At 67.6% G+C, this 228,415-nt stretch carries 205 protein-coding genes, 2 tRNA genes, 1 pseudogene and 2 riboswitches (1 of these 210 cut by a window edge); of the genes and pseudogenes, 112 read left to right on the forward strand and 96 right to left on the reverse strand.

Annotation, left to right across the window (positions count from 1 at the left end; all coding sequences use genetic code 11):
- The 10 genes and pseudogenes from KK131_RS10645 to KK131_RS10690 form a co-directional block, all read left to right on the forward strand.
- Positions 1–210: pseudogene (locus tag KK131_RS10645) on the forward strand (cytochrome c); the annotation flags it as partial.
- 213 nt (positions 211–423) lie between these two features.
- Positions 424–1,683, forward strand: a complete 1,260-nt coding sequence (locus KK131_RS10650; protein ID WP_214556721.1) for an alginate export family protein — start codon at positions 424–426, stop codon at positions 1,681–1,683.
- Positions 1,684–1,757: 74 nt separating this feature from the next.
- On the forward strand, positions 1,758–2,039 hold the full coding sequence (locus KK131_RS10655) for a DUF2249 domain-containing protein (protein ID WP_214556722.1): 282 nt from the start codon (positions 1,758–1,760) through the stop codon (positions 2,037–2,039).
- The gene (locus KK131_RS10660) at positions 2,020–3,288 is read left to right on the forward strand and encodes a hypothetical protein (RefSeq protein ID WP_214556723.1); all 1,269 of its coding nucleotides are present in this window, start codon (positions 2,020–2,022) and stop codon (positions 3,286–3,288) included. Before KK131_RS10655 ends, KK131_RS10660 begins: the two co-directional genes overlap by 20 nt.
- On the forward strand, positions 3,269–4,129 hold the full coding sequence (locus tag KK131_RS10665) for a chorismate mutase (protein ID WP_214556724.1): 861 nt from the start codon (positions 3,269–3,271) through the stop codon (positions 4,127–4,129). The genes KK131_RS10660 and KK131_RS10665 overlap by 20 nt, the downstream gene beginning before the upstream one ends.
- Before the next feature lie 35 nt (positions 4,130–4,164).
- On the forward strand, positions 4,165–5,190 hold the full coding sequence (gene nadA, locus KK131_RS10670) for a quinolinate synthase NadA (RefSeq protein WP_214556725.1): 1,026 nt from the start codon (positions 4,165–4,167) through the stop codon (positions 5,188–5,190).
- Positions 5,187–6,635, forward strand: coding sequence for an FAD-dependent oxidoreductase (locus KK131_RS10675; RefSeq protein ID WP_214556726.1), 1,449 nt, complete (start codon positions 5,187–5,189; stop codon positions 6,633–6,635). Before nadA ends, KK131_RS10675 begins: the two co-directional genes overlap by 4 nt.
- 138 nt (positions 6,636–6,773) lie before the next feature.
- The gene (gene fabA, locus KK131_RS10680) at positions 6,774–7,289 is read left to right on the forward strand and encodes a 3-hydroxyacyl-[acyl-carrier-protein] dehydratase FabA (RefSeq protein ID WP_214556727.1); all 516 of its coding nucleotides are present in this window, start codon (positions 6,774–6,776) and stop codon (positions 7,287–7,289) included.
- 1 nt (position 7,290) lies between these two features.
- Positions 7,291–8,499 carry a beta-ketoacyl-ACP synthase I gene (gene fabB / locus KK131_RS10685; RefSeq protein ID WP_214556728.1) on the forward strand — a complete coding sequence of 403 codons (1,209 nt, stop codon included), beginning with the start codon at positions 7,291–7,293 and terminating at the stop codon, positions 8,497–8,499.
- A gap of 187 nt (positions 8,500–8,686) precedes the next feature.
- On the forward strand, positions 8,687–9,298 hold the full coding sequence (locus tag KK131_RS10690) for an HD domain-containing phosphohydrolase (RefSeq protein WP_214556729.1): 612 nt from the start codon (positions 8,687–8,689) through the stop codon (positions 9,296–9,298).
- 10 nt (positions 9,299–9,308) lie between these two features.
- Here KK131_RS10690 and KK131_RS10695 read toward each other — a convergent pair whose 3' ends face one another.
- Together KK131_RS10695 and KK131_RS10700 are read right to left on the reverse strand one after the other, a co-directional pair.
- A complete protein-coding gene (locus tag KK131_RS10695; protein ID WP_250887217.1) occupies positions 9,309–10,187 on the reverse strand; it encodes a U32 family peptidase in 879 nt (292 codons plus the stop codon).
- Between the two features lie 11 nt (positions 10,188–10,198).
- A complete protein-coding gene (locus tag KK131_RS10700; protein ID WP_345777239.1) occupies positions 10,199–11,281 on the reverse strand; it encodes a peptidase U32 family protein in 1,083 nt (360 codons plus the stop codon).
- Between the two features lie 68 nt (positions 11,282–11,349).
- Between KK131_RS10700 and KK131_RS10705 the strand changes: the two genes are divergently transcribed.
- Positions 11,350–11,841 carry a DnrO protein gene (locus KK131_RS10705; protein ID WP_250887218.1) on the forward strand — a complete coding sequence of 164 codons (492 nt, stop codon included), beginning with the start codon at positions 11,350–11,352 and terminating at the stop codon, positions 11,839–11,841.
- Positions 11,842–11,886: 45 nt separating this feature from the next.
- Here the strand turns inward: KK131_RS10705 and KK131_RS10710 are convergent, their stop codons facing one another.
- The 6 genes from KK131_RS10710 to KK131_RS10735 all read right to left on the reverse strand — a co-directional run bounded on the left by KK131_RS10710 (position 11,887) and on the right by KK131_RS10735 (position 20,004).
- Positions 11,887–13,374, reverse strand: coding sequence for a UbiD family decarboxylase (locus KK131_RS10710; RefSeq protein ID WP_214556731.1), 1,488 nt, complete (start codon positions 13,372–13,374; stop codon positions 11,887–11,889).
- Complete coding sequence (locus tag KK131_RS10715; protein WP_214556732.1) at positions 13,371–14,174, reverse strand: prephenate dehydrogenase/arogenate dehydrogenase family protein; 804 nt, start codon at positions 14,172–14,174, stop codon at positions 13,371–13,373. The genes KK131_RS10710 and KK131_RS10715 overlap by 4 nt, the downstream gene beginning before the upstream one ends.
- Positions 14,171–15,277 carry a PLP-dependent cysteine synthase family protein gene (locus KK131_RS10720; RefSeq protein WP_214556733.1) on the reverse strand — a complete coding sequence of 369 codons (1,107 nt, stop codon included), beginning with the start codon at positions 15,275–15,277 and terminating at the stop codon, positions 14,171–14,173. Before KK131_RS10720 ends, KK131_RS10715 begins: the two co-directional genes overlap by 4 nt.
- Positions 15,278–15,291: 14 nt before the next feature.
- Positions 15,292–17,247 carry a pyridoxal-dependent decarboxylase gene (locus KK131_RS10725; RefSeq protein WP_214556734.1) on the reverse strand — a complete coding sequence of 652 codons (1,956 nt, stop codon included), beginning with the start codon at positions 17,245–17,247 and terminating at the stop codon, positions 15,292–15,294.
- Complete coding sequence (locus tag KK131_RS10730; RefSeq protein WP_214557356.1) at positions 17,244–17,648, reverse strand: SirB2 family protein; 405 nt, start codon at positions 17,646–17,648, stop codon at positions 17,244–17,246. Before KK131_RS10730 ends, KK131_RS10725 begins: the two co-directional genes overlap by 4 nt.
- 73 nt (positions 17,649–17,721) lie before the next feature.
- Positions 17,722–20,004, reverse strand: a complete 2,283-nt coding sequence (locus tag KK131_RS10735) for a nitric-oxide reductase large subunit (RefSeq protein WP_214556735.1) — start codon at positions 20,002–20,004, stop codon at positions 17,722–17,724.
- A gap of 177 nt (positions 20,005–20,181) precedes the next feature.
- Between KK131_RS10735 and KK131_RS10740 the strand changes: the two genes are divergently transcribed.
- Positions 20,182–20,859 carry a DUF2238 domain-containing protein gene (locus KK131_RS10740; RefSeq protein ID WP_214556736.1) on the forward strand — a complete coding sequence of 226 codons (678 nt, stop codon included), beginning with the start codon at positions 20,182–20,184 and terminating at the stop codon, positions 20,857–20,859.
- 30 nt (positions 20,860–20,889) lie between these two features.
- Here KK131_RS10740 and KK131_RS10745 read toward each other — a convergent pair whose 3' ends face one another.
- The 3 genes from KK131_RS10745 to KK131_RS10755 all read right to left on the reverse strand — a co-directional run bounded on the left by KK131_RS10745 (position 20,890) and on the right by KK131_RS10755 (position 23,264).
- The gene (locus KK131_RS10745; protein ID WP_345777240.1) at positions 20,890–21,681 is read right to left on the reverse strand and encodes a universal stress protein; all 792 of its coding nucleotides are present in this window, start codon (positions 21,679–21,681) and stop codon (positions 20,890–20,892) included.
- A gap of 93 nt (positions 21,682–21,774) precedes the next feature.
- Entirely contained in the window at positions 21,775–22,347 is a 573-nt protein-coding gene (locus KK131_RS10750; RefSeq protein WP_214556738.1) for a GNAT family N-acetyltransferase, read from the reverse strand.
- A gap of 152 nt (positions 22,348–22,499) precedes the next feature.
- Entirely contained in the window at positions 22,500–23,264 is a 765-nt protein-coding gene (locus tag KK131_RS10755; protein ID WP_214556739.1) for a cyclic nucleotide-binding domain-containing protein, read from the reverse strand.
- Positions 23,265–23,480: 216 nt separating this feature from the next.
- Here KK131_RS10755 and KK131_RS10760 point away from each other — a divergent pair, with 216 nt between their 5' ends.
- Positions 23,481–24,041 carry a cytochrome b gene (locus KK131_RS10760; protein WP_214556740.1) on the forward strand — a complete coding sequence of 187 codons (561 nt, stop codon included), beginning with the start codon at positions 23,481–23,483 and terminating at the stop codon, positions 24,039–24,041.
- On the opposite strand, the gene KK131_RS10765 is transcribed toward KK131_RS10760, so the two are convergent.
- The 5 genes from KK131_RS10765 to KK131_RS10785 all read right to left on the reverse strand — a co-directional run bounded on the left by KK131_RS10765 (position 24,028) and on the right by KK131_RS10785 (position 29,850).
- On the reverse strand, positions 24,028–25,416 hold the full coding sequence (locus KK131_RS10765) for an MBL fold metallo-hydrolase (protein ID WP_214556741.1): 1,389 nt from the start codon (positions 25,414–25,416) through the stop codon (positions 24,028–24,030). The two genes, KK131_RS10760 and KK131_RS10765, sit on opposite strands and share 14 nt — an antisense overlap.
- Entirely contained in the window at positions 25,413–27,959 is a 2,547-nt protein-coding gene (locus KK131_RS10770) for a cation-translocating P-type ATPase (RefSeq protein WP_214556742.1), read from the reverse strand. Before KK131_RS10770 ends, KK131_RS10765 begins: the two co-directional genes overlap by 4 nt.
- 37 nt (positions 27,960–27,996) lie before the next feature.
- The gene (locus tag KK131_RS10775) at positions 27,997–28,434 is read right to left on the reverse strand and encodes a universal stress protein (protein ID WP_214556743.1); all 438 of its coding nucleotides are present in this window, start codon (positions 28,432–28,434) and stop codon (positions 27,997–27,999) included.
- A 27-nt stretch (positions 28,435–28,461) separates the two neighbouring features.
- The gene (locus KK131_RS10780) at positions 28,462–29,223 is read right to left on the reverse strand and encodes a glucose 1-dehydrogenase (protein ID WP_214556744.1); all 762 of its coding nucleotides are present in this window, start codon (positions 29,221–29,223) and stop codon (positions 28,462–28,464) included.
- Positions 29,224–29,334: 111 nt separating this feature from the next.
- Positions 29,335–29,850: a GspH/FimT family pseudopilin gene (locus tag KK131_RS10785; RefSeq protein ID WP_345777241.1), complete on the reverse strand. Its 516-nt coding sequence runs from the start codon at positions 29,848–29,850 to the stop codon at positions 29,335–29,337.
- A 198-nt stretch (positions 29,851–30,048) separates the two neighbouring features.
- Here KK131_RS10785 and uvrB point away from each other — a divergent pair, with 198 nt between their 5' ends.
- From uvrB to KK131_RS10805, 4 genes are all read left to right on the forward strand, one after another.
- Positions 30,049–32,073 (forward strand): excinuclease ABC subunit UvrB, encoded by a 2,025-nt coding sequence (uvrB, locus tag KK131_RS10790; RefSeq protein WP_214556745.1) that lies wholly within the window; start codon positions 30,049–30,051, stop codon positions 32,071–32,073.
- Between the two features lie 87 nt (positions 32,074–32,160).
- A tRNA-Val gene (locus tag KK131_RS10795) sits at positions 32,161–32,235 on the forward strand.
- Between the two features lie 716 nt (positions 32,236–32,951).
- Positions 32,952–33,278, forward strand: a complete 327-nt coding sequence (locus KK131_RS10800; RefSeq protein ID WP_214556746.1) for a helix-turn-helix transcriptional regulator — start codon at positions 32,952–32,954, stop codon at positions 33,276–33,278.
- Positions 33,279–33,281: 3 nt separating this feature from the next.
- Positions 33,282–34,559, forward strand: coding sequence for a HipA domain-containing protein (locus KK131_RS10805; RefSeq protein ID WP_214556747.1), 1,278 nt, complete (start codon positions 33,282–33,284; stop codon positions 34,557–34,559).
- 217 nt (positions 34,560–34,776) lie between these two features.
- Here KK131_RS10805 and KK131_RS10810 read toward each other — a convergent pair whose 3' ends face one another.
- From KK131_RS10810 to KK131_RS10825, 4 genes are all read right to left on the reverse strand, one after another.
- Positions 34,777–36,057 carry an AGE family epimerase/isomerase gene (locus KK131_RS10810; RefSeq protein WP_214556748.1) on the reverse strand — a complete coding sequence of 427 codons (1,281 nt, stop codon included), beginning with the start codon at positions 36,055–36,057 and terminating at the stop codon, positions 34,777–34,779.
- A 5-nt stretch (positions 36,058–36,062) separates the two neighbouring features.
- Positions 36,063–38,750: a glycoside hydrolase family 2 protein gene (locus tag KK131_RS10815; protein ID WP_250887219.1), complete on the reverse strand. Its 2,688-nt coding sequence runs from the start codon at positions 38,748–38,750 to the stop codon at positions 36,063–36,065.
- Positions 38,751–38,841: 91 nt separating this feature from the next.
- Positions 38,842–40,371 carry a tryptophan halogenase family protein gene (locus KK131_RS10820; protein WP_214556749.1) on the reverse strand — a complete coding sequence of 510 codons (1,530 nt, stop codon included), beginning with the start codon at positions 40,369–40,371 and terminating at the stop codon, positions 38,842–38,844.
- 116 nt (positions 40,372–40,487) lie between these two features.
- Complete coding sequence (locus KK131_RS10825; RefSeq protein WP_214556750.1) at positions 40,488–43,694, reverse strand: TonB-dependent receptor; 3,207 nt, start codon at positions 43,692–43,694, stop codon at positions 40,488–40,490.
- A gap of 181 nt (positions 43,695–43,875) precedes the next feature.
- Here KK131_RS10825 and KK131_RS10830 point away from each other — a divergent pair, with 181 nt between their 5' ends.
- A complete protein-coding gene (locus KK131_RS10830) occupies positions 43,876–44,121 on the forward strand; it encodes a hypothetical protein (protein ID WP_214556751.1) in 246 nt (81 codons plus the stop codon).
- Positions 44,122–44,174: 53 nt separating this feature from the next.
- Here the strand turns inward: KK131_RS10830 and KK131_RS10835 are convergent, their stop codons facing one another.
- Together KK131_RS10835 and KK131_RS10840 are read right to left on the reverse strand one after the other, a co-directional pair.
- A complete protein-coding gene (locus KK131_RS10835; protein WP_214556752.1) occupies positions 44,175–45,164 on the reverse strand; it encodes a carbohydrate kinase in 990 nt (329 codons plus the stop codon).
- A 54-nt stretch (positions 45,165–45,218) separates the two neighbouring features.
- Positions 45,219–46,271, reverse strand: coding sequence for a LacI family DNA-binding transcriptional regulator (locus tag KK131_RS10840; RefSeq protein ID WP_250887266.1), 1,053 nt, complete (start codon positions 46,269–46,271; stop codon positions 45,219–45,221).
- Between the two features lie 374 nt (positions 46,272–46,645).
- Here KK131_RS10840 and KK131_RS10845 point away from each other — a divergent pair, with 374 nt between their 5' ends.
- The 26 genes from KK131_RS10845 to KK131_RS10970 all read left to right on the forward strand — a co-directional run bounded on the left by KK131_RS10845 (position 46,646) and on the right by KK131_RS10970 (position 95,797).
- Entirely contained in the window at positions 46,646–49,090 is a 2,445-nt protein-coding gene (locus tag KK131_RS10845; protein ID WP_214556753.1) for a GH92 family glycosyl hydrolase, read from the forward strand.
- Between the two features lie 947 nt (positions 49,091–50,037).
- A complete protein-coding gene (tssB, locus tag KK131_RS10850; protein ID WP_214556754.1) occupies positions 50,038–50,559 on the forward strand; it encodes a type VI secretion system contractile sheath small subunit in 522 nt (173 codons plus the stop codon).
- A 6-nt stretch (positions 50,560–50,565) separates the two neighbouring features.
- The gene (tssC, locus tag KK131_RS10855) at positions 50,566–52,059 is read left to right on the forward strand and encodes a type VI secretion system contractile sheath large subunit (protein ID WP_214556755.1); all 1,494 of its coding nucleotides are present in this window, start codon (positions 50,566–50,568) and stop codon (positions 52,057–52,059) included.
- Between the two features lie 117 nt (positions 52,060–52,176).
- Complete coding sequence (locus tag KK131_RS10860) at positions 52,177–52,671, forward strand: type VI secretion system tube protein Hcp (protein WP_149363836.1); 495 nt, start codon at positions 52,177–52,179, stop codon at positions 52,669–52,671.
- A gap of 200 nt (positions 52,672–52,871) precedes the next feature.
- Complete coding sequence (locus KK131_RS10865) at positions 52,872–53,663, forward strand: type VI secretion system accessory protein TagJ (RefSeq protein WP_214557360.1); 792 nt, start codon at positions 52,872–52,874, stop codon at positions 53,661–53,663.
- A gap of 18 nt (positions 53,664–53,681) precedes the next feature.
- A complete protein-coding gene (gene tssE / locus KK131_RS10870; protein ID WP_214556756.1) occupies positions 53,682–54,185 on the forward strand; it encodes a type VI secretion system baseplate subunit TssE in 504 nt (167 codons plus the stop codon).
- 6 nt (positions 54,186–54,191) lie between these two features.
- Positions 54,192–56,075 carry a type VI secretion system baseplate subunit TssF gene (gene tssF / locus KK131_RS10875; protein ID WP_214556757.1) on the forward strand — a complete coding sequence of 628 codons (1,884 nt, stop codon included), beginning with the start codon at positions 54,192–54,194 and terminating at the stop codon, positions 56,073–56,075.
- Positions 56,039–57,061, forward strand: a complete 1,023-nt coding sequence (gene tssG, locus KK131_RS10880) for a type VI secretion system baseplate subunit TssG (protein WP_214556758.1) — start codon at positions 56,039–56,041, stop codon at positions 57,059–57,061. Before tssF ends, tssG begins: the two co-directional genes overlap by 37 nt.
- 97 nt (positions 57,062–57,158) lie before the next feature.
- Positions 57,159–59,891 carry a type VI secretion system ATPase TssH gene (gene tssH, locus KK131_RS10885; protein ID WP_214556759.1) on the forward strand — a complete coding sequence of 911 codons (2,733 nt, stop codon included), beginning with the start codon at positions 57,159–57,161 and terminating at the stop codon, positions 59,889–59,891.
- Between the two features lie 233 nt (positions 59,892–60,124).
- Entirely contained in the window at positions 60,125–61,000 is an 876-nt protein-coding gene (locus KK131_RS10890; protein ID WP_214556760.1) for a hypothetical protein, read from the forward strand.
- Positions 61,001–61,144: 144 nt separating this feature from the next.
- A complete protein-coding gene (locus KK131_RS10895; RefSeq protein ID WP_214556761.1) occupies positions 61,145–62,158 on the forward strand; it encodes a hypothetical protein in 1,014 nt (337 codons plus the stop codon).
- Between the two features lie 86 nt (positions 62,159–62,244).
- Positions 62,245–62,532 carry a PAAR domain-containing protein gene (locus tag KK131_RS10900; RefSeq protein ID WP_149363828.1) on the forward strand — a complete coding sequence of 96 codons (288 nt, stop codon included), beginning with the start codon at positions 62,245–62,247 and terminating at the stop codon, positions 62,530–62,532.
- Positions 62,533–62,726: 194 nt separating this feature from the next.
- Entirely contained in the window at positions 62,727–64,034 is a 1,308-nt protein-coding gene (locus KK131_RS10905) for a tetratricopeptide repeat protein (RefSeq protein ID WP_214557361.1), read from the forward strand.
- 205 nt (positions 64,035–64,239) lie between these two features.
- Entirely contained in the window at positions 64,240–66,252 is a 2,013-nt protein-coding gene (tssI, locus tag KK131_RS10910) for a type VI secretion system tip protein VgrG (protein WP_214556762.1), read from the forward strand.
- Between the two features lie 15 nt (positions 66,253–66,267).
- Complete coding sequence (locus KK131_RS10915; protein WP_214556763.1) at positions 66,268–66,816, forward strand: hypothetical protein; 549 nt, start codon at positions 66,268–66,270, stop codon at positions 66,814–66,816.
- 389 nt (positions 66,817–67,205) lie between these two features.
- Entirely contained in the window at positions 67,206–68,558 is a 1,353-nt protein-coding gene (gene tagH, locus KK131_RS10920) for a type VI secretion system-associated FHA domain protein TagH (RefSeq protein WP_214556764.1), read from the forward strand.
- A 125-nt stretch (positions 68,559–68,683) separates the two neighbouring features.
- The gene (gene tssK, locus KK131_RS10925) at positions 68,684–70,021 is read left to right on the forward strand and encodes a type VI secretion system baseplate subunit TssK (RefSeq protein ID WP_214556765.1); all 1,338 of its coding nucleotides are present in this window, start codon (positions 68,684–68,686) and stop codon (positions 70,019–70,021) included.
- Between the two features lie 4 nt (positions 70,022–70,025).
- Complete coding sequence (gene icmH, locus KK131_RS10930; RefSeq protein ID WP_250887222.1) at positions 70,026–71,390, forward strand: type IVB secretion system protein IcmH/DotU; 1,365 nt, start codon at positions 70,026–70,028, stop codon at positions 71,388–71,390.
- Positions 71,391–71,395: 5 nt separating this feature from the next.
- Entirely contained in the window at positions 71,396–74,929 is a 3,534-nt protein-coding gene (gene tssM, locus KK131_RS10935) for a type VI secretion system membrane subunit TssM (protein WP_214556766.1), read from the forward strand.
- A 4-nt stretch (positions 74,930–74,933) separates the two neighbouring features.
- Positions 74,934–76,550 carry a type VI secretion system-associated protein TagF gene (gene tagF, locus KK131_RS10940; protein WP_214556767.1) on the forward strand — a complete coding sequence of 539 codons (1,617 nt, stop codon included), beginning with the start codon at positions 74,934–74,936 and terminating at the stop codon, positions 76,548–76,550.
- Entirely contained in the window at positions 76,547–77,266 is a 720-nt protein-coding gene (locus KK131_RS10945; RefSeq protein ID WP_214556768.1) for a PP2C family serine/threonine-protein phosphatase, read from the forward strand. Before tagF ends, KK131_RS10945 begins: the two co-directional genes overlap by 4 nt.
- A gap of 17 nt (positions 77,267–77,283) precedes the next feature.
- Positions 77,284–81,705 (forward strand): bifunctional serine/threonine-protein kinase/formylglycine-generating enzyme family protein, encoded by a 4,422-nt coding sequence (locus tag KK131_RS10950; protein WP_214556769.1) that lies wholly within the window; start codon positions 77,284–77,286, stop codon positions 81,703–81,705.
- Positions 81,702–82,058, forward strand: a complete 357-nt coding sequence (locus tag KK131_RS10955; RefSeq protein ID WP_214556770.1) for a hypothetical protein — start codon at positions 81,702–81,704, stop codon at positions 82,056–82,058. The genes KK131_RS10950 and KK131_RS10955 overlap by 4 nt, the downstream gene beginning before the upstream one ends.
- Before the next feature lie 681 nt (positions 82,059–82,739).
- Complete coding sequence (locus KK131_RS10960) at positions 82,740–84,296, forward strand: ShlB/FhaC/HecB family hemolysin secretion/activation protein (protein ID WP_345777242.1); 1,557 nt, start codon at positions 82,740–82,742, stop codon at positions 84,294–84,296.
- Between the two features lie 12 nt (positions 84,297–84,308).
- Positions 84,309–94,688, forward strand: a complete 10,380-nt coding sequence (locus KK131_RS10965) for a filamentous hemagglutinin N-terminal domain-containing protein (RefSeq protein WP_214556772.1) — start codon at positions 84,309–84,311, stop codon at positions 94,686–94,688.
- Positions 94,685–95,797, forward strand: a complete 1,113-nt coding sequence (locus KK131_RS10970; protein WP_214556773.1) for a hypothetical protein — start codon at positions 94,685–94,687, stop codon at positions 95,795–95,797. Before KK131_RS10965 ends, KK131_RS10970 begins: the two co-directional genes overlap by 4 nt.
- A 39-nt stretch (positions 95,798–95,836) precedes the next feature.
- Here KK131_RS10970 and tssA read toward each other — a convergent pair whose 3' ends face one another.
- The 3 genes from tssA to KK131_RS10985 all read right to left on the reverse strand — a co-directional run bounded on the left by tssA (position 95,837) and on the right by KK131_RS10985 (position 97,767).
- Positions 95,837–96,871: a type VI secretion system protein TssA gene (gene tssA / locus KK131_RS10975; RefSeq protein ID WP_214556774.1), complete on the reverse strand. Its 1,035-nt coding sequence runs from the start codon at positions 96,869–96,871 to the stop codon at positions 95,837–95,839.
- A gap of 219 nt (positions 96,872–97,090) precedes the next feature.
- Positions 97,091–97,408: a hypothetical protein gene (locus KK131_RS10980; RefSeq protein ID WP_214556775.1), complete on the reverse strand. Its 318-nt coding sequence runs from the start codon at positions 97,406–97,408 to the stop codon at positions 97,091–97,093.
- An 80-nt stretch (positions 97,409–97,488) separates the two neighbouring features.
- On the reverse strand, positions 97,489–97,767 hold the full coding sequence (locus tag KK131_RS10985) for a hypothetical protein (protein ID WP_214556776.1): 279 nt from the start codon (positions 97,765–97,767) through the stop codon (positions 97,489–97,491).
- A 255-nt stretch (positions 97,768–98,022) separates the two neighbouring features.
- Between KK131_RS10985 and dapD the strand changes: the two genes are divergently transcribed.
- From dapD to dapE, 5 genes are read left to right on the forward strand one after another with little or no spacing between them, the layout of a single operon-like run.
- Positions 98,023–98,973, forward strand: a complete 951-nt coding sequence (dapD, locus tag KK131_RS10990; RefSeq protein ID WP_250887224.1) for a 2,3,4,5-tetrahydropyridine-2,6-dicarboxylate N-succinyltransferase — start codon at positions 98,023–98,025, stop codon at positions 98,971–98,973.
- On the forward strand, positions 98,970–99,326 hold the full coding sequence (locus tag KK131_RS10995) for a Spx/MgsR family RNA polymerase-binding regulatory protein (protein ID WP_214556778.1): 357 nt from the start codon (positions 98,970–98,972) through the stop codon (positions 99,324–99,326). The genes dapD and KK131_RS10995 overlap by 4 nt, the downstream gene beginning before the upstream one ends.
- A gap of 1 nt (position 99,327) precedes the next feature.
- The gene (locus KK131_RS11000) at positions 99,328–99,825 is read left to right on the forward strand and encodes a DUF2165 domain-containing protein (protein WP_214556779.1); all 498 of its coding nucleotides are present in this window, start codon (positions 99,328–99,330) and stop codon (positions 99,823–99,825) included.
- Positions 99,818–100,903 (forward strand): VIT1/CCC1 transporter family protein, encoded by a 1,086-nt coding sequence (locus KK131_RS11005; RefSeq protein ID WP_214556780.1) that lies wholly within the window; start codon positions 99,818–99,820, stop codon positions 100,901–100,903. The genes KK131_RS11000 and KK131_RS11005 overlap by 8 nt, the downstream gene beginning before the upstream one ends.
- 46 nt (positions 100,904–100,949) lie before the next feature.
- Positions 100,950–102,098, forward strand: coding sequence for a succinyl-diaminopimelate desuccinylase (dapE, locus tag KK131_RS11010; RefSeq protein ID WP_214556781.1), 1,149 nt, complete (start codon positions 100,950–100,952; stop codon positions 102,096–102,098).
- Between the two features lie 351 nt (positions 102,099–102,449).
- Here dapE and KK131_RS11015 read toward each other — a convergent pair whose 3' ends face one another.
- Positions 102,450–104,861 carry a penicillin acylase family protein gene (locus tag KK131_RS11015; RefSeq protein ID WP_214556782.1) on the reverse strand — a complete coding sequence of 804 codons (2,412 nt, stop codon included), beginning with the start codon at positions 104,859–104,861 and terminating at the stop codon, positions 102,450–102,452.
- Positions 104,858–105,631, reverse strand: a complete 774-nt coding sequence (locus KK131_RS11020; RefSeq protein WP_214556783.1) for a phosphodiester glycosidase family protein — start codon at positions 105,629–105,631, stop codon at positions 104,858–104,860. Before KK131_RS11020 ends, KK131_RS11015 begins: the two co-directional genes overlap by 4 nt.
- Positions 105,632–105,789: 158 nt before the next feature.
- On the opposite strand from KK131_RS11020, the gene KK131_RS11025 reads away from it, so the two are divergent.
- Positions 105,790–106,278 (forward strand): 8-oxo-dGTP diphosphatase, encoded by a 489-nt coding sequence (locus KK131_RS11025; protein ID WP_214556784.1) that lies wholly within the window; start codon positions 105,790–105,792, stop codon positions 106,276–106,278.
- 87 nt (positions 106,279–106,365) lie between these two features.
- Here the strand turns inward: KK131_RS11025 and KK131_RS11030 are convergent, their stop codons facing one another.
- The 4 genes from KK131_RS11030 to KK131_RS11045 form a co-directional block, all read right to left on the reverse strand.
- Positions 106,366–107,142, reverse strand: a complete 777-nt coding sequence (locus KK131_RS11030) for a biotin/lipoate A/B protein ligase family protein (protein WP_214556785.1) — start codon at positions 107,140–107,142, stop codon at positions 106,366–106,368.
- On the reverse strand, positions 107,139–107,429 hold the full coding sequence (locus tag KK131_RS11035) for a biotin--protein ligase (RefSeq protein WP_214556786.1): 291 nt from the start codon (positions 107,427–107,429) through the stop codon (positions 107,139–107,141). Before KK131_RS11035 ends, KK131_RS11030 begins: the two co-directional genes overlap by 4 nt.
- Positions 107,430–107,967: 538 nt before the next feature.
- Entirely contained in the window at positions 107,968–108,702 is a 735-nt protein-coding gene (locus KK131_RS11040; RefSeq protein ID WP_214557363.1) for an SDR family oxidoreductase, read from the reverse strand.
- A 37-nt stretch (positions 108,703–108,739) separates the two neighbouring features.
- Positions 108,740–109,348 carry an NAD(P)-binding domain-containing protein gene (locus KK131_RS11045; RefSeq protein WP_214556787.1) on the reverse strand — a complete coding sequence of 203 codons (609 nt, stop codon included), beginning with the start codon at positions 109,346–109,348 and terminating at the stop codon, positions 108,740–108,742.
- A 135-nt stretch (positions 109,349–109,483) separates the two neighbouring features.
- Between KK131_RS11045 and KK131_RS11050 the strand changes: the two genes are divergently transcribed.
- On the forward strand, positions 109,484–110,374 hold the full coding sequence (locus KK131_RS11050; RefSeq protein WP_214556788.1) for a LysR family transcriptional regulator: 891 nt from the start codon (positions 109,484–109,486) through the stop codon (positions 110,372–110,374).
- Between the two features lie 270 nt (positions 110,375–110,644).
- Here the strand turns inward: KK131_RS11050 and KK131_RS11055 are convergent, their stop codons facing one another.
- The 3 genes from KK131_RS11055 to KK131_RS11065 form a co-directional block, all read right to left on the reverse strand.
- A complete protein-coding gene (locus KK131_RS11055) occupies positions 110,645–111,073 on the reverse strand; it encodes a hypothetical protein (protein WP_214556789.1) in 429 nt (142 codons plus the stop codon).
- Positions 111,074–111,176: 103 nt separating this feature from the next.
- Positions 111,177–113,414 (reverse strand): DNA topoisomerase IV subunit A, encoded by a 2,238-nt coding sequence (gene parC, locus KK131_RS11060; protein ID WP_214556790.1) that lies wholly within the window; start codon positions 113,412–113,414, stop codon positions 111,177–111,179.
- Positions 113,415–113,513: 99 nt separating this feature from the next.
- Positions 113,514–113,984 (reverse strand): Lrp/AsnC family transcriptional regulator, encoded by a 471-nt coding sequence (locus tag KK131_RS11065; RefSeq protein ID WP_214556791.1) that lies wholly within the window; start codon positions 113,982–113,984, stop codon positions 113,514–113,516.
- Positions 113,985–114,077: 93 nt separating this feature from the next.
- Between KK131_RS11065 and KK131_RS11070 the strand changes: the two genes are divergently transcribed.
- On the forward strand, positions 114,078–114,974 hold the full coding sequence (locus KK131_RS11070; RefSeq protein ID WP_214556792.1) for an EamA family transporter: 897 nt from the start codon (positions 114,078–114,080) through the stop codon (positions 114,972–114,974).
- A 37-nt stretch (positions 114,975–115,011) separates the two neighbouring features.
- Entirely contained in the window at positions 115,012–115,998 is a 987-nt protein-coding gene (locus KK131_RS11075; protein WP_214556793.1) for an aldo/keto reductase, read from the forward strand.
- Here KK131_RS11075 and KK131_RS11080 read toward each other — a convergent pair whose 3' ends face one another.
- From KK131_RS11080 to crcB, 13 genes are all read right to left on the reverse strand, one after another.
- Positions 115,999–117,183: a TraB/GumN family protein gene (locus KK131_RS11080; RefSeq protein WP_345777243.1), complete on the reverse strand. Its 1,185-nt coding sequence runs from the start codon at positions 117,181–117,183 to the stop codon at positions 115,999–116,001.
- A 64-nt stretch (positions 117,184–117,247) separates the two neighbouring features.
- Positions 117,248–117,493 carry a hypothetical protein gene (locus tag KK131_RS11085; protein ID WP_214556794.1) on the reverse strand — a complete coding sequence of 82 codons (246 nt, stop codon included), beginning with the start codon at positions 117,491–117,493 and terminating at the stop codon, positions 117,248–117,250.
- Positions 117,494–117,563: 70 nt separating this feature from the next.
- Positions 117,564–117,971, reverse strand: a complete 408-nt coding sequence (locus KK131_RS11090; RefSeq protein ID WP_214556795.1) for an MAPEG family protein — start codon at positions 117,969–117,971, stop codon at positions 117,564–117,566.
- Between the two features lie 51 nt (positions 117,972–118,022).
- The gene (locus KK131_RS11095; protein ID WP_214556796.1) at positions 118,023–118,409 is read right to left on the reverse strand and encodes a YciI family protein; all 387 of its coding nucleotides are present in this window, start codon (positions 118,407–118,409) and stop codon (positions 118,023–118,025) included.
- A 92-nt stretch (positions 118,410–118,501) separates the two neighbouring features.
- A complete protein-coding gene (locus tag KK131_RS17680) occupies positions 118,502–118,918 on the reverse strand; it encodes an OsmC family protein (protein ID WP_214556797.1) in 417 nt (138 codons plus the stop codon).
- 86 nt (positions 118,919–119,004) lie between these two features.
- A complete protein-coding gene (locus tag KK131_RS11105; RefSeq protein ID WP_214556798.1) occupies positions 119,005–119,409 on the reverse strand; it encodes a hypothetical protein in 405 nt (134 codons plus the stop codon).
- 1,380 nt (positions 119,410–120,789) lie between these two features.
- Positions 120,790–121,815 (reverse strand): proline iminopeptidase-family hydrolase, encoded by a 1,026-nt coding sequence (locus tag KK131_RS11110; RefSeq protein WP_214556800.1) that lies wholly within the window; start codon positions 121,813–121,815, stop codon positions 120,790–120,792.
- Positions 121,816–121,944: 129 nt separating this feature from the next.
- Positions 121,945–122,340: a hypothetical protein gene (locus tag KK131_RS11115; protein WP_214556802.1), complete on the reverse strand. Its 396-nt coding sequence runs from the start codon at positions 122,338–122,340 to the stop codon at positions 121,945–121,947.
- Between the two features lie 41 nt (positions 122,341–122,381).
- Positions 122,382–123,227, reverse strand: coding sequence for a hypothetical protein (locus tag KK131_RS11120; protein WP_214556803.1), 846 nt, complete (start codon positions 123,225–123,227; stop codon positions 122,382–122,384).
- Positions 123,228–123,486: 259 nt separating this feature from the next.
- Positions 123,487–125,868, reverse strand: a complete 2,382-nt coding sequence (locus KK131_RS11125; protein WP_214556804.1) for a winged helix-turn-helix domain-containing protein — start codon at positions 125,866–125,868, stop codon at positions 123,487–123,489.
- A gap of 113 nt (positions 125,869–125,981) precedes the next feature.
- Positions 125,982–127,175: a cyclopropane fatty acyl phospholipid synthase gene (gene cfa / locus KK131_RS11130; RefSeq protein ID WP_284731472.1), complete on the reverse strand. Its 1,194-nt coding sequence runs from the start codon at positions 127,173–127,175 to the stop codon at positions 125,982–125,984.
- Positions 127,132–127,470, reverse strand: coding sequence for a DUF190 domain-containing protein (locus KK131_RS11135; RefSeq protein WP_214556806.1), 339 nt, complete (start codon positions 127,468–127,470; stop codon positions 127,132–127,134). Before KK131_RS11135 ends, cfa begins: the two co-directional genes overlap by 44 nt.
- A 14-nt stretch (positions 127,471–127,484) precedes the next feature.
- Positions 127,485–127,871: a fluoride efflux transporter CrcB gene (gene crcB / locus KK131_RS11140; protein ID WP_214556807.1), complete on the reverse strand. Its 387-nt coding sequence runs from the start codon at positions 127,869–127,871 to the stop codon at positions 127,485–127,487.
- 69 nt (positions 127,872–127,940) lie between these two features.
- Positions 127,941–128,045: riboswitch (Fluoride riboswitch) on the reverse strand.
- Between the two features lie 76 nt (positions 128,046–128,121).
- On the opposite strand from crcB, the gene KK131_RS11145 reads away from it, so the two are divergent.
- Positions 128,122–129,390 (forward strand): multidrug effflux MFS transporter, encoded by a 1,269-nt coding sequence (locus tag KK131_RS11145; RefSeq protein ID WP_214556808.1) that lies wholly within the window; start codon positions 128,122–128,124, stop codon positions 129,388–129,390.
- Positions 129,391–129,407: 17 nt separating this feature from the next.
- Here the strand turns inward: KK131_RS11145 and KK131_RS11150 are convergent, their stop codons facing one another.
- Entirely contained in the window at positions 129,408–130,583 is a 1,176-nt protein-coding gene (locus tag KK131_RS11150) for a DUF2235 domain-containing protein (RefSeq protein ID WP_250887225.1), read from the reverse strand.
- Positions 130,584–130,673: 90 nt separating this feature from the next.
- Between KK131_RS11150 and KK131_RS11155 the strand changes: the two genes are divergently transcribed.
- The 3 genes from KK131_RS11155 to chaB all read left to right on the forward strand — a co-directional run bounded on the left by KK131_RS11155 (position 130,674) and on the right by chaB (position 132,424).
- The gene (locus KK131_RS11155) at positions 130,674–131,507 is read left to right on the forward strand and encodes an isocitrate lyase/phosphoenolpyruvate mutase family protein (protein WP_250887226.1); all 834 of its coding nucleotides are present in this window, start codon (positions 130,674–130,676) and stop codon (positions 131,505–131,507) included.
- Positions 131,500–132,090 carry a DNA-3-methyladenine glycosylase gene (locus KK131_RS11160; protein WP_214556810.1) on the forward strand — a complete coding sequence of 197 codons (591 nt, stop codon included), beginning with the start codon at positions 131,500–131,502 and terminating at the stop codon, positions 132,088–132,090. Before KK131_RS11155 ends, KK131_RS11160 begins: the two co-directional genes overlap by 8 nt.
- A 106-nt stretch (positions 132,091–132,196) precedes the next feature.
- Positions 132,197–132,424 carry a putative cation transport regulator ChaB gene (gene chaB, locus KK131_RS11165; RefSeq protein WP_214556811.1) on the forward strand — a complete coding sequence of 76 codons (228 nt, stop codon included), beginning with the start codon at positions 132,197–132,199 and terminating at the stop codon, positions 132,422–132,424.
- Positions 132,425–132,441: 17 nt separating this feature from the next.
- Here chaB and KK131_RS11170 read toward each other — a convergent pair whose 3' ends face one another.
- From KK131_RS11170 to KK131_RS11190, 5 genes are all read right to left on the reverse strand, one after another.
- Positions 132,442–132,945, reverse strand: a complete 504-nt coding sequence (locus KK131_RS11170; RefSeq protein WP_214556812.1) for a hypothetical protein — start codon at positions 132,943–132,945, stop codon at positions 132,442–132,444.
- A gap of 92 nt (positions 132,946–133,037) precedes the next feature.
- Positions 133,038–133,334 (reverse strand): cell division topological specificity factor MinE, encoded by a 297-nt coding sequence (minE, locus tag KK131_RS11175; protein ID WP_214556814.1) that lies wholly within the window; start codon positions 133,332–133,334, stop codon positions 133,038–133,040.
- Positions 133,335–133,339: 5 nt separating this feature from the next.
- Entirely contained in the window at positions 133,340–134,155 is an 816-nt protein-coding gene (minD, locus tag KK131_RS11180; protein WP_214556815.1) for a septum site-determining protein MinD, read from the reverse strand.
- A gap of 37 nt (positions 134,156–134,192) precedes the next feature.
- Entirely contained in the window at positions 134,193–134,963 is a 771-nt protein-coding gene (gene minC, locus KK131_RS11185; protein WP_214556816.1) for a septum site-determining protein MinC, read from the reverse strand.
- Positions 134,960–135,580, reverse strand: a complete 621-nt coding sequence (locus KK131_RS11190; protein ID WP_214556817.1) for a GNAT family N-acetyltransferase — start codon at positions 135,578–135,580, stop codon at positions 134,960–134,962. Before KK131_RS11190 ends, minC begins: the two co-directional genes overlap by 4 nt.
- Before the next feature lie 198 nt (positions 135,581–135,778).
- Here KK131_RS11190 and KK131_RS11195 point away from each other — a divergent pair, with 198 nt between their 5' ends.
- From KK131_RS11195 to KK131_RS11225, 7 genes are all read left to right on the forward strand, one after another.
- On the forward strand, positions 135,779–137,002 hold the full coding sequence (locus KK131_RS11195) for a sensor histidine kinase (protein WP_214556818.1): 1,224 nt from the start codon (positions 135,779–135,781) through the stop codon (positions 137,000–137,002).
- 106 nt (positions 137,003–137,108) lie between these two features.
- On the forward strand, positions 137,109–137,750 hold the full coding sequence (locus KK131_RS11200; protein ID WP_214556819.1) for a response regulator transcription factor: 642 nt from the start codon (positions 137,109–137,111) through the stop codon (positions 137,748–137,750).
- A 228-nt stretch (positions 137,751–137,978) separates the two neighbouring features.
- The gene (locus tag KK131_RS11205; RefSeq protein WP_214556820.1) at positions 137,979–139,346 is read left to right on the forward strand and encodes a polyketide cyclase; all 1,368 of its coding nucleotides are present in this window, start codon (positions 137,979–137,981) and stop codon (positions 139,344–139,346) included.
- A gap of 167 nt (positions 139,347–139,513) precedes the next feature.
- Entirely contained in the window at positions 139,514–140,458 is a 945-nt protein-coding gene (locus KK131_RS11210) for an ABC transporter ATP-binding protein (RefSeq protein WP_214556821.1), read from the forward strand.
- Positions 140,455–141,189, forward strand: coding sequence for an ABC transporter permease subunit (locus KK131_RS11215; protein ID WP_214556822.1), 735 nt, complete (start codon positions 140,455–140,457; stop codon positions 141,187–141,189). Before KK131_RS11210 ends, KK131_RS11215 begins: the two co-directional genes overlap by 4 nt.
- A gap of 4 nt (positions 141,190–141,193) precedes the next feature.
- Positions 141,194–143,110 carry a Gldg family protein gene (locus KK131_RS11220; RefSeq protein WP_214556823.1) on the forward strand — a complete coding sequence of 639 codons (1,917 nt, stop codon included), beginning with the start codon at positions 141,194–141,196 and terminating at the stop codon, positions 143,108–143,110.
- A 122-nt stretch (positions 143,111–143,232) separates the two neighbouring features.
- Complete coding sequence (locus tag KK131_RS11225) at positions 143,233–144,114, forward strand: cytochrome c oxidase assembly protein (RefSeq protein ID WP_214556824.1); 882 nt, start codon at positions 143,233–143,235, stop codon at positions 144,112–144,114.
- 14 nt (positions 144,115–144,128) lie between these two features.
- Here KK131_RS11225 and KK131_RS11230 read toward each other — a convergent pair whose 3' ends face one another.
- Together KK131_RS11230 and KK131_RS11235 are read right to left on the reverse strand one after the other, a co-directional pair.
- Complete coding sequence (locus KK131_RS11230; protein ID WP_214556826.1) at positions 144,129–144,638, reverse strand: copper chaperone PCu(A)C; 510 nt, start codon at positions 144,636–144,638, stop codon at positions 144,129–144,131.
- Positions 144,635–145,252, reverse strand: a complete 618-nt coding sequence (locus KK131_RS11235; protein WP_214556827.1) for an SCO family protein — start codon at positions 145,250–145,252, stop codon at positions 144,635–144,637. The genes KK131_RS11230 and KK131_RS11235 overlap by 4 nt, the downstream gene beginning before the upstream one ends.
- A gap of 82 nt (positions 145,253–145,334) precedes the next feature.
- Between KK131_RS11235 and KK131_RS11240 the strand changes: the two genes are divergently transcribed.
- Both KK131_RS11240 and KK131_RS11245 read left to right on the forward strand, forming a co-directional pair.
- Positions 145,335–145,712, forward strand: coding sequence for a DUF423 domain-containing protein (locus KK131_RS11240; RefSeq protein ID WP_214556828.1), 378 nt, complete (start codon positions 145,335–145,337; stop codon positions 145,710–145,712).
- Positions 145,713–145,761: 49 nt separating this feature from the next.
- Positions 145,762–146,169, forward strand: coding sequence for a hypothetical protein (locus tag KK131_RS11245; RefSeq protein WP_250887228.1), 408 nt, complete (start codon positions 145,762–145,764; stop codon positions 146,167–146,169).
- Here KK131_RS11245 and KK131_RS11250 read toward each other — a convergent pair.
- From KK131_RS11250 to KK131_RS11260, 3 genes are read right to left on the reverse strand one after another with little or no spacing between them, the layout of a single operon-like run.
- Positions 146,166–146,936: a CPBP family glutamic-type intramembrane protease gene (locus KK131_RS11250; protein ID WP_214556829.1), complete on the reverse strand. Its 771-nt coding sequence runs from the start codon at positions 146,934–146,936 to the stop codon at positions 146,166–146,168. The genes KK131_RS11245 and KK131_RS11250 overlap by 4 nt on opposite strands.
- A 25-nt stretch (positions 146,937–146,961) precedes the next feature.
- Entirely contained in the window at positions 146,962–147,156 is a 195-nt protein-coding gene (locus tag KK131_RS11255; RefSeq protein WP_214556830.1) for an Arc family DNA binding domain-containing protein, read from the reverse strand.
- A 9-nt stretch (positions 147,157–147,165) separates the two neighbouring features.
- The gene (locus KK131_RS11260; protein WP_214556831.1) at positions 147,166–148,044 is read right to left on the reverse strand and encodes an SPFH domain-containing protein; all 879 of its coding nucleotides are present in this window, start codon (positions 148,042–148,044) and stop codon (positions 147,166–147,168) included.
- A gap of 139 nt (positions 148,045–148,183) precedes the next feature.
- On the opposite strand from KK131_RS11260, the gene purT reads away from it, so the two are divergent.
- Positions 148,184–149,365, forward strand: a complete 1,182-nt coding sequence (purT, locus tag KK131_RS11265) for a formate-dependent phosphoribosylglycinamide formyltransferase (RefSeq protein ID WP_214556832.1) — start codon at positions 148,184–148,186, stop codon at positions 149,363–149,365.
- Positions 149,366–149,468: 103 nt separating this feature from the next.
- Positions 149,469–150,995 carry an FMN-binding glutamate synthase family protein gene (locus KK131_RS11270; RefSeq protein WP_214556833.1) on the forward strand — a complete coding sequence of 509 codons (1,527 nt, stop codon included), beginning with the start codon at positions 149,469–149,471 and terminating at the stop codon, positions 150,993–150,995.
- A 1-nt stretch (position 150,996) separates the two neighbouring features.
- Here the strand turns inward: KK131_RS11270 and KK131_RS11275 are convergent, their stop codons facing one another.
- The 8 genes from KK131_RS11275 to KK131_RS11310 form a co-directional block, all read right to left on the reverse strand.
- Entirely contained in the window at positions 150,997–151,704 is a 708-nt protein-coding gene (locus KK131_RS11275) for an arginyltransferase (RefSeq protein WP_214556834.1), read from the reverse strand.
- A 43-nt stretch (positions 151,705–151,747) separates the two neighbouring features.
- Positions 151,748–152,140 carry a DUF2007 domain-containing protein gene (locus KK131_RS11280; RefSeq protein ID WP_214556835.1) on the reverse strand — a complete coding sequence of 131 codons (393 nt, stop codon included), beginning with the start codon at positions 152,138–152,140 and terminating at the stop codon, positions 151,748–151,750.
- Between the two features lie 36 nt (positions 152,141–152,176).
- Positions 152,177–153,043, reverse strand: a complete 867-nt coding sequence (locus tag KK131_RS11285; protein WP_214556836.1) for an acyl-CoA thioesterase II — start codon at positions 153,041–153,043, stop codon at positions 152,177–152,179.
- A gap of 58 nt (positions 153,044–153,101) precedes the next feature.
- Positions 153,102–154,142 carry a saccharopine dehydrogenase NADP-binding domain-containing protein gene (locus KK131_RS11290; RefSeq protein WP_214556837.1) on the reverse strand — a complete coding sequence of 347 codons (1,041 nt, stop codon included), beginning with the start codon at positions 154,140–154,142 and terminating at the stop codon, positions 153,102–153,104.
- A complete protein-coding gene (locus KK131_RS11295) occupies positions 154,139–155,131 on the reverse strand; it encodes an alpha/beta hydrolase (RefSeq protein WP_214556838.1) in 993 nt (330 codons plus the stop codon). The genes KK131_RS11290 and KK131_RS11295 overlap by 4 nt, the downstream gene beginning before the upstream one ends.
- 41 nt (positions 155,132–155,172) lie before the next feature.
- Positions 155,173–155,310 carry a hypothetical protein gene (locus KK131_RS11300; protein ID WP_214556839.1) on the reverse strand — a complete coding sequence of 46 codons (138 nt, stop codon included), beginning with the start codon at positions 155,308–155,310 and terminating at the stop codon, positions 155,173–155,175.
- A gap of 235 nt (positions 155,311–155,545) precedes the next feature.
- Positions 155,546–156,382 (reverse strand): AraC family transcriptional regulator, encoded by an 837-nt coding sequence (locus tag KK131_RS11305; protein WP_214556840.1) that lies wholly within the window; start codon positions 156,380–156,382, stop codon positions 155,546–155,548.
- Positions 156,383–156,412: 30 nt separating this feature from the next.
- A complete protein-coding gene (locus tag KK131_RS11310; protein ID WP_214556841.1) occupies positions 156,413–156,967 on the reverse strand; it encodes an N-acetylmuramoyl-L-alanine amidase in 555 nt (184 codons plus the stop codon).
- A gap of 91 nt (positions 156,968–157,058) precedes the next feature.
- Between KK131_RS11310 and KK131_RS11315 the strand changes: the two genes are divergently transcribed.
- The 3 genes from KK131_RS11315 to KK131_RS11325 all read left to right on the forward strand — a co-directional run bounded on the left by KK131_RS11315 (position 157,059) and on the right by KK131_RS11325 (position 160,266).
- On the forward strand, positions 157,059–157,586 hold the full coding sequence (locus KK131_RS11315) for an alpha/beta fold hydrolase (RefSeq protein ID WP_214556842.1): 528 nt from the start codon (positions 157,059–157,061) through the stop codon (positions 157,584–157,586).
- Positions 157,583–159,769 carry a bifunctional 23S rRNA (guanine(2069)-N(7))-methyltransferase RlmK/23S rRNA (guanine(2445)-N(2))-methyltransferase RlmL gene (gene rlmKL / locus KK131_RS11320; RefSeq protein ID WP_214556843.1) on the forward strand — a complete coding sequence of 729 codons (2,187 nt, stop codon included), beginning with the start codon at positions 157,583–157,585 and terminating at the stop codon, positions 159,767–159,769. Before KK131_RS11315 ends, rlmKL begins: the two co-directional genes overlap by 4 nt.
- 62 nt (positions 159,770–159,831) lie before the next feature.
- Positions 159,832–160,266: a hypothetical protein gene (locus KK131_RS11325; protein ID WP_214556844.1), complete on the forward strand. Its 435-nt coding sequence runs from the start codon at positions 159,832–159,834 to the stop codon at positions 160,264–160,266.
- Between the two features lie 87 nt (positions 160,267–160,353).
- Here the strand turns inward: KK131_RS11325 and KK131_RS11330 are convergent, their stop codons facing one another.
- Positions 160,354–160,851 carry a DUF6491 family protein gene (locus KK131_RS11330; protein WP_345777245.1) on the reverse strand — a complete coding sequence of 166 codons (498 nt, stop codon included), beginning with the start codon at positions 160,849–160,851 and terminating at the stop codon, positions 160,354–160,356.
- 185 nt (positions 160,852–161,036) lie between these two features.
- Between KK131_RS11330 and egtB the strand changes: the two genes are divergently transcribed.
- Together egtB and egtD are read left to right on the forward strand one after the other, a co-directional pair.
- Positions 161,037–162,287, forward strand: coding sequence for an ergothioneine biosynthesis protein EgtB (egtB, locus tag KK131_RS11335; RefSeq protein ID WP_214556845.1), 1,251 nt, complete (start codon positions 161,037–161,039; stop codon positions 162,285–162,287).
- Entirely contained in the window at positions 162,284–163,273 is a 990-nt protein-coding gene (gene egtD / locus KK131_RS11340; protein WP_214556846.1) for an L-histidine N(alpha)-methyltransferase, read from the forward strand. The genes egtB and egtD overlap by 4 nt, the downstream gene beginning before the upstream one ends.
- 36 nt (positions 163,274–163,309) lie before the next feature.
- Here egtD and KK131_RS11345 read toward each other — a convergent pair whose 3' ends face one another.
- The 3 genes from KK131_RS11345 to KK131_RS11355 all read right to left on the reverse strand — a co-directional run bounded on the left by KK131_RS11345 (position 163,310) and on the right by KK131_RS11355 (position 166,146).
- Positions 163,310–164,815, reverse strand: a complete 1,506-nt coding sequence (locus KK131_RS11345; RefSeq protein ID WP_214556847.1) for a peptidase S10 — start codon at positions 164,813–164,815, stop codon at positions 163,310–163,312.
- A gap of 82 nt (positions 164,816–164,897) precedes the next feature.
- On the reverse strand, positions 164,898–165,524 hold the full coding sequence (locus tag KK131_RS11350) for an NADPH-dependent FMN reductase (protein ID WP_214556848.1): 627 nt from the start codon (positions 165,522–165,524) through the stop codon (positions 164,898–164,900).
- A gap of 25 nt (positions 165,525–165,549) precedes the next feature.
- Positions 165,550–166,146 (reverse strand): LysE family translocator, encoded by a 597-nt coding sequence (locus tag KK131_RS11355; protein ID WP_214556849.1) that lies wholly within the window; start codon positions 166,144–166,146, stop codon positions 165,550–165,552.
- Between the two features lie 92 nt (positions 166,147–166,238).
- Between KK131_RS11355 and KK131_RS11360 the strand changes: the two genes are divergently transcribed.
- Positions 166,239–167,144 carry a LysR substrate-binding domain-containing protein gene (locus KK131_RS11360; protein ID WP_214556850.1) on the forward strand — a complete coding sequence of 302 codons (906 nt, stop codon included), beginning with the start codon at positions 166,239–166,241 and terminating at the stop codon, positions 167,142–167,144.
- Here KK131_RS11360 and trxC read toward each other — a convergent pair whose 3' ends face one another.
- Positions 167,145–167,588, reverse strand: a complete 444-nt coding sequence (gene trxC / locus KK131_RS11365; RefSeq protein ID WP_214556851.1) for a thioredoxin TrxC — start codon at positions 167,586–167,588, stop codon at positions 167,145–167,147.
- Between the two features lie 88 nt (positions 167,589–167,676).
- On the opposite strand from trxC, the gene KK131_RS11370 reads away from it, so the two are divergent.
- Positions 167,677–168,135 (forward strand): hypothetical protein, encoded by a 459-nt coding sequence (locus tag KK131_RS11370; RefSeq protein ID WP_214556852.1) that lies wholly within the window; start codon positions 167,677–167,679, stop codon positions 168,133–168,135.
- 49 nt (positions 168,136–168,184) lie between these two features.
- Here the strand turns inward: KK131_RS11370 and msrB are convergent, their stop codons facing one another.
- Together msrB and KK131_RS11380 are read right to left on the reverse strand one after the other, a co-directional pair.
- Complete coding sequence (gene msrB, locus KK131_RS11375; RefSeq protein WP_214556853.1) at positions 168,185–168,784, reverse strand: peptide-methionine (R)-S-oxide reductase MsrB; 600 nt, start codon at positions 168,782–168,784, stop codon at positions 168,185–168,187.
- A 33-nt stretch (positions 168,785–168,817) separates the two neighbouring features.
- Positions 168,818–170,539 carry a cytochrome c biogenesis protein DipZ gene (locus tag KK131_RS11380; protein ID WP_214556854.1) on the reverse strand — a complete coding sequence of 574 codons (1,722 nt, stop codon included), beginning with the start codon at positions 170,537–170,539 and terminating at the stop codon, positions 168,818–168,820.
- Positions 170,540–170,762: 223 nt separating this feature from the next.
- Here KK131_RS11380 and KK131_RS11385 point away from each other — a divergent pair, with 223 nt between their 5' ends.
- Together KK131_RS11385 and KK131_RS11390 are read left to right on the forward strand one after the other, a co-directional pair.
- Positions 170,763–171,332 carry a sigma-70 family RNA polymerase sigma factor gene (locus tag KK131_RS11385; RefSeq protein WP_214557368.1) on the forward strand — a complete coding sequence of 190 codons (570 nt, stop codon included), beginning with the start codon at positions 170,763–170,765 and terminating at the stop codon, positions 171,330–171,332.
- A 4-nt stretch (positions 171,333–171,336) separates the two neighbouring features.
- Entirely contained in the window at positions 171,337–171,990 is a 654-nt protein-coding gene (locus KK131_RS11390) for an NrsF family protein (protein ID WP_214557369.1), read from the forward strand.
- A 2-nt stretch (positions 171,991–171,992) separates the two neighbouring features.
- Here KK131_RS11390 and KK131_RS11395 read toward each other — a convergent pair whose 3' ends face one another.
- Positions 171,993–172,475: a YajQ family cyclic di-GMP-binding protein gene (locus tag KK131_RS11395; protein WP_214556855.1), complete on the reverse strand. Its 483-nt coding sequence runs from the start codon at positions 172,473–172,475 to the stop codon at positions 171,993–171,995.
- 89 nt (positions 172,476–172,564) lie between these two features.
- Here KK131_RS11395 and KK131_RS11400 point away from each other — a divergent pair, with 89 nt between their 5' ends.
- Together KK131_RS11400 and KK131_RS11405 are read left to right on the forward strand one after the other, a co-directional pair.
- Complete coding sequence (locus KK131_RS11400; RefSeq protein ID WP_214556856.1) at positions 172,565–173,743, forward strand: NAD(P)/FAD-dependent oxidoreductase; 1,179 nt, start codon at positions 172,565–172,567, stop codon at positions 173,741–173,743.
- An 84-nt stretch (positions 173,744–173,827) separates the two neighbouring features.
- Positions 173,828–174,712 carry an NAD(P)-dependent oxidoreductase gene (locus tag KK131_RS11405; RefSeq protein WP_214556857.1) on the forward strand — a complete coding sequence of 295 codons (885 nt, stop codon included), beginning with the start codon at positions 173,828–173,830 and terminating at the stop codon, positions 174,710–174,712.
- 13 nt (positions 174,713–174,725) lie between these two features.
- On the opposite strand, the gene KK131_RS11410 is transcribed toward KK131_RS11405, so the two are convergent.
- A complete protein-coding gene (locus tag KK131_RS11410) occupies positions 174,726–175,604 on the reverse strand; it encodes a PhzF family phenazine biosynthesis protein (protein ID WP_214556858.1) in 879 nt (292 codons plus the stop codon).
- A 201-nt stretch (positions 175,605–175,805) separates the two neighbouring features.
- Between KK131_RS11410 and KK131_RS11415 the strand changes: the two genes are divergently transcribed.
- The 4 genes from KK131_RS11415 to KK131_RS11430 all read left to right on the forward strand — a co-directional run bounded on the left by KK131_RS11415 (position 175,806) and on the right by KK131_RS11430 (position 178,796).
- Positions 175,806–176,414, forward strand: a complete 609-nt coding sequence (locus KK131_RS11415; protein WP_214556859.1) for a rhomboid family intramembrane serine protease — start codon at positions 175,806–175,808, stop codon at positions 176,412–176,414.
- 90 nt (positions 176,415–176,504) lie between these two features.
- Positions 176,505–177,143, forward strand: coding sequence for a histone H1-like repetitive region-containing protein (locus tag KK131_RS11420; protein WP_214556860.1), 639 nt, complete (start codon positions 176,505–176,507; stop codon positions 177,141–177,143).
- Between the two features lie 147 nt (positions 177,144–177,290).
- Entirely contained in the window at positions 177,291–177,701 is a 411-nt protein-coding gene (locus KK131_RS11425) for a hypothetical protein (protein WP_214556861.1), read from the forward strand.
- 78 nt (positions 177,702–177,779) lie between these two features.
- Positions 177,780–178,796 carry an aminopeptidase gene (locus KK131_RS11430; RefSeq protein WP_345777256.1) on the forward strand — a complete coding sequence of 339 codons (1,017 nt, stop codon included), beginning with the start codon at positions 177,780–177,782 and terminating at the stop codon, positions 178,794–178,796.
- A 56-nt stretch (positions 178,797–178,852) separates the two neighbouring features.
- Here the strand turns inward: KK131_RS11430 and KK131_RS11435 are convergent, their stop codons facing one another.
- Entirely contained in the window at positions 178,853–179,662 is an 810-nt protein-coding gene (locus KK131_RS11435; protein ID WP_214556863.1) for a cytochrome c, read from the reverse strand.
- Positions 179,663–179,998: 336 nt separating this feature from the next.
- Here KK131_RS11435 and pncB point away from each other — a divergent pair, with 336 nt between their 5' ends.
- The gene (gene pncB / locus KK131_RS11440) at positions 179,999–181,183 is read left to right on the forward strand and encodes a nicotinate phosphoribosyltransferase (RefSeq protein ID WP_214556864.1); all 1,185 of its coding nucleotides are present in this window, start codon (positions 179,999–180,001) and stop codon (positions 181,181–181,183) included.
- Positions 181,184–181,193: 10 nt separating this feature from the next.
- On the opposite strand, the gene KK131_RS11445 is transcribed toward pncB, so the two are convergent.
- The 3 genes from KK131_RS11445 to KK131_RS11455 form a co-directional block, all read right to left on the reverse strand.
- A complete protein-coding gene (locus KK131_RS11445) occupies positions 181,194–181,988 on the reverse strand; it encodes a MetQ/NlpA family ABC transporter substrate-binding protein (protein ID WP_214556865.1) in 795 nt (264 codons plus the stop codon).
- Between the two features lie 227 nt (positions 181,989–182,215).
- Complete coding sequence (locus KK131_RS11450) at positions 182,216–182,893, reverse strand: methionine ABC transporter permease (protein WP_214556866.1); 678 nt, start codon at positions 182,891–182,893, stop codon at positions 182,216–182,218.
- Entirely contained in the window at positions 182,890–183,900 is a 1,011-nt protein-coding gene (locus KK131_RS11455) for a methionine ABC transporter ATP-binding protein (RefSeq protein ID WP_214556867.1), read from the reverse strand. Before KK131_RS11455 ends, KK131_RS11450 begins: the two co-directional genes overlap by 4 nt.
- 99 nt (positions 183,901–183,999) lie before the next feature.
- On the opposite strand from KK131_RS11455, the gene KK131_RS11460 reads away from it, so the two are divergent.
- Both KK131_RS11460 and KK131_RS11465 read left to right on the forward strand, forming a co-directional pair.
- Positions 184,000–184,485, forward strand: coding sequence for a glutathione peroxidase (locus KK131_RS11460; RefSeq protein ID WP_214556868.1), 486 nt, complete (start codon positions 184,000–184,002; stop codon positions 184,483–184,485).
- Positions 184,486–184,641: 156 nt separating this feature from the next.
- Positions 184,642–185,124 carry a peptidylprolyl isomerase gene (locus KK131_RS11465; protein WP_214556869.1) on the forward strand — a complete coding sequence of 161 codons (483 nt, stop codon included), beginning with the start codon at positions 184,642–184,644 and terminating at the stop codon, positions 185,122–185,124.
- 85 nt (positions 185,125–185,209) lie between these two features.
- On the opposite strand, the gene KK131_RS11470 is transcribed toward KK131_RS11465, so the two are convergent.
- Both KK131_RS11470 and KK131_RS11475 read right to left on the reverse strand, forming a co-directional pair.
- Positions 185,210–186,307: a phospholipase A gene (locus KK131_RS11470; RefSeq protein ID WP_214556870.1), complete on the reverse strand. Its 1,098-nt coding sequence runs from the start codon at positions 186,305–186,307 to the stop codon at positions 185,210–185,212.
- 116 nt (positions 186,308–186,423) lie between these two features.
- Positions 186,424–186,909 carry a hypothetical protein gene (locus KK131_RS11475; protein WP_214556871.1) on the reverse strand — a complete coding sequence of 162 codons (486 nt, stop codon included), beginning with the start codon at positions 186,907–186,909 and terminating at the stop codon, positions 186,424–186,426.
- Between the two features lie 182 nt (positions 186,910–187,091).
- On the opposite strand from KK131_RS11475, the gene KK131_RS11480 reads away from it, so the two are divergent.
- The gene (locus tag KK131_RS11480) at positions 187,092–188,327 is read left to right on the forward strand and encodes a crosslink repair DNA glycosylase YcaQ family protein (RefSeq protein ID WP_214556872.1); all 1,236 of its coding nucleotides are present in this window, start codon (positions 187,092–187,094) and stop codon (positions 188,325–188,327) included.
- Positions 188,328–188,356: 29 nt separating this feature from the next.
- On the opposite strand, the gene KK131_RS11485 is transcribed toward KK131_RS11480, so the two are convergent.
- A complete protein-coding gene (locus KK131_RS11485) occupies positions 188,357–188,815 on the reverse strand; it encodes a hypothetical protein (protein ID WP_214556873.1) in 459 nt (152 codons plus the stop codon).
- Between the two features lie 337 nt (positions 188,816–189,152).
- On the opposite strand from KK131_RS11485, the gene KK131_RS11490 reads away from it, so the two are divergent.
- From KK131_RS11490 to KK131_RS11515, 6 genes are all read left to right on the forward strand, one after another.
- Positions 189,153–189,362 carry a cold-shock protein gene (locus KK131_RS11490; protein ID WP_214556874.1) on the forward strand — a complete coding sequence of 70 codons (210 nt, stop codon included), beginning with the start codon at positions 189,153–189,155 and terminating at the stop codon, positions 189,360–189,362.
- Between the two features lie 256 nt (positions 189,363–189,618).
- Positions 189,619–189,828: a cold-shock protein gene (locus tag KK131_RS11495; RefSeq protein ID WP_072761891.1), complete on the forward strand. Its 210-nt coding sequence runs from the start codon at positions 189,619–189,621 to the stop codon at positions 189,826–189,828.
- An 85-nt stretch (positions 189,829–189,913) separates the two neighbouring features.
- Positions 189,914–190,831 (forward strand): alpha/beta fold hydrolase, encoded by a 918-nt coding sequence (locus KK131_RS11500; RefSeq protein WP_214556875.1) that lies wholly within the window; start codon positions 189,914–189,916, stop codon positions 190,829–190,831.
- Between the two features lie 51 nt (positions 190,832–190,882).
- Positions 190,883–191,944 carry an NADH:flavin oxidoreductase/NADH oxidase gene (locus tag KK131_RS11505; RefSeq protein WP_214556876.1) on the forward strand — a complete coding sequence of 354 codons (1,062 nt, stop codon included), beginning with the start codon at positions 190,883–190,885 and terminating at the stop codon, positions 191,942–191,944.
- 10 nt (positions 191,945–191,954) lie between these two features.
- A complete protein-coding gene (locus tag KK131_RS11510; RefSeq protein WP_214556877.1) occupies positions 191,955–192,830 on the forward strand; it encodes a pirin family protein in 876 nt (291 codons plus the stop codon).
- Between the two features lie 59 nt (positions 192,831–192,889).
- On the forward strand, positions 192,890–193,192 hold the full coding sequence (locus KK131_RS11515) for a DUF962 domain-containing protein (protein ID WP_214556878.1): 303 nt from the start codon (positions 192,890–192,892) through the stop codon (positions 193,190–193,192).
- Between the two features lie 38 nt (positions 193,193–193,230).
- On the opposite strand, the gene KK131_RS11520 is transcribed toward KK131_RS11515, so the two are convergent.
- Positions 193,231–193,620, reverse strand: a complete 390-nt coding sequence (locus KK131_RS11520; RefSeq protein WP_214556879.1) for a cytochrome c — start codon at positions 193,618–193,620, stop codon at positions 193,231–193,233.
- Positions 193,621–193,754: 134 nt separating this feature from the next.
- Between KK131_RS11520 and KK131_RS11525 the strand changes: the two genes are divergently transcribed.
- Positions 193,755–194,540, forward strand: a complete 786-nt coding sequence (locus KK131_RS11525) for a tRNA threonylcarbamoyladenosine dehydratase (RefSeq protein ID WP_214556880.1) — start codon at positions 193,755–193,757, stop codon at positions 194,538–194,540.
- 60 nt (positions 194,541–194,600) lie between these two features.
- Here the strand turns inward: KK131_RS11525 and phbB are convergent, their stop codons facing one another.
- Together phbB and gluQRS are read right to left on the reverse strand one after the other, a co-directional pair.
- A complete protein-coding gene (phbB, locus tag KK131_RS11530; RefSeq protein WP_214556881.1) occupies positions 194,601–195,341 on the reverse strand; it encodes an acetoacetyl-CoA reductase in 741 nt (246 codons plus the stop codon).
- Positions 195,342–195,456: 115 nt separating this feature from the next.
- The gene (gene gluQRS / locus KK131_RS11535) at positions 195,457–196,323 is read right to left on the reverse strand and encodes a tRNA glutamyl-Q(34) synthetase GluQRS (RefSeq protein WP_214556882.1); all 867 of its coding nucleotides are present in this window, start codon (positions 196,321–196,323) and stop codon (positions 195,457–195,459) included.
- A gap of 107 nt (positions 196,324–196,430) precedes the next feature.
- On the opposite strand from gluQRS, the gene htpX reads away from it, so the two are divergent.
- Both htpX and htpG read left to right on the forward strand, forming a co-directional pair.
- A complete protein-coding gene (htpX, locus tag KK131_RS11540; protein ID WP_214556883.1) occupies positions 196,431–197,333 on the forward strand; it encodes a protease HtpX in 903 nt (300 codons plus the stop codon).
- A gap of 73 nt (positions 197,334–197,406) precedes the next feature.
- Entirely contained in the window at positions 197,407–199,275 is a 1,869-nt protein-coding gene (gene htpG / locus KK131_RS11545; protein ID WP_214556884.1) for a molecular chaperone HtpG, read from the forward strand.
- Positions 199,276–199,422: 147 nt separating this feature from the next.
- Here htpG and KK131_RS11550 read toward each other — a convergent pair whose 3' ends face one another.
- Entirely contained in the window at positions 199,423–200,376 is a 954-nt protein-coding gene (locus KK131_RS11550) for an HNH endonuclease signature motif containing protein (RefSeq protein WP_214556885.1), read from the reverse strand.
- A gap of 119 nt (positions 200,377–200,495) precedes the next feature.
- On the opposite strand from KK131_RS11550, the gene KK131_RS11555 reads away from it, so the two are divergent.
- Entirely contained in the window at positions 200,496–201,149 is a 654-nt protein-coding gene (locus KK131_RS11555) for a hypothetical protein (protein ID WP_214556886.1), read from the forward strand.
- Between the two features lie 751 nt (positions 201,150–201,900).
- Here KK131_RS11555 and KK131_RS11560 read toward each other — a convergent pair.
- On the reverse strand, positions 201,901–202,470 hold the full coding sequence (locus KK131_RS11560) for a hypothetical protein (protein ID WP_214556887.1): 570 nt from the start codon (positions 202,468–202,470) through the stop codon (positions 201,901–201,903).
- A 309-nt stretch (positions 202,471–202,779) separates the two neighbouring features.
- Here KK131_RS11560 and KK131_RS11565 point away from each other — a divergent pair, with 309 nt between their 5' ends.
- Positions 202,780–203,403 carry a phosphatase PAP2 family protein gene (locus tag KK131_RS11565; RefSeq protein ID WP_214556888.1) on the forward strand — a complete coding sequence of 208 codons (624 nt, stop codon included), beginning with the start codon at positions 202,780–202,782 and terminating at the stop codon, positions 203,401–203,403.
- Between the two features lie 27 nt (positions 203,404–203,430).
- On the opposite strand, the gene KK131_RS11570 is transcribed toward KK131_RS11565, so the two are convergent.
- A complete protein-coding gene (locus KK131_RS11570) occupies positions 203,431–204,051 on the reverse strand; it encodes a DUF4124 domain-containing protein (RefSeq protein ID WP_214556889.1) in 621 nt (206 codons plus the stop codon).
- A 306-nt stretch (positions 204,052–204,357) separates the two neighbouring features.
- On the opposite strand from KK131_RS11570, the gene KK131_RS11575 reads away from it, so the two are divergent.
- From KK131_RS11575 to KK131_RS11590, 4 genes are all read left to right on the forward strand, one after another.
- Positions 204,358–206,571 carry a toll/interleukin-1 receptor domain-containing protein gene (locus KK131_RS11575; RefSeq protein WP_214556890.1) on the forward strand — a complete coding sequence of 738 codons (2,214 nt, stop codon included), beginning with the start codon at positions 204,358–204,360 and terminating at the stop codon, positions 206,569–206,571.
- An 81-nt stretch (positions 206,572–206,652) separates the two neighbouring features.
- Positions 206,653–207,051: a hypothetical protein gene (locus KK131_RS11580; protein WP_214556891.1), complete on the forward strand. Its 399-nt coding sequence runs from the start codon at positions 206,653–206,655 to the stop codon at positions 207,049–207,051.
- 50 nt (positions 207,052–207,101) lie between these two features.
- On the forward strand, positions 207,102–207,344 hold the full coding sequence (locus tag KK131_RS11585; protein ID WP_214556892.1) for a hypothetical protein: 243 nt from the start codon (positions 207,102–207,104) through the stop codon (positions 207,342–207,344).
- 141 nt (positions 207,345–207,485) lie between these two features.
- Entirely contained in the window at positions 207,486–209,177 is a 1,692-nt protein-coding gene (locus KK131_RS11590; protein ID WP_214556893.1) for a hypothetical protein, read from the forward strand.
- A gap of 66 nt (positions 209,178–209,243) precedes the next feature.
- On the opposite strand, the gene pnuC is transcribed toward KK131_RS11590, so the two are convergent.
- The 3 genes from pnuC to KK131_RS11605 form a co-directional block, all read right to left on the reverse strand.
- Positions 209,244–209,831, reverse strand: a complete 588-nt coding sequence (gene pnuC / locus KK131_RS11595; RefSeq protein ID WP_214556894.1) for a nicotinamide riboside transporter PnuC — start codon at positions 209,829–209,831, stop codon at positions 209,244–209,246.
- Between the two features lies 1 nt (position 209,832).
- Positions 209,833–212,016 (reverse strand): TonB-dependent siderophore receptor, encoded by a 2,184-nt coding sequence (locus tag KK131_RS11600; RefSeq protein WP_214556895.1) that lies wholly within the window; start codon positions 212,014–212,016, stop codon positions 209,833–209,835.
- A gap of 55 nt (positions 212,017–212,071) precedes the next feature.
- A riboswitch (TPP riboswitch) is annotated at positions 212,072–212,167 on the reverse strand.
- A gap of 32 nt (positions 212,168–212,199) precedes the next feature.
- Positions 212,200–213,333 (reverse strand): phosphotransferase, encoded by a 1,134-nt coding sequence (locus KK131_RS11605; protein ID WP_214556896.1) that lies wholly within the window; start codon positions 213,331–213,333, stop codon positions 212,200–212,202.
- 145 nt (positions 213,334–213,478) lie between these two features.
- On the opposite strand from KK131_RS11605, the gene KK131_RS11610 reads away from it, so the two are divergent.
- The 4 genes from KK131_RS11610 (at position 213,479) to KK131_RS11625 (ending at position 216,229) form a co-directional block, all read left to right on the forward strand.
- Positions 213,479–214,372, forward strand: coding sequence for an AEC family transporter (locus KK131_RS11610; RefSeq protein WP_214557370.1), 894 nt, complete (start codon positions 213,479–213,481; stop codon positions 214,370–214,372).
- A gap of 71 nt (positions 214,373–214,443) precedes the next feature.
- A complete protein-coding gene (locus tag KK131_RS11615) occupies positions 214,444–215,034 on the forward strand; it encodes a response regulator (protein WP_214556897.1) in 591 nt (196 codons plus the stop codon).
- Positions 215,035–215,068: 34 nt separating this feature from the next.
- Positions 215,069–215,467 (forward strand): RNA-binding S4 domain-containing protein, encoded by a 399-nt coding sequence (locus KK131_RS11620; RefSeq protein ID WP_214556898.1) that lies wholly within the window; start codon positions 215,069–215,071, stop codon positions 215,465–215,467.
- 99 nt (positions 215,468–215,566) lie between these two features.
- Positions 215,567–216,229, forward strand: a complete 663-nt coding sequence (locus tag KK131_RS11625; protein WP_214556899.1) for a response regulator — start codon at positions 215,567–215,569, stop codon at positions 216,227–216,229.
- Between the two features lie 9 nt (positions 216,230–216,238).
- Here the strand turns inward: KK131_RS11625 and KK131_RS11630 are convergent, their stop codons facing one another.
- Both KK131_RS11630 and mutS read right to left on the reverse strand, forming a co-directional pair.
- Entirely contained in the window at positions 216,239–217,681 is a 1,443-nt protein-coding gene (locus KK131_RS11630; RefSeq protein ID WP_214556900.1) for a catalase, read from the reverse strand.
- A 197-nt stretch (positions 217,682–217,878) separates the two neighbouring features.
- Positions 217,879–220,455, reverse strand: a complete 2,577-nt coding sequence (gene mutS / locus KK131_RS11635; RefSeq protein ID WP_214556901.1) for a DNA mismatch repair protein MutS — start codon at positions 220,453–220,455, stop codon at positions 217,879–217,881.
- A 90-nt stretch (positions 220,456–220,545) separates the two neighbouring features.
- On the opposite strand from mutS, the gene KK131_RS11640 reads away from it, so the two are divergent.
- From KK131_RS11640 to KK131_RS11665, 6 genes are all read left to right on the forward strand, one after another.
- A complete protein-coding gene (locus KK131_RS11640; protein WP_214556902.1) occupies positions 220,546–221,055 on the forward strand; it encodes a CinA family protein in 510 nt (169 codons plus the stop codon).
- Between the two features lie 150 nt (positions 221,056–221,205).
- Entirely contained in the window at positions 221,206–222,243 is a 1,038-nt protein-coding gene (gene recA, locus KK131_RS11645) for a recombinase RecA (protein WP_214556903.1), read from the forward strand.
- Positions 222,244–222,308: 65 nt separating this feature from the next.
- Positions 222,309–222,812 carry a regulatory protein RecX gene (locus tag KK131_RS11650; RefSeq protein ID WP_250887229.1) on the forward strand — a complete coding sequence of 168 codons (504 nt, stop codon included), beginning with the start codon at positions 222,309–222,311 and terminating at the stop codon, positions 222,810–222,812.
- 83 nt (positions 222,813–222,895) lie between these two features.
- Positions 222,896–225,523: an alanine--tRNA ligase gene (gene alaS, locus KK131_RS11655; RefSeq protein WP_214556905.1), complete on the forward strand. Its 2,628-nt coding sequence runs from the start codon at positions 222,896–222,898 to the stop codon at positions 225,521–225,523.
- Positions 225,524–225,790: 267 nt separating this feature from the next.
- Positions 225,791–225,997, forward strand: a complete 207-nt coding sequence (gene csrA / locus KK131_RS11660; protein WP_214556906.1) for a carbon storage regulator CsrA — start codon at positions 225,791–225,793, stop codon at positions 225,995–225,997.
- Between the two features lie 77 nt (positions 225,998–226,074).
- Positions 226,075–226,167 (forward strand) — tRNA-Ser (locus KK131_RS11665).
- Positions 226,168–226,771: 604 nt separating this feature from the next.
- On the opposite strand, the gene KK131_RS11670 is transcribed toward KK131_RS11665, so the two are convergent.
- The 3 genes in view from KK131_RS11670 to KK131_RS11680 are tightly spaced (at most 37 nt apart) and all read right to left on the reverse strand, a layout consistent with a single transcriptional unit that may run on beyond the window.
- Positions 226,772–227,605, reverse strand: a complete 834-nt coding sequence (locus KK131_RS11670; protein WP_214556907.1) for a methyltransferase domain-containing protein — start codon at positions 227,603–227,605, stop codon at positions 226,772–226,774.
- 37 nt (positions 227,606–227,642) lie between these two features.
- Positions 227,643–228,371, reverse strand: coding sequence for a UDP-2,3-diacylglucosamine diphosphatase (locus tag KK131_RS11675; RefSeq protein ID WP_214556908.1), 729 nt, complete (start codon positions 228,369–228,371; stop codon positions 227,643–227,645).
- Positions 228,372–228,378: 7 nt separating this feature from the next.
- Positions 228,379–228,415: the end of a peptidylprolyl isomerase gene (locus KK131_RS11680; protein WP_214556909.1), read on the reverse strand. The gene runs 686 nt beyond the window's last position; only the last 37 of its 723 coding nucleotides appear in the window; the start codon falls outside the window, past its right edge; its stop codon occupies positions 228,379–228,381.

Here is a 228,415-nt window from a genome sequence, read left to right on the forward strand (position 1 = left end):
GTGACGCACGGGCTGACCGGCAAGATCACGGTGAACGGCCACGAGTACGACTCGGTGATGCCGCCGATGGCGCAGCTGAACGACGACGAGGTGGCGAACATCCTGACCTACGTGCTGAACAGCTGGGGCAACCCGGGCGGGCAGATCAGCAAGGAAGAGGTGGCCAAGGCCCGGGCCGCGTCCGCACCAGCAGTGGCGGCGGAACATTGATGCGGAGCGGTACGAAAAATCGTTTCTGGAAGTAAAGACGTCCAGACGAAGCATGGCGACGCCGACCCTCGTGGTCGGCGTTGTCGTCTCGGCGGCATGCGTGGCCGCGGCGCGTTGTCACAGCCGCATCCTGCATGGCGGGGACTTGACCGGGGTCAGCTCGGGCACGTGCGCCCGCTTCGAGACTGCCGCCGACCACAAGGGAGCAATGCAATGAACCATGCACGCAACTATCTTCCGGCAGCCTGCCTGTTCGCGATCCTGGCCACGCCGGTCGGAGCGACGGGTGGAACCGGCAACATCAGCGAGCCGGCGGCATCGGCCGGACCATCGTGGCAGCTGGAATGGGATGCCCGCCTGCGCCACGAGCAGGTCGACGACGATGCGTTCGCACGCAACGCCCATGCCGACACCTTGCGCCTGCGCCTCGGCCTGCATGCCGAGTTCGGGCATGGCTGGAGCGGCCTGGCCGAAGGCGCAGGCGTGGCCAGCGCTGGCGACCGCTACAACAGCGGCGCCAATGGCCGCGTCTTGTACCCGACGGTGACCGATCCGCGCGGCAGCGAGTTCAACCAGTACTGGTTGCGCTGGCAGGGCGACCGGTTCGGCGCCACCGCCGGCCGCCAGCGGCTGCTGCTGGACAACCAGCGCTGGGTTGGCAACAGCGGCTGGCGCCAGCACGAGCAGACCTTCGATGCAGTCGAGTTGCGCTGGCAGCCGCTGGCGGCGTTGACGGTGCGCTACGACTGGCTCGATCGGGTGCACCGGGTGGCCGGCCGCGATGCGCTGAACCCGCTGGCGCGCGAGCGCAAGTTGAATACCCACCTGTTGAATCTGGCGTGGACCCGGGGCGCGCAGCAATGGGCCGGCTATGCCTATCTGCACGAGGACCGCGACGTGGCCAGCACCTCCAGTGCGACCTACGGCCTGCGCTGGAGCGGCCAGGCGCTGCGCGACGGCCATGGCCTCGGCTGGACAGTGGAGGGGGCGCGGCAAGTCGATTACGCCAACAACCCGCAGCGTTTCGCGCACAGTTACTGGCTGCTGGAACCGAACTGGACGCAGTCCGGGATCACCGCGAAGCTGGGCTGGGAACACCTGGGCGGCAACGGCCGGCATGCGCTGCAGACGCCGCTGGCCACGCTGCACGCGTTCAACGGCTGGAACGACCAGTTCAACGTGACCCCGGCCGGCGGGCTGGAAGATCGCTACGTCGGCCTCAACGGCAACCTCGGTCGCGGCGATGTTGCCGGCAGGCTGGCCTGGACGGTGGCGTACCACGACTACCACGCCGACCGCGGCGGCCGCTACGGCAGCGAGTGGAATGCCTCGCTGGCGTTTCCGCTGGCGCAGGGCCTCAGCGGCCTGCTGAAGGTGGCGGACTATCGCGCCGACGGCTTCGGCCGCGACAGCGCGAAGCTGTGGCTGCAGCTGGAGTGGCGTGGCCAGCAGGCATTGGCCGGCGCACATTGAACGAAGCGGAAACGCAGGCGGGCGCGTTGATCCAGGTCAGCGCGCCCGCGCCGCGACTGCGTTGAGATGGCGCCATGAAAGTCCAGCCATCACTCCACCGCCGCGTCGACGACGCGGTACTTCCCGAACTCGACCTGCGCTGGCTGCCGTCGCCGGAGCCGATGCTGCGCGCGCTGGCGATTGCCGACGCGTTGCTGCCGGGGCAGGCGGTGCAGGTGCTCACCCCGTTGCTGCCGGCGCCGTTGCTCGACGCGCTGGCATCGCGCGGCATGCAGGCGACGGCGTTCGCCCTGCCGACCGGCGGCGCGCGCGTGCTGATCCGTTGTCCGGGCGGCGATGACGCGGCTTCGGCTTGAGCAGGCTCCGGTTCCCTCGCTGCCACGGCGCTTCCTGTCCAGTGCGCCGTGGTGGGGGATGCTGGCCGGCGCGCTGCTGATCGTCGACGGCGATACGGCGCTGCGCATGCGCTGGAGCCCGGCCACCCTGGCACTGGTGCACGTGTTCACGCTCGGTGTGCTCGGCAACGCGATGCTCGGCAGCGTGCTGCAGTTCCTGCCCGCCGCGGCCGGCGTGCGGGTGCGCGGCAGCGCGACGTCTGGGCCATGGCTGCATGCCCTGTTCAACCTCGGCGTGCTGCTGCTGGTGATGGGACTGCACCAGGGCTGGCATACGGCACTGGTTGTCGCCGCCGTGGTGTTGCCGCTGGCATTCGCCCTGCTGGCGGCGATGACCGTGCCTGGCCTGCTGGCGACGGCGGGGCAGCGCCTGCTGCGTGCGGGCTTCGGCGTGGCGATCGGGTTCGCCGTGCTCACCGCGTTGCTCGGCGGCATGCTTGCGTTGGCCCTCGCCGGATACCTGGCTTTGCCGTTGGCGGCACTCACCGATGTACATGCCAGCTGGGGCGTGCTGGGCTGGGTGGTGGTGCTGATGGCCAGCGTGGCGCGTGTGGTGATGCCGATGTTCCAGGGCACCGGCATGGTGCGCGAACCGGTGCAGGCGATGTGGCTGGGCAGCGTGCTGCTGATGTTGTTCGGCGCGGCGTGCTGGCGTCTGACCGATGGCAGCGGCGCCTGGCTGGCCGGCACGGTCGGCGTGCACGCGCTGCTGTTCGCCGTTGCCGCGTTGTGGCTGCAATGGCGTGCGCCGCGATTGCGTCGCGGGCCGTTGCTGTGGAGCTGGCGCGCCGGCTTGGTCGTGCTGGCGCTGTCGGCACTGGCGCTGTCCGCGGGCGTGCGTGGCGGCATGCTGGCCGCGGCGCTGGGGCTGGGCGTCGCGCTGCCGCTGCTGGTCGCCGGCATGATGCTGGAGATCGTCCCCTTCATCGGCTGGATCGAACTGCACCGGCGCTGCGGTCGCGGCGTGCAGTTGCCCGGCGTGCAGCGGTTGCTGCCCGCGCGCGACAAGAACCGCGCACTGCTGGCGCAAGTGCCGCTGCTGTTGTTGCCGGCTGCCGTGACGTGGCCGTCGGCGTGGCTGGCCCGCGCAGCCGGGCTGGCGTTGCTGCTGGCCTGGGGCTGCATGGAGTGGACGCTGCGCGGCGTGCGCCGGCGCGCCAGTCGTTTCCTGTCGACGATGGAATCCGCCGATGTCGCTGTCCGGGCCTGACCGTTTCGTACTCGGCCGGGTTCGAGCGGCGATCGACCGCATCGACGATGGCCTGGTCGCGTTGTTCGCCGCGCGGCGTCGGTTGGCCGCTGCCGCGGGTACGCTCAAGCGGCGTGCAGGCATGTCGCCGCGCGACCCGCGGCGCGAACAGCAGGTGCGCGCGCGAACGCAGGCGCTGGCGTATCGGCTGGCGGTGCCCGCGGGCACCGCCGAGCGCCTGCTCGATCTGGCGATCGCCGATGCCTGCCAGCGGCAGGGCATGGCGGTTGACCTGGGTCAAGGCGTGCCGTTGTCCGCGCCCGTCATGATGCCGCCCATCATGCCCAGCCAGACATTCAGTCCATCCCTTGCGCTGCGCCTGCTGCGCCTGTTGCCGCCGCCGACGCGGGTGGCACCGCTGCTGCGCGTGCTGCCGGCGCGCTGGCAGCACCGCCTGCTGGAAGCGGCGATGGCGCGCGTGCTGGCCACGCCGCTGCGTGACGGCTCGCTCGACTTCATGCGTGGCCGTCGGCTTGCCATCGACGTGAGCGACTTGCGCTTGCGCTGGGTGCTCGAACTGCACGGCGACCGCCTCGGTGTGGTCGACGCCGAGCCCGAGGCGAGCGTGCGCGGCAGCGCCACCGACCTGCTGCTGCTGGCCGGCCGGCTGGAAGATGCCGACACGCTGTTCTTCCAGCGCGCGCTGGAGCTGACCGGCGACACCGAGCTGGGCCTTACCGCGCGCAACCTGCTGGAGCGGTTGCCGTGGGAATCGGTGCCGCTGGGCCTGCGCATCGCGCTGAACCGCGGCGCACGCTTCGCCCGTGCCGCCCGCGCCGCGCACCGCGGCGAAGTCGTCTGAGCCATCCCGTTTCCCCCACTGATAAAGCGATCACGATGACCGCCTCCGCAACGCTGCCCGTGCCGGTCTGGCGCGATGAGCTCGAACACGAGTACGCCGCGCTGGCCGAGCGCCTGGAACCGCTGGTGCCGTGCCTGGAGATACCGCTGCACCTGCCGTGGATCGACGCCATCAACAAGCTGAAGAAGCAGCGCGGTGCGGTGATCATGGCGCACAGCTACCAATCGCCGGAGATCTTCCACGGCGTGGCTGACATCACCGGCGACTCGCTCGGCCTGGCGCAGGCCGCCGCCGTTTGCGACGCCGGCCTGATCGTGGTGTGCGGCGTGCACTTCATGGCCGAGAGCGCGAAGATCCTGGCGCCGGAAAAGACCGTGCTGATCCCCGACCTGGAAGCCGGCTGCTCGCTGGCCTCGTCGATCACCGCCGCCGACGTGCGCGCGCTGCGCGCGCGGCACCCTGGCGTGCCGGTGGTGAGCTACGCCAACACCTCGGCCGCGGTGAAGGCGGAGTCCGACGCGATCTGCACCTCGGCGAACGCGGTGCAGGTGGTCGAGTCGATGGGCGCGGGCAAGGTGATCTTCCTGCCCGACGAGTACCTGGGCCGCCACGTCGCCAGCCAGACCGCAGTCGAGCTGGTGCTGTGGCACGGCCGCTGCGAAGTGCACGAGAAGTTCACCGCGCAGCAGGCGCGGCATGCGCGCGAGCAGTTCGACGCGATGCTCGTGGCGCATCCCGAATGCCCGCCCGAGGTACTCGCCGAGGTGGACTTCGTCGGCTCCACCACGGCGATGGGCAAGTGGCTGGAACGCGAGAAGCCGGCGCGCGTCGCGCTGATCACCGAATGTTCGATGGCCGACAACCTGCGCTCGCAGTTTCCGGCGACGCAGTTCATCAAGCCGTGCAACCTGTGCCCGCACATGCAGCGGATCACCTTGCAGAACATCTACGCGTCCTTGCGCGACATGAAGCACGCGGTGGAGGTACCCGCGGACGTCCGTGTGCGTGCGCGTGCCGCGCTGGAGCGCATGCTCGCGATCGGGCGGCGCGAGAGCGTGTGAAGCGCGCGCGCCTGCCCGTCGTGGTGGTGGGTGGCGGCGTGGCTGGCCTGGCCACGGCATTGGCCGCCGCGCCTGCGCCAGTGCGTCTGCTGTGCCGTGCGCACGACGGCAGCGGCAGTGCCAGCGCCCTGGCCCAGGGTGGCATTGCCGCCGCGCTCGATCCTCACGACAGCCCCGCTGCCCACGCCGCCGACACCTTGCTGGCCGGCGCCCATCACAACGACGTGGCGATGGTGCAGTGGCTGGTACGCGAGGCGCCCGGCGCCATCGCGTGGCTGCAGGCGCAGGGCGTGCTGTTCGATCGCGATGCCGATGGCCGCCTGCAGCTGGGGCGCGAGGGCGGCCATTCCGCCGCGCGGATCGTGCATGCCGGCGGCGATGCCAGCGGGGCCGCGCTGGTGCATGCCCTGCGCGCGAAGGCGCAGGCTGCGGCGCACGTGCAGTGGCGCGGCGGCGTCGACGTCGATGCCCTGCTGGTCCGCGATGGCGGCGTGGTCGGCGTGCGTACCCGCGATGGACGCGGGCGACACGAACACATCGAGGCGGCGGCGGTGGTGCTCGCCACCGGCGGCATCGGGGCGCTGTTTGCACGCACCAGCAATCCGCCGGGCGCGGACGGCGCCGGGTTGGCGCTGGGGCTGGCGTGCGGCGCCTCGCCGCGCGACCTGGAATTCGTGCAGTTCCACCCCACCGCACTGGACGTCGCGGGACGCTGCCTGCCGCTGGTCACCGAGGCGCTGCGTGGCGCCGGCGCGCGCCTGCTCGATGCCGACGGGCAGCCGTTGATGGCTGGGGTGCATCCGCTCGGCGACCTCGCGCCGCGCGACGTGGTGGCGCGGCGCGTAGCGCAGGCGCAGGGCGAGGGCGGACCGGTCTGGCTCGATGCGACGGGCGTGGCAGGCGATTGGGAACGGCGTTTCCCCACCGTGCTGGCAGCGTGCCGTGCCCACGGTTTCGACCCCCGGCTGGCACCCATGCCGGTCACGCCGGCAGCGCATTTCCACATGGGCGGACTGGCTACCGATGCGGACGGGCGCACCGGTGTGCCGGGCCTGCATGCGGTGGGCGAGGTGGCATGCAACGGCATCCATGGCGCGAACCGGCTGGCCAGCAATTCGCTGCTGGAAGGCGTGTCGTGCGGGCGCCGGCTTGGCCGTGTTCTGGCCACCGCCGAACCACGGCCAAGCCGGCGTGGCGACTACCGCTGGATCGAACGTGGCGACAGCCTGTCGTCGCCACAGCTGGCCGCGCTGGGCGATCTGTTGTGGCGCACGGCCGGTCCCGTGCGCGAGGCATCGTCGCTGCGCGATGCATGGCGCACCTGCGCAGCGCTGGCGGATGCCGGATGGCAGGCGCGGCTGGCCAAGGCACTGCTGCGCGCGGCGTTGCTGCGCAAGCGCAGCCTGGGTGCCCATTGCCGTCGCGATCGCTGCTGCCCTGCCTGAAACAGGCGACCCGCGGCGCGACGGCATGCCCTGGCGGCAGCGGCATGTGCGGCAGCTGTCGCGAGGGGTTTGACCCGGATCAAGACAATTGAGCCGGGAGCTGTGCAAACTATAGGCTCCCGATCCTGTGAGTCTTTCATGACACGTCCTTCTTCGTTCGACTACGAACAACTGCGCGCCTGCGGCCGCGGCGAACTTTTCGGTGACGGCAATGCCCGGTTGCCGTCGCCGCCGATGCTGATGTTCGACCGCATCACCCACATCGCCAGCGAGGGCGGCGCGTACGGCAAGGGCGTGATCCACGCCGAACTGGATGTCCATCCGAAGCTGTGGTTCTTCGACTGCCACTTCATCGGCGATCCGGTGATGCCCGGTTGCCTTGGCCTGGATGCGATGTGGCAGCTCAGCGGCTTCTTCCTGCCGTGGCTGGGCGAACCCGGCCGCGGGCGCGCGCTCGGCGTGGGCCAGGTGAAGTTTTCCGGCCAGGTGCTGCCGAGCGCGAAGCTGGTGCGCTACGAGATCGACATCCGCCGGGTGATGCGCGGCAAGCTGCGGATGGTGATCGCCGACGGCAAGACCTTCGTCGACGACCGCCTGATCTACGAGGCCAGCGACATGCGCGTGGGCCTGTTCCAGTCCACCGAGGGTTTTTGAGATGCGCCGCGTCGTAGTGACAGGCATGGGCATCGTGTCGTGCCTGGGCAATGACCTGGAGACCGTGGCCGGCGCCTTGCGTGACGGCCGCAGCGGTATCCGGGCGATGCCTGAATATGCCGAGCTTGGCATGCGCAGCCATGTGGCCGGTGTGCCGAACATCGACCTGGAGGCGGTGATCGACCGCAAGCTGAAGCGCTTCATGGGCGATGCGGCAGCCTATGCCTACGTGTCGATGCGTTCGGCGATGGCCGATGCCGGACTGGACGCGGAACAGGTTCGTCACCCGCGCATCGGCGCGATCGCCGGTTCCGGCGGTGGATCGCCGCGCTGGCAGATCGAAACCGGCGACCTGCTGCGCAACAAGGGCGTGCGCAAGATCGGCCCGTACATGGTGCCGCGCACGATGTGCTCGACCGTGTCGGCCACGCTGGCCACGACCTTCGGCATCCTGGGCCTGAGCTATTCGATCTCCGCCGCCTGCGCCACCTCGGCGCATTGCATTGGCGCCGCGGCCGACCTGATCCGGCACGGTGCGCAGGACGTGATGTTCGCCGGTGGCGGCGAGGAAGAACACTGGGGCATGACCTCGCAGTTCGACGCGATGGGCGCGCTGTCCAGCCATCACAACGACACCCCGGTCACCGCCTCGCGCCCCTACGACAGCAGTCGCGACGGCTTCGTCATCGCCAGCGGCGGCGGCATGCTGGTGCTGGAGGAGTACGAGCACGCGAAGGCGCGCGGCGCGCGCATCCACGCCGAACTTGTCGGTTACGGCGTCACCTCCGACGGTGCCGAGATGGTGGCGCCGTCCGGCGAGGGCGCGGTGCGCTGCATGCAGATGGCGCTGGCCAACGTCAACGCGCCGATCGATTACCTGAACACCCATGGCACCGCCACGCCGCTGGGCGACATCGTCGAGCTCGACGCGGTGCGCGAAGTGTTCGGCGAGACGGTGCCGCCGCTGTCCTCGACCAAGGCGTTGACCGGCCACTCGCTGGGTGCCGCCAGCGTGCACGAAGCGATCTACAGTCTACTGATGCTCAAGGAAGGATTCGCCGCCGGCTCGGCCCACATCACCGAACTCGACCCGCGCGCCGAAGGTTTCCCGATCCTGCGCGAAAGCCGCCCGGCGAAGCTGCACACGGTCATGTCGAACAGCTTCGGCTTCGGCGGCACCAATGGCAGCCTGGTATTTGCCAAGGTGTGAGCCGGCGGCAGCCATTCCCGACGAGCCGGTTGGCCTGCAGCGGCGGCCGGCACATGCCATCGGCCCGCTGGTGTACGGAGACCGGGGTATACCGAGGGGTGTCGGCGCGATAGGGTCGCGGCGGCCGCGTGTGCTGCCGGGTGGGGAGCGTCGGTGGCATGGCACGGCGACAGCAGCGGGGGCCGTGGTGAACGACGAATACATGGAAGCGTGGTTTTCGCGCGTGGAGCCGGTATTGGGCGCAGCGCTCGAACGGCGGGACGTTCACACGTCGGCCCATTGCGGGCGGGTCGGCCGGCTGGCCCTGGCGTTCGCGGGGGATCTTGGACTGGCCGGCGAAGAGCTGCTGGTTCTGGATGTGGCGGCCCGGTTTCACGATGTGGGGAAGATTGGCGTTCCCGATGCGATCCTGCACAAGCAGGGCGCGCTGAACGATGCCGAGTGGAAAATCATGAAGGGCCACAGCCTCCATGGCGAGCACATTGTGCGGATGGACCCGGAGCTGCCCTTTGGCGACGAGATCGCGCTGGCGGTGCGCCATCATCATGAGCACTACGATGGCACCGGCTATCCGGATGGCCTGCGCGGGCGCGCCATTCCGCTGCCGTCGCGGGTGCTGTCCGTGATCGACAGCTACGACGCGATACGCAAGCGTCGTGCCTACCATGCGGCCCATTCGCATGAATCCACGGTGGCCATCCTGGCCAGCGAGCGGGGCACCAAGCACGATCCGCAGATCCTCGATGCGTTCCTGTCGCACGACAGGCGTTGGTTCGACCGGCCGGGCGTGTCCGGCTAGCGGAGGCGACTCAAGCGGTTTCCGGTACGCGCATGCCAGGCTCGCCGTGCCAGTAGCCGTTGCGCGCGCCGACCCGCGGCGGCGCCACCGGCGAGCGGCGGGCGAGGTGGTAGTGCGCCACCATCCCGGCCATGCCTTCGGCCTGCGGATACAGTCGCAGCACGTCCACGCCAAGCTCGCGCAGCTGCGGCAGTTCGGGACCGAGGTCGGTGATCTCCTCGCCCTGGATCTGGATGCCGTTGATGCGCAGGAACGGCCGGCCCTCGCGCGTGGCCAGCGGCATGCCGTCGGGATAGTCGATGCAGCGGAAGCCGCACTGGTCCTTGGCCACGTCCAGTGCGCGCGCGGTGAAGCAGCGCGCGGAGAACGCCAGCGGCAGCCGGCCGAACGCGATCACTTCCAGTTCCGGCATCTCGCGCTGTTCGGCCTGCATCGCCTCGCGCAATTCGCGCAGCAAGGTGTGGCCTTGTTCGACACCCGGCACCCAGCGGCGCAAGCCGTCCTCCATCAGCATCGCCAGCGCGTGGTGGTTGTAGACGTTGAGCGTGGGCCCGGCGACGAACGGCACGCCGCGCTCGCGGCACAGCTGCACCGCCGAGAGGTCGTTCGCCTCGATCCAGCAGTCGCCGTGGTCGACCAGCCGCTGCAGCGCGCCGAGTTCCGATTCGGCCTCGATCAGCGCCAGCGACGACAGCACGACCTGCTTGCCGCTGCGGGCGAGTTCGGCGGCCAGTGCGATCCAGTCGCGCGTGCCCAGCTCGCGGCGCTTGCTGCACACCGTTTCGCCCAGGTAGATGATGTCGAGCGGCCAGTCGGCGGCCTCGCGGTAGAACGCCAGCGTGTGTTCGCGCGGCCAGAAATACTGCAGCGGGCCGAGGCTCAGTTTCATCGTCGTCATCGTCAATGCCAGGAGCGGTGATAGGGGCCGAGCGTGGTCTGGTGACCCTCGGCGTGCTTCGACAGCGCGGACTGCCAGCGCGGTTGCGCCGACCAGTCCTGCGGCGAAGCGCGGTAGCGGTCCAGCGCGTCGCGCCAGGTGCGGGTGACCGAGCCGACATAGGCGACGCCGCGCTGGCGACCCTCGATCTTCAGCGCCGCCACGCCGGCTTGCGCCAGTCGCGGCAGCAGCTCCAGCGTGTTCAGGCTGGTCGGTTCCTCCAGCGCGTGGAAGACCTCGCCGCCGACCTCGAAGCGGCCCTTGCACACGGTCGGATAGCCGGCCGGTTCACGCGCTTCGAAACGGTCCATCAGCACCTGGTTGAGGCGCACGCTGCGGCGGCCGTCGTCGTGTTCCTCCCAGCGCACGAAGCTGGCCGGCGAGCACACGCCGTGCCGGTTCGGCGAGGCGCCGGTGACGTAGCTGGAAAGCTGGCAGCGGCCTTCGACCATGATGCACAGGCTGCCGAACGCGAAGACCTCCAGCGGCACCGGCGAGACTTCGCACAGGCGTTCCACCTGCTGGATCGACAGCACCCGCGGCAACACCGCACGGCTGATGCCGAAGCGCTCGTGCGCATAGCGCAGCGCCGGCGCGGTGGTCGCCGAACCCTGCACCGACAGATGCCGCTTCAGCGCGGGATGCGTGCGCGTGGCGTAGTCGAGCACGGCCATTTCCGCCGCGATGATCGCGTCGCAGCCGAATTCGGCGGCCTTGTCCACCGCGGCGTACCACTGCGGCAGGCGCGCGCTGTCGGGATAGGTGTTCAGCGCCAGGTAGACCTGCCTGCCGCGCTGGTGCGCGTAGGCGATGCCGTCGCGCAGTTCGTCGTCGCTGAAGTTCAGCCCGGGAAACGCGCGGGCGTTGGTCTGGTCGCGGAAGCCCGCGTAGACCGCGTCGGCGCCGGCGTCGATCGCCGCTTGCAGCGCCGGCAGGTTGCCGGCAGGACAGACCAGTTGCATGAGCACCTCGAAGCAGGGAGTTCGGGGCGCATCGTGGCGTTCGTCGCCGGTGCCTGCGTTGACGTGGATCAGCTGGATCCGCATTGCCCGGAGCTACCATGCCCTGCATCCGTCACATGCATGGTGCTGCTTCCTACCGAGGAGTCGATTCGATGAAATACAAGCATGCTGTCACCGCCGCCCTGCTGTGCGCGTTCTCGCTGGCGCCTTTGGCGCAGGCGGTGGCCCAGGAGCATCACCATCACGCCGCCGCACCGGCGGCCGCGCCGGCAGCGGCGCAGCGCTGGGCGCCGGATGCGCCGCTGAGCGAGGGGATGCGCCGCGCACATGCCGCGGTGGACGAGTTGCGCCATTACGAGATGGGCCACATGAGCGCGCCGATGGCGGTGGACCGGGCCACCAGCGTCGAGGAGGCGGTGACCTACATGTTCGCCCACTGCAAGCTGGCGCCCGAGCCCGACGCTGCGCTGCACGGCATCCTGGTGCCGCTGCTGAGCGCGGCACAGGCACTGAAGGCCGATCCGAACAAGGTCTCGGCGGTGGCCGACATGCGCGCGGCGATCGCGCACTATCCGCAGTATTTCAACGACCCCGGCTGGGACCAGCCGGCCCCGGTCGAGCACGTGATGCACGACGAGCCCTGAGTCGTACCGCATCCGTCGGCGGCGGCAGGTCGTGGCCGCCGCACATCACGTTGCCGTCGGTGTGCGCGCGGCCTGCAGCGCCGCCCACAGCGTGTCGACGCGCCGTTCCACCGCGGCATCCGGCACGATCGGCCGGCTCCAGGCGCGCGTGGTTTCGGCCGGCCATTTGTTCGTCGCGTCGATGCCGAGCTTGGAGCCGAGTCCGGCGACCGGGCTGGCGAAGTCGAGGTAGTCGATCGGGGTGTTTTCCACCAGCATCGTGTCGCGCGCCGGATCGACGCGGGTCGATACGGCCCAGATCACCTGTGCCCAGTCGCGCACGTCGATATCGTCATCGGTGACGATCACGAACTTGGTGTAGGTGAACTGGCGCAGGTACGACCACACGCCCATCATCACCCGCCGCGCGTGGCCGGCGTACTGCTTGCGGATGCCGACCACCGCGATGCGGTACGAGCACGCCTCCGGCGGCAGGTGGAAGTCCACGATTTCCGGGAACACCTTCTGCAGGATCGGCACGAACACGTCGTTCAGCGCCATCGCCAGTACCGAGGGTTCGTCGTGCGGCGCGCGGCCCATGTAGCTGCCGTGGTAGATCGCGCCGCGGCGCAGGTGCATGCGTTCGATCGTGAACACCGGAAAGTGGTCCTGCGCGTTGTAGTAGCCGGTATGGTCGCCGAACGGGCCTTCCAGCGCGCTGTCGCCGGGATGGATGAAACCTTCCAGCAGGATCTCCGCGCCGGCCGGCGCGTCCAGCCCGGTCAGTTCGCTGTGCCACACGCGCGTGCGCTGGCCGCGCAGCAGGCCGGCGAATTCGTATTCGGACAAGGTGTCGGGCACCGGCGCCACCGCGGCCAGCAGCGTGGCCGGGTCGGCGCCGATCGCCACCAGCACGGGAAACGGTTGCCGCGGATGCGCGGCGCACCAGTCGGCGTGGTCCAGCGCGCCGCCGCGATGCGGCAGCCAGCGCATGATCACCCGGTTCGGCCCGATCACCTGCTGGCGGTAGATCGCCACGTTCTGCCGCGGCTTGCTGGTGCCGCGCGTCACCACCAGGCCGAACGTGATCAGCTTGCCGGCGTCGTCGGGCCAGCAATGCTGGATCGGCAGCCGCGCGAGATCGATGTCGCCGCCCCGCAATGTTTCGTGTTCGAACGCGGCTTCGCGCACACGCTGCGGCGCCACGTGCGCCAGTTGCGCCAGTTCCGGCCAGGTCGCCAGCGCCTGGCGCAGACTGGACGGCCAGCGCGGCTCCTTGATCGCGGCGAGCAACTGGCCGAGTTCGCGCAACGAGGCCAGCGGCCGCCCGGCCAGCGCCAGTTCGATGCGCCGGCGGTGGCCGAACAGGTTGCCCAGCAGCGCATGCGGCGCATCGACGGGGCGCTCCATCAGCAAGGCGGGGCCGCCCTCGCGCAACGCACGCAAGCTGAGCGCGGTGGATTCCAGGTGCGGATCGACCGGCGCCGCCACGCGCTGCAGCTGCCGTTCGCGTTCGAGGTGCGCGAGGAAACCGCGCAGGTCGTGGAAGCTCATGCGGGTGGCCCGGGGATGGCCAGGCTGTCGCCGTCCGCGTCGGCCAGCAGCTGCCGATGCACCCGTTCGAGTTCCGCCAGCAGCTGCGCGCGCGCCTCGGCGGCAAACGGGTTCTCGCGCTGGATCGCGGCGAACAGGTGGCCGGCGTCGCCGCGCACCGCCGCCAGCATGTGCTTCATGCCCTGGAACGACGGCGGCGCCACCGGCAGGCCGTCGTCCACGCCGAGGTCGACCAGCCCCTTGGCGATGAAGAACGCCAGCGCGTGGGTCCTGGCCATGGCGCGGTCGTGGCTTTCCGGGTCCTGCACGATGACTTCGCAGCCGAGATCGCGGAACAGTTCGCCGGCGCGTGCGGCGGCCTGCGGATGATCCGCGGCGGGACAGGTCACCGCGCGCAACGGCCGTTCGTCGCGCGCCAGGCTGAGCGGGCCGAACAGCGGATGCGTGCCGACGTGTGGAATATCCGCACCGAGCAGTTCGTCCATCGTCGCGCAGGGATGCAGCTTCACGCTGCCCACGTCGAGTACGGTATGCCCGGCATGCAGCAGCGGACGCAGCGCAAGCAACGCATCGTGCATGTGCGGGACCGGCATCGCCAGCACGATCCAGCGCGCTTCGCCGACGGCGGCAGGCATCGACGCGGCGGCCAGAGCTGCGGGGATATCCGCGTGCGGATCCCAGGCGCGCACGCGATGTCCCGCCTGCAACAGCAGCTCGGCGAAGGCCGCGCCGAAGCGGCCATAGCCGAGCACGGCAAATGTGGCGGATTGCGCAGGCTCGCGCGGCGCGGCGGCGCTCATGCCGCGAGGGGCGGGCGGCCGCTGGCCAGGCTGGCGCGCAGTGCATCGCTCCAGGGCGCGAGGTCGATGCCGCGGGCGGCCAGCCAGCCGCGATCGAACAGCGTCTGCGCGTAGCGCTCGCCGCGATCGCACAGCAGGCTCACGATGCTGCCGCGCTCGCCGCGGGCGCGCATCGAGGCGGCCAGTTGCAGGCAGGCCACGAGGTTGGTACCGGACGAGCCGCCGTAGCGATGGCCGAGCAGTTCCTCCAGCAGCCATGCGGCGGCAATCGAGGCGGCGTCGGGCACCTCGACCGCGCGGTCGACCACGTCGAACAAGAAGCCTGGTTCCACCCGCGGCCGGCCGATGCCTTCGATCAGGGTGGGCTGGCTGGCCACCGCGTGCGCATCGCGTGTGCGCCAGCCGTGCACGAAGCCGCTGCCGGCCGGTTCGGCCACGCACAGCTGCGTGTACAGCCGGCGATAGCGCAGGTAGCGGCCGATGGTGGCCGAGGTGCCGCCGGTGCCGGCGCCGCAGACGATCCAGGCCGGCTCGGGCTCGGCCTCGAGCGCGAGCTGGCCGATGATCGACTCGGCGATGTTGTTGTTGCCGCGCCAGTCGGTGGCGCGTTCGGCCAGGCCGAACTGGTCCAGGTGGCAGGCGCCGCGCGCGGCGTGCCCGGCGGCGCGCGCATGCACCTGCGCGGGATCGTCGACCAGGTCGCACTCGCCGCCCAGCGCCTGCACGTCGCGGATCTTGCCGGGCGCGGTGCAGGCCGGCATCACCGCGATGAACGGCAGGCCCAGCAGGCGCGCGAACCACGCCTCGGAGATCGCCGTGCTGCCGGAGGAGGCATCCACCACGGCCTGGCCGCCGCGCAGCCGGCCGTTGCACAGCGCGTACAGGAACAGCGAGCGGGCGAGGCGATGCTTCAGGCTGCCGCTGGGGTGCGCGGCCTCGTCCTTGAAATAGAAGTCGATGCCGTGGAAGCCGGGGAAGTTCAGCTTCAGCAGGTGGGTGTCGGCCGAACGCGCCGCTTCCTGCGCCAGCTTCGCCAATGCCGTGTGCACCCAGCGGCGGTCGGTTTCGCGTTGCGGGTTGACCAGTCGCAGGACGCTGTCCATCGGAGGCTCCGGATTCATGTCGCGATACTGGCGACGCTGCACAAGCTGCGCACGCGGCGGCCGAGGAAGTCGAAGTAGCGGTCGATGTAGCTGATGCCGTTCTCGTGGTCGATCAGGTACGGGTTCATCAGCGTGTGACGCAGGATCAGCAGGCGGTCGTCGCCGGGAACGAAGCTGGCCGGATCCAGGCCCAGCGCGCCGAAAATGCGCGTGGTCTGCGCCGGACCCAGCATGTCCGGTCGCAGGCTGGTCACCGAGCCGAAGAACTCCTTCAGCTGCAGCGGTTGGTGCGGATCGCAGCGCAGTTCGTCGTGCAGCGCGCGCACGAACGCGTTCGCCGTCGCCACCGAGGCGTTGCCGCTGGGGTTGAGCGCGAGGCAGACCAGGTTGCTGTCCGGCGCGAACGGCACCAGCGCGTGGACGCAGCCGGCCAGTTCCAGCGCGAAGCGTTGCGCGCGTGCGTGGAAGGTTTCGGCCGCGCGCACGGTGGCGCGCGGCAGGCGGCCGAAGTGGGCGTGGTCCAGCGGCAGCACCTTGTGCGTCACGTACACCGCGGCCGCCGCCGCGCCGGATTTCGAGCCCTCCGGGATGAACTGGCCCAGGCTGCGGTAGCGCGCCAGGTAGCCGGCCGGCGTGGCGGCATGGAACACGTAGTCGGCGCGCTCGGCCAGCAGCGCCATCGCGCGGTGGTCGCGGCAGATGAAGGCGCCGCTGCCGTAGGGCAGGTAGCCGAGCTTGTGCGGGTCGACGGTGACCGAGTCGGTGTCGCCCAGCGCGGCGAACGCGGCGTGCACCGCGGGCGTGGGGAACTGCGTGTAGTCGGCGGCCACTTCGTCGCGCGTGCGCAGCGAGCCGTCCTCGTGGCGGAACAGCGTGGCCAGGTAGCCGCCCCAGGCGGCGTCCACGTGCACGGCAAAGTCCAGGCCGTGCCGGCGCGATTCATGCCGCGCGGCGAGCACGGCGTCGATCGGGTCGATGGTGCCGTACTCGGTGCCGCCGAGCACGGCCACGCACATCAGCACGGGTCGACGCTCGCGCACGCAGCGTTCCAGCGTGTCGCGCAAGGCGGCGGGGTCCAGCCGCATGCCGGCGGTGGGCAGCAGTTCCAGCTGATCGCGGCCCAGGCCGAGCAGTTTCAGCCCCTTGCTCCACGAGTAGTGCGCGGTGACCGGCGCCAGCACCAGCGGCACGCGCAGCTGCGGGTGTGCGGCGAAGAAGCCGGCCAGGCCGCGCTGATCGATGCGCTCGTTCTCCACCCGTCGCAGCCAGCGCGCGCGTTCGGCCGGCGCTTGTGCGGCCAGCCACTGCTGCCACGCCTGCAGCAGGGCGATGCCGTCGGCGTGGGACAGATTGAACGCGCTCCAGTCGTCGGCGGGCAAGGCCAGTTCCGGCACCTGCGCCGCACGCAACGCGACCGGAAACGCCTTCAGCGCCAGCGCCAGGCGCAGCGCCTGGTAGTTCGCCAGGGTGCCGCCGGAGGTGAGGTGGCCGAACGCGCAGGCGTCCTGCGCCGGGTCGTGCGGGTAGCCGAGCATGCGCGCCAGCTGCAGGCCGGCCTGCACCTCCATGTCGACGGTGACCGGGGCGGCGTCTTCGCTGACGTTGTTGGGGTTGTACGGCAGCGTGAGCATCTGCGCGGCCAGTCCCGGCAGCAGCAGGTCGGAGGCCATGTGGCCGATGTAGCGCGGGCTGTGGAACGGCACCGACTTCTTCAGCGCGGCGGAGAGCTGGTGCAGTTCGCGGCGCATGCGCGATTCGAAGGCGAGGTAGTCCGGATGATGCGCGGCGGCGGTGGCGATCGCCGGTGGGTCTTCCGGGTGGAAGTTGCGCCGCCAGTACACGTGGTCGCGCAGGAATTCGACCAGCAGCTTTTCCAGCAGCGTGTCGTTCTCGCCGTACGGGCCGAGGAAGCAGGCGTCCAGCGCGTGGTCGCGCGGTTCTTCCGCGGGGAAGGGTTGTGCCGCGCTCATGCCAGCCACCCATGCAGCCAGCCCAGCGGATGATGCATGCGGGCGACGCCGAGCATGTAGACGTAGGTGGCCAGTGCGGCCGCATAGAAGGCCAGCCGCGCGCGCGGCGTGCGCGCCCGTTTCAGTGCCAGCATCGCAAGCACCACGTAGGCCACCAGCAGCACCAGCTTGGTGGCGAGCCAGCCGTTGGCGAACAGCGCGCCGGGCAGGATGCTCACCAGCATCAGCGCGGCGGTGAGCAGGGTGGTGTCGATCGCGTAGCTGAGCCAGCGCACGGGCGCCCATTGCGCGGCGCCGGCGTGGCCGGCCTGCACCAGCAACCCGCGCAGCGCGAACAGCGAACCGCTGGCCAGCACGCAGGCGATGTGCACCCATTTGATCTGAGGATAGAACTCGAACATCGGGGAACCGGGCATGGGGAATGGGGAGTGGGAAAAGCATCAGGGCGCGTCTCGCGGCGCGCCCTGATGTGCGTCATGCGTTCTCGCTGACCGCTTGCGGTAGCGCCGCGGGAGCGGTCCGGCTTTTTGGCCACAGCCACAGCGCAGCGACGAACACCGATATCAGCAGGGCGCCGACGGCGAACAGGGTGTCGCCCGGCACGCGCATCCACACCAGCATGTGGATCAGCGGGCGGTCCATGAACTCGGCCGAGCGGGCGAACCAGTAGCCGTGTTCCAGTACCGCCTTCAGCTGCAGGATGCCCAGCGGCAGCAGGGTCAGCACGGCCATCAGCGACAGGCCGATGTTGAGGCACCAGAACGAGCTGCGCAGCCAGCCTTCGCGCCAGTGGACCTGCGGCTTGATGCCGCGCAGGCAGAACAGCATCAGGCCCAGGCCGAGCATGCCGTACACGCCGAACAGCGCGGTGTGGCCATGCGTGGCGGTGAGGTTGAGGCCCTGCATGTAGTACAGCGCGATCGGCGTGTTGACGAGGAAGCCGAGCAGGCCCGCGCCGACCAGGTTCCAGAAGCTCACCGCCACGAAGAACATGATCGGCCAGCGATAGCGCGCCATCCACGGCGCGGCGTGCTGCTTCTTCCAGGTGTCGTGGGCTTCCAGGCCGATCAGCGCCAGCGGCACCACTTCCAGCGCCGAGAAGCTGGCGCCGAGTGCGATCACCGCCGTGGTGGTGCCGCTGAAGTACAGGTGGTGCAGGGTGCCCAGCACGCCGCCGGCCATGAACACGATGGTGGCGAACAGCACGTTGGTGGTGGCGCTGCTCACGCGCAGCAGGCCCAGCTTGACGAACAGGTAGCTGATCACCGCGGTGGCGAACACTTCGAAGAAGCCTTCCACCCACAGGTGCACCACCCACCAGCGCCAGTACTCGACCATCGCGATGTGGGTGTGCTCGCCCCACATCAGGCCGGCGCCGTAGAGCAGGCCGATCGCCACGGTGGACAGGAACAGCAGGCCCACGATCGAGGCGCCTTGCTTGCCGCCGCGCATCGCCGGCAGCAGCGCGCGGCCGACCAGGAACAGCCACAGCATCAGGCCGATGAACAGGAAGATCTGCCAGAAACGGCCGAGGTCGGTGTATTCCCAGCCCTGGTGGCCGAACCAGAAGTTGTACTCGAGGCCCATCTTGTCCATCACCGCGAACCACTGGCCGGCGAACGAGCCGACCACGATCACCAGCAGGCAGACCCACAGGAAGTTCACCCCGAACCGCTGGAACTTCGGCTCGTGGCCGGAGATCAGCGGCGCGATGTACAGGCCGGTGGCCAGCCACGCGGTGGCGATCCACAACACCGCCAGCTCGGTATGCCAGGTGCGGGTGAGGCTGTAGGGCAGGTAGTTGGCCAGCGCGAAGCCATAGGCCTGCTGGCCTTCCACCTGGTAGTGCGCGGTGGTGGCGCCCAGCAGGATCTGCGCCAGGAACAGCGCCAGCACGGTCCAGAAATACTTGCCGGTGGCCTTCATCGAAGGCGTCGCCTTCAACTCGGTCAACGGGTCGCGCGCCGGAATCGGCGGCAAGGGTTCATGGCTCACCTGGCGCGCGTGATGCCAGCCGAGCAGGCCGATGCCGAAGATCATGAAGAGGATGCTGAAGACCGACCACAGGAAGCTGGTCGAGGTCGGCGCGTTGCCGGCCAGCGGCTCGTACGGCCAGTTCTGGGTGTAGCTCATCGCCTCGTTCGGGCGCTGCGTGGCGGCGGCCCAGCTGGTCCACCAGAAGAACGCGGTGACCGCACGCCGGTGCTCCATCTCGGCCACGGTGTTCTCGCGCATCGCATAGCCTTCGCGCAGCGTGTGCGTGGCCGGGTCGTTGCCGAACAGGCTCATGTAATGCGCCGCGACGGCTTCCATCGCGTGCGCGCGCAGCGCCGAGACGGTGATGGTATTGCTGGCCGCGTCGTAGGTGTTGGTGCGCAGTTCTTCCTGCACCCGCGCCTTCAGCGGCGCCTGCTGCTGCGCATCCAGCGATTCGTAGGGCCCCAGGCCCGCGTCGCGGGCGAGCAGGTCCAGCATCGCCATGCTTTCGCGGTGCAGCCAGTCGGCGCTCCAGTCCGGCGCCAGCAGCGCGCCGTGGCCCCAGATGGATCCCAATTGCTGGCCGCCGATGCTCTGCCACACCTGGCGGCCTTCCTCCATGTCGGCCTTGACGTACAGCGTCTGGCCGTCGCTGGTGACGACGGCCGTGGGCAGCGGCGGCGCCTGCTGGTGGACCACGCTGCCGACCCACAGCAGCACGGCGAAGGACGTGACGAGCAAAGCCGCCAGCCCCAGCCAGAGTTTTCGGGTGGTACTCATCGCGCATCTCCCTGAAAGGTGCGCGCATGCTCGGCGAGCTGCGGGCTGGCCACCTTGATGCAGGTCAAGCGGCCGCCACGGCACGCCGCGCATATTGTCGCGGCCGTCGGCGGATGCCGGTGGCCGGCATGGCATGATCGGCGTGACGCGTTGCGCATGACGGGACCGCAGGCAGGCATGAACGATCGACCCACGCTGGATGGAGCCCGATTCCCGCTGGTGCTGCTGGCCGTATTCCTGGTCGCGGCAGCCGCCCTCGGCATCTCGCCGCACTACCGCCAGGACTGGCTGATGGAGAACGTGCTGGTGGTGCTGGCGCTGCCGGTACTGGTGCTGGGGTTCCGCCGGCTGCGTTTCTCCAATGCCAGCTATGCGGCGCTGTTCGCGTTCCTGCTGCTGCACGAGATCGGCGCGCACTACACCTACTCGGAAGTGCCGTGGGACCGGTGGTTTTCGGCACTGTGCGGCTTCTCGCTGAACGAGGCGCTGGGCTTCTCGCGCAACCCTTTCGACCGCGCCATCCATTTCGCGTACGGCCTGCTGGTGACCCCGGCGGTGGCGCAGCTGGTGGCCGCGCGCACGTCGTCGCCCGGTGCCTGGCGCTGGATCGTGCCGGTCAGCCTGATGACCGCGAGCTCGGCGTTGTACGAACTGTTCGAATGGGCTGCCGCCGTGTGGTTCGGCGGGGATCTCGGCGTGGCCTACCTGGGCACCCAGGGCGATCCGTGGGATGCGCAGCAGGACATGCTGCTTGCGCTGCTGGGCAGCCTCGCCGCGGTCGTCACGCTTGCTGCCGCAGCGCGATATCGCCGCCGGCGCGATGCTGCGGCGCCGACGGAGTCCGTCGGACGCTGACGAGACCGCAGCGGGTGCGGGTGTGCGGGCCTAATGCTGCATCAGCACCGGGATGGAGGCTTCTTCCAGCACGCGCCGCGTGGCGCCGCCGAACACGCGTTCGCGCATGCGCGAGCGGCCATAGGCGCCCATCACCAGCAGGCCCGCGTCGATGTTTTCGACTTCCTTCAGCAGGATTTCGCCGGCCATCGCGGACGAGGATCGGACATAGCTGGGTTTGGATGTGATGCCGTGGCGCAGCAGGTAGACGAAGGGATCGAAGCGCGGATGCCCTTCGTCGCCGTCGCGCACATCGCCGTCGACCAGGGTCACCTGCTTCGCCGCCCTGAGGAACGGCAGGGCGGCGTGGATCGCGCGGATGGCCTCGATGCTGCCGTTGCAGCCGATCACGATGCGCTCGAAGCGGATCTCCTGGCCCCAGTGCGGGGGCAGGATCAGGCAGGGCATGCGGCAGCCGAGTATCGCCTCGCCGAGAATGTCGAGCAGGCCGGTTGCCTGCACCATGTCCCGCTCGATCACCGCCAGATCGTGCCGCGCGCCGAGCCAGCGCAAGGTAGGGGCGATGCCGGCCCGGGCGACGATCCAGTCGGCGTTGCGCACGCCGGACTGCCGCGCGAATGATCCGAAGGCGGCGTGCTCGTCGGCGAATTCCGTTCGCGGTTCGAGCAGCAGGCCGAGCACGGTGGGTTCGGCGTCGGCCTCGGCGCCGCCGAGTTTCCGCAACGCGGGGTCGATGAAGCAGCCGGTCAGGTTGCTGCCCCAGCGCGCGGCGATCGCGAGGCCGGTTTCGGCGGCGGGACTCCACGGGGTGGTTGATGTCACCAGCGCAAGAACATCGCCCGGGCGTGTCACGGGCGACGTGGGGCCGGCTTGCTGGGTGGCTGGCATGGTGGGGCGTCCAGGGTGCGCTGGCGGTCAGAGGTCGAGGGTGTGGATGGCTTGTGCGGCGTCCTCCGGATCGAGCCGGCGCTTGAAGCCCAGGTAGCTGGCCAGCTCGCGCATCGGCTCGTTTTCGGCGGCGTCGATCGAGAACATCCTGCGGAATCCGTTCTTGCGCGCGATGTCGATCAGGCGCCTCATCAGCAGTACGCCCAGGCCGCGATGGCGCCAGTCGTCGGCCACCGTCACCGCGCATTCGCACTGCTTTTCGTCCCCGCTCGCGCTGTAGCGGCTGACTCCGACTTCACGCAGCTCGCCGTTGTCGTGGGCGAGCGCGACGAAGGCCATGCGATCCCGGTAGTCGACGTTCATCAGCTGGTCGAGCAGGGCCGGGCTCGCTTCCTTCAGGTTGCCGAGGAAGCGGAAGCGGCAGGCCTGCTCCGACAGGCGGTTGATGAAGTCCGTTTCGCGCTGGCGATCCTCCGGGCGCAGCGGTCGTATCAGCACCGGGCTGCCGTCGTTCAGGGTCTCGATCCAGTGCGTTCCCTCGATGGCGCCGAAGGGCGCGGCGGGCGTGGGGTCGTGGTCGGCAGGGTGGACGTTGGACATGGTCTGTTCCCGGTGGCTGATGAATCACGGTCGATTCCCATGCCGAAACGGGCGGCCATCGCGGCATGGCTCCTTGCAGGGTTCAGTTCTACGCCGGCCCGTCGTGGCTCGACTTGACCTCGGTCAATCCGGGACGAACGCGGACGGCAGGTTCAGCCGGCGTCGCGCTGTTTCGACGTCGCCGCGGGGCTGCTGCGGCAGAGGCCGGCGAGCAGGTCGGGACGGCGGATGCGCACCGATTTGCGGTTGACCTCGAGCACGCCCATCTCCTCCAGGCGCGAGAACAACCGGCTGACCGTCTCGACCACCAGGCCGAGGTAGTTTGCGATGTCGTAGCGCGACATCGACAAGGTGAGCACGCTGCCGTCGCGCTGCAGGCGCTGGTAACGGTCGGCCAGGCTCTTCAGGAAGATCGCCAGCTGCTCCTGGGCCTGCTGCCGGCCCATCATCACCAGGTGGCGGTGTTCCTCGATCACTTCGCGGCTGATCACCCGCATCAGTTGCCGGTGCAGCGCCGGCACCTCGCTGGTGACCTGTTGCAGCCGCGCATAGGGCAGCTCGCAGATGCTGCTGCGTTCCAGTGCCTCGGCCTGGCTGACATGCCGGTTCGAGGCCAGCGCGTCGAAGCCGATGATTTCGCCGGGCAGGTGGAAACCGAGGATCTGCACGTCGCCGGAATCGTCCAGCACGAAGGTCTTGAGCGAACCGGAACGCACCACGTAGAGCGCCTCGAACGGGTCGCCATCGCGGTACAGCACGCCGCCGCGGTCCAGCGTGCGCTTGTCGCGGATCGCCGTGTCCAGCCGTTCCAGGTCGTTGTGGCCGATGCCGGCAGGCAGGCACAGTTCGCTCAGGGCACAGGACGAGCAGCTGCGTCGCAGCTGGCTCAGGTCAAGGACGTTGGTTCCAGGGTCCATCAGCGTCCTCGCAGGGCTTGAGATGGGCTCTCATGAACCCGGCAGGCAGTCGGGTCGCGTGGCCGCACGATAGCATGGCGGGGCAAAAATTCTGTGTGTATTTGACCGGGATCAAGTTGCGCGCGGATCTTTCACCGCAGGCTGTCGGCATGGGCCGGAGCAACGCGTGCTCGCGTCGGACCGGCAGTTGTCGACATCCTGCCTGCAGAGATTGCCATGAACTGGAAAAACACCGCTGACCGTTACGGCCCGCTGTCGATTGCCATGCACTGGCTGATGCTGCTGTTGCTGGTCGCCGTGTATGCCTGCATCGAATTGCGCGGCTTCTATCCGCGCGGCAGCGACCTGCGCGAAGGCCTGAAGACCTGGCATTTCATGCTGGGCCTTGGCGTGTTCGCGCTGGTCTTCGTGCGGTTGGCGATCCGCTTCGCGGCGGGGGCGACGCCGCCGATCCGGCCGGCGCCGCCAGCGTGGCAGGAGCGCCTGGCCGGGCTGGTGCACCTGGCGCTGTACGCCTTCCTGATCGCGATGCCGCTGCTCGGCTGGCTCACCCTCAGCGCATCGGGCAAGCCGGTTCCGTTCTTCGGCCTGCAGTTGCCGGCGCTGGTGGGGGCGGACAAGGCACTCGCCGATTCGCTGAAAGAAATTCACGAGACCATCGGCACGATCGGCTACTACCTGGTCGGCCTGCATGCGGCGGCCGCGCTTCTCCACCACTACGGCATGCGCGACAACACCTTGCGACGCATGCTGCCGGGTGGGCTCAGTCGATCTTGATCGGCTCGTGCAGGCCGGGCAGCCGACAGGCGACGCCGCGCGCGGTCAGTACTTCCTGCATCGCCTGCATGCCGCGGTCGTATTCGCCGTGCACCAGGAACACCTTGCGCCGCGGCGCATCGCCCAGCCACGCCAGCAGCGACGGCTGGTCGGCGTGCGCGGAGAAGCCGTTGATCGTCCACACCTGCGCGCGCACCGGGATCTCCTCGTTGAACACGCGCACGCTGGCCGCGCCGTCGATGATCCGCCGCGCCAGCGTGCCCTCGGCGGCATAGCCGACGAACACCACGCTGCTGCGTTCGCGCCACAGGTTGTGCTTGAGGTGGTGGCGCACGCGGCCGCCGTTGCACATGCCGGAGCCGGCCAGGATGACCGCGCCCCCGTCGACGCTGTTGATCGCCATCGACTCGGCCGTCTCGCGGGTGAAGTGCAGGCCGGGCATGGCGAACGGATCGCCGTGCCGCAGTTCGTCCAGGAAACCGTCGTCGAAGCATTCCGGGTGGCGGCGGAAGATCTCGGTGGCCGAGATCGCCATCAGCGAATCCAGGAATACCCGCACGTGCCGCGGGATCGCGCCGCCAGCGATGCCGCGATGCAGGTAGTAGAGGATTTCCTGGGTGCGTTCGAGCGCGAAGGTGGGAATCACCACGTTGCCGCGACGCGTCACGGTCTCGCGGATGGCCCGGTACATCTCGTCGACCGAATCCGGTACCGAGCGGTGCGGGCGGTCGCCGTAGGTGCTTTCCATCACCACATAGTCGGCGGGCGGTGCGGGCGTCGGGTCGCGCAGCAGCGGCCGGCCCGGGTTGCCGAGGTCGCCGGAGAACAGCATGCGGCGGCGTTGCCTGCCGTCGTCCAGTTCGAGCAGCACCGAGGCCGAGCCGAGGATGTGGCCGGCGTCGAGGAAGCACGCGCTGACGCCGTCGACGACCTGGACGGTGTCGCCGTAGCCGACATCCGGACCGAAGAAATCCAGCGCGTGCAGCGCATCGTCGAGCGTATACAGTGGTGGTGGCGCCTCGCCGCGGCGATCGGTGCGCTGCGCCCGGCGCGCCTCCTCTTCCTGCAGGCCGGCGGCGTCCAGCATCACCACCCGGGCCAGCTCGCGGGTGGCGGCGGTGGTGAGGATGCGTCCGCGAAAGCCCTGGCGCACCAGCAGCGGAATCCGCCCGCAATGGTCCAGGTGGGCATGCGTCAGCAGCAGCACGCCGATGCCGGCCGGATCGAAGCCGAACGGTTCGGCGTTGGCCCGCTCGACCTCCTCGCTGCCCTGGAACAGGCCGCAGTCGATCAGTACGCGGCGGTCGTTGCAGGTGATCAGGTGGCAGGAACCGGTGACCTGCTTGGCGGCGCCATGGCAGCTGTAGATGATCATCGCGTTCTCGCATCGGAAACGAACGGCGGGTGCCTGCGTCGCCCCAGCCGGCGCAGGCTTTCCAACCATGCCGTGGCAACACCCAGCATGGCCGCCACGGCCGCCAGCGCGATGACGCCGGGCAGGGCGAGTGCCATCACGCTGCGGAAAAAGGGTACGCCGATCACGACCGCCAGCATCAGCGCCACGCCGCCGAACATCCGCGACAGCCAGGGGTTTTTCGCCGGGGTGCGGGCCAGTGCGGGGCGGGACGGGTCGCGGTTGGCCAGGGTCAGCAGGAACAGGCCGGTCACCAGTGCGATGAACACCGCGCTGCGGCTTTGTGCAGCGTCGAGGTCCTGGCCAAGCAGCAGGCCATAGCCGAGCAGCAGGATGCCGGCGAAGCCGAGTCCCTGGATCACCGCGTAGCGCAGGTTGGCGGCGGCGAACGGGGAGTCCGACGGTGCGCGCGGCGGTCGCCGCATGATGTCGTCGGCAGCGGGCTCCGCCTCGAACACCACCGAGCAGGCCGGGTCGATCAGCAGCTCCAGCAGCACGATGTGCACCGGCATCAGCAGTACCGGCCAGTGCAGCAGGGTCGGCACCAGCGCCAGCGCGATGATCGGCATGTGCACGGCGAACACGAAGCGGGTGGCCTTGGTGATGTTGTCGTAGATGCGCCGGCCCTGGCGGATCGCGCTGACGATGCTGGCGAAGCTGTCGTCCAGCAGCACCAGCGCGGCCGCTTCGCGCGCCACGTCGGTGCCGCGCTCGCCCATCGCGATGCCGACGTCGGCGGCCTTCAGCGCGGGCGCATCGTTCACGCCGTCGCCGGTCATCGCCACCGCCTCGCCGTCCTCGCGCAGCAGTTGCACCAGGCGCAGCTTCTGCTCGGGCTTGAGCCGCGCGCACAGGTCGACGTGGCCTAGGCGTTCGCGCAAAGCAGCGTCGCCCAGGGTCGCCATTTCCGCGCCGGTGATCACCTCGGCGCGTTCGCTCAGGCCTGCCTGACGGGCGATCGCGCGCGCGGTGGCCGGGTGGTCGCCGGTCAGCATGATGATGCGCACGCCGGCGGTGCGGCATTCGGCGATCGCCGCGGGTACCTCCGGGCGCGGCGGGTCGACGAAGCCGACCAGGCCGAGAAAGCGGAAGTCGAAGTCGTGCTGGCTGCGCGGCCACGCTTCGCCATGCCACTCGCCGCGGGCCACGCCGAGCACGCGCAGGCCGCGTTCGGCCATGGCTTCGACCTGGCGCAGGATGGCTGCGGCGTCGGCGGCGGACAGGTGGCACAGGTCGATCACCGCCTCCGGCGCGCCCTTGGTCGCCAGCAGGTGCCGGGTGCGCGCATCGCCGCGGAACACGCGGGTCATCGCCAGGATGTCCGGCGACAGGCCGTACTCGAACTCGGGCGACCATTCGGCGTGCACGTGCTCGGTGTCGGTGAGCCAGTGCAGCCCGAAGCCCTGGATCGCCTTCTCCATCGGGTCGAACGGATCCAGCGGCGTCGCCAGCATGGCGAACTCGACCAGCTCGTGGAACGGTTCGGGCAGCTCGGTCGAGTTCTCGTCATGGCAGCTGTCGTCGACCAGGCGCAGCTCGGCGACCTGCATGCGGTTCTGCGTCAGCGTGCCGGTCTTGTCCACCGCCAGCACCGAGATCGCGCCGAGCGCCTCCACCGCGGGCACGCGCCGGGTCAGCACCTTGTGCCTGGAGATCCGCCATGCGCCCAGCGCGAGGAACACGGTGAGGATCACCGGGATCTCTTCCGGCAGGATCGCCATGGTCAGCGCGATGCCGGCCAGCACGCTCTCCAGCAGGCCGTGCCCGTCCCACAGCCAGCCGAGCAGCGCATACGCCGTGGCCAGCAGCAGTCCGCCGATGGCGAGGTTGCGGATCAGCCGGCGCGAGGCCTGCTGCAATCCGGATACCGGTTCGACGGTGGACGTGAGCGCCTGGCCGATACGGCCGACGGCGGTGGATTCGGCGACCGCGTGGGTCTCGGCAACACCGACGCCCTTGGTCACCACCGTGCTGGCGAACAGCTGGCCGGCGTCGTCGCCCGGCAGCTTGGTGACCGGCACCGCCTCGCCGGTGAGCAGCGACTCGTTGACATCCAGGTGGCCGTCCAGCAGCACGGCATCGGCGGCGATGCGATCACCCTCATGCAGCACCAGCAGGTCGCCGACCACCACATCGCGCCCGGGCACGCGCATTTCCTGGCCGCCGCGGATCACCAGCGCGCGCGGGGCGGACAATTCGCGCAACGACTCCAGCGCGCGCTGGGTCTTGCGCTCCTGCGCCAGCGTGATGCCGATGACCACGAACACGGCCGACAGCAGGAACGACGCCTCGGCGCGGTCGCCCAGCGCCAGGTACAGGCCGCCGGCGACCAGCAGCATCAGGAACATCGGCTCGGTCAGCACGCCGCGGACGATCGCGAACAGGCTCTTGGGCGTGCTGCCCGGCAGCAGGTTCGGGCCGTGTTCGGCCAGTCGCCGCGCGGCTTCGGCCGGATCAAGCCCGGGGCGGCTGGTGGCCGGTTGCGGTGGCCCTGTTTCGCTCATGCATCGGTCCGGCTGCTACTCGCGCCGAGAATGTCGCTCAACGGCAAACCAGCACCGGCACGTCGCCGTTGAGGATCACCTTGTGCGTCTCGCTGCCCAGCAGCAGCCGGTCGAAGCCGCGCCAGCCGTGCGAGGCCATCACGATCAGGTCGCACTGGTGCTTGCGGGCAGCGCCGACGATGGCGGAGTAGGGTCGCGCATCGACCTCGGAGCTGCTTTCGCAAGAGACGCCGGCGGCCTCCGCGCGCCGACGCACATCGGCTAGGTAGCGTTCGGCATTGGCGTTGGCTTCCTGGGTGTATGCGGGCTCGTTGGCCTGGACGAACTCGGCGAAATAGGTGGAAGCGGGGAACGGCGCGATCACATGGAATGCGTACACGCGGGCTCCCAGCCTGGCGGCCAACTCGATACCGGTGTCGACGGCGCGCAGGGACAGTTCGGAACCGTCGGTGGGCAGCAGGATGTGCTTGAACATGGCGAACTCCTCATACTTGCTCGATAGTCAGCGGCAGGTATAGCCGCCATCGATGACCAACTCGCTGCCGGTCACGAACTTCGACTCGTCGGAGGCGAGGTAGACCGCGCCCCAGGCGATGTCGTCCGGGTCGCCCATGTGACCCAGCGGATGCAGCGCCCCGACCTCGCGCCGGTGCTGTTCGGGGTCGCCGCCCATGGACGCGATGTGCTGTTCCACCATCGGCGTCCAGATGAAGCCGGGATGGATCGAATTCACCCGGATATGGTCGGCGGCGTACAGCAGTGCGTCGGTCTTGCTCATCAGGCGAACCGCGCCCTTGGATGCGTGATACGGCGGCAGGTCGGGCGCGCCGACCAGGCCGTAGATCGACGACAGGTTGATGACGCTGCCGCCGCCGGCCGCGCGCAGCGGCGCGATCGCGTGCTTGGTGCAGAAGAACACGCCCTTCACGTTGACGGCCTGCACGCGGTCCCATTCGGCCTCGGTGAGTTCGTGGGTCGGCTTGTTCGGCCCGGCGATGCCGGCATTGTTGACGAGGACGTCCAGCCGTCCGAACGCGGCCACGGCGGCAGTGATCGCCGCGACCACGTCGGCTTCCACCGCGACGTCGGCGTGGAAGTAACGCGCGTCGTCGCCGAACTCGGCGGCCAGCTGCTGTCCCGGCCCATCGTGCAGGTCGACGATGGCCACCTGCGCGCCGGCTTCCAGCATGCGGCGCACGCAGGCGGCGCCGATGCCCACGGCGCCGCCTGTCACCAATGCCACTTTGCCGCTCAATCTGCCCATGGCCATGACCTCCTCGGGGGATTGATGCATAGCATGTGCGCGCCGGCATGCGCCGGTATTGATCGGTGTCAAGTGGAGGTCATGCCGGCGCGTCGATGTCGCCGGAACGAATCATTTCAGCCGGGTGCAGGCGGCGGCCTGGGTGGGGCTGGCTGGGGCGCCGCGGATACGGCCGGCGTTGGAGACCACGACGACGAGCGCATCGCTCGCCTTGGATGGCTGGCAGAACAGCAGGGTGATGTTGCTGCCACTGGCGCTGCCGTCGGGATGGAAACGCACGACGTGCCGGCCGCCGCTGCTGTAGATGGCCACTTTTCCCGCGTATCCCTGGCCGACGTGCAGCGGGCTGCCGTCGGGCTGGTCATCGCGATTGCCGTCGCGGCCGAGCAGCCAGCCGCTCTCCCATCGCGTGGCGCCGCTGCAGCTGCTGCCGTCCCGGGTAGGGCAGAACAGCGTGCGCCTGCCGCTCATGACGGCAGCCTCGCGGGCATGTTGCAGGGCGGCGATGAAATCGGTCTGGGCCACCCGCAGCTCGTTGCGGCTCAACAATTGCCGCAGTGGCGGGGCGGCGATGCCCATGAGTACCGCGATGATGGCGAGCACCATGACCTGCTCGATCAGGGTCACGCCGCACTGCCGGCGCAGTGGCCTGGAATTCCTTGAAACCGACACGGCATCGCTTCCTGCGTGGTCCGGGAGGTTCATGCTAGGGCGTTGCCGTCGCCCGGCCAGCAGTCCGGCCGCCACCCGCATGTCGGTTCCTGCTGACGCGTCCTGTCAGCAGGGGCGATTTAAAATGACCTGTCGCCCCCACATCTGTAGCCGATGACTGACCGCTTCCAACTCGCCGCCCCCTATCAGCCCGCCGGCGACCAGCCGCAGGCGATCCAGCGCCTGTCCGAGGGTTTCGAGGCCGGCCTGGCCGCGCAGACCCTGCTCGGCGTGACCGGCTCGGGCAAGACCTACACCATCGCCAACGTGATCGAGCGCATCCAGCGCCCGACCATCGTGATGGCGCCGAACAAGACGCTGGCCGCGCAGCTGTATGGCGAGTTCAAGGAGTTCTTCCCGCACAACGCGGTGGAGTACTTCGTCAGCTACTACGACTACTACCAGCCGGAAGCCTACGTGGTGGCGTCGGACACCTTCATCGAGAAGGACGCCTCGATCAACGAGCACATCGAGCAGATGCGGCTGTCGGCGACCAAGGCGCTGCTGTCGCGGCGGGACTCGATCATCGTGGCCACGGTGTCGGCGATCTACGGCCTGGGCAATCCGGAGGACTACCTGAGCCTGCGGCTGATCCTGGCCAAGGGCGAGCGGATCGACCAGCGCAAGCTGATCCACCAGCTGACCGAGCTGCAGTACACCCGCAACGAGATGGAACTGCGCCGCGGCACCTACCGCGTGCGCGGCGAGATCGTCGACGTGTTCCCGGCCGAGTCGGAGACCGAGGCGCTGCGCATCGAGCTGTTCGACGGCGAGGTGGAGAACATGGCGCTGTTCGACCCGCTCACCGGCGAGACGATCCGCAAGGTGCAGCGCTATACGGTCTACCCGCGCACGCACTACGCCAGCACGCGCGAGAGCGTGCTGAACGCGATCGAGACGATCAAGGTCGAGCTGAAGGAGCGGCTGGAGCTGCTGTACCGCGAGAACAAGCTGGTCGAGGCGCAGCGGCTGGACCAGCGCACCCGCTTCGACCTGGAGATGATGGCCGAGGTGGGCTACTGCCAGGGCATCGAGAACTACTCGCGCCACCTGACCCGGCGCGCGCCGGGCGAGCCGCCGCCGACGCTGTTCGACTACCTGCCGGCCGACGGCCTGCTGGTGGTGGACGAGTCGCACGTCACCGTGCCGCAGCTCGGTGCGATGTACAAGGGCGACCGCTCGCGCAAGGAGACGCTGGTGGAGTTCGGCTTCCGCCTGCCCTCGGCGATGGACAACCGCCCGCTGCGTTTCGAGGAGTGGGAGGAACGCGTGCCGCGCGCGATCTACGTCTCCGCCACGCCGCGCGACTACGAACTGCACAAATCCGGCGACGCGGTGACCGAACTGGTGGTGCGCCCGACCGGCCTGGTCGACCCGGAAGTCGAGGTGCGCCCGGTCCGCACCCAGGTCGACGACCTGCTCAGCGAGGTGCACAAGCGCGTGGCGATCGGCGACCGCGTGCTGGTCACCACGCTGACCAAGCGCATGGCCGAGAATCTCACCGAATACCTGTCCGAGCACGACGTGAAGGTGCGCTACCTGCATTCGGACATCGAGACGGTCGAACGCAGCGAGATCATCCGCGACCTGCGCCTGGGCGAGTTCGACGTGCTGGTCGGCATCAACCTGCTGCGCGAGGGCCTGGACATGCCCGAGGTGTCGCTGGTGGCGATCCTCGACGCCGACAAGGAAGGCTTCCTGCGTTCCACCGGCTCGCTGATCCAGACCATCGGCCGCGCCGCCCGCAACGTGCGCGGCAAGGCCATTCTCTACGCCGACAACGTCACCCGCTCGATGCAGGCGGCGATGGACGAGACCGCCCGCCGCCGCGAGAAGCAGATGGCGTGGAACCTGCAGCAGGGCATCACCCCGACCACCATCGTGCGGCGCATCGCCGACATCATGGAGGGCGCGCGCAGCGAGGCGGGCAATCGCCGCGGCAGCAAGTCGTCCTCGCGCGGCCGCGTCGCCGTGGCCGAGCAGGCCGCCGACTATGCCGGGCTCAGCGCACCGCAGGCGGCAGGCATGCTGAAGAAACTGGAAGCCCAGATGTACAAGCACGCGCAGAACCTGGAGTTCGAGGACGCCGCCCGGCTGCGCGACCAGATCCACCAATTGCGCGAGCAGGCCCTGCGCTGAGCCGGCAACCCGGTCGCCGGCGGGATATTGTCGAGCGCCGGCAGCTCCCGTATACTGCGCGGCTCGCGTGGCCGGTATGCGCGATACGGGCGGTTAGCTCAGCGGTAGAGCACTACCTTGACATGGTAGGGGTCACAAGTTCGATCCTTGTACCGCCCACCAATTGAAATCCAGCAGCGGCGCGGCCCCCAAGGGTCGCGCCGCTGCCGTCTCCGGGCGGCCGATTCGGCACTGCCCCCGGATTGACCCTGCGGGGCCGAGGTACCTTGGCCGCCAGTTCGGCAAGCCAGGCATCCAGTGCCAACCGAATCTGGCTCAAGTGGTCCGGGTTGTACTTTGCATACCGTTCCGTGGTCCGATGGCTTTCGCCGCCACGATGGCCCAACTGCTCCGATACCTCCCATCCCGGCATGTGGTGGCCAGGCGAATCGCGCACTAAGTCAGAACGTGTGAGTCCTCGGGGATCACGTTGAGAAAAGCGGCGGACTGATCCAGGGGCGATGCGTGTTCGAAGGCCTCGCCCTCCTGCGGACGCTGGATAAAAGGCACGCTCTCAATTTCCTGTCGCCGCCGGGCACGATTTAGCGCGCCTTGCCTGCACCGAGTACGCGGCGGGTGGTCGATTCACGCATGCGTGCATTGAGCCAAAGCCATGCATCGCGAGTTCAGGGTCAAATGGGATCTGCCGATCCGCAGCACCAGCCTAAGCCTCAACGTACAGTTGACGACACTGCGGCGCGCAGCAGGCGTCCGGCCGAGGTGGCTGCCTTGTTGCATCCCAGGGCCATGCGTATCAGACGGGGGTTGACATGCATGGGTACTACCCGTAAAAGGGTCATAAATGATCCGTTATTGGCCATATAGGTCATATAAGAGCCATGAAACGTCGGGAATCCGATTTTGCCAGCCCTCCCGTCGAAGCCGCCGGACACCACTTGGGTGCTTTGGTGCGACAGGCACGCGTCGCGCGCAACTGGACCATGGCCGAGCTGGCAGAACGCGCCCGGGTCAGCCTGGCCACGCTCAAGCGCATCGAGGGCGGTTCGTTGTCGACGTCGCTTGGCGCCTGGCTGGCGGTGTTCGAGCGCGTCGGGCTCATGTCACGTCTGGCGGAGCTTCGCGACCCGGTTTCCGAGGTTTTGCTCAACGCGACCCGGGCCAAGCGTCCGCGCGGCCGGTCGGCAAAGTCCGATCTGGACTTTTGAGACATGTCTGAGCGCATCGTATTCATGCATCTGCCGGGTGAAACCGAGGCAGTGCCTGCGGGTCGGCTGACCATGATCGAGCAGGGCCTGCAGGTGCAGGCCTCACGCTTTGCCTATGGCCGCCGCTACCTGCAACGCGCCAATGCCGTGCCGGTAGATCCCGTTGCCCTGGCTCTTGCCGACGGCGGCGATGATGCGGATCTGGTGCCACCCGATGGCCTGGCCCTGTTTGGAGCGCTTCGCGATGCCACCCCCGACGCCTGGGGGCGTCGGGTCATCGAGAACCGGCTCAAGGCACCTCCCAATGGCTTGCCGGAATCGACCTATCTGGATCATGCCGGCCCGCACCGCGCAGGTGCGCTGGACGTACGGCCGACACCGACCAGCCGGCCGGCTGACGGTGCGCTGCCATCCGTGATGGACCTGGGTCACCTGCTCGATGCCGCAGCTCGTATCGAGGAGGGCGAGCCGGTGCCTGCGCATCTGGAGGTGTTCTTTGCGGGTGGTCCGTCGGTCGGTGGCGCACGGCCCAAGGCCGTGGTTCGCGTGGGCGATGGCGAATGGATTGCCAAGTTCCCTTCCGTGAATGACCGCTTCAATGTGCCGCTGATCGAATGCGCCACCCTGGAGCTGGCTCGCGAAGCGGGACTCGACGTACCCCGCACTAGTATCGAGTCATTGGCCGATGACCGACAGGTCATGCTGATAGAGCGCTTCGATCGCGTGCCGCTGCCGACGGGTATCGGTCGCCGACACATGGTCAGTGCGCTGACCCTGCTGGCGCTGCACGAGCAGGACTCGCCCGATTCCAGCTACGCCGCGATTGCCGATGCGCTGGGTCAGCATGGCGTAGCCGGGAACATCGCGCGCGATCGCCGCGAGCTTTATGCCCGCATGGTCTTCAATATCCTGGTGACCAATGACGATGACCACCTGCGCAACCATGCCTTTCTCTACGATGAAAAGGCCGAAGGCTGGCGCCTCAGTCCACTGTACGATGTGGTGCCCAAGCCACAGGCGGCACAGGAACGCATGCTGCATCTTTCCGTCGGGCCGCAGGGCCGGGTCGCACGGCTGGACAACGCGCTGGCGGGCGCGGGGCGCTTTGGCCTGCTGCCACCGGATGCGGCCGCGATTGTGGATCGCGTCGTGAGAGCGGTGCGAAGCTGGCGGGACACATTCGAACGGTTGGGCGTATCGACACGCGATTGTGACCGGGTGAGCAGCGCCTTCCGGCGCGCCGGCGACATCGGCATGCGGGAGGTGGAACGATATCTCTAGGAGCTCGCCGCAAGGGATGCGTTTCGGCGGTCAGCACCACCTGGTCGAGGTCCAGTGCGGCCTGCGCGTCGGTCATCGCCGCGTCTGTCGCGATGGCCTTGGGTTCGGGGGAGGGGCGGCGCCTTCGCAGCGCAGGCGGCGCAGAGTGCGGCGAGCAGCAGGGGAGCGATTTTCTTCATCGGATTCGTTTCGACTCGATTGGGGCGATGCGTGCGGGTCAGGCCCTGGCGCGCAGCACGGCCAGCACGTCGTGGCAGGCGCCCATGGTGTGGTAGTCGGTCTTGCCGGCGGGACTCTTCTCGTCGTCGTACTTGCGGTTCTCCCGATCGAGGATGCGGTACCAGGCGCCATGCTCGTGGTCGATCATGTGCTGCCAGGCGTAATCCCACAGTCTGTCGTACCAGCGCCAATAGGCCTCGCTGTCGTCGGCGACGGCGAGGCGCGCGGCAGTGGCGATCGATTCGGCCTGCACCCAGAAATACTTGTCCTCGTCGCAAACGAAGTTCCCGCCGTCGGGCAGCGCGCGGCCGGGGATGCCCTTGCGCAACGCCTCCGGGGCGAAGCCGTAGACGAGGCCGCCGAAGTCGGCATCCCATGCCGCGGCGACCGCGCGGTCGAACAGTTCGCGCGCCTTCGGCAGCAGCCATCCGACCGCTTCGCCCGATGCGCGCAGGTGGCCATCGAGGGTCAGCAGCAGCTTGGCCCATTCGGTCTGGTGGCCGGGCTGGAAACCCCACGGCCGGAACAGGTGGCGCGGATCGTCGCGGTGGTAATCGGTGTCGATGTTCCAGTCGCGATCGTAGTGCTCCCATACCAGTCCGCCGGCCTGCGCGGCCTGGCGACGGGTCATGTGGTCGGCCAGCAGCAATGCGCGGTCGAGGTAGCGGCGTTCGCCGCTGGCGCCATACGCGGCCAGCATCGCCTCGCACATGTGCATGTTGGCGTTCTGGCCGCGGTAGCCGCTGAAGTTCCATTCGCGGTCGGCTTCGTCACGGTACAGGCCAGCGGATGCTTCCCAGTAGCGCTGTTGCAGCAGTTCCCAGGTTTCGTCCATCCACGGTTTCGCTTCGTCGATGCCGGCCCTGACCGCGGTCGCATAGGCCAGCAGCACGAAGGCCGCGCCGTAGCAGTGCTGGGTGGTGTCTTCCGGCTTGCCGTCGCGCAGGGTCCAGAAATAGCCGCCGCTCTGCGGGTCGCGGTGCTTCTCGCGCAGGAAGGCCAGGCCATGGCGCGCGGCCCGCAGGTATTCGTCGCGCAAGGCGGGATCCTCGCCGCCGAACTCGTTCGCCGCGGTCGCGTAGTTGAAGACGAAGCGCGTGCTGCTGACCAGGTGCCGGTGCGTGGCATCGTAGACGCGGCCGTCGTCCTTGAAGTAGTGGAAGAAGCCGCCGGTCGGGTCGATGCAATGCGGATGGTAGAAGGCCATGGTGCGGCGGATGTGGTCGCGCAGGAAAGCCTCGCTGCGGAAGTCGTCGTGGGCGGGGATGGTCTGGCTCATCGCGTTCACCTGGTCCGGGTATGGGTAGGGGATGGCTGCACGGCATCGGCCAGCGTGTGCAGGCGCAGCGACTTGCGCAAAGCGTCGAGGCCGGCGCCGGACGTCACGCGCAGGGAGATGCTTTCGCCCGGCAGCAGGGTTAGCGCGTTGTCGGACGGCTCGGCGTCGAGATTGCCGAAGTCGATCCACAACGCACGCGCCAGCTTCCGCGCGTGCAGGTCGAGCGCGTATCCATCGCCGTCGCGGCGCAGTTCGGCCCGTACGCCCGGATCGGGCCACGCGATGTCTTTCGCCGGCTTGAACCAGACCACGCTGCGCGATGGCGGCTCGCCTTCGGCCTGCAGGTCGAACACCGCGACGGTCGATGCCGGATCGGCGTTGCCGAGCAGGTCGGTGTCGCTGTAGGTCGCGAACTTCGCGGCCGCCAGCGGCGCGATGTCGACCGGCTTGCGCTCGTCACGCAGCACCTTGCCATCCAGTGTCAGCACCCGCAAGCGCAGTTCGCCTCGCCGCGGCTTCGTGCGATCCGAGATCAGGCTCGTGGTGGTTTCGCCATCCTTGCGCAGCGCGGCGACCGCAACCGGGGCGTAGAAACGGCGCGCATGGAACTGCAGCGCCTTCCAGCGCCCGAACCAGTCGATGCCCGACCACGACGCGCCTGGCCACACGTCGTTGAGCTGCCAGTACAGCGAACCCATCGTGTACGGGCGGCTGGCGCGGTGGTGGAGCGCGGCCAGTTCGATGCCTTCGGCCTGCATCGCCTGGCTCAGGTAGACGAAGTCGTCGAAGTTTCTCGGTTCGCCGAATTCCATGCGCACGTAGTGCAGCAGGCGCTCGTTGCCCTTGCCGGCGAGGAACTTCTGGTGCGCCTCGATGACCGGGCTGGCGATGCCCTGCTCATCGCGCTTCGCGAATGCGTCGATGGTGCGCGGCGACGGCCATGCCTGCAGCCCGTACTCGGACATGAAGCGCGGGGTCACGTCGAGGTAGGCGACCGGCGGCCGTGCCGGGTTGCCCCAGACTTCCCAGTAGTGCATGTCGCCGCTGGCGGGCGTGTTGGCGACTTCGGCCAGGTCGTCGCTGGGCGAACTGGCCCAGTAGGCGATGCCGTTGCCGTCCTCTTCGACCACCTTGCGCAGGTCGTGGCCGAACAGTTGCACGTAGCCGTTCCACACCTTTTCCGCGAACGCGGGATCGGCGGCCTTCAGGTCGCGGCCTTGACCCCAGTACTTCCATGCAACCTCTTCCTCGTTGTTGCCGCACCACAGGGCCAGGCTGGGGTGATTGCGCAGGCGGCGCACCTGTTCGCGCGCCTCGGCCACCACATTGGCACGGAAGGCGTCGTCGTAGGCGGGCTGCATCCCGCCGCCGAACATGAAGTCCTGCCAGACCAGCAGGCCTAGCTCGTCGGCCAGGTCGAAGAAATCGTCGCTTTCGTAATAACCGCCGCCCCAGCTGCGGATCATGTTCATGTGCGCGTCGTGCGCCGACTGCAGGACGCGGCGCAGCTGTGCCTTCGTCACCCGCGGCTGGAACATGTCGAACGGAATCGCGTTGGCGCCCTTGGCGAACACCGGGATGCCGTTGACGGCGAAGTAGAAGCTCTTGCCTCTGGCGTCCGGTTCGCGGCGCAATTCGATGCGGCGCAGGCCGGTGCGTTGGCTGGCGTGGGCGACGACCTGCTTGCCGTCGTCGACCTCGAGGTCGTAGCGGTACAACGGCTGGGCGCCGTATCCGTTCGGGTACCAGCGCTGCGGCCGGTCGATCCGCAGCCGCAGGGAGACGGTGGCCGTGCCGGCCTTCAGCGCGGCGTGCCGCTGCGCCGCCAGCGTGCGCTTGCCGTCGGGCGCGGTCTGCCACAGGCGCAGGTCGAAGGCGCCGTCGCGCACGGCATCCATCGTCGCGATCACGGTCAGCTCGGCGCGCGCTTCGTCCACGCGGTCCTGGCGCAGTTGCAGGTCGTCGATGCGCAGCTTGTCCCAGCTTTCCAGCCGCACCGGCTTCCACACGCCGGCGGTGACGTAGCGCGGGCCCCAGTCCCAGCCGTAGTGGTAGCCCGGCTTGCGCGCGAAGTTGGCGGTCATCGCGTCTTTCGGCTCGTCGCCGTAGGGCGAAGGGTAGTTGCCGGCGAGTTTGTGCGGCATCGCCCGCACCTGCGGCAGCAACTTCGTGATCGGCGAGTGGAACACGATGCGCAGTTCGTTGCCGGTCGCGCGCAGCTTGCCCTGCACCGGCACGCGCCATGTGCGGAAGAAGTTGTCGGCGTCGAGCAGTTTCTCGCCGTTGAGCCAGACCTCGGCGAAGGTATCGAGCCCCTCGAAGACCAGGTCGCTGCGCGCATGGTCCAGCGTGCCGTCCGGCACGTCGAAGGTGGTGCGGTATTCCCAGTCGGCCAGGCCGATCCACTGCAGCCGGGCCTCGACCGCGCCGACGTAGGGATCGGGGATCAGCTTGTTGGCCAGCAGGTCGGTGTGGACCGTTCCCGGTACTTTCGCCGGGCGCCAGTCGGCCGCTTCGGGGTGCGCCTGGGCCGCGGCGTTGCCGGGCGCGAGCCGGAATTGCCAACCGCTGTCCAGGGTGAGTCCGCTGGACGGGCCGGCAACCGCAGTCGCGGCGACCAGGGCAAGGAGCAGGCCGGCGAGCAGCCGGTGCAGCGGCTGCAGGCGGCGGGAAGAAGGGAGCGTGCCGGTCATGGTGGAGTGTCGAGTCCTCGCGCCGTTCCAACGGGAAGGCCGATCCGCGCGCTGCGCATGGGCGCCGTCCGGAACAGCCCGCTTTCGGGGTTCATGGCCTTGGGTCGCATGTCGGCGCTTTGCAGTAGTTGTCGATGAAGGCCTGGTGCGGCGGCATGGCCTCGACGCATGAGGCGAGCGTCCGGCGCACGCGGTCGACGAAGGCGACCAGGTCCGCCTCGGGCACTTCGTCGACGATGGGATGGTAGCCGCGCGGCACGATGCGCTGGCCGAGCATCACCTGGATCCAGCTCGGCAATGCGAAGAAATCCTCGCCGTTGCGGAAATAGCGGCCGTCCATGCGGAACAGCTCGATCGCCTCGCGCAAGGAGTCCGGGATGGCCATCGTCCGGCAATGGTCCCAGAACGGCGTGTCGTCGCGCTCGGTCGCGTGGTAGTGCAGGACCAGGAAATCGCGCACCCGTTCGTGTTCGAAGGCCGACTCCCGGTTGAAGCGATCGGCCAGCATCGGGTCGAAATCGCGCGTCGGGAACAGGCCAAGCAGGCGCTGGATGCCCGACTGGGCCAGGTAGATGGCGGTCGATTCGAGCGGCTCCATGAAGCCGCCGGCCAGGCCGACCGCCACGACATTCTTGTCCCAGAACTTCCTGCGCCTGCCGGGGGTGAAACGCAGCGGACGCGGTTCGGCCAGTGCCTTGCCGTCCAGGGTCTCGAGCAAGCTCGCGGCGGCTTCGTCGTCGCCGAGGTGGCGGCTGGAATACACGTAGCCGTTGCCGGTGCGGTGCTGCAGCGGGATGCGCCATTGCCAGCCCGCCGCGCGCGCGCTCACGCGCGTGTACGGCGTCAGCGGTCCGGCGCTCTCGCAGGCCACGACCATCGCGCGGTCGCAGGGCAGCCATCGGCTCCAGTCTTCATAACCGGCCTTCAGGGTCTTTTCGATCAGCAGGCCGCGGAAGCCCGAGCAGTCGATGAACAGCTCGCCCTCGATGCGCTCGCCGCTTTCCAGCACCACCGCTTCGATGAAGCCGTCTTCCCCGCGCTGGGCGACATCGACGATCCGGCCTTCGATGCGTTGCGCGCCCCTGCGCTCGGCCAGGTCGCGCAGGTAGCGCGCGTACAGCCCCGCATCGAACTGGTAGCCGTAGGCGATGTCCGCCAGCGGCGAACCCGGCGGCGCATCGGCGGCGCCGGCCATGAACCGGTTCAGCGGTGCGGCGGCAGTCGGCAGCGAAAAGGCGCCGATCTCCGGCGCCCGTCCGGCGAGGAACAGCTTCAGCCAGTACTGGTGGAACGGCAGCGGCCCCAGCGAACGGCCGATCGTGCCGAAACCGTGGACGTAGCTGTCGCCGATACGGCCCCAGTCGTTGAACTGGATGCCGAGCTTGAAGGTGCCTTGCGTCTGCGCGACGAAGTCGGCTTCCTGGATGCCCAGCACCTGGGCATTGAAGGTCTTCATGTACGGAACGGTGGACTCGCCCACGCCGACGATGCCGATCTCCTCGGACTCGACCAGGCGGATGCTGGCGCCCTTGCCCACGTAGGTGGCCAGTGCCGCCGCCGCCATCCAGCCGGCGCTGCCGCCGCCCACGACGACGATGTTCCTGATCCGGTTGTCGTTCATTGCTGCTGCGCCCGGGGTGAGGGTCCACGCATGAAAACGGCAGTGCCCGGGAAAATACAGGCAACTGCCGTCGAAGGAGTCCCCGTGCCTTGCGGCACGGGGAGCCAAGTGCCGCCTTAGAACTTGTACGTCAAGCCCATATACACGACGCGACCGGCGTAGTTGTTGGAGTAGAAGCGGGCCCTGGTGTCGTTGCCCAGGTGCGAGCGCGACTCTTCCTTGGTCAGGTTCAGCACCGAAGCGGTCACGCTGAACGCCTTGGTGAAGTTGTACGCCGCGTTCAGGTCGATCTGCTGGTACGGCTCTTCGTAGACGTTCAGGCCGTTGACCAGGCCGTCCACCACCTCGCCGCGCCGGTTGTACGAAGCCCGCGCCAGGAACCGCCCGGTTTCATAGAACACGGTGAAGTTGGCCTGGTTCTTCGCGCTGCCGACCAGCGGCGACTTGCCGATCTCGGTGCCGTCCTCGAGGGTGATGGCCGCCTCGTTGGTCTTGTTGTAGGTGTAGTTGGCCTGGAAGCCGAGGCCGAAGTCCAGCGTGTGCTGCGCGTACAGCTCGACGCCCTCCGAAACCCCGTTGCGGCCGCCGGCGGTGGTCGAGTAGTTCTGCACGGTCACGGTTTGGCCGCCGACGTCCATGGACACGTCCTGCACCACCGGCACCGAGAAGTTGCTGACGTTCTTGCGGAACACGTCGACGCCGAGCACCGAGCCGGGATGGAAATACCACTCCAGGCCGAGGTCGTACTGGGTGGCCTTGTACGGCTCCAGCTTCTTGTTGCTGCCGGCGCCGTACCAGCCCACCTCGTCGCCGCCACCGATCAGGCGGCGGTCGTTGACGTATTCCTGGCTGTAGTACTGCAGGCCGCCGGGAAAGGCGATGTCGCCGTAGCTCGGGCGCGAAATCACCTTGGAGGCGGCGCCGCGCAGCACCAGCTCGTCGGTGAGGTCGTAGGCGATGTTGAAGCTCGGCAGGACGTCGGTGTAGGTGCGGTCGAGCGAGCTGAGCACGAACGAGGAGACATGCCCGGTGGCCGGGTTGGTCTGGCTGTCCGGCAGCGTGGTGAAGCCGCTGACGCAACCGGAGCCGGCGGGCGCGCCGACGGCCGGCAGGCCGCCCGTCTGGCAGGGCGCCGGGTTGCCGTCGGGGCCGTCGAAGAAATAGTCGTTGTAGTAATCGACCTGGTCCGTCGAGTCGGCATGCTGCCGGGTGCGCGCCAGGCGCACGCCGACATTGCCGCGCAGGCGTTCGGTCTTGAAGTTGGCCTGCAGGTAGCCCGAATAGATCTTCTCGCCGACGTTGTAGACGAAGTTGTCCTCGTTGCGGGTCTGCATCTGCCCGTAGGTCTGGTTCAGATAGGCGACGTAGGCCGGATAGTTGATCGCCGGGTAGGCGCTGGCATGGATGCCGCCGGCGAGGTCGCCGAGCGATTGCGGGTACAAGAGCTGCGGCTGGAACACCGAGGCGCTGGGATCGCACCCGTTCTGGAAGCGGTTGTCGTAGTCGGAGGGATCCGCGCCCTGGCAGACCCAGTAGTTGTTGCCGGTGCTGCGGTGGGTGCCGCCGTTGCGGTATTTCAGCCCGAACTGCAGCGAGTCCAGCCAGTTGCCGTAGGCGTGCCAGGTGAAATCGGCCTGGGCGTACTTCTGCCTGGTTTCGTTGCGGGTCCACGAGGAGCCGGTCGAGCCGAGATCGACTTCGCCGATGCCGTTCTGGAGGTTCGCCAGCAGTTCCGGCGAGAACATCATCGTCGGCGTGCCGGCCAGGCTCCAGGCGCTCATGGTGTTGCCCAGGTCGTAATCGCCGGTCGCGTTCTGGCGGCGCGGCTTGATCGGCACCGCGATCTGCAGTTGCGGTCCGCCCTGGGCCCAGGTGCGGCCGGCCTTGAAGCTGGCGTCGAACGATTCGCCCACCCATTCGGCGCCGAGGTCCACGGTCTGCGACAGCGCTTTTTCACGGTTGTAGCTGCCGGTGATCTGCGGCGTGGGAATGCTGCAGTCGTCCGGGCCGAAGCCGCCGGTATTGGTCAGTCCGCCCGCGGCGGCCTCGTCGCCGCTGCAGTAGTAGGCCTTGCCCGGATGCACCGAATAGTTGGCCCCGGTGACGATGGTGCCGCTGGGGTCGAAGGTCAGTCCGTCGAGCATGCGGCCGCCGGGCCAGTTGCCGTCGCCTGCATAGCGGGCCAGATTCCATTCCGGGATCTTCAGCGTGTTGGTCTGGGAGTTCTGCGACAGGTCGAAACGGAAGTAGTTGGCCGTCAGGGTCAGGTTGTCGACCGGCTTGAACTGCAAGGTCAACTGCCCGCCCTTGCGCTCGCGTTCTTCGTTCTTGACGTTGAGGTTGACTGAGGTCGGCATCATGAAGTTGCAGTAATAGCCGCACTCCGTGGGCCAGCCGTCCTGGAAGGTGCCCGTGTAAGGATGGTTCTGGTCGTTGAAGCCCGACTGGCCCCACCAATAGGAAGTCATGCCCGACGGCTTGCCGTTGACGTCGGTCGCCGGGTGCGCGTCGTAGTCGTCGCCGTACCACTGCCAGTTCTCGGTGCTGGCGCCCATGGTGCGCGTGGTGCGCTTCTGCTGGGTGTAGCCGACGAAGACGCCGAAGCGATCGTCCTTGTCGTGCCAGGAATACGAGCCGGAGAACTGCCCGTCTGCCTTCTTTGTCGTGTCGGCCCAGGTGCCTTCGGCGGAAACGAAGCCGGTGTTCGCTTCCATGTCCAGCGGGCGGCGCGTATGCAGGATCACGGTGCCGCCGATGCCGCCCTCGTCGATGCGCGCTTCCGGCGTCTTGAACAGCTCGGCGCTGGACAGCATGTTCGCCGGCAACAGCGTGTAGTTGAACGAGCGCGTCGGATCGCCGTTGGATTCGGCTGTGGCGATGTAGTTGCCGTTCAATTCGGTCAGGGTCAGTTCCGAGGACAGGCCGCGGACGCTGACGTTCTTGCCCTCGCCGCCGTCGCGGGAAATGATCACGCCGGGCACGCGCTGCAGCGCGTCGGCCACGTTCTTGTCGGGAAACTTGCCGACGTCTTCGGCCGTCACGACTTCAACGATCGCGTTCGCCTCGCGCTTCTGGTCCAGGCTCTTCTCGATCGAGTAGCGATAGCCGGTGACCGTGACCTTGTTGAGATCGGTGACGTCGCTGGATGCATTGGACTTTGCCTGAGCCGCCTGCGTTTTCTTGGCCGGAGCCACTTGTGCGTCGGCAGAGGCAGCCGCCTGCTGCGCGTAGGCGCGAGTCGGCACTCCCGCGGCGACAGTCAGTGCAATCGCAATGGCGACGGACAACGAGTTCCGGATATTCGTGTGTGGCATCTGTTTCATTACAACCTCCCTCCCACATAGATTGAATGACGGCGCAGCGATGGTTTTAGATCGATCTAAAATCTGTGTCTGAAATGCGTCTCATGGAACATGGCCCATTGCTGCAATGACGCGGTGTTTCCCCCTGGACTGGCCGCATCAGATTTGGATCGATCTAATTCGGCGAGCAAGATTTACCACGATGCATGCGCCGATGCATGTTGCTGCGCAGCAGGGCAGGGGGCGCACTTCACTTGGACTGTCACCAGAGCGCAGCGACGCGTACGAATTCCTTGCCTCGATCGGGCGTGTGCTGCCTTCGCGGATGCGTTTTGTGCCGACGGGCGCGCTCGGCATGGGCGACGGCGAGGTCCGCAGCAGGACCGACCAGGTACGCAGCCTCGTTGCGGCGTTGCGGCGCTGGTCGATGACCCCGACCTGGGCGTGATCGGCGCGGCCAGCTGGTTCCTCCAGTGCGAGCGCTAGCCGCCCTGCAGGCTCCTAGGCTGCGGCGTTTTCGCTGAGCAGCGCCATCGCTTCGGCATGCGTCGGCAGCGCGGCGAACGCGCCGTGCCGGGTCACCGCCAGCGCGCCGCAGGCCGAGGCGTAGCGTAGGCAACGTTCCAGTTCGGACGGATGCGCGAGGAGGGCGTCGAAGCAGCGCGCATCGATCTCGTTGCCTTGCAGTTGCGACAGCAGGCCGCCGATGAAGGCATCGCCGGCCGCGGTGGTGTCCACGGCCATCACTTTGAACGCCGCCAGCTCGCCGCTGCGCTCGCGCGTATGCCAGCGCATGGGTGCGGCGCCGTCGGTGACCAGTACCAGTCGTGCGGTGCGCAGCAGGCGGGCGGCGATTTCGTCGTCGCCGTGGCGGCCCTGTTTCAGGTATTCCAGTTCCTCGCGCGCAAGCTTGACCAGGTCGGCGGCCTCCAGTGCCCGCCACAGGATCGGCAGCGAGGGCGTGGCGTCCGGCCACAACGCCGGGCGCAGGTTCAGGTCGAGGCTGACCAGCGCACCGCCGGCACGCGCCAGCGCCATGCCGGACAGCGTGGTCGTGGCGATGTCCTCGTCGGTCAGGCTGTTGCTGCAGGCGTGGAATACGCCCGCATCGGCAAAGCAGGCGGTGTCGAAATCGGCGTTGCGGAACAGCAGGTCGGCGGATGGCGGGCGGTAGAAGCTGAAGCTGCGCTCGCCGTGCGCGTCCAGCGAAACGAAGGCCAGCGCCGTCTTTGCGCACGCCGTGCGGCGCACGTAGCGGACGCCGGCGCCGGCTTCGTGCAGGCTCTTCAGCAGGAAGTCGCCGAACATGTCCTGGCCGAGCATGCCAACGAATTCGCAGCGCCCGCCGAGCTTCGCCACCGCCACCGCGGCGTTGGCCGGCGCGCCGCCGGCGAACTGGCGGAATATGCGTGCCTCCCCCGCGGTCGGCGGGATGGCGAGGAAATCGATCAGCGCTTCGCCGAAGCAGATGATGGTGTTCGCCTTGCTCATCGGCGCGCACCCGCTTGGTGGCGGGGACATGCCATGGCGGTCGTGGCATGGATCTCAGGGATGGGGTGCATGCGGGGTGCTTTCGCGTTCGATCAGTTGTACGGGCACGATCACGGAGCGCCGCGGCAGCGGTGGCGCGGCGGCACGCTGCAGCAGCAGTTCTGCGGCTTGGCGGCCGCGCGCGCGCGGCGCGGCGCACATCGTGGTCAGTGGTGGCATGCCGACCGCGGCTTCGGGGATGTCGTCAAAACCGGTGACGGCGAAGTCGGTGCCGGGGTGGCGATCCAGCCGGACCAGGCCCAGCATCAGGCCCAGCGCCACCGCGTCGTTGTAGCAGACTGCCGCGGTCGGCGCCGGATCGGTGGCGAACAGCGCGTCGGCATGCGCGCTCGCTTCGAGCCGGGTCGGCACGGTCTCGATCATCCAGCGCGGATCGGCCGCGATGCCGGCAGCCTGCAGCGCATCCTTGTAGCCGAGGCGGCGCTCGCGGCAGGAACTGGATTCGGCGTGGCCACCGTAGAAGGCGACGCGCCGGTGGCCCAGCGCAAGCAATCGCGCGGTGGCTGCACGTGCGCCGGCGCGGTTGTCCAAGCCGAGGAAGTCGTAGTCGAAGCCGGTGGCGGTCGAGCCGGTCAATTCGCGGTTGAACACCAGCAGCGGCGTGTGCCCACCGATCGCCAGCTCGATGTCGGCCACGTCGCTGGCCTCGGCCGGCGACAGGATGATGCCGGCGGGATGGTGTTCCATCAGCGAAGCCAGCACCTGGCGCTGCCGCGCCGGCGATTCATTGCTGCTGCCAAGCAGGGTGACGTAGCCCTTCACTCCCAATGCCTCGTCCACGCCAGCGGCGAATTCGGCGAAAAACGGGTTGGACAGGTCGTTGATGACCAACGCCACCGTGCTGGAAACGCGTTGGCGCAGGTTGGCCGCGGTGCGGTTGTAGACATAGCCCTGGCGCAACATCTCTGCTTCGATCCGATGGCGGGTCCCGGAGTGCACCAGCGGACTGCCGCGCAGCACCAGCGACACCGTCGCGCGCGAGACGCCACAGGCGTGCGCGATGTCGTTCAGGGTAATCCTGCGCGGTCTTTCCAGAGTCGTCCCCAGTCTTATTTAGATCGATCCAATATGCTCATCCTGCGCCATGCGGCGCATCGCTGCAAGTGCGGAACGAATCCGGGGCATGCCGGGCGCCTGCATTTGCCGGCATGGTGGGTCGCATTACGGAGCCTGGTCGCAAAGCCATGCCGCCATAGCGGCGCGGGCCATGAAGAGTCGCGACGTCCGCGACGGGCACAGGTCGCCTTTGCAGGCGATGTAGGTTGTTTTTGGATTTTAGATCGTTCTAAAATCGAAAAAGACACGCATATGCGTTTCTATGTGCTTGTGTTTCAACCCGCGGTGTGCTGCCGATGGCGGCCGCATGGCAGGCATATCCCGCATCCATGGGCCGCCGTGGTCCGCAGACGATCCGGAGACGTATGAGCAGCTTCGACTTGTCCGCCACAGTGCTGAAAACCATCCTGGCCGGCGTGCTGCTGGTGGCAACGACACCGTTCGCGCCTGCTTCGGCTCGCGACAGCGAGGATCTGCCTGCTCTGGTCAACACTCTCATCGGTACCCAGGACGAAGGCAATACCTATCCTGGCGCGTCGGCGCCGTTCGGCCTGGTCCAGGCCAGCCCGGTCGGTTCGCACTACGCCGGCTGGCGTTACGGTGACGAGAAGATTCGTGGCATCGGCCACTCCTTCCTGTCCGGCGCCGGTTGCTGGGAGCAGGGCGGGCAAGTCGTGGTACTGCCGGTCACCGGCAGCATCGGCCCCGGCGGTGACTTCGACACCAGCGACGCGAAGAACTTCGATTACCGCAAGTACGGTTCGCGCTATACCCTCGACGGCGGTGCCGGCGAGGCCGGTTATTACAAGGTCCGGCTGACCGACTACGGCGGCATCGACGTCGAGGCCACCGCGCTCACCCGCGCCGCGGCCGAGCGCTACACCTTTCCTGTCGATGCGAAGACCGGGCACGTACTGGTCGATGTCAGCCAGGCCAACGAGAAGCACCGTGTGATCGGCAGCGAAGTGCGCGTGGTCGGCGACCGCGCGGTCGAAGGCAAGATCACCACGCTCAGCTTCTGCGGCGGGCACGAATACGCCACTTGGTTCCGCATCGAATTCGACCGCCCGTTCAAGGCTTTCGGCGTCTGGGGCCAGGCCGGCGGCACGCCGGGCGCACGTTTCAGCATGGAAAGCGAATACGAGCCGTTCAATGGCGCGTGGCTGAGCTTCGACCTGGCGAAGGGGCGCAGCGTCACCGCGACCACCGCAATCTCGCACGTCGACGCCGAGGGCGCGCGCGTCAACCTGCGCGCCGAAGGCATGAAGGACGGCAGGCTGAAGTCCTTCGATGCCATGCGGAAGTCCGCGCAACAGGCGTGGCGCGACGAATTGTCGAAGGTGCGCATCGAGGGCGGCAGCCACGACGACCGTGCCGTGTTCTACACCGCGCTGTACCACGCGCTGCTGCAACCGCTGACCGGCAGCGACGCCGACGGCCGCTATCGCGGCTATGACGATGCCATCCATGTCGCCGACGGCTGGACGTATTACGAGTTCTTCTCGCTGTGGGATACCTACCGTTCGCAGAACCAGTTGCTGGCATTGATCGAACCGCAGCGCGCACGCGATATCGGACGCTCGCTGCTGGCGATCGACGCGCAGGGCGGCTGGCTGCCGCGCTGGGGCTACGCGAATTTCGACACCAACACGATGACCGGCGACCCGGTCACGCCGTTCCTGGTCGACTTGTGGCGATACGGCGCGCTGAAGGGCCTGGAAGGCGAGTCGTGGAAGGCGCTGCGCAAGAACGCCTGGGGCGTACCGCCACTGCAGTCGCGCTCCGAGGGGCGTGCCGGCAATGTCAACTATCTCAAGAACGGTTTCGTGTTCTTCGACCGTACCTTCCCGGCCAAGGGCATGGACGTGGACCCGCAGAACGGCGGTTCGGCGACGCTGGAATATGCCTTGTCCGACTGCTCGCTGTCGCTGATGGCCGATGCCCTCGGCGAGAGGGCGGACGCCGCGGAACTGCGCGCGCGCGGCGGCAATTGGCGCAAGCTGTGGGATGCGCAACTGGCCGAGAAGGAGTCCGGCTTCACCGGCTTCCCGCGCCCGCGCATCGAAGGCGGCGACTGGTTCACGCCGCCGACCGGCACCTACAGCCCGCGTTCGCATTACGGCTTCCACGAAGGGACGGCATGGCAGTACCAGTGGCTGGTGCCGCAGGACGTACCCGGGCTGGCGCTGGCGATGGGCGGCCGCGAGGAAATGGCGAAGCGCCTCGATGCCTTTTTCGCCTACGACGAACTGCTGGCCGATCCGCAGAACGCCCCGCGCAAGGCCTGGGTCGGCGGCGCCTATTCGTACTATGGCCAGTATCGCTACAACCCCAACAACGAACCGACCATGCACGTGCCCACGCTGTACAGTCTGGTTGGCCAGCCATGGAAGACCGCGACCGTGCTGTCCGCGGTGCAGACTTTGTTCACCAATGCGCCGAACGGCGTCACCGGCAACGACGACCTCGGCACCATGTCTGCCTTCTACCTGTTCGGCGCTATGGGGTTTTCGCCGCTGATGCCCGGCAGCGGCCAGCTGCTGCTGCACCCGCCGCGTTTCAACCGCGTCGAAGTCGCCCTGGCCGAAGGCAAAAAGCTGGTGGTCGAAGCCGATGGCGCGAACGCACCGCGCCCACGCTACATCCGCGGAGTCAGTTTCGATGGCCGGCCGCAAACCGCGGTCTGGATCGATGTCGACCGGCTTGAGCGCGGCGGCACACTGAAGTACCAGTTGACCGACGCCCCGGACGTTTCCGGCTGGGGCACACGCGTGGAAGATGCGCCGCCGGCGGCCTGTCCTGCCGATTGAGCCTGGCGGGTTCACGGCAATGATGGCGTGCCGCTGAACCGCGGGTACTGGAAGCTGGCCGCGGTGTTGGCGCCGTCGTTTCCGGCACGGCCACCGTGAAATCCGGCCGTTGCCATCTCGGTCATCGTCCAGGCGACTCTCCCGCTTCACCGATGCACTCCGTCATGCCGTGGTGACAGTCGCGACTCCTCCGTGCAGTCATGCGGTTCTGTCGCAACGACACCGGCAAATTCAAATTCAGCTTGCAGACAAGCGTTGGCGGATGTACGTTAATGAATGAACCGGTTTGGTTCAGGATTCAAGCGGGGCGTGGGGGCACAGCGCTTCGTTGCATCAGAGTCGGGGGGCTTCCGTCTTTCACAGAAACTGCGCTGGCAACAGGCAGCACTTCGGTGACGGCAGATCGGGTGGAAGCCGCAAGACACTTCGCCGCCATTAGAAGTTGCGCGTGTTTGTCAGGTTGTGGGGGGTGAACCTGGCGGCGGAGTGGTCAAGGATTCGAGTAGGGCAAGTACGGATGCCCTGCATGCTTGTCCAGCACATGGAATGAAGGGGGGACAATCACGCTTGCGAATGCGCACATCTGGCGACGACGGAGTCGATCCGTGACGCGCAGGCCGCTTGGCATACGCCAGGCTTGCCTGGTGCCAGGTGCGATTGATCGCGGCATTCAAGAACACGCATATCCGTCGTGCCATAACCGGACCGACTGAGGATTGCCGGGTGTTTCGCTGGCCCACGCAAGTCGTGGCACGCGGCGGCTCCGGCGAAATCAGCGTCGTCAATGGCATCGACAGCAGACCGACGGTAATCGACGCCGCAGCCTATTGCGCCGTCCTGACGACCGCTGCACCGACGTCCCGCTTTCCCGCGGCAAACCAGCCTTGTGCCGCGTCGAATTGGTCGCTCCATTCAACACCGGAAGAGCATTTACTGGGAGACATCGCATGGCCAAGCAAAGCAGTCAGAAATTCATCGCACGCAACCGTGCGCCGCGCGTGCAGATCGAATACGACGTCGAGGTTTATGGCGCACAGAAGAAGGTCCAGGTGCCCTTCGTGATGGGCGTGATGTCGGATCTTTCCGGCGCCAATGCCGGCGAACTGCCGTCGGTCGAGGAGCGCAAGGCGCTCGAAATCGACGTCGACAATTTCGACAGCCGCCTGCAGTCGATGAAGCCCAGGGTCACCTTCGCAGTGCCGAATACCCTGACGGGCGAGGGCAATCTCGCCGTGGACATCACGTTTGAAAGCATGGACGACTTTTCACCAACTGCGGTGGCCAGGAAGGTGGGGGCGGTGGCCAAGCTGCTCGAGGCGCGCACACAGCTCGCCAATCTCGACACCTACATGGACGGCAAGGCTGGTGCAGAGAACCTGATCGCGCAGGCGTTGAAGGATCCGGCACTGTTGCAGTCTCTGGTATCGGCGCCCAAGCCCGCCGACGACACCAACAAAGACGGGGAGTAAGCAAGCATGGCAACCGAAAAACTCGCCGAACAGGGCGGTGCCGTACAGACTCTGGATGCCGGCGATTTTGCCGCGCTGCTGAACAAGGAATTCAAGCCCAAGAGCGACCGCGCGAAGGAAGAGGTGGAATCGGCGGTCCGCACGCTGGCCGAGCAGGTACTGAACAAGTCCGACATCGTTTCCGACGACGTCGCGCAGACCATCAATGCCTACATCGCGGAGATCGATCGCAAGCTCAGCGAGCAGATCAACCTGATCATGCACCACGCCGACTTCCAGAAGCTGGAAAGCGCATGGCGCGGCCTGCATCATCTGGTCAACAACACCGAGACGGATCAGCAGCTGAAGATCCGCGTGATGAACATCTCCAAGAAGGAGCTGGCCAAGACCCTGAAGCGCTACAAGGGCACGGCCTGGGACCAGAGCCCGATCTTCAAGAAGCTGTACGAAGAGGAATACGGCCAGTTGGGCGGCGAGCCCTACGGCTGCCTGGTCGGCGACTACTACTTCGACCACAGCCCGCCCGATGTCGAACTGCTTACCGGCATCGCGCAGGTCGCGGCTGCCGCGCATGCGCCGTTCATCTCGGCTGCGGGCTCCACCCTGATGGGCATGGACAGCTGGAACGAGTTGGCCAACCCGCGCGACCTGGCCAAGGTGTTCTCCACGCCGGACTACGCCGCCTGGCGTTCGCTGCGCGAGTCGGACGATGCCAAGTACATCGGCCTGACCATGCCGCGCACGCTGGCCCGGCTGCCTTATGGTGCGGCGACGGATCCGGTGGAGGAGTTCAATTTCGAGGAAGACACCGCCGGCGCGGATTCGTCCAAGTACACCTGGCAGAACGCCGCTTACGCGATGGCGGTGAACATCAACCGCTCGTTCAAGATGTACGGCTGGTGCTCACGGATTCGCGGCATCGAGTCCGGTGGCGCGGTGGAGGGTCTGCCGGCGCATACCTTCCCGACCGACGACGGCGGCGTGGACATGAAGTGCCCCACCGAGATCGCGATCACCGACCGCCGCTCGGCCGAGCTGGACAAGATGGGCATGATGCCGCTGGTGCACCGCAAGAACTCGGACATGGCGGCCTTCATCAGCGCGCAGTCGCTGGCCAAGCCGGAGGAGTACGACGATCCGGACGCCACCGCCAACGCGGCCCTCGGTGCGCGTCTGCCGTACATGTTCGCGTGCTGCCGTTTCGCGCATTACCTGAAGTGCATCGTGCGCGACAAGATCGGTTCGTTCAAGGACCGTGATGCGATGGAGCGCTGGCTGGCGTCGTGGATCAACCAGTACGTCGACGGCGACCCCGCCAACTCCAGCGAGGAGACCAAGGCACGCAAGCCGCTGTCCGCGGCGGAAGTGGTGGTGGAAGAGGTGGAAGGGGCACCGGGGTATTACACGTCGAAGTTTTTCCTCAAGCCGCATTACCAGCTGGAAGGTTTGACTGTTTCCTTGAGGCTCGTGTCTCGTTTGCCGTCGGCTGCCAAGAGCTGATCCGGTCAGGATGTTCTTGGTTTCAAAGTAGGTTGCAACACCCGTTATTGCCTGGCAGGTCCGCAAGACATGCGGGCCGTCCGGCTCAACTGATCCCAATAGACAAGGAGAATTCTCATGGCATTAGACATGCACCTGAAACTGGAAGGCGGCAGCGTCACTTTCGCTGGCGAGTCCAAGCATGAAAAGCACAAGGATCAGATCCAGCTTCTGGCCTGGTCGTGGGGCCTGTCGCAGAGCGGTTCGTTCGGCCATGGCACCGGCGGCGGCGCCGGCAAGGCGAACGTGCAGGACATCAGCTTCACCAAGTACATCGACAAGAGCTCCACGGCTTTCATCAAGGCGCTCGTGACCGGTGCGCACATCACCACCGTAACCTTGTTCATTTCGAAGGCCGGCGGCAAGCAGGAAGATTACTTCACCATCAAGCTCACCAGCGCGATGGTCACCAGCTATTCCACGGGCGGCTCCGGCGGCGAAGACATGCTCACCGAGAACGTGTCGCTCAGCTTCGCGAAGTTCGACATCGAATACTTCAAGCAGGACGACAAGGGTGCCGTGGCTTCGGCGGGCACCGTTGGCTACAGCGTCGAGGAAGTCAAGGCCAGCTGATCCGGCCCTGCGCTGTATCCGATTGAGGCCTGGTTTTCAGGGGATCTCTGCGCAAGTGGGTCCAGCAGTGACATCACGCATGGGTTCGATCCGGCGTGGCGTTGCGCGCCCGGCTGCTTGTCCAGAGGTCACCTCGGTCCGGGTATCTCCTCACGGGGCATGTCGACGACGTGACCCATGGCTGGCCTCCGAGAGATGAAATGACACCCGAGAGCAAACTCAAAGAAGGCCGACCGGACGAGGCGCTGCAGCTGCTTGCAGCCGAAGTGCGCAGCAACCCGGCGGATGCCAAGCGTCGGGTTTTTTTATTCCAGTTGCTGGCTCTGCTTGGACAGTGGGAGCGGGCACAGAACCAATTGAACGTCAGCGGCGAACTGGAGCCTCTCAATGCCATGCTGGTCGGTGCCTATACCGAGGCGTTGAAGGGCGAGCAGGTGCGCGCCGACGTCTTTGCCGGGAAACGCCTGCCGGTGGTCATCGGCGAACCGGAGCAGTGGATGGCGTTGTTGCTGCAGGCGCTGAAGCTGACCGCGGAGGGGCGCCACGAACAGGCCGCCGATTTGCGCGGGCAAGCCTTCGAACAGGCTCCCGCCGTGAGCGGAAGCATCGACGGCGCGCCGTTCGAGTGGGTCGCGGATGCCGATCCCCGGCTGGGGCCGTGTCTGGAAATCGTCGTCAACGGCGGCTATTCCTGGGTACCGTTCTCGCGTTTGCGGGAACTGAAATTCGAGGCGCCGACCGATCTGCGCGACAAGATCTGGGTGCCCGCGGAAGTGACGTGGACCAACGGCGGCAAGGCGATCGGGTTCATTCCCGGACGCTATCCGGGCTCCGAGCGGGCCGACGACAACGACCTCGTACTGGCGCGCAAGACGGAATGGATCGATGCCGGTGCGGATCTTCAGGTGGGCCTGGGCCAGCGGATGCTGGCGACCGACACGGACGACTACGCGTTGCTCGATGCCAGGCTGATCACGTTCGACACCCACTGACCGGAGCGTGAGCGTGCCATGGCTGAATTGACCACCCAGGAGAGACTTCAGCCTTCGCTGCTCGATCGACTCACCGACGACGAGCCGGGCAAGCTGGAGGAGAGCCGCGATAAGCGCGTGATCTCGGCGACGCGGCTGCGCGATTGCGTCACGCGCGACATTTCGTGGCTGTTGAATTGCGTGAATCTGAGCGCGGACGCCGATCTGGGCGATTATCCGGAAGTCTCCTGCTCGGTACTCAATTTCGGTATTCCCGACCTCACCGGGGTGGCCTTGTCGGGTATCAATTCGGACATCCTGCAGCGGCAGGTGAGGGATGCGATTCTCGCCTTTGAACCGCGGCTCACCGCCAATACGCTGCGGGTCACGGCAACCGCGAAATCCGCGCGGATGGATCGGCAGGCGCTGATGTTCAACATCGAGTCGGAGATGTGGGCCCAGCCGATTCCGCTGAATCTCTACCTGAAGACCGAGGTCGACCTGGAGACCGGCAGTTTCAAGGTTTCGGAGGGCTTCGGCTGATCGTCCATGGACCCACGCCTGCTGCGCTATTACAACCGGGAACTGCAACACGTCCGCGAGATGGGCGGCGAGTTTGCGCGCGAGTACCCGAAGATTGCCGGGCGACTCGGGCTGGAAGGCTTCGAGTGCGCCGACCCCTACGTGGAGCGGTTGCTGGAAGGGTTCGCCTTCCTCGCGGCCCGCGTGCAACTCAAGCTGGACGCGCAGTTCCCGGTGTTCACCCAGCACCTGCTGGAAATGATCTATCCCCATTACCTGGCGCCGGTGCCTTCGATGGCGGTGGTGCAGATGCAGCCGGACCTGAAGGAAAGCGGCCTGCTGGCCGGCCACGTCGTGGAGCGCCATACGGCATTGCGCAGCCTGATCGGCAAGGACGACCGCACGGCCTGTGAATACCGCACGGCCCATGACGTCACGCTGTGGCCGCTGGAGCTCACCGACGCGAAGTATCTTGAAACGCCCGCCGCGATAGCGGCCGCAGGCGTGACCTTGCCGGCGGGCAAGCCGGTGCGTGCCGGCCTGCGGTTGAAGTTCCGGGTGACCGCCGGCGCGCAGGCGAACATGCTGGCGCTGGACGACCTTCCGGTGTTCATCGCCGGCGCGGACGAGCTTCCCAAGCGCCTGTACGAGCAGCTGCTGGGCAACGCCACGGGTTTCATTGTGCGCACGCAGGGCGCCAGCGGCGAGATCAGCCGGCATTTCGACGCATCGAGCATCCGTCGCAAGGGCTTCGAGGAGAACGAGGCGCTGATTCCCTATAGCGGACGTTCGTTCAGCGGCTACCGGCTGCTGCAGGAATACTTCGCCTGCCCCGAGCGCTTCCTGTTTGCCGAATTCAGCGGCCTGAAATCCGTGCTGGCACGTTCGAAGGGCAACGAGTTCGAGATCGTGGTGCTGTTCGACCGCAGCGTGGCCAGCCTGCACAACGCAGTCGACGTGAACAACTTCCGGCTGTTCTGCACGCCGGCGATCAACCTGTTCCCGCGGCGTGCCGACCGCATCCACCTGCAGCAGGGCAAGGCGGAATACCACATCCTCGCCGACCGCACCCGGCCGATGGATTTCGAGGTCCACAGCATCGGCAACGTGGAGGGCTTCGGCGACAAGCAGGAGCCGGAGCAGCGCTTCCTGCCGTTCTACGGTTGCGACGAGCGCACCTGGCACAGCCAGCATTCGGCCTACTACACGATTCGTCGCGAGCCGCGCCTGATCTCGTCGCGGCAGAAGCGGCAGGGCGCGCGGTCCAGCTACATCGGCAACGAGATGTTCATCTCCCTGGTCGACTCCAGCGAGGCGCCTTACTCCACCCAACTGCGCCAGATCGGCATGATGCTGATGTGCACCAATCGCGACCTGCCGCTGCAGATGCCGGTGGGCAAGTCGAAGACCGATTTCACCCTGGAGACCGGTGCACCGGTGGAATCGATCCGCTGCGTCGCCGGCCCGACCAAGCCGCGTGCATCGGTGGCCACCGGCGAGACCGCGTGGCGGTTGCTCAGCCACCTGCAGCTGAACTACGTATCGCTGCTGGAGAACAACGCGGGCGAAGGCGCTGCGGCGCTGCGCGAGATGCTGACGCTGTACTGCGACGAGTTCGACTCCAGCGCGTTGCGCCAGGTCGAAGGCGTCAAGGCGGTCAGCTCGCAGCCCATCGTGCGGCGCGTCCCGGTACCCGGCCCGATCACCTTCGGCCGCGGCCTGGAAATCACCCTGACCTGCGACGACGGCGCATTCGAAGGCACCGGCGCCTTCCTGCTCGGCGCGGTGATGCAGCAGTTCTTTGCGCGTTACGTATCCATCAACTCCTTCACCGAAACCGTTCTGCGCACGCTGGAACGCAACGAGGTTGCCCGATGGCCCGCCAGGCTGGGAACACGGCAGACGCTGTAGCGCTGGAGATCGCGCTGCGCGACCACCCCGAGGCCTTCGAGTTCTTCGAAGCGGCCCGTCGGCTGGAGTGCGTGTATTCCGAACGTCCGCGGCTGGGCCATTCGGCCAAGGCCGCGGACGATTTCGTGCGGCTGTGCCAGACGCCGTCGCTGGCGTTCGCCCCAAAAACGGTCGACCGCTACCAGCCCGGCGGTGCCGGCCGGCCGGCGCGCCTGCATGGCCTGTTCTTCGGCTTGTTCGGGCCGAATGCGCCGCTGCCGCTGCACCTTACCGAGTACGCGATGGATCGCGAACTGAACGCCAAGGACACCACCTTCACCGCGTTCGCGAACATCTTCCATCACCGCATGATGAGCCTGTTCTACCGGGCGTGGGCCGACTCGCAGCCTACCGTGGAGCTGGACCGCCCGGCCGAGGATCATTTCCGTCTGTACATGGGCGCGCTGGTGGGTCTGGCCACGCCAGGTCTCGACAGCCGCGATGCGCTGCCCGACCAGTTCAAGCGTTTCTTTGCCGGCCGCCTGCTGCAGCAGACCCGCAATGCCGAGGGGCTGCGCGGGCTGCTCGAACGATTCTTCCGCATTCCGGTGGGTATCGTCGAATTCGTGGCCGAGTGGATGCGGCTGCCCGCGTCCTCCCATCTCCGACTCGGCGGATCGGGCGAGGTGGCGGCACTGGGGCTCACGGCGGTTGCCGGCGAGTACGTCTGGGGCAGCCAACAGCGTTTCCGCCTGCGGCTGGGGCCGCTGAGCCGGGCCGAGTTCAACAATTTCCTGCCCGGTGGCGAGGCGCTCAAACAGCTGATCGCCGCTGTCAAGACCTATGTGGGCGAGGAGAAAGCCTGGGACGTGCAACTGGTGCTGAAGAAAGCCGATGTGCCCACGACCCGCCTGGGCCAGAGCGGCCGCATGGGTCTGAGCACGTGGATGGGCCAGCCGCAGCGCGATGGCGATGCCGACGACGTGGTGCTGAAGCCGGTCGGCTAGGGCGCGGCAGCAGGGGCGGCGCGCGGCCCCGGATTTTGGAATGACTTTGCAACAAAAGACAGCTGGATCGACAACTACTGCATAAGGATCGAAGACCATGGCCGAGATCAGTCGCGGCGCCCTGTTTGGAAAGCTCAACAAGCTGGCTTTCCGGGGCATCGAAAGCGCTACCGTATTCTGCAAGCTGCGCGGCAATCCGTACGTGGAGCTGGTCCACTGGATTCACCAGATCCTGCAGCTGCAGGACTCCGACCTGCATCGCATCGTGAAGCAGTTCAACCTGAACCCGTCGAACCTGGCGCGCGACATCACCGATGCGCTGGACCGGCTGCCGCGCGGTTCCTCGTCGATCTCCGACCTTTCCAGCGACGTCGAGGAAGCGGTCGAGCGCGGCTGGGTGTTCGCCACCCTGATGTTCGGCGAGGCGCAGGTGCGCACCGGCTACCTGCTCGTCGGCTGCATGCGCACGCGCAACCTGCGCAATGCGCTGCTGCACATCTCGGCCGAGTTCGACAAGATCAAGCCCGAGGCGCTGGTGGAAAAATTCGCCGAGGTCGTCGCCGGTTCGCCGGAAGACGGGCAGCATGCGAACGACGGTTTCCGCATGGGCGGCGGCAGCGCGCCGGGCGAGGCCAGCGGCGCGATGTCGCCGGCGCAGATGGGCAAGCAGGAGGCATTGGCGCAGTTCACCATCGACCTCACCGAGCAGGCGCGCAGCGGCAAGATGGACCCGATCGTCGGCCGCGACGACGAGATCCGCCAGCTGGTCGACATCCTGATGCGCCGGCGCCAGAACAACCCGATGCTGGTCGGCGAAGCCGGCGTGGGCAAGACCGCGGTGATCGAGGGCTTCGCCATGCGCATCGCCATCGGCGACGTGCCGCCGCCGCTGAAGGACGTGCAGCTGCGCGTGCTCGACGTGGGCCTGCTGCAGGCCGGCGCCAGCATGAAGGGCGAGTTCGAGAACCGCCTGAAGCAGGTGATCGAGGAGGTGCAGTCCTCGACCCGGCCGATCATCCTGTTCATCGACGAGGCGCATACCCTGGTCGGCGCCGGCGGCGCGGCCGGCACCGGCGACGCGGCGAACCTGCTCAAGCCGGCGCTGGCGCGCGGCAACCTGCGCACCATCGGCGCCACCACCTGGGCCGAATACAAGAAACACATCGAGAAGGATCCGGCGCTGACCCGCCGCTTCCAGACCGTGCAGATCGACGAGCCCAGCGAGGAGAAGGCGATCCTGATGATGCGCGGCGTCGCCAGCGTGATGGAGAAGCACCACAAGGTGCAGATCCTCGACGAGGCGCTGGAGGCCGCGGTCAAGCTGTCGCACCGCTACATTCCCGCGCGGCAGCTGCCGGACAAGGCGGTGAGCCTGCTCGACACCGCCTGCGCGCGCGTGGCGATCAGCCAGCACGCGGTGCCGGCGGAAGTGGACGACACCCGCAAGCGCATCCAGGCGCTGGAAACCGAGCTGGGCATCATCGGCCGCGAGAAGAACGTCGGCGTCGAGGTGGCGGCGCGCGAGGAAGCGGCCAGCGAAAAGCTGGCGGCGCAGAAGGCGCGGCTGGAAACGCTGGAGGCGAACTGGATCACCGAGAAGGAGCTGGTCGAGAAGATTCTCGACATCCGCTCCAGGTTGCGCGGCAGCAACGCCCCGGTGGAAGGCACCGGCAGCGCGCTGGAGGAGTCGGCCAACAAGGAGGCGGCGGCGGAAGGCGTGGCCGCGCTCGAAGGGGCCGAACGTGCCGCGGCGCTGGAAGAGCTGAAGGGATTGCAGACGCAGCTGGCCGAGCTGCAGGGCGAGCACCCGCTGATCCTGGCGTCGGTGGACCAGCAGGCGGTGGGTTCGGTGGTCTCGGACTGGACCGGCATCCCGGTCGGGCGCATGGTCAAGAGCGAAGTCGAGACCGTGATGAACCTGGCCAAGCTGATGGGCGCCCGTGTGATCGGCCAGGACCACGCGATGGAGATGATCGCCAAGCGCATCCAGACCTCTCGCGCCGGCCTGGTCGATCCGAACAAGCCGATCGGCGTGTTCATGCTCGCCGGCACTTCAGGCGTGGGCAAGACCGAGACCGCGCTGGCGCTGGCCGAGGCGTTGTACGGCGGCGAGCAGAACATCATCACCATCAACATGAGCGAGTTCCAGGAGGCGCACACCGTCTCCACTTTGAAGGGCGCGCCTCCGGGCTACGTCGGCTACGGCGAGGGCGGCGTGCTCACCGAGGCGGTGCGCCGCAAGCCGTACTCGGTGGTGCTGCTGGACGAGGTGGAGAAGGCCCACCCGGACGTCCACGAGATCTTCTTCCAGGTGTTCGACAAGGGCGTGATGGAAGACGGCGAAGGCCGCTCGATCGACTTCAAGAACACCCTGATCCTGCTCACCACCAATGCCGGCACCGACATGATCGCCGGCCTGTGCAAGGACCCGGACCTGATGCCCGATCACGAGGGCATGGCCAAGGCCCTGCGCGAGCCGCTGCTGAAGATCTTCCCGCCGGCGCTGCTGGGTCGGCTGGTGACGATTCCGTATTACCCGCTCAGTCCGGAGATGCTTGGCAGGATCGTCAAGCTGCAGCTGAATCGCATCAAGAAACGCGTCGAGGCCCGCTACAAGATCCCGTTCGAATACGACGAGAACGTGGTGAAGCTGGTGGTCGAGCGCTGCACCGAGACCGAATCGGGCGGCCGCATGATCGATGCGATCCTGACCAACTCGATGCTGCCCGACATCTCGCGCGCATTCCTGACCAGGATGATGGACGGGGACCAGGTCGCGAAGGTGCAGGTATGCGTCGAGGATGGGAATTTTTCCTACGGGTTCGGTTGAGACTCGGCCGAGCTGCGGATTTCCGCTCACTGTTGCCGGGCATTCGGCTGGCACATGCCCTGCCCAAGGTGAGATCTCCAGTGGGGTGCAGGCTGGCAATGCGGCACGACCTCGGGCGATGCGCGCTGGCAGGCTCGATGCGGTGAGCGCATTCCGCCGGCATGCCGGCCGAAGAAGGTTCTCGAGTTTCGTTTCGATCTGGATCCGGATAACCACGTCAGGGGGGAATGAGCATGAACGAGCTGGCAGCCAAGTTCGCGGCACGTGCGGCGGCATCGGCGATGAGCACCAAGCGCTACCGGCACATCTGGACGCAGGAGCAGGGGGGCGTCACTTATGGCGATGGCGTCAGCACATGGCCGGCGGTGTACGAACTGTCGACTTCCGCCACATCCACGGCACTGACGGTCAAGGTACTGATAGGCGCGACCGACGGGGGCGGCGGTTTTACGGCCGAGGTGGCAACCCGCTGGTCCATGGCGATCAAACGCGTATGGAGCGACAAGGCGGCGGTGTCAATCAATGAGACGACCGGCGGCACCTTGAAAACCCATACCAGAAGGATTCTTTTCGAGATTTCCTGGAACGATGCCAACGCCGAGTATTCGGTGCAGTGCCGGCCGACGCCCGGCATGACGGGGTTGATCGCATCCATCGATAGCGGGGCGGACAATGCCGCCCGGCGCCTTCACGTGGAGGCGCTGGGCGTGCCGAGCGTCAAGGCTGCGGATTACGACATTGCATGGCCGCTTTGGAGAAAGACCGCGCTGCTGCGGGACGTGGATCGTGACGCCGTATTCCACGGCACGCCCAACATGCTCGAATGGGGCGCCGACGACAGCGAAGCAGTGCCGCACGAGTTCGGCCACACGATCGGTCTTCCGGACGAATATCTGACGACCCGGTACAACGGCGTGGCGGTCGACGCCGCTATCTACAATCAGCAGCCGTTCGGCACGAAAAGCATCATGAACAATACGGTGTCGAGCCGTGGATCCACGCTGTATCCGCGGCACTTCAGCCTGATCGCCACCGATTTCAGGGATTTGATGAGCACGCTCGTCAAGCCGGGGGGCACGTTTGGCGTGCCGACGGTGGGAATGTTGTAAGGCGCAAGAAAATCGAAGAACCGTGGCCGGATCGCTCGCCAGGCATGGCTTGATTCGAGTAGTCGACGGCTGAGGGGCCGGGACTGCGCGCATCCCTGCGCTGTCCGGCAGGGGTTGAGCACACAATCGATCGAGGAGCGATGCATGCCATCCAAACCACTAAGCATGGGCGAGTTCAAGGCCATGGGCGAGCTGGCGCGTGCACGCCAGCAACTTGTCGTCAACATGTTCGGCGGCACCAAGCTGAAGTTCGGCACCAGCAGCCAGCTGTCCACGGCCAAGCAGATGTTGTCCACGGGCAAGAAGATCGTCTCGTCGGGCAACAAGCTGGGGAAGGGCGGCAAGGCCGCCAGCACGGTGGCAAGCGTGCCGGGCATGAAGGAGGCGGTGCAGGATTTCATCGTCGAATGTGCCGACGTGGACAACATCCACGAGGTGATCGCGGCGATTACCGGCGAGGTGCTGGCGAACCTGGTGCACGAGATCACCCCGATCCTCGGGGTGGTGACCAGCGGCGTGAAGCTGGTCAAGGCCGGCAAGGCCGTGGCCGAGGACGGCTATCACCTGTACAAGAGCGACGACTACAAGGCGGGTTTCCGCCTGGGCGATCCCAGCGCGGCGGCCGAGGCGATCCAGATCATCATCAAGCGCGATCTTGCCAGGCACTCCGTGCAGCTGGGGCAGCAGACGCTTGCCACCGGCGCCAAGATCGGCGGACTTTTCGCGGATTTCGGCACGGCCACCACGGCGGGTATCGGGGTTGCCAATTCACTGGCCAGCCTGGGCCTTCTGCTCTACGGGTTGGGCCTGGACATCAAGGACATGCGCGCCGGCAACAAGCGGCTGGCGGCACCCAGTACGCTGAATCTCACGGTGTTCAACGAGTGCCCGATCCTTGGCTGCTACCTGCTGACGTGTGCCGATACGTCGGCGGTGGCCAACATGTTCATCGCCGACATCGGTTTGCCGGGCTGGATGGACAAGGTCGAGCTGATGAAGAAGAAACAGATGGACCCCATGCTGAAGATCGCCACCAAGAACATCAGCAGTTCGCGGCTGCAACTGGAGGGGCTGGGCAGCGACAAGGGAACGCACACCAAGAAGGGCTTCTTCGCGGGAATCAAGAGCAAGGCGATGAAGCAGATCGGGCTGAGCTGAGGTAATCCCACGTCGCGCCTGGCCGCACACCGTCGAACGAACCATCGAGCCGTTGTCTCAGGCTCATCCACAGCAGGAGATCCCATATGCCCCCGGCAGCGAGAATCACCGATATGCATGTCTGCCCGATGGTGACGGGCGTGGTGCCGCACGTGGGTGGTCCGATCCTGCCGCCGGGCGCCGTTACGGTGCTGATCGGCGGTTTGCCGGCGGCGCGGGTCGGCGACATGGCAACCTGCGTGGGGCCGCCCGATGTCATCGCGATGGGCTCGTTCAAGGTGCTCATCAACAAGATGCCTGCGGCGCGCATGGGCGATTTGACGGCGCATGGCGGAAGCATCGTGCTGGGTTGTCCCACGGTACTGATCAGCTGAGTGACGGCATGCGCGCCAGCGATGGCGTGGGGAAGACTTCGCGCGACACTGATCCCGACGGCAAGGAGGACGGTGATGAGGGCAACTGGAAGGCCGATCATGAATGACCCGCGGATGCCGGGATGAGGCGGGCGTCGGCCAGCCGGGCGGGGCGCAAGCGGCATGCGGCGGATGTCGATCATGGCGTGGTCGCCATGCTGCGCCAGGCGGTCGAGGTGCATCGGATCGGGCAACTGGATGCCGCGGAGGCGTTCTACCGCAGGGCGCTGCAGATGCAGGCCGGGCAGCCCGACGCGCTGCATTTTCTCGGCGTGCTGTGCCACCAGCGCGGGCGCAGCGACGAAGGCATCCGGCTGATCCGGATGGCCTTGCGGGCCGCCCCGCTGCATGCCGACGCGCACAACAATCTCGGCAACATCCACAAGGAAACCGGCAAACTCGCCGAGGCCGAGGCCTGCTATCGCCAGGCGCTGGCATGCAATGGGCAGCATCACGATGCGTTGGGCAACCTGGCGCTGGTGCTGGAGGCGCAGCAGCGCTTCCAGGAAGCATTCCAGGCCTATGCCGAGCTGCTTGAACGGGCGCCACAACTCAGCCTCGCGCATTACCTGATGGGCATGTACCTGCGCAGGCATGTGAACGAAATCGAGGATCTGGAGCACGCCGTGGCCTGTTTCAGGAACGCGGTCCGCTGCGACGGCGGCAATGTGCGTGCTCTCGATGCGCTCGGTGTCACCCTTTACATGCTTGGCCGGCAGGAGGAGGCGATCGGGGCTTACCGTGACTGGCTCGGCCGCGAGCCGGACAATCCCGTGCCGCGGCACATGCTCGCCGCTTGCGGCGGCGAAGCGGCGCCGCCACGGGCGGACGATGCTTATGTGCGCGAGGTGTTCGACCGGTTCGCCGAAAGCTTCGACGAGCAGTTGCTGAAGAACCTGGACTATCGCGCGCCGCAGGTCCTGGTCGACGCATTGACTGGCGTTCTTGGGGTGGCCGAGGGCGCGCTGGACGTGCTCGACGCCGGTTGCGGCACCGGCCTGTGCGGTCCGTTGATCAGGCCGCATGCGCGTCGGCTGGATGGCGTGGACCTGTCCGGCGGCATGCTCGAAAAGGCCCGCCTGCGCGGCGGTTACGACGAGCTCGTGGCAGCCGAGCTGACCGCGTATCTGCAGGATCATCCGGAAACCTGGGACGTCGTGTTGTCCGCCGATACGCTGGTCTACTTCGGCGACCTGGCGGAGGTGCTTGCGGCGACCCACGCGGCACTGCGGGCTGGCGGTCGGGTGGCCTTCACGCTGGAGGCGATGGATGCCGACGAGGATCGTTCCGAACTGTCTTCCAGTGGCCGCTATCGGCATGCGCGTCGCTATGTCGAGCGCGTGCTGGATGCGGCCGGTTTCGTGGAGGTGAACATTGCCGCGTCCGCACTGCGCAAGGAAGTGGGCAAGCCGGTGGCCGGCTGGGTGGTGCTGGCGCGCAAGAGCCTGCCCGGGTGCGGATAGGCATGGAGGTGCGCCGGAGCCCGGGCCGTGCGGTGCGACGGGAGCGCCGGGGCCATGGCAGTGATGGGCTTGCCGGTATTGCGGCAGGGGGCGCTGCCATGGCAGCAGGTACTGCGCTTCGAAGGACCTCCCGCGCAAGGCGCGAATATGATAAACAGACGGGATTGCATGAGCGCTTTCGCGGGCTCGCTGGGGGAGATCGGATATGACGCATCGGATGACACTGAAGTCAGACCTCGGTGACAAACTGCTGCCTGCGAGCCTGTCGGGCAGCGAGCAGTTGGGGAAGCTTTTTTCCTACCAGTTGAAGCTGCTCAGCAAGGACAGCGAAGTCAAGCTTCTTCCCCTGCTCGGCAGTTCGATGACGGTGGCGTTCGAGTCGGACGGCTACAAGCGCCACTTCAACGGCATGGTTTCGGAAATTTCCCAGACCGGGTTCGAGAGCTACAAGGAAGAGCGTTACGCCGAGTACGCGGTGACGCTGGTGCCCAAGGCATGGCTGCTGCTGCACAAGGTGGATTGCCGCATCTACCTCAAGATGTCGGTGCCCGACATCGTCAAGACCGTGCTGTCCGAAATCGGCTATGGCGACGTCAAGCTGAGCCTCAGCGGAAACTACTCGCCGCGCGAATACTGCGTGCAGTACCGCGAGGATTACTTCAACTTCATCAGCCGCCTGATGGAGCAGGAAGGCATCTATTATTTCTTCCAGCACACCGACGGCGTGCACACCATGGTGCTGGCGGATTCGCTGGGCGCGCATGCCACCACCGGGGGGTATGAGGAACTGCCGTACCGGCCGCAATCGGCGGACAGCCGCGCGGCGCTGGAAGTCGCGATCACCGATTTCTCGTCGGCTCGCTCGGTGCAGACGACCAAGTATTCGCTGACCGACTACGACCCGCTGAAGCCGAAGACCTCGCTGCTGGGGACCGAGGCGATCAGCAATGCCGACGACAACCATCCGGTGCCCGGCCTCGAGTCGTTCGATTTTCCCGGCGACCACGAGACCGGCGATGCCGGCAAGCACTACGCGCAGGTTCGCCTCGAGGCGATCAACGTGCCCCAGTCGCAGGGCTCGGGTTCGACCAACGCCCCCGGCCTGCTGACCGGCGCGTTGTTCAAGCTGACGAAATTCCCGCGCGCCGAACTGAACCAGGAGTACCTGGTCACCGGCTCGACCGTGCACATCGAGAATGCCGCGCGCACCTCCGGGCAGCAGGGCGGCGAGTTGTTCTTCTGCAACTTTTCGGTGATCCGGAGCCGGCAGCCGTTCCGCACCCTGCCGACCGCCGTGAAGCCGATGATCGTGGGCCTGCAGACGGCCGTGGTGGCGGGCAGCGACAAGGCAGAAGACATCGCGGTGGACAAGTACGGGCGCATCCAGGTGACGTTCCACTGGAACAAGCCGGACAAGAAGAACGCGCACATTTCCTGCCCGGTCAGGGTGGCCTCGTCATGGGCCGGCAAGAACTGGGGCGCGGTGCACATCCCCAGGGTCGGCCAGGAAGTGGTGGTCAGCTTTCTGGAGGGCGACCCGGACCGGCCGCTGGTCATCGGCAGCGTCTACAACGCCGACAACATGCCGCCGTACGCGCTGCCCGACAACAAGACCCAGAGCGGCATCAAGAGCCGCAGCCACGAGGGCGGCGCCGCGGCGGATTTCAACGAGATCCGCTTCGAGGACAAGAAGGGCAGCGAGGAGCTGTTCCTGCACGCGCAGAAGGACATGCGCGAGGAAGTGGAGAACGACCACTTCGTGCAGATCGATCACGACGAGACGATCACGGTCAAGAACGACCAGACCGAGGAGGTCAAGCACGACCGCAAGACCAAGGTCGGCAACGACGACAAGCTCGACGTCACCCAGAACGGCACGACCACGATCGGGCAGAAATTCAAGCTCAGCGCCGGCACCGAGATCGAACTGGTCACCGGCGCCTCCAGCATCGTCATGAAAAGCGACGGAACGATCGAGATCAAGGGCGTCAACATCAAGGTTACCGGCAGCATGGGCGTGAAAGTCGAGGGCCAGGTCGAAGTCGGCATCAAGGCCGGCGCCACGATGGATATTGGTGCGGGGGCCTCGCTGAAGATGCATTCCGATGCCATGCTCGAGGTGGCGGGCGGCGCCATGGCGACCGTGAAGGGGCCCATGCTGACGCTCAAGGGCGACGGCATGGCGCAGTTGTCCGGCGGCCTGATCATGATTGGCTAACGGGAGGGGACGCAGATGTCAGGAATCGTGCAGGCGTCGATCCAGATGGAATTGTCCGAGCAGGCCAATGCCTTGCTGCGGTCGGAGATGACGGCGCCGGTTGCCGTTCGGGCCCTGGTCGATGCCGGCCAGGTGCAGGACGCCTTGAAGCTGATCGCCCGGATGTTGCCAAAGCGCTACGCCGTGGCATGGCTGTGCCAGTGCGCGCGCGACCAGGCGCTGAACCCCGAAGACAGGGCCGGTGCCTCGCTGGCGGAAAAATGGGTGCGCGAGCCGAACGAAAGCAATCGACGCGCAGCGTTCGAGTTCGCCAATGCCGGCGGCTACAAGTCGACCGGAGCGTGGCTGGCCGCCGCCGCCGGATGGTCCGGTGGCAGCATGGCGCCGGCCTCGCAGGAAACCCCGGTGCCGCCACCGGACCACTTGACTGCATGTGCGGTGGTGGCCGGGATCAACATGCTGGCCGCACTGGTGGCGGAGAAGTTCGAGGCCCGCCGCGTCGGATTCATCGAGCCGGCGATGACCCTGCTCAATGCGGGAGGTGCCGCTGCGGGCGGGGCCTGAGTTCGCCTGTTCCCGGCTCCTGCCGGCTTGCCCGTTGCGCGGATGGGCGATACGATTGTGAACGGCAGTTTGATCGCGCCCGACTGGCTCATCAGCCAATCTGTCGCGAGGTTCCGTTGCCCCGGGATGGGTGAGACCTGCGCAGCGCCAAGCGCGGCAGTCATCGGCGACAGGGGTTCCGGATCACGGATGCAGGAAGGAGTGGGATGCTCCGTCGCGGATGGGGGAGTCATCTGCACGTTCGACCAACTCCAGGGCAATGCACGCCGCTCGCGAACGATCAGCGAGGCTGGCTTTCCGCATACCCGGATACTGATTCATTGGAACGAGCGCGGGCGATCCATTCATCGCTGTCCTGATTGGCTGACAGTTGCAGGGGAAATACAAGCGTGCCGACGTCGCAGACTCTGATCCTTGCCGTTGCTGGTCGTCAGGCTGCCCAATTCGGCAGCCGCAGCAGCAGGACGTTCGAGGCCGCAGGCGGCAGCATCGGCCGTTCCGAGGATTGCGATTGGGTACTCAGCGCCTCCGGCGTCTCGCGTGTCCACGCGATGATCCGTTACCTCAACGGCATGTATTTCATCGAGGACCGCAGCACCAACGGCATGCTGCTGAACGACGCGCCGCTGATCAAGGGCGATCCCTCCGCGCTGAAAGACGGCGACCGGCTGCTGATCGATACCTTCGAGGTGGAGGTGCGCCTGCAGGATGCCGCGGGTGCGCTGGCCGCCCCGGACCCGCAGCCCACGGCTGCGTCGGCCGCAGCGGTGCTCGATCCGCTGGACTTCGGCCTGCTGGATCCCGCGCCGCGCGCGCCCGCCTACCCGCCGCCGACAGCGGGGATTCCGCTCGACGCGGAGCTGATTCCCGGCGCGATCGGCACGGCTTCCGCCGATGAGCTCGATCCGCTGAGCTTTCTCGGTCCGACCGACGCGTCGTCCGGTCTGCTGTCCGGCGCGACCACCGGCAACGCCAGCTCAGGCTGGAACCATTCGGCCAGCACGGAAGATTTCTTCCGCCCGCCCATGACGACCGGGCAGCGCCAGGCCAGCGTGAATGCGCTGCCGGAAAACTGGGACCTGACGATGGGCGATTTCTCGTCGCCGCCCAGTCCGCCGCCGCCCGCACCAGCGGCCCCGCCACCGGCTGCCGCCGCCGTGCATCCGCCGCATGCGCCGCCGGTGGCCTCGCTCGCCGAGACGACCGGCCCGACGGCGTTGCCGGCGGATGTGGACCAGATCTTCCGGGTGGTGGTCGATGGCGTGATGGACGTGCTGCGCGCGCGCGCCGAGATCAAGAACACGTTCCGCCTGCCGGTCACGATCATCCAGCGTTCCGAGAACAACCCGCTGAAATTCGCGCCGAATCCGGATGAGGCGCTGCAGAAGATCATGGCGCCGCCGAACGGCGCCTTCATGTCGGGCACGGCCGCGTTCGAGGATGCCTTCGACGATATCCGCTGCCACCAGATGGCGATGCTCGCCGGCGTGCGTGCCGCGTTCGAATCGCTTTTGGTGCATTTCAATCCGGATCGTTTCGAGCAGGAAACCGATGGCTCGAAGCGTTCGGCGTTTGCCGGCAAGGGCAAGTACTGGGACAAGTACCGCGAGCATTTCGACGGGCTGTCGCGGGATCCGGACGAATGCTTCCGCCGGTTGTTCGGCGACGAATTCGCACGGGCCTACGAGGAACAGTTGTCACGCCTGAAATCGGCGCGGAGAATGCAGCAGTCACATCGCTAGGCGCGCGGGGGCGCCGCAGCCGCGGGCTGGGGAACGGATCCAGGGGGTGTGTCGAAGGCCATGCCGTCGACACCGGAATACCCGGCAGCGCTGCCGGGGAAATCTCACAGGGGCAGGCGCGACGCATGACGGATAACAACAAAGTCGTCTGGAGCGAGGGACTTTTCCTTCGGCCCCAGCACCTGCAGCAGCAGGAGCGTTACCTCGAGCGTTTCGTGGAACTGCGCGCCGGCAGCCTGCGGCCCTACACCTGGGGCTTTTCCGAGCTGGAGCTGGAAGCCGACCTCTTGGCGATCGGCAAGCTGGGCATCAAACGCGCGCGCGGCGTGTTCCCCGACGGCACGCCGTTCGCGATGCCGGGCGATGATCCGTTGCCGCTGGCGCTGGAGGTCGATGGCAACTGGCGCGACCAGACCGTCTTCCTGACCCTGCCGTTGCGCTCGCCGGCACAGCCGGACAGTGGCCGGCCCGAAGCACCGGCCGAGAAACTGTTCCGCTTCCGCGTGCGCGAAACCGAGGTGCGGGACGCGTCCGGCAGCGTCGACGGGTTGACCGCGCTGGAAGTGGGCGGCCTCAACAGCCGCCTGCTGCCGCAGTCGCAGCCGCTGGAGGGACTGGCGCAGATCCCGCTGGCGCGGATCGTCGAGTGCCGTTCCGACCGGCGCGTGATCCTCGAAGACGCCTTCATGCCGACGGCGCTCAGTTGCCATGCCGTACCGCGGCTGACGACCTTCCTCACCGAACTGCTCGGCCTGCTGCACCAGCGTGGCGAAGCGCTGGCCAGCCGGGTGGCGGTGACCGACCGCGGCGGCGCCGCCGAGATCGCCGACTTCCTGTTGCTGCAGGTGGTGAACCGCTACCAGCCGCTGATCGCGCATCTGGCCGCGGCGCCGATCCTGCACCCGGAAGACTTCTACCGGGTGCTGACGGAGATGGCCGGCGAGCTGTCCACGTTCACCGCGCCCGGCAAGCGGCCGCCGGCGTTCCCGCCGTACCGGCACGAGGCGTTGTACGAAAGCTTCGAACCGCTGATCGTCGCGCTGCGCGGCAGCCTCAGCGCGGTGATGGAGCAGACCGCCATCCCGATCCCGCTGCAGCAGCGCAAGTTCGGCGTGTGGGTCGCGGTGGTGCCGGACCTCAGCCTGATCGACACCGCCGCGTTCGTGCTCGCGGCCAAGGCCGACCTGAAGTCCGAGGACCTGCGCCGGCAGTTGCCCGCGCAATCGAAGATCGGCCCGGTCGAGAAGATCCGCGACCTGGTGAACCTGCAGCTGCCCGGCATTCCGGTGTCGCCGATGCCGGTGGCGCCGCGGCAGATTCCGTACAACTCCGGCTATCTGTATTTCGAGTTCGACAAGAATTCGCCGATGTGGCGGGCCTTGAAGACGTCGGGCGGCATTGCCTTCCATTTCGGTGGCGAGTTCGCCGGTCTCGACCTGCAACTGTGGGCGATCAGAGGTTGAGCGCATGAGCAGCAACGGCCCCCATGACGACGATCCCCTGCGCGATGCCACGGTAGTCCGTCCGCGCGGAGCGCCGACGCCTCCCGCACCGGCACCGGTTCCGGCGACCCCGGCGCCTGCCGCATGGCCGGGCGCGGCGCCGGCGAGAGGGCCTGCGCCGCGTGCCGACGCGGCACCGCCGGCGGCGATCAGCGATTTCCTCGGTGGCGGACTGAACGCGCTGGTGCAGGCGGCGAGCCCGCTGCTGCTGCTGGCGGTGCAGCTGCGCAACAGCGTGTCGCAGCCGGATGCCACCCACTTGCGCGAGCAGGTGATTGCGCAGGTGCGCCAGTTCGAGAGCAACGCGCAGGCCGCCGGCGTTGCCGCGCAGACGATCACCGCGGCGCGCTACGTGCTGTGCTCGACGCTCGACGAATCGGTGATGAACACGCCGTGGGGTCAGCACAGCGGCTGGGCGGCGAAGACCCTGCTGGTGGTCTTCCACGGCGAGTCGTACGGCGGCGAGAAATTCTTCATCATCCTCGACCGGTTGTGCGCGGATTTTTCGCGGCACATCGACCTGATCGAACTGATGTACATCTGCCTCACGCTCGGCTTCGGCGGTCGCTACCAGATCGAGGCCGACGGCCGCGCCAAGCTGGCCGACATCCAGGAAGAACTGTACCGGCGCATCAAGTCGCAGCGGCCGCCCGCGGCGGAAGAGCTGGCGCCGCACTGGAAGGGCCTCGAAGACCGGCGCAACCCGCTGGTGCGCTACGTGCCGCTGTGGGTGATCGTGGCCGCCGGCGCCTGCCTGCTGCTCGGTGCCTTCCTGTACTTCTATACGCGGCTGAACGAGTTGTCGTCGCCGGTCAGCGCGCAGGTCGCGCAGATCGGCCTGCGCGGCGCGGTGCCGCCAGGCGAAGGGCCGAAGCCCGCGCCGGCCATCGCGCGCAAGAGCCTGAAGCAGTTGCTGGCGCCGCAGGAACAGGCCGGTGCGCTGACCGTCGACGAGAAGCCGGACGGCTCCGCGCTGGTGCGGCTCAACGCGGCCGCGATGTTCGCCTCGGGCGGCACCGAGGTCGCTGCCAGGCAGATTCCGATGCTGCATGCGATCACCGCGGCGCTGAACCAGGTGCCGGGGCGGGTGATCGTGGTCGGCCACACCGACGACCAGCCGGTGCATTCGTTGCGCTTCAAGGACAACTACGCGCTGTCGGCGGAACGCGCGCGCTCGGTGCTGCAGATTCTCGGCGACGGCATCGACAACGCCGGGCGGCTGGAATCCAGCGGCGCCGGCTCGTCGCAGCCGATCGCGTTGCCGGCCGATCTTCCGGTCAATCGCGCGCGCAACCGCCGCGTCGAAATCCTTTACAGCCCGGAGGACTGAACATCGTGGGCAAGCTTCTTGCGCTGTTCAAATCCCGCCTGTTCATCACCCTCGTCGGCCTGTTGCTGCTGTCGCTGCTGATCTGGTTCGGCGGTCCCTATCTCGGCTTCGGCGAATCGCAACCGCTGGCCAGCCCGATCGTGCGATTGCTGGTGATCATCGTGATCGTGGTGATCTGGGCGGTATGGCTGCAGGTCCAGCAGATGCGCGTGCGCGGCAAGGCCAGGCAGATGGCCAGCGACCTGAGCGATCAGGGCGCACCGACCGGCGGCGGCGAGCGCGACGAACGTTCCGCCAACGAGCGCGCGCAACTGCAGGGCCGTTTCCAGGAAGCGGTCGAGACGCTGCGCAAGAACCGCAGCGGCGGCACCAACCTGTACGCGTTGCCGTGGTACGTGGTGATCGGGCCGCCGGGTTCCGGCAAGAGCACGCTGCTGCAGAACTCGGGCCTCAATTTCCCGCTGTCGAACAAGTTCGGCAAGGAAGCGATCCGCGGCGTCGGCGGCACCCGCAACTGCGACTGGTGGTTCACCGACGAGGCCGTGTTCCTCGACACCGCCGGCCGCTACACCACGCAGGATTCCGACCGCGGCGCCGATGCCTCGGCCTGGGAGGAATTCCTCAACCTGCTGCGCAAGTACCGCAAGCGCCGCCCGATCAACGGCGTGATCGTGGCGATGAGCCTGTCGGACCTGCTGACGCTGGACGCCAACGGCCGCCAGCAGCACATCCTGGCGGTTCGCCAGCGTCTGGACGAGCTGGCCAAGCACCTGCGCATCGGCGTGCCGGCCTACCTGGTGTTCACCAAGTGCGACCTGGTTGCCGGCTTCACCGAGTTCTTCGACGACCTCAACCCGGAATTGCGCAGCCAGGTCTGGGGCATGTCGTTCCCGGTCGGCAAGACCATGGACGGCACCGCCGCGAAGCAGTTCCTCGACGAATTCAACCTGCTGCTGGACCGGCTCAACACGCGCATCCTCGACCGCCTGCACGGCGAGCGCGACCGTACCCGGCGTGCGGCGATCCTGTCGTTCCCGCAGCAGCTCGGCGCCTTGCGCGAGATCACCCGGCAGTTCGTCGAAGGCGTGTTCACCGGCCACCAGTACGGCTCGCCGCTGCTGTTGCGCGGCGCCTATTTCACCTCGGGCACGCAGGAAGGCACGCCGATCGATCGCATGATGGGCGCGGTGGCGCGCACGTTCGGCCTGGATGCGTCGCGCCTGCATGTGCCCGGCGCGCAGAGCCGCACGTTCTTCGTCGAGCGCCTGCTCAAGGACGTGCTGTTCAAGGAGTCGGGTTTCGCCGGTACCGATCCGAAGCTGGAGCGCCAGAAAATCCTGCTGCAGGCGGCGTCCTACGTCGGCGTGCTGCTGGTGTGTGCGTTGCTGGTCTTCGGGCTTGCCAGCAGCTACCGGCGCAACGGCGGTTACCTGACCCAGGTGCAGGCCGCGCTGCAGAAATACCCGGCGCAGAGCGACCTGTCGCTGGCGCCGAACCAGCAGGCGTACTTCGCGATGGTGCTGGAGCGGCTGGAGTCGCTGTCCGGCGCGGTGGATGTCGCCGACCAGCACAAGGGCGACGTGCCGCTGTCGATGCGCTTCGGCCTGTATCAGGGCAACGCGGTCGGCGACGAGGTGCGCGACGCGTACTTCCGCGAACTCAACGGCCTGCTGCTGCCGGGCGTGGCGTCGCAGTTCCGCGCGGGTCTGGCGGCGAACGCCGCGGACCCGCAGATGCTGTACTACTACCTCAAGGGCTACCTGATGCTGGGCGAGCCCAGGCATCTCGACCACGACCAGATCGTGGCCCTGGCCGGCATCGAGTGGCGCCGCCTGTTCCCCGGCGATCCGGTCCTGCAGAAGGCGCTGACCAAGCACTTCGACGCCCTGGTCGGGCATGAGGGGCGCCTGCGCGCGCTGAGCCTGGACAACAACCTGGTGGAGCAGGCGCGAAATACGCTGCGTACCGCGGATCTGCCGACCCTGATCTACGGCAACATCAAGCTGACCGCGGACAACGGCGCCTACCTGCCGTTGCGGCTGGACAAGGAACTGGGCCTGCTCGGCAACGTGTACCGGCGCAAGAGCGGTGCAGCGCTGTCCGATCCGCTGCCGGCCCTGTTCACCCAGCCGGTATTCAAGGACGAAGTCGACAAGGGCATCGAGCAGGCGGTGACGCAGTTCGCCGCGGACGACTGGGTGTTCGGCGCCAGCAAGATCGACTCGCTGCAGAAGGCGCGTCTGGCGCAGCAGGTGCTGGCGCTGTACGAGCAGGATTACATCAAGGCCTGGGACGGCATCCTGGCCGACCTGGAACTGCAGCCGATCGGCAACATCCAGGATGCCAGCACGATCGCGGCCAAGCTGGCCGGGCCCAATTCGCCGATGAAGCTGTTGCTGAAGGTGGTGCGCGACAACACCAACGACCTGATGCGCGCGCCGCCCGCCGATGCCGCGGACAAGGCCGAGGACGTGGCCAGGCAGCTGGCGCAGAAGAAGGCCACGCAGACCGCGCTGGCCCGCGCGCTGGCCCAGGCCGGCGCCGGCGCCGGTGCGTCGGGTGCGGATGCGGCGGCCGAGAAGCCGGGGCAGGCGATCAGCGACCACTTCGAGCAGATCAACAAGCTCAGCGAGGGCGGCCCGGGCGCGGCGCCGATCGACCAGACCTTGCGGGTGCTCGACGATCTCAGCAAGACCCTGCTGACCATGGGCGATTTCAGTTCCGCCGCGGGGCAGCCGAATCCGCAACTGCTGATGGCGCAGCAGGCGGCCACGCAGTTGCCGGCGCCGGCCTCCGGCTGGTTCGCCGCGCTGACCGGCAAGAGCCAGGCGCTGGTGGCCAGCGGCACCAAGGGGGCGCTGGACGATCAGTACCAGCAGGCGGTCGCGAAGGATTGCGCCGACTTCACCCGCGGCCGCTACCCGTTCTCGCCGTCCAGCAACAACGACATCCCGCTGCAGAACTTCGGCGAGATGTTCGGCTACGGCGGCCGCTTCGACAGCTTTTACAACCAGACGGTCGGCAAGCTGATCGATGCCAGCGGCCGCAACTGGCAATGGAAGACCGGGCCCGGCGCGGTCAGCGGCTCGGCCGGCATGCTGGCGCAGCTGCAGGGTGCCGACCGGATCAAGCAGATGTTCTTCCGCAGCGGCAACATGCCCGAGGTCGATTTCACCTTGCTCACGCCGGTGCTCGACGCCGGCATCGGCAAGCTGGTGATCGAAGTCGACGGCCAGAAGTATGAGTACCAGCCGGGTGGCGCGACCAACGTCAGCATGAAATGGCCGGGGCCGAACCCGGGGCGCGTCTCGATCTCCGCCTACGATCCGGCCGGCACGCTGCTGACGACATTCGACTACCGCGGCGACTGGGCGTTCTTCCGCGCGCTGCAGGCGGCGAACCTGCAGAAGCAGTCCGACCTGCGCTTCGTGGCCAGTTTCAACTTCGGCGGCCACGTGGCGAAGGTGACGATCCAGGCCAATAACCTGAAGAACCCGTTCCTGAGCAACGCCTTGTCCAGTTTCCGGTGCGGGGGATAAACGCATGCCGAATCCCGCCGCCGGCTTTTTCGGAAAGCTGCCCAGTGCCGGGGATTTCGTGCAACGACGCTTGCCGCCGAGTTTCGTCGACGCGTGGGATCGCCATTTCGAGAACGCGGTAGCGGAGAGCCGGAGCGTACTGGGGGGCGGCTGGCATGAGGCCTATCACGCCAGTCCGGTGTGGCGCTTCCTGCTCGCCTCGGGGGCCTGCGGTGAATCGGCCTGGGCCGGGATCATGGGGCCAGGCGTGGACCGGGTCGGCCGCTGCTTTCCGATGGTCATCGCCGCTCCCATCGGCGCCGATGTCGCGTCCTGCACCCGTGCACTGACCGAGGGCGGCGACTGGTTCGATGCCGCCGAGCAGGTGCATGGCACCTCCCAGGTCGACGCCGCGATCAGCGTGGACCTGTTCGACGAGCAGGTTGCCGCGCTGGCTGGCCCGCTCGACGTGTCGCAGCCGCCGGTGCCGGAATTTCTGCGCGGCATCGACTGGAATGCGGCGAGCCACTGGCGCCTGCCGCTGCCGACCGGCGCCGCTGCCGCTTCGTTCCTTGGTGGCTTGTGGACGCACCTGGCTGCCGCGCCGGGCCGCTGGTGCCTGTGGTGGACGGCCGGTGGCGAACGGGTGCCGGCGAGCGTGCTGGTCACCAACGGCTTGCCGCAACCGACGGCGTATGCGGGATTTCTCGACGCCAGCCGCAGTGTCGCGCCGTGGCAGTCGCTGGGGATGTTCGAAGGCGCCACGCCGCGCCGGCATGCGATGCCGGAAGCGGCCACCAGCCTGATCGACGTGGCCGCATCGCCATCGCCATCGTCATCGTCATCGGTGTCTGCGCCATCTGCGGCATGGCTGCCGGACGACCTCGAACTGCTGTCCGACCTTGGCGTGGTATCGGCGGCGTCGACGCTGGCGGCGCCGGTCGTGCACGTCGCCGTGGGCGTGGTGGCGGAGGCGCCTGCTGCCGGCGTGGCGGTGTTGCACCGGCCGGATGGTGCGTTGACCCTGGTGGCGGCCGAGGCGGGCCATCCCGACCGGCGGCAGCAGGCGGTCGCCGCCGTGTCCGCGATTGCCCATGACCTGTCCGGCGCCGAACTGGCTGCCGGCATGCAGGTGCTGCGCGCGCAGATCATGGCGCTGAATCCGCGACTGCGGCAGGCCAGCGAGGACCTGATCGACCCGGTGCTGGAGGATTGCGCGGTGATCGCCGCACACGTTGCCGTCGGCCAGGTCGGCCTGCTGCGGATCGGCACGGCGGCGGCCTGGCATTGGCGACGGGGGCGGCTGCAGCCATTTTTCGCCAACAGCAGCACGCCGCCAGCCGTCAGTGCGGGCGGCGATGACGATTTCGACGACCTGCTGTTCAGCCGGGTAGCGCTGAGCGCACCCGGACTCGGCGCCACGGCGCAGCCGACTTGCGGCGAGGTTCTGTGCGCCGTCGAAGCCGGCGACCGCCTGCTGCTGATGGCCACCCAACCACTGCTGCAGCTTTCGCCCGACATCCTTGCCCGCAGCCTTGCGATGCCGTCCTGCGGCGACGCGCGCCTGCACATTGCCACCGCTGCAGGCCTCGGCACGGATGCGGCCCGGTGGCCGTTGGCGATCATCGAGATTGACGCATGACGACTCGATACGTTTCGGCCGGACGCACGGTGACCGGGAAGGTGCGCAAGCACAACGAGGATGCCATCCTGGTGCGCGACGAGGTCGGTCTGTGGGTCGTCGCCGATGGCCTGGGTGGCCACTCGGCCGGCGACTATGCCAGCACGATGATCGTCGAGCGCCTGGGTGCCTTGCCCCGGCCGGGCAGCGCCTTCGACTTCATCGAGACGATCGAGGACACCCTGGTCCAGATCAACACCGATTTGCTGCAGACCGCCGCTACGCGCGGCGTCGACCTGATCGGCTCGACCGTGGTGGTGCTGGTATCCGACGCTGATTTCATGCTGTGCGGCTGGGTTGGCGACAGCCGAGCCTATTGCTTCGAGGAAGGCCGGCTGCGCCAGATCACGCGCGACCACGTGCATGGCGGCGATGATGACGTCACCCACTTCGGCGCCACGCCGGCACCGCCGCAAGCCGGCTCCGGCGTGCTCACGCGCGCGGTCGGCGCCGAAGAGAGTCTGTTCGTTGACTGGGTCGTCGCCGGCAACCGGCCTGGCATGGCCTTCGTGCTTTGTTCCGATGGCATCAACAAGGAAATGTCGGATGCCGAACTCGACGACGAGTGTCGCCGCAACCCGCAGCCGCAGGATCTCGTTGCCAGCCTGTTCGACCTGGCGATGAGCCGCGCCGGACGGGACAACATTTCTGCCGTCGTCGTGCGTATCCAAGACTGATGAAAAATCCCCCAAGCATGAATTCCATAGCCGAACTGGTCTCCGCCTACCAGGCCGACAAACTCAAGCTCCCCGCCGTATTCGATGCGCTGGGCGCGCGCGGTGCACTGGCGGAGGCCGGGTACCAGGCCGAACGCGAGTGGCTCGAACAGCAGCGCGACGCAGGCGCGCTCGATCCGCTGATCGCCAAGGCGCTGCTGGCCAAGCTGGCCGCAGTGCAGGCGCCGCTGGTACCGGCGGCACCCGACGACGACGTCACCATGGTCAAGCCGGCCACCCAGCGGCCGGCCGTGCCACCGGCTCCAGCGGCAGGCAACGGCGGCGACGAGGCCACCCGGGTGCAGCCGACCTCGCGCCCGGGCGCGCCGCCGGATGCCGACGTGGACGATGCCACCGTGGTCAAGCCGACGTCGCGACCCGTGCGGCCACCCGTCACGGACGAGGCCACGATCGTCAAGCCCGCCTCGGGCACGCCGCGGCGGCCGGTCGAAGGGCATACCGCCGGCGCCACCGGCACGCAGGGCACCCAGCAGGGCAGGACCGGCACCAGTTCCAGCATGAACAGTTCCAGCTGGAACCACATCGCCGACGCGGAAGCCGGCGATTTCGTCACGGTCGGCTCGCTGCTCAAGGGCCGCTTCCATCTCGAGCGGGAGATCGGTCGCGGCGGCATGGGCGTGGTGTTCAAGGCGCGCGACGAACGCAAGGTCGAGGCGCGCGACCGCGATCCCTACGTCGCGGTGAAGGTGCTGAACGACGAATTCCGTCGTCACCCCGATTCGCTGATCTCGCTGCAGCGCGAGTCGCGCCGCTCGCAGCAGCTGGCACACGACAACATCGTGCGCGTCTACGATTTCGACAAGGACCGCACCATCGTCTTCATGACGATGGAATACGTCGACGGCTCCGATCTCAAGCAGCTGATCCGCGAGCGCGCCTATAACGGCCTGCCGCTGGCGCAAGCGCGGCCGCTGATCGAGGGCATGGCGCGTGCGCTCAGCCGGGCGCATGCCGCCGGCGTGGTGCATTCCGACTTCAAGCCGGCGAACGTCATGGTTACCCGCGACGGCATACCGAAGGTGTTCGACTTCGGCATCGCCCGCGCCGGCAAGCACATGGGCGACGCCGTCGGCGAACAGACCATGTTCGACGCCGGCACGCTGGGTGCGCTGACCCCGGCCTACGCCAGCCTGGAGATGATCCGGGGCGAAGACCCGGTGCCCAGCGACGACGTCTATGCGCTGGGCTGCGTGGCGTTCGAGCTGCTGACCGGCAAGCACCCGTACGACAAGGCCAGCGCCGAAGTGGCGATGAAGGAAGGCCGCAAGCCGCCGCTGGTGAAGGGCCTGACCAAACAGCAGTACAAGGCGTTGTGCGCCAGCGTCGCCTTCACCAAGGGTCAGCGCCTGAAGAGCGCAAACGACCTGGTCGAGGGTTTGCGCGAGGTCGGCCTGCGCGAACGGGCCATGCCGTACTTCATGTATGGGGTGCCGGCGGCCCTGGCGATCGCCGGCGGCGTCTGGGCGTGGACCAATTACCAGCACAGCCACCACGTGGCCGAAGTGATCGCGCGGTTCACGCCGACGCGGCCGGATCACTACGCCAACGAGAACCAGGCGCTGCAGGCGCTGGATACGCTGGGCGACGACGAGCGCAAACGCATCATCGTCGACCAGGGCGAGCTGATCCAGAACTACCTGCTGAGCCGGATCGATGCCTACTGGAACCCCGCCAGGGACCGCTACGACTACGCGGGGGCGCAACGGGTATTCAAGCTGCGCGACGATCTGAAGCTGTACTCGCCGGCGCTGGACATCAAGCGCAGCAGCGTGGATGACCAGAAGAACGACCTGCTCAATTCGCTGGATACCCAGCTCACCCGGCAGATCGACGCGAACGCCATTTTCGAGAACCAGCCGGACAACGTCGTTCCCACGCTGGCGCACATCCGCGCGATCGATCCGAACAGCAGCCTGCTGAAGAACGCCGAGCTGGAGCTCAAGTACGACACGGCCATCGGCAAGTCGCTGGAAGCCGGACGCGTCGACGAAGCGACCGGCGAACTCAAGTTGGCCAGCAGCCTGTTCCCGGATTCCGCCCGCCTGAAGCAGCGCGGCGCGCAGCTGGACGAAATGGGCAAGGCACTGGCGGCGCAACGGCTGCAGGAACAGCAGGCGCAGCAGCTGCAGCAACAGCGCGAGCAGAGCCTGCAAGTCCTGGCCGGCCTGCTCGACAAGGCGAGCAACGCCGATGACTGGCGCACGAAGGTGGCCACGGCATACCACGACACGGCGGGCCTGCTCGGCGACGATCCGCGGCTGGCGGCGCAGGCCACCCGCTTGAAGCAGGCGCTGGCGGCGCAGGCGGCGGAAAAACAGGGTGCGGGCGATCTGACTGGCGCGATCGGCATCGCCGGTTTCGGCATCGACCTGTTTCCCGGCGACTCGGCCCTCTCGGCCACGCGCCAGAGTTTGCTGGAGCAGCAGAACCAGCTGGCGCAGAAGGCAGCCACCGAGGCGCAGCGCAATGCGCTGGCCAAGGGGCGGGTCACCGACCTGCTGGCCCATCCGCTCGGCACCGTGGTCTGGCTGCAGGACGTCAAGAGCGCGTTGAACAACGCGCGCAGCCAGATCGGCGCCGATTCTCCGGACTATGCCGCGGTGCGCGGCCAGGTCGACGCCGGCCTCATCAAGCTGGCGCGCGAGCGGATCGCCGCCGGCGATCTCGATGCCGCCGAACGCATCGGCCAGGCCGGCCAGCAACTCGATCCGGCCGAAGCCGGTCATGCGAAAGTCCTGGCCGACGTGACCAGCGCGCGCAATGCCGTCCGGCAGAAGAATTTGCAGCAGCAGGCGCAGGCCCTCGCCGATGCGCGCACGACGCTGGCCGGGTTGGGCGCAAAACCGACGCTGACGCCCGACTGGCAACATTCGGTGGCGGCGGCGATGGACACGCTGCGCGCCGACACGTCGCCCGAGACCAGGCGTGTGGTCGACGCGCTGGGTGCCGCCATCGCGAACGAGGCGGCCCGGCTCGCCGACCCGCAGCATCTGCCGCAAGCCAGGCTCGCGGTGGATTTCGGCCTCAAGTACGTGCCGAAGTCGACGCAGCTGATTGCGCAGGCTGCCGCCCTCGATGCACTTCAGCAGGAGCTGCAGGCCAAGGCGGCGCAGGAGAGCGCCGATGCCGAAGTGAAGTCGCGCATCGAATCGATGAAGAGCGCGGTGGCCGCCGGCGACGTCGGCAAGGCCAGCCAGTCGCTGGCGCGGATCAGGACGTTGCAGCCCGACAACCCGTTCCTCAAGACCGAGGGGCCGAAACTGCTGGCCGACGCCTACCTGGGTCAGGCCGAGGATTCGTTCGAGAAAGGCCGTTACCAGCGGGCGGCGGACGTGCTTGGGCAGGGCCTCGGCACGCTTGGCGGCAATCCGGAACTGCGCGCGGCGAAGGCGCGCTACGACGTGGTCGCCGCGATCATGGCCGCAGGCAAGCAGCCGCTGGCCAGCGCGGATTATGCGCAGCTGAAGAAGCAGCTCGACGGCATCCGCAGGACCGACGCCACGGAGCTTGGCAAGCTGGAAGCGAGCATGAAGATGCGTGGTCAGCTGAGCGCCAAGTCGCTGGCCGAACAGCTCGACAGACTCAAGCCCACCAGCGCCGCGCCAGCCGTCGAGGCGCCGTCGACCGCGCCTGTCGCCGAGACGCCGGCGGCTGTTCCGGGCCGGCTGCCGACGACCACCGGCCGGCCGGGTGCAGCACCAGCCGCCAAGCCGCCAGCCGTTGCCGAGGCGGCGACACCCTCCGGGGCCGATTCGTGCTCCAGGCCTGGACTGGCCGGGAAGGGCAAGTTCTGTTCCGACAGCATCAGCGGTGCGCGTGGACCGTTGCTGGTCGTCGTGCCCGGCATCGGCGGCGGCAAGGCGTATGCCATGTCGCGCGCAGAGATATCCATCAACGAGTTCAATCAGTTCTGCCGGGCCACCGGCAAGTGCGCCGCCATGACGGTCGCGGACCAGGACCTCGGCAATGCGCCGGTGAGCAACATCAGCCTCGACCAGGCCCGCGCCTACGCGCGATGGCTCAGCGACCTCAGTGGCGGATTCACCTATCGCCTGCCCACCGACGCGGAGTGGGTGCATGCGGCGAAGGGTGGCGGTGGCTGGAAGCAGGCCGAGGACAGCAATTGCGTCCTGCCTTCGGCCGGGGGCGGCGACGGCAGCGGCGCACCGGTGTCGGCGCGGGGCCGCTCGCGCAACCCATGGGGCCTGGTCAACATGACCGGCAACGTATGGGAGTGGGTCGTCAGCGGCGGCAGCGTGATGGTGCGCGGGGGCAGCTACAGCAGCTACTGGTCGGACTGCAGCGTCGACACCAGCCGCGCCGACGGTGGTTCGCCGCAGCGGGACGTGGGTTTCCGGGTGCTCAGGGAGCTGAAATGACCGAGCGGGAACGTGCCATCAATCGGGATCTGCATGTCCTGGACGAAGCGCATCGGCTGGGCCGGCTCTCGCGCGCCGAATACCGCGCCCGGCGCCGCCGCGTACTGCAGTCGCTGCACGACAGCAACGGCGTCGTCACCGCGCGCAAGACCCTGATGCCGTCGGCCACCACGACGTCGCGTACGCGTCGCGTCCAGGCCACGCCGTCCGGCGATACTTCGGTTGATGCCGGACATGCATTGACAACGTTGCTGTCGATGCGGCCGGCGATTGCCTGGAAACCCCTGCTCGCACTTCTGGCCGGTGCGGCGCTGCTGATATTGGTGGCGTGCTGGCTGTTTCTCGGGAGTTGAAACTACCTGTCATTGCAGTCGCCGCATAAAGTCGATCCTGTCCATGGCAGGCATGGGGTTGCCTGCCGCGCATGCGCGCTTGCGCATGATTGCGTGCGATGAGGAATGGGGGCTGTGCAAGAGGCGGCGATTCGCGGCGAGCGAAGGATGGGTCGCGGTGGAAAGCCGGTTGTGGAGCCGCTTCCGGAGCCGCCACGCGGCATTGGTCGGACGAGTGGCAAACGTAAAAAAACGGTTTGGCCGGAAGGCTATGGGCAGGCGTTTGCATATCCGGTTTGCAAGCTTTTTTGCCACCGCAACGGCGCTTCCTTCGAACGCGTAAAGGTGTATCCTGATGGAAGTAACACGAGCCAGCAGGCAGCAATTGCCTGATTGCCGGGGGCTTGGAATTTCGCAGTTGGCGTGACCTCGATGTCTCGGGGCGCGCCGTCAATGGATCGATGATGCGACCAGGGGGAATGTATCGTGCGAACTGTTTGCCTCGCGGCAGCGTTGGCGTTGGCGTTGACTGGCGGAACTGCCGGGGCGCAAGACGCCGGCGCTGTTTCGCCTGATCAGGCTTCCCGCAACGAAGTGCCCGTCGGGAATTCTCCGACATCATCACCGGAAACCGCCGCCAGGCCGCCGCAGCAGGCACCCGACAATGTCGTGCCGCCGGTGAGGGAGCGCGATGCCGCTCCCGTGCAGAAGATTGCGGTGCGCGGCTTCCGCGTTACCGGCGTTGCGGATCATGCGGACCTCGGCGTAACGCCGGCAAGCGTCCAGGCGCTGGCCGATGCGCAGTACCGGGAACTGGCCGGCAAGGCCGGCAATCCGGTGCAGCTGAGCTTCGAGGAGATGCAGGGCGTTGCCGACAAGATCGTCGAGCGCTATCGGACGGCCGGCTTCATCGTCTCCAACGCGTTTCTTCCGGCACAGACCGTCGGCGCCGACCAGATCGTCGAGATCCGGGTGCTGGAAGGCAAGATCGGCAAGATCATCGTCAAGGGCACGAAACGCTACCGCCCCGGCGTGATCTCGGCATCGGCGGAAAAGCTGCGCGGCAAGCCGCTGCTGAAGAGCGACGTCGACACCGCGCTGCTGTATGCGCGCGACCTGCCGGGCGTCACGGTGGCATCGACGTTCCAGCCGGGCGAGAACACCGGCGACACCGACCTGGTGATGATCGCCAACGAGGCGAAACGGCCGTACAAGTTCACGCTTGGCGCCAACAACTACGGTACCGAACTCACCGGCCGCTACCGTGCGCAGGCCGGCCTCGAGTGGGCCAGCCCGCTCGGTATCGGCGACGCCTTCAACCTCAATGTGGACTACGCGCTGGACCCGAGCGACAACGTTTATGGCGCGGTGTCCTATCGTGCGCCGGCGCCGCGTGTGCCGGGCCTGAGCGCCGTGATCGGCGCCTCGCGCAACGAACTGCAGATCAACTCCGGCTCGTTCGCCGCGCTCGACGTCAAGGGCCCCAGCTCGCTTTACTACGGTGGCATGGACTGGAAGTTCATCAACCGGGACGACCTGCAGGCCCTGAGTACGCTGCATTTCATCCGGGAGGAATCCCGGCTCGACAGCATCGGCGTCAATCTGTCGGACGAAAAGTTCAGCCTGGCCGAACTGACCTACGGGATGCTCCATACCGATCGCCGTTTCCATGGCGTCGATATCCTCCAGGTCGGCCTGCGCAAGTCGATCCACGACGACTCCCGGGAACCGGACCTGGTCAGTCCGCAGCATTCGAGAAGTTTCCTGGTCGCCAAGCTCTCGTACACGCGAATGCAGTTCCTGACCAAGTCGCAGCGGCTCAACTTCAAGCTCGTCGGCCAGTACAGCAACGACGCGCTGGTCCCGCTCGAGCAGTTCGCGCTGGGCGGCCCGGACAGCACCCGAGCCTATCCGATCGCCGACGCCCTGCGCGATCGCGGCTATTACACGTCGCTCGAATATCACGTCGATGCGCCGGGCTTCGGCGACAAGGTGTCGCCGTTCTACGGCCGCCCCTGGCGCGAGTTGCTCGAATTCCAGGTTTTCGTCGACTACGCCAAGGGCTATTCGGCGGGCGCCAACAAGTTCATCGAGCCGGAGTCGGCCACGCTCAGCGGCGTGGGCGCCGGCCTGATTTTCAGGCTGCCGCGATTCAGCCATTTCGAGTTCCATCTCAATGGCGCCGTACCCCTGGGTTCGCAGGATGCGTCCGATCACAAGGGCTATCACATCTACTCCCGCTTCAGCTTCACGTTCTGACGGATGACGACCATGAGCAAGAGCACCCACCAGCGTGAGTCGCGCACCGACATGTGCGCGCGTTCGATCCCTGCGTCGGGCAAGGCCTTGCCCTTGCGCAGGACCTGGCCGATCAGCCTGTGCGTCGGGTTGGCCGTCGGGTCGATCGTCTTCAGCGGCGATGCGCTGGCCGGTGGTCCCACTGGCGGCGTGGTCGTCGGCGGCACGGGTTCGATCACCCAGAGCGGGAACAGCACGATCATCAACCAGGCATCGCAGAAGCTGGCGCTGAACTGGCAGACCTTCAACGTGGGCGCCAACGAATCGGTGCTGTTCAACCAGCCGGGCCGCTCGGCGGTGGCCCTGAACCGCATCCTCGACCAGAACCCCAGCCAGATCTTCGGCCGCATCAGTTCGAACGGCCAGATCTTCCTGATCAACACCCACGGCATCATCTTCGGTGCCACCGCGCAGATGAACGTGGGCGGCCTGCTGGCCAGCACGCTCGACCTCACGCCGAACGACTTCCTCGCCGGACACTACAACCTCAACGCGACCGGAGCCGGTGCCGGCATCGTCAACCACGGCCTGATCCAGGCCGCCAGCGGCGGTTCGGTCGCCCTGGTCGGCGGCAGCGTGCTCAACGACGGGCTGATCTTCGCCAACTACGGCAAGATCAACCTCGACGGCGCCGATCATGCCGTGCTCGACTTCGACGGCAACGGCCTGATCAACATCCAGATCACCGGCGAACTGAAGCAGCGCCTGGACCAGCGCGAAGCGGCGGTCACCAACAAGGGCACCCTGCGCGCCGAAGACGGCACCGTGGTGCTGCAGGCCTCGGCAACGAAAGACCTGTTCACCAGCCTGGTCAACAACACGGGCGTCATCGACGCCAGCGGCATCAGCACCGACGGCGGCGTGGTGCGTCTGGTCGGCAACGGCGGAAACGTCGAGAGCAGCGGCAGCATCAGCGTGTCCGGCGTGCATGGCGGCAGCGCGCAATTGCTGTCCGACGCCAACGTTGGCGTGACGGGACGCATCGACGCCTCGGGCGAGCAGGGGGGCGGCACCATCCGCGTGGGCGGCGGGTACCAGGGAGGCGAGGGGCTGACCACGGCCAACGTCACCTACCTCGGCCCGGATGCCGTGCTCGATGCCGATGCCACCGGATACGGCAACGGCGGCTCGGTCGTGCTCTGGGGCAACCAGGGCAACAACTTCCTCGGCGCCATTACCGCCCGTGGCGGTGCGCTGGGCGGCAACGGCGGACTGGTGGAGACCTCGTCCCACTATGGACTGAACGCACAGGGCAGCGTCGATGCCTCGTCGCCGCGCGGGCGCGCAGGCACCTGGCTGATCGATCCCTACAACATCACCATCCAGACCGGTGCAGGCACGCTCTCCTCGCCGTTCAGTGCCTCGGCGGACTCCACGATCAAGGCAGGCGATCTCAACACGGCGCTCAACGGCACCAACGTCACGGTGTTCACCGGCTCCTCCGGGACCAGCAACGGCGACATCACCGTCAACGCGGCCATCAAGCCGAGTGTCGGCGACAACGTGCTTTACCTGAAAGCTGCCGGCGGCATCTACGTCAATGCGGACATCAGCGCGGCTGACGCATCGCATAAGCTCGACCTGTACCTGTGGTCGAACTACGGCGGCACCGCGGCAGGAACCAGTTACGTGAGCAACGCATCGTGCGCGGCCCTCGTGAGTTGCGTGGTGACGGTTGGCAACACCGCCAACGCCGCGATCGCCACCAATGGCGGCCTGGTCGACGTCGAAACCGGCATTGGCGGCGGCGCCTTCACCTTGGGTGTCGGCAGCAAGACCGGATCGATCAACACCGGCACCGGTGCGTTGACGGTGCACGCCACCGGCATCAGCGAGGCCGTAGGCTCCAACACCATTACGGCGGGGGCGGCCACTCTGGATGCGGGCGCCGGGGCGATCGCGCTTGGCAACGCCGGAAACAATTTCTCGGGGGCGGTGGGCCTGAGCAACAGCGGCGCCAACGCCGTCGTGCTGAACAACGGCACGAACGCGCTGAATCTGGCTGCCTCGACGCTGGGCAGCGGCGCGTTGACCATCTCGGCAACGGGCATCTCGCAGAGTGGAGCGATCACTCAGGCCGCGTCGGCGGCAGGCGCGACGTTCAACGCCGGAGCGGGGGCGATTTCACTCGGCGATTCCGGCAACGATTTCACGGGCCCGGTCAGCCTCAACAACAGCGGTGCCAACGCTGTCACGCTGAACAACGGCACCCACGCACTGGATCTCGCCACTTCGACGCTGGGCAGCGGCACCTTGACCGTTTCGGCAGCAGGCATTTCACAGAGTAGTGGAACGATTACTCAGGCCGCGTCGGCGGGAGCCGCGACGTTCAATGCCGGCACGAATGCGATCACGCTGGCCAATGCCGGCAATGCCTTTACCGGTGCGGTGAACCTGGCCGGCAGCAATGTGAGCCTGGTGAACAACGCGGCGACCACCCTGGGCACGACGACGGCTACCGGCACCCTGGACGTGGGCAGCAACGGCGCCCTGAGCCAGAGCGGTGCATTGACGGTGACGGGCGCGGCCACGTTCACTCAGAACAGCACCACGGCGGGGGCCACCCGGGACATCAACCTGGGCAGCCAGAACAACAGTTTCCAGGGTGCGGTGACCTTTGCCACGGGTGTCGGCGCGGGAATCAACAACCTGTCGCTGAAGAACACCTTCGCGACCCCCGGCACCCTGGCGCTGCCGGCGAACGTGGCCGGCATCCTGACGTTGAATTACACCAACGCCGCCTTGACGGTACCGCTGGCAGGCGTAGTGGCCGGCGGGCTGGATTTGACGGCCGGCAGCGGCATCACGATCAACGGCAACGTCAGCACCAGCGGTGCGCAGGCCTACCATAGCGCGGTGACGCTGGGCGCCGACGCGATTCTCGCGAGCAGCGCTAGCGGCAACATCGGCTTCGACTCGACCATCGATGGCGCGCATGCGCTGACGGTGAACACTGGTGGCGCCACTAGTTTTGGCGGCGCGGTTGGCGGCACGACGGCGCTGACCAGCCTGACCACGGACGCTGGCGGCAGCACCATGCTGGGCGGCAGTGTCACCACCAGCGGTGCGCAAACCTACAATGACGCGCTGACCCTGGGTGGTGATGCCACATTGACCAGCAGCGGTGCCGGCGCCATCAACCTGGGCAGCACGGTCGACGGCGCACACGCCCTTGCCGTGAATACCAGCGGGGCCACCACCTTCGGTGGTTTGGTCGGCGGCACGACGGTGCTGACCAGCCTGACCACGGACGCGGGCGGCGGCACCACGCTCAACGGCAATGTGAGTACCACCGGGGCGCAAACCTACGGCGACGCGATGACGTTGGGCGCCAATGCCACGCTGACCGGAACGACGGTCAGCCTGGCGGCCGTGACGGGGACCGGAAACAACCTGACGGTGACCGGCAATGCGGTGCTGGCCGGCGTGATGTCGGGCGTGAACACACTGCAGGTCAGCGGCACGACGAACCTCAATACCGCCAGCGTGAGCACCAGCGGCGGCCAGACCTACAGCGGCGCGGTGACGCTGGGCGTCGGCACGACCCTGGCGAGCAGCGGCAGTGGCGCCATCGGCTTCGGCTCCACGGTGAACGGCGCGCATGCGCTGACGGTAAACACCAGCGGCACCACCAGCTTCGGTGGTGCGGTCGGCGGCACGACGGCGCTGACCAGCCTGGCCACGGACGCGGGCGGCGGCACCACGCTCAACGGCAATGTGAGCACCACCGGCGCGCAAACCTACAACGATGCGATAGCGCTTGGTGCCAACGCCACACTTGCAACCGCCAGCGGCGCGGTGTCCTTCGGCAGCACGGTGGATAACGCCACGGCGACCAAACGGGCCCTCACCGTCAATGCCGGCATAGGCGCGGTAACGTTCACTGGTGCGCTTGGCAATGGCGCCAACGGTGCCTTGACCAGTCTGGTATCAAATAGCGGGACCTTCAATGCCAATGCATTGAACATTGGCAGTGGCGGACTTGCGGTGACCACCACGGCGGGTGGCATTGCGCAAGGTGGCGCCTTCACGGTGGCCGGCGCATCGAGTTTCAACGCGGGCAGCGGCGCGATCACGCTGACCAACATCGGCAACGATTTCACCGGCGCGGTGAGCCTGAGCAACAGCGGTGCGAATAACGTCGCGGTCAGCGATGCGAACGCGCTGGTGCTGGGAACGTCGACGATCGGCAGCGGAGCGCTGGCGCTGACGGCGACCGGGATCAGCCAGACCGGCGCCATCGTGCAGGCCGCCGGTGGCGGTGCGGTGACGCTCGATGCCGGTGCGGGCGACCTGACCCTGACGAATGCGGGCAACGACTTCACCGGGCCGGTCACGGCCAGCGGCCAGGCGGTAGGGATCACCGACGCCACGGCGCTGGACATGATCGGGTTCACGAGCGCGCCGAACAAGGACGTGTCGCTGATCGCCGGCGGCCAGCTCACGCTGGCGCCGACGATCACCGCCATCGGCACCGGTAGCGGGAATCTCACGCTGTCCTCGGGTGCGACCCTGACGACCCAGGGCAACCTCAGCGGCAACAACGTCTCGCTGACCGGCGCGAGCGGGTTGACGTTGAACAACGACATCACCGCCACGGGCACCTTGACCCTGGCGAGCAGCACGGGCGGCATTTCACAGGCAGCCGGCAACATTCTTGCCGGCAGCACCAGCAACCTTTCTGGGGGCACCGGTGCGGTAAGCCTGACTTCGGCCGGCAACGACTTCACCGGCACGGTGACGGCCAGCGGCGGTGGCATCACGCTGGCCGACGCGAATGCCTTGACGGCGGCGTTGGCGACAGGCGGCAACGTTGTTCTCACGGCGGGCGGCAATCTCGCGGTCAGCGGATCGAGCAACAACCTGACCACGAATGCCGCGGCGACCAGTTTTGGTGCGACGACGGTGGGCGGCAACCTGTCGACGACGGCCGCGGGCGCCATCGGTCAGACCGGCGCTCTCAGCGTGACAGGGACCAGCAGTTTTGCCGCAGGCGCCAACGCGATCACGCTGGCCAATGCGGGCAACAACTTCACCGGTGCGGTGGGCCTGAGCAACAGCGGCGCGAACAACGTGTCGATCCGGGACGCCAACGGGCTGCTCCTGGGCAACGTCACTGTCGGGACGGGGACGCTGGGCGTGCAGGCGGTGGGCATCACGCAGGCGGCGGGCACGGCCATCGTGCAGTCGGCGGCGGCCGGTGCGGCGAACTTCAACGGCGGTGGTGGCGTCCTCACGCTGGCGAACACCGGCAACGACTTCACCGGCGCGGTGAATTTGACCGGCGGCGCCACGCAGATCACCGACGCAAACGCGCTGGTCCTGGGCACGCTTTCGACCGGCAACCTGACGGCAACCAGCACAGGGGCGTTGAACCTGGGCAGCGGCACGGTCGCCGGCAACCTGGCGGCGACCAGCAACAACGGCGCGATCAGCCAAGCCGGTGCGCTGGCCGTGACCGGCAGCAGCACGATCAACGCGGGCAGCGGCGCAATCACGCTGACCGATGCGGGCAACGATTTCACCGGTGCGGTGAGCCTGAGCAACAGCGGTGCGAATAACGTCGCGGTCAGCGATGCGAACGCGCTGGTGCTGGGAACGTCGACGATCGGCAGCGGAGCGCTGGCGCTGACGGCGACCGGGATCAGCCAGACCGGCGCCATCGTGCAGGCCGCCGGTGGCGGTGCGGTGACGCTCGATGCCGGTGCGGGCGACCTGGCCCTGACGAATGCGGGCAACGACTTCACCGGGCCGGTCACGGCCAGCGGCCAGGCGGTAGGGATCACCGACGCCACGGCGCTGGACATGGTCGGGTTCACGAGCGCGCCGAACAAGGACGTGTCGCTGATCGCCGGCGGCCAGCTCACGCTGGCGCCGACGATCACCGCCATCGGCACCGGTAGCGGGAATCTCACGCTGTCCTCGGGTGCGACCTTGACGACCCAGGGCAACCTCAGCGGCAACAACGTCTCGCTGACCGGCGCGAGCGGGCTGACGTTGAACAACGACATCACCGCCACGGGCACCTTGACCCTGGCGAGCAGCACGGGCGGCATTTCGCAGGCAGCCGGCAACATTCTTGCCGGCAGCACCAGCAGCATTGCTGGCGGCACCGGTGCGGTAAGCCTGACTTCGGCCGGCAACGACTTCACCGGCACGGTGACGGCCAGCGGCGGTGGCATCACGCTGGCCGACGCGAATGCCTTGACGGCGGTGTTGACGACGGGCGGCAACGCCATCCTCACGGCGGGCGGCAATCTCGCGGTCAGCGGATCGAGCAACAACCTGACCACGAATGCCGCGGCGACCAGTTTTGGCGCGACGACGGTGGGCGGCAACCTGTCGACGACGGCCGCGGGCGCCATCGGTCAGACCGGCGCTCTCAGCGTGACAGGGACCAGCAGTTTTGCCGCAGGCGCCAACGCGATCACGCTGGCCAATGCGGGCAACAACTTCACCGGTGCGGTGGGCCTGAGCAACAGCGGCGCGAACAACGTGTCGATCCGGGACGCCAACGGGCTGCTCCTGGGCAACGTCACTGTCGGGACGGGGACGCTGGGCGTGCAGGCGGTGGGCATCACGCAGGCGGCGGGCACGGCCATCGTGCAGTCGGCAGCGGCCGGTGCGGCGAGCTTCAACGGCGGTGGTGGCGTCCTCACGCTGGCGAACACCGGCAACGACTTCACCGGCGCGGTGAATTTGACCGGCGGCGCCACGCAGATCACCGACGCGAACGCGCTGACCCTGGGCACGCTGGCTACGGGCGCCCTGACGGCAACCAGCACAGGGGCGTTGAACCTGGGCGGCGGCACGGTCGCCGGCAACCTGGCGGCGACCAGCAACAACGGCGCGATCAGCCAGACCGGTGCGCTGGCCGTGACCGGCAGTAGCACGATCAACGCAGGCAGCGGCGCGATCACGCTGACCGATGCGGGCAACGATTTCACCGGTGCGGTGAGCCTGACCGGTGGTACCACGCAGATCACCGATGCGAACGCGTTGACCCTGGGCACACTGGGCACGGGTGCGCTGACGGCCATCAGCCATGGCGCGTTGAACCTGGGCAGCGGCGCGGTCGGCGGCAACCTGGCGGCGACCAGCAATAACGGTGCGATCAGCCAGGCCGGTGCGCTGGCCGTGACCGGCAGCAGCACCATCAATGCGGGCAGCAGTACGATCGCGCTGACAAACACCGGCAACGACTTTGCCGGTGCGGTGAGCCTGACCGGTGGCGCCACGCAGATCACCGACGCGAACGCGCTGACCTTGGGCACGCTGGCTACGGGTGCGCTGACGGCGGTGAGTCATGGCGCGCTGAACCTCGGCAGCGGCACGGTTGGCGGCAACCTGGCGGCGACCAGCAACAACGGCGCGATCAGCCAGACGGGTGCGCTGGCCGTGACCGGCAGCAGCACGATCAACGCAGGCAGCGGTGCGATCACGTTGACGAACACCGGCAACAACTTCGCCGGTGCGGTGAACCTGGCCGGTGGCACCACGCAGATCACCGATGCGAACGCACTGACCCTGGGCACATTGGGCACCGGCGCGCTGACGGCGGTCAGCCACGGCGCACTGAACCTGGGCAGCGGCACGGTCACCGGCAACCTGGCTACCACCAGCAACAATGGTGCGATTGGCCAGACCGGCGCCTTGCACGTGACCGGCAGCAGCACGATCAACGCGGGCAGCGCGGCGATGGCGTTGACCAACGCCGGTAACGACTTCGGCGGCGCGGTGACGGCCACCGGTACCGGCGTGCAGATCACCGACGCCAACAATCTTGCCATTGCCGGGTTGGCCAGTGGCGCCAATGGCGCGGTGAGCCTGATTGCCGGCGGAGTGCTGACTCTGCCGGCCGGCGCCATCGATACCGGCGCTGCGAATCTGACCCTGGTCTCCAACGGCGGCTCGTTGACCACGCCGGGTGCATTGAGCGGCGCCAATGTGTCGCTGACCGGGCACGGCGGCGTGACGTTGAACAGCAATGTGACTGCCGCAGGGACGCTGAACCTGGTGAGCGGCGCAGCCATCAGTCAGGGCGCAGGCATCATCACGGCCGGCACGTTGACGGGTAGTTCGGTGGGCAACACGACGCTCAACCGGGCCAACAAGATCGGTACGCTGGGCAACTTCAGTGCGGCAAACTTCAGCCTGGTCAATGCGCAGGCATTGACGGTAAACGGCCCGCTGACGACGACCGGCAATGCAGGGGACATCGACCTGGAGACGACCGGCGGCGCGTTGGCCGTGAATGCGGACCTTGCCGGCGATACCGTTGCACTGACTTCAGCCGGCAACCTGGCGTTGTCGAAGAACCTCCAGGGCTCCACAGTGGCGCTGGTTTCCGGCGGCAGCATCAGCCAGGGCGGCGGCGTCATCACGGCGGGTACGCTGAGCGGCAGTGCCGTGGGCAGCACGACGCTGAACCGGGCGAACAAGGTGGCGGCGCTGGGCGCGTTCAGCAGCACGGGCTTCAGCTTCACCAACGGCCAGGCGTTGGCGGTGAACGGCCCGCTCAACGGCGGCGCCAGCGTGACGCTGACGACGACCGCGGGCAACCTGGCCATCAATGGCACGGTCAACGGCACCACGACGACGCTGAAGTCGGCTGGCGCCATCAGTGAAGGCGCAACGGGCAGCATTGCCGCCGGTACGCTGACCGGTCAGTCGAGCGGTGCGACCGCGCTGAACGGAGCCAACCACATTGATGCCTTGGGCAGCTTCAATGCCGCGAACTTCGCGCTGACCAACGCGCAGGCGTTGACGGTAAGCGGTCCGGTCAACGGCGGCGCCAGCACCGCGCTGACGACGACCGCGGGCAACCTGGCCGTCAATGGCACGGTCAGCGGCACCACGACGACGCTGAAGTCGGCCGGCGCGATCAGTGAGGGCGCGGGTGGCAACATTGTCGCCGGCACCCTGGCTGGCCAGTCGAGCGGCGCGACAGTGCTCAACGGAGCGAACCATATCGGCGCGCTGGGCAATTTCAACGCGGCGAACTTCGCGCTGACCAACGCCCAGGCGTTGACGGTAAGCGGCCCGGTCGATGGCGGCGCCAGCACCGCGCTGACGACGACCGCGGGCGATCTGGCGATCAACGGCGCGGTCGTCGGCACGACGACCACGCTGCATTCCGCTGCCGCCATCACGGAAGGCGCCGGCGGCAGCATCACGGCGAATCTGCTGACCGGTCATTCGATCGGCAACGCCACGCTGGATGGCAACAACCACATCGACACCCTGGGCAGCTTCACGTCCGACTTCAGCCTGACCAATGCCCAGACGCTGACGGTCGTGGGTCCGCTCGATGGCGGTCCCAGCGTGACGCTGACCACGACTGCGGGTGACCTGATCATCAATGGTGCGGTCAGCGGCACCACGACGACGTTGAAGTCGGCCGGTACGATCAGTCAGGGCGCAGCCGGCAGCATTACCGCCAGCACCCTGACTGGCCAGTCGGGTGGTGCGACCGCGCTGAACGGACCCAACCACATCGGTACGCTGGGCAGCTTCACGGCGGCAGGCTTCGCCCTGACCAATGCGCAGGCGTTGACGGTGGGCGGTCCGGTTGCCGGCGGCTCGAGCACCACGCTTGCGACGACTGCCGGCAACCTGACGATCAATGGTGCGGTGAGTGGCGCGCAGACCACGCTGAACTCGGCCGGTGCGATCAGCGAAGGCTCCGGCGGCGTGATCACCGCGGCCACGTTGAGCGGAAGTGCTGCGGGCGGAACCATGCTGGGCAGCGCCACCGGCCGCATCAGCAACATGGTCGACACCCTCGGCAACTTCTCGTCGCCGGCCGGCTTCAGCATGACCAACAACAAGACGCTGACGCTGGCGTCGGTGGCCGGCAGCGCGTTCACGGTGAATGCCGGCACCTCGGCGTTCTACTTGTCCGTGACCAACGGCGACCTGTTCCAGCTCGGCACCACGCCGGTGTACAACGGCATGGGCGTGTGGGGCTCGACGGGCCGCATGGGTACGGGTGCGGCGCCGATCTACGTGATCGGCACCGGCCTGCAGACGGTCGCCAACATCGGCATGCCGCCGGCCTATTTCTACGCCGTCGACAGCGGCGGCAACCTGCTGCCGCTGGGTGGCGGCCTGGCCGTCAACGTGCCTACCGCATCGGGCGCGGGTAGCGCGCAGAACGGCAACCACGGCGACTCGTACGTCGACCCGAGCGTGATCACGGCGAACTACCGCTCCTATGGCATCGTGCCGTCCGGCGTGCGCTTGCCGGCCGACCAGCAGAGCGGTTGCGATCCCGACCAGCCCGATCAGCTCGACTGCGAGGGCGGCGACACCGTGGGTATGGTGCGCATGATGATGAACGTGCGCCGATGAGCATGCGCAGACTCGGTGCAGGCATCCTGTTCGGGCTGCTCGCGCCAGGCCTTGCCGGCTCGGCGGCAGCGCAGATCGCCCCGCGGCTGAGCGGGACCACCGTCGTCGCCGAACTCGAGGCGGCCCAACACGAGTTGGCTGCCCGTGCAGTCGGCTTGCCGGCTTCCAGTCTTGGCGCCACCAGTGAACGTCTTGCCGGCATGGCCGATACGCTGCGCAAGACGCTGGGCGGCGATGCCGGCAAGCCGCTCGACATCCTCGACGCCGACGCCAAGGCGAGCGCCTACCGCGCCCATGCGGTGGTGCAACGGGTCAAGGCCTTCCTCGACGCGAGCAAGGGTTGCCTGGATGCCGATGCGAATGCGATGGCCGATGCGCTGGGCAGCACGGTCGCGCAGGTTGCTGCCGTATCCGGCTCGGCCAAGCTGCCGCCGGTCATCGATGGCGTCGAAACGGCGGATCACCGGCCGTTGTTCGTGCTGCGCAACGGCGGCAAGGAGATGACCTTCGCCCTGGTCGGCGCGAACCTGCTCGATGCGCAGTGCGAGGATCCCATGGTCACCGCGACGGACGCGCAGGGCCGGCGACAGGAAGTGCAGCCCAGCGTGACCGGCGTATCGCCGAATCGCATCGAACTGAAACTGGCCGGTGACGCCCGGCTCCAGTCGGGCAGCTACGTGCTGCATGTGGTGCCGAAACACAAGGCGTTCCTGGTCGGCTGCAAGGCGCAGCCGGAGGCCGTCGCCGCGGTGCAGGTCGCGCCTTCGGCCAAGGTATCGGTGAGCTACGCGTTGACCGCCACATGCCGCGCGGGCAAGGGCGCCGATCGGGTCATGCCGCCGGTTACGGGGACGATGCCGGATTTCACCGGCAGCGGCACGGTCTCGCAGCAGGTCGACACGGCGGGCTGCACGGACCCGGTCAGTTACGCGATCAGTGCGAAGGCGACGTTCGGCGACGGCCACGCCGTCTCGGTCGGGCCGATCAGCCAGATCGCCTCGGCCGGCATCACCGCCGGGCTGCCGGGTGGCCTTACCCTGAGCTGGGACCCCTCGGTGCGCCAGTTGTTCGTGCGCCCCGGCGCGGCCAGCTGCAAGGGCGTGTACTGAGAGTCACCCGGGTCATCGGCCCGGGGATGGCGCAGGGGCTTATTCGTCGGGTGTCCCGGAAACCACGCGCAGTTCTGAAATGCCGCCGGGTGCGAGGTCCTTCAGCAGGTCCATGAAATCCATGCCGACCAATCGTTGCGCGCGCCGCAGCAGCAGCGGTACCGGGCTCGATGGTTCGTTGCGGGTGTAGTAGTCGCACAGCTCGTCGATGCGGCGCATCACGTCCTGCGGGCCGGCAATCGCACCGTTGGAGGCACGCACACCGCCGCCTCCGCCGCTACCTTCTTCACCGGCCTCGCCGTCTTCGGCGGAGCCTTCCGCCGGCAGGCGGCGCGCGAGCTGCGGTTCCAGGAACTTCTTCAGTTCGTAGATTTCGCCGAGCAGGTTCTTGAAATCCGGCCCGGCCGTGCCGACTCGGTCGTTGAAAATGCCGTCGATCGCCTTGGCGTTTTCCAGCGACTGGCTGATGGCGGCGGTCACGGCCACCAGTTCGTCCTCGGCGCAATCCATGCAACAGGCTTCGATTTCGGTCATGCTCGCCTGCGGCTCGCCTTCCGTGGCGGTGACTTTCAGCGTGCCATTGGCGATGCGCAGGTCGCGCAAATCGAATCGGCCCAGGCGCGGCGATTGCACGAAAGGCGTCGTGCGGAAATACCCCAATACTCCCTGCAGGTCGCCAAGCGGAACCACCGAGTTGACGCGCATGGTCGGGTCGTTGTCGTCTTCGGCATCCAGTTGCGGATGCACGTTGTCCCAGAAGTGTTCAAGCAGGCCGCGAATCAGGCTGAGGCCCGCGTTCCACCCGGGCATGCCGGACGTGCGCGTCCAGGCCGTGGTGAGGTGGACGGCGGCACGCAGGTCCTTGGAGCGGCCCAGCACGGCCCGGGCCAGTTCGGCGACCTTGTCCCAGTCGGGTTCCTCGGCCGCCTTGACGCTGTCGCCAATGGCGCGTTCGGCTTTCGGCGCGGCGGCGCGTTCGAGTGCGAGAAACTCGGCGTCGTATTCCAGATCGTCGCCTGCCGGAGATTCATCTCCGATCGGTGCCAACAAAGACTCAAGATTATATTGCGCCATGGTCTTGCACCGCCTTCCAGGTGGGATTCTTCCATTATCACAAATTATTCGCGCAAAACCAGTCGCCGGATCCATTTTTAATCGGCATGGTACGACCGCCACGGCACCGGCCGTGGATATGCTCGTGCGATGAAATGCGCCGAATTTCGGCAGGCCGAGATAATCGGCTGCGGCGAAGCCCGGTCGTGGCCGCGTTCGGTGGGCGGCGCGTCCCGGTGATTATCCGGTTCGGCGCTGGCGCGACCGCTTCCAGCGGACCCAGCGCCGCTCTACCCAGAGCAGCGCCCGCCGCATCGGGCGGCGCAGGAAGGGCAGGTCCTGCGCCAGCAGCAACAGGCCCAGCGGCAGCATCCACATGCCCAGCAGGGGCAGGATGCTGAAAATCCCTCCCGCGATGAGGAGGAGTCCCACGGGAATGCGCACCCAGCGCGACGAAGGTTCCCGCAGCCATCGGATGCTTCGGCTGACCCGTTTCGGCAGTTCCCGCTCGAAGCGGTCGAGCTGGCGGTTCAGCCTGTCCTCGTCTTTGTCGATCATGCCTTTCCAGTCAAGCGCACCCGTGAACATGCGCCATCCTATCGGCAAACCGGGCCAGGCGCGCCCGCGGGCAGGCGGTCCTATTCATCTTCCGAAGCGGGCGATATGTAGTCCGGATCTTCCGAGTCGCGCGCGTGGCGGATGGCATCGCGCATGCGCAGGTCCAGGTGGTCGAAGTCCAGGATGACCTTTTCGGAATGGACGGCTTTCACTGCCGAAAGCGGGATCACGAAGTCGCCCGCGTTCTCGATGTAGACGAGCAACTCGGGCAGGCCGTGCCTGATCTCGCGGACCGAGCCGATGCCTTCGGCCCCGTCGGCGACGAATACCATGAATCCTTCGCTGATCTGATCGTGCATGATGCGATCTCCCTGCGACAACTGGGCGGGTTGGGGCTTCGCGTTGCGGCGGTGCGAACCGCGGACGGTGCTGCGACCAGCCTTCGCAATGCGGGCTGCGGCGAATGATGAACACACCCGCCGTTTCGAAGCGGTGAAAATGCACAGGGCCGCGCAGCGCCCGGCGGTAACCGTGCCCTGGCACCGAAGGATGCCGAAACGGTGGTCCCAAAGCGGACCATTTCCGGCGCCGGGACAGGGTGTGGAAGAATGGACATGCGTCCGGTTTCCCCCGACGCGTGCCGTACGCGGATGAACCCGGTCGCGGCAACCATGACTGCAGCGTGTACTCTTTGCGGCCAGCCCCGGTCGACCGACTGCCACCAGCGAATGAATCCCATGCAAGCCATCGAAACCCTGATCGACGACGCCTTCGAACGCCGCAACGCGCTGACCCAGGCCGAGATCGAAACCCATCTGCGGCCCGCCATCGGCCAGGTGCTCGATCTGCTGGAATCCGGCGAGCGCCGTGTTGCCGAGCCGGATGGCCGTGGCGGCTGGAAAGTGAACCAGTGGATCAAGAAGGCGGTGCTGCTGTACTTCCGCATCAACGACAACCGCGTGGTCGACGGCGGCCCGGCGCAGGCGTTCGACAAGGTGCCGCTGCGCTTCGCCCACGGCAACGATGCCGAACTGCAGCAACTCGGCGCGCGCGTGGTGCCCGGCGCACTGGTGCGACGGGGCGCGCACATCGCGAAGGATGCGGTGCTGATGCCCAGCTACGTCAACATCGGTGCATACGTCGGTGCCGGCAGCATGATCGACACCTGGGCCACGGTGGGTTCCTGCGCGCAGATCGGCGCGGGCGTGCACCTGTCCGGCGGCGTCGGCATCGGCGGCGTGCTGGAACCGCTGCAGGCCAACCCCACCATCATCGAGGACGACTGCTTCATCGGCGCACGCTCCGAAGTGGTCGAGGGCGTGGTGGTGGAAAAAGGCAGCGTGATCGGCATGGGCGTGTTCCTCGGCCAGTCCACCCGCATCTACAACCGCGCCACCGGCGAAACCAGCTACGGCCGCGTGCCGGCCGGCAGCGTGGTGGTGGCCGGCAGCCTGCCGGCAAGGGACGGCAGCCACAGCCTGTATGCGGCGGTCATCGTCAAGCAGGTCGACGCGAAGACCCGCAGCAAGACCAGCATCAACGAACTGCTCAGGAGCGGCGAATGAAACCTGTCCTATACGGACTGTCGACTTGCGACACCTGCCGCAAGGCGCGCAACTGGCTCGCCCGCTTCGAGGTGGCGCACGACTTCGTCGACTACCGCGCGAACCCGGTCCCTGCGACCACGCTGAAGAACTGGGCGGCGCAGCTCGGCGGCTGGGAAAAGCTGGTCAACAAGTCGTCCACCACCTGGCGCAACCTGCTGCTGCAACGCAAGAACCCGGGCAGCGATCCGGAGTGGACGCTGCTGCTGAAGGAATATCCCGCGCTGATCCGCCGCCCGGTGGTGGTGCAGCCCGATGGCACGGTGAGCGTGGGTTTCACCGACAACGGCTTCAAGAAACTGTTCGGGCGCTGAGATGCCGGTGCGTCTTTCCAAGATCCTGCTGGTGGCGACGATCGCGTTGTGGATGGCGCTGGTCGCGTTCGGCAACATCGCCGACTACGGCAGCAACCTGGTCTTCGTGCAGCACGTGCTGGCGATGGACTCGATCTTTCCCGACGCCAGCATCCATTACCGCGCGATCCATGCGCCGCTGCTGCAGCACGCCGCCTACGTGCTGATCATCGCCGCCGAAACCCTGGCCGCGGTGCTGTGCGGCGCCGGCGCCTGGCGCATGTGGCGCGCACGTCGCGCGCCTGCGGCGACGTTCCGTCGCGCCGGGCAGTTCGCCGTGGCCGGCCTGACGGTCGGTGTGCTGCTGTGGCTGGGCGGCTTCATGGCGGTCGGCGGCGAATGGTTCGGCATGTGGATGTCCACGCAGTGGAACGGCCTGGCCAGCGCCTTCCGCTTCGTGGTGGTGCTGCTGGCCGCGCTGGTCTACCTGGGCCAGCGCGACGGCGAACTCGATGATTGACGACAAGAGCACCGGGGTCGGCCATCACCGGGCGCGACGGTTCCGCGGCAACCTGCGCATCGAACGCGACAACGCGGCGCTCTACGCGCGGCTGGCCGGGCTGGCCACCGATGCGCGGCTGGGCCATGTCTACCGGCGCATCGCCGCGGGCGAACAGGCCAACGCGGAGTTCTGGGAGGCGCGCCTGCGCGAGCTGGGCGAAGCCGTGCCGCCGCCGCGGATCGGTCTGCGCGTGCGTGCGCTGAGCTGGTTCGCGCGGCGCTTCGGCACCGAGTTCGTGATGCCGACGGTGGTGCGCCTGGAACACGCCGACCACGGCGCCACGCCGGTCGACCGCAGCAACCATCGCGATCATTTCATTCCGCTGCGGGAGATCGGCTCGCGCGGTCACCGCCATCGCACGCAGAGCGGCAACACGTTGCGTGCGGCCGTGCTGGGCGCCAACGACGGGCTGGTTTCCAACGTCAGCCTGGTGATGGGCATGGCCGGTGCCGCATCGGGCGACCGTGCGGTGTTGCTGGCGGGCCTGGCTGGACTGGTCGCGGGCGCCTGTTCGATGGCGCTCGGCGAGTGGTTGTCGGTGAACAGTTCGCGCGAGTTCTATCAGGCACAGATCACCGAACGTGCCGAGCGGCTCGCGGTGTCGCCGGAGGATGGTCTAGAGCACATCGCCGGCATTTATCGCGACAAGGGGCTGGAACCGGCCGCGGCCGAGCACCTGGCCGGGCACGTCGTCGAGACGCCGCGTGCGGCGCTGGACATGCTGGTGCGCGAGGATCTTGGCGTCGACCCGGGCGAACTGGGCGGCTCGGCCTGGGGCGCGGCGATCTCGTCGTTCTGCCTGTTCGCCTGCGGCGCATTGTTTCCGGTGGCGCCGTACTTCTTTCTCGGCGGCCGTGCCGCCTTGCTGGCCAGCGTGTGTGCCACTGCCGTCGGCCTAGCCTTGATCGGCATCGGCACCTCGCTGTTCACCGGGCGCAGCATGCTGTTCTCGATCGCGCGCCAGTTCGGCATCACCACCGCGGCGGCCAGCATCACCTACGGCGTGGGCCACCTGCTGGGTGTCGTGCTGACATAGCGTTGGTATGCTGCGCCATCGCCCAACGTTGCGCCGCGTGAGTGCCATGTCCGAAGTTTTCGATCTCGCCTGTGACCTGGTTCGCCGCCGCTCGGTGACGCCGGAAGACGCCGGTTGCCTGCCGCTGATCGGCGAACGGCTGATGCGTGCGGGCTTTCGTATCGAGCATCTGCGCTACGGCGAGGTGGACAACCTGTGGGCCACGCACGGCACGGGTGGCCCCACGCTGATCTTCCTCGGCCACACCGACGTGGTGCCGAGCGGCCCGGAAGCGGCATGGCAGAGTCCGCCGTTCGAACCGACTGTTCGCGATGGCCGCCTATACGGCCGCGGCGTCGCCGACATGAAAGGTTCGGTGGCGGCGATGGTGGTGGCGCTGGAGGAGTTCGTGGCGGCTCACCCCGGCCATCGCGGCCGGGTCGGCTTGCTGCTGACCGGCGACGAGGAAGGCCCGGTCAACCTCGACGGCGTGCGCAGGGTGGTGGAACGCTTCCGTGCCACCGGCGAGCGGATCGACTGGTGCGTGGTCGGCGAACCGTCGGCGAAGGAAAGGCTGGGCGACCTGATCCGCGTGGGTCGGCGCGGCTCGCTGTCGGCCATGCTCGACGTGCATGGCGTGCAGGGCCACGTGGCGTATCCGGAGAAAGCGCTGAATCCGATCCACGCGTTCGCGCCTGCGCTGGCGGAACTTGTCGCCACGCGCTGGGACGAGGGCAACGGCGATTTCCCGCCCACCTCGTTCCAGGTGTCCAACCTCAACGCCGGCACCGGCGCCAACAACGTCATCCCCGGCGAGCTCACTGCATGGATCAACTTCCGCTACTGCACCGCCAGCCGTGCCGAAGACCTGCGCGCGCGCACCGAGGCGATCCTGCAGCGGCACGGTCTGGACTACGCGCTTGACTGGAACCTCTCCGGCGAGCCGTTCCTCACCCCGCCCGGCGGCGTGTTGCGCGAGACGGTGGTGGCGGTGTGCCGCGAGCTGTACGGCATCGATCCCGAGCAAAGCACCGGCGGCGGCACCTCCGACGGCCGCTTCATCGCGCCGATGGGCACCGAGGTGGTCGAGGTCGGCCCGGTCAACGCGACCATCCACAAGGTCGATGAATGTGTGGCGCTGGAGGAACTGGAGCAGTTGCCGGCGTTGTACGAGACCATCTGCGAACGGCTGCTTGGCCGGAATGATCGCGGGTAGTGGTGCCGGGTGTTACCGCCCGGTACCGGATGGGCTGGTTCAAGGTCGATCTGCTGCAGGGTCGTCATTCCCGCGATAGCGGGAATCCAGTGACTTCAGGGTTCGTGAGTGGTGCGGAAATCGCAGGATGACCAGCTTCGCTGTTGTAAAGCACCTCCTGCTTTCGCGGAAATGACGGGATATCTCCAGGCGGGCGGAACTTTGCCCGGCAGCGTAGTTCGCGAAGCCCAGTCTGGGGGCTGATCTTAGTTGCTCCGCCGAATCCTCTCGAAAAGTTCGTGTGCGGCATGGAGGGCTGCACAAGGTTACTTTGCCCTGAATGTTCGCATGTTGTGGTCGCCACGATTCGCTTCAGTGCTCGGGTTGCAACACCAGCGTGTGCCGCGTCGCGCCCGGCAGCAGCGGCGTCGGACGTCCCTCGACCCAGTCCTCGTGCCCCGCGCCGAAGTACGGCGACAGCGGGTGGTCGCTCTGGCCGCCGGGCATGTTGAGGATGCCGTGGGCTTCGTGGCCGGGCGACACGTCCAGGTGTTCGGAGGCGCCGAAGCCGGGCGAGGCGACGTGCGGCATGTTGTTGTCGCCGGGGATGGGCTGGTCGGGCATGTCGATGAAACGGCCCAGCCAGGATGGCAGCGCGGCGGACAGCGGGTGTTTGATCACGGCGCGGTTGCGTTCGCCCCAGCTGCGTGCGGCGAGGCCGCCGGGTTGCCGGCCGAGCTCGGTCACCACATGCCTGGCGGCATCGGTGAGCAGGGCGTGCCAGTCCGGATATTTAGGGTCGAGCAGATACGCGGGCTGGGCACGGACCAGTGCCCACACGGCCGCCTCGGCGCTGTTCTCGCCGGGCCAGCTGAAGTCCGGGTAGCGTTGTTGAACCTGCGCCGCGAACGGCGCCAATACGGCTGCGCCGACCTGGTCGCGGAACGCGCGCACCAGCCGGTAGTCGACGCTGTCGACGGCGGCGCGCTCCTGCCAGGGCGCGGTGAGCTGGCGCAGCTGCTGCAGTGATGGATCGGTGCTGTCCGCCAGGGTGTCCTGCAGCAGGCGTTGCCAGTGGGTGAGGAACACCGCGCGATCGTCCAGCTGGATGTCGAGCAGGCTGCCGGGCGTGAAGCTGGCGCGGGCGCGCAGGTCGTCGCGGATCTGCTGCGCGCGCGCGCCGAGGTCGTGGCCACCGTTGCCGAGCAGGGCCAGCGCGTCGCCGTCGACGGTGCGGTTGTTTGCTGTCCACAGCCGGCCATCGGCGGGATTCTCGATGCGCGGATAGCGTGCCGGCGCGGCCCAGCCCTGCCAGCCGCTGCCGGGTTTCGACCAGTCCGACGGCAGCAGCGGGTCGATGCCGGTACGCAGCGGGATGCTGTTGCCGGCGATGGTCCAGCCGATGTGCCCGGCGCTGTCGGCGACCAGCAGGTTCTGCGGCGGTATGCCGAGACGGGGCGCCAGGTCCAGCGCGCCGGCCACGTCGGTAGTTTGTTCCAGTTGCATCAGTTCGACGTTGTAGCCGTGTGCGCGGCCGCCGATCCACGCCAGCGCCAGTGGCGTGCCGTCGGCGTCCTGGCCCATGATCGGGCCCCAGCGGGTGTCTTCGACCTTGAGGATGGCATCCGGCCGGCCCTTGATCCGGATGTGTTCGTCGTGGCTTTCGATGCTGGCCCAGCCGTCCGGTGTCTTGTAGCGCGTGGGGTCGGCGGGATCGCGCAGCACGCGCACCCAGTCCTGCCAGTCGCCGTAGCTGTTGGTGAAGCCCCAGGCGATCTGGCCGTTGGAGCCGACGATGATCGCCGGCGTGCCGGGCAGGCTGACGCCGTTGACGTCGCGCTGGCCGTGCGGTGCGCTGGCGTCGGGATAGCGCAGGCGGGTGCGGAACCAGATGTTCGGCACGCGCAGGCCCAGGTGCATGTCGTTCGCCAGCAGCGCCGCGCCGCTGCCTGTGGTGAGCGCGCCAGCCACCGCGAAGCTGTTGCTGCCGGGGCGCGGTGCATCGAGCGCCGGCGCCAGCGCGGCGGCCAGCGCCGGCGAGTGGGGCGACGGCGCGAGCTGGCGCAGGTCGAACACGCCGGCCGGCGGAATCACCGGCGGCCGCGACAGCCGGCCGGTCAGCGGGGCCTCCCAGTCGGGATCGGGCGCCAGCAGGAAATCCACCAGCGATCCGGGCAGCACCGCGCGCATCTGCGCGAGGCGCAGTTCGCGTTCGTTGCGGCCGTCGCCGTTGAGGTCCAGGTACATCGAGGCGATCACCAACGCACTGTCTTCGGATCGCCAGGGCTGCGGCTGGCTCCCCAGCAGCAGGTACTCCCATGGCCGCACGCGCAGGTCGGCAAGGCCGGCGTTGACGCCATCGCGGTAGCGGTCGAGTTCGCGCTTCTCCGCTGGCGGCAGTTGCGCGTAGGCGGCCTCGGCCACGGTGCGCAGGCGATGGCGGCGATGGTTGAGGTCGACCTTCAGCGCCGCCGGCCCGACCAGCGCGGACAATTCGCCGGCGCTCGCGCGGCGCATCAGGTCCATCGCGAAGAAGCGTTCCTGAGCATGCACGTAGCCGAGCGCGTAGCTGATGTCGGTGCGGTTTCTTCCCTCGATGGTGACCGTGCCCAGCGCGTCGCGGCTGACGCTGACCGCGGCGCTGAGGACTGCGGCCGTGCGCGTGCCGTCGAGCCCGGCGCGGCTGCCGGCCAGCAGCCACCACAGCGCGAGGAAAGCCATCGGCAACAGCGCCAGCAGGGCCAGCAGCAGGGTGCGCAGGACACGCCAGCGGCGGGTCGTCATGGCTTGGCGAATACCGCGAAGATGCCGGCGTATGGCTTGACCATGAAGGCCGGCGCGCCGGCGTAGCCTTCGCCGTCGACGTACAGCTGCGAAATGCTGCCGTCCAGGTACAGTGCGTCGCGGCAACCCAGCTTGTCGCGGAACAGCCGTCCAAACGTGTGGAAGTTCACCGGCGCCTCGCTCACCGCGAACACCACCTCGGTCGGGGTTTTCGCGCAGACGCCGCTGCGCCATTTCAGGCTGGACGAGTCATCGATGAACTGTTCGTTGAGCTTGCCGTCGATCAGCAGCATCGGCCCGGACTGGGTGGCCCACTGCGCGCTCGCCCCTTCGGCCTTGAACGCCGCGCTGGTGCGCACCGCGGCATGCCCGTCCGGATACACCGCGAACACGCCGTTAGGCAGCAGCGAGAAATTGCCCGAGGCGGGATTGCCGTGCGCCAGGTTCAGCGGCACCACGGTCTTGCCGTTTTCCACGTACAGGCCGAGCGGCGCGAACTTGTGGTCGTAGATGCCCGCGTTGGCGGCAAACAGCAGCCGCTGGCCGCGCTGTTCGCCCCACTGGCGCAGCGTCTCGATACTGCCGAACGGCTGGCCGCTGGCGGGTTCGCGCCAGTGCAGGGTCAATCGTTCGCGTTTCAGGTTCACATGCACGACACGGTAGTTCTGTCCCTCGAACGCCAGTTCGCGGCTGTCCAGCGCGCGTGCGGTCGGCGCGCAGCCGGGCATGCCGACGAGCAGCAGCAAGGGCAGCAGCACGTGCTGCAGCACGCGGCATAGCCGTTGTGCGGGAAAGGGGTGGGGTGGCGGCGAAACGGATGGGCGCATCCGTCGATGGTCGCCGCCCTGCCGCGCGGGTGCAAGTCCGTCGCCAAGCCTGCGCCGGATACCGGCTGCCGCTAAACTTGGGTTTTCCGCGGTATCCGCCCATGCCCTATACCCCGATAGTGGCGACTCTCGGTTACGTGTTGTCGCCCGACCGCAGCGAAGTGCTGATGATCCACCGCAACGCCCGCCCCGATGACCTGCACCTGGGCAAGTACAACGGCCTGGGCGGCAAGATGGAGCCGGGCGAGGACATTGCCGCCTGCATGCAGCGCGAGATCCGCGAAGAGGCCGGCATCGAGTGCGAGTCGATGCAGTTGCGCGGCACGTTGAACTGGCCCGGTTTCGGCAAGCACGGAGAGGACTGGCTCGGTTTCATCTTCGTGGTCGACCGCTACAGCGGTACGCCATTCATGACCAATCACGAAGGTACGCTGGAGTGGGTGGCGCTGGAACGCCTGCTGACCCTGCCGATGTGGGAGGGCGACCGCCACTTCCTGCCGCTGGTGTTCGACGCCGACCCGCGCCCGTTCCATGGCGTGATGCCGTACAAGGGCGGCCGCATGCAGTCGTGGTCGTACACGCGATTGTGAGTGATGGCGCCAGGATCACCCGCATCGTTGCCACGGTGATCCGCGGCGAAGCCGGCTGCGACAGCGAAGCGACCGGGCCGGGTGCGCTTACGCCACGTCGCCGATCCAGGCCGGGCTGCTGAACTTCGTTTGCCCGAGTGCTTCGGCCTGGACCAGTTCGTCGGCGCGCAGGCTGCCGTCGCTGAGGCCGTGCAGGCGGCGGAAGGTGGCGATCATGCGTTCGATCACCGCCTCGCGCGGCAGGCCGGTCTGGCTGCGCAGCGGATCGACCCGCTTGGCCGCGCTGACGGTGCCCTTGTCGGACAGTTTCTCGCGGCCGATGCGCAGCACGTCCAGCATCTTCGCCGCGTCGATGTCGTAGGCCATGGTGACGTGATGCAGCACCGCGCCGCCGCGGTGCACCTGGGCGGCGCCGGCGATCTTGCCGCCTTCGGAGGTGATGTCGTTGAGCGGCTGGTACCACGCCTTGATGCCCAGCTCGCCGAGCGCTTCGAGCACCCACGCGTCGAAGAAGGCATAGGCTTCCTGGAACGACAGCCCCTTGACCAGCGACTGCGGCGCGTAGATCGAATAGGTGATCGTGTTGCCCGGCTCGATGAACATCGCGCCGCCGCCGCTGACCCGGCGGACCACCTCGATGCCGTGGCGCCGGGCCGCCTCGCCGTCCACTTCGTTGCGCAGCGACTGGAAGCGGCCGATCACCACCGCCGGCGATGCCCACTCCCAGATGCGCAGGGTCGGCGCGCGGCGGCCGGCGCCGACCTCGTGGGTCAGCACGTCGTCCAGTGCCATGTGCAGGGTGGGCGATTGCGGCGCGGCGTGGATCAGCTGCCAGTCGTGGTCGCGCCAGTCGGTGCGCATCATGCGGCGGATTCCCTGTGCAAGGCGCGGCGCACGGCTACCGCGATGGCTTCCGGCGAAAGACCATACATCATCACGTCGGCGGCGAGCGCGTCGCGCACGACGGCGGCGAGCGCGGCTTCGTCGGCGTGTTCCGATTGGCCCTCCAGCGCGCGGTTGATCGTGTCCAGCGCGCTGTCCGGCTCCAGGAAGAAATCGCCACTCAGCCGCACGTCGGCAAGACGGCCATCGCGCACGGCCAGGTCGATCACCACCAGCTTGCCGCCGGGCATCTTGTATTCGCCGTGCATGCACGCGTCCCGAATGTCCTCGAATCTGCGTAAGTGTGCCTCGTGGCGCCCGCCATGCCAAAGGCGGCGACATCACGCCGCCGCTTTTGGCGGGGCTCAGCGCATCTCCGGCGTCAATAATGCCCTGGCGATCGATTCCCACGGCACATGTTTGCAGTTCTGGCTTTGCGTGGGCAGCATGTCAGGGGGGGCGATGCTTATGGCGCAGCGATCCGGTCCGCATGGCGATCACGATCGTGCCGTGATGGCCATGCATCGCTCACGGCTCCTTCTTGAATTTCTAGGTCGTGGAAAATCAGTGGGGCGGATGACTTGCGTCAGCGCTTCACGAACCGATAGGCGAAGCGATCGGTCTCGCCCTTGATCGACGGGGCCGCTCCAGTATCCATCGCCTGGAAACACGTCGATCACGGTAGAGCCCGCATCGACACGTGCGAACCTCAACAACTCGGATTGTTTGGAGTGCCGGTACATGGTGGCCTCCGAAGTGGCACGACTTCTGAAAAGCTCGTGGTGGATGCCGGCCAGGCCTGGCGCGTCAGATTTGCGCCAGGCCACCGTCGACGGCGACCTCGCTGGCGGTCATGAAGCTGCTGTCCGCCGACGCGAGAAACGCGGCGACCGCCCCGATCTCCGACGGATCGGCCATGCGCCGGAGTGGATTCATCGAGGCGAAGGCCTTCATGCCCTCCTCGCCCACCGCGGCCTTCGCCAGTTCGGTCGCCGTCGGACCGGGCGACAGTACGTTGACGCGGATGCCGGTGCCTTTCAGGTCCTCCGCCCAGGTCTTCGCGAGGTTGCGCACGGCTGCCTTGCTCGCGCTGTAGGCGCCGAACGCCGGGGCACCCGTGGTACCGGCGCTCGATCCGGTCAGGATGATCGAACCGCCCGTGCCCATCAGCGGCAGTGCTTTCTGCACCGTGAAAATCGTGCCTTTCACGTTGGTGTCGAACGTTTCGTCGATGTGTTCGGCGGTGATCTCGCCGAGCGCAAGCAGGCTTCCCGTCCCGGCATTGGCGAAGACGATGTCGAGGGTGCCGCGCTCGGCCTTCACTGCCGCGTAGAGGCGGTCGAGATCGGCCTCGTCGGACACCGAGCCCTGCACCGCGCGGGCGTTGGGCCCGAGATCAGCCACGGCGGCGTCGAGCGCTTCCTGCCGGCGGCCGAAGATGAAGACGAACGCGCCTTCCTCGATGAAACGCTCCGCCGCGGCGCGGCCGATGCCGGTGGCGCCACCGGTGATCACGGCGGTCTTTCCATTCAGTCTGGTCATGTCTTTGATCCTTGGTCGGGATGGCACAAATAGGTGATTACGATGCGGCGCCGGCGGTCGCCGGTCGCTCGGGTTCGTTCTTGAACAGGTCCTGGAAGATCAGCGGCGCCCAGCTCTTGTCGAACACCTGTACCAGCGCGCCGCCTTCTGCGAGCTTCCCGAGATTGACGGGTGCGAAACCCAGTTGCTCGGACAGGTCCGCCACCTGCGCTGCGGCGGCCTGGTCGTCACTCGACAGGAACACGACGCGGCGGCTGCCGTTGACGTTCGGATCGGCGGCCAGCGTCCTCGCGGGCAGATGGTTGAAGCCCTTCACGAAGCGGGCGCCGGGGAATGCCTTGGCGACGTCGGCGGTCGACAGGCCCTCGAAACCGTTCATTGCGTCCACCACCGTCTTGCCCTGCCAGCTCGGCAGCATCTTGGCGACCTCGCGATGCCCCTCGAAGAGAACGGCCAGGAAAATCACGTCAGCCTTGAGCGCTTCCTGCAGCGTCCGGGGAACGACCGTGGATCCGATCGCCTGCGCCTGCGGCAGCAGGGTTTCGGGCGCCCGCCGGCTGGCGACGGAGACTTCGATGTCGTTGCGGGCGAAAGCGCGGGCGAGGGCCTGGCCGATGGCGCCGAAACCGATGATGGCGTAGCTCATGGAGATGATCCTTTTCAGTACGGGGATGGAGTGGGCTGGCCTGTTCGGGCCGGTTGCCCCATCAATCTGGGTCGCTTGACGTATCAACACAATTGACGAAACATCGCTTAATACGATCTATTTTCTGGATGATTCGTGCTCGACAACGTCACCATCAACCAGCTGCGCGCGTTCGTTGCGGTGTGCGATCAGGGGAGCTTCTCGGGCGCGGCGCGGAAACTCGCACGCGCGCAGTCGGCCATCAGCCACGCGATCAAGGCGCTGGAAAGCGCGTTCGACGTCGAGCTGTTCGAGCGCAACACGCGCAGGGCGCAGCTCACCGCGGCGGGGCGCAGCCTGCTGCCGGATGCGCGTGCGGTCATCTCACGCACCGAGGAAATGAAGAACCGCGCCGGTGCGATCTCCAAGGTGGGGGTGCCGCAGGTGTCGGTGGCGGTGGATGCCTACTTTCCACGCACCCACCTGATCGACTGCTTGCGGACGCTGCAGCAGGAGTTCCCGACCGCCGCGATCAACCTGCGCATCACCACCATGCAGGGCGGCGAGCAGCTGGTGCTCGAAAAGCTGTGCGCCCTGGCCGTCACGATCCAGAACGTGCCGGAGGTGAACCCGGACGCCATCGAACGCCATTGGTTGCGCGAGGAGGAAATGGTGACGGTATGCGCGCCTTCCCATGCGCTCGCCTCGGCACCCAAACCCGTCCCCGTGGACGAGTTCGGTCGACACACCCAGATCGTCGTCACCGACAACCAGCCCGGCGCGGAAAAGACCCAGCAGGGCGTTGCCGGCAAGCGCCAGTGGCTGGTCAACGACCTCGGCGCCAAACGCGACCTGCTCAAGGCCGGCCTCGGCTGGGGACACTTGCCGAGGCACCTCGTCAGCGACGATCTGGCCAGCGGAGGGCTCGTCGAACTCGAGCGTCGCGCATGGCACATGGGGACGCTCGCGTTCATGGTCTCGCAGCGCCGGGGACACGACCTTTCAGCATGCGAGTCGCGGCTGGTCGCGCTGCTTGGGGGACCTTAGCTTCATGCGGTCGCAGAGGCGCGCATGCGTTGCCGCTCATGGCCGCCCGCCGCCTGAAGCAGACAGTCAACGCTGGAGTTGAGCAGGCGACTCGGCGGTTCTGTCAGACACCATTGCGATCAACGACGCGCAAGCACGACCTGGCCGTGGCCCGCACGACTTCTCCGGGATTTTCGGCGCGGTACTGGAAAACGCCGTGCGTTATGCGCGCCGCCAGGTTCGCGTCTGCGCCATGGCCGGCCCCGAGTCCGAGTGGACGCGGTTCCTGCTTCAGTGGCCGCGGCGGCCGTTGAAATGGCCGGTGCCGCCACCAATCGAAATGCTGACGCCGCCGCTGGGATGGTCGCAGCTGCCGAAGGCCTTGCTGAGGTTGACCGTGCCGGTCTGGTAGTTGCCGCTGAAATGGTTGCCGCCGACCACGCCCATGCCGACGCTGCCGTGCATCTGCGGCTGGTTGTAGCTGTAGTCGTCGCAGTCGGGGCGTTCGCTGCTGGCGACCTCGGTGTTGCCCATGCGCCCGCTGGTGTCGCCGTAGTAGGTGCCGGGCGCGTCGCGCGCGGGTGTCGCAGCGGTGGAGCTCGCGGCCGGCAAGTTGCCGGGTGGCAGTTTCAGGTTCAGCGGTTTTGCCGGTGTCTGCGCCCACGCCGTGGTGGCCAGCAGGCCGGCGGCGAGGACGAGGAAGTGCCGTTGGATGTTCATGCGCGCTCCGGGTTGGTACACGCTCAACGCGCGATGCCGCGTCGGCGTGTACATCCCTTTTGGAAAGAACGCGGCGCGGGAAGTTCCTTGGTCCCGCGGACGGTCACGCGCTGGTCTCGATCCGCTCGACCCGGCGCAGGCCGCGCGGCAGCAGGCCGCCGCGGGTGGCACGGTTGCCGCCGTATTCGACCAGGTCGGCCCAGCGCAGGGTCAGCTTGCGCTGGCCGGCGTACAGGGTGACCTCGCCCTTGCCTTCGCTGACCACGGCCACGCCGGCCACGCGCTCACCTTCCGCAAGATGCTTCTTCGGGATCTCGATCAGCTTGTTGCCCTTGCCCTTGTCCAGCTCCGGTAGCTCGGCCACCGAGAACATCAGCAGGTGGCCTTCGGTGCTGACCACCACGATGCGGTCGCGTGCCGGGTCGGCGCTGACCTGCGGCGCCAGCACCTTGGCCTTGTCGCTGAGGCTGATGATCTGCTTGCCGGCCTTGTTGCGGCCGGTGAGCGATTCGAAGCGGGTGACGAAGCCGTAGCCGAAGTCGGTGGCGAGGATCAACCGGGTGTCGTTGTCGCCGGCGATCACCGCGTCGAAGCTGGCGCCCGCGGTCGGGCTGAAGCGGCCGGTCAGCGGCTCGCCGTTGCCGCGCGCCGAGGGCAGGGTGTGCGCCAGCGTGGAGTAGGCGCGGCCGGTGGAGTCGATGAACGCGACCTGCTGCGTCGTGCGGGCCTTCACCGCGGCGAGCAGGCCGTCGCCCTCGCGGTAGTTCAGCGCCTCGGCGTCGATGTCGTGGCCCTTGGCGGCGCGCGCCCAGCCCTTCTGCGAGAGCACCACGGTGACCGGCTCGCTGGCCACCAGCGCGCTCTCGTCCAGCGCATGCGCCACCTCGCGTTCGACCAGCGGCGAGCGGCGGGCGTCGCCGAATTTCTCGGCATCGGCGCGCAGTTCGTCCTTGATCAGGCCCTTCAGCTTGGCCGGCGATTTCAGCAGCACGTTGATGCGCGCGCGCTCCTCTTCGAGCTGGTCGCGTTCGGCATTGATCTTCATCTCCTCCAGCCGTGCCAGCTGGCGCAACCGGGTTTCGAGGATGTAGTCGGTCTGCTCCTCGCTGAGCCTGAAGCGCGCCATCAGCACGGGCTTGGGCTCGTCCTCGCTGCGCACGATGCGGATGACTTCGTCGAGGTTGAGATAGGCGGTGTGCAGGCCTTCGAGCAGGTGCAGGCGGCGGTCGACCTTGGCCAGGCGATGCTCCAGGCGCCGGGTGACCGTGCTGGTGCGGAAGCTCAGCCACTCCGTGAGGATGCGCTTGAGATCCTTCACCTGCGGCCGGCCGTCCAGGCCGATCATGTTGAGGTTGACGCGGAAGCTCTTCTCCATGTCCGTGGTGGCGAACAGGTGCTGCATGGTCTCGTCGGCGTCGACGCGGTTCGAGCGCGGCACGATGACTAGGCGGATCGGGTTCTCGTGGTCGGATTCGTCGCGCAGGTCCTCGATCATCGGCAGCTTCTTCGCGCGCATCTGCGCGGCGATCTGTTCGAGGATCTTCGACGGGCTGACCTGGTGCGGCAGCGCGGTGATCACGATGTTGCCTTCCTCGCGCCGGTACACCGCGCGGGCACGCACCGAACCGCCGCCGGTCCGGTAGATCGCCAGCAAGTCGGCACGCGGGGTGATGATCTCCGCCTCGGTCGGGTAGTCCGGTCCCAGCACGTGCTCGCACAGCTGGGCGACCGTGGCATCGGGTTCATCCAGCAGACGGATGCACGCGGTGGCCAGCTCGCGCAGGTTGTGCGGCGGGATGTCGGTGGCCATGCCCACGGCGATGCCCATCGAGCCGTTCAGCAGCACGTGCGGCACGCGAGCCGGCAGCCAGCTCGGCTCCTCCAGCGTGCCGTCGAAGTTCGGCACCCAGTCCACCGTGCCCTGGGCCAACTCGCCGAGCAGCGCCTCGGCGATCGGGCTGAGCTTGGATTCGGTGTAGCGCATCGCCGCGAAGCTCTTCGGGTCGTCCGGCGAGCCGAAGTTGCCCTGGCCGTCGACCAGCGGGTAGCGGTACGAGAACGGCTGCGCCATCAGCACCATCGCCTCGTAGCACGACGAGTCGCCGTGCGGATGGAACTTGCCGATCACGTCGCCGATGGTGCGCGCGGATTTCTTCGGCTTCGCGGTGGCGGCCAGGCCCAGCTCGCTCATCGCGTAGATGATGCGCCGCTGCACCGGCTTCAGTCCGTCGCCCACGAACGGCAGCGCGCGGTCCAGCACCACGTACATCGAATAGTCGAGATAGGCCCGCTCGGCGTATTCCTTCAGCGGGATCTGTTCGTAATTGGCTTGCAGGTTCATGCGGTTGCATCAGGGAAGTGGCGCGCGGCGCGCGGGATAACCGGTCGATGGTGCCAGAAAGCGGCGGGCTCTTGTAGGCGCGGTTTCGGCCGCGATCTGCTAAGGCACGCCGGCCGGCAGCGGCGGCGCGCGCAGCGGTACCGGGGTGGACTGCACGATCGAGGTGGTGGTCTGGCCGTGGCGCAGGAAGCGGTCGAGGATCAGGTCCAGGTGTTCCAGCGCGTCAAGGTGCACCTTGATGATGAAGCAGTCCTCGCCGGTGACGCGGTGGCACTCGACCACCTGCGGGATCTTCTGCGCGAGCTCGGCGATCTTCGGCAGTTGCCCGGGCACCGGGCGCACGCGCACGTAGGCAGTGACCGGCCAGCCCAGCGCCCTGGGGTCGAGGTCGAGCCGGTAGCCGCGGATCACTCCGGTTTCCTCCAGCCGGTTCAGGCGTTCCTTCACTGCCGGTGCCGACATGCCGACGCGGCTGGCGAGCCGGGTGACGGGCTGGCGTGGATCTTCCTGCAGTGCCTGCAGCAGGGCGATATTGCGGGGATCGGACAGCAAATTGGAAATCTGAGGCATGAGACGTCACCGGCTTTCAAGTAAGGAAATATGGATCGCTGATTCCTTCGTTTCGGAATGGATCATGCGCCGATCATTTGCAAAAGTGGCTGCATGAAGAATGAATCCGATTCCACCACGATCGAACCGCCGTCGCCGCCCCTCGCGGCCGGCGAACGCGTGCCGCCCTCGCTGTATTTCGTGGTCGGCGCGATCTTCCATTACCTGGGGCCCGCGTTCGCGGTGCTGCTGTTCGCCCACGTCGCGCCACTCGGCGTGGCCTGGCTGCGGATCGCCAGCGCGGCGCTGATCTTCGCGCTGTGGCGACGGCCCTGGCACTATTTCGCGCAGCAGAACGCCGCGGTGCGCTGGAACATCGTGGCGCTGGGCGCGGTGCTTGGCGGCATGAACGTCTGCTTCTACCTGGCGATCGACCGGCTGCCGCTGGCCACGGTGGGCGCGATCGAGTTCCTCGGCCCGATCGCGCTGGCCTGGGCCGGCCTGCACAGCCGCCGCAACGGGGTGGCGCTCGCGATGGCGGCGGCCGGCGTGATCATGCTGACCCACGTGCGTTTCGCCGGCACGGCCATCGGCTTCGCCTTCGCGTTCGCGAACTGCGCGCTGTTCATGCTGTATATCGTGCTCGGCCATCGCATCGCCAGGGACGGTGGCGGCAACGGCATCGACCGGCTGGCCGCGGCGATGCTGGTGGCGCTGCTGGTCGTGATGCCGCTGGGCTGGCGCGAGGCGGCGGTGGCCTTCACCCATCCCGGCCTGCTGGCCGCCGGCATCGGCGTGGGCGTGTCGTCGTCGGTGATCCCGTACGTGTGCGACCAGCTGGCGATGGCGCGGCTGCCGCGCGCCACGTTCGCGCTGATGCTGGCACTGCTGCCGGCCACCGCCTGCGCGATCGGCATCGTGGTGCTGCACCAGTTGCCGGGCCCGGCCGAGCTGGCCGGCATCGCCCTGGTCATCGCGGGCATCAACCTGCACCGGGCGGCGCCGCGCTGAACCTGCATCGACATCCGAACACTGAAGGAGAACCGCCATGGATTACATCAATCTCGGCAAATCCGGCCTCAAGGTCTCGCGGATCTGCCTGGGCTGCATGAGCTATTCGGTAACGCCCACCGACGAGAGGCCATGGACGCTGGACGAAGAGCACGGCCGGCCGTTCATCCGGCGAGCGCTCGAGCTGGGCATCAACTATTTCGACACGGCGAACATGTATTCGCGCGGCGGCAGCGAGCTGGTGCTGGGGCGCGCGCTGCGCGATTTCGCGCGGCGCGAGGAGGTGGTGATCGCCACCAAGGTGTTCTATCCGATGCGTGGCGACGCGAACGGCGGCGGCCTGTCGCGCAAGGCGATCATGACCGAGATCGACGCCAGCCTGCGGCGGCTCGGCACCGACTACGTCGACCTCTACCAGATCCACCGCTGGGACGCGGCCACGCCGATCGAGGAGACGCTGGAGGCGCTGCACGATGTGGTGAAGGCGGGCAAGGCCCGTTACATCGGTGCCTCGTCGATGATGGCGTGGCAGTTCGCCAAGGCGCTGTACACCGCCGACCTGCATGGCTGGACGCGTTTCGTGTCGATGCAGCCGCACTACAACCTGCTGTACCGCGAGGAGGAGCGCGAGATGCTGGCGCTGTGCGCGGACCAGGGCATCGGCGTGGTGCCGTGGAGCCCGCTGGCGCGCGGCCGGTTGGCGCGGGCGTGGGAGGACGAGCCGAGCACCGTGCGCGGTGGCTCCGATCCGTGGGGCGACGGCGTGTATGCCGCGAGCAAGGCGGCGGACAAGGCCGTGGTGGATCGCGTCGGCGAGGTCGCCGCGCGGCTCGGCGTGCCGCGCGCGCAGGTGGCGCTGGCGTGGCTGCTGCGCCAGCCGGTGGTTACCGCGCCGATCGTGGGCGCGACCAGGCCGCGTCATCTGGAAGAGGCGGTGGCGGCGCTGTCGGTCAGCTTGCCGCCGGCGGAAATCGCCGCGCTCGAGGCGCCGTACGCACCGCACGCCGTCGCCGGCATCGACTGATCAGGGCAGGCGCTCGACCGGGACGCCCAGCAACTCCAGTCGCGCCTGCACGCTGTCCGGCCCGGCCAGGTGCGCGGCGCCCACGGCGATGAAGACGGTGCCCGGTTGCTGCAGCATCGCGGCGATCTTCGTCGCCCAGGCCTGGTTGCGCTGCACCAGCAGCCGTTGGTAGAGCTTCGGCTCGCGCTGGCGCATGTCGTCGTTGCCGATGCGGGCGATGCTGTCCACGTCGCCGGCCTTCCAGGCGTCGATCAGCTCGGTGAGCTGGAATGCGCCCTTGTCCGCGTCGCGCATGGTCGAGCGCAGCAGGGCCAGCTCGATCGCGCGCGGCATGTCGGCGAGAAAGCGGATCTGCTGTTCGGCGGTCTCCAATCCCAGCACCTGCTTGCCGGCAGCGCTCATCTGCCCCTTCAACTGCTTGTCCACGCCATGTTCCGGGTCGAGCCCGGCCTTCAGCAGCGGCGTCACCGCCAGCGTCAGCGCGGCCAGCCACGGACGCATCACGTTCAGCGTCTGCATGCCGCCGGGCACGCCGACCTTGTTCGCCAGCAGGCCCAGCCGATGCGCCTCCGACTGGCTGAGCTGGCTGGACAACGGATGCGTCGCATCCATCCCGTAGCGCAGCACTAGCGCCGCCATGTTCGCCGGGTCGTCGTCGGTCAGCTCGATGTACAGCGTCCGGCTGTCCGCCATCGCCCGGTCCAGCTCGGGGGAATGCCAGCTGGCGTCGCTCGGCATCAGGTGCACCGTGCCGAACAGGTAGATCGTGGTGTCGGCGTCCTTCACCACCCACAAGGCGGGTTTCGCCAGCGCCGGGGCGCAGACGAGCAGCAGGGCGAGGCAGGCGAGCAGGCGCAGGGTGATCGAAGGCTTCATGCCGCGAGTGTCGCGGCAGGTCGTGGCCAGTTCAATCCCGGCGAGATGGCAATGGCGTGGGCCGTTGGTCTGTGGAACCGCGATGTCGGGGTGGCGCAGGTGCCGACCGACCCCGGGAACCTCGCCATCGGGGCCCGGCCGGTCCCCGCCGACCTCGGCAACCTCGGCGCCGGGGTTGCGCACCTCCCCGCCGACACCCGGAATCTCGGCGTCGGAGTTGTGTGCGTCCCCGTTGACATTTGGAACCTCGGCGTCGAGGTTGCGCACGTCCCCGCCGATATCCGGAGTCTCGGCATCGGGGTTCGGCACGTCCCGGCCGGGCTTCGCCACCCCGACGCCGGGCTTCGCTACCTCCTTGCCGGGTGCATCGAGGTCAGTCGCCCGAACGCCAGCGTGGCGGTTCGCCCTTCAGCCAGCACACGGCCGTCAGGCCGAGGGTAAGCAACACCAGGCTGATCGCGAACATGACGGGGTCGGCCGCTGGCCATAGGAAACGAAAGACCAGCGCAACGCATCCCGCGTAGATGGCCAGGCAAACCCAGCCCTGCCACCGAACCGGCAGGCCCCAACCCCAGCCATAGCGCTTGGCCGGAAACCAATACTTGTTCTGGCTATCCATTTCGGTTCCTTGTGGTGAGTGCGTGGTGCCTGCGTCTGCGGTCGATTGATTTCTTCCGTCCCCATATCTCTTACAGGCCAAGCAGCTTCCAGACCCAATAGACGCCGATGCCCATTTGCACGGCGAAGGCGGTGAAGCGGGCGTTGACGGCGATGACGCTGGTCGAAGCCAGATGGATGCCGGACTGGACGATTCTGGCGCCCAGCAACCAGGGCGCCAGCGCGTCCGTGACTTCCGCCCGGCCCGTCGCGATGGCGACCAGCAGCAGGCCGCCGAAGACCGGCAGGCTCTCGATACAGTTCGCATGTGCGCGGGCGAGCCGCTGCATGAACGGCGAGATATTCGAGTTGTCGGGCTTGAACTCGTTCGAGCGCACGCGGCCGGTGACGACGAGGTAGCTGCGCAGCACCTCCATGACGACCAGCAGGAGCAGCGTCCAGGCAAGGAACAGGGTGAGTACCAGGGCTGAGATGGTCATGGCGCGGCCTGCGATTCTGGTGGCGTGGCGTGGAGGGATGGCGGCGGCCGGCTAGGTCGGGGTCTCGCTGGCCGGGGCATAGGCGCTGGCGCGCGTCAGGTCGAGCGGCCGCACCTCGCAGACCAGGCCGTAGGCCAGGCACGGGTTTTCCGCCGCGATGCGCGCCGCTTCCTCCAGGCTGTGCGCGCGGATGAACCAGTAACCGCCGACCACTTCCTTGGCCTCGGCAAACGGGCCGTCCGTGGCCGCCTGCCGCGACACCACCTTGCCCTCGCGGGCGAGCCGGTGTCCGGGCCCGATCCGGCCTTCGCCCACCAGCCGGTCGTACCACGCGTAGAACCGGTCGATCACGGTCTGGATCTGCTCCGGCGAGGCGTCCTTGTCCCATTGGCCACGGGAGAGCAGGAGGTAGTCAGAGGGTGAGGTTGGCTGGCTCATGGATGGCTTCCATTGGCTGGGCAGGGAAGGAGGCGTCGGAGCACGGGCGATGGCGGTTGATGGATACGGGGCGATTGATTTCCTCCGTACCCTTATTTGCTCGCGGGCGTATCCGCAACCAGGGTCACTGGCACCCCCGAGCGGACGGTATTGTGCACCTCGGCCACGGCATCGGTGTGCCGAAGCAGCTGTGCGATGGCGGACGGAGCAGTTGGGGATGTCACCTTGGCCCGATACCGGATATCGCTGGCCGCCAAGCCAACGCCAGGGAAGTCGGCCGTGGCTTCGACCTCGACCGCGGCCAAGCTGATACCCAGGCGAGACGCCTCTCGGTAAAGGTCATTGCAATAGCAAGTGGCCAAGGCAAGCAGCAGGAACTCGCCGCCATTGACGCCGGAACCCTGGCCGGAACTTTTGGGTGGAATGGCCAGGCTTTGACTGGCGCTGCCGGTGCGGACCGAGACGACGAACCCCGTTCCAGAGTTCCTGACGATCGCCGAGATCTCCACTGTCAGCCTCCGAGAATGCCCGTTGCGGGCGTGACGCTGGGGTTAAGCGGCGGCGAAGCCGTCCGCCTTGAACGAGATGTTAGACGTCATGGCACTTCGACTGGGCACACAGCTGGGCTTGCAACATATATTTTTGAGTTAACACGCATGACGTCGGCCCGGTACGCTTGGATGTTGTCGACAACCCCAGCCTCGACAACGGTGAGCAAATTGGTCTCTTTGCAAAGCTCCAACTCTACGTAAGAACCGCTTGGACCGCTGCTGCCTGCAAAAGTGACAAAGACCAGATGCCGATCGTGAGCAGCTATGGCAGATGAGACCAGCCCATGGGCAGCGTCCGTGTAGCCACTTTCATCCGGATGTTGCCGATTGAAAGCGCTCAGGTACGCACGAGAGAGATCAATTGCCAAGCGCTGATCGTAGTGAAACACATCAGCTGCGGAAGTACTGAAGCTGAGGAAAATCGCAAGGGCTGCAAGAAGGTTCTTCATGATGCCTAACGCTAGAGTTAAGCGGCGGCGTAGCCGTCCACCTTAAACGGGTGGTTAGGGCAGCTCGCGAATGCAATTTCGGCTTGAACGCATCGTTAGGCCTCACCTTACGAGAGCCAATAGCTCGTTTGGAATAGTGCTCATTACAACACCAACTGCAAGCCATGCTGCGCCGAGAGCAGCGAGGTGCAGCCCATCGGTAGAGGCAGCCTCAATCTTCAAATGTAGCTGCCGATCACCCTCAACTCTGCTATCTCTTTCGTTCCTAAGGTTTTGCTCAGATGCGCGTACATGCGCATCAAACTCAGATTCGGCCTGATCAACACGACTGCGGAGGCCGGCCAAATTCTGCTCCGCGGCTGCAAGGCGCGACTCTATTGTCGGTTCGGATCCTGGCCCCCTCCAAGCATAGCCCTTAGCGGAACTGGTTAGCCACAAGCTACTGGAGCAAGAAGCGGAGGCCACGTGGGGCCTTAACCCCGGTATCGATTTGAACCAAGTCCGAACCAGTTGTAGAAAGCTTGGCTTGCCAAACATACGGCGGGTATCCCGAATTCCGACAGCTGCTGCGCTGATTCCAAGCAGCTGCAGTACAAGCCCGCTGATTCGTACACTCGGCTCCGTTTGGACGTACAAGAGTGAGGCCAAAAGCGCTAGGGCAATGACCGAAGCGGTGAATATGACTAAGCGTGCGCGCATCAACCACGCTAGTGCACGAGAAGGCCAGCGCATAATGAGTGTAATGAAGTCTTCCATGTGAGGCCTAACGCTGGAGTTAAGCGGCGGCGAAGCCGTCCGCCTTGAACGATCTGTTAGGCAGGCGCACGCTCAATGCGAAGCCACGATTTGCACTAGCAGTATCTTTAGTAAGAAGAAAACTACGCCGCCAGCGACGAGCGGAAGAACGATTGACATAAACATGTTGCCAATGCGAGTGCTGAACGGATCTTCGATGTATCGCCACGCCAAATTGGAACACAGAACACCGGTGTAAATACTAAGCGCTAGGCCAAGGCCGATCCACACCACTCTTGCAGCCATGAAGTGGAATTTAACATCCGCGTACTGAAAGACCGCGATGACAGCGAGCCACTCTGCATACTGAAACAGGACGGGGACGCCGTGCATTACCTTGCGCGTAAAGTCGGGTGCCTGAACCACAGTCCCGTTCTTTGTTACTTTGTCGAGCTCCCCCGGGTTCGCCATCGCTTTAAAGGCCTAACGCTATGTAGATTTCAAAGTGCAGTGTAATCCTGCAACCTATCCCTGTCCGGTGCGCTTGGTGATGAGGGGCTGACTACGTTGAATCAATGGGTTGAGCTGCCTCAGGCAGCCTAATCCCGCAGTCTAACCCTGCGATGTTGAGCATCGGCGTTCGCCTCATTCGGCCTCTACTTTCCGCAGGAAGCCGGTCAGCCCTACAAAGTAGGTCTGCTGGTCGTCATACATCGCCATGTGGCTCCCCTTCGGGCACAGCAGGAACTGCCCGTGCGGCAGCTTCTTCGCCATGCCAGCCATGTACTTCGGGTCCATCGTGTCGTGCTGCGCGCCGATCACCAGGGTGGGGACGGTGATGCGGTGCAGGTCCTTGCTGCGGTCCCAGTTCAGCAGGCGGCCGCTGGCGCCCAGTTCGCTGGGGCCCTGCATCAAGGTGTAGATCTGCTGGTTGATGTGGCCGAACGAGCGGGTCACCGGCTCGGGCCATTGCGCCGAGGGCATGCGCAGTACGTGCTGCTCGTAGTGCATCGGGGTGAGGATGGCCATGTAGCGCGGGTCGTCGGTGCGGTGTTCGGCTTCGAGCTTCTGCACTTCGGCGAGCTGTTCCTGATCCATCGCCGGCATCAGCACCTTGTGCGCGTAGTCGTTGTAGGCGGGGATCGAGTCGACCATGTTGGAGATCACCAGGCACTTCAGGTGCTGCTGGTATTTCAGCGCGTATTCGATGGCGAGCACGCCGCCCCAGGAGTGGCCGAGCAGGCAGAAGTTGCCCTTGTCCAGGTGCAGCGCCTGGCGCACCTGTTCCACTTCGTCGACGTAGCGGTCGATGGTCCACAGCGACTTATCTTTCGGTTGATCGCTGTAGGCCGAACCGAGCTGGTCGTAGTAGTAGTACTCGATGCCGGCGCCCGGGAAGTAGCTGTCGAACGCTTCGAAGTATTCGTGGGTGGCGCCGGGGCCGCCGTGCAGCAGCAACACTTTCAGCTTCGGGTTGTTGCCCACGCGCTTGGTCCAGACGCGGAACGTGCCCCGGGGCGTGGCGATCGGGATCATCTTCACGCCGCCGGCGAGCACGTCGTCGCGGCCGCTGTTGTCGAAGTAGCCGGCGCCTGGTGCGGTGCGGGCGGGCGCGGTGACTGCTGCCAGCAAGAGCAGGCCGGCCAGGAAAATGGTGATGCGCGGTTTCATCGGGGCTCCCCTCGTGCGATGGCCCTCCGCACTATGCGGCGTGGCGGCCGCACGGGCAACTGCATCGCCGGTCGCTGCCGGCGGCCGACGGGCCCGTTGCCAGCCGTTCGGCGGTGAGCCCCAAAGCGCCTACAGGCCGGGGGCAAGTATCGCGAGGCTGCCGAGCGGAGCCTTTTCCTTGAAGCTGCAGATCACCACCGCGGTAGGCTTGCCGTGCGCCATCACCAGCGGCACGCGCAGGGTGACGGAATCCTTGTCGTCGGCGGCTACTTGCGCGGCATCGTGCGACTGCCAGGCGCCGTATTGCTGGATAAGCCCCTCGCGGGTCTGCTGCAGGTCGTCGGGCGTGCTCATCATGCGCAGGAACGCCGACATGTCGCGGGTGGTGGCGGCGTAGTCGCCTTGCTGCAGCGCCTCGAGCATGGCGACGGTCTTGCTTTTGCAGGCATCCGCCGCCGGCGATTGTGCCTGCGCGACGGTGATGCCGATGGTGGCGAGGAGAAAGCTGCTGATCAGTGCGCGCATGTTCTTGGCTCTGCTGGGTTGGTGATGGGCGGCAAGCACGCTCAGGCCTTGTCGGGGGTGAACGTCCAGCGGATCGTCATGGTGGCGGGGATGCCGCCTGCCGTGACCTTGCGTGTCCGCTGGCCGCTCTGCGGCCCCTTGCCTGACCAGTGCAGTTCGTCCAGCTCGATGTCGCGGATGGTGACCTGCTTCGTCGAGGCCTTGCCGTCGGCGTCCTTCGCCTGTTCGTCGACGCTCAGGCCCGGCAGGTCGAGCTTGAGGATCCGGGTGTCGCCGTTCCATTCGGCGCGGACGTTGGGCAGGTCGTCGATGGAACCGGTCGTGCAGTCGTCGTGCCCTTGGCCGCGGCGCTGCTCCGAGCCGGTGACGTAGTCGGAGTAGCCCTCGCCCACGTCCAGCGACCGGTAGCGCGAGGAGCCCTGCGTGACGGCATGCAGCGAGCAGCGGGGCTTCATCGGATCCAGCGCCCAGTGGCCGAGATCGTGGCGGGTGAGCTTGGGCGCCATCCTGTCCTTGGCGGTCCGGGCCATCTCGCGCTGGGCCGGCGACATGCTGGCGCCGGCTTTCATCATGGCTGCCGTCATGCAGTCCTCGTCGTCGCCGCAGGTGGCCATCGCCTGCTGGATGGCCGGCATCATGGCCTGCCGGAGGGGTTCGCCCTGCTTGATGATCTCCTGCGCGTTGTCCACGCTCGACCCGTAGCCCTGCTCACCCTTCAGGTGAAAGCTGCCGTCCAGGCGCTGGTGCACCGTCGCGTCGGCATAGGTGCCCGCCTTGGCGTTTTCCTTGTGCGTGTGGCCGGTGATCTCGATGCTGTAGACCAGCGTGGCGTAGTTGTCCTTGACCTCGTAGGGGCTGACATCGCCCGCCGTGCCCGGGGGCGACATGGCCAAGCCGATGGCCGCGGCGAGGCCGGCGACGAGGAAACGGCCGTGCCACCGCGGAGCGACTGTGCGAAGAGGGGTGTGCTGCTGAGTCATATCCGTAGGCCTGGTTGCGTCGAAGGGCGCGTCCGCGCTGTCGCGGACGCGCCTTATCGCAACCGAATGGCCCGGCGCATGCTTGACGTGTCCTTTAGGGACTCGTTACGGATACTCACTTTGCAGGCTGATCAATGGCTTGAGTGGTCGGTGCGCCGGGCGGCCGCTAGTGCGGGAAGCTGGTCGGGTCGAAGGGAATCGTGACCAGCGCATTGAGCGACACCTGGCGCATGGCGTCGAGGCGGGCCATGGCGCGTCGGCGGTTTTTTTCGTCGCCGCGGCGCGCCGACCACGTGCCGTACAACCGCAGCGTGTCGGCCGTGACGTCGGTGTCATCGAGTTTGAAATCGCCCAGCCGGGCCTGGGCCGCCGCATCGTCGTGGCTGGCCAGCGCCAGTTGCAGCGCGAACGCGTGCACCATGTCACGGGGCGCATGCGGGTCGTGCGCCGCCGCGTCCAGTGCAGCGTGCGCACCCTGGCGATCCCCGCCGGCAGCGGCTGCCAGCGCGTGCACCAACTGCTGTTGGTAACGGATGCCAGATGGATCGACGGCGTGCCCGGCAATCTCGTCCACGCGCCGGCGGATGCCGGCCATGGCAGCAGGGTCGGCCGCTATCGCCACGAACGCCTCGATCAGCAGTTTCTCGGTGGCGTCGTCGGGGTCCTGCGCCGGGTCGAGCAGCGCGCTGGCCTTGCGGCTGTCGAGTAGTGCCGCAGCGCTGTCGCCGCCGAAATATTCGCCGCCGGCGCGCAGGTCGAGCAAGCGGGCCTGCATGTAGCGGTTGTCCTGCGCGGCGGCCAGTTGCACGCTGGCGTCGACGACCGGACTGATCTCGCGGTACACGCCGGTATCGTAGAGCAGGCTGGCCAGCAGGTTGCCGGCGGCTACCTGCAAGGTGCCATCGTGTTGCCGGCCGGCCCGGTTCCAAGTGCGGACCAGCAGCGGCAGCGCTTCCGGCGTCCGCCAGTTGGATGACAGCGCGTAGGCGAGGTTGAAGCTGGCGATGTTGCTGCCGCGCGCGTTGCCGAGCGCTTCGTCGGCGTCCAGTTCGGCGCGGGCGGCGGTGATGCCGGCGGCGGCGTCGCCTTTCGCGTTGGCGATGTACGCCATGGCGTTGTGGAGTTCTGGCTGCAGCGCGCGGATCGGTGTCTTTTCGATCAGTGCGCGCGCCTGCTCATACTGTTGTCGCGCGAGGCCGGTGTGCGCGGTGCGTGCGTTGATCCTGGCCGCCGACAGCAGCACGCTGGCAGTGATGCGCGGATCGCCAGCGGCCCTGGCCGCGTTCAGCGCCTGCGTGGCGAGGGTCAGTGCCTGAGCATCCTGGTGCCGGTGGTCGGCCTGGCCGAGCTGGTCGTCCAGTATTCGCGCCACCATGTGGCCCCGGCCCTGGCGGCGGGCGTCCGCCAGCAGCGCAGCGTAGCCGGCGTCGGCATCGTGTTGCTGATCGGTGTCCGCCTGTGCACGGGCCAGCAGGTAGCGGGCCTGCAACAGTTCGGGTTGACCCTTGGTCACCAACACGAAGTATGGCCGCGCACCCAGCCAGTCGCCGTGCATCGCCAGATCGATGCCGCGGGCGAAGGTTTCCGCAAGGTAGGCGTCTCGCGGCCGTTCGTTGAACGGCGAGGTTGCCGGGAGATCCAACGCCAGCGCGCGGCGCAGTTGCGACACGGCGTTGACACCGAGCGTGCCTGGGGAACTGCCGCTGAGGACGAGGTCGGAGCCGTGGCCCTGTCCGGGGTCGAGGTGCAGGGTCAGTTCGTAGATGTCGCCGGGCAGCTTGGCCAGCCTGCCCCCGACCAGGATGTCGGCGCCGGTGACATAGCGGGTGTGCTCGGCTTGGCTGCGGCCCTTGGGCGGAGTGAAGCCCCACACCCGTGCCACCTGCAGCGGGTCGATCACGTTCAGGTCGGGACTGTCGCCCAGCAAGCCGGCGATCAGGCCGGGCAGGCCGCGCACGGTCCAGTTCAGCGCCGCATTGCCGGTCGCGTTGTCGATCGGCAGCAGTGCCATGCGCCGTGGCGGCGGCACGGGCGGAGCCCAGCCGCGCGGGACGATCCACGCGCTCAGCGCGGCGATCAGGGCCAGGGCCGCGCCCGCACCGAGCCACCAGCGGCGGCGTGGTGCGGGCGTGGGCGCGGGTGGCGCCGCGTTGCCCGGTATCGGGATTCCAGCGGGAGCCGTGGAAGTTTCGGCGGCCGTTGATGGCGCGCCGCCGTCGGCCATGCCGATCGCCGCCACCCACTGCAAACCGCGGCCGTACACGGTGCGGATCACCGCCTGGCGTTCGCCGTCGTCGTCGAGCGCCCGCCGCGCCTTGTACAGCAGCTGGCTGAGCGCGGCGTCGGTGATCGGCCGGTTGCCCCACAGCGAGGTGATCACTTCCTGCTTGCCGAGTGCGCGCTCGCGGTTCTCGACCAGCAGCAGGATCAGGTCGAAAACCTTGGCCTCGATGTCGACCCGCTGCCCGTCGCGCAGCAGTCGCCGCGTGGCGGGCGAAATGGTGTGCGCCCCGCACCGGTAGTCGCCGGCGTGTCCGTCTTTCTGCATCTTCCCTCCGCCCGATCCCCTCGCCGCCACTGCGGCGCTCCGTGCTTCCCTGCCGCAAGCCCTGGAATATCTAGCACGAACGCGGCGCGGATGGTCAAGCCGCGGCAGCGGTTTCAGCGCGGCACGCGGTAGCCGCCGGGCACGCCGTGCGGGCTCAGGGTGATCTGCCACAGCTGGTCGCGGCGGCTGCGGAACACCGCGGCGGAGACGGCGAGGTAGTAGCGCCACATGCGCCGGAAGCGTTCGTCGTAGCTCGCCGGCAGGCTGGGCCAGGCGGCTTCCACGTTGGCGCGCCAGGCGGTCAGGGTGCGGTCGTAGTCGGCGCCGAAGTTGTGCCAGTCCTCGATCACGAACAGGTCTTCCAGCGCCACCGCGATCTGGCTGGCGGCGGGGATCATCGAGTTCGGGAAGATGTACTTCTCGATCCACGGGTCGGTCTGCGCCGGTGCGCTGTTGCTGCCGATGCAATGCAGCAGCGAGAGGCCGTCGTCCTTCAGGCAGCGGCGCACGGTTTCGAAATAGGCGCGGTAGTTCTTGCCGCCGACGTGTTCGAACATGCCCAGCGAGTACACCGCGTCGAAATGGTCCTCGACGTCGTGGTAGTCCTGCAGGCGGATCTCGATCGGCAGCCCGGCGCACAGTTCGCGCGCGTACTCGGCCTGCTCCTGCGACACGGTGATGCCGACGCCCTCGATGCCGTAGTGCTCGGCCGCGTACTTCAGCGCCTCGCCCCAGCCGCAGCCGATGTCGAGCACGCGCTGGCCGGTCTTCAGCTGCAGCTTGCGGCAGACCAGGTCGAGCTTGGCGGCCTGCGCGTCGTCGAGGTTGCCGGCCTTGGCCCAGTAGCCGCAGGAATACACCATGCGTTTGCCCAGCATGGCGTGGAACAGGTCGTTGCCGAGGTCGTAGTGGGCCTTGCCGATCTCGAACGCGCGCTCGCCGCGCTGCAGGTTGATGAAGCGCGCCTTGAGGTGGGCGAGCAGGGTGTCGAGCGTCTTCAGTTCCTGGTCCAGCCCGGCGGTGAGCAGGCGGGTGCACAGGCCGGGCAGATCGTCGGCGTCCCACCAGCCGTCCATGTAGGCTTCGCCCAGGCCCAGCGAGCCATGCGCGAACACGCGCGCGTACAGGCGCTCGTCGTGCACGTGCAGGTCGATCGGCGCATCGCCGTCGATATGGATGCCTGCCTGCTCGAGCAGTTCGCTGGCGCGGTTCTTCAGGTCGTCCTGGCTCATGCGTTGCCTCGCGATGCGCGGTTCGTGATGATCAATGCTTGCCGAGTACCGCGAAGCTTGCCGGCGAACGTGCATACGTCGCGTCGATGCCGGCGCTGCGCACCAGCTGCAGCAGCAGTTCGGCCTGTTCCTCGCGCAGCAGGAACTCGACCTTCACCGGCAGGTCGTCGGCGAGTTCGAAGAACTGTTCCTCGTGCAGCACGCCGTGCCGGCCGAAGCCGGCGATCGCGCGGAACACCGAACCGCCGCCCAGGCCGTGCGCCTTGGCCTGTTCCAGCAGCCACTCCGACAGCAGCATGCCGCCATGCTTCGCGCGCGAGTGGCAGTAGAAATACAGGTGCACGCCGTGTTGCAGGGTTTCCTGGTTCATGCGCTGCTCCCGGTTCAGTGGCGCAAGAGGCTGCGGGTGAGGGCGATGCCGAGCACGGTCATCGCCAGCGAGCCGATCACGTGCATCGCCACGTGGCCGCTGAACCACAGGTATTGCTGGCGCAGCAGCAGGGTGGCGGATTCGGCCGAGAAGGTGGAGAACGTGGTCAGCCCGCCGAGAAAGCCGGTGAACACGAACAGCCGCAGCGCCGGCGACAGTGCCTGGAAGTGATCGAACAGGCCCATCACGCAACCCATCAGCAGGCCGCCGGCGAGGTTCGCCGCCAGCGTGCCGAGCGGCAGGGTGGGGAAGACGGGATTGAGCAGTACGCCCAGCCCCCAGCGCAGCCAGCATCCCAGGGCGCCACCGACGCCGATCGCCACAAATCCGTTCCAGCCCACGTGCGTGCCTCCTGACAGTGAAAGTGTCCGGTCGCCGCGGCGGCAGGCACGCCTGCGCCGCCGGAAGCCGGGGGTGCAGGCATCATCAACTTCAACGCGGGGATCACGAGAAGCGGTTTGTCCCGGTGTGCGAGAGGGTTCCGGAACGGGAGGCATGCCATCTCCGAGGGGCCATCCTAGTCGATCCGGCGGCCCCGCCGTCAAGCGCCGCCGTCTATACTGCGCGACCCGTCGACATCCCCGTGCCGCCATGAACCCAGCACCTCGCACCGTGCGCCGCAGCCTGCCCTGGCTGCTGGCCGCGCTGTCGATGATCGGCCCGTTCTCGATCGATGCGGTGTTCCCGGCGTTCCCGCTGGTCGGTGTCCGCTTCCAGGTTGACGACGCGGCGCTGCAGCAACTGGTCAGCGTGTACCTGATCACCTATGCGGCGATGAGCCTGTTTCATGGCGCGATCTCCGACGCGATCGGGCGCAAGCCGGTGATCGTCGCCGGCATGCTGGTCTACGCGCTGGCCTCGGTGGGCGCGGCGACGTCCACCTCGTTCGCGATGCTGCTGGCCTGCCGTGGCCTGCAGGGCGTGTGCGCCGGCGCCGGGCTGGTGGTGGGACGCGCGGTGATCCGCGACAGCCTGGAAGGGCCGGCCGCGCAACGACTGATGTCACAGGTGATGATGATCTTCGGGGTGGCGCCGGTGATCGCGCCGATGGTCGGTGCGCTGCTGCTGCCGCTCGGCGGCTGGCACGGCATCTTCTGGCTGCTGGCCGGGTTCACCTTGCTGCTGGCGCTGGCCCTGCAACTGTTCCTGGACGAGACCCATCCGCCGGCACAGCGCACGCGGTTTGCGCCGCGGCCGCTGCTGGCCGGCTACGCTTCCTTCGGCCGCGACCGGCTGTTCTGGCCGCTGCTGGTTTCCAGTTCGGTCAATTTCGCCGGGCTGTTTTTGTACATCGCCTCGGCGCCGCGCATCGTGCGCGAGCTGCTGCAGCTGTCGGCGCAGGGCTTTCCGTGGCTGTTCCTGCCGGTGGTGACCGGCCTGATCGGTGGCGCCTGGCTGTCCGGTCGGATGGCCGAACGGCGCAGCGCGAAGTTCACGGTGAGCCTGGGTTACGCGGTGATGCTGCTGGCGTGTGCGGCGCACTTGCTGCTGGCGCTGGCGCTGCCCGCGCCGCGGCTGCCGTGGTCGATGCTGCCGTTGATCCTGCACGGCATCGGCGTGCAGCTGGCGTTCCCCACTCTCACGCTGCTGCTGCTGGATCGTTTCCCGCACCAACGCGGCGGGATTTCCTCGGTGCAGGCGTTTGCCAGCCTGCTGCTGTGCAGCTTCGTGGCCGGGGTGATGTCGCCGCTGCTGTCGACCAACATGCTGCATCTGGCGCTGGGCGCGTCGGGGTTGACCCTGGCCGGCGTGCTGGCGTGGTGGCGCTATCACCGCATCACGCGCCAGCCGCTGGATCAGCCACTGGCCGGCGCCGATACGGCGGTGGCGATGCAGGCGGAGATTGCCGAGCCGCGCTGAAGCGGCGGCGGACCCGGCTAAGCCGAAGGGGTCGCCGGGGCGCGTACCACGGCATCCGCCGATATGAGCGCGCTGGCGTCGGCCAGTGCCCTGACCAGCGAAGGCGAGCGGTAGCCGGGGTCGGCGAGCCAGCGTTGCCACACCGAGTCGTCGATCCTCTCGTTGACGCCGGTGCCGAGCATGCGATCGAACGGCGGCTTGAACTCCTTGTAGAGGCCGCCCATGAACTCCGCGTACGAATTGCGCGGCACGCCGGTGTCGGCATCGGCCTCCGGCATGAACGGCGCGTCGCAGGCTAGGCCGGCGGCGATGGCCTTGCGCTGCAGCCATGCCAGCGACAGTTCGGGCAGCGGGTCGGGCTGGCGCCCGGCGCCATCGCAGTCGTTGCCGCCGCCGACGTCGGAGTGCGAGCCGATGAACCAGCGCTGCTCGATCTCGATCTGCTCGGCCTTCTTCGAGGTCAGCGTCTCGCCGGGCTTCACCGTGTACGGGTTGCGCGTCCACACCGTGGGCACGAAGTCGGCGCGGTGCTCGTCCAGCGCCAGCGCCTGGTAGGCGTACCTGACGATCTTGCTGAGTTCGGTGTCGTGGAACCGGTAGCGCTTGCGCGCATAGGGGAACCACGAGGCGGTGTCCGGGATGCCAAGCGAGCCGACGGTATCCCACACGCCGATGAAGTGGATGTCGATCACGATCGAATGGCCGGCGCGGAACGCCACCGCGGCCGGGTCGTCGGGCCTGCTGTGGATATCGCGATAGAAATCGTACGCGGCGGCAGCGTCGGCCCTGGCCACGCTGCCGTCGGTGTCGCAGCGGAGCAGGCCGCATTTGCGGATCATGCCGCCGAGGCTGCGCGCGGTATAGGCGCCGCGGCTGAAACCGAACAGGTAGAGCAGGTCGCCGGGCTGCCAGGTCTCGCACAGCCAGAGGTAGCCATCGAGCACGTGGTCGGACAGGCCATAGCCGAACGCGCCGCCGAGCAGGTGGGCGATGCCGCGCTTCACGCCCACGCCCGGGATGTAGTTGACCAGTTGCGGGTTGCCGTCCGCATCGCGCGGCGCGACCAGCCGGCGCAGGCGTTCCACGTTGGTGTTCGACTCGGGCTTGTTCCAGGTGCCGTCGAACAGCAGTACGAGCCGGCGTGCGGCCATGGTGCCCTCCAGCATGATGCGTTCGGGATCGCCCGCAGCCATTCTGCGCTCTGGCGATCGGCGGGACGGGGCCAGGGCGGCGTATCCTGTGTGCTTCTACATCGTCAGCGAGCGGGCACGACGAAGATGGACATGCAGGGCCAGATTAACAAGGCACAGGCGTTGCGCAAGATGCATGACCGCAGCACGATCCTGCTGCTGCCGAACGCGTGGGATGCGGGCAGTGCGCGGCTGTTCGCGCAGCGCGGTTTTGCGGCGGTCGCCACCACCAGCGCCGGCGTGGCCTGGTCGCTCGGCTACGCCGACGGCGAGCAGGCGCCGCTGGCCGACGTGCTGGCGGCGATTGCGCGGATCACGCGGGTGGTCGGGCTGCCGGTGACGGCGGATATCGAGACCGGCTACGGCGAGACGCCGGCGGACGTGGCCGCCACTGTGCGCGCGGTGATCGCGGCCGGCGCGGTGGGCATCAACCTGGAAGACGGTCGCCCCGGGCACGGCCCGCTGCGGCCCGTCGTGGAGGCCGCTGCGCGGATCCGAGCCGCACGCGAGGCGGCCGATGCGGCTGGCGTACCGATCGTGATCAACGCGCGGGTGGACAACTGGATGCAGCACGATGCCACCGCTCCGGCCGAACGCCTTGCCGACGCCGTGCAGCGTGCGCAGGCTTATCTGGCGGCCGGTGCGGACTGCATCTATCCCATCGGCCTCGATGACCGCGCCACGCTGGCCGCGTTGGTGCAGGCCATCGACGCCCCGGTGAACGTCGCTGCCGGGCCGGGCGTGCCGGGCCTGGCCGAGCTGGCACGTCTCGGGGTGGCCCGCGTGAGCACGGCTACGCGTCTTGCCGCACTGGCACTGGCCGCGGTCGACCAGGCGGCAGGCGCCATGCTTGAAAGCGGCCGCTTCGACAGCCTGGCCGCCGACTTCACCTATGCGGACGTGCAACGGATGTTCGCGCATGCCTGATCGCCCCGTGGTGCTGGACCGCGCGTTCTACCGGCGCGATCCGCGCGAGGTTGCCCCCGACCTGCTGAACAAGATCCTGCTGAGCGCGGACGGCCGCAGCGGTCGCATCGTGGAAACCGAGGCCTACTGCGGGCCGATGGATCCGGCCGCGCACTCCTGGCGCGGCCGCACCGCACGCAATGCGACGATGTTCGGTGCACCGGGGTTGCTCTATGTGTACTTCACCTATGGCATGCACTGGTGCTGCAACCCGGTGTGCGGCGAGGAGGGCGAAGGCGTCGCGGTGTTGTTGCGCGCGCTGGCGCCGCTGGACGGACTGGCCGCGATGCGCACGGCGCGGGCGAGTTGCCGCAGCGATCGCGACTTGTGCCGCGGGCCGGCGCGACTGTGCCAGGCCATGGGCATCGACCGCACGCAGGACGGCATCGACCTGGTCGGCGGCGCCGGCGGGTTCAGCATCGTCGACGACGGCATGCCGCCGCCCGCGGCACCCGTGGCGACGACGCGCGTGGGCATCACCCGCGCGGCCGACGAACCCTGGCGCTGGTACGTGCCGGGCGACCCGCACGTCTCGCGCCGCTGAACGGAGCGTCACCGTTACCGCGGCGGCAACGTGAAGTTGACGACGGCTTGATCGTGCAGGGCACACGGTAGCGGCACGCCATTCCTCCAGCTGCGGGGCCCGAGCCATGCCGTATGCATCCATCAGCGAGCTGCCCGATGCCGTGCGCGACCACGTGCCGGAACACGCGCAGGAAATCTACAAGGAGGCGTTCAACAGCGCCTGGGACGAGTACGCCGACAAGGACGAGCGCCGCGGCGACGAATCGCGCGAAGAGGCCGCGCACAAGGTGGCCTGGGCGGCGGTGAAGAAGAAGTACCGCAAGGGTGCCGACGGCGACTGGCACGCGAAGTAGCCGGGGATCGGGAATCGTCAGGGCGTACCGTGAGGCAGGCCGCGCGCCGTGAGGAATGCCCTGGCGTTGTCCGCGTCGTGCTCGAACCACGCGCGGGCCGAGCCGAGCCGGAACGTATAGCCCCACGCATCCATGTCGGTCATCAGGCGCTCGCGTCCCACGCCGGGCAGTTCGTCCGCCAGCACGATCTGCAGGTAGCAGGTGGCGTCTTCTTCCTCGATCGAGTCGGTGGCGTCGGTATGGACGTCTGGACGTCTTTCCGGCGGCAGCACGATCAGGTGGCCGGCTTCGTGCAGCAGGGAGTGCACCGGGGTGTCGTCGCGGGCGTAGACGGTGGTGCCGATGATGCCGGCCTCCTCGTCGCCCCAGAAGCTGCCGGGGATCGGTTCGCCCGCCGCCACGCGTTGGAGCTGCAGGCCGAAACGGTCGAGCAGGGCGGCCGGTGCGTCGAATCCGATCTGGCCCACGCGCATCACGCTGCTGGCCGGATCGCCGGGAAGTGGGGGAGCGTCGGGGTGCATGGGCGTGCGCGCCGGGCGCAGGTGACTTCGATGGAGGGGAACCGGGCGACGCGGGGTCGGTCGCCCGGCGGACAGGCACAGGCGGCAGGGACTCAGCCGGTCTTGGCCTCGCCCTTGGGTTCGCTCTTGGCCGCTTGCTTGCCTTCCGGCAGGGTAACCGAGAGTTCGAGTATCTCGTGGCCGCTGTCGCGCTCGAAATTGATGTTGATCGCATCGAGGTCGACATGGACGTATTTCTTGATCACTTCGAGCAATTCGTTGCGCATCATCGGCAGGTAGTCCGGTGCGCCGCGGGTGGAGCGCTCCTGCGCCACGATGATGCGCAGGCGCTCGCGCGCCACCGTGGCGGTGGCTTCAGGCTTGCGCTTCAGGAAATCGAGAATGCCCATCGTGATCAACCTCCGAACACGCGCTGGAGAAAGCCCTTCTTGGGCACGTCGATGAAGCGCAACGGGCGCTCTTCGCCGAGGATGCGGGCCACGGTGTCGCTGTAGGCCTGGCCGGCCTGCGAAGCGGCGTCGACGATCACCGGGATGCCGTTGTTGGAGGCGGTCAGCACGTTCTCCGATTCGGGGATCACGCCGACCACCTCGATGCCGAGGATCTCCTCGACGTCCTTGACGCTGAGCATTTCGCCGATCGCCACGCGCGCCGGGTTGTAGCGGGTCAGCAGCAGGTGCTGGGTGACCGGGCTTTCGCCCTTCTCCGCGCGCCGGGTCTTGCTGGCGAGCAGGCCGAGGATGCGGTCGGAATCGCGCACCGAGGACACTTCCGGGTTGACCACCACGACCGCGTGGTCGGCGAAGTACATCGCCAGGTGCGCGCCTTTCTCGATGCCGGCCGGCGAGTCGCACACGACGTAGTCGAAACCGTCCTCGGACAGGCCGTCGAGCACCTTCTCGACGCCTTCCTGGGTCAGCGCGTCCTTGTCGCGGGTCTGGCTGGCGGCCAGCACGTAGAGGTTGTCGTGGCGCTTGTCCTTGATCAGCGACTGCTTCAGCGTGGCTTCGCCGTGCACGACGTTGACGAAGTCGTACACCACGCGCCGTTCGCAGCCCATGATCAGGTCGAGATTGCGCAGGCCGACGTCGAAGTCGATGACGGCGGTTTTCTTGCCGGCCATGGCCAGGCCGGTGGCGAGCGAGGCGCTGGTCGTCGTCTTGCCGACGCCGCCTTTGCCGGAGGTGACAACGATAATCTCAGCAGTCAAGGGCCCATCTCCGCATGTTTGTTTTTGTTGTAGGTGGTTACAGCTTGGCGATCAACAGCTTGTCGCCTTCGAGCCAGCATTGCACGGACTGGCCCTCGAGGTCGTCAGGAATCTGTTCGAACACGCGATATTGCCCGGCGATCGCCACCAGCTCGGCGCGGAAGTCGGAGACGAAGATGCGCGCCTTTGCGTCGCCTTGCGCACCGGCCATGGCGCGGCCGCGCAGGCCGCCGTAGATATGGATGTTGCCGTCGGCGATCACCTCGGCGCCGTTGGCGACGGCGCCGGTGACGATGAGGTCACGGTCGCGCGCGTAGATCTGCTGGCCCGAGCGCACCGAACCGGCATGGTGCTGCGCGCCCTGCACGCTGCCGGGCGGCGGCGCGGACAGAATCGGCTCGCGCTGCACCGCCGGGGCGGGCTCGGCGCGCGTGGCCGGTTCGGCGGCGGGCGCGCTGCCCTGGGCCGGCTCGTAGGCGGCGCGGAACTTGGCGATCAGCGGCAGGCCCATGCGCTTGGCCAGCGCCTCGGTCTCGCTGGTGCCGTAGGCCAGGCCCACGGGCAGCATGCCGGCGCTGCGCACCGCTTCGAGCAGGGCATCGACGGCGCCGTCGTCGGGCAGGTTGAGCAGGTGGCTCAGGTCCAGCACCACGGCGGCGCGGGCAAACATCTGCGGGGCGGCGCGCACGCGGCGTTCGAGTTCGTCGCACAGCGCGGCGGCGTCGACCCGGCGCACGCGCACGCAGGCAATGCCGACCTGGCCGAAACGCAGGTCGCAGGCATCGGCGACATCCGTTTTTGCACTCATGGGCGCCGCTCTCCGGCGAGGCGGCGCGGGGTGGACTGGTGCAGGGCGGGACGCTCGCGCTCGGCCAGCCACGGTACGTCGGGCAGGCCGCCGTGTTCGAGCCAGGTATCGCGGACGTAAGCGTAGCTGGGCAGGTCGCGGGCCAGCAGGCTGACCTGCGGGCCGTGCTCGCCCATGCGCTGCTGGCCCACTTCCTGGAAGCCGTAGGTGCCGTGGAACAGCACCACCACGTCGTCGCGCGGCTCCAGAAACACCTCGCAGGTGAGCAGCGGCACGCGTACCTCGGCGTAGCTGTGCACGTCGCAATAGAAGATGCGGCCCAGGCCGTGGCGGCGGTAGGCGTTCGCGATCACGATGCGGTCGATGTAGACGAACTGCGGGTAGTGTTCGGCGAACCAGCGGTAGTTCGGGCTGTCGTAGTCGCTGCCTTCGCGCAGCGCGATCAGGAACCCGGCCAGGTGGCCGTCGATCTCGGCCACGCGGAAATACTCGGCGTGCTCGTGGAAGTAGCGCAACTGGGCTGTATCGAGGGCGAGGATGGAGCGACCGGCGGCGTTGTTGAGCGCCAGTACGGCATCCAGGTCGTGCTCGCGCACGTCGCGGATGGCAAGGGCCATTCGTTGCTCCGCAATGTATGGAATCGGGGACGAGGTCGGGCAGCAGCCTCGCGCAATGGCCCATTATGACATGCGGCCGTGGCCCTTACATCTCGCAAGGGCACATGTAAAAGCTTCGTAAAGCGGTGACCGGGGCGCGCGCCCGGCCATGACTTCTCGCGCATTGCGCGAAACCCCCGCACGTCCAATGATGCGGGGATGCGCTGGCCCTTCTTCAATCATATCCGCCTGCTCCGCTATGCGGGCTTCTTCACCTACCTGTCGGCAGGCACGCCGCTGGTCACGAACTGGGCTGCCGAACGTCTCGACCAGTTGCACCGTCCGAATTTCTCGCTGCTGCTGTGGACGCTGTGCTACCTGATCTTCGGCCTGATGTACTGGCTGCTGACCAGCAACCTCGGCTCGCGCCGCTATCCGGTGCTGAAGCTGCTGGGGCTGGCCCTGATGACGGCGGCGGCGGTGGCGGTGGGCTGGTACAGCCACAGCGGCCTGTCGGCGATGCTGATGGTGGTCGCCTCGCTGGTGCTGCCGTGGCTGCTGCCGTTCTGGCTCGCCGCGTTCTGGCTGGTGCTCCAGCACCTGAGCCTGGTGGCGGTTTTCGCGGGCTGGCCCGAATACGACCACAGCATCGCGGTGGGCTTCATCCAGGCCAGCATCTACCTGGGCATCTCGGTGCTGGTGTTCGTGACCTCGACGGTGGCCAGCCAGCAGGCCGAACAGCGCGAGGTGCAGCGCCGGCTGAATTCCGAACTGCGTGCCACCCGCGCCCTGCTGGCCGAGTCCAGCCGGATCGCCGAGCGCATGCGCATCGCGCGCGACCTGCACGACCTGATCGGCCATCACCTGACCGCGCTGAGCCTGAACCTGGAGGTGGCCAGCCACCTCTCCAGCGAGCCCGCGGGCGCACACGTGCGCAAGGCGCAGAGCACGGCCAAGCTGCTGCTGGCCGACGTGCGCGAGGTGGTCAGCGAGTTGCGCCAGGACGATGCGATCGACCTGACCCAGGCGCTGCGCAGCCTCACCGAGGGCGTGCCCGGCCTGAGCGTGCACGTGGTCATGCCGCCGCGCTTCAGCGTGGAGGACCCGCGCCGCGCCCAGGTGCTGCTGCGTTGCGCCCAGGAGATCATCACCAATACCGCCAAGCACGCCGGCGCGCGCAACCTGTGGCTGAACTTCGCCTATGCCGGGGAAAACCTGCTTGGCCTGCACGCGCGCGACGACGGTCGCGGCGCCGAGAACGTCGAGCCGGGCAATGGCCTGTCCGGCATGCGCGAGCGGCTGGCCGAATTCGGCGGCAGCGTGACGCTGGATACCGGCCTGAGCCAGGGCTTTGCGCTGACCGTGCGGCTGCCGCTGGGCGAGCACACCGCGCTGGCGCACGCGCCGACGCGGTTTGAGCCGCCGGCGCTGAATGTGTCGTAATCTTGGCGGCCCGCGCAGCGGCGTGAAGTGCGTCGGTGTTGGCAACGGCCCGGACCGCCAGCTGCCACCATCACTTTCTTGAGTCATGTTTGTCCGAGGATCCGCGATGATTTCCGTTTGTCTCGTCGACGACCAGAATCTGGTGCGCCAGGGCGTTCGCTCGCTGCTGGACCTGGCTGAAGATATCCGCGTGGTGGCCGAGTGCGCCGATGGCGCCCAGGCGGTGCAGGACATCCCGCGGGTCAAGCCCGACGTGGTGCTGCTGGACCTGCGCATGCCGAACATGAGCGGGCTGGAAGTGCTGCAGGCGCTGTCCGCCCGCAACGAATTGCCGCCGACCATCATCCTGACCACCTTCGACGACGACCAACTGGTGCTGCAGGGCCTCAAGGCCGGCGCGCGCGGCTACCTGTTGAAGGACGTCTCGCTGGAACAACTGGTCGAGGCGGTGCGCACCGTGGCCGGCGGCGGCTCGCTGGTGGCGCCGATGGTCACCCAGCGCCTGATGGCCGGGGTGGCGCGGATGCAGAACCATTTCACCAGCCTGGAGCAGCCCGATCCGCTGACCGAGCGCGAGACCGAGATCCTGCGGCTGCTCTCCGGCGGCTACAGCAACAAGGAGATCGCCAACTCGCTGAAGGTGGCCGAGGGCACGGTGAAGAACCACGTTTCCAACATCCTGTCCAAGCTCGGCGTGCGCGACCGCACCCGCGCCGTGCTGAAAGCGCTGGAAATGGGCATCGTCTGAAACGGCCCGGGAGCCGGCGCTGGCGGCCATGTCGCGGCCCGCTTTTGGCCTTCCGGATGGGGCGACGCCGACGATAGCGTTCCAGCCCGTGAGCAAGTAACATCCGTAGCTTCGGCGTTTGCCGACCCCCTGCCATGGCCCTCGGAGTGAACCCTCGGGCGGGCCCGCGCGGACGGCTGGGGCAACACTATCTAGGTATGGCGTAAAGACGCTTCGGAGAACTCTGGAATGATGCGTGTCTTTGAATTTCTTGTTGCCCTGGTCATCGTTGCGATCATCGGTGTCCTGGCGGCTGTGGTCATGCCCGGCAGCGGTCATGTGGAACGCCAGCTGGTCATCGGCAAGGACATGCGGCAGGTCTACGACGTGCTCGACAACTATCGCCGGTTGCCGGACTACTCCGTGCTGCGCTCGTTCGATCCGAACATCCAGTTCAACTTCTCCGGCAAGGCCTATGGCCCGGGTGCCGAAGTCAGCTGGACCAGCACCGACCCCAAGGTCGGCAACGGCGGCCTGACCATCGCCAGCGCCACGCCGGAATTCGACAAGATCGACAGCAACACCAAGACCGCCAGCATCATCTGGAACCTGGACAACAGCTGGCGCGGCATGGACAAGCACTTCACGCTGGACCTGGAGCGCCAGGGCAGCCGCGGGCAGCTGACCCAGGTGACCTGGTCGTATGACGTCTCCTACGGCTGGAACCTGGTCAACCGCTTCGCCAACCTGTACATCCATGGCGATCCCGACTCGTTCATCCAGTTCAGCCTGAACAACCTGCAGAACGTACTGGCCGGCGTGCCGAACATCGACTACAGCCAGCTGATCCCGTACATCGAGCAGACCCAGCCGACCCCGGTGCTGCTGGTGTCCACCTCGATCCAGCGCAAGGACGGCATGGAGGCCGTGGAAGACGCCATCGCCAAGGCAAACACCGAGGTCCAGGCCGCCGCCAAGAAGCTCGGCGTGAACGTCACCGGTTCGCGGATCCTGATCACCACCAACTATGGCGACCAGACCTACAGCTTCGACGTGGCGTTCCCGATCGACTCCAGCACGCTGACCATCAACGGCCAGAGCGAGCAGCTGACCGCGGCGGCCCCGCCGTCGCTGGATGCCGCCGGCGCGCCGGCCGAAGCGAGCAGCGCGGCCGCCGCCGCGGACGCCAGCGTCGCTGCCGGCAGCCGCGACCGCTATGGTCGCCTGGTGATTGACGGCAACGTGCGCGCCACGCTGGCCTTCGGCGGCGCGGCGTTGAAGGGCGTGTGGAACGGCACCTTTGCCGGCGTACCGCAGACCCGCGACATGCTCAAGGCCTATGCGCAGACCCACGGCTACAAGTACGACGACGTGGTCAACCGCGCCTACGACGTGATCGCGACGCCGGAAGTGAAGGATGCCGGCGGCAACATCACCACCTACGCGAAGTACAACGTGTTCCTGCCGATCAGCAACGCGCCGGAGCAGACCCCGGAGCAGGAAGCCGGCTTGCAGCCGCCGACGCTGGACGAAGCGGCGCCGGCCGCCGCGGGTTCGGCACCGGCACCGGCCGGCAGCGCGGCCGCACCGGCCGAGGCAGCCAGCGCCGGCGAGTAAGCCAAGCAACGCTGCAGCACACCCAGAGGCCCTTCCATCCGGAAGGGCCTCTCCGTTTTCAGGCCGCGCGCCGGTGTCTTTGCGGTACATTGCAGGGCGAGCCGCGGGGCCGATCAGCGGACCCGCCCGCGCTCGACGCCACACCCCGCCACAGCCCACCGCCGGACATGATCGAGACCGACCAGCTCACCCGATGCTATGGCAACCTGACCGCAGTGGACGCGCTGAGCATTCGTGTCGAACCCGGCCAGGTGCTTGGCCTGCTCGGGCCCAATGGCGCCGGCAAGTCCACCGCGATGCGCATGATCGCCGGGTTCCTGGTGCCCACGTCGGGCACCGCGCGGGTTTGCGGCCATGACGTCGTCCGCGAGCCGCTGAAGGCGAAGCGCGCGCTCGGCTACTTGCCCGAGGGCGCACCCAGCTACGGCGAGATGACGGTGCGCGAGTTCCTGCAGTTCATCGTGCGCATGCGCGGGCTCAAGGCCGAGGCCGGCTACCGGCAGTTCGACGCGGTGGTGCAGCAACTGCAGCTGGAGGAAGTGCTCGGGCTGTGCATCGACACGCTGTCGAAGGGCCTGCGCCGGCGCGTCGGGCTGGCCCAGGCGATCCTGCACGATCCGCCGGTGCTGATGCTGGACGAACCCACCGACGGCCTCGATCCGAACCAGAAGCATGCGGTGCGCCAGCTGATCGACATGATGGCGCGCGACCGCACGATCCTGATCTCCACCCATCTGCTGGAAGAAGTGCACGCGCTGTGCAACCGGGTGGTGATCATCGCCCACGGCAAGCTGCTGGCCGACGCCACGCCGGCCGAGCTGGAGGCGCGCTCGCGCTATCACGGCGCGGTGTCGTTCAGCGCCCCGGGCAGCGGCATGTCGCAGGAGATGCTGGGCCGCCTGCCGCAGGTGGCTGCAATCGAGGTCGATCCGCTGGACGGCCGCATCACGGTGTTCCCGAAGCCGGGCGAGCGGATCCTGGAGCCGGTCGAGACGCTGCTGCGTGAACAGGGACTGGAGGTGTCGGAGATCCAGCTCGAGCGCGGCCGGCTGGACGAGGTGTTCCGCCATATCACCACCAGTGACGGCGATGCCGCCGGAGGCCACGCGTGAGTCCGGTCAACGCCGTGCTGCGGCGCGAACTGCGCAGCTATTTCGTGACGCCGGTGGCGTACGTGTTCCTGGTGATCTTCCTGGTGCTGGCCGGCATCCTCACGTTCTACGCCGGCGACTTCTACGAGCGCGGCCAGGCCGACCTGCAACCGTTCTTCATGATGCACCCGTGGCTGTACCTGATCCTGGTGCCGGCCATCACCATGCGCATGTGGGCGGAGGAGGCCAAGGGCGGCACGCTGGAACTGCTGCTGACCCTGCCGCTGACCTTGTGGCAGGCGATGCTGGGGAAGTTCTTCGCGGCGTGGCTGTTCATCGGGTTGGCGCTGGTGTTGACGTTCCCGATCTGGATCACCGTCAACTACCTGGGCTCGCCGGACAACGGCGTGATCCTGGCCGGCTACCTGGGCAGTTGGCTGATGGCCGGCAGCTTCATCGCGATCGGCGCCTGCCTGTCCGCGCTGACCCGCAGCCAGGTGGTGGCGTTCATCCTCACCGCACTGGTGTGCGTGCTGCTGATCCTGGTCGGCCAGCCGCAGGTGCTGGATTTCTTCTCCGGCACCTTGCCGCGCAAGCTGATCAACGCGGTGGCGCACTTGTCCATGCTGCGGCACTTCGAGGCGATCGCCCGCGGCGTGCTGGACACCCGCGACCTGATGTATTTCCTGCTCAGCACGATCGGCTGGCTGGTCGCCGGCGTACTTCTGCTCGACCTGAAACGGACGCGCTGACGCCATGCCCCGCTCGCGCCTGCATCACCTGTTCACCAGGCCACTGCAACTGACCCGGCGCGGCGTGCTGTATGGCGCGCTGGTGCTGCTGGTGCTGCTGTTCGTGCCGTTGATCGTGGCCAGCAGCCGCTGGCTGCATGCGTCGCGGGTCGACCTCACCACCGACAAGCTGTATACCCTGACGCCGGGCACGCTGCACATCGTCGATACGCTGCAGCGGCCGCTGCGGCTGACCCTGTATTTCTCCGAGCACGCCACCCGCGACCTGCCGCAGCTGCGCAGCTACGAACAGCGCGTGCGCGAGATGCTGCAGGAAATGGTGGCGCGCTCGCACGGCCATATCCGCCTGCAGATCATCGACCCGGTGCCGTATTCCGACGACGAGGCCAGCGCCGAAGGCAACGGCCTGACCGCGGCGAACGGCGGCAGCAACGGCGAGCGGGTGTTCTTCGGCCTGGCCGGCAGCGCCATGTCCGGCGGCCTCGAGAGCGAAGGCGCCGACGACCGCGTGCCGGAAAAGACACTGGCGATCGCGTTCTTCGATCCGGCCCGCGAGGCCTTCCTGGAATACGACATCGCCAAGCTGCTGTACGAGTTGAACCAGGCCAGCAAGCCGCCGATCGGGGTGATCAGTTCGCTGCCGGTCGAAGGCAACCCGATGCTCAGCGAGCAGCCGTGGACGGTGCTGCAGCAACTCGGCCAGCTGTTCGACGTGAGGACGCTGGATGCGTCGACACTGCAGAAGGTCGACGACAGCATCAGGGTGCTGCTGCTGATCCACCCCAAGCGGTTGCCGCCCGATGCGCAGTACGCGATCGACCAGTACGTGCTGCGCGGCGGCCACCTGGCGGTGTTCGTCGACCCCGATGCGGAACTGGACACCTCGCCGTATGGGCCGGACAGCATCACCTTCCCCGATCACGGTTCGGACCTGCCGCGGCTGTTCAGGGCCTGGGGCGTGAGTTACGACCCGCACAAGGTGGTGCTGGACCGCGCGCGCGCGCTGCAGATCGAGCTGGCCGGCAGCAGCCTCAACCATCCGGCGATGCTCGACCTGGGCGCGCAGGAACTGAACCGCGACGACGTGGTCACCGCCAGCCTGCAGCGCATCAACGTGTCCACCGCGGGCTACTTCGACCTGGCCGCGGATGCGCGCACGCGGCTGGTGCCGCTGCTGCAGAGCAGTGCCGAAGCCGAGACGGTGGCGACCCAGCGGGTGCTGGATGCGAGCAGCGACCCCACGACCTTGTTGCAGGATTACAAGCCGGACGGCACGCACTACGTGCTGGCGGCGCGCCTGCGCGGCACCTTCGAGAGCGCATTCCCCGAGCGGGCCGGCGTGGCGGGTCATCGGGCCAGGTCGGCGCCGAATGCCGAGGTGATCCTGGTGGCCGACACCGACCTGCTCAGCGACCGGCTGTGGGTGGAGCCGCAGACCATCCTGGGCCAGACCATGATGCGGATTTTCGCCAACAACGGGGATTTCGTCACCAACCTGGTGGACAACCTCAGCGGTTCTTCGGCGCTGCTGTCGATCCGCGGCCGCTCCACCTCGCAGCGGCCGTTCACGCGGGTGCAGGCGCTGCGCAATGTGGCCGACCAGAAATTCCTGCAGAAGGAGCAGGAGCTAGAGAAGGAACTGGCCGACACCCGGCGCCGGCTGGACGAGCTGCAGCCGGCCAAGGGTGCCCACGCCAGCACGGCCACCGCCGAACAGCGCCGCGAGATCGAGCAGTTCCGCCAGCGCCAGCTGGCGATCAACAAGGAATTGCGCGACGTGCAGCACCAGCTCAACGCCGAGATCGACGCGCTCGGCCTGCGCCTGAAGTTCATCAACATCGTGCTGGTGCCGGCGCTGGTGGTTCTGCTCGGCCTGCTGTACGGCTGGCGGCGCACCCGCTACAGCCGCCAGCGGCGTTGAACAGGCTCTGAAGCGGCAATCTGTCGCAAGCCCGCGGCACCGCTGCGGCTGACTCTGCCGGCGCGCGGCATTATGCTGGGAGGTCGCCGGCCGTTGCCGGCGCAGACAGAAGTGCCGGTGCAGTGACCGCAACCTTGTTGAAATGGATCGTGCCGTGGGAGTTCTCGTGGGTCTTGCTCGCGTGCTTCGTGTCGGCCGGCGTGCTGTACCTGCGCGGCAGCCGCCGCCTGTCGGTGAGCTTCGGCCGCAAGCTGGCGTTCTGGATCGGCATGGCGATCATCTACCTGTCGCTGCATACCTACCTGGATTACTACGCCGAGCATGAGTTCTTCATGCACCGCATCCAGCAGTTGCTGCTGCATCACCTGGCGCCGCTGCTGATCGTCACCGCGTATCCGGCCACGGTATTGCGCGCCGGCCTGCCGCTGGCCTGGCGGGTACGCCTGCTGCGGCCGCTGCAGCGTTCATGGCCGTGGCGGCTGACCGCCGGGGTGCTGCTGAATCCCACCGTGGCGACGCTGCTGTTCATCGCCTTCATCTTGGTCTGGCTGATCCCGTCCATGCAGACGCTGGCGATGCTGGACTGGCGCATCTACCGCTTCATGAACTGGAGCATGTTGATCAGCGGCTTCGCCTACTGGTCGCTGGTGCTGGACCACCGGCCGCATCCGCCGGGGCGGATGACCGCCGGGCTGCGCGTGCTGTCGCCGGCGATCACCATGACGCCGCAGATCATCGCCGGCGCGATCATCACGTTCTCCAAGACCGACCTGTACCCGATCTTCGAGATCTGCGGCCGCGCGTTCACCTTCAACGTGCTGACCGGGCAGCTGATCGGCGGCGTGATCATCTGGGTGCCGTCGGCGCTGGTGGAATCCATCGGCGGCCTGATGGCGCTGCGCATGTGGCTGCGGCTGTCGCGCAACGGCCGCTTGCCGCGCAAGCCGCTGCATCGGCCCGCGGCGCGGCGCGCGGCCGTGGTCGATACGGTCGTGCCGGACTGAGTTTCGCCGCGGGCTCAGTGGCCGTGCGGCATCGCGCCGTGGTCCATCGCCGGCATCGCGTGGTCGGCGTGTCCGTCGCCGGCATCCAGTGCATTTGCCGGGCGCGCGATGAAATCGGTGGCCAGCGTGCTGCCGTCGCCGAACTGCAGCGTCAGGGTGACGGTGTCGCCGGGTTTCACCGGCGCGTTCGGCTGCATCAGCATCAGGTGGTAGCCGGCCGGCGCCAGCTCCGCCTTGCCGTGCGCGGGCACGTTCACCGCGTCGACCATGCTCATGCGGCTCATGCCGCCCGCGCGCGAACTCTGGTGCAGCATCACCTCGGCGTACACCTTGCTGCCGGCGCCACGCAGCGTGACCGGCTGCTCGCCGTCGTTTTCCAGCGTGACATAGGCGCCGGCCGGTAGCGTGCCGGGCAGCACGCGGATCCAGGCGTGGCTGGCGCGGATGTGGTCGGCGTCGGTGGCGTGGGCGCCGCCGGCCAGCAGCAGGCCGGACAGCAGCAACGACAGCGTGGATGACTTCATGGGGTGGCTCCGGTGTCGAGCAGCAGGTGCAGGTCGTGCACCAGGTCGTCCTGCGAGGCGGACGGCGTGGCCAGCACGCGGGCGCGGCCGTCGCGGTCGAACACGTAGATCGCCGAGCTGTGGCTGACTTCGTAGGCGCCGTCGGCCGAGCCGGGCTCGCGGGTGAACGCCGAGCGATAGCGCTTGCTCAGCGCTTCGACCGCGCGGGCACTGCCGGTGAGGCCGACGGCGCGCGGGTCGAACGCGTTGACGTAGGCGTGCATGATCGCCGGGGTGTCGCGCGCCGGATCGACGCTGACGAACAGGATGCGTGCGCCGTCGGCCAGCGGCCCCAGCCGCTGCATCACGACGTGCAACTGCGCCAGGGTCAGCGGGCAGACGTCGGGACAGTGGGTGTAGCCGAAGTACAGCACCGCCACCTTGCCGCGGTAGTCGGCGCCGGTGACGGCCTTGCCGCTGTCGTCGGTGAGCTCGAAGTCGAGGTCGGGCATGTGCCCGCTGATGTTGGTCAGCCGGAACGGCAGCGGCTCGCCGCGGTGGCAGCCGCCCAGCAGCAGGCCGGCGGCAAGCAGCAGGAACAGCAGGGCGGGGCGCAGCCAGTGGCGGGGCTTCATGCGAGAATCCTGGATCTTCATCCGCTCAAGCATACGACACCGGCCGCGTTGCCGGGTCCGCCGACCAGGGGCTACGAACACGATGCGACAAATTGTCAGTACCCGCGTCGCCTTGCTGGTCGGCATCGCCGGCGCCAGCGCGGTGCTGCTGGGCGCGTTCGGCGCGCATGCGCTGCGCGGCGTGCTCGATGCCCGTGGCGCCGAGTTGTGGCATACGGCGGTGAACTACCACGCATGGCATGCGCTGGCGCTGGCCGTGGCGGCCGGGCTGGGCTGTGGCCGCGGCAGGCGCGTCGCGATGCTGGCGTTCGTCGTCGGCATCGTGCTGTTCAGCGGCAGCCTGTACGCATTGGCGCTGGGTGCGCCGCGCTGGGTCGGGATCATCACGCCGCTCGGCGGGCTCGCCTTCGTCGCCGGCTGGCTCGCGCTCGGGTGGGCGTTGCGCACTCGTAACGAATAGTTCTTGCGGGTGTCATCCGGTGGTCATGGCCGGTTGCGATGGTGCCGGCATGAACACGCAGATCGCCCTTCGCCATCGATCCCTCGCGGCGTGGTCACCCGGCCGCATGCCCCGCCGCCTGCCTGCCATCGCGCTGCTCGCGCTGTTGTCGGCATGCCTGCTGTGGTGGTGCTGGCCGGCTGCTGATCGTACGGCGGATGAGCCTTCGATCCAGCACCTCGTGCACTGGCAGGATGCGGACCACGACTGGCTGCTGGTGGTCGATCCGGCGACCCGCGAGCTGGTGGTCTACGACGCCACCGATGGCCGTCCGCTGGAGCGGCTCGGCGCGGACGACGGCTTGCCGGACGTGCAGTCGATCGCGCAGCAGGGGCCGTGGTTGTTCGTGACGGGCCGGCAGCACCCGAAGGTGCTGAAGCTGCCGGAGCTGCGGGCGGTTGCCGCGGGCGGCCGCTAGAAGCCGCCGGCCAGCGGCAGGGCCACGTGCAGCACTAGGTCGGCGCAGAAGTGCGCCAGCATCGCGTGCTCCAGCCCGTACTTCCAGAACAGGCCGCCGGTGACGATGCCGACCACGGCGTTGAGCAGCACGATGCGCGCGACCAGCAGCGGCGTGCCGAGCAGGCCGGCGGCATGCGCGGTGGGCAGGTGGCCGGCGCCGAACAGCAGCGCGGCCAACGCGATCCCCAGCACGAACATCCATGGCCGCACCACGCGCCGGTGGCAGCGCGCCAGCAGCCACACCAGCGCGCTGACCGGTAACAGTCGACACAACACTTCCTCCACGATGCCGCCGTAGAACACGGCCAGCGCACCGCGCCAGGCCTGCACGGCCGGCTCTGCATGCCTCGGGCCGAGCGCCGACAATCCGGCTACAAACAACGCCACCAGCACGCCGAGCAGGGCGGCCAGCCACCAGCGCGGGCGTCGTGCCGGATCGCGTGGCCGCCGGTACACCCAGGCGCGCAGCCAGGGCGCATCGAGGCCGTACTGCGCGCCCAGGTACAGGCCGAGCCAGCCCAGCAGCCAGCACAGCACGCCGGTCTCCACCGCCGCCTTCAGCACGATGACCGGCAAGGGCAACGGCAATACGGCGAATTGCTGCGGCGTCAGCGCCATCACGTACGGCATCAGCGCCAGCGTGGCCAGCGCGCCGGCGATGCCGAACAGTACGGCGAGCTTCAGGTGCGGACCGCTGACCGACAGGATTGGCGGGTTGGCAGGCATGCGTGCGTACTCCCCCGTGAGCGGTTCAATCCGCGTCGTTGTCGTCGGCTACCGGCTTGGCCGGGCCGGCCTTCAACCGGCCGGCCTTGCGCAGCGCCTCGCGCAGCACGTATTCGATCTGTGCGTTGAGGCTGCGCAACTCGTCTTCCGACCAGCGCTGCATTGCATCCAGCACGGTGGCGCTGATGCGCAGCGGATAGGCTTTTTTCTCGACCGCCATCGGAACGCGTCAGTTGTACAGCGTGCCGGTATTCAATACCGGCTGGGTGCCTCGCTCGCCGCACAGCACCACCAGCAGGTTGCTGACCATCGCCGCCTTGCGCTCCTCGTCGAGGTTCACCACGCCGCGCTGGCTGAGCTGGTCCAGCGCCATCTCGACCATGCTCACCGCGCCTTCGACGATCTTCGTGCGGGCGGCGATGATCGCGCCGGCCTGCTGTCGCTGCAGCATGGCCTGGGCGATTTCCTGGGCGTAGGCGAGGTGGCTGATGCGCGCCTCGACCACCTGCACGCCGGCCTTGCCGAGGCGGGTCTGGATCTCGTCGCGCAGGTGCGAGTTGATCACGTCGCCGTGGCTGCGCAGCGACGGCTTGCCGTCGTCGTGGGCGTCGTACGGGTAGCTCTGCGCCATCTGCCGCAGCGCCGATTCGCTCTGGATGTGCACGTAGTTCTCGTAGTCGTCCACGCAGAACACCGCCTCGGCCGTGTCCAGCACCTGCCACACCACCACCGCGCCGATCTCGATCGGGTTGCCGTCGTTGTCGTTGACCTTCAGCTTGCCGCTCTCGAAGTTGCGCACGCGCAGCGAGATGCGCCGGCGGCTGTAGAACGGGTTGGTCCAGCGCAGGCCTTCCTGGCGCACGGTGCCGGCGTACTTGCCGAACAATTGCAGCACCTGGCCCTCGTTCGGCGCGACCTGGAAAAAGCCTTTCAGCAGGAAACCGTCGACGGCCAGCAGGATCACGCCGGCAGACAGCTGGGGCAGCGGCGGGGCCTCCGGATGGTTATGGATGGCCGAGGCCACCAGTGCCACACCGATGCCGGCGAGTACCAGGCACAGCCCGATGAAAGGAATGCCGGCGACGGAAAAGCCATTGCGTTCGTTCATGTATCGTCTCCCTGAGGTGAGGAAATTAGATATCAAATTGATATCTAATGCAAGCGAGTGGAGACGATTCCCCCGAGGGCGGCAGGTTGCGCCATACCCGGCCGCATACAATGCCGATTTGCCCTTACCGGAGAACCCGATGAAGCCATTCGGCACGCCCCATTCCGACCACGCGCTGCGCGTCCTGCTGCTTGGGGCCGGCGAGCTGGGCAAGGAGGTGGCGATCGAACTGCAGCGCTACGCCGTGGAAGTGATCGCGGTGGATCGCTATGCGAATGCGCCGGCCATGCAGGTTGCCCATCGCAGCCACGTCGTCGACATGCTCGACGGCAAGGCGCTGCGCGCGGTGATCGAACTGGAAAAACCCGACCTGGTGGTGCCGGAGATCGAGGCGATCCACACGCCGACCCTGATCGAGCTGGAGAAGGAAGGGCAGCGGGTGATCCCGACCGCCCGCGCGGCGTGGCTGACGATGGACCGCGAAGGCATCCGCAAGCTGGCCGCCGAGGAATTGAAATTGCCGACCTCGCCGTACCGCTTCTGCGACGACGAGGCACAGTACCGCGAGGCGGCGGCCGTGATCGGCTACCCGTTCGTGATCAAGCCGGTGATGAGTTCGTCCGGCAAGGGCCAGAGCGTGGTGCGCGGCGCCGACGAGTTGCGGCACGCGTGGGATTACGCGCAGTCCGGCGGGCGCGCCGGCAAGGGCCGGGTGATCGTCGAGGGCTTCGTCGACTTCGACTACGAGATCACCATGCTCACCGTGCGGCACGTCGATGGCGTGAGCTTCTGCGCACCGATCGGCCATCGTCAGGAGGAGGGCGACTACCGCGAATCGTGGCAGCCGCAGCCGATGAGCGATGCCGCGCTGGCGGAGGCGCAGCGACAGGCCGCCGCGGTCACCGGCGCACTGGGCGGCTGGGGCGTGTTCGGCGTGGAGTTCTTCGTGAAGGGCGATGCAGTGATCTTCTCCGAGGTCAGCCCGCGTCCGCACGACACCGGCCTGGTCACGCTGATCTCGCAGGAGTTCTCCGAGTTCGCCTTGCATGCGCGCGCGATCCTCGGCCTGCCGATTCCGGTGATCCACCAGTACGGACCGTCGGCCTCGTGCGCGGTGCTGGTCGAGGGCGAGGGCATGGGGCCGCGCTACCACGGCGTCGCTGCGGCGCTGGCCGAACCGGACACGCAGCTGCGCATCTTCGGCAAGCCCGAGGTGAAGGGCCGCCGGCGCATGGCGGTGACGCTGGCGCGCGCCGGGTCGCTGGAGGCGGCGGTGGGCAGGGCGGTGCGCGCGGCCGGGCATTTGCGCATCGAGTTGTGAGCGCGGGCGTCAGTCCGGCTCGATGCGATAGGCTTGCGTGACGAGGTTCCTGCAAGCACGACAGGCGGTCTGTCATGGCCGCTGACTGATAGAGGGTGACGAGATGGAATCGACAGGATTTGCGCACTGGCTCGTGGTGCTGGTCGAACTGGCCGCGGCCTTTGCGCTGCTGCTGCTGGCACTGGCGGTGGTGGTGCTGCTGGCAACCTGGGTGGTCGACCGCAACCAGACCGGCAATGCGGTGCTGCGCAACTTCCCGATCATCGGCCACTTCCGCTACTGGTTCCTGCACCTGGGCGAGTTCTTCCGCCAGTACCTGTATTCCAGCGACCGCGAGGAGATGCCGTTCAACCGCGCGCAGCGCACCTGGGTCTATCGCGCCGCGAAGAACGTCGACAACACCAACGCGTTCGGCTCCAGCCGCGACCTGCGTGCGGAGGGCGTGCCGTTCTTCGTCAACGCGCCGTTCCCCGACCTGGGCGTGGACCACGTCGAGCCGGTGCCGGTGACGATCGGCCCGTACGCGCGAGAGCCGTACAGCCATGCGGCGTTCTTCAACATCTCGGCAATGAGCTTCGGCGCCTTGTCGGCGCCGGCGGTGCGCGCGCTGTCGCGCGGCGCGGCGAAGGCGGGCATCTGGATGGATACCGGCGAGGGCGGCCTGGCGCCGTACCACCTCGAAGGCGGTTGCGACATCGTCTTCGAGATCGGCACCGCCAAGTACGGCGTGCGCACGCCCGAGGGCAAGCTCGACGACGACAAGCTGCTCGCGATCTGCGCGCACCCGCAGGTGAAGATGGTCAGCATCAAGCTCGGCCAGGGCGCCAAGCCGGGCATGGGCGGCCTGTTGCCCGGCGCCAAGGTCACCGCGGAGATCGCGGCGATCCGCGGCATTCCGGTCGGCGAGGATTCGCAAAGCCCGAACCGCCATCTCGACATCGGCAACGTGTCGCAGCTGATGGACGCGATCGCGCACGTCCGCGAGCTCACCGGCAAGCCGGTCGGCTTCAAGGCGGTGCTCGGCGGGGTGGAATGGATCGGCGAGCTGTGCGACGAGGTGTGGAAGCGCGGCATCGCGAGCGCGCCGGATTTCATCATCGTCGACGGCTCCGAGGGCGGCACCGGCGCGGCGCCGCAGACCTTGATGGAGGGCGTCGGCCTGCCGCTGCACGAGGCGCTGCCGGCGCTGCTCGACATGCTGATCGTCAAGGGCCTGCGCGAGCGCATCAAGGTGGTCTGCTCGGGCAAGTGCATCACCGCCTACGACGTGGCGTGGGCGCTGTCGATCGGCGCGGACTTCGTCAACTCGGCGCGCGGCTTCATGCTGGCGCTGGGCTGCATCCAGTCGCTGCAGTGCAACCGCAACACCTGCCCCACCGGCATCACCACGCAGAACCCGAAGCTGCAGCGCGGCCTGGTGGTCAGCGACAAGAGCGAGCGGGTGTTCCATTACGCGAAGAACGTGATGCACGAAGTCGGCATCATCGCGCACAGCTGCGGTGTCAGCGAGCCGCGCCAGCTCAACCGCGGGCACTGCCGCGTGGTCGGCGACGACGGGTTGTCGATCCCGCTGGAGAAGCTGTTTCCGTATCCGCAGGCGGCAACGCGGCAGGCCGCGGTCGACGCGTAGTTCAGGCCAGCGCCTGCCAGCCCTCGGCCGTGCGGATCTGCAGCGGCTTGAAGCGCCGCTTGTAGTCCATCTTCGGATGGCCGTCGATCCAGAAGCCCAGGTACAGCCACGGCATGCCGCGGCGGCGGGCCAGCGCCACTTGCTGCAGGATCGCGTAGGTGCCCAGGCCGCGCGCGGTTTCGTCGGGGTCGTAGAAGGTGTAGACCGCCGAGACGCCGTTGAGGCAGACGTCGGTGACCGCCACGGCGAGCAGGCGCTCGCCCAGGCGCAGCTCCATGAACAGGGTGGGGCTCCACGGCGCGGTAAGGAAACGGCGGAAATCGCTGGCTTCCGCGTCGTCCATGCCGCCGCCGGCGTGGCGGCTCTGCAGGTAGCGCTCGTACAGCGCGTGGCGCTCGCGGTTGTAGCCGGGGATCGACTCGCTGACGGCGAGGTCGGCGTTGCGCTTCAGGCAGCGGCGCTGGGCGCGGTCCGGCTGGAAGTTCGCCACGTCGATGCGGCACGGCGTGCAAGCGTGGCACTGCGCGCAGTTCGGGAAGTACAGGTGGCCGCCGGCGCGGCGGAAGCCGCGCTCCAGCGCCGGGCCGTACAACTGGTCGAGGTTCGGCGCGGCCGGGTCCAGCACCAGGTTCTGCGCGGTGCGGTCGGCGTAGTAGCCGCACACGTGGGGCAGCGTCTGGAACAGGCGGACTTGGTCGGAGCGGCGCATTCGCCGATTCTATGCCGGCGTGACGGGCGTCGCACTATCGGACTCAGATCACCCGCAAATAGCGCAGCATCGCCATGGCGAAGACGGCCAGCACCGCCAGCAGCACGATGCGGCGCACGCGGGCCACCGTATGCGCGCGCCGGTCGGCCGGGGTGGGATTGCGTGCGGCGGCCAGCTCCTCGCCGTGGCGGACCACCGGCTCGATGCCGATCTCGCGCAGCAGGGTACGCGCCTTGGTGTAGTCGTCGGCGTGGGTGATCCACACTTGCGCCCAGCTGCTGCGGTCGTCCTGCCGCTGCGAATAGCTGAAACGCTGCCAGGTCGGCCGGTTGTAGTTGGATCGATTGGCCACGGTGGCTTCGATGCCGTGTTCGGCCATCAGGGCGACCACGATGTCGATGTTTTCCTGGCGGGGCGAGGTATAGATCAGGCGCATGGGCGCAGTTTACGCGAACGGCCCGGCAACCGGTGTTCAGTCGCCGCGCACGCGGATCAGGCCTTCCTGCGCGGTGGAGGCGACCAGCCGGCCGTCGCGGCTGAAAATCTGTCCGCGCGCCAGGCCGCGGCCGCCCTGGGCGGTGGGGCTGTCGAACGAGTACAGCAGCCACTCGTCGACGCGGAACGGGCGGTGGAACCACAGCGCATGGTCGAGGCTGGCCATCTGCACGTTGTGGGTGAGGTAGGAGATGCCGTGCGGCAGCGTGGCGGTGCCGATCAGATGGAAATCGGAGGCGTAGGCGAGCAGCGCGCGGTGCAGGATCGCCGAGTCGTCGATCGGCGAGGTCAGCTTGAACCAGATGTGCTGGATCGGCGGGCGTTTGGCCGGGTGGCGTTCGTCGCGCGGCCACACCTGGCGGAACTCGAATGGGCCGTCGATACCCATCCAGCGCTGCAGCTTCACCGGCAGCCGCGCCAGCTCGTCCGGCGGCAGCGGGTGCAGCGGCTCCAAGTCCTCCGGCGCGGGCACCTCCGGCATCGAGGTCTGATGTTCCACGCCGGCTTCGGGCAGCTGGAACGAGACCGAACCGTTCAGGATCGGCTGGCCGTGCTGGATCGCCAACACGCGCCGCGACGAGAACGTGCCGCCGTCGCGGGCACGTTCCACGCTGTAGACGATCGGCGCCTCGATGTCGCCGGCACGCAGGAAGTAGGCATGCAGCGAATGCGCCTCGCGCGCCGGGTCGACGGTCTGCTGCGCCGCCGCCAGCGCCTGCCCCAGCACCTGCCCGCCGAACACGAAGCGCGTGCCGATGTCGCGACTCTGGCCGCGGAACAGGTTGTCCTCCAGCCGTTCCAGTTGCAGCAGCTCGACAAGTTCGGCAACGTGGTCTTCGCTCATGGCGTGTCCTTGCAGGGGGCCGCCAGTATAGCGGTGGCGGCGGCGCCCGAACCCGCATTCAGCGGGCGCCGACCGACCCTGCGCCGGCTTCGAACACGACCGTGACCGCCGCGGGATCGAGCGCGGCCAGGAAGTCGCGTGCATCGAAGGCCTGGCCCGCGGCGAGTGCGCCGCAAGCGCGGACGCGGCCGTCGAGGATGCGCTGCAGCGCCTCGACCAGCAGTGGCGCGGTGACGGCGTAGATGTCGCATCCGCTGGCGATGGCGCGGCATGCGTGATTGCCGCGGCGCACGCGTACGTCGACCGCGAAGCGCTGCGCGGAGCGTCCGCTGTCGTCGGCGGCGACCGGCGCCGGCGTGGCCGGATCGCGCAGGTCGCGCAGCGGGGCCAGGTTCATCCACGAGTGCAGGTTGCGGCAGGCGATGTGATGAGGCACCACGACGGCCTCGGACAGCGGGAGCAGCACCGTTTCCAGCCGTCCGAACGGTGCCGGGAAATCGGTCTCGCGCACGGGCGCGGGGTCGGGCACGGTGCGGGTGCGGCCTTGCTCGATGTACATGCGCGGGTAATGGTTGCGCTCGCCGGTGAGGCGGGTGCCGCGCGTCGGATGCCAGCCGTCGAGCGCGACGGCGATGTCCACCGTATCCGCGTCGGGGGCGCCGTCGAGCGCGGCGCTGGCCAGCAGGTCGGCGAGGCCGCCATAAAAGGCCATCGCCGGCAGCACCGTCACGCCCGCGGCTTTCGCTTCGCCATCGCGCGCCAGGGTGTCGGTCACGGCACGCTGTTCCGCCGCCACGTCGAGGTAGTGGACGCGTGCGCGCAGCGCCGCGTCCAGTACCGGCGCGGCGGTGTCGAGAAAAGGTCCGGCGCAATGCAGAACGGCGGCGGTGCCGGCGAAGGCGGCATCCAGCGCAGCGGGGTCATCGGTGGAGGCGACGCGGACCTCGACGCCGGCGACCGTGGCCAGTTCATGCAGCCTGGCCGCATCGCGGCCGCAGGCCACCGGCACGAAACCGCGGCGGCGCAGCTCGGCCAGCACGAAGCGGCCGGTATGGCCGTAGGCGCCGTATACCGCGATGCGAGGGGAAGGGGGCGTCATGCCTGGTCTCCTTGCGCGGCCCACAGCCGCCGCGCTTCTTCGGCGATCACGTCGGGGCGTTCCTCGGGCCAGAACAGCTTGCTGCCCTGGAGCCGGCGCACGCCCAGCGAGCGGCCGAAGGCGTGGTCGAGGAAGCCGGGGTTTTCTGCGGAAAAAATCGTGTCGGCACTGCCCCACACGATGCGCACCGGCACGCGGGATCGCGCGAGCGCGGGGCCGATGCCGGCGAGCGCGTTCTTTTCCTGCGCGATGGCATAGGCGTGCGCGAAATCGCGGCTGCGTTGAGATGCCAGCAGCGGCGCGAAGTAGGTTTCGATGGCCTCGTCGGTGGGATGCGCGGGGTCGGTGTAGCACATGCCGCCGATGCCGGCGGCCGAGCGCGCGAGGGCGTGGTCGCGGCGCCAGGTGCCCAGCCATTCGTCGACGAAGCGCCCCTGCTTTGCCAGCGCGATCACCGGAAGAAGCGCCGGCGGCGGGCTGTCTTCCTCGGTGTCGCAGTTGGTCAGCAGCAGGCTGCGCACGCGTTCGGGGTGGTGTGCGACCAGCAACTGCGCGACAGCGCCGCCGCTGTCGTTGGCGACCACGTCGGCGCGCTCGACCTGCAGTGCGTCAAGCAGGGCGACGAGCATGGCGACCTGCGCGTCCGGCGCGCAGGATTGCCCGTCGGCGACTTCCGTGTAACCCATGCCGAGGAAATCGGGCGCGATGCAGCGCCGGTACGGTGCCAGCCGGTCGAGCGCACCGCGCCACTGGAAGCCGTTGAGCGGGAAGCCGTGCAGGAACAGCGCCGCCGGCCCGCTGCCGCGCTCGACGTGGGCGATGCGGCCGAACGCGGTGCGGGTGTAGCGGCGCGTGGCGTGAAAGCCCGCCGCGTCCATCGGTACCAGCACGGCGCCGGCGCGCGGCCACCGGGCACAGCCGGCGAGGCTGGCTACGCACGCGGCGGCCAGCGTGCCTGCGGACAAAGCTAGGAAGCGGCGCCGGTTCATGCCCGGCGCCGCCAGTCGTGCGGGTGATGAGGTTCCGCCGCTCACGACTGCGCTTCCGCCTCGCGCAGCTTCTGTGCGCACTCCTCGCAGCAGACCTCGACGGTGCGGCCGCCGATGGTGATCTTGATGGCGTTGCCGTCGAGCGGATAGTCGCAGGCGGCGCAGGTGTTCTCGTTCATGGCGTGTCTCCGGTAGGGCCCGCGATCGGGCAGGTACAGGAGACCACCGGCCGCCGGCGAGGGCTGTCAGGATCTTTAGCGATTCACGACGACCTGAGAGGTTGAGACTATCAGCCTCTCAGGCCGGCCATGGGTGGCCGGCCGCGGATCGGGCACGCCAGTGCCTGATTCGCGTGAGCGAGTCCGGGCATGTACCGGACTCGCGATAAAAGAAAACCACAGGACGTGGTTTTCTTTACAGCTTCTGTGCCAGCGCGGCCTGGCGGAACGCCGTGGGCGTGCGGCCGTAGGCCTGGCGGAACGCGGCGCTGAAATGGCTGTGGCTGGAGAAGCCCAGGTCCTGCGCCAGCGCGGCGACGTCCTCGCAGTCGGCCACCAGGTCCAGCGCGCGCGCCAGGCGCAGGCGCAGGTGGTAGCGGTACAGCGGCATGCCTTCGACCTGCTGGAAGGCCTGGGTGAGGTAGACCGGCGAGCCGCCGACTTCCGCCGCGATGTCCGCCAGCGCCCAGCGCCGGGTGAGGTCGCTGGCGAGCAGCAGCTTCGCCCGGTCTACCAGCCGTTGCCGCGCACGGGACGCGCCGGGCGCATGGGTGGTGCGCGGGCCGAGGCTGCGGCACACCAGGGTCAGCACCAGGCTCTCGGCCTCCAGCGACTCGATGCCGCCGTTGCGCAGGCTGTGGCGCAGCAGCGCCACCAGCACCTGCGCGCGCTCGTCGATGCGCAGCGCCTGGTGGCGAAACACGGGCTGGTCGCGCCGTTGCAGCATCGCGACCGGCGCGAGTTCGCGCAGCAGCGGTTGCGACACCGACAGCGACAGGCAGGCGTCGCCGCCCGTCGCCGGGTGGCTGACCTGGTAGCCCTCGCCGGCGTTGAAGAACAGCACGTGGTTGGCGTCGGCCACCGATTGCGTGCCGCCGACGTGGCGCAGGAACAGCCCGCGATACGGGAACACCAGCTGGGTCGAGCCCGCGCATTCCTCGGCGCTGCGATGGCGGCAGGCGCCGCGGCAGCACACGTCGTGCACCGCGACGGTGGTCGATTGCAGCAGCGGCTGGACGTCGAACTCCGGCATGGATGCGGGTCGAAGGGAGGTCGACGCAGTCTAGCGCAGCCGCTGCAGGCCGCTGGCGGGAACCACGGCGGCCCATGGAAACAGCGGGCCAGGGTCGAGCTTGCGATGAACTTCGAGCGCGGGATCGTCGCTGGCCGGCATCAGCGCGGTATCCAGGTCTTCGTGCCCGGCGATCTGGCGCAGGTTCGGGAATGCCACGCGCAACTGCGTCAGCAGGGCACTCAGCGCGGCGATCTGCGCATCGGTGTACGGCTCGTCCATCCGTTGGTGGCGCGAATCCCACCAGTGCGGATAGCGGCCCCGGTTGACCAGTTCGATGCCGATCGAGTTCGGATTGTGGCCGCGCACGTGGTTCGCCACGCGGGTGCCGGGCACGTAGCGGTACACCGCGCCGTCGCGGTCGACGTAGTAGTGGCCGCTGTTGCCGGCGCCGCTGGCGTGCAGCACTTTCTCGCCGTACTCGCGCGCCGTGGCCAGGTCCGGCAGCTCGGTGCAGTGGATCACCACCAGCTCGACCGCCTCGGCGGGACGCTCGGGCAGGAGGTCGACATAGGGCAGCGGCTGGTCGTGGATGCTCAGGCTCATGCAGGGCAGTTTCGCATGTGTCGGAGCCGCGGCGGAAACGCCGCCTGTTACCATGCCAGCCTTGCTTTCGGCACTTTTCATGGAGACCGCCATGCGCGGCCAGATCATTCTTTCGCACGGCTCGGACTCCAGCCCGGACGCCACCAAGGTCAGCGCGCTGGCCGCGCTGGCCGAAGCGCTGGGCTGGCGCACGCAGCGGCCGGATTATGGCACCGACGATGCGCGCGGCCACGCCGCTTCGGTGGCGCCGCGGATCGCCCGCCTGCGCGCCACCATCGAGGCGCTGGATGGGCCGCCGCTGCTGGTCGGCTCCAGCATGGGCGCGTTCGTCTCCGGCCTGGTCTCGCTGGACGTGCCGGTGGCCGGTTTGCTGTTGCTGGCCACGCCGAGCGAGATTCCCGGCTACGCGCGCAAGTTCGACCTGCGCCCGGACGTGCCCACGCTGCTGATCCACGGCTGGCGCGACGAGGTCTGCCCGCTGGCGGGCGTGCATGCGTTCGCCGCCCGGCGCCGCCTGCCGCTGCTGGTGCTGGACGACGACCATCGCCTGGGCGCCAGCATGGACGCGATCGCCGCGCAGTTCCGGCTGATGCTGGACCAGCTGGCGAGCGCCGCATGAGTCACTACTTCGCCACCTGCCCGAAAGGCATGGAATACCTGCTGCGCGACGAACTGGTCGCGCTCGGCGCCAGCGACGTGCGCGAGGCGCTGGCCGGCGCACATTTCTCCGGTACGCTGGAAACCGCCTACAAGGCCTGCCTGTGGTCGCGCCTGGCCAGTCGCATCCTGCTGCCGCTGGCCGAGTTCGACGCGGCCGACGACGACGCGCTGTACCGCGGCGTGCAGGCGATCGACTGGAGCCAACACCTGGCCGCGCACGCCACCTTCGCGGTGGACGCCGGCACCGCGATGAGCAAGCTGACCCACAGCCAGTTCATCGGCCTGCGCACCAAGGACGCGGTGGTTGACCAGTTCCGCCAGCGCGACGGTTCGCGCCCGGGCATCGACACCGACGAACCCGATATCCGCATCAACGTCCGCGTGCGCCGCGACCGCGCCACGCTGTCGCTGGACCTTGCCGGCTCGCCGCTGCACCGGCGCGGCTGGCGCGAGGAGCAGGGCGAGGCGCCGCTGAAGGAAAACCTCGCCGCCGCGATGCTGCTGCGCGCGCGCTGGCCGGAAGTGTACGCCGCCGGCGGCGCGCTGCTCGACCCGATGTGCGGCTCGGGCACCTTGCTGGTCGAAGGCGCGTTGATGGCGGCCGACGTGGCCCCCGGCCTGCGCCGCGAGTACTTCGGTTTCCTCGGCTGGCAACAGCACGACATCGCGTTGTGGCGCAGCCTGCTGGACGAAGCGAAACAGCGCGCCGAAACTGGCCTGCGCGGCCTGCGCAGCGTGTTCTTCGGCAGCGACGCCGACCCGCGCATGGTGCAGACGGCCAAACGCAACGCGCAGGCTGCGGGCGTGGCCGGTTTCTTCACCCTGGACAAGCAGGACGTGACCCATGCCGCGCCGCCGCCGGGCGTCGATTACGGCCTGGTCATCACCAACCCGCCGTACGGCGAGCGGCTCGGCGATCACGCCGAGATGCCGAAGCTGTATCGCGCCGTGGGAGACACCTTGCGCAACCGCTTCAGCGGCTGGCGTGCCGCGGTACTGGCCGGCGACGTGGAGCTTGGGCGTGCGATGCAGTTGCATGCCGACAAGCGCTACGTGCTGTACAACGGCGCGCTGGAAACCGTGTTGCTGACGTTCGACCTGAAGCAACGCGACGAGAAGCCACGCGAGCCGAAGCCGCTGTCGGCCGGCGCGCAGATGCTGAAGAACCGGCTGGAGAAGAACGTCAAGCACCTGCGCAAACGGCTGCTGCGCGAGAATATCCACTGCTGGCGCGCCTACGACCAGGACCTGCCCGAATACGCCGCGGCGATCGACGTCTACGGCGACACGAACGGCAACGACCACCTGCACATCCAGGAATATCGCGCACCGGCCGACATCCCGCCCGACGTGGCGCGGCTGCGCCTGCGCGAGATCGCCCGCGTCGCCGGCGAAGTGCTCGGCGTGCCGCGCGAACGCATTGCGCTGAAGACCCGCGAGCGCGGCAAGGGCGGCTCCAAGTACGGCCAGCTCGACCAGCGCAACGAGTTCATCGAAGTGGAGGAGGATGGCCTGAAGTTCCTGGTCAACCTTACCGATTACTTGGACACGGGCCTGTTCCTCGACCACCGGCTGGTGCGCGCGAAAGTGCGCGAACTGGCCGAGGGGCGCTGCTTCCTCAACCTGTTCGCCTACACCGCCACTGCCAGCGTGCACGCGGCGGCCGGCGGCGCGCTGGAAACCACCAGCGTGGATCTGTCCGCCACCTACCTGGAATGGGCTTCGCGCAATCTGGCGCTGAACGGTTTCAGCGGCGCCAGCCATCGCTTGATGCAGTTCGACGCACTGGAATTCCTGCAGCGCGACCGCGGCCATTACGGCTTGATCTTCGTCGACCCGCCTACGTTCTCCAACTCCAAGCGCGCCGAGGACTTCGACGTGCAGCGCGACCACGTGAAGCTGCTCGAGGCCTGCAACGAGCGGCTGACCCGCGACGGCGTGATCGTGTTTTCGAACAATTTCCGCCGCTTCAAGCTGGATCGCGAGGCGCTGGCGCAGCACTTCGAGATCGAGGACTGGACCACGCCCAGCATCCCGTTCGACTTCGCCCGCCGCGCCGATATCCACGGCTGCTGGCTGCTGCGCCGGCGCAAGGCTGACCCGGGGATCAACCCGTGGGATGCGGCGCGCATCAAAAGGTGAACCCTTCAGTTCACATTAAGCGTGATCCGACGAGCATCCGCCCTGTACAACGGAGAACGATCATGACCCAACGTATCAGCGGTGCAGGCAAGCTGGCAGCCATCGGTCTGGCAGTCGCAGCGGCAGTGGCGATGCCACTGAGCGCGTCTGCGCGCGGTCATGGCTACCACGGCCACGGCGGTGGTTATTACGGCGGTTACCATGGCGGCTATCACGGTGGTTACTACGGCGGCCATGGCGGCCACTGGAGCGGCGGTCGCTGGATCGCCGGCGCGATCGTCACCGGTGCGGTGATCGGCCTGGTCGACAACGCGCTGCGCCCGGCGCCGGTGTACTACGGCGCGCCGGTGGTATACGGCCCGCCGCGCACGGTGATCTACGAGGATGCCCCGGTGGTGCGTCGTCGCGTGGTCGAGACGCGCACGGTGGTGTACGACGACCCGTACCAGACGCGCTACATCCGTGACGATGGCTACGATTACGACGACGGCGATTGAGTCCGGCGGTCACGCCACCACATCCGCTACGAAGGGCCCGGCACGCCGGGCCCTTCGTTTTTCAGTGCACCCTGACGTTGCACCCGTTCAATGGGCGGGCATGGCCGTCGGCTGCTCGGCGCCGCTGCCATGGCGCGTGGCGCGGGCACTGAGCTGATCGAAGCGTTCCTTGTCGATCTTGCTGACCGACTGGATCGCGCACGGCGGCTGGTAGCGTGAGTGCACGGTCTCGCCCACCTCGCCGCAGATGCGGCTGCGATTGACGACGGTATTGGACGGGTTGGCGCGGAAGATCAGCCCGGGCGGCGGAGTGCCCAGTCGCGGGCAGTCGCTCTGCAACGTCACCAGGTAGCGTTTGGGACCGGTGCGCACGATGGCGGTGCGGGCGTCCACGATGTGCCATTCGTTGATCTGGGTAGTGTCGATGCAATCAGCTGCAGGCAGCGGTGATCGGGCGGGCGCCGTCTCGGCGGCCTGCGCAGCACCGACGCCGATGGTGAGAGCGAGCAGCAGGGCGGGAAGGATCGTTTTCATGGGCGTCACCTCGTCTGTTTCGGGTAATACGCATACCGTGAATTCAGTCACGGGGGCTGTATGCCGGCCCGCATCGGCACGGGCATGGGGGAAGCGCGCTGCAAAGTATCTGCCATCTTCATATCACAAGAAGTGAACGGTTGACGCGGCATGCTGGCTGACATGCGTTTGAGCGATAAGACACTCGATACCCACTGCAACGCGACCGCCTTGCCGGCCGTACCAAGGGAGTCGCGATGACGACCTGGCACTCGTCCGCACCTGCAGGCATCGCGACCCGATTCCTGCAGGTGCGGCAGCGGACACTGGAACTCTGTGCCGGCCTCAGCGCGGAAGACCTGCAACTGCAGTCGATGCCCGACGCCAGCCCCGGCAAGTGGCACCTGGCGCATACCAGCTGGTTCTTCGAGCAGTTCGTGCTGGGCCGCGACCCGGCCTACCGGCCGCGCGATCCGGCGTGGCATTACCTGTTCAATTCCTACTACCAGTCGGTCGGGCCGATGCACGCACGGCCGCAACGTGGCCTGCTGTCGCGGCCGTCGCTGGACGAGGTGCGCGACTACCGGCGCTACATCGACGACGCGGTAGGTGAACTGCTCAACCGCGCCGACGACGCGGAGCTGCCCGGGCTGGTCGAGCTGGGCCTGCAGCACGAGCAGCAGCACCAGGAACTGCTGTTGACCGACATCAAGCACGCGTTCTGGTGCAACCCGTTGCAGCCGGCCTATCGCGCACCGATCGCCGCGTCGGTAGACGCGAAAGCCGTGCCGCTGCGCTTCGTCGATGGCCGCGAGGGCATCGTCGAGATCGGCCATCGTGGCGAGGGCTTCGCGTTCGACAACGAGACCCCACGCCATCGCACCCTGCTGCAGCCGCATGCACTGGCCAATCGGTTGGTGACCAATGCCGAATACCTGGCCTTCGTGCGCGAAGGCGGCTACCGCGAACCCGGGCTGTGGTTGTCCGACGGCTGGGCCACGCTGCAGCGCGAGGGCTGGCAGCATCCGATCTACTGGCAGGACGACCTGGCCAGCGAGTTCACCCTGGCCGGCGTGCGTGAACTCGATCCGCACGAGCCGGTCTGCCATCTCAGTTATTACGAGGCCGAGGCGTTCGCGCGCTGGGCCGGTGCGCGGCTGCCCACCGAAGCCGAGTGGGAATCGGCGGCGCAGGGCGTCGCGATCGACGGCAACCTGCAGGACGCGCAACGCTTCCAGCCGCATGCGGCGCGCGGCGGCGCCGGCCTGCTGCAGCTGTACGGCGACGTGTGGGAGTGGACCGCCTCGCCCTACGTCAGCTACCCGGGCTTCCGCCCGCTGCCCGGTTCGCTGGGCGAGTACAACGGCAAATTCATGTGCGGCCAGTGGGTGTTGCGCGGCGGTTCCTGCGTCACCCCGCGCGAGCATATTCGCGCCAGTTACCGCAATTTCTTTCCACCCCAGGCCCGCTGGCAGTTTGCCGGGCTACGACTGGGACAGGACCGATGAGCAGCGTGCAACCCTGTGGCATCAGCGACGACGACCGCCGCCCGCCGTCAAGCGATCTTCTGGAAGTCGTCCAGCGCGGCCTCGGCGCGAAGCCCAAGCGGCTGCCGTCGTGGCTGTTCTACGACGAGCGCGGGTCGATGCTGTTCGAACGGATCTGCGAGCAGCCGGAGTATTACCTCACGCGCTGCGAGATCGCGCTGATGGATGAACACGCGGCCAGCATCGCCGATGAACTGGGCAGCGGGGTACGCCTGGTCGAGTACGGCAGCGGCAATGCGCACAAGACCCGCATGCTGCTCGAACGCCTGCATGCGCCGGTGGCCTACGTGCCGGTGGAGATTTCGCCGGAGCCGTTGCGGCAAAGTGTCGAGCAACTGGCGGCGGCGTTCCCGCAGCTGCCGCTGCAGCCGTTGTGCGCGGATTTCAGCAAGCCGCTGCGGCTGCCGATTCCGCCACGCGCGCCGCGGCGCACCGTGCTGTACTTTCCCGGCTCCACCATCGGCAATTTCGAGAACCGCGAAGCCGCCGTGCTGCTGCGCAAGATGCGCAACGAGATGGGCGACGCCGGCGGCATCCTGATCGGAGTGGACCTGAAGAAGGATCCGGCCGTCATCGAAGCGGCCTACAACGACCGCGCCGGCGTCACCGTCGAGTTCACCCTGAACATGCTGGCGCGGCTGAACCGCGAGATAGGCAGCAACTTCGAGCTGTCGGCGTTCGTCCATCGCGCGCACTACAACCCGATGGCCGGGCGCATCGAGACGCACATCGTCAGCCGCCGCGAGCAGCAGGTCAAAGTCGGCCGCGTGAACGTGCCGTTCCGCGCCGACGAGGCGATCCAGGTCGAGTACAGCTGCAAGTATTCGCTGGAGGATTTCGCCGCGCTGGCTGCCCGCGCCGGGTTGGCCGTGAAGCACGTGTGGACCGACCCGCAACGGATGTTCAGCGTGCAGTACCTGGTGCGCGCCAGCACACTCGCGCGCTGAGCGCGAGGCGGCGCGCGCCTGCCGCCTCCACTTGCCTCATTTCACGCCGTACAACGCCTTCACGTCGCTGGTCAGCGCGGCCTGGCTGTCGGGGCGCGCGTAGAACATGTGGCCGCCGGGGTAGTTCTTCACCTGCACGCGGGTCGGGTCGCCCATCGCCGGCATCTGGTCGACGATCAGCACCGAAGCCATGAACGGGCAGGACAGGTCGTCCCAGCCGTGCGCGATCAGCACGCGCAGGCCCGGATCGTTGGCGACCGCCTCGCGCAGTTGCGATACCGAGCCCTTGTTCGCGTCCTTGTCCTCGTGCCACAGCTTGTTCACCTCGTAGCTGAGCGCGTTGTAGCGGCCGTCGTATTTCCAACCCACGGTCCGGGTGACGAAGTCGACCATCGCCGTGGTGGTGGGTGCGATGATGCCGTTGAGGATCGGGTCGCCGGTCTGCTGGTGCGGCGCGTACGGGAACGGGTCCCACGCGGTGACGTTGGAGTCGTAGCGGCTGCCAAGCTTGCCTTCGGCGCGGTACACCTCGCGCAGGTAGGCCTGGGTTTCGATGCGTCCGCCGGAGCGCTTCACGAACAGCGGGTCGAGTCCGGTCAGCTCGGTGACTTTCTTCACTACGCGATCGGTGGCCTGCGGATCGGAGCGGCCGCGCATCAGGTCGCTGGCGTATTCGCCGCGGGTGTACTCGATGATCGGCGCCATCGCCTCGGCGCTGAGCTTGTGCTCGCGCTCCAGGTGCGCGGCGGCGATCGAAGGCAGGGTGAGCATCCACGGCAGCGGCGACACGTTCTCGTCGTCCGATGCCGCCGGGTCGAGATAGGGCGACAGCAGCACCACGCCGTTCATCGCCACGCCGAGCCGGGTCTGCAGGTACTCGGTGATGCGCGGGCCGCGGAAGCCGCCGTAGCTTTCACCGACCAGGTACTTGCGCGAGCTCATGCGGCCGTTCTTGACCAGCCAGTCGTAGACGATGCGCGACAGGTACTGGATGTCGCTGTCGGTGCTGTAGAACTGCTTGGTCGCTTCCTTGTCGTCGACCAGCGCGCGGCTGTAGCCGGTGCCTACGGGATCGATGAACACCAGGTCGGTGAAGCCCAGCCACGTGCCGGGGTTGTCGTGCAGCGTCGCCGGGTCGGACGGGTTGTCGCCCTCGACGCCGAAGTTCACCCTCTTCGGCCCGATCGCGCCGAGATTCAGGTACACCGACGAGGCGCCGGGGCCACCGTTGAGCGCGAACGTCACCGGCCGGTCCTTGCCGGGCATGGTGTAGGCGGTGAACACCACTTCGCCGGTGGTCTTGCCCTTGTCGTCGCGCACCGGCAGCGAGCCGACGGTGACCGTGTACTTGAGCGTGCGGCCATCCACCGTGGCCGATTGCGTTACGTGCGCATCGGCAGGCAGCGGCGGCAGCTGGAAGCCGCCGCTGCCTGCCGTATCCGGCGCCGCCGGCTTGTGGGTGTCGGCGGCGAAGGCGGGGGCGGCGTTGCAGGCGGCCAGCACGAAGGCTGCCAGCAGGACAGATCGCAGGGACTTGCGCACGGTTTTTCCTCGCGGGCGAAAGCGGCCAGCTTAACCGGCCGCGCCGTGGCGGGGGTGTGCGTAAAGGCATGGGTGATCGCGGTCAGCGCGCTGCCAGCGCCGCGGGTTCCAGCCTGCCGCACGACGGCGCCACGCGCTCCATCCAGCGCTCGAACGCCAGCGTGAAATTCTGCAGCGACTGCACGGTGGCCAGGTCGGTCAGCGTGCCGTCCGCATCGAAGCGGCTGGCCGCGTTCGCCACGAACAGGGTCGGGGTGGGCATCACCAGGGCACCGCAGGTGTGCAGCACCTGGCGCAGCGAGGCCTGCGCCATGCGCGTACCCCACGGACCGCTGCTGGCGCCGAGTACGCCGACGGGTTTCTCCGACAGCACGTCGCCCGCGGGGCTTTCGCGCGAGAGCCAGTCCAGCGCGTTCTTCAGCACGCCGGGCATGGCATGGTTGTACTCGGGTGTGGCGATGATCAGGCCGTCCGCGGCGGCGATCGCCGCGCGCAGCGCCCGCACGCCGGCGGGGCCGGCCGGTTCGCGCTGCTCCAGGTCCTCGTCGAACAGCGGCACGGCGGACAGCGCGTCGTAGACGTCCAGTCGCAGCGTCGCCGGCGCCTGGGCCACGGCCGCCTGCAGCAGGCGGCGGTTCCAGGAATCGCGGCGCAGGCTGCCGGCGAGGCACAGCACGCGGCGGGCGGGAGTCGTATGGAAAGCGGTCATCTCGGTATCTCCGGTGAGCAAAGAATCAGGGTTCGATCAGCAGCAGGAAGGCGCAGGCGACCAGCAGGGCGCCCATCGCGATGTCGACGCCGCGGCGGACCGTGGGGCGTACCAGCCAGCGGGCCAGCCACGCGCCCAGCGCGGCCCACAGCAGCAGGCACAGGGTGGGGATCAGCACGAACAGTCCGGCCAGCGGCAGGTAATCGCGCGGGCCGGCGGCCGGCACCGCCGCCAGCACGGTCAGCACGATCACCCAGCTTTTCGGGTTGAGGAACTGGAAGCCGATCAGGCCAAGCGTCCCGGCCGGCAAGGTTGCCGAGGTCGCGGCGGTGTGTCGTGGCGCGATGCCGGCGGCGCACAGCGATACCCCGAGCCAGACCAGGTACAGGGCGCCGATCATGCCGGTCCAGCGCCGCAGGGGCGGATGCGTGACGAACGCTGCACCGGCACCCAGCGCCATCACGGCAAGCAGCAGCAGGCCGCCGCACACGATGCCGATGATCGCCGGCATCGCGCCGCGCAGGCCGGCATGCCCTGCCGCGCGCAGCACCACCAGGTTGTTCGGGCCGGGCGTGATCGCGGCCACGCAGAGCAGGCCGCACGCGGCGAGCAACGGATCCATGGCATGTCCTTCATCGCTAATGGTCGAATGAAGTACATACTCGGGTCTGCAGCTGGTCTGTGCCTGGCAATTTATGGTCTAGAATTACGACCATGAACGAGCTGCCGCTGAATGCCTTGCGTGCCTTCGCCATGGTCTACGCCCACGGCGGCGTGCGCGCCGCCGCGCGCGAGCTGGGCATGGCGCACTCCTCGGTAAGCCGGCATCTGGGCGAGCTGGATCGCTGGCTGGGCGTGCCGCTGCTGCGCACGGCGGCCGGGCGCGGCGCGCTGGTTTTCACGCCGCAGGGCGAGACGCTGGGCCGTGCCACGCTGTCCGGCCTGCACGAGATCGAACAGGCGGTGGCGGCGTTGCGCGAGACCCGCCCGGCACATGCGGTGACCCTGTCCGCCTCGCCGTCGTTTGCGATCCGCTGGCTGCTGCCGCGGTTGCCCGCACTGGAGAAGGCGCATCCGAAGATCGAGCTGTCGGTGCAGGTGGAGCAGCGCCTCGACGCGCTGGACGACGGCCGCATCGACCTGGCGATCCGCATGGGCAAGGGGCCGTGGCCGGCACTGCATGCCGAGCCGCTGATGGACGACGCGCTGTATCCGGTGATGAGCCCGGCGCTGTGGCAGGCGTCCGGACGTCCATCCCAACCGGCGCAACTGGCCGGACTGCGCCTGCTGCATGACCGCGATCCGCAGGCGGCGTGGGAGTCGTGGCGGCAGGCGCACGGGCCGGCGAAGCTTTCGCTGCAGGGCGGCGCGCGCTACACCTCGTCCGACCTGGTGCTGCGCGCGGCGATGCAGGGCCAGGGCGTGGCGCTGGCGCGGCACCGGCTGGCGGCGGACGACGTGGCGAACGGCAGCCTGCTGCGCCCGTTCGGCGAGCTCGACGTGCCGCTGGGACCGTCGTACTGGATCGTGCGGCCGCCCGCCAAACCGCGTGCGGCAGTAGCCGCGGTGATCGACTGGCTGCGCTGGCAGGCGGCAGGTACCGGCCAGCCAGCCATGTGATCAGCCGCGCGCCAGCGCGCCCTCGACGAACTGCTGCAGCTGCGCCGCGTTCAGCGCGCCGGACTGCCGCGCGATCTCGCGGCCCTGCTTGAACAGGATCAGGGTGGGAATGCTGCGGATGTTGAAGCGCCCGGCCAGTTGCGGCTGCGCTTCGGTATCCAGCTTGGCCAGCCGCAGGCGCGGTTCGAACCTGCCGGCGGCCTGCACGAACACCGGCGCGAAGCCGACGCACGGGCCGCACCATGGAGCCCAGAAATCCACCAGCACCGGCAGGTCGCCGCGGCCGGCGATCGCGTCGAAATTCGCCGCGGTCAATTCCGCCGGGTGTCCCGCGAACAGCGCCTGCTTGCAGCGGCCGCAGTTCGGATGCTCGCCGATGCGTTCGGCCGGCACGCGGTTCAGCGCGCCGCAATGCGGACAGGGGATGGCCCGTGGTGTACTCATGGCAGACTTACTCCGAGAACAGGTCAGACGCCGGGCGCCTACGCCGACAAGATGGCGACGGGGGTCTCCGAATCCAAGCCGAGCCGATATGCCGCAACGTGCCGACGCCTCCGCTTCACGCTGGCCGCAGCGAAGCCTGCTTGCGCTGGGCATGTTGTGGACCCTGCCGAACAGCTTGCTCGGCCTGCTGCTGGGCGTGGCCGGCGTGGCCTTCGGCGCGCGCATGCGCTGGCAGCCGCGGGAACTGGCGCTGGTGGTGCGCCGCTGGCCGTGGGGGCGCGGCGGGGCGCTGACCCTGGGCAACGTGATCGTGCATACCGGCGAGCGCCTGGACGTGCCATGCCTCACCTACGCGCATCGCGCCGGCCGCGGTATCGGTCTGCCCGTGTCGCTGGCCGACCACGAACGCGCGCACGTCTACCAGTACATGCTGCTGGGCCCGCTGTTCCTGCCGCTGTACCTGCTGTGCGGCGGGGTCAGCGCGCGCAACCCGTTCGAGCGCGCGGCCGACCGCTACGCCAGCTCGGGACGCGGCTGGTGGCCGTGACCGCGGGAAGGCCGATAAGCCGCTACCGCAATCAGGCTGCCGTCTGTGATCAGGCGTGGCGTGGCACGAAGCGCAGCGCCACCGAGTTCATGCAGTAGCGCAACCCGGTCGGCCGCGGGCCATCGTCGAAGACATGGCCGAGGTGGCTGTCGCAGCCGGCGCAGCTGATCGCGGTGCGCTGCATGCCGAACAGGTGGTCGCCGCGCTCGATCACGTTGCTCTTCGCGATCGGCTGCCAGAAGCTGGGCCAGCCGGTACCGGAATCGAACTCGGTGGCCGCGTCGTACAGCGCGGTGGCGCAAGCCGCGCAACGGAACAGGCCGGGCACGGCGGGGCGCTCGTGCTCGCCGCTGAACGCGCGCTCGGTGCCCTCGCGGCGCATCACCTCGTACGCCGCCGGCGACAGCCGCCGGCGCCATTGCGCGTCGCTCAGCACCAGCTTCGCCACCTTGCGTGCGCCGAGGTCGTGGCCGGCATCGTCGAAAATTTCCAGCAACACCTCGCCCGGCGTGCCGACCGGCGTGTTCGCCGCCGCGTACAGCCGCGGCAGCAGCAGGCCGCCGCCGACGGCCAGCAGCGCGCCACCGCCGAGCGCGGCGCGCAGGAAGCGGCGGCGATCCATCGCGAGGGCTTCATCGATGCGGGACATGGCAGCCTCCGTGGAGATGCATGCAGCGACCAATCAACCGAACGTGAACGCGTATGCCTGCACGCCCGGATCCAGGAACTCGATCTCGAACAGCCGCTCGCCGCTGCCGTGGGCCTGGCGCACCAGCTGGTACAGACGCTGGCTGGTGACCGTGCCATTGCCGGAGGCGTCGGTGTCCATGCCGTGGTCGGCGCCGGGCGGCTTGCCGTCGATGCTGACGCGGTAGCGGATCGGCTTGCCGTCGGCAGCCGGGCCGAGCACCAGGTGCAGGTCGCGGCCGCGGAAGCGGTAGACGATGCGGCCGCCGGCCTGCTCCAGTTGCGCGTTTTCGTCGCGCACGGTCCAGCGGCCGTCGAGCGACCACTGGTCTGCGGCGAGCGAGGCAGGTGCGTGATAGTCGTGAGCATCGTCGCGCGCCACCCGGCCGCCGACGAAGTTCATCGCGCGGGCGTAACCGACGTAGGTTTCCGGCGAACGGGCGGGGTCGTTCGACGCGGCCGCCTCGACGCCGCGGTGGTCGTCGCTGACGTAGCCGCCGGGTAGGTTCTTCTGGCCGGCGTCGGTCAGCAACTGGCGGATCACGTCCTCGCTTTCCCGGTATTCGCCTTCGCCGAAGTGGTGATGACGGATCTGCCCCTGCGCGTCGATGAAGTAGTGCGCCGGCCAGTACTCGTTGTCGAAGCCTTTCCAGATCGCATAGTCGTTGTCCAGCGCGACCGGGTAGTCGACGCCCAGGTCCTTGATCGCCTTTGCTACGTTGGCCGGATCCTTCTCGAACGCGAACTCCGGCGCATGCACGCCGATCACCACCAGGCCGTGGTCCTTGTACTTGTCGGCCCAGCCGCGCACGTACGGCAGCGAGCGGATGCAGTTGATGCAGGAGTAGGTCCAGAAGTCGACCAGCACCACCTTGCCGCGCAAGGACTCGGTGCTCAGCGGCGGGCTGTTCAACCACTGCGTGGCGCCGGCCAGCGACGGGAACGTGCCTTCCACCGGCAGTGGCTCGCCGGCCTTCGGCGCGGGCTGCGGCACCGGTGCCGGGCGCACGGCGTTGATCAGCTTCTGCTCGATGCCGCCGGTGCTGGCCAGCGAGACGCGGGTGAGCAGGCCGGTATCCAGGCCCAGCGCGATCGCGGCCACGCCGCACAGCACCAGCACGCCGAGCGCACGGCGCACCCACTCGCCGGCGCCGAGCGAGCGCTTCATCAGCGCGAGCACCTTGCCGCCGATCAGCAGCGCCAGGCCCAGCGAGGTGGCCGCGCCGGCGGCGTAGGTGAGCAGCAGCAGGGTGGTCTGCACGCTGGCGCCGTTCAGTGCCGCGCCGGTCAGCAGCAGGCCAAGGATCGGCCCGGCGCAGGGCGCCCACAGCAGGCCGGTGGCGACGCCGAGGCCGGCCGCGCCCCAGATCGAATCGCCGTCGCCGGCCGAGCGCTGCGACAGCCGGTTGCCCAGCGCCACGAACGGGCGGGTGATCCATTCGGCCAGCCGGGTCGACAACAGGGTCAGGCCGAGGAAGGCCAGCACCAGCATCGCCACGTAGCGGCCGTACTGGTTCGCGTGCACCGCCCAGCCGCCGCCGAGTGCGGCCAGCGTAGCGACCACGGCGAAGGTGATCGCCATGCCCAGCAGCATCGGGAAACCATTGCGCATGAACGGCCGGTCGGAGCGGGCGAACACGAACGGCAGCACAGGCAGGATGCACGGGCTGAGGATGGTCAGTACGCCGCCGAGATAGGCGAGGATCAACACGAGCATGGGGAGCATCCGTGGAAGGTTGTCTGGTTATTCGCCGTTGCCCTAGCGAGGGTTACGCGCAGGCACGAAGTAACGTTGGCGCCGGCGGCAGCGAATACCTGTCAGGCGTTCCGCCGCGGAGCGAAGCATGTCGCAAGTCTTGACCGCCACCGGCTTCATGGGTCTAGATAGTGGACTTTCCCTGCTGACGAGTCTCGACCGGACCGTGCCAGCCGACGTCACCATGGTGAACGACAGCGAATCGCCCGGCCAGCGCCGGGCGGCGTGGATGGCGGCTGCGCAGGCCGGCGACCGGCGTGCCTACGAGAGGCTGCTGGCCGATTCGGTGGCGCTGATCCGTGCCACCGCGCGGCGCCAGGGCGTGGCGCAGGATCATCTGGACGACGTGGTGCAGGAGACCCTGATCACCGTGCACCGGGTGCGCCACACCTACGACCCGACCCGCTCCTACGATGCGTGGCTGACTGCGATCGCCAGCCGCCGTGCGATCGACGCCCTGCGCAGCCGCGGCCGTCGCGACAGCCGCGAACTGCACGACGATTTCGCGCTCGACCAGCATCCGGATGCCGACGATGCCAGCGCGGCCACCGAAGGCGAACAGCGCGCGCAGCGCCTGCACGAGGCGATCGCCGAGTTGCCGCCGGGCCAGCGCGAGGCGGTGGAACAACTGGGCCTGCGCGAGCGTTCGCTCAGCGAGGCGGCCGAGCTGACCGGGCGCAACACCGGCGCGCTGAAAGTGAACCTGCATCGCGCGCTGAAGGCGCTGCGCGAACGCTTCCATGGAGAACCCTGACGTGATGTCCGACCCGCAATCCCATGAGGCGCTGATCGACCGCCTTGGCACCGACCTGGTGCCGGTGCGGCGTCTGCTGCCGCCATGGCTGCGTACCGCCGGCTGGCTGCTGGTGGTGGTGGCGCTCGCGATCGGGTTGCTGATGCATTACGGCGCGGGCCCGATGCTGCGGCGTTGGGCCGCCACGCCGGATCTGGCCTGGGCCGGCATCGGTGCGGTGATCACCGCGATCTGCGCGGCGTGGGCCGCGTTCGCGTTGGGCGTGCCGGGGCGCCGTGCGGCGTGGGCGTGGCTGCCGCTGCCCGGGGCCCTGCTGTGGATCGGCGCCAGCGGCCTCGGCTGCCTGCGTGAATGGATCGCGCCGGGCACCGAGATCGCCGGCATGCATCAGTCCGCCGACTGCCTGATTTTCATCATCAGCTTCTCGGTGCCGCTGTCCGCCTTGCTGATCATGCTGCTGCGCCGCGCCTGCCCGCTGCGGCCGGTGCTGACCGCGGTGCTGATCGGCCTGGCCAGCGCGGCGGCCTCGGCCAGTCTGCTGGAGATCTGCCACTCGTTCGACGCGGCGGCCACCGACCTGCTGACCCATGCGCTGGCGGTGATCGTGGTGGTGGCAGTCAATGCCGCGATGGGCGGCCGGCTGCTGTCGAGGGCCTGAACTCAGTCGCGGAAGTTGTCGAACTGTAGCGGCAGCTCGACCTCGGACTTGCGCAGCACCGCCATCGCCGCCTGCAGGTCGTCGCGCTTCTTGCCGCTGACGCGCAGCTTGTCGCCGTTGATCTGCGCCTCGACCTTGAGCTTGGCCGCCTTCAGCTCGGCCACCAGCTTCTTCGCGACCGGCTGCTCGATGCCCTGCTTCACGGTGATCTTCTGCCGCGAGCCGCCCAGGTTGGTTTCCGGATCGCCGACGTCGAGCGCGCGGATATCGATCTTCCGCGCAGTCAGCCGGCCGCGCAGGATGTCCAGCATCTGCTGCAGCTGGAACTCGCTGGGCGCGCTCTGGGTGATCACGCCGTCATCCAGCACGTACTTCGCGTCCACGCCCTTGAAGTCGAAGCGTGTGGTCAGCTCGCGGTTGGCCTGGTCGATCGCATTGGTCAGTTCGTGCTTGTCGACTTCGGAGATCACGTCAAAGGAAGGCATGGCGGCGGCTCGCTGGAAACAGGACCAAAGTGTAAGCCATGCGGCTGGGCGATAATGCGCGACTTGTGGTGGCGCGAGGATGCCGGTTCGTGAAAGTGGACGTGTTGATCATCGGCGCCGGCGCCGCGGGCCTGATGTGCGCGATCCCCGCCGGCCAGCGCGGCCGCCGCGTGCTGGTGGTCGACCACGCCAACAAGGTCGGCAAGAAGATCCTGATGTCCGGCGGCGGGCGCTGCAATTTCACCAACACGGGTGCGGCGCCGGCGAACTACCTGTCGGCGAACCCGCATTTCGCCAAGTCCGCGCTGGCGCGCTACACGCCGTGGGATTTCATCGCGCTGGTGGAGAAACACCGCATCGCCTATCACGAGAAGGAACTGGGCCAGCTGTTCTGCGACGATTCGTCCAAGCAGATCGTGCGCATGCTGCTGGACGAATGCGCCGCTGCCGGCGTCACGGTGGAAGCGAACTGCGGCGTGCAGCGCGTACGCAAGACGCCGGAAGGCTTCAGCGTGCATACCGCACGCGGCGAAGTGCATGCCGAATCGCTGGTGGTTGCCTCGGGCGGCCTGTCGATCCCCAGCATGGGCGCCAGCGGTTTCGGCTACGAACTGGCGCGCCAGTTCGGCCACGCCGTGCTGCCCACGCGCGCCGGGCTGGTGCCGCTGACCCTGAGCGGCAAGCACCAGGAGCACTACCAGGATCTCGCCGGCGTGGCGCTTCCCGTGGTGGAGACGCGTATCGGCAAGCAGTCGTTTCGCGCCGGTCTGCTGTTCACCCACCGCGGCATCAGCGGCCCGGCTATCCTGCAGGTTTCCTCGTACTGGAAACCCGGTGACGACCTGCGCATCGGCCTGTTGCCGGAGCTGGACACTGGCGCGCACCTGATCGAGCAGCGCGCGGCGCGGCCGCTGGCGGAACTGAAGACCGTGCTCGGCGACGTGTTGCCGAAGCGCCTGGCGCAGCGTCTGTGCGAGCAATGGCTCGAGAGCCGCCCGATGCGCCAGTACCGCGACGCCGAACTGAGCCAGATCGGTGCGCAACTCGACGCCTGGCCGATCACCGCCAGCGGCACCGAAGGCTATCGCACCGCCGAGGTCACCCTGGGCGGCGTCGACACCGACGGGCTGTCCTCCAGCACGATGCAATCGAAGCTGGTGCCGGGGCTGTACTTCATCGGCGAGGTGGTCGACGTCACCGGCTGGCTCGGCGGCTACAACTTCCAGTGGGCATGGGCGTCGGGGCAGGCGGCAGGGCAGGCCGTGTGAGGCTGCCCGCGCGCGGCGGATTTCGCATGGATTGAATATCCCGCGTGCTTCACTGTGCGCCGGTTTCGACATGAGGACACCTGCATGAAAGTCGGATTCATCGGCCTCGGCGCGATGGGCAGCGCCATGGCCAGCAACTTGCTGGCGGCCGGCCACACGCTGACGGTGTGGAACCGTTCCGTCGCGGCCACCGAGCCGCTGGCCTCGCTGGGCGCCAGGGTAGCGAAGACGGCCGACCGCGCCGCGCAGGGCGAGGCGCTGTGCAGCATGCTGGCGAACGACCAGGCGGTGCGCGAGGTGTTCCTCGATGGCGGCCTGCTCGACGCGATGGATCGCGGCACCGTGCACGTCAACCACGCCACGATCTCGGTGGCGCTGGCGCAGGAGCTGGCCGCCGAACACGAGCGGCGCGGGCTGGAATACGTCGCCGCGCCGGTGTTCGGCCGTCCGGACATGGCCGCTGCGGCGAAGCTCAACATCCTGGTGGCCGGCAGGCCCGCCGCCATCGAACGCGTGCGGCCCTTGCTGGAGGCGATGGGCAGCAAACTGTGGCCATTGGGCGAAGCGCCGGAGCGCGCGAACGTGGCGAAGATCGCGGGCAACTTCATGCTGGCGGCAGCGATCGAGAGCATGGCCGAGGCGACGGCGCTGACGCGCGCCCACGGCGTCAGTGCAGCGGACTTTCTCGAAGTGATGACGAACACCTTGTTTGCGTCGCCCGCCTATCAGGGCTACGGCAAGCTGATCGCCGAGCAGCGTTTCAAGCCGGCCGGGTTCGCCTTGCCGCTGGGCTACAAGGACGTGGGGCTGGCGCTGGCCGCGGGGGAGGTGCAGCGCGTGCCGCTGCCGTTTGCCGGCGTGCTGCGCGACGCCATGCTGGAGGCGCTGGCCGCCGGCGATGCGGAACTGGACTGGTCGGCACTGGCACTGGTTGCCGCGCGCCGGGCGCATCTGGACGAACGCGAATAGCCGGTACGGGGCGTTACGGCGCCCACTCCAGCGTGCCGTCGATCACCGTATGGCTGCGTCCGCCGACCCAGATCGCGTTGCCGTCGATGTGCACGATCAGTTGTGCGTCGTGGCCGATCTCGCGTCCCTGGCTGACCCGGTAGCCATGGGCCAGCGGGCCGTGCGGTTCGGCGTGCACGATATACGCGGCGATCAGTCCGTTGGCTGCGCCGGAAGCGGGGTCCTCGACGATGCCGACACCGGACGGAAACGCGCGCACCACCAGCTGGTAGCCGGGGTGACCGCTTCTCGCGAACGCGCACAGTCCCATGCTGTCGCTGGCCCGGGCCAATGCGGCGATCGCCGCGTGGTCGGGTTGCCACGCGCGCAGGCTGGCTTCGTCTGCTGTCTCGGCCAGCCACCAGCGCCGCCCGCCGTCGACCAGCGCCGGCGGCAGCACGCCCAGTTCGGTGCCGGCCAGCGTGGCCGCCAGCAACGGATGGGCGTCGCGGCCGGTATCCAGCACGCGTTCGCCGGGCGACTGCAGCAACAGTTCGCGGCCGGTGCCGTTGCCTTCGACGCGGATCGGCAGCACGCCGGCGCCGCATTCCTGCCACAACAGGCCATCGAGCGGCTGGGCCAGGCCGCATTCCAGCGCGGCGTGCGCGCTGCCGATGCTGGGATGGCCGGCAAACGGGATTTCCTTGTGCGGAGTGAAGATGCGCACGCGGTAGCTGGCCCGCGGATCGGTCGGCGGCAGCAGGAAGGTGGTCTCGACCAGCGCCGTCCAGCGCGCGAAGCGCTGCATCGCCGCGCTGCTCCAGTCGTCCGCGCCGATCACCACGCCGAGATGATTGCCGCCGCCAAGGGTGGCGGCAAAGACGTCCAGATGCAGATAGCGGAGCGAAGTCATGGGATCCATCGGGCGGCTGGCGGCCGCCTAAAACGCCGAATGATAGCCGCCTGCCGCGGATCCGGGCAGTGACCTTTCGGAATATCGAGGCGGCGGCGAGGCATAAGCGCCGGCAGGCTGGCAATTGCGCCGACGGAAAGTCGACAAGCTGCGGCTGCGGCGCCAAGATGTGCGTTTTTGCTGCCCGACGCGGAATCGTCTATGCCGATCACCCTGGTCATCATCGCCATCACCTGCATCGTTTCGTTCATGGCGTTCAAGAACAGCCGCCTGATGAACGACCTGATCCTGTGGCCGCCGGCGATCGCCCGCCAGCGCGAGTACCACCGGCTGGTGACCTACGGCGTGGTGCATGCGGACTTCGGCCATCTGCTGTTCAACATGTTCACGCTGTTCTTCTTCGGCCGGGTGATGGAGAGCTTCTTCACCTCGCGCATGGGGCCGTTCGGCTTCGCGCTGTTCTATATCGGCGGCCTGGTGATCTCGATCCTGCCGACCTACCTGAAGAACCGCAACAATCCGGATTACCGCAGCCTCGGCGCCTCGGGCGCGGTGTCGGCGGTGCTGTTCGCCTTCATCCTGCTGGCGCCGTGGTCGCGGATCATCGTGCTGGTGATTCCGATGCCGGCGATCGTCTACGCGGTGCTGTACACCGGCTACTCGATCTACATGGATCGGCGCGGGCAGGGCAACGTCAACCACAGCGCGCACCTGTGGGGCGCGGCGTACGGCGTGATCTTCACCGTGCTGGCGGAGCCGCGGGTGCTGCCGCATTTCCTCAATGCGCTGATGCAGCCCAGTTTCCGATGATGAACGTTTCCTGCGCTGCGTAATGCCCGCCGCGGCCGGGGCGAGCATACTGGGCGAGGTTCCATCGACCCACCGCAGGAGAACGAACGCATGGCTACGACCCGCAAGTCGGCTGCGAAGAAGTCCGCGGCAAAGAGAGCAACCGCCAAAAAGGCGCCCGCCGGAAAATCAGCCGCGAAGAAGTCCGCGCCGCGCAAGGCGGCGGTGAAGAAGGCCCCGGCGAAGAAAGTCGCTGCGAAGAAGTCCGCGACCAGGAAGCCGGCCGCACGGAAACCCGCAGCCGGGAAGGCCGCGACAAAGAAGGCGGTGGCGAAGAAGACCGTGGCCAGGAAGGTCGCTGCAAAGAAGGTGGCTGCGAAGAAGCCGGTGGCGAAGCCGGTCGCAATCCGGAAGGCCGCGGCAGCAAAACCGGTCGCGAAGAAATCGCTGGCAAAGCCTGCCGGCCGCCCCGCCGCCGCGCGAAAGCCGGCCCCGCGCAGACGCCCGCCGGTGGAAGCGCCGATCCAGCACATCAGCCAGGAAGACGCTGTGGCGAAGATCCAGGCTTTGCTGGAGGCCAAGCAGGAGCGGGTGAGACAGGGACCCAGCTGGCCGGATGCCAACCTGGCCCCGCCGGGGTCGGGAAACATGGAGCTGCGCCCGCCAATAGCCGGTTCAGGCGGCGGCGAAGGCAGCGATGCGCGCGTGCTGGCACCGGAACGTGGCGAGCAGAGCAAGCGCAAGGGTTGATGGCCGGTCGCAGGCTCCATGGCCGGAGCCGTGCGGCGGCGATACATGGCTGGCGGGTAAACGACGGCGGGCGGCACGCCGGAACTCAGTGCGCGTTCAAGCACCACGGCCTAGCGTGATATCGCAACTCCCCGATGGAGACGGATCATGAAACGCCTGTTGCCCAGTCTCGTGCTGATCGTCGCTGCCGCGGCGTTGTCGGGCTGTTACTACGACCCGGGCTACAGCTATGTCCGCGGCTCCGGCTACAGCGGCGACGCCTACTATGGCGACGGCGGCAGCGCCTATTACGTGGCGCCGGGTTACTACGATGGCTATCCGGGCTACTACGATGGCTATTACGGCGGCTACTACGGCTGCTGCTATGCGCCCGGCGTGAGCGTGGGCGTCAGCAGCGTGTGGTACGGCGGCTCGCGTTATCGGCATGATGGCTACCGCGGCCATCGCGACTACCGTGGCCATGCCGGCCAGTGGCGGGGCCACGGCGATGGTCGCGGCGACTATCGCCGTCACGGCCAGCGCAGCTCCCGCGGCGGCGATCGCGATCATCGCGACTGAGGCTTGAGGCACAATCGGGGGATGCCCGGATTCGTGCCACCACGCACCCGTATTGCAAGGCTCATCGTCATCGCGGCGGTGGGCCTTTTGCTGTGCGCCTGCGGCAGCCTGCGCTATTACGCGCAGGCGGCGCACGGGCAGGGCGAGCTGATCGTGCATCGGCGCGCGGTGAGCAAGCTGGTGCGCGACCCGGCCACCGACCCGAAGCTCGCCGCGCGCCTGCGGCAGGCTCAGCAGGCGCGCCGCTTCGCCTCGCAGCGGCTGGCCCTGCCGGACAACCGCAGCTATACCGGTTATGTCGCGCTGGATCGGCCGTACGTGGTGTGGAACGTGTTCGCCACGCCGCGCTTTTCGGTGCAGGCCGTGCCGCAGTGCTTTCCGGTCGCCGGCTGTGTCGCCTATCGCGGCTGGTTCAGGGAAGCCGATGCGCAGGCGGATGCGGCACGCCTGCGCGCGCGCGGCGACGATGTCTGGATCGGCAGCGTGCCGGCGTATTCCACGCTGGGATGGTTTGCCGATCCGATCCTGTCGAGCATGCTGCGCTGGGACGACGACGAACTGGACGGCACGATCTTCCACGAGCTGGCGCACCAGCTGATCTACGTGAAGGGCGACACCGCATTCAACGAATCCTTCGCGACGTTCGTGCAGACCGAAGGCCTGCGCGAATGGCGCCGGTCGTGCGGCCTGCCGCCGCCGGACGAGCATGCCCGGGCGATGGGTGACGGCTTCACCCGGCAGGTGCTGGACCTACGCGCCCGCCTGCAAACCCTCTACGCCAGCGGCGTGGACGAGCCGGCGATGGAGGCCGGCAAGCAGCGCGAGATCGCCGCGTTTCGTACCCGCTACGCGCAATGGCGCGACCGCGACTGGCCGGACGATCATCGCTACGACGCCTGGGTCGCCATGCCGATCAACAATGCGCGGCTGTTGCCGTTCGGCCTGTACGATCGATGGACGCCGGCGTTCGCCGCGTTGTTCCAGCGTGCCGGGCGCCGCTGGCCGGCGTTCTACGCCAGCGTGCGCAAGCTGGCGCGCGAGCCGAGAGCGCAGCGCGAACGGATGCTGCAGGCGCTGCTGCAGCAACGCCCTTGACCTGGCTCTCGTGACGTCGAAAGGCAGAGCGTGATCACGCGCATGGCGCCCGATGTTCAGTGCCCCGGCTTGCGCCCGGCCATGTGCCGCAGATAGGCCAGCACGGCGTCGAGATCGGCGTCGGACAGCGCGTGCGTGTCGAACCCCTGCATTTTCGCCTGCGGCCATTGCCGCAGCGACTGCGGGTTGCGGATGAAGGCGCGCAACAGGTCGGCACGCAGGTATTCGGTGGGGTTGTGCGGGAGGTTCAAGTCCGGGCCGAGCTTCGAATCGCCCTCGCCGTTGAGCGTGTGGCAGGCGAAGCAGGTGCGTTGGAAAACGGCGAAACCGCGTTGCACTTCGCTGTCCGCCGGCAGCGAAGGATCGGGCAGGATCGCCGGGAAGCGTTCGGCCACGCCACTCAGCTTGCGGATACGGGCCAGCTGGTACGGCCATTGTTCCGGGCCCACGCGGGCGGCTTGCGGCCGGGTCCACACCACGTAGAACGGCCCGGCGCTGCCGCGGTTCTTGTCCAGCGCGGGCCAGGGCCGGGACGGGTCCTCGATCGCCAGCCACGCTTCGCTGCCTTGCGTATTCATCAACAAGGCGGCGGGAATCTCGGCGGCGAAGCCATCGCCCGCGACGAACTGCAGGTGATCGCCGGGACCGATGCCTTCGAGCAGGGTGGCCAGCGGCACGGCGCGGTAGTGCATCGTGCGGTGGAACGCGACATCGCCGGGCACGCTGATCGCCTGCGCATCGCGGCGCTTGAGCAGGGTTTCGGTGCGATAGGTGATGACGCCATGGCCGAGGTCGACCTTCAGCTGCGCGGCCGTCGCGGGCAGCACCAGGCACGACACGAGCAAGCATATGGCGAACAGCTTCATGGTCGATTCCGCATGGAAGTAAAGAAATTGTAGGTGATGGATACCCGAACGGTTTCCGCCCGCACCGTTGCAGCAAGCCTGTCGGGAAGCTGAACAAATTTCGGCATGCACGTTGAACTCACGCGCCGCCAGCCACACTAACCATGTGTATCGCCGTGATGGCGACAGGAAGTGGCGCAATACACCGTGTCACTGAGGGGCCGGCATTTCCTCCCCTGGATGCCGCCTGACAAACTCCATCAGTCCTCCCCTGGCTGATGGGGTTTTTTTTTTGCGCAAAACAAGCCGCACGGTTCGCGTGGATAATGCTCCATCCTGTTCCCGCACGGGTTACTGATGATCATCGATTCGCTGCTCGACACCGACCTGTACAAGTTCTCGATGATGCAGGTGGTGCTGCACCAGTATCCGGCTGCCCAGGTCGAGTACCGCTTCAAGTGCCGTACGCCCGGCATCGACCTGGTGCCGTACATCGACGAGATCCGCGCCGAGCTGAGGGCTTTGTGCCAGCTGCGTTTCGCACCGGACGAGCTCGACTACCTGCGTACCTGGCGCTTCATCAAGAGCGATTTCGTGGATTTCCTGGGGCTGTTCCAGCTCAACGAGAAATACGTGGAGATCGCGCCGGCCACAGCGGCCAACGGCGAGATCGAGATCCGCATCCGCGGGCCGTGGCTGCACACCATCCTGTTCGAGGTGCCGCTGCTGGCGATCGTCAACGAGGTGTACTTCCGCAACACCAGCGAGGGCCTCGACCTGGCCGAGGGACACCGGCGGTTGCAGGCGAAGATCGCGTTGCTGCGCGACACGCCGGACTACGCCGGCTGCAAGATTGCCGACTACGGCACGCGCCGGCGCTACTCGCGGGCGTGGCAGGAAAAGGTGGTGACCGTGTTGCGCGAGGGATTGGGCGAGCAACTGGCCGGCACCAGCAACGTGTGGCTGGCGCGCAAGCTCGACCTGACTCCGCTGGGCACGCTGGCGCACGAATACCTGCAGGCGCACCAGGCGCTGGGTCCGCGCCTGCGCGACTCGCAGGTGGCGGCGCTGGAAGCGTGGTCGAAGGAGTATCGCGGCGACCTCGGCATCGCGCTGTCGGACGTGTACGGGCTGGACGCGTTCCTGCGCGATTTCGACATGTACTTCTGCAAGCTGTTCGACGGCACCCGCCACGACTCCGGCGATCCGTTCGCCTGGGGCGAGAAGGTGCTGGCGCACTATCGCGCGAACCGGGTCGATCCGCGCAGCAAGGTGCTGGTGTTCAGCGACGGGCTGGACATCCCCAAGGTGATGCAGCTGTACGCGCACTTCCGCGGCCGTTGCCAGCTCGCGTTCGGCGTGGGCACCAACCTCACCAACGACGTGGGGCCCGCGCCGCTCAATATCGTGATCAAGATGATCCGCTGCAACGGCCAGCCGGTGGCCAAGTTGAGCGACTCGCCGGGCAAGAACATGTGCGAGGACGGGGCCTACGTGGCGTATCTTCGCCAGGTGTTCCAGATCCCCGCAACGCAGGGGTGAGAGCGCATCGTCAGAACGCCGGCAGCACGGCGCCGTGGTATTTCCGCTCGATGAACGCCTTGATCTGCGGACTGTTCAGCACCCGGGCCAGTTTCCGCACGCGCGGGTCGTTCTGGTTGTCGGGGCGGCCGACCAGGTAGTTCACGTAGGGCGAGTCCTTGCTCTCGATCAGCAACGCGTCTTTGGTGGGATTCAGTCCGGCGGCCAGCGCGTAGTTGGTGTTGATCAGCGCCAGGTCGACCTCGTCCAATGTGCGCGGCAGCATCGCCGCTTCCAGCTCGCGGAACTTCAGGTGTTTCGGATTCGCGGTGACGTCCTTCAGCGTGGCCATCTCGTCGGTTGGATCCTTTAGCGCGATCAGGCCGTGTTTCGCCAGCAGCAACAGCGCGCGGCTGTTGTTGCTGGGATCGTTCGGCAGCGTCACGCTGGCGCCGTCGGGCAGCTGATCGATGCTCTTGTACTTGTGCGAATACGCGCCGAACGGCTCGATGTGCACGCCGGTGACGATGGTGAGCCGGGTGCCGCGCTCGCGGTTGAACGCATCCAGGTAGGGCTTGGTCTGGAAGTAGTTCAGGTCGATGTTCTTTTCGGCTACCTGGGTGTTCGGCTGCACGTAGTCGGCGAACACCTTGACCTGCAGCTCCACGCCTTCCTTCGCCAGCAGCGGCTTGGCCTGCTTGAGGATTTCCGCGTGCGGCACCGCGGTGGCGGCCACGGTGAGGACGTTGTCGTCCTGCTTGCCGGAGCCGGAGCAGCCGGCAAGCAACAGCAGGGTCAGGGCGAGGGAGGCAAGCAGCAGTTTCATGGCGGATTCACTTGTGCGGCGCACAATAATAAGCCGTCTATACTGCCAAATACAAACATGGGAAAAGTACGGCTCTCGGTGCGTCACGATTTCGGCGCGGCGTAGCCGGCCAGCAGGAGCAGGGCCAGGGTGGCGGCGACGGCGGCGAGCAGCAATCTCATGGCGGCGATTCTCATGGGCGGTCAACGAAACTAGGCCGCCCGTGCCGCCAAACGCAAATAACCAAATCAGCGTTGCTTATAACGCGTCACGATGTGGTCGCCGGCCATCTGCAACAGCTGCACCAGCACGATCAGCAGCACCACGGTGACCAGCATGTAATCGGACTTGTAGCTCAGGTAGCCGTAGCGGTAGGCCAGGTCGCCCAGGCCGCCCGAGCCGATCGCGCCGCCCATCGCGGTATAGCCGACCAGCGCGATCGCGGTGACCGTGATGCCGGCGAACAGGCCGCCGCGGGCTTCCGGCAGCAAGACGTGGCGCACGATCTGCCACAGGCTGGCGCCCATCGCCTGGCTGGCCTCGATCACGCCCTGCTGCACCTCGCGCAGCGCGGTCTCCACCAGCCGCGCGAAGAACGGCGCCGCGCCGATCACCAGCGGCGGGATCGCGCCGCGGATGCCCAGCTTGGTGCCGACCAGGGCATAGGTGACCGGCATCAGCACGATCATCAGGATGATGAACGGCACCGAGCGCAGGATGTTCACCAGCAGCGAAGTGACCGCATAGAGCTTCGGCATCGGCCGCAGCTGGCCCTTGCCGGTGAGGTACAGCAGCACGCCCAGCGGCAGGCCGATCAGCACGGTGAGCGCGAGCGAGCCGCCCAGCATCAGCAGGGTGTCGATGCAGGCGCGGCCGATCTCGCCCCAGTCGTCGATGTTCGGAAAGAGTTTCTGCAGCGGGCTCATCGGTGCAACTCCTCGATCTCGATGCCGGCTTCGCGCAGCGCGGCCAGCGCGGCGTCCACCCGTTCGCCCTGCATCGCCAGGGTGAGCTGGCCGTAGGGCAGGTCCTTGATGCGGTCGATGCGGCCGGCGAGGATATTGAACTCCACGCCGGTCTCGCGGGCGACGCGGCCGAGTGCCGGCGTCAGCGTGGCGTCGCCGCGGAAACTCAGGCGCAGGATGCGTCCGGGTACCCGCGCGAACGGCGCCAGCTCGCTGGCCGCTTCCTCGGGCAACGCCTCGTTGACGAAGCGCTTGGTGGTGGGATGCTGCGGGTGCAGGAACACGTCGGCCACCGCCCCGCGCTCCACGATCGCGCCGGCGTCGAGCACCGCCACGCGATCGCACACGCGGCGCACCACGTCCATCTCGTGGGTGATCAGCACGATGGTGAGTTTCAGTTCGCGGTTGATCTCGGCCAGCAGCTCCAGCACCGAGGCGGTGGTCTGCGGGTCGAGCGCGCTGGTGGCCTCGTCGCACAGCAGGATGGACGGCCGGTTGGCCAGCGCGCGCGCGATGCCGACGCGCTGCTTCTGGCCGCCGGAAAGCTGCGACGGGTACTTGTCGGCGTGCGCGCTCAACCCCACCCGCGCCAGCAGCTCGTCGACGCGTGCGCGCAATACGCCGGCATCGCGTTCGCCGGCCAGCCGCAGCGGGAATGCCACGTTGTCCGCCACCGTCTGCGAGGCGAGCAGGTTGAAGTGCTGGAAGATCATGCCGATCCGGCGCCGCTGCGCGCGCAACGCCGGTTCGGCCAGCGCGGTCATCTCGGTGTCGCCCACGAAGATGTGCCCGCCGCTGGGCCGTTCGAGCAGGTTGATCAGCCGTATAAGCGTCGATTTGCCGGCACCGGACAGGCCGATGATGCCGAATACCTCGCCATCGGCGATGTCGAGGCTGAACGGCTGCAGCGCGGGAATGTCCCTGCCGTCGACGCGGTAGGACTTGTGGACATCGACGAAGCGGATCACGACGGAGCCTGGCTTGCGGGTGGTGGGCCATTCTATGCCACGGACATCACGGTCGATGGCGTATGCTGCCGGATTGATCCATCAAGACGGAGTCCGTCCATGTCCAGCGTCTATGATTTCACCGTTCGCGATATCGATGGCAACCAGCGCTCGCTCGCCGAATGGCGCGGCAAGACCCTGCTGATCGTCAACGTCGCTTCCAAATGCGGCTTCACCCCGCAGTATCAGGGGCTGGAGACGCTGTGGCAGGACCAGCGCGACCTGGGTCTGGTGGTGCTCGGTTTTCCGTGCGACCAGTTCGGCCACCAGGAGCCCGGCGACGAGGCCGAGATCAAGACCTTCTGCAGCACCCAGTACGACGTGACCTTCCCGATGTTCGCCAAGATCGAGGTCAACGGCGAGCACGCCGATCCGCTGTACAAATGGCTGAAGAGCGAAGGCAAGGGCATCCTCGGCAGCGAGTCGATCAAGTGGAATTTCACCAAGTTCCTGGTCGATGCGGACGGCCAGGTGGTGAAGCGCTATGCCTCCACCGACACGCCGGAGAAGATCGGCAAGGACACGCAGGCCCGGCTCGCCGGCTGATCCGGCCCCGTCCAATGCTTACGGTAGTTCGCCGGCGGCACCGCCGGAGCATGCATGGCGGTGCGCGGTCTGCGGGCCGGTTTGCGCGATTCTGGTATTCTGCGCGATTCGTGTCGGCACCTGGCCGGCGGACTTGAACCTATTCGCGAGAACCTCATGCAGATTGCCCAGAACTCCGTTGCCGCCTTCCACTACACGCTGACCGACGACGAAGGCCAGGTCATCGACAGCTCCGAGGGTCGCGAGCCGTTGACCTACCTGCATGGCAGCGGCCATATCGTGCCGGGCCTGGAAAAGCAGATGGAAGGCCGCGCGGTCGGCGACAAGTTCACCGCCGACGTGGCACCCGAAGAGGGCTATGGCGTGCGCCATGAAGAGCTGATGCAGGAAGTGCCGCGCGCGGCGTTCCAGGGCGTCGAGGACATCCAGCCCGGCATGCAGTTCCAGGGCAACGGCCCGGAAGGCCAGATCAACGTCACCGTGACCAAGGTCGAGAACGACGTGGTCTTCATCGACGCCAACCACCCGCTGGCCGGTAAGACCCTGCACTTCGCCATCGAGGTGACCGACGTGCGCGGCGCCACCGCGGAAGAGCTGGAGCACGGCCACGTGCACGGCGCCGGCGGGCATCACCACTGATCGATCGCCGGCGCGGCCAGGCCGCGATCCGTCGATACGCGAAGGCCCGGTATTTGCACCGGGCCTTCGTCGTTTGCGACCCGGCTTAATACCAGTCGAGCAGCGACACGCCCAGGCCCAGGTAGGTGGCGTTGTGGTTGTAGTCGATCAGGCTTTCGCCGTAGCCCTTGAACACTTCCATGTAGCCGCGCAGGTTGCCGGCCATCGGGAAGCTCCAGCTGAAGCGCGCCGAGCCGTGGCTGCGGCTGCCGCCGCGCAGGGAGTGGCGCAGCAGCATGCCGAATTCCTGGCCGCGCCACTCGTGCACGACCTGCATTTCGGCGCGGCCCATGTAGTTGCCGATGTCGGGGTTGTTGTCGTCGCTGCGTGCTTCCGGGACACGCCACCACGGGCGCAGCATCAAGGTCCAGCCGTCGCGCTCGAAGCCGACGTTGGCGATCACCCGGTTCCAGCTGCGCGACAGTGGATCGCTGCGGCCGTTGGACTGGTGGTTGAGGCCGATGCCGAGCATCCGCCCATCCCAGCCCAATACCTGATAGTGGGTGTTGAACACCAGCATCGCCTCGGGCTCGTAATCGGTTTCACGGAACGGGCGCGACAGCTGCGAGTTGTAGACCTGCCAGCGCGAGGACTGGGTGTAGCTCACCCACAGGTCGCCGGCGTCGCCGAATACGCCCTGCCACACCTTGGCCTTCAGGCTGAGCTGGAATTTCGCCTCGACGTTGTCCAACTGCTCGCCCCGGTCCGTCACCGTATTGTTCGGGTTCGGGCTGTGCGGCTGGTTGTTCTGGTTGCTGGTGAGGAAGGCCGGCAGCACGTACACCGGCTTGTAGCCGCGGATGTTGTAGGTGCCGAGCTTGCTTTCCGGCGACAGTTCCCAGCGGCTGTCGAGCAGCGACAGCGGCGTGGCCACTTCGCTGTTGGGTTCCACGCCGGCACTGGACGTCTTCTGGCGGTCGCGGCTGAAGATGCTCGGCGTGGTGGTCGTCTCGTCCACCCGCTTCTGCGCGATCGGCAGGTTGACCCGGCCGGTCGCATGGTCGTAGCAGGCCAGCCGTTGGGCGTCGCTCTCGATGGCGGTGCAGGCGCGGATGTCGGTGGGGTCCGGGTTCTGCGCGTGCGCGGCGGTGGCCAGGGTGCCGGCGGACAAGGCCAGGAGGACGGCCGCAGTCGATCGCTTCATGGGGAAAAGTTTCTGGCAGGGCGGCGGGCCAGTCTAGCGGAGCGGTCATGGGCGACGCTGACTGGCGCGTGAAAACGCCGGCCGCATGTGCGGCCGGCGTTTTGCTGCGCGCGGACCTATTTGCCTGCGGTCCAGCGCGCGTACTCGCTCTTGCTGATCCGGCCGTCGCGGTTGTGATCGGCATAGATGAAGTCGTTGGCGAGCAGTGGATAGGCCGAAGCTTGGTCCTCGGTGATGTATTTTCCGCCGCCGGACAACTGCTCGAAAGCGGGCGCCGGACCGGCCGGCGGAGGCGGCGGCATGCTCGAGCGCACGCTGAGTTCGCCTGCCGGCGTGTTCATCTCGACCTGGCCGGTCGGCGGTGCGGCCGCCGTGCTGGCTGACGGCGGAACTGGCGGCGTCGTCGCCGGCATGTCCGATTGCGCCGGTGCCGGTGATGCCGGAGGTGTTTGCGGGACTGGTTGTGGTTGCGGCTGCGGTGCCGTGTCCGTGGGGGGAGCAGGAGTCTGCGGCGGCATGTCCTGCTGCGCGATCAGGCTGCCGGCGAACAGCAAGGTGCCGGCGGCTAGGACGGTCAATAGCGGCTTGCGGGATTTCATCATGGGTACTCCATGCCAGAATGATCGGTGAGGTTGTGCGGATGTCTGCACGCCATCGGGCGGGCCCCCGTCCGACCCAACTCGGCTTTCACGCTAGCAGGGACTTTGTAAATGCCGGCTCAAGATCCAGGTCATGGCGTTGTGAAGATGCACCGCCATTGGGCGCCGCTTCAGGTGATGGCCGCGTGTTGAGCCTGGCGCAGGCGCGGGCATTGCAACTGTCCGCGCAAGGCCTGCTGCAACCGCCGCGGCGACGGCCGCGGCGCGGCGACGTAGTGGCCGCGGTCGAGCGCATGCGCCTGCTGCAGATCGACACCATCCACGTGGTGGCGCGCAGCCCCTACCTGGTGCTGCATTCGCGCCTGGGCGACTACCCGATGAGCTGGCTGGACGAGGCGCTGGCGCAGGGCCGGCTGGCCGAATGCTGGGCGCACGAGGCGTGCTTCGTCAGCGCCACCGATGTCGCCTGGCATCGCGGCGGACACGGTCATCGCACGCATCACTGGGCGCATCGGAATGCGGCGCGGATGCATCGCGAACAGCGTACCGAGATGGATGCGCTGCTGGAGGCGGTTCGTGCATCCGGCCCGGTGCGGGCGGCGGATTTCGCGCGCAGGGACGGCGCCGGCAAGCCGGGTTGGTGGGAGTGGAAACCGGAGAAACGCTGGCTGGAGGCGTGGTTTGCGCTGGGCGAACTGATGGTGGCGCGGCGCGACAACTTCCAGCGGGTGTATGACCTGGCCGAGAACGTGCTGGCCCGGCTCGACCCGCCGTTCGATCCCGCCGCCGCGCCTTCGGCGGCGCAGCTGCGCCAGCGTTTCATCGTCGACAGCGTGCGCGCGCTGGGGGTGACCCAGGCCGGCTGGATCGCCGACTATTTCCGCCTGAAGCCGAAAGTGAGCGATCGCGAACTGGCCCCGCTGCTGGCCAGCGGCGAACTGCTGGCGGTGCCGGTACAGGGCTGGAGCACGCCCGGCTATGTGCACCGCGACCACGCCGAAGCGCTGGACAAGGCGCTGGCCGGCCGCCTGCGCGCCACCCGTACCGCGCTGCTGTCGCCGTTCGATCCGCTGGTATGGGATCGCGCGCGGGCGCTGGCGATGTTCGATTTCGAGTACACCATCGAGTGCTACACGCCGGCACCGAAGCGCCGCTACGGCTACTTCGTGCTGCCGATCCTGCACCGCGGCCGGCTGGTCGGCCGGCTCGATGCGAAAGCCCATCGCGATGCCGGGGTCTTCGAGGTCAAGGCCTTGTTCCTGGAACCCGGGGTGGTGCCGGAACCGGCGCTGGCGCGGGCGGTGGCCGGGGCGATAGCCGATACCGCCCGCTGGCATGGCACCCCGGAGATCCGCTTGGGCAGCACCCAGCCCGCGGCGATGGCGCGGCTGCTGCGCGCGGCTTGGCGGGAAGCCGGCTAGCCGGCTTCCCGCCAGGCCGCCCGACAGGGCTACGGCGTGCTGGCCGGTGCCGGGTTCTCCGTGCATGACTTGCCATGCAGGGCTTGGCGCAACTGGCTGGCCAGCGAGTTGCAGCGTGCCGCCAGTTGCGGCCGGATATCCGGGTTCTTCGAATCGCGCAGCAGGCTGCTGCGCATCGCCTCGTAGCGGGATTGCAACTGGTCCGGCGCGTAGATCGCCGCTGCGCGATGGCAGGCGAGGTAGCTGGAGAGGTAGTCGTCGCAGGCGGCAATGCCGGTGTTGTCGGACAGGTCGGGCTCGGTCGCAGGCTTGCTGCGGGCGGGGGCGGCGTGCTCCCGATGTGAGGTACTGGCGGCCCTGGTGGTGGAGGTGGACGGGGTTGCCGTGGTGGAGGTGGTCGTCGTCCTGGTGGCAGGGTGCTGCGCGCAACCAGCCAACAGCAAGCCTCCGAGCAAGCTGATCAGGGTCAGGTGGGACAGGGCAGGCATCATGGCTCTCCTCGACTTGGCGATCGTACCGGCGAGCCGGGCGGTCAACGGACAGTGGATCCGGGAACGGGTCACCACTAGACCGCGCCGAAGGTCAAGAAAATCTGAATTTGTCGCGGAACCGGCAAAAAACGGTGAATTGGCTCCATTCCGTTCCGCCCCGTTGTGCCGTTATGATCCGCCCACTGTGTTTGCCGGGGTCAGCAGAGTTTGTGGCCCGATGCAGCCGATCCGCGATCTGCCTCATCGTTCACCCCTGGGTTGTTTCCTGCATACCAGTCAAGCCGGCCGGTCGCTCTCCTGGCGGTCGCGTCTATAAACCTGTGGAGTGATTAACATGTCTGATCGTCAGATGGGTACCGTCAAGTGGTTCAACGACGCCAAGGGCTTCGGTTTCATTGCCCGCGACAATGGCCCGGACGTTTTCGTGCATTTCCGCGCCATTACCGGCGGCGGTTTCAAGAGCCTGCAGGAAGGCCAGCAGGTCTCGTTCAAGGTGGTACAGGGTCAGAAGGGCCTGCAGGCCGAAGAAGTGACCCCGGTCTGATTGCCGCGTTTGTAGGGGAAATCGGGCAGAGATGCCCGGTTTTTTCCTGCCCGAATAATGTCCGCGACAGCCTGCTTGACAAATCACTCACGGGCTGAAAATCCGTTATGCTTGGGTCGCTGCGTCTGCTTGGCTACGTGAGTGCCCGGTAAGGATTTCCTGAATCCGACTGTTGCACCGGACCCTGCATGCTCAGTGAACCGTCGGCCCGTTGGGGCCGGTTTGTCTCAGCGTCTGGATAGGATCGGAGTTAGTCATGTCGGATCGTGAAGTAGGTACCGTCAAGTGGTTCAACGACGCCAAGGGTTTCGGTTTCATCAGCCGGGATAATGGCCCTGACGTATTCGTGCATTTCCGCGCCATCACCGGCTCGGGTTTCAAGAGTCTGCAGGAAGGCCAGAAGGTCAGCTTCAAGGTCGTCGATGGCCAGAAGGGCTTGCAGGCCGAAGACGTCACCCCCGTTTGATCGTGGTGGCGGAATCCGTTTGAAGAGGCCGGCGCAAGCCGGCCTCTTTTTTGTCGTGGCGAGGGCAATTCGCTAGCCTGTCGGGATGTCCGATCATTCCATCGAAAGCATTCCTGCAGCGGCCGAGCCGCTGGTCATCCCGGTAACTGCTGCCGGCGACGCCCGTTACGAGTTGTTGGCCGTGCTTCCCGCCGGCGCCTGGCAGCGTTTGCTGTATTGGATTCCGGCGATGGGCATACCGGCCCGGCATTACCTGCCGCTGGCCCAGGCGCTGGCGACAAGGGGCGTCGCGGTGGTGCTGCACGAGTGGCGCGGCATCGGTTCCAGCGATCGACGCGCCGGCAGGGGCTGCGACTGGGGTTATCGCGAATTGCTGCAGGATGACCTGCCCGCCGGCATGGCGGCGGTGCGCCACCGCTGGCCGCAGGCGAGCTGCTGGCTGGGCGGGCACAGCCTCGGCGGCCAGCTCGGGTTGCTTTACGCCAGCCTGCATCCGCACGACTTCACCGGCCTGGTGCTGGTTGCCAGCGGCGCGCCGTATTGGCGCCGGTTCCGGCATGGCTGGCTGATCGGTGCGGCTTATGCGCTGGCCCCGTTGCTGGCCCGGCTGGTGGGTTATCTGCCCGGGCGGCGGATCGGTTTCGGCGGCAACGAGGCGCGCGGAGTGATCGCCGACTGGGCGCGCAGCGGGCGCAGCGGCCGCTATGCGGCGGCCGGTATGACGCAGGACTTCGAGCGCCAGCTGGCCGCCTTGCAGTTGCCGCTGCTGGCGTTGCGCCTGCAGCAGGACTGGCTGGGCCCGCCGGCGTCGCTGGAGTGGCTGCTGGGCAAGCTGGGTCCGGGCGAACGCCGCGTGGACGTGATCACGCGGGAAGACATGGACGGTTTGCCGGCCGACCATTTCGGCTGGATGAAGACACCCGCGCCGATGGCCTCGCGCATCGCCGACTGGATGGCTGCGCCGGACGCAGCGTTCGCCGCACGCGACGGCACGGCGGCTTGATTCCATGGGACCCTGTCTGCATCTCGGCAGCCCCACGACGCTGGATTCCCCATGAACCTGTTCGATCCGTTCCCCCAACGCAGCCTGACCTTGCGCAACCGCCTGGTGGTGTCGCCGATGTGCGAGTACTCGGCCACCGACGGCGTGCCGAACGACTGGCACATGGTGCACCTGGGCAGCCGTGCGGTCGGCGGCGCGGCGCTGGTGATCGCCGAAGCCTCGGCGATCTCCGCGCAGGGGCGCATCTCGCCGCAGGACACCGGCCTGTGGAACCAGGCCCAGTTGCAGGCGTGGCAGCCGATCACCCGTTTCATCAAGGCGCAGGGCGCGATTGCCGGCATGCAGCTGGCGCATGCCGGGCGCAAGGCCAGCACGCTGCGGCCGTGGGACGGGCACGGCCCGGTGCCGGCCGGGCAGGGCGACTGGCCCACCGTGGCACCGTCGGCGCTGCCGTTCGATGCCGGCTGGCCTGCGCCGCAGGCACTGGACGAGGCCGGCATCCAGGCGGTGATCGCGGACTTCCGCGCCGCCGCGCAACGCGCGCTGGCGGCCGGCTTCGAGTTGATCGAAGTGCACGCGGCGCATGGCTACCTGCTGCACCAGTTCCTGTCGCCGCTGAGCAACCGGCGCGATGATCGCTACGGCGGCAGCTTCGAGAACCGCACCCGCATGGTGCGCGAGGTGGTCGCCGCCGTACGCGAAGTGTGGCCGGCCGAACTGCCGCTGTGGCTGCGCCTCTCGGCCACCGACTGGGTGGACGATGGCGGCTGGGATATCGGGCAGAGCGTCGAACTGGCGCGCCAGGTGAAGCCGCTGGGCGTGGACCTGATCGACGTCTCCAGCGGCGGCCTGCTGCCGCACGCGAAGATCCCGCTGGCGCCGGGCTACCAGGTGCCGTTCGCGGCGCAGATCCGCCGCGAGGCCGGCATCGCCACCGGTGCGGTGGGCCTGATCACCGGCGCGGAGCAGGCCGCGCAGATCGTCGCCAACGGCGACGCCGACGTGGTGCTGATCGCCCGCGAGAGCCTGCGCGACCCGTACTTCCCGCGCCGTGCGGCGCAACGGCTGGGTGCGAAGATCGACGCCCCGGCGCAATATCGACGAGCCTGGTAAGGAGAGCGTGATGGAAGCTGCCCCGATGCTGATTGCCGATGCCCGCGTGCACGACCTGGGCGACGGCTTCATGGTGCGTCGCATGCTGCCGGTGCTGCAGGCGCGCCACGTCGGCCCGTTCGTGTTCTTCGACCACATCGGGCCGGCCACGTTCGCCGCCGGCAAGGGCATGGACGTGCGCCCGCATCCGCACATCGGCCTGGCCACGGTGACCTGGCTGTTCGACGGCGTGATCCGTCATCGCGACAGCCTGGGCAGCCTGGCCGACATCCGTCCCGGCGAAGTGAACTGGATGACCGCCGGTCACGGTATCGTCCACTCCGAGCGCACGCCGCCGGAGGCGCGCCAGGGCGGCCAGCTGCTGCACGGCATCCAGGTCTGGGTGGCCTTGCCGCAGGCCGATGCCGAGGTGGACCCGGAGTTCCATCATCACGACCGTGCTGCCCTGCCGAAGATCCGCCGGCCCGGCATGGAGGCCGTGCTGATTGCCGGCACGGCCTACGGCGAGCGCTCGCCGGTGAAGGTGTTCGCGCCGATGTTCTTCCTGGAGGTGCAACTGGCCGCCGGTGCCGAGCTGGCGATGCCGGCCGAACACGCCGAACGCGGCGTGCACGTGGTCGACGGTGCGGTCCGCTGGGGCGAGCTGGAGGTCGGCGCGCAACAGATGGCGGTGCAGGCCGGCCCCGCCGCGCCGCCGCTGCGCGCGCACGAAGCGAGCCGCCTGATGCTGTTCGGCGGCGCGCCGCTGGATGGCGAACGGCACCTGTGGTGGAACTTCGTGGCCAGCACGCGCGAGCGCATCGAGCAGGCCAAGGCCGACTGGCGCGAAGGACGCTTTCCGAAAGTGCTTGGCGACGACAAGGAGTTCATTCCGCTGCCGGAGTAGGCGAGGCGTGCGGCATGCCTGCGTGGCAGAATCGGACCATCTCGCCGCGGAGCAGAAACATGTCCGGCTACAGCAGCTTTGCCGAGTTCTATCCGTTCTACCTCAGCGAGCACAGCAACCGCAGCTGCCGCCGCCTTCATTTCATCGGCAGCACGCTGGTGCTCGCGGTGATTGTGCTGGCCCTGGCGAGCGGCCAGCTGCGCTGGCTGTGGCTGGCGCCGGTGTTCGGCTACGGCTTTGCCTGGATCGGCCACTTCGTGTTCGAGAAGAACCGCCCGGCCACGTTCAAGCACCCGCTGTACAGCCTGGCCGGCGACTGGGTGATGTATGGGCAAATGCTGCGCGGCAAGATCCGCTTCTGATCCTGTCCTCCTCCGCAGGCAAGGGAGGACAAGATGTTTCAGCGATATTGCTGGTGGCAGCTCTTGCAGGTCTCGCCGACCGGCTTGACCGCCGCGGCGAGCGCCTCGCAGGTGGCGGGCGCGGCCTGCACGGCTTGCTGCAGGCGGGTCCGCAACTGGTGGGCGTCGTCGGTGAAGGTTTTTTCATCGATGCCGAATACCGGCATGATGTCGCTGGACGTGGATTCCATGCGGGCCAGGTGATGTTGCACCTTGACCGGATCGCACTGCCTGGCCTTCATCGCGTTCTTCAGTTCGCCCATGTGGTAGCCCATGGTTTCCATCACCGCCTTCGGCATCGGGTTGCGCGCGGCCAGTGCATTCATCACGTTGGCCGTACCGATCACGCCGATCACCAGGCCGAGCAGGATCATCAGAGCTACGCGCATCGCCACGATTCCGGGAATGAAGATGGCCGCAAGGATAACCCGCACAGGCGCGTTGCAGCCACGCGGGCGCGATAAAATGGCCGCTTCGACCCAGCAGGCCAGGCCAGTGATACGGATGCAAACGGCAGCACGAGATGAGTGACGCGGCATTTCCCGCCGAGCGCTTCGCCGGCGTCGAACGCCTGTACGGCAACGGCAGCGTGACCGCGCTGGCGCGCGCGCACGTCTGCGTGATCGGCATCGGCGGCGTCGGTTCGTGGGCGGTCGAGGCGCTGGCGCGCAGCGGCGTGGGCCGGCTCACCCTGATCGACGCGGACGAGGTCTGCGTGTCGAACACCAACCGCCAGCTGCACGCGCTGGACGGCGAGTTCGGCAAGTCGAAAGTGGGCGTGATGGCGGCGCGCGCGCACGCGATCAACCCGACCATCCGGCTGGAGGCGATCGAACGCTTCCTCACCCCGTCCACGCTGGACGAGCTGCTCGACCGCGGCTACGACGTGGTGCTGGATGCCTGCGACGCGTTCCGGGTGAAGCTGGAGACGATCGCCTGGTGCCGCCGGCGCAAGCTGCCGATCGTCAGCGTGGGTTCGGCCGGCGGGCGCACCGATCCCACCCAGATCCGCGTGCGCGACCTGTCGCGCACCGAGCACGACGCGATGTTCAGCCTGATCCGCAAGAAGCTCCGCACGGACTTCAATTTTCCGCGCAACCCGGATCGCTACTTCGGCGTGTCAGCCGTCTATTCGCTGCAGAACGTGCAGTACCCGCAACCCGACGGCACGGTCTGCGGCACCCGCCCGCCCGGCGGCGACGCGCTGAACCTGGCCTGTGGCGGCGGGCTGGGCGCGGCCACCCACGTCACCGGGGCGTTCGCGTTCGCGGCGGTGGGCAAGGTGCTGGAGAAGTTGCTGGACAAGTAGCACTGATCTCTTTCCCCTTTGTGGAGAAAGTGCCTCGAAGGGGCGGATGAGGGGCGGTGCTTACCAGCCCATGTAATGCCCGCCGTTGATCGCCAGGTTCGCGCCGGTGATCCAGCTGGCCTGGTCGCCGGTGAAGAACGCCACGGCATGGGCGATTTCGTCCGGCCGGCCGAGGCGGCCCACCGGGATCTGCGCCACGATCTTCTCGCGCACTTCCTCCGGCACCGCCATCACCATGTCGGTGCCGACGTAGCCGGGCGAGACGGTGTTGACGGTGATGCCGAACTTCGCGTTCTCCTGCGCCAGCGAGATGGTGAAACCGTGCATGCCGGCCTTCGCCGCGGCGTAGTTGGCCTGGCCATACTGGCCCTTCTGGCCGTTGATCGAGCTGATCTGCACGATGCGGCCCCACTTGCGCGCGCGCATGCCCTCGATCACCGGGCGGGTGACGTTGAAGCAGGCGTTCAAGTTGGTGTTCACCACGTCCGTCCACTGCTCGTAGGTCATCTTGTGGAAGGTGGTGTCGCGGGTGATGCCGGCGTTGTTGACCAGGATGTCGACCGGCCCACACTTGGCCTCGATCGCGCGGATCATCGCCTCGCAGGCGACCGGATCGGAGACGTCGCCCTGCACCATGCACACCTCGATGCCGTCCGCTGCCATCGCCTTGCGCCAGGCCTCGGCCTTGCCCGGGTCACGATAGTTGGTGGCCACCCGATGCCCCTGTCCGGCGAGGTAGCGAACGATCGCGCTGCCGATGCCGCCGGTGCCGCCTGTGACCAATGCCGTGCGCTGAGTCATGTCCTTGAATCTCCTGTGCAGGTGTAGCGGGGGGCTGTCTGTCGTACCGGATCATGGCGGCGGCATGTTTCAGCCACGGTCCTGGGGCGCCGATGCGTACTGCATTTATAGCGTTTCAGGCGAAAGAGTGACCGCTGCAATGCGGCAAATTCGCCGGATCGAAGTTCGCCAGCGCCTGCGCCAGCAGGTCGCCGGCATTTGCTGCCGCGGCCGGCGCCGGTACCCGCAGGAACGCCAGCGCCCGCCGCAGCGCCGGCAGCGGGTCGGCCGGGTCGACCGGGAAGGCCTGCTCGGACTTGGACAGCTTGCGCCCCTCGCCATCCAGCACCAGCGGCAGGTGGCGATAGGCCGGCGTGGGCAGGCCCAGGCAGCGCTGCAGCCAGATCTGCCGCGCGGTGGAGTCGAGCAGGTCCTGCCCGCGCACCACCTCGGTGATGCCCTGGTACGCGTCGTCGACCACGCAGGCGAGCTGGTACGAATAGAAACCCTCGACCCGGCGAACCACGAAGTCGCCCACCTCGTCGCGCAGGTTCTGCCGCTGCGGGCCTTGCAGCGCATCGTCGAATGCGATGGTGATGTCCGGCACGCGCAACCGCCAGGCCGGCGGTTGGTCCGCCTGCGGCGACGCGACGCAGTGGCCGTCGCGATGGATGCCGCCGTTGCCGGCCAGCTCGCTGCGGCTGCACCAGCACGGGAACACACGCTGCGCCACGCGCAGCTGTTCGAACGCCGCCTCGTACGCCGCGCTGCGCTGCGACTGGAACAACGCCGGCGCGTCGGCGACCAGGCCGAACGCCGGCAGCGCGGCCAGGATGCTCGCCGCCGAGCCGGGAACCTCGCGCGGCGGGTCGATGTCTTCCATCCGCAGCAGCCACTCGCCGCCGGCATGCCGCGCGCACAGCCAGCTGCCCACCGCGGCGACCAGCGAGCCGAAGTGCAGGTGTCCGGTGGGCGAGGGGGCGAAGCGGCCGCGATAGCTCATCGGCGCATCTTAAGATGCCGTGCCGAACCCTTGAAAGCGCCGGCCGTCGCCCCGAATTTTCAACCCACCCCAGTCCCCTTCATGACTGCCACGATAGAGAGACAGCCATGCGTCGCATCGCATTATTCATCGGTACCAACCTTGCCGTCCTGCTCCTGCTGAGCATCGTCTGTCGCCTGTTCGGCATCGACCAGATGGCCGCCGCCCGCGGCTACGGCGGCATGGGCGGCCTGCTGGCCTACGCCGCCGTGTTCGGCATGGGCGGCGCGTTCATTTCGCTGGCGATGTCCAAGACGATCGCCAAGTGGTCCACCGGCGCGCGGGTGATCGGGCAGCCGCAGAACGAGACCGAGCGCTGGCTGGTCGACACCGTGCGCCGCCACGCGCAGGCCGCCGGCATCGGCATGCCCGAGGTGGCGATCTACGACGCGCCGGAAATGAACGCGTTCGCCACCGGCATGACGAAGAACAGCTCGCTGGTGGCGGTCAGTTCCGGCCTGCTGCAGCAGATGAACCGCGAGCAGGCCGGCGCCGTGCTCGGCCACGAGATCGGCCACGTCGCGAATGGCGACATGGTCACCCTGACCCTGATCCAGGGCGTGCTGAACACGCTGGTGATCCTCGCCGCGCGCATCGTGGGCCGGCTGGTCGACAACTGGATGAGCGGTGGCCGCGACGACAACCGCGGCGGCACCGGCATCGGCTACTTCGTGACGGTGATGGTGCTGCAGCTGGTGTTCGGCCTGTTCGCCTCGATGATCGTGATGGCGTTCTCGCGCTGGCGCGAGTTCCGCGCCGACGCGGCGGGGGCGCAGTTCGCCGGCCGCGGCGCCATGATCTCCGCGCTGCAGCGGCTGCAGGCCAACCACGGCGAGAGCACGCTGCCGCAGACCATCGCCGCCTTTGGCATCTCCGGCCCGCTGGCCGATGGCTTCAGGCGTCTGTTCATGAGCCACCCGCCGCTGGAGGAGCGCATCGCCGCGCTGCAGAACTTCACGGCGCAGCGCTGATTCTTTTCCGTGCCGCCGCAGCAGGTGCGGCGGCCGTCTTTTCATGTCCAACGCAATAACGGAACATCCACGCATGAACGCACCCGCCGAAACCCGCAAGTTCGAAGCCGAAGTCGCCCAGGTGCTGCACCTGGTCACCCATTCGCTGTACTCGCACAAGGAAATTTTCCTGCGCGAGCTGATTTCCAACGCCTCCGACGCCTGCGACAAGCTGCGCTTCGAGTCGATCGCCAGGCCGGAACTTTCCGCCGGCGACAGCGAGCTGCACATCGACGTCAGCTGGGACCCTGACGCGCGCACCGTCACGGTGCGCGACAACGGCATCGGCATGAACCGCGACGAGGTGGTGGCCAACATCGGCACCATCGCCAGCTCCGGCACGCGCCGTTTCCTGGAGGCGATGTCGGGCGAACAGAAGGCCGACGCGCGCCTGATCGGCCAGTTCGGCGTGGGCTTCTACTCCGCCTTCGTGGTCGCCGACAGGGTCACCGTGCTGAGCCGCCGCGCCGACGCGCCGGCGGGCGAGGGCGTGAAGTGGGAGAGCGACGGCAAGGGCGAGTACTCGCTGGAGCCGATCGAGCTGGCCGAGCGCGGCACCGCCGTGATCCTGCACCTGAAGGCCGACGAGGACGAGTTCCTCAGCCGCTGGCAGCTGCGCGCGCTGATCACCCGCTACTCCGACCACGTGGCGTTCCCGATCCGCATGCCGGTCGAGAAGGACGGCAAGCCCACCGACGAGTTCGAGACCATCAACGCCGCCTCGGCGCTGTGGACCAAGCCGAAGTCGGAGATCAGCGACGCGGACTACCAGAGCTTCTACAAGTCGCTCGGCCACGATTTCAACGACGCGCTGGCGTGGACGCACAACCGCGTCGAAGGCAGCCAGAGCTTCACCACCTTGTTGTACGTCCCCTCGCAGCCGCCGTTCGACCTGATGATGGGCGGCCGCGACGAGCGCAAGGGACTGAAGCTGTACATCAAGCGCGTCTTCATCATGGACGCCGCCGAGGAGCTGCTGCCGAACTACCTGCGCTTCGTGCGCGGCGTGGTCGACGCCGACGACCTGCCGCTCAACGTCAGCCGCGAGATCCTGCAGCACAACCGCCAGCTCGAGCGCATCAAGGCCGCCTGCGTGAAGCGCGTGCTCGACCTGATCGAGAAGCTGGCCAAGGACGAGCCGGAGAAGTTCGCCACCTTCTGCAAGGCGTTCGGCAACACGCTCAAGGAAGGCATCAGCGAAGACGCCAACAACCGCGAGCGCATCGCCAAGCTGCTGCGCTTCGCCTCGACCAAGGGCGAGGGCGCCAACCAGACCACCTCGCTGGACGACTACATCGGCCGCATGGCCGTGGGCCAGGACGCGATCTGGTACATCACCGCCGACAGCTACGCCGCCGCCTTCGGCAGCCCGCAACTGGAAGCGTTCAAGGCCAGGGACATCGAAGTGCTGCTGATGTCCGACCGCATCGACGAGTGGATGATCGGCAGCTTGAGCGAATACGAAGGCAAGAAGCTCAAGAGCGTCGCCAAGGGCGAGGTGCCGCTGGACGAGGCCGACAAGAAGAAGCAGGAAGAGGCAGCGAAAGAAGCCGAGCCGCTGCTGAAGAAGCTCAAGGACCTGCTGGGCGACCGCGTGGGCGACGTGAAAGTCTCTGCCCGCCTCACCGACTCGCCCTCATGCCTGGCCCTCAGCGACTACGAAATGGCCCCGCACCTGGCCCGCCTGCTGCGCGAAGCCGGCCACGACATGCCCGAGAACAAGCCCACGCTGGAGATCAACCCGCAGCACGCGCTGTTGAAACGCGTCGAGGCGGAAGCGGATGAGGCGAAGGCGAAGGACCTGGCCACCCTGCTGCTGGAGCAGGCGGAGATTGCGGCCGGAGCGCAGCTGCCGGACCCGTCGGCGTTCGTGCAGAGGATGAATCGGGTGTTGCTGGGGTGAGGCGCGGGGCGCCTTGCTGACATGAAAAGCCCGCCTATTCGGCGGGTTTTTTCTTGCTCCCTCTTCCTCCACAAATTCTCTATATGCTCCGATGAATATCGCTGAAAAAGAACAGGCTGGAGTGGCCGAAGTGTACTTTTCGAGCTGCTAAGGGCAAGTCGCCCTTCGGGCGAAAAGCTTCCGGTGATGCGCGAGGAAGGATGCTTGCTCGGGGCGAAACTTCCCCACTCTCTTGTTCGGGTCAATTGACCATCGATCAAGCACGTCTCGCGACAGCGACGGATGCACCCGCATCCGCCCGTCATCTTCAAAGGTGATGAACTGCTCGTCGAACAACGCGTCGACGTGCGGCGAGAGCAGCAGGCCGTTGTAGCCACTGAGACGCTCGGCGTTGGAGGCTTCGCGCCAGGGTTTGATGTGGCTGGCGATCAGCAGTCGGGTGTCGGTGACGCCGGTGACGCGACACGCAGGATCTATCAGGATCACTTGCTTGCGGAAGAAGCCTTGGCCTACGCGAGCCTTGGTGAGCTGTACACGCTGGGTTTCCGGAATGGACGTGTCGGTCTCGATGCGGTGGATATCGTCCAGCACCTGGGCGTTGGGCTCGTGGTCAATCAGATAGCGAGGCGGTTGATCAAGCTCGTGCACTTGATGCATATCCAGCATCGCCATCAGCACATGGCCGAGGGCATCCGAGATTCCTGCGAGATAGCAGCCCTGATTGCCGTTGCCGTTTTTCTGCAAAGGTGAGTGGCGATCGGGGAGCATCGGGCCGATGGAGGCGATGTGCTCCTTTGGTAGCAACGAGTGGCGCGCCTCTTTGAAATCCACTTCGACCAGCCAACCCTCATGTGCCCAGTAGTCGCCCACGTTGCCGAATTCGATCGGCTTCGGACTGGGTGAGGCGGCTTCGGTGACACGGCCTACGGCGCCAATGCGACCGTGGGCATACGAGAACACGATATCTCCCGGACGAACAAGCTTCATGTTCTCGTAGGTCTGGTTGAAGGCGCCGTTCGTGTTTCGGTAGGGTGACCACAGGTAGCCGCCACGAATTTCGTGGTCGCGCGTCTGTTTGTGGTTGACCCACCAGTAAGCCATTCTGTCCCCCTTGCACCAGGTTAGCGGAAAAGGAGCGGCAGGCGGGAAGTGGCGCGGCGTACCCTCGCGGTGTGCCGGGCGTTGCGTGATGAATTGCTGAATCGACCACAGGGACGCATATGACGAACGAACCGCTTACCTATGCATTGATCGAGAAAAAGATCGACCAGTACGCCAAGGATGTCGAAGACGACAGGCCGGGCATCGTAGAGCGTTTGGCCTTTGGGACGGCGATGGTGTCGTGGATGCCGTTGCTGCTTGCGATCCAGTTCCTGAAGTCTCGGACAGCGGTTCTCGTTCTCGGTGTATGTACGATTCTTCTGCTGGTCGTGCTGGGAGTCGGTGCGATTTGTTTTGTCCGGCGCGAGTGGCGCACGTTCCATCGAAGACACCACAAGTTATCTCGCGAGCTGGATCACGACTATGGCCAGTGGCGCGAACTGGTGACCGCAATGAGACGCTTCCCCAGGGACGAGTTGGCGCGTCGACTGCGCTACCTTAGTACCCGCAAGTCGTCGCTTGCATATCGCATGGGACTCGTCACCGGGAGTGTGCAGCGCCTGGGTATCCTGCCTTTGCTGGCGATTCTCTACGTACAGTTCAAGGACTGGCGGTTTGGTGACTGGCAGGCGTTTGGGCAGGTGCACATGGTGGGCGGCCTGCTGTTGTGGGCGTTGTTTCTTGTCTACCTGGGCGCATGGTGGCTGGTGGGACTGGGCACGCGCTGGGATGCCTATGAGGCGCTTCTGATCGAGGCGACATGCGACGAATGAGCAATGGCGGTCGGGCGTCTGCGCGGGAAACCGGCCGGCAACGCCGGAGCATCTGTTGGCCACGGTTTGCCCCTGGCGTGCAAGCCGGAAACTCCGAAGCGCAAAGCTCAAAGCCTTGCGCGCGACGGTGATAGCCCTGCGGTCGGAGGTGGTCGGCATGGCATGCAAGGTTTTGAGCCTTGCGGTCGCGGTTCCGAACCTCGCCATTTCACGCCTTTGGGCCTCGCGTGCGGCGTTCAAAGGTTTGCGCGCGGTGCCCGGGGTGTTGCGCGTGAAGTAAAAAGGCTTGCCGTCGGTGTTTTGAGGTTTAGCCTGCCGGGTTCGCCATCCTTGCGCCTGGAAGTTTGAAGCTTGCGACGGTGCCTTTGCACTTCGCGCGCTGGGCCAGAAGCCTTGCGCGTGAGGTTCGGAGGGTTGTGGCTGGAGCCCGCTCGTCGTCGCGCTCGAACTCCCAGAGGGTATCGCGCCACCGGAAAACTGGCCACGCATGCGGACATGCTGCAGCAGGTCGCGCAGGTGCTCGGGCCGTCCGTGCGCTTCCAGGCCAGCGGTTGCGCTCATCAGCCGTTGCGTGCGTGGGCCGATCGGTACGGCCATCATGTCCTGCGCAAGGTGCTTGTCGTAGCGGATGCCGGTGCCCGCAACTCGCCCCACGTTCCGCTTCCGGCAAGAGGCCCGTCGCATGCGGCGGGCCTCTTGCCGTGTGCTGCCAAGTGCCACCCGGGAGCAGGTGGCCTTCTTCCTGGACGGCTTACCCGCCCCGTCCGGGCACGCGTGCAGGTGCGGGGCTGGGTGCGCTGCGGGTGGCGTTCTGGATGAGCGGGGTCGGTGCGGACCGGTAGTTCATGGGGTTCGAGGACCGATCCATTCTCCGGTTGTCGTTGAACGGAATCCGTGTTCCGTGGCGGAAGGAATCCCTGCTCGCCAGCGCCAGCCGATGACCGTCGATATGGACCCAGTACCAGGAACCCGAGGGCACCGGCGAGGTTGATACGAAGACAAACTGCGCGTCGTAGCTGCCCTCGGTGCGGGGTGTCGTGCGCAGGATCATGTTGGCGACGAACTGGCTGGACACGGGGTGACCGTGGTCGGTCGCCGGCTTGACGATCATTTCATCCAGGTTCTGCAGCAGCAGCCGGCGCAGCCGCGGCGAAAGTTCCATCGCCGGCGAGGCGTCGGTGACCTTGCCGTGGGCATTTACCTGCACCAGCACCGGCAGCACCTTGGGCCTGAATTCGTTGAGCGAGCCCGAGGAAGCCAGGGCCGCGCCTGCCGCGACCGACAGCATTCCGAAAAGCAGGGTGGTTTGGAACCGTTTCATGGTGACCTCCTTGGAGCGTCACGGAATCGCGTTGTGCGACGTCCCGCACGTGCCGTCTGTTCCGTATTCAGACTGTCCTCGCAGGGCAGCGCCCCGTCAATAGGGCCATGATTCGCCCGGCAAGCCGCTATTTCGTCCATCTCTGGAAGACGGCTTGGCGTCGTGCAAAAGCGGATCGACGCGCACCGTCTACGCCCGCCGTGCAGACGAAACTTTCTGCCGACCTGATTTCCATAAGCGTGGTGAAAGCTGGGCCGCGTAGCTTGCAGGCGGGAAGGCAGGCGATGCCTGCCACGTGGGAGCCGCGAGATGCCTGCATTGCGATCCTGGCTGTGCGCCGCCGCCATCCTGGTTTCGGGCGGTGCCCATGCGGGGGACGGTCCGTTCGGGATCGACCACCGCGTCCACTACGACGACAGCGGCATCTGGAAACGTTCCAACCAGGAGGTGCTGATCTACGGCACGATCGGCACGGTCGTCGGCGGCGCCCTGGTCTTCGGCGACAACGACCAGTTGGGCGATACGTTCTGGCGCTCGGTGGACGCCATGGCGGTGGCCAGCGTCGGTGCCGAGGCGATGAAATACACGTTCCAGCGCGAGCGGCCTTCGCAGACCGACAATCCCGATCGCTTCTTCAGCGGCAGCCATGCGGAGAGCTTTCCCAGCGGGGAAGTGGCGGCGATATCGGCGGCGGTCACGCCGTTCATCGTCACCTACGGCCGCGACCACCCGGCCGTGTACGCGCTGGCCCTGCTGCCGGCCTACGACGCGGTGGCCCGGGTGAAGACGCATGGCCATTGGCAGAGCGACGTGCTGGTCGGCGCCGCGCTGGGCACCGGGGTCGGCCTGTGGGCGGCGCACCGGGATTCGCCGTTGATCGTCAGCTGGCTGCCCGGCGGCTTCCGGGTCGGTTTCATCCATCGGTTCAAATAACGCCAGGATTGGATCAGGCGTCGTCGTTCAACACTGCGTGCGGCCACCGGCCAGCTGTTTGCACGGGTGGAATACGGGTTCGTCCGATGGCGGCGGGCGATGATCGTGATTGCCATCGTGATCCCGGTCGCGGTGGCGATTCCGGTACGGTGGGGCGACCCAGTAGGCGGGCGGCGCGTTGTAGACCGGCTGGCTCAACTGGTTCTGGTAGTCCGCGTTCTGCTGGCGCAGCGCCTCGTTCTCGGCCTGCAGCCGGTCGCGCTCCGCGGCCTCGTCGGCCAGCGCCTGCTGCCGTGTTTCCTCGGCGTGTTGTTCCGCCGCGTATGCCTCGTCGGCCTGGCGCTGGGCCTTTTCTTCCATCGCCTGCTGGCGGGCGTCGAGGCGCTGCCGGTAAAGCGTTTCGAGGTGGCGTGAATCCGCGTAGCGCTTCGCCAGGTCGTCCTGGCCCAGGCGCAGGTAGCGGTCGATGACTTCGGTGTCGTCGGCCCGGTGCAGCAGCTCACCGCTGCCGCCCGGGCAGGGGTGGTCGGTGTAGGCGACCTGTCCGCCTTGCGTGCATTTGTAGATGTTCTGGGCGGCGGCGATCGGTGCCGCGGCCAGCAGCAGGGCGGCAGCCGAGAAGCGGATTCCCGTTGTCAGGCTTTTCATGGTGGCCCCATTCTGCATCCGGCCGGTGTCGCCTGCACCATGGTGCAGGCGTGTGGCCTGGCGGTTTGACCGGCGGGATACCGCGGTTTGCCTGCCGGCGTGCCGGAGGGGCGATGGCGCTGTTCCAAGCCCCGAAATCGCCTTCAAGCCTTCAAAAATGAGACTTGCATCACATTTCTGGTGCTATTGTCCCGCGTCACGGGTGCCTGCTGGGGTGTCCTGACTGGCCGGCACCCGGGGTCAGGTCGAGCGAATGGGGACTTCCCGGCAAGGGAATGCGTCACCTCGTGCGGGAGCCAATGCGTCATGACGCAAGCTTCCGCGGTGCCGGCATGCCGGTACCGCGCCTTCATCAGCTACAGCCACCGGGACAAGGCCTGGGCGGGCTGGCTGCACCGGGCGCTGGAAACCTACGCGGTTCCGAAGCGCCTGGTCGGCCAGGCGACGGCGTTCGGCGAGATCCCCGCCCGCCTCGCGCCGATCTTCCGCGATCGCGACGAGCTGGCCAGTGCCACCGATCTCGGCCGCAAGGTCAACGAGGCGTTGGCGCAATCGGCAAGCCTGCTGGTGATCTGCTCGCCGAACTCGGCGACTTCGCACTGGGTCAACGAGGAAGTGCTGGCGTTCAAGCGGCTCGGCCGCAGCGAGCGCATCTTCTGCCTGATCGTCGATGGCGAACCCGACGCGAGCGAGCTGCCCGGCCGCGCCGCCGAGGAATGTTTCGCGCCGGCGCTTCGTCATCGACTCGGCGCCGACGGTGCGCTGGGCCACGAGCGCACCGAGCCGATCGCCGCCGACGCGCGCGCGGGCAAGGACGGCAAGGCCAATGCCAAGCTGAAGCTGATCGCCGGCATGCTGGACATCGGTTTCGATGCGCTGAAGCGGCGCGAATTGCAGCGACGCGCCCGGCGCATGGCGGCGCTGGCCACGCTGGCGCTGATCGTGATGGCGGCGACCACCGCCCTGGCGATCACCGCCATGATCGCCCGCCACGCCGCGGTGGTCGCCAGCCAGGCCGCCGAGCGTCGGCAGAAACAGGCCGAGGGCCTGGTCAATTTCATGCTCGGCGATCTCAACGACAAGCTGGCGCAGGTATCACGTCTGGACATCATGGAAACCGTCGACGATCACTCGATGAGCTATTTCCAGTCGCTGCCGAGCACCGATGTCACCGACGAAGCACTGGCGCAGCGCGCCAAGGCACTGGAGAAGATCGGCAGTGTGCGACTGGATCAAGGTCATCTCCCAGCGGCGATGGCGTCATACCAGGCGGCCTCGAAGCTCGCCGCCATGCTGGCCGAGAAGGCTCCCGCCGACTCCACGCGACAGCTCGCGTATGCGCAGGTCCTGGCCTTCGTCGGCATGACCCACTGGTATCAGGGGCAGCTCGACGCGGCACAGCAGAGTTTCGAGTCGGCGCAAACCGTGCTGCAGCGCGCCGTACCGAGTGAGGCGGATGTGCTGCCGTTGCAGTACCAGCAGGAGATGATCGAAAACAATATCGGTCATGTGCTCGAAGCACGCGGCCGGCTGGACGAGGCGACCGGCCATTACCGCAACGCACTGGCTTTGTCCCGCAAGCTGGTGGCCGCCAGGCCCGGCAAGACCGAGTGGGCGCTGGAATTGGGCGGGGCGCACAACAATCTCGGCAAGCTGGCATTGATGCGCGGCGACCTTGCAACAGCCGTCGCCGAATACGCCGCCGACGACGCGATCGAGGCCGCACTCTCCGCGCGCGACCCCAGGAACAACGACCAGCGCGAGAGCATGCTTACGGTCCGCGCCATTCTGGGGCGCACGCTGGCCCTGACCGGCGACATCGAGGCGGGCATGCGCGATCTGCAACAGGCGGTCGACATCGCCAGGCAACTGACGAAGATCGATCCGGGCAATACCAGCTTCCAGGAGCATCTGGCACTGTATTCCTCGCAGCTGGGCCGGCTGCGGCGCCTGAGCGGCGATCTGCCCGCGGCTCAGGCGCTGAATGGGCAGTCGTTGTCCATTTTCCTTGCCTTGACGAAACAGGATCCGGCGAACGTCGGCAGGCAGCGCGAGTTCGCCGAGGCACAGCTTGAGCAAGCCGCGCAATCGCAGGCGTCCGGCCAGACCGACGCAGCGCGCAGGCAGGCGCAAGCTGCACTGACCATCCTTGCCCCATTGTTCGTCAAGCAGTCCGACGACCGCGCCACCTTGCTGGCGACGGCGGGCGCGCAGCTTTTGCTCGCGGCGGTATCCGATGAGGTGCGGGCCCCGCGGCAACTGCGCAGCGACGCCTTGAACGCGATGCAGGCGGTGAAAAGCGGCGGCGACGATCCGCGTCTGCTGGCGTTGCAGGTCGAGGCGCTGCTGGCGCTGGGCATGAAAGCCCAGGCGCAGGCCGTGACCCGGCGACTGTGGGGCAGCGGCTACCGCGATGCGGCGCTGTTGGCCGTATTGCGGCGCGAGCGGATCGACTATCCGGTCAATACGGCCTTCCAGCAGAAACTGCTGGCGGCAACCGACATCAACGCTCGCCAATAAGGCCGAGCGCAACGAACAGGGGATGGGCAACACCGGCAAGCGCGGTATCGGATCAAATCCCTCATCACCAAGGAATCCATCATGCCGAACAATCTCAATGTCAAGCTCGACACGAGCACGACCCCGCCGTATCTCGATATCGATCAGAGTAACGGTGCGAACCACGTCAGCCGTGGTCCCAACGCGCAAACCATCACCTGGCAGCTGACCGGCAATGCGGCCTCGGGATCGTTCAATACGCAAAGCGATCCGGAACCCGGTTTCGCCTGGGTCGGCACGCCACCACCTGCCGGCATCTTCGGCTCTCCCGTGCTGCAGGCAAACGGCAACCAGCTGACGATGAGCGACCTCAACAACAGTGCCAGCACGGCGGGCGACTGGATCTATCAGTTGAGCGCCACCATCGGCGGCGTGGTCTACCAGTCCAACAAGACATCCCTCACGGAGACCACCACGAACCCGTCGATCAAAAACAACTAGTTCCCGAAGAGCCCGACAGGCTCCAGGCCCGGACATCGCGACCGGCAGCCTTGGAAAATCCGGGCAAAGGGCATCAAGGCACGGATGCCGGCACGGAGCACACCGTCATCGCTTCAACCACCCTGGAGACCGATATGCCAAAGACCAGCCATGAAAGTCAGGACGCTCTGGCCACGCCGCTTCCCGTTGACGACGAGAATGCCCTGGCGGATAGCGAAGCCGAGCAGGAATCCGCGTTGGCGAGGGCGCCCGAGCCGGACACCGCCACTCGCCCGTCGATCAAGAATAATTAAGCTGCGCCGCGGCCCAGGCACTCGTCAGGGCTCATGCGGTACCGTGGGGAGACTGCCGGCAGCGGCCTCCTGCGGGATCCCGTAGGCCCGCGAGACCGTGCGTGGCCCGTCGTGCATGGCTCTCATCATCCGGAAGCCGTCATGACTCCCCTGGTTGTCGGCGTCACCAGCCATCGCAACATCCCCGCCGACGAAGTCGAGCCGATCCGGCAACGCGTGCGGGATTTCCTGGCGCAACTGCGGCGCGATTTTCCCGCGCTGCCGCTGGTGGTGCTGTCGGCGTTGGCCGAGGGTGGCGACCAGTTGGTGGCGCGCGAGGCGCTCGCCGCCGGCGCGCGCCTGGTCGCGCCGCTGCCGTTGCCGCGGGAACTGTACGTCGACGACTTTGCCGACCCGGCGGTGCGCGCCAGCTTCGACGCGCTGTGCGTTCAGGCCGAGATCGTGCAGCTGCCGCCGTCGAAGGGGCAGTCGTTGCTGGACATCGGCACGCCCGGCCTCGCGCGCGATCGTCGGTACGCCAAGGCCGGCGTGTATATAGCCAGCCACTGCCATGTCCTGCTGGCGATCTGGGACGGCAAGGAATCGGGCCGGCTCGGCGGCACCGCGCAGATCGTGAAATACCATCTGAGCGGCAGCATGCCGGGCCTGATCGACCGTCGTCGGGATACGCGCCATATGCTGGGCGGTGGCGACGAGAGCCTGCTCTATCACATCGTCTGTTCACGCGACGGGCCCGATGGAGCGCCGGCTGCCGGGCTGCTGCCCTTGCAGGTGTTGTGGCGTACCGCCGACACGGCTTCCCCCGCCGACAGCCTACCGGCGGATTTCAGGCTGATGTTCGCGCGCATGGTCGAGTTCAATCGCGAGTGCGACAAATACGCCGACGAGATTGCGGCGGCCGCGCCCGCGCAAGCGGCCGTCGGAACGCGTGACACTGCGGCGATCGATCGGCTGTTCCATGCCGCAGACTGGCTGGCGCTGCATTTCCAGCGGCGGGTACTGCTGGCCATGCGCCTGACCTACACGCTGGCGGCCTTGATGGGCATTGCCTTCACGTTCTATGCGCACATGCCCGCGCAGAACTTCCTGATCTACCTGTTCCTGTGCCTGTTCGCCAGCGGCGGCGCGGTGGCGGCGCTGGCCCGGTATCGCGGCTGGCACCGCAAGTACCTGGATTACCGCGCGCTGGCGGAGGGTCTGCGGATCCAGTCGTACTGGCGGCGGGCGGACGTCTCGGCGAACGCCGACCACGAGTTCGCGCATGACAACTTCCTGCAGAGGCAGAACATCGAGCTGGGCTGGATCCGCAACGTCATGCGCGCCGCCGGCCTCGATGTGGCGACCGCTCCGACGGCGTCCTCGCCCACCGCGCTGGCGGACGTCATTGCGGAGTGGGTGGGGGAGTCGGGGAAGTCCGGGCAGCTTCATTACTACGAGCGCAAGACCATCGAGCGCACCGGCCTGCACCATGTGACCGAAGCGATCGGCTCGCTCAGCCTGTGGGGCGGCGTGGCGATCAGCGTGTTCCTCGCCGCCTTCGTGCTCGAGCTGTCGCAGGAAACCAAGACCACCCTGGTGATGGTCATGGCGGTGCTGTCGATCATCGCCGCCGTGCGCGAGGCTTACGCCTACCGCAAGGCCGACAAGGAATTGATCAGGCAGTACCGCTTCATGCAGCGCATCTTCGCCAACGCGCGCACAGCGCTGGACCGCACGCGCGATCCCGTACTGCAGCGCCAGATCCTGCTTTCGCTCGGCGACGCGGCACTCACCGAACACGCCGAGTGGACGCTGATGCAGCGCGAACGGCAGGTGGAGCACAGCAAGCTCTGATCGTTCCGGATTGTGGCGCCGAGTGGAGGGCTTCCGGGGAGCGGTGTCGCGGTACAGCCACGAGTTTCAGCGAGGTGGGACGGGGAGAGGGGGCGTGGGTGCCTTGTCTGCGCGCTGCCATGCGCGCAGGCCGATCACCGCCAGCAGCACGAAGCCCGCGTACAGCACCGACGTGATCAGCAGGTGCTTGTAGACGTATTCGCCCACGTAGATCACGTCCACCACGATCCACAGCCACCACGCGGCGACGTGCCGCTTGGCCTGCCACCACTGTGCGACCAGGCTGAAGGCGGTCAGCGCCGCGTCCAGCCAGGGCAGGGCGGCGTCGGTGCGGTAGTGCATGAACGCGCCCAGCGCCAGCGCGCCGAGGCTGCCGATCGCCAGGTGCGCGATCGCCTGCCGTCGCGGCAGCGCGGCCACTTCCACGCGGCCGTCCTCGCCCATGTGCTGCAGCCAGCGGTACCAGCCGTAGCCGATCAGCAGCGCGAACGCCAGTTGCAGCAGCGCGTCGGAGTAGAGCTTCGCGTGGACGAACACCCACGCGTAGACCAGCACCGAGATCAGCCCCACCGGCCAGCACCATGGACGCCGGCGGGTGGTGAGCCAGACGGCCCACGCGCTGACCAGCGCGGCGATGAGTTCGACCCAGGTCATGTCAGAACGCGACGGTCAAGGAGAGCCGGGCCAGCCGCGGCGCGCCCGGGAACAGGTAGCTGTCGCCGCCGGAGCTGCCGGTGTCGCGCCAGTAGAAGCGGTTGAACACGTTGTCGACGCTGAGCCGCCAGGTCAGCGCATGGCCGTCCCACTGGCCGGCGTAACGCAGGCCGGCATCGAACACGTTGTACGCCGGCACGCGGGTCAGGCCGTTCGGCGTGGCCACGTTGGGGCTGGCGTAGCGCCAGCCGCCGAGCAGGCCGAGCCGGGGCGCGAACGGCAGGCGGTAGTCGACATACAACGCGCTGCGCAGGCGCGGCACGTTGACCACCTGGTGGCCCTCGTAGGCCGGGGCGCCGGTGTTCTCGGCGCGCGCCCGGATCAGGTTGAGGCTGGCGGTGAGGCGCAGGTCGTCGGTGATCTGGCCGGCGGCGTTGAATTCCAGGCCGCTGTGCACCTCGCTGCCCTGCTGCACGAAGGTGAAGCCTTCGGCGGTGCTGTCCGGCCGGGCGAACTGGTACGGCTGGCGGAGGCGGTACAGCGCGGCCGAAAGGCTCAATGCGTCGCTCCAGGCGTACTTCACGCCGGCCTCGGCCTGGCGCGCCAGCAGCGGGGCCAGCGTGGTGCCGCCGTTGGAAGTCCAGTACGGCGCTTCATTGCCCAGCGAGAGGCTTTCGCTGTAGCTGACGTAGGTGGTCAATTGCGTGGTGGGCTGCCACAGCACGGCCGCCTGCGGCAGCGCCTTGCCGAGGCGGGTGTCGCGTTCGGGGGCGCCGGTGTCGTCGTAGGCGTGCTCGTGCAGGCGCACGAAGCGGCCGCCGAGCAGCACCTGCCACTGCGGGCCGAGATGCACGCGGTCCAGCGCGAACACCGAATGCTGCCAACTGGTCAGCCGGCGTGCCGACGGCCCGGGCTGGTTCGGCGAAGGCGCGAAGTAGGGCGGATCGACTTCGTCGATATTGGCGGTGCCGACGTAATCGTAAACGTAGGGGCGGCGGTCGATGGTGCGGCGGAACGCGCTGGCGCCGAGGCTGACTTCGTGGTTGAGCGGGCCGGTGTCGAACGAGCCCTTCAATACGGCACGCGCCTCGTCGTTGACGCGGGTATCGTCGGGGCTGCGGTAGTCGTAGACATCGTAGTCGCCGTTCGGCGCGAAGAACCAGCCGGGCGTGGCGCCGCTGGCGCAGGCCGGCGAGTAGAAGCAGCCGTAGGCGAACGCCACGTTGTCGTCGATCACGACATGGCTGTGGCCGGCCGACCATTGCGCGCTCCATCGGTCGCTGAAGCGGTAGTCGAAGCGCAGCGTGCTGTTGCTGGCGTCGATGCCCACCGGCCGCTGCCACGGCTCGAAGCCGAGCATGCGGGTGCGGCTGGGATGCGCCGGAATCGTGCTGCCGCCGAGCAACTGGTAGCCGGAGACCGAGCGCTGCCCGCTGGTCTGGTAATTGGTGTCCAGCCGCAGCGTGGCGTTCGGACTGATCTTCCAGTCGGCGGCCAGCGAGAGGAACGTGCGGCGGCCATCGGCGTGCCGCACGTAGGAGTTCATGTCCTCGTGGGCGGCATTCACGCGCACGCCGAAGGTGGGCGTCAGCCAGCCGCCCACATCGATCGCGAGGTAGCGCGAACCGTGCGAGTCGGTGCCGATGGTGGCGGTGTGCACGTCGGCCGGGCGCTTGCTGACGTAGTTGATCAGCCCGCCCGGCGCGACCACGCCGGCTTCGAGGCCGCCGAGGCCCTTGAGGATTTCCACGCGCTGCTTGTCTTCCAGCGGCTGCAGCTGTTCGCCGGCCATGCTCATTTCGTTGAATCGGAAGCCGGTGGCCGGATCCAGCGCATAACCGCGGATCGCGATGTCCTGGTAGTAGCCGACCGGCGCGTAGCTGTCGCCCAGCGCGGCGTCGGCGCGCGCCAGTTCGCTCAGGGTGCGCGGCTGGCGGTCGTCGATCTGGTCGCGGGTGATCACCGTGATCGCGGCCGGCGTGTCCTGCAACGGCGCGTTGCCGAAGCTGCCGAAGGTGTCCAGCTGCGAGTTGTCGGCGTGGTAGCCCTTGGCGCTGTCGGCTTCCACGTGCACCGGCGCCAGCCGCGTCGCTTGCGGTTTGTCGGCGGTGTCGCCGGCATGGACGGGCGCCATGGCCGCGAGCAGGGCGAGGATCAGGGGAGTGCGGGAGAGAGGCATCGTCATCGTCGTCGTCAAGGGGATACGGACGAAGCGACGGCGACCCGGCTGTCGCTAGGACATGCCGGATCTGCAAGCTCCCTACGCCGGTACTAACCGGGTCAGGTTCCAAGGGACTCTCTCAGCCCGGCAACGCCGGGCACCCCCGCTTCAAGAACGCCTATTGAACCACGAATCGCCGCGGCGTGGTCAGCCGGGGCCGCGGATGACCTGCAGCAGGGCCTGGCCGGCCGGCGTGCGGAACCACGCCGCGTGGCCGCGCAGGAAGGTGTCGTAGGCCACGTCGGCGTTCGCGCGCGAGTGGGTGACGGCGTGGTAGTACTCGACTTCCGACAACGCGAAATCCATGTGCACCAGCGGCAGCAGGTCGGCCAGCAGGTCCAGGTCGGCTGCCTGCAGCGGACGTTGCCGGCGATAGCCTTCGATCAGCGCGCGGGCGATGTCGGGGTGGGCGGCATCAAGGCCGGTGTCGAGCGCCAGCCAGGCGATCGCGTTGCGCTCGATCGCGGTGGCCAGGTCGAACAGAGCGAAGTTGGCGGCGGCGAGGCCGAAGTCGAGCACGGCGCTGATCCGCGCATCGTTGCCGCCGCTCCAGCACAGGTTGGAGACGTGCCAGTCGCCGTGCGTCCACAGTCGCGTCTGCCGTGCCAGCCATGGCTGGGCGGCGGCGTGCCACGGGGCGAGCAGCTCGGCGAAGTCGCGTTGCCAGTCGCGATCGCGCAGGTAATCGGCCAAACCGGGGCGCTTCGGCAGCTGCGCGCGCAGCGCGGCGACGGGATCGGGCGCGGCGATCAGCTCGCTGCGCGCGACCAGGATGTGGGTGTCGCGCTGGGGCGCGCGGTAGTCCGCGGCCGCGTCGTGCAGGGCGGCGAGCATGCGGCCGGCGGCGAGTGCGTGCGTGTGGTTCGGCAGCGGTTCCCACGAGATCGCCTCGCGGTACAGGTCGATGCCGGCGGCACGTTCGTGCACCTCGTAGACCCAGTCGCCGATCGTCACGGTGGTCCGTTCCCGCGCATCGCGAAGCACCGCTGGGATCGGCATGCCGCGATCGCGCAGGTGCGCGATGAAGCGATGTTCCTCGGCGAGCGTGGCGGCCGAGCGCACGCTGCGGTGGTGGCGCTTGACGAAGACGGTGGCGTGCTCCGTCTCGACCAGGCACGCGGCCGACAGCGGGCGCGGGCTGTGCCAGTCGATGCGGGTCGGCGCGCCGAGCATCGGGTAGCCGCGCAGCAGCGTCTCGACCTCGCCGGCGGTCAGCGGCGGCCAGTCCGGCGGCGTGTTGTCGCCGGCCAGTCCGTGGGCAAGGTGAAGCGGGTCGTTCATCGGAATGGCTAAGGTGTCCGCAAGCGGGGCAGGCTGTGGATTATCCCCGAAAGGACAGGGCATCACGTTCGGCCGCCATCGGCACGCGGCGAGCCATCCTTATAATGGCCAACTTTCCCCGCGGTGCCCCCGTTCCATGAGTGCGATGCTGCTGCTGTTCGTCTGCCTGATCCTCGGCACCCTGGTGGCGCGCTACGCGAAGCCGCCGGCGGGGATCGTGCCGGGCATCAACTGGTGGGTGCTCAATGTGGCGCTGCCGGCGCTGGTGCTGGAACTGATCCCGAAGGTGAAGTTCGATCCGCAGCTGTGGTTTCCGGTGGCGGCGATGTGGCTCACCTTCGGCGGCGCGTGGCTGCTGTTCGGCCTGCTCGGGCCGCGGCTGGGCTGGTCGCGGCAGCGCACGGGAGCGCTGATCCTGGTTTGCGGGCTGGGCAATACGGCGTACATGGGCTATCCGATGATCGAGGCCCTGCACGGCAAGGCGGGCCTGGCGCTGGCGGTGGTGGCCGACCAGATCGGTGCGTTTCCGGTGCTGGCGTCGGCCGGCATCGTGGTGGCGTCGGTCTATTCGGGGCGCACGCTGCAGCCGCGCCTGATCGTCCGGCGCATCGTCACGTTTCCGGCTTTCATCGCGTTGGTGGTGGGCATCGTCGCCGGCCTGTGCGGTGGCTGGCCCGAGCTGTTGAATGGCGTGTTCGCGCCGATCGGCGCCACGCTGACGCCGCTGGCGCTGTTCTCGGTCGGCTTGCAGTTCAAGTTCCATCCGGGTCAGCGGCAGCTCGGCGCGGCCAGCTGGGGGCTGGGCTGGAAGCTGCTGCTGGCGCCGCTGCTGTGCTGGGCGCTGGGCGTGGCCGCCGGGGTCGACGGGCTGGTGCTGACCGTCGGCGTGCTGCAGGCGGCGATGGCGCCGATGGTGTCGGCGACGATCCTGGCCGACGAGTACGCTCTGGAGCCGGCGCTGGCAAATACCGTGCTGGGCGCCGGCATCGTGCTGTCGCTGCTCACCATCCCGCTGGGCAACCTGCTGCTGGGGGCCTAGGGCAGCTTGCGTCCGGCCGGCGCTGCACCGAGACTAGCGCCGGAATCTCATGGGCAGGGGGAGCTCGTGTCATGGCCGGTTTCGATCTGATCAAGCGCCTGTTCGGCAACGAGCACGGCGAGCGCCGTGCGGTGCCCCGCAGCGGCGAGCCGAAGGAGGCCTGGGTTCTGGTGGTGGACGATTCGGCCACCATCCGCGCGGTGCTCGGCAAGATGCTGGCGCAGAACGGCCACGTGGTGCTGAAGGCGGCCGACGGCGAGAGCGCGCTGGAGATCGCGCGCACGGAGCGCCCCGACCTGATCTTCCTCGACATCGTGATGCCCGGCATGAGCGGCTTCGCCGTGTTGCGCGCGTTGCGCCACGACCTGCTGACCCGGGACATCCCGATCGTGATGATCAGCGGCAACCTGCAGGCGACCGAACAGTTCTACGTGCAGCGTTTCGGCGCCGACGACTTCATGAAGAAGCCGTTCGGCCGCAGCGAGGTGTTCGCGCGCATCGAGCACCTCACGCGCAGCGGCCGGCTGGTGGTGCGCCAGCGCACGGCGGAGGAATCGCTGCCGGCCGAGTCCGAGCACACCGCCGCCGAACACGCCGCGATCCCGGACATCGCGATGCCGGATCCGCAGGACCTGGTCGCGCCGCCTTCCGGGCAGACGTGAGTGCCGCGTTCGCGGGCGCGGGATAATTCCCGCGATGAACAAGCCATCCACCCGTCCGACGACCGATACCCGCGCCGACGTATGGCTGTGGGCAGCGCGTTTCTTCAAGACGCGCAGCCTGGCCCGGCAGGCGATCGAGGGCGGCCGCGTCGACGTCAACGAGGCCGGCTGCAAACCGGCCAAGGCATTGCACGTGGGCGACCGCCTGAAGATCAGCCGCGGCGAGGAGCGGCTGGAAGTCGAATTGCTGGCGCTGTCCGACAAGCGCGGTCCGGCCAGCGTGGCGCAGACGCTGTACCGCGAGACCGAGGCCAGCCGCGTCGCCCGCGAGGCGGTGCGCGAGCAGCATCGGCTGGTCGGCGCGAACGGGCCGCTGAAACGGCCGGACAAGCAGGCGCGGCGCGAATTGCGGCGGCTCAAGGATCGGCGCTGAGCAGTGCATCGCAGATTGCGGCCGGTATCTGCGGGAATATCCATGCAAATCCACGGGCTTGGCGTTGCTGCGCCATCCCAACAAGGCCGGAGGGCTGGCATGGACGGACACGCACTGATGAATGGCCTCGGTTTCTTCAAGCGCCTGCTCGGCAGCCACGCGGCGGCCGAGCCTCGTGATGAGGCGCATCTGCAGACGGCGCTGGGCGCGCGCATGCTCGTGGTCGACGATTCGCCCACGATCTGCGCCGTGCTCGGCAAGATGCTGCGCCAGGACGGCTACGCCGTGCTCAAGGCCACCGAGGGCAGGGATGCGATCGAGCTGGCCCGCAGCGAACGGCCGGCGCTGATCTTCCTAGACATCGTGATGCCTGGCATGAACGGTTTTGCGGTGCTGCGCGCGCTGCGCCACGACCCGCTGACCCGGGACATCCCGATCGTGATGATCAGCGGCAACCCGCAGGCGACCGAGCAGTTCTACGTACAGCGCTTCGGTGCCGACGATTTCATGCAGAAGCCCTTCGATCGCGACGAGGTATACCTGCGCATCGGCCAGCTGGTGCAGTCGGGGCGGCTGGCCGGCCGCTTGTCGCTGGTGCCGGTGGAACTGCCGCCGCCGGCGCTGTCGGTCGAGGAATGGCCGGCCGACGACCTGGCCGACATTCCGGACATCGCGATGCCCGATGCGGATGCCACGCCGCATCCGGCCGGCGCGGCCGCGATGCCGCAAGCCACCTTGCAGGTGGTTCACGGCATCGGCTGACGGTTCGGGTCAGATCGCCAGCCCCAGCGCCTTGGCCACGCCCGCCGCATAGGCCGGGTCGGCCTTGGCGAAGTGGCCGAGCTGACGGCGGATGATGTCTTCCGGTACGCCCTGCATCGCCGCGGCGATGTTGTCGAACAGCTGCTGCTTCTGCGCGCCGCTCATCAAGCGGAACAGGTCGCCGGGTTGCCGGTAATCGTCGTTGCCGGCGCGGTGGTCGTAGCGATCGGCGTCGCCGGAGATCCGCAGCGGCGGCTCCTTCACCGAGGGGTCCTCGACCGGACCGCCGAACGAGTTCGGCTCGTAGTTCACGCTGCCGCCGCCGTTGTCGCCGTAACGCATCGATCCGTCGCGGGCGTAGTTGTGCGCTGGGCAGCGCGGCTGGTTCACCGGCAACTGGTCGTGGTTGGGGCCGAGCCGATAGCGCGCCGCGTCGGCGTAGGAGAACAGGCGGAACTGCAGCACCTTGTCCGGCGAGAAGCCGATGCCGGGCACCACGTTGGCGGGCGAGAAACTGGATTGCTCGACCTGGGCGAAGTAGTTGTCCGGGTTGCGGTTCAACTCCATCACGCCGACCTCGATCAGCGGGTAGTCCTTGTGCGGCCACACCTTGGTCAGGTCGAACGGGTTGTACGGGGTTTTCTCCGCGTCGGCTTCGGGCATGATCTGCACGTACAGCGTCCACTGCGGGAAGTCCTTGCGCTCGATCGCCTCGTACAGGTCGCGCTGGTGCGATTCGCGGTCGTTGCCGATCAGCGTCGCCGCCTCGGCATTGGTGAGGTTCTTGATGCCTTGCCGGGTCTTGAAGTGGAACTTCACCCAGTAACGCTCGCCGGCCTCGTTCCAGAAGCTGTAGGTGTGGCTGCCGAAGCCGTGCATGTGGCGCAGCGTGGCGGGGATGCCGCGGTCGCTCATCAGCGTGGTGACCTGGTGCAGCGACTCGGGCGACAGCGACCAGTAGTCCCACATCGCGGTGGGGTTGCGCATGTTCGTGCGCGGGTCGCGCTTCTGGGTGTGGATGAAGTCGGGGAACTTGTACGGGTCGCGGATGAAGAACACCGGCGTGTTGTTGCCGACCAGGTCCCAATTGCCTTCCCCGGTGTAGAACTTCAGCGCGAAGCCGCGCACGTCGCGCTCGGCATCCGCCGCGCCGCGCTCGCCGGCCACGGTGGAGAAGCGCGCCAGCATCGGCGTGGCCGTGCCCGGCTTGAACACCTTGGCGCGGGTGTAGCGGGTGATGTCGTGGGTAATCGTCAAGGTGCCGAACGCGGCGGAGGCCTTGGCGTGCACCACGCGCTCGGGGATGCGCTCGCGGTTGAAGTGCGCGTGCTTCTCGAACAGCGCCACGTCCTGCACCAGCAGCGGACCGCGCGGGCCGGCGGTGAGGCTGTTCTGGTTGTCGGCCAGCGGTGCGCCGGCGTCGGTGGTCAGGGTCTTGCGGTCCTGGCTCATGGTGGGCTCCTGTGGGGGACTTGGGTGTTCGGCCAATCTACGCAGGCATGACGATCAATGGAATTCGAATGTTCCGATATGGATGATAGCTCCTGGCTATGGGTAGGGCGGTCACCTGCCGGGCCCGACGGGCCAGCATCGCCGATGAGACGTTAGTGCGAGGTGGTGACGGCGAGTGGTGTTGCCCGCCGGTGCGATCAGTCCAGCTGTTTCAGGCGGTACAGCGCTTCCAGCGCCTCGCGCGGGGTCAGCGCGTCCGGGTCGATCTGCTCCAGCGCGCGTTCGGCGGCGGAAGGCTGCGCCGGGGCGAACAGGCCCAGTTGCGGCGAAGCCTCGGCGGCCGCCGCGGGCGTGCTGGCGTGCTGGTGCATGCCGCGTTCGAGTTCGGCCAGGGTGCGCCTCGCATCGGCGATCACCGATTTCGGCAGGCCGGCCAGCGCGGCCACCTGCAGGCCGAAGCTGCGGTTTGCCGGGCCCTCCTTCACCGCGTGCATGAACACCAGTTGCTCGCCGTACTCGACGGCGTCCAGGTGCACGTTCGCGATCGCCGCGAACTCGTTGGCCAGTTCGGTGAGCTCGAAGTAGTGGGTGGCGAACAGCGTGTAGGCACGGCTGTTGCGCACCAGGTGCACGGCGGCGGCGCGGGCCAGCGACAGGCCGTCGTAGGTGCTGGTGCCGCGGCCGACCTCGTCCATCAGCACCAGGCTGTCGGCGGTGGCGTTGTGCAGGATGTTCGCCGTCTCGCTCATTTCCACCATGAAGGTGGACTGGCCGCGCGAGAGGTCGTCGCCGGCGCCGATGCGGGTGAAGATGCGGTCGATCGGGCCGATCACCGCGCTCGCCGCCGGCACGTAGCTGCCGATGTGCGCGAGCAGCACGATCAGCGCGTTCTGGCGCATGTAGGTGGACTTGCCGCCCATGTTCGGGCCGGTGATCACCAGCATGCGGCGGGTGTCGTCGAGCTTGAGGTCGTTCGGCTCGAACGGCTCGTCGCGGACTTTCTCGACCACCGGATGGCGGCCGCGCTCGATCGCGATGCCGGGTTCGTCGGTGAGCTGCGGTGCGCTCCAGTCCAGCGCCTCGGCGCGCTCGGCCAGGGTGGCCAGCACGTCCAGCTCGGCCATCGCGGCGGCGGCGGTTTTCAGTGGTTCGAGTTTCTCGGTGAGCGTGTCGAGCAGCGCCTCGTACAGCGCGCGCTCGCGCATCAGCGAGCGCTCCTTCGCCGACAGCACCTTGTCCTCGAACGCCTTCAGTTCCTCGGTGATGTAGCGCTCGGCGTTCTTCGTGGTCTGCCGGCGCGTGTAATGCGTGGGCGCCTTGTCCGACTGCGCCTTGGTGATCTCGATGTAGTAGCCGTGCACGCGGTTGTAGCCGACCTTCAGCGTCGTGATGCCGCTGGCGGCCTTCTCGCGCTCCTCCAGCTCGACCAGGTACTGGTCGGCGTGGGTGGACAGGCGGCGCAGTTCGTCGAGTTCGGCGTCGTGGCCGTCGGCGATCACGCCGCCGTCGCGCTGCAGTACCGGCGGCTGCGCGACCACGGCGCGGGCGAGCAGGGCGGCGGTATCGGCGTGGTCGCCGATGCGTTCGACCAGGGCATGCAGCAGCGGGCTGTCCAGCGCGGCGATCTGTTCGCGCAATATGGGCGCCGCGGCAAGGCCATCGCGCAGGGTGGACAGGTCGCGCGGGCGCGCCGAGCGCAGCGCCACGCGGGCCAGGATGCGTTCGAGGTCGCCGATGCCGCGCAGCTGTTCGCGCAGGCTGTCGTAGCGACGGCTGTCGATCAGCATGCCGATGGCCTGGTGGCGCTGGCGCAGCAGCTCGCGCGAACGCAGCGGCCGGGTCAGCCAGCGGCGCAACGCTCGCGCGCCCATCGGCGTCACCGTCTCGTCGAGCACGCCGAGCAGGGTGTGTTCGGTGCGGCCGCTGGGGTGGGTATCCAGTTCCAGGTTGCGGCGGGTGGCCGCGTCCAGCGCGATCGTCTCGCTGGCGCTTTCCACCGCCATGCCGGTGAGGTGGGGCAGCGCGCTTTTCTGGGTTTCCTCGACGTAGCCGAGCAGGCAGCCGGCGGCGGCGACGGCCAGCGGCAGCTTGTCCACGCCGAAGCCGCCGAGGTCGCGGGTGCCGAAGAAGCGGTTCAGTTCGCGTTTTGCGGCATCGCCGTCGAAGTGCCACGGCGGCCGCTTGCGCAAGCCGGGCAGGGCACTGACCAGTTTCGGCCACGCCACGTCCTCGCCGACCAGGGTCTCGGCCGGCTGCAGCCGCGCCAGTTCGGCGGCCAGCGCCTCGGCGTTCGGCGCTTCGCTGAGCAGGAAGCGGCCGCTGGACAGGTCGACCCAGGCCAGCCCGTAGGCGCCATGCGTACCGGCGGCGATCGCCAGCAGCAGGTTGTCGCGGCGTTCCTCCAGCAGCGCCGCGTCGGTCACCGTGCCAGGGGTGACGATGCGCACCACCTTGCGCTCGACGATGCCCTTGGCCAGCGCCGGGTCGCCCATCTGTTCGCAGATCGCCACCGACTCGCCCAGCCGCACCAGCCGCGCCAGGTAGTTTTCCACCGCGTGATAGGGCACGCCGGCCATCGGGATCGGCGCACCGCCCGACTGCCCGCGCTGGGTCAGGGTGATGTCGAGCAATCGCGCCGCCTTGCGCGCGTCGTCGTAGAACAGCTCGTAGAAATCGCCCATGCGGAAGAACAGCAGCACGTCCGGGTGCTCGGCCTTGGCCGACAGGTACTGGCGCATGAACGGGGTGTGCTTGGCGAGATCGTCTTGGTTCATGCAATGCAAGTCTTGGCGTGGTCGCGCGGAACAGGTAGAACGGTGCCCCTGCGCGTGGCGCAAAGTTTCGTTCAAGTCCGGGAGTCTCGCATGGAGTTGTCGTCCATTCCTACCGATACCGAGTTGCTGGCACTGGCCCGCGAGGTGGCCGACGAGGTGCAACGCTGCCGGCTGATGCTGGTGACGGCCGAGTCCTGCAGCGGCGGCTGGATCGCCAAGACGCTGACCGACCTGCCGGGCAGCTCGGCCTGGTTCGATGCCGGCGTGGTGACCTACAGCTACGAGGCGAAGGAGGCACTGCTCGGGGTCAACCCGCGCACGCTGGAGCACACCGGCGCGGTCAGCGAGGAAACCGTGCTGGAGATGGTGTCCGGCGCGCTGGCGCGCTTTGGCGCCGGCGTGGCGGTGGCGGTGACCGGCATCGCCGGGCCATCCGGCGGCACCCCGGAGAAACCGGTCGGCACGGTCTGGATCGGCTGGAAGCGCCGCGGCGGCTACGGCCATGCGCAGTTGTTCCACTTTTCGGGCGACCGCGAGGCGGTGCGGCGGCAGACCGTGGCGGCGGCGCTCGTCGGTTTGCGTAGAACGCTGACGGAATGACGCGCAATTTGCCGCCAGACCGGCTTGACCGGTGTGGGATACTGGCCGCGTCAACGCCGATCGTCCGCGATCGCGCCAGCGTGATCGCAGCCGGTGAGATTCGATCCGGGCATCATGCACCCCATTCACAGCCCAACCGGAATACAGACGATGGATGACAACAAGCGCAAGGCGCTCACCTCCGCCCTCGGCCAGATCGAAAAGCAGTTCGGCAAGGGCGCGATCATGCGCATGGGCGACCGCGTCAACGAAGCCATCGAGACGGTTTCCACCGGCTCGCTGGGCCTGGATATCGCGCTTGGCGTCGGCGGCCTGCCGCGCGGCCGCGTGGTCGAGATCTATGGGCCGGAGTCGTCCGGCAAGACCACCATGACCCTGCAGGCGATCGCCAGCTGCCAGCGCGCAGGCGGCACCGCCGCGTTCATCGACGCCGAGCACGCGCTCGATCCGAGCTACGCGGAAAAGCTCGGTGTCAAGGTCGACGACCTGCTGGTGTCGCAGCCGGATACCGGCGAGCAGGCGCTGGAAATCGCCGACATGCTGGTGCGCTCCGGCGCGGTCGACATGGTCGTGGTCGACTCGGTCGCCGCGCTGACGCCGAAGGCGGAAATCGAGGGCGAGATGGGCGATTCGCACGTCGGCCTGCATGCCCGTCTGATGAGCCAGGCGCTGCGCAAGCTCACCGCCAACATCAAGAAGTCCGGCACCCTGGTGATCTTCATCAACCAGATCCGCATGAAGATCGGCGTGATGTTCGGCAGCCCCGAGACCACCACCGGCGGCAACGCGCTGAAGTTCTACGCCTCGGTGCGACTGGACATCCGCCGCATCGGTGCGGTGAAGAAGGGCGACGAGATCATCGGTTCGGAAACCCGCGTCAAGGTGGTCAAGAACAAGGTGGCGCCGCCGTTCCGCCAGTGCGAGTTCGAGATCCTGTACGGCGAGGGCACCTCGCGCGAAGGCGAGATCATCGAGCTGGGCGTGGCGCAGAACCTGATCGACAAGTCCGGCGCCTGGTACAGCTACAACGGCGACCGCATCGGCCAGGGCAAGGAAAACGTGCGCCAGTTCCTGCGCGACAACCCGGCGATCGCCAACGAGATCGACAAGCAGCTGCGCGAGCGCCTGCTGGTGCCGGTCGGCAAGCCGGCCCCCGCCGCGCCGGAAGAGGCGCTCGAGGAAGTCTGAGCGGTGATCGTTGGCGTTCCCCAGCGCAAGACATGGCCCGGCTCGCCCGGGCCATGTCCGTTTGCATGGCCATGAAGCGCCGCCCCGGCGCGGACGATCCGGGCAAACCGAAGCGCAGCGCGTACGACAAGGCGCTGGGCCTGCTGGCGCGCCGCGAGCACTCGCGCAAGGAACTGAAGACCAAGCTGCGCCAGGGCGGTTACGAGGGCGACGAAGCCGCCGCCGCGCTGGATCGGCTCGGCGAGCAGCATTACCAGGATGACGACCGCTTCGCCGAAGTGCTGCTGCGCAGCCGGATCGCCCAGGGCTACGGACCCATGCGACTGCGCCAGGAGCTGAAGAGCCACGGCTTGCCCGACGCCCGCATCCGTGAATTGCTGGAGGGTGCGGAGGTCGACTGGGACACCGCGGCTGCCGCCCAGTTGCGCCGCCGCTATGGCGGCGCGGGCACGAATGACCCCGCCGAACGTACCCGCCGGGCGCAATTCCTCTTGCGCCGCGGCTTTGCCGCCGCCACAGTACGAAGTGTTACCCACGCCGATGTGGACGAAGCCGACGATATTTCCTGAAATCCGTCATCCGCAGATGATGGGTTGACGGGCCGGGCGGCCTGGCCGCGGCGTGGCCTTTATCGCCTGCCACCTTGATCCGCATGAAAACCTCCGACATCCGTTCCGCCTTCCTCGACTACTTCCGCTCCAAGGGCCACACCATCGTGCCGTCCAGCTCGCTGGTGCCGGCCAGCGACCCGACCCTGCTGTTCACCAATTCGGGCATGGTGCAGTTCAAGAACGTGTTCCTGGGCAGCGAGAAACTGTCCTACGTGCGCGCGGCCGACGTGCAGCGCTGCCTGCGCGCCGGCGGCAAGCACAACGACCTGGACGCCGTGGGCTATACCGCGCGCCACCACACCTTCTTCGAGATGCTGGGCAACTGGTCGTTCGGCGACTACTTCAAGCGCGACGCGATCGCCTATGCATGGGAGCTGCTGACCGAAGTCTTCAAGCTGCCGGCGGACAAGCTGTGGGTCACCGTCTACCACACCGACGACGAAGCCTTCGACATCTGGAACAAGCAGGTCGGCGTGCCGGCCGAACGTATCGTGCGCATCGGCGACAACAAGGGCGCGCCGTACGCGTCGGACAATTTCTGGCAGATGGCCGACACCGGCCCGTGCGGTCCGTGCACCGAGATCTTCTACGATCACGGCGCGGCGATCGTCGGCGGCCCGCCCGGTTCGCCGGACGAGGACGGCGACCGCTACATCGAGATATGGAACCTGGTGTTCATGCAGTTCGACCGCGCGCCCGACGGCACGCTGAGCCCGCTGCCGGCACCGTGCGTGGACACCGGCATGGGCCTGGAGCGCCTTGCCGCGGTGCTGCAGCACAAGCATTCGAACTACGAGATCGACCTGTTCGCGCACCTGATCCGCGTCGCCGGCGAGCTGACCGGCACAAAGGACCTGGCCAACAAGTCGCTGCGCGTGATCGCCGACCACATCCGCGCCTGTGCGTTCCTGATCGTCGACGGCGTGCTGCCGTCCAACGAAGGTCGCGGCTACGTGCTGCGCCGGATCATCCGCCGCGCCTTGCGGCACGGCTGGATGCTCGGCGTACGCGGCGATTTCTTCTGGAAGATGGTGCAGCCGCTGGTCGAGGAAATGGGCGAGGCCTATCCCGAGCTGCCGGCGAAGCAGGCGTTCGTCGAGGATGCGCTGCGCACCGAGGAGCATCGCTTCGGCGAGACGCTGGAACACGGCATGCGGCTGTTCGACGAGGTAGCGGCGAAGTCGGGAAAAACTATTCCCGGCGCCGATGCGTTCCGCCTCTACGACACCTACGGCTTTCCGGTCGACCTCACCGCCGACATCGCGCGCGAACGCGGCCTCGAGGTGGACATGGACGGCTTCGAGAAGGCCATGAACGAACAGCGCGAGCGCGCCCGCGCCGCCGGTCGTTTCGAGGCCAAGGGGCAGATGCCGGCCGAGCTGGCCAGCCAGCTCAGGCCCACCGTGTTCCTCGGCTACGAGGCGCTGCAGAGTGAAGGCGGCAAGGTGCTCGGCATCGTGCGCGGCGGCAAGCAGGTCGACCAGCTGGGCGAAGGCGAGGAGGGCCTGCTGATCCTCGATCGCACGCCGTTCTACGCCGAGTCCGGCGGCCAGGTCGGCGACACCGGCACGTTGTCCAATGCAGCCGGCCGCTTCGAGGTCGGCGACACGCTGAAGATGGGTGGCGTGTTCTTCGGCCATGCCGGCCGCTGGCATGGCGGGCAGCCGCTGCGCGCGGGCGACGTGGTCGAGGCCCGGGTGGACGCGTCGCGGCGCCAGGCGATCGTGCTCAACCATTCGGCCACCCACTTGCTGCACGCCGCGCTGCGCAAGGTGCTGGGCGGCCACGTCACGCAGAAGGGATCGCTGGTGGCGCCGGAGCGGCTGCGGTTCGACTTTTCGCACTTCAAGCCGATGAGCCATGACGAGCTGGCCCGGGTCGAGGCGCTGGTGAACGCCGAGGTGCGTCGCAACGCGGTCGCCGAAGTGCACAACATGGGCTACGACCAGGCGATCGAGTTCGGTGCGATGGCCCTGTTCGGCGAGAAATACGGCGCCGAGGTGCGCGTGCTGAAGATGGGCGACTTTTCCACCGAGTTGTGCGGCGGCACCCATGTGGGGCGCACCGGCGACATCGGCCTGTTCAAGATCGTCAGCGAAGCCGGCGTGGCTTCCGGCGTGCGCCGCATCGAGGCAGTTACCGGGGCCGGCGCGTTGGCCTGGGTGGCCGACGAGGAGCGCCGCCTGGCCGAGTTCTCGCAGCTGCTTTCCAGCAGCGGCGACGAGGCGGTGGAAAAGCTGCGCCAGCTGTTCGACCGCCAGAAGAAGCTCGAGCGCGAGCTGGAATCGCTGCGCAGCAAGGCGGCCGGTTCCGCCACGGCCGATCTGGCCGATTCCGCCCGGGACGTCGGTGGCATCAAGGTGGTCGCCGCGCGTCTGGAAGGGCTCGACGCGAAGTCGCTGCGCGACAGCGTGGACCAGCTCAAGCAGCAACTGGGCGACTGCGTGATCCTGCTGGCCGGAGCGGCCGATGGCCGTGTCTCGCTGATCGCCGGGGTGCACGGCAAGGCGCTGGGCCGGATCAAGGCCGGCGGCGTGGTGGCCCACGTCGCCGCGCAGATCGACGGCAAGGGCGGTGGGCGCCCGGACATGGCCCAGGGCGGCGGAACCGACGCGCCGGATCTGCCGGCGATCCTGTCGGCCCTGCCCGAGTGGATCGCGGCCCAGTAGCCCGTTCGGAGCATGAACGGCGGGCTATTTGGCAGGATTCGGACGCGTTGCGCTTACGAATAAGGCTCAAGTACTATCGGCCAGGTGTCGATGCTACCGGAAACGGTTGTATCGCCAGTCAGGACGCTCAGGAGTGTTTTGGCTGTGAGCCGGGAAGGCGGTAGGGCCTTCGGCGGATCAATCGTCGAGCTGTGGAAGAACGGTGCTCAGGGGTGAGGCTCCGTCGATTCGCAGGCCTGTGACCAACAGCATTATGGAGTAGCAATCATGTTGATTCTGACCCGCAGGGTCGGTGAAACCCTGATGATCGGCGACGAGGTGACCGTTACCGTTCTTGGCGTGAAAGGCAATCAGGTGCGCATCGGCATCAATGCGCCGAAGACCGTGGCCGTCCATCGCGAAGAGATCTATCAGCGGATCAAGGGCGAGCACGACATCAGTGGCACGCCCGCCGACGATTCCGCCGAACATTGATCGCGTGAATTAAGGCTTTACCTCGTCCGCGTCGGTCGGTATCCTTGCCGGCTCCGCAGCACTGCGAAGAAAACCCCGGAGAGATGCCCGAGTGGCCGAAGGGGCTCCCCTGCTAAGGGAGTATAGGGTCAAAAACCTTATCGAGGGTTCGAATCCCTCTCTCTCCGCCAGATACGCAAAACGCCCCGCAAGGGGCGTTTTGCGTATCTGGCGGAGAGAGGTGGTGGACGAACCCTTACGGTTCGACAAATTCGTCTGGAACGAATTTGGACAGCCGCAGGCTGGCCCTGGAGCGCGCAGCGCGGAAGGGTGAGGCCCATGGATGGGCCGAACAATCCCGCGCAGACTCTACGCTACCGCGCACCTCATCGAAGCGGCGTTTGCGTATCTGGCGGAGAGAGGTGGTGGACGAACCCTTACGGTTCGACAAATTCGTCTGGAACGAATTTGGACAGCCGCAGGCTGGCCCTGGAGCGCGCAGCGCGGAAGGGTGAGGCCCATGGATGGGCCGAACAATCCCGCGCAGACTCTACGCTACCGCGCACCTCATCGAAGCGGCATTTTGCGTATCTGGCGGAGAGAGGTGGTGGACGAACCCTTACGGTTCGACAAATTCGTCTGGAACGAATTTGGACAGCCGCAGGCAGGCCCTGGAGCGCGCAGCGCGGAAGGGTGAGGCTCATGGATGGGCCGAACAATCTCGCGCAGACTCCACGCTGCCGCGCACCTCATCGAAGCGGCGTTTTGCGTATCGCCACCATCACCTCGCCACCATCACCGCTCCCCAACCACCACCGTAAACGTTTGCACGAAGTGGAAATCCGCCCGGCGCAGCGCGAACTGCGGATGCTGCGGATCGCAAAGACGCGTGAGCTCGTCGTAGTCGTCGCTGGACAGGTACGGCTGCAACCGCGCTCCCCAGGTGTTGCGGAAAATGGCCTCGGTCAGATAGGCCTCGTCCGCCGCTCCAAGAGGGGATACGCGTTCGATCACGAACGTTTGCGCGCCGACGTTGCGCAACTGCGCCTGGCGCAGCACGCCGACCATGGACCGGACCGCCGCCAGATCCCGCTCGCTCACGCCGTAGCGGTCGCGGTAGTACTGGCGCACTGCTTCGTTGACCAGGCGTTCGAGCCTTGCGTCCCAGGCGAAGTACATGTCGGGCAGCAGCGAGCTTTGGCACAGCGCGATACGGCCGGCGGGGCGCAGCAGGGAGGCCAGCCGCCGTGCTCCGGCGACCGGATCGTGCAGGTGGTTGATCGTGTTCATGCACCAGATCAGATCGAGGCTCCCGCCGCGGAGCGGCGCCTTCAGCAGGTCCGCCTGCAGCACCAGCGCCGTCGACGGGGCGCTCGCGCGGGCAGCGGCTGCGTGCGCCGTCGCCAGATCGATGCCGACGATGACACCATCGGCCCCCACTTCATCGGCGAGCCAGCGCAGCACCTCGCCGGTGCCGCATCCGGCGTCGAGGACGCGTGCCCCGGGTTGCAGGTCCAGGCTGGCGATGACCCGGCGGAGTTCGGGTTCCGCGAAGGCATTGAACAGCCGCAGCTTGTGCGAGTAGTCGCGAGCCGCCGTATCGCCGAGGAGGCCAGGCGAGGCACTCATCCGGCCACCATGCCCCGGTTGTCCCGTGCGGGATGCTTCATTTCACCGCCAGCCCGCGCAGTTCGACTCCGTCCGCATCCACCCGCAGCACCGAGCCCTGCTCGTACCAGTCGCCCAGCACGATCCGTTGCGCCGGCGCGCCGTCGAGCTGGAAATCGTGCACGGCCGGGCGGTGCGTATGCCCGTGGATCAGCCGGGTCACACCTGCCTTGCGCAGGGCTTCGGCCACGGCGTCGGCGTTGACGTCCATGATGCTTTCCATCGTGCTGCCGGTGTGCGCCTTGCTGTCCTCGCGCGCCTTGGCGGCGAACGCGCGGCGCGCGTGCAGCGGCATCGCCAGAATCTGCGCCCGCCATTCGGGCGTGCGCACCTGTTTGCGCACGGCCTGGTAGGCGACGTCGTCGGTGCACAGCACGTCGCCGTGCATCAGCAGGGTGCGGCGGCCGTGGATGTCGTGCACGGTGCCGTCGTCGAGCAGGGTCAGGCCGGCGGGTGCGGCGAATGCAGGGCCGAGCAGGAAGTCGCGGTTGCCGACCATGAAGTACACCGGCACGCCGGCGTCGCGCACGGCGCGGGTGGCGGTGGCGATGCGTGCAGGCAGTTCGGCGTCGTCGTCATCGCCGATCCAGGCCTCGACCAGGTCGCCGAGGATGTACAACGCGTCGGCATGGCGGACTTCCTCGTCGGCCAGGTAGCGTTCGAACAGATCGGTGATCTGCGGGCGGCCGGGGTCCAGGTGCAGGTCGGCGATGAACAGGGTGGCCATCGTGACGTCAGCCCTTGCTGGCCGGTTTGGCGGCTTTCCTGCCC

This window comes from Rhodanobacter sp. LX-99 (assembly GCF_018599185.1).
In the GTDB taxonomy this organism is placed as follows: domain Bacteria; phylum Pseudomonadota; class Gammaproteobacteria; order Xanthomonadales; family Rhodanobacteraceae; genus Rhodanobacter.

Bases quoted from the DNA above. Each gene is read 5' to 3' on its own strand.
- KK131_RS11590 (WP_214556893.1), top strand. From the start codon at position 207,486: ATGACTCCCCTGGTTGTCGGCGTCACCAGCCATCGCAACATCCCCGCC.
- tssK (WP_214556765.1), top strand. From the start codon at position 68,684: ATGACGGATAACAACAAAGTCGTCTGGAGCGAGGGACTTTTCCTTCGG.
- minC (WP_214556816.1), bottom strand. From the start codon at position 134,963: ATGAGTGCAAAAACGGATGTCGCCGATGCCTGCGACCTGCGTTTCGGC.
- KK131_RS11110 (WP_214556800.1), bottom strand. From the start codon at position 121,815: ATGAAACCGCGCATCACCATTTTCCTGGCCGGCCTGCTCTTGCTGGCA.
- KK131_RS10750 (WP_214556738.1), bottom strand. From the start codon at position 22,347: ATGTCCAACGTCCACCCTGCCGACCACGACCCCACGCCCGCCGCGCCC.
- KK131_RS11625 (WP_214556899.1), top strand. From the start codon at position 215,567: ATGGACGGACACGCACTGATGAATGGCCTCGGTTTCTTCAAGCGCCTG.
- KK131_RS11270 (WP_214556833.1), top strand. From the start codon at position 149,469: ATGGAATCGACAGGATTTGCGCACTGGCTCGTGGTGCTGGTCGAACTG.
- minE (WP_214556814.1), bottom strand. From the start codon at position 133,334: ATGGGCATTCTCGATTTCCTGAAGCGCAAGCCTGAAGCCACCGCCACG.
- KK131_RS11295 (WP_214556838.1), bottom strand. From the start codon at position 155,131: ATGAACCGGCGCCGCTTCCTAGCTTTGTCCGCAGGCACGCTGGCCGCC.
- KK131_RS11460 (WP_214556868.1), top strand. From the start codon at position 184,000: ATGTCCAGCGTCTATGATTTCACCGTTCGCGATATCGATGGCAACCAG.
- KK131_RS11580 (WP_214556891.1), top strand. From the start codon at position 206,653: ATGCCGAACAATCTCAATGTCAAGCTCGACACGAGCACGACCCCGCCG.
- dapD (WP_250887224.1), top strand. From the start codon at position 98,023: ATGCGTCCGGTTTCCCCCGACGCGTGCCGTACGCGGATGAACCCGGTC.
- KK131_RS11465 (WP_214556869.1), top strand. From the start codon at position 184,642: ATGCAGATTGCCCAGAACTCCGTTGCCGCCTTCCACTACACGCTGACC.
- KK131_RS11360 (WP_214556850.1), top strand. From the start codon at position 166,239: ATGAACGAGCTGCCGCTGAATGCCTTGCGTGCCTTCGCCATGGTCTAC.
- KK131_RS11190 (WP_214556817.1), bottom strand. From the start codon at position 135,580: ATGGCCCTTGCCATCCGCGACGTGCGCGAGCACGACCTGGATGCCGTA.
- KK131_RS11415 (WP_214556859.1), top strand. From the start codon at position 175,806: ATGCCGATCACCCTGGTCATCATCGCCATCACCTGCATCGTTTCGTTC.
- KK131_RS10970 (WP_214556773.1), top strand. From the start codon at position 94,685: ATGAGCATGCGCAGACTCGGTGCAGGCATCCTGTTCGGGCTGCTCGCG.
- KK131_RS11370 (WP_214556852.1), top strand. From the start codon at position 167,677: ATGCCGCAACGTGCCGACGCCTCCGCTTCACGCTGGCCGCAGCGAAGC.
- KK131_RS10765 (WP_214556741.1), bottom strand. From the start codon at position 25,416: ATGATCATCTACAGCTGCCATGGCGCCGCCAAGCAGGTCACCGGTTCC.
- KK131_RS11435 (WP_214556863.1), bottom strand. From the start codon at position 179,662: ATGAAGCTGTTCGCCATATGCTTGCTCGTGTCGTGCCTGGTGCTGCCC.
- KK131_RS11485 (WP_214556873.1), bottom strand. From the start codon at position 188,815: ATGCCTGCCCTGTCCCACCTGACCCTGATCAGCTTGCTCGGAGGCTTG.
- KK131_RS11095 (WP_214556796.1), bottom strand. From the start codon at position 118,409: ATGAGCCAGCCAACCTCACCCTCTGACTACCTCCTGCTCTCCCGTGGC.
- KK131_RS10705 (WP_250887218.1), top strand. From the start codon at position 11,350: ATGAAATACAAGCATGCTGTCACCGCCGCCCTGCTGTGCGCGTTCTCG.
- tssG (WP_214556758.1), top strand. From the start codon at position 56,039: ATGGCCCGCCAGGCTGGGAACACGGCAGACGCTGTAGCGCTGGAGATC.
- KK131_RS10815 (WP_250887219.1), bottom strand. From the start codon at position 38,750: ATGACCGGCACGCTCCCTTCTTCCCGCCGCCTGCAGCCGCTGCACCGG.
- KK131_RS10660 (WP_214556723.1), top strand. From the start codon at position 2,020: ATGACGCGGCTTCGGCTTGAGCAGGCTCCGGTTCCCTCGCTGCCACGG.
- KK131_RS11350 (WP_214556848.1), bottom strand. From the start codon at position 165,524: ATGACCGCTTTCCATACGACTCCCGCCCGCCGCGTGCTGTGCCTCGCC.
- KK131_RS11150 (WP_250887225.1), bottom strand. From the start codon at position 130,583: ATGGCTGCGGGCGATCCCGAACGCATCATGCTGGAGGGCACCATGGCC.
- parC (WP_214556790.1), bottom strand. From the start codon at position 113,414: ATGAACCTGCAAGCCAATTACGAACAGATCCCGCTGAAGGAATACGCC.
- KK131_RS11300 (WP_214556839.1), bottom strand. From the start codon at position 155,310: ATGAACGAGAACACCTGCGCCGCCTGCGACTATCCGCTCGACGGCAAC.
- tssE (WP_214556756.1), top strand. From the start codon at position 53,682: ATGGCTGAATTGACCACCCAGGAGAGACTTCAGCCTTCGCTGCTCGAT.
- KK131_RS10695 (WP_250887217.1), bottom strand. From the start codon at position 10,187: ATGAAACTGAGCCTCGGCCCGCTGCAGTATTTCTGGCCGCGCGAACAC.
- KK131_RS10655 (WP_214556722.1), top strand. From the start codon at position 1,758: ATGAAAGTCCAGCCATCACTCCACCGCCGCGTCGACGACGCGGTACTT.
- KK131_RS11650 (WP_250887229.1), top strand. From the start codon at position 222,309: ATGGCCATGAAGCGCCGCCCCGGCGCGGACGATCCGGGCAAACCGAAG.
- KK131_RS11565 (WP_214556888.1), top strand. From the start codon at position 202,780: ATGCCTGCATTGCGATCCTGGCTGTGCGCCGCCGCCATCCTGGTTTCG.
- tssB (WP_214556754.1), top strand. From the start codon at position 50,038: ATGGCCAAGCAAAGCAGTCAGAAATTCATCGCACGCAACCGTGCGCCG.
- KK131_RS11250 (WP_214556829.1), bottom strand. From the start codon at position 146,936: ATGCCTGCCAACCCGCCAATCCTGTCGGTCAGCGGTCCGCACCTGAAG.
- KK131_RS10730 (WP_214557356.1), bottom strand. From the start codon at position 17,648: ATGTTCGAGTTCTATCCTCAGATCAAATGGGTGCACATCGCCTGCGTG.
- KK131_RS11610 (WP_214557370.1), top strand. From the start codon at position 213,479: ATGCTGCTGCTGTTCGTCTGCCTGATCCTCGGCACCCTGGTGGCGCGC.
- KK131_RS11550 (WP_214556885.1), bottom strand. From the start codon at position 200,376: ATGGCTTACTGGTGGGTCAACCACAAACAGACGCGCGACCACGAAATT.
- KK131_RS11055 (WP_214556789.1), bottom strand. From the start codon at position 111,073: ATGAACATCCAACGGCACTTCCTCGTCCTCGCCGCCGGCCTGCTGGCC.
- trxC (WP_214556851.1), bottom strand. From the start codon at position 167,588: ATGAGTACACCACGGGCCATCCCCTGTCCGCATTGCGGCGCGCTGAAC.
- uvrB (WP_214556745.1), top strand. From the start codon at position 30,049: ATGACTGACCGCTTCCAACTCGCCGCCCCCTATCAGCCCGCCGGCGAC.
- KK131_RS11410 (WP_214556858.1), bottom strand. From the start codon at position 175,604: ATGACTTCGCTCCGCTATCTGCATCTGGACGTCTTTGCCGCCACCCTT.
- gluQRS (WP_214556882.1), bottom strand. From the start codon at position 196,323: ATGAGCTATCGCGGCCGCTTCGCCCCCTCGCCCACCGGACACCTGCAC.
- KK131_RS11170 (WP_214556812.1), bottom strand. From the start codon at position 132,945: ATGCACCCCGACGCTCCCCCACTTCCCGGCGATCCGGCCAGCAGCGTG.
- KK131_RS11290 (WP_214556837.1), bottom strand. From the start codon at position 154,142: ATGACGCCCCCTTCCCCTCGCATCGCGGTATACGGCGCCTACGGCCAT.
- KK131_RS11285 (WP_214556836.1), bottom strand. From the start codon at position 153,043: ATGAGCGAAGACCACGTTGCCGAACTTGTCGAGCTGCTGCAACTGGAA.
- recA (WP_214556903.1), top strand. From the start codon at position 221,206: ATGGATGACAACAAGCGCAAGGCGCTCACCTCCGCCCTCGGCCAGATC.
- egtD (WP_214556846.1), top strand. From the start codon at position 162,284: ATGAGCAGCGTGCAACCCTGTGGCATCAGCGACGACGACCGCCGCCCG.
- KK131_RS11450 (WP_214556866.1), bottom strand. From the start codon at position 182,893: ATGAGCCCGCTGCAGAAACTCTTTCCGAACATCGACGACTGGGGCGAG.
- KK131_RS11245 (WP_250887228.1), top strand. From the start codon at position 145,762: ATGAACACGCAGATCGCCCTTCGCCATCGATCCCTCGCGGCGTGGTCA.
- KK131_RS11230 (WP_214556826.1), bottom strand. From the start codon at position 144,638: ATGAAGTCATCCACGCTGTCGTTGCTGCTGTCCGGCCTGCTGCTGGCC.
- KK131_RS11560 (WP_214556887.1), bottom strand. From the start codon at position 202,470: ATGAAACGGTTCCAAACCACCCTGCTTTTCGGAATGCTGTCGGTCGCG.
- KK131_RS11525 (WP_214556880.1), top strand. From the start codon at position 193,755: ATGAGTGACGCGGCATTTCCCGCCGAGCGCTTCGCCGGCGTCGAACGC.
- KK131_RS11520 (WP_214556879.1), bottom strand. From the start codon at position 193,620: ATGCGCGTAGCTCTGATGATCCTGCTCGGCCTGGTGATCGGCGTGATC.
- tagF (WP_214556767.1), top strand. From the start codon at position 74,934: ATGCCGAATCCCGCCGCCGGCTTTTTCGGAAAGCTGCCCAGTGCCGGG.
- KK131_RS10895 (WP_214556761.1), top strand. From the start codon at position 61,145: ATGCCATCCAAACCACTAAGCATGGGCGAGTTCAAGGCCATGGGCGAG.
- chaB (WP_214556811.1), top strand. From the start codon at position 132,197: ATGCCGTATGCATCCATCAGCGAGCTGCCCGATGCCGTGCGCGACCAC.
- alaS (WP_214556905.1), top strand. From the start codon at position 222,896: ATGAAAACCTCCGACATCCGTTCCGCCTTCCTCGACTACTTCCGCTCC.
- KK131_RS10965 (WP_214556772.1), top strand. From the start codon at position 84,309: ATGAGCAAGAGCACCCACCAGCGTGAGTCGCGCACCGACATGTGCGCG.
- KK131_RS11630 (WP_214556900.1), bottom strand. From the start codon at position 217,681: ATGAGCCAGGACCGCAAGACCCTGACCACCGACGCCGGCGCACCGCTG.
- KK131_RS11420 (WP_214556860.1), top strand. From the start codon at position 176,505: ATGGCTACGACCCGCAAGTCGGCTGCGAAGAAGTCCGCGGCAAAGAGA.
- KK131_RS10740 (WP_214556736.1), top strand. From the start codon at position 20,182: ATGAACGATCGACCCACGCTGGATGGAGCCCGATTCCCGCTGGTGCTG.
- KK131_RS11195 (WP_214556818.1), top strand. From the start codon at position 135,779: ATGCGCTGGCCCTTCTTCAATCATATCCGCCTGCTCCGCTATGCGGGC.
- KK131_RS11670 (WP_214556907.1), bottom strand. From the start codon at position 227,605: ATGAGTGCCTCGCCTGGCCTCCTCGGCGATACGGCGGCTCGCGACTAC.
- KK131_RS11470 (WP_214556870.1), bottom strand. From the start codon at position 186,307: ATGAAGCGATCGACTGCGGCCGTCCTCCTGGCCTTGTCCGCCGGCACC.
- KK131_RS11090 (WP_214556795.1), bottom strand. From the start codon at position 117,971: ATGACCATCTCAGCCCTGGTACTCACCCTGTTCCTTGCCTGGACGCTG.
- KK131_RS11515 (WP_214556878.1), top strand. From the start codon at position 192,890: ATGTCCGGCTACAGCAGCTTTGCCGAGTTCTATCCGTTCTACCTCAGC.
- tssA (WP_214556774.1), bottom strand. From the start codon at position 96,871: ATGGCGCAATATAATCTTGAGTCTTTGTTGGCACCGATCGGAGATGAA.
- KK131_RS10665 (WP_214556724.1), top strand. From the start codon at position 3,269: ATGTCGCTGTCCGGGCCTGACCGTTTCGTACTCGGCCGGGTTCGAGCG.
- KK131_RS11555 (WP_214556886.1), top strand. From the start codon at position 200,496: ATGACGAACGAACCGCTTACCTATGCATTGATCGAGAAAAAGATCGAC.
- KK131_RS11280 (WP_214556835.1), bottom strand. From the start codon at position 152,140: ATGCGCCTGATCTATACCTCGCCCCGCCAGGAAAACATCGACATCGTG.
- pncB (WP_214556864.1), top strand. From the start codon at position 179,999: ATGATCATCGATTCGCTGCTCGACACCGACCTGTACAAGTTCTCGATG.
- KK131_RS11390 (WP_214557369.1), top strand. From the start codon at position 171,337: ATGTCCGACCCGCAATCCCATGAGGCGCTGATCGACCGCCTTGGCACC.
- tssI (WP_214556762.1), top strand. From the start codon at position 64,240: ATGACGCATCGGATGACACTGAAGTCAGACCTCGGTGACAAACTGCTG.
- KK131_RS10830 (WP_214556751.1), top strand. From the start codon at position 43,876: ATGCATGCGCCGATGCATGTTGCTGCGCAGCAGGGCAGGGGGCGCACT.
- KK131_RS11105 (WP_214556798.1), bottom strand. From the start codon at position 119,409: ATGAAGAACCTTCTTGCAGCCCTTGCGATTTTCCTCAGCTTCAGTACT.
- rlmKL (WP_214556843.1), top strand. From the start codon at position 157,583: ATGAGTCACTACTTCGCCACCTGCCCGAAAGGCATGGAATACCTGCTG.
- KK131_RS11045 (WP_214556787.1), bottom strand. From the start codon at position 109,348: ATGAGCTACGCCATCATCGGTTTCGGCGCCATCGGCCAGGCCCTCGCC.
- KK131_RS11035 (WP_214556786.1), bottom strand. From the start codon at position 107,429: ATGCACGGCGAATACAAGATGCCCGGCGGCAAGCTGGTGGTGATCGAC.
- KK131_RS10805 (WP_214556747.1), top strand. From the start codon at position 33,282: ATGTCTGAGCGCATCGTATTCATGCATCTGCCGGGTGAAACCGAGGCA.
- fabA (WP_214556727.1), top strand. From the start codon at position 6,774: ATGACACGTCCTTCTTCGTTCGACTACGAACAACTGCGCGCCTGCGGC.
- KK131_RS11070 (WP_214556792.1), top strand. From the start codon at position 114,078: ATGAAGAATGAATCCGATTCCACCACGATCGAACCGCCGTCGCCGCCC.
- KK131_RS10825 (WP_214556750.1), bottom strand. From the start codon at position 43,694: ATGAAACAGATGCCACACACGAATATCCGGAACTCGTTGTCCGTCGCC.
- KK131_RS10985 (WP_214556776.1), bottom strand. From the start codon at position 97,767: ATGCACGATCAGATCAGCGAAGGATTCATGGTATTCGTCGCCGACGGG.
- KK131_RS11570 (WP_214556889.1), bottom strand. From the start codon at position 204,051: ATGAAAAGCCTGACAACGGGAATCCGCTTCTCGGCTGCCGCCCTGCTG.
- KK131_RS11640 (WP_214556902.1), top strand. From the start codon at position 220,546: ATGGAGTTGTCGTCCATTCCTACCGATACCGAGTTGCTGGCACTGGCC.
- KK131_RS10945 (WP_214556768.1), top strand. From the start codon at position 76,547: ATGACGACTCGATACGTTTCGGCCGGACGCACGGTGACCGGGAAGGTG.
- KK131_RS10775 (WP_214556743.1), bottom strand. From the start codon at position 28,434: ATGTTCAAGCACATCCTGCTGCCCACCGACGGTTCCGAACTGTCCCTG.
- KK131_RS11395 (WP_214556855.1), bottom strand. From the start codon at position 172,475: ATGCCTTCCTTTGACGTGATCTCCGAAGTCGACAAGCACGAACTGACC.
- KK131_RS10915 (WP_214556763.1), top strand. From the start codon at position 66,268: ATGTCAGGAATCGTGCAGGCGTCGATCCAGATGGAATTGTCCGAGCAG.
- KK131_RS11325 (WP_214556844.1), top strand. From the start codon at position 159,832: ATGACCCAACGTATCAGCGGTGCAGGCAAGCTGGCAGCCATCGGTCTG.
- KK131_RS10715 (WP_214556732.1), bottom strand. From the start codon at position 14,174: ATGAGCGCCGCCGCGCCGCGCGAGCCTGCGCAATCCGCCACATTTGCC.
- htpG (WP_214556884.1), top strand. From the start codon at position 197,407: ATGAACGCACCCGCCGAAACCCGCAAGTTCGAAGCCGAAGTCGCCCAG.
- KK131_RS11475 (WP_214556871.1), bottom strand. From the start codon at position 186,909: ATGATGAAATCCCGCAAGCCGCTATTGACCGTCCTAGCCGCCGGCACC.
- KK131_RS11040 (WP_214557363.1), bottom strand. From the start codon at position 108,702: ATGACCAGACTGAATGGAAAGACCGCCGTGATCACCGGTGGCGCCACC.
- KK131_RS10700 (WP_345777239.1), bottom strand. From the start codon at position 11,281: ATGCGGATCCAGCTGATCCACGTCAACGCAGGCACCGGCGACGAACGC.
- csrA (WP_214556906.1), top strand. From the start codon at position 225,791: ATGTTGATTCTGACCCGCAGGGTCGGTGAAACCCTGATGATCGGCGAC.
- phbB (WP_214556881.1), bottom strand. From the start codon at position 195,341: ATGACTCAGCGCACGGCATTGGTCACAGGCGGCACCGGCGGCATCGGC.
- KK131_RS11235 (WP_214556827.1), bottom strand. From the start codon at position 145,252: ATGAAGCCCCGCCACTGGCTGCGCCCCGCCCTGCTGTTCCTGCTGCTT.
- KK131_RS11575 (WP_214556890.1), top strand. From the start codon at position 204,358: ATGACGCAAGCTTCCGCGGTGCCGGCATGCCGGTACCGCGCCTTCATC.
- KK131_RS11620 (WP_214556898.1), top strand. From the start codon at position 215,069: ATGAACAAGCCATCCACCCGTCCGACGACCGATACCCGCGCCGACGTA.
- KK131_RS10835 (WP_214556752.1), bottom strand. From the start codon at position 45,164: ATGAGCAAGGCGAACACCATCATCTGCTTCGGCGAAGCGCTGATCGAT.
- egtB (WP_214556845.1), top strand. From the start codon at position 161,037: ATGACGACCTGGCACTCGTCCGCACCTGCAGGCATCGCGACCCGATTC.
- KK131_RS11075 (WP_214556793.1), top strand. From the start codon at position 115,012: ATGGATTACATCAATCTCGGCAAATCCGGCCTCAAGGTCTCGCGGATC.
- tssC (WP_214556755.1), top strand. From the start codon at position 50,566: ATGGCAACCGAAAAACTCGCCGAACAGGGCGGTGCCGTACAGACTCTG.
- KK131_RS11505 (WP_214556876.1), top strand. From the start codon at position 190,883: ATGAACCTGTTCGATCCGTTCCCCCAACGCAGCCTGACCTTGCGCAAC.
- KK131_RS10760 (WP_214556740.1), top strand. From the start codon at position 23,481: ATGAACTGGAAAAACACCGCTGACCGTTACGGCCCGCTGTCGATTGCC.
- KK131_RS11260 (WP_214556831.1), bottom strand. From the start codon at position 148,044: ATGAACGAACGCAATGGCTTTTCCGTCGCCGGCATTCCTTTCATCGGG.
- KK131_RS11160 (WP_214556810.1), top strand. From the start codon at position 131,500: ATGCCTGATCGCCCCGTGGTGCTGGACCGCGCGTTCTACCGGCGCGAT.
- KK131_RS10780 (WP_214556744.1), bottom strand. From the start codon at position 29,223: ATGGGCAGATTGAGCGGCAAAGTGGCATTGGTGACAGGCGGCGCCGTG.
- cfa (WP_284731472.1), bottom strand. From the start codon at position 127,175: ATGCACGTTCGCCGGCAAGCTTCGCGGTACTCGGCAAGCATTGATCAT.
- KK131_RS11275 (WP_214556834.1), bottom strand. From the start codon at position 151,704: ATGCGCCGCTCCGACCAAGTCCGCCTGTTCCAGACGCTGCCCCACGTG.
- KK131_RS11255 (WP_214556830.1), bottom strand. From the start codon at position 147,156: ATGGCGGTCGAGAAAAAAGCCTATCCGCTGCGCATCAGCGCCACCGTG.
- KK131_RS11355 (WP_214556849.1), bottom strand. From the start codon at position 166,146: ATGGATCCGTTGCTCGCCGCGTGCGGCCTGCTCTGCGTGGCCGCGATC.
- KK131_RS10650 (WP_214556721.1), top strand. From the start codon at position 424: ATGAACCATGCACGCAACTATCTTCCGGCAGCCTGCCTGTTCGCGATC.
- KK131_RS11305 (WP_214556840.1), bottom strand. From the start codon at position 156,382: ATGCCGGAGTTCGACGTCCAGCCGCTGCTGCAATCGACCACCGTCGCG.
- KK131_RS11605 (WP_214556896.1), bottom strand. From the start codon at position 213,333: ATGAACGACCCGCTTCACCTTGCCCACGGACTGGCCGGCGACAACACG.
- htpX (WP_214556883.1), top strand. From the start codon at position 196,431: ATGCGTCGCATCGCATTATTCATCGGTACCAACCTTGCCGTCCTGCTC.
- tssH (WP_214556759.1), top strand. From the start codon at position 57,159: ATGGCCGAGATCAGTCGCGGCGCCCTGTTTGGAAAGCTCAACAAGCTG.
- KK131_RS10890 (WP_214556760.1), top strand. From the start codon at position 60,125: ATGAACGAGCTGGCAGCCAAGTTCGCGGCACGTGCGGCGGCATCGGCG.
- KK131_RS10810 (WP_214556748.1), bottom strand. From the start codon at position 36,057: ATGAGCCAGACCATCCCCGCCCACGACGACTTCCGCAGCGAGGCTTTC.
- KK131_RS11510 (WP_214556877.1), top strand. From the start codon at position 191,955: ATGGAAGCTGCCCCGATGCTGATTGCCGATGCCCGCGTGCACGACCTG.
- KK131_RS10900 (WP_149363828.1), top strand. From the start codon at position 62,245: ATGCCCCCGGCAGCGAGAATCACCGATATGCATGTCTGCCCGATGGTG.
- KK131_RS11425 (WP_214556861.1), top strand. From the start codon at position 177,291: ATGAAACGCCTGTTGCCCAGTCTCGTGCTGATCGTCGCTGCCGCGGCG.
- KK131_RS10710 (WP_214556731.1), bottom strand. From the start codon at position 13,374: ATGAGCTTCCACGACCTGCGCGGTTTCCTCGCGCACCTCGAACGCGAA.
- KK131_RS10950 (WP_214556769.1), top strand. From the start codon at position 77,284: ATGAATTCCATAGCCGAACTGGTCTCCGCCTACCAGGCCGACAAACTC.
- KK131_RS10770 (WP_214556742.1), bottom strand. From the start codon at position 27,959: ATGAGCGAAACAGGGCCACCGCAACCGGCCACCAGCCGCCCCGGGCTT.
- KK131_RS10860 (WP_149363836.1), top strand. From the start codon at position 52,177: ATGGCATTAGACATGCACCTGAAACTGGAAGGCGGCAGCGTCACTTTC.
- KK131_RS11445 (WP_214556865.1), bottom strand. From the start codon at position 181,988: ATGAAACTGCTGCTTGCCTCCCTCGCCCTGACCCTGCTGTTGCTTGCC.
- KK131_RS11120 (WP_214556803.1), bottom strand. From the start codon at position 123,227: ATGTCGCCCCCGGGCACGGCGGGCGATGTCAGCCCCTACGAGGTCAAG.
- KK131_RS11495 (WP_072761891.1), top strand. From the start codon at position 189,619: ATGTCGGATCGTGAAGTAGGTACCGTCAAGTGGTTCAACGACGCCAAG.
- KK131_RS11205 (WP_214556820.1), top strand. From the start codon at position 137,979: ATGATGCGTGTCTTTGAATTTCTTGTTGCCCTGGTCATCGTTGCGATC.
- KK131_RS11310 (WP_214556841.1), bottom strand. From the start codon at position 156,967: ATGAGCCTGAGCATCCACGACCAGCCGCTGCCCTATGTCGACCTCCTG.
- KK131_RS10845 (WP_214556753.1), top strand. From the start codon at position 46,646: ATGAGCAGCTTCGACTTGTCCGCCACAGTGCTGAAAACCATCCTGGCC.
- KK131_RS11405 (WP_214556857.1), top strand. From the start codon at position 173,828: ATGAAAGTCGGATTCATCGGCCTCGGCGCGATGGGCAGCGCCATGGCC.
- KK131_RS11030 (WP_214556785.1), bottom strand. From the start codon at position 107,142: ATGATGCGCACCGACTGGCGCGACCACGACTGGCAGCTGATCCACGCC.
- fabB (WP_214556728.1), top strand. From the start codon at position 7,291: ATGCGCCGCGTCGTAGTGACAGGCATGGGCATCGTGTCGTGCCTGGGC.
- KK131_RS10800 (WP_214556746.1), top strand. From the start codon at position 32,952: ATGAAACGTCGGGAATCCGATTTTGCCAGCCCTCCCGTCGAAGCCGCC.
- KK131_RS11065 (WP_214556791.1), bottom strand. From the start codon at position 113,984: ATGCCTCAGATTTCCAATTTGCTGTCCGATCCCCGCAATATCGCCCTG.
- nadA (WP_214556725.1), top strand. From the start codon at position 4,165: ATGACCGCCTCCGCAACGCTGCCCGTGCCGGTCTGGCGCGATGAGCTC.
- tssF (WP_214556757.1), top strand. From the start codon at position 54,192: ATGGACCCACGCCTGCTGCGCTATTACAACCGGGAACTGCAACACGTC.
- pnuC (WP_214556894.1), bottom strand. From the start codon at position 209,831: ATGACCTGGGTCGAACTCATCGCCGCGCTGGTCAGCGCGTGGGCCGTC.
- KK131_RS11240 (WP_214556828.1), top strand. From the start codon at position 145,335: ATGCGACAAATTGTCAGTACCCGCGTCGCCTTGCTGGTCGGCATCGCC.
- mutS (WP_214556901.1), bottom strand. From the start codon at position 220,455: ATGAACCAAGACGATCTCGCCAAGCACACCCCGTTCATGCGCCAGTAC.
- KK131_RS10905 (WP_214557361.1), top strand. From the start codon at position 62,727: ATGCTGCGCCAGGCGGTCGAGGTGCATCGGATCGGGCAACTGGATGCC.
- KK131_RS11145 (WP_214556808.1), top strand. From the start codon at position 128,122: ATGAACCCAGCACCTCGCACCGTGCGCCGCAGCCTGCCCTGGCTGCTG.
- KK131_RS10995 (WP_214556778.1), top strand. From the start codon at position 98,970: ATGAAACCTGTCCTATACGGACTGTCGACTTGCGACACCTGCCGCAAG.
- KK131_RS11490 (WP_214556874.1), top strand. From the start codon at position 189,153: ATGTCTGATCGTCAGATGGGTACCGTCAAGTGGTTCAACGACGCCAAG.
- KK131_RS10980 (WP_214556775.1), bottom strand. From the start codon at position 97,408: ATGATCGACAAAGACGAGGACAGGCTGAACCGCCAGCTCGACCGCTTC.
- KK131_RS11385 (WP_214557368.1), top strand. From the start codon at position 170,763: ATGGTGAACGACAGCGAATCGCCCGGCCAGCGCCGGGCGGCGTGGATG.
- dapE (WP_214556781.1), top strand. From the start codon at position 100,950: ATGTCCGAAGTTTTCGATCTCGCCTGTGACCTGGTTCGCCGCCGCTCG.
- KK131_RS11220 (WP_214556823.1), top strand. From the start codon at position 141,194: ATGCCCCGCTCGCGCCTGCATCACCTGTTCACCAGGCCACTGCAACTG.
- KK131_RS10865 (WP_214557360.1), top strand. From the start codon at position 52,872: ATGACACCCGAGAGCAAACTCAAAGAAGGCCGACCGGACGAGGCGCTG.
- KK131_RS10720 (WP_214556733.1), bottom strand. From the start codon at position 15,277: ATGGACAGCGTCCTGCGACTGGTCAACCCGCAACGCGAAACCGACCGC.
- KK131_RS11210 (WP_214556821.1), top strand. From the start codon at position 139,514: ATGATCGAGACCGACCAGCTCACCCGATGCTATGGCAACCTGACCGCA.
- KK131_RS11025 (WP_214556784.1), top strand. From the start codon at position 105,790: ATGCCCTATACCCCGATAGTGGCGACTCTCGGTTACGTGTTGTCGCCC.
- KK131_RS11600 (WP_214556895.1), bottom strand. From the start codon at position 212,016: ATGACGATGCCTCTCTCCCGCACTCCCCTGATCCTCGCCCTGCTCGCG.
- msrB (WP_214556853.1), bottom strand. From the start codon at position 168,784: ATGTCCCGCATCGATGAAGCCCTCGCGATGGATCGCCGCCGCTTCCTG.
- KK131_RS10820 (WP_214556749.1), bottom strand. From the start codon at position 40,371: ATGAACGACAACCGGATCAGGAACATCGTCGTCGTGGGCGGCGGCAGC.
- KK131_RS11615 (WP_214556897.1), top strand. From the start codon at position 214,444: ATGGCCGGTTTCGATCTGATCAAGCGCCTGTTCGGCAACGAGCACGGC.
- KK131_RS10735 (WP_214556735.1), bottom strand. From the start codon at position 20,004: ATGAGTACCACCCGAAAACTCTGGCTGGGGCTGGCGGCTTTGCTCGTC.
- KK131_RS11500 (WP_214556875.1), top strand. From the start codon at position 189,914: ATGTCCGATCATTCCATCGAAAGCATTCCTGCAGCGGCCGAGCCGCTG.
- KK131_RS11000 (WP_214556779.1), top strand. From the start codon at position 99,328: ATGCCGGTGCGTCTTTCCAAGATCCTGCTGGTGGCGACGATCGCGTTG.
- KK131_RS10955 (WP_214556770.1), top strand. From the start codon at position 81,702: ATGACCGAGCGGGAACGTGCCATCAATCGGGATCTGCATGTCCTGGAC.
- KK131_RS11200 (WP_214556819.1), top strand. From the start codon at position 137,109: ATGATTTCCGTTTGTCTCGTCGACGACCAGAATCTGGTGCGCCAGGGC.
- KK131_RS11085 (WP_214556794.1), bottom strand. From the start codon at position 117,493: ATGGATAGCCAGAACAAGTATTGGTTTCCGGCCAAGCGCTATGGCTGG.
- KK131_RS11015 (WP_214556782.1), bottom strand. From the start codon at position 104,861: ATGACGACCCGCCGCTGGCGTGTCCTGCGCACCCTGCTGCTGGCCCTG.
- KK131_RS11675 (WP_214556908.1), bottom strand. From the start codon at position 228,371: ATGGCCACCCTGTTCATCGCCGACCTGCACCTGGACCCCGGCCGCCCG.
- KK131_RS11135 (WP_214556806.1), bottom strand. From the start codon at position 127,470: ATGAACCAGGAAACCCTGCAACACGGCGTGCACCTGTATTTCTACTGC.
- KK131_RS11155 (WP_250887226.1), top strand. From the start codon at position 130,674: ATGCAGGGCCAGATTAACAAGGCACAGGCGTTGCGCAAGATGCATGAC.
- KK131_RS11380 (WP_214556854.1), bottom strand. From the start codon at position 170,539: ATGCTCGTGTTGATCCTCGCCTATCTCGGCGGCGTACTGACCATCCTC.
- KK131_RS11125 (WP_214556804.1), bottom strand. From the start codon at position 125,868: ATGCAGAAAGACGGACACGCCGGCGACTACCGGTGCGGGGCGCACACC.
- KK131_RS10755 (WP_214556739.1), bottom strand. From the start codon at position 23,264: ATGGACCCTGGAACCAACGTCCTTGACCTGAGCCAGCTGCGACGCAGC.
- KK131_RS11005 (WP_214556780.1), top strand. From the start codon at position 99,818: ATGATTGACGACAAGAGCACCGGGGTCGGCCATCACCGGGCGCGACGG.
- purT (WP_214556832.1), top strand. From the start codon at position 148,184: ATGAAGCCATTCGGCACGCCCCATTCCGACCACGCGCTGCGCGTCCTG.
- KK131_RS11315 (WP_214556842.1), top strand. From the start codon at position 157,059: ATGCGCGGCCAGATCATTCTTTCGCACGGCTCGGACTCCAGCCCGGAC.
- KK131_RS10725 (WP_214556734.1), bottom strand. From the start codon at position 17,247: ATGAGCGCGGCACAACCCTTCCCCGCGGAAGAACCGCGCGACCACGCG.
- KK131_RS11115 (WP_214556802.1), bottom strand. From the start codon at position 122,340: ATGCGCGCACTGATCAGCAGCTTTCTCCTCGCCACCATCGGCATCACC.
- icmH (WP_250887222.1), top strand. From the start codon at position 70,026: ATGAGCAGCAACGGCCCCCATGACGACGATCCCCTGCGCGATGCCACG.